This is a genomic window from Klebsiella sp. C360, assembly GCF_048822415.1.
GTDB classification, from domain to species: Bacteria; Pseudomonadota; Gammaproteobacteria; order Enterobacterales; family Enterobacteriaceae; genus Klebsiella; species Klebsiella quasipneumoniae.
The window spans coordinates 959,080-1,187,529 of the sequence record NZ_JBMEZZ010000001.1 but is presented as its reverse complement, the minus strand read 5'-3'; the positions used below and the strand labels follow the sequence as shown (position 1 = coordinate 1,187,529).

The 228,450-nt window shown below is 59.5% G+C and carries 204 protein-coding genes, 14 tRNA genes, 1 other RNA gene and 1 pseudogene (2 of these 220 cut by a window edge); 98 read left to right on the top strand and 122 right to left on the bottom strand.

Features of this window, described 5'->3' with window-relative positions; translation table 11 throughout:
* Window positions 1-856, bottom strand: partial view of a YbdK family carboxylate-amine ligase gene (locus ACOI7D_RS05875; RefSeq protein WP_109546572.1) — the 5' portion only. Its footprint begins 260 nt before the window's first position; only the first 856 of its 1,116 coding nucleotides appear in the window; the start codon lies at window positions 854-856; the stop codon falls past the left edge of the window.
* Window positions 857-1,182: 326 nt separating this feature from the next.
* Here ACOI7D_RS05875 and ACOI7D_RS05870 point away from each other — a divergent pair, with 326 nt between their 5' ends.
* The 6 genes from ACOI7D_RS05870 (at window position 1,183) to ACOI7D_RS05845 (ending at window position 8,125) form a co-directional block, all read left to right on the top strand.
* Window positions 1,183-2,850, top strand: coding sequence for an ABC transporter substrate-binding protein (locus tag ACOI7D_RS05870; protein WP_023288739.1), 1,668 nt, complete (start codon window positions 1,183-1,185; stop codon window positions 2,848-2,850).
* 18 nt (window positions 2,851-2,868) lie between these two features.
* A complete protein-coding gene (locus tag ACOI7D_RS05865) occupies window positions 2,869-3,822 on the top strand; it encodes an ABC transporter permease (protein ID WP_023288740.1) in 954 nt (317 codons plus the stop codon).
* A gap of 2 nt (window positions 3,823-3,824) precedes the next feature.
* Window positions 3,825-4,718 (top strand): ABC transporter permease, encoded by an 894-nt coding sequence (locus ACOI7D_RS05860; RefSeq protein ID WP_023288741.1) that lies wholly within the window; start codon window positions 3,825-3,827, stop codon window positions 4,716-4,718.
* 3 nt (window positions 4,719-4,721) lie between these two features.
* A complete protein-coding gene (locus ACOI7D_RS05855; protein ID WP_048334323.1) occupies window positions 4,722-5,759 on the top strand; it encodes an ABC transporter ATP-binding protein in 1,038 nt (345 codons plus the stop codon).
* Window positions 5,749-6,759: an ABC transporter ATP-binding protein gene (locus ACOI7D_RS05850; RefSeq protein WP_044521499.1), complete on the top strand. Its 1,011-nt coding sequence runs from the start codon at window positions 5,749-5,751 to the stop codon at window positions 6,757-6,759. The genes ACOI7D_RS05855 and ACOI7D_RS05850 overlap by 11 nt, the downstream gene beginning before the upstream one ends.
* A gap of 97 nt (window positions 6,760-6,856) precedes the next feature.
* Complete coding sequence (locus ACOI7D_RS05845; RefSeq protein ID WP_044521501.1) at window positions 6,857-8,125, top strand: Zn-dependent hydrolase; 1,269 nt, start codon at window positions 6,857-6,859, stop codon at window positions 8,123-8,125.
* Between the two features lie 34 nt (window positions 8,126-8,159).
* Here the strand turns inward: ACOI7D_RS05845 and ACOI7D_RS05840 are convergent, their stop codons facing one another.
* Window positions 8,160-9,068, bottom strand: coding sequence for a DMT family transporter (locus ACOI7D_RS05840; protein WP_032429109.1), 909 nt, complete (start codon window positions 9,066-9,068; stop codon window positions 8,160-8,162).
* 115 nt (window positions 9,069-9,183) lie between these two features.
* Between ACOI7D_RS05840 and ACOI7D_RS05835 the strand changes: the two genes are divergently transcribed.
* A complete protein-coding gene (locus ACOI7D_RS05835) occupies window positions 9,184-10,518 on the top strand; it encodes a PLP-dependent aminotransferase family protein (protein ID WP_109546571.1) in 1,335 nt (444 codons plus the stop codon).
* On the opposite strand, the gene ACOI7D_RS05830 is transcribed toward ACOI7D_RS05835, so the two are convergent.
* Window positions 10,515-11,978, bottom strand: a complete 1,464-nt coding sequence (locus ACOI7D_RS05830; RefSeq protein ID WP_023288747.1) for a PLP-dependent aminotransferase family protein — start codon at window positions 11,976-11,978, stop codon at window positions 10,515-10,517. The two genes, ACOI7D_RS05835 and ACOI7D_RS05830, sit on opposite strands and share 4 nt — an antisense overlap.
* 240 nt (window positions 11,979-12,218) lie before the next feature.
* Between ACOI7D_RS05830 and ACOI7D_RS05825 the strand changes: the two genes are divergently transcribed.
* The 4 genes from ACOI7D_RS05825 to ACOI7D_RS05810 are packed head-to-tail and all read left to right on the top strand — an operon-like array spanning window position 12,219 to window position 15,193.
* Complete coding sequence (locus ACOI7D_RS05825) at window positions 12,219-13,070, top strand: transporter substrate-binding domain-containing protein (RefSeq protein WP_022631237.1); 852 nt, start codon at window positions 12,219-12,221, stop codon at window positions 13,068-13,070.
* Between the two features lie 47 nt (window positions 13,071-13,117).
* Window positions 13,118-13,759, top strand: coding sequence for an amino acid ABC transporter permease (locus ACOI7D_RS05820; protein ID WP_002893187.1), 642 nt, complete (start codon window positions 13,118-13,120; stop codon window positions 13,757-13,759).
* Between the two features lie 14 nt (window positions 13,760-13,773).
* A complete protein-coding gene (locus ACOI7D_RS05815; RefSeq protein ID WP_048296980.1) occupies window positions 13,774-14,439 on the top strand; it encodes an amino acid ABC transporter permease in 666 nt (221 codons plus the stop codon).
* On the top strand, window positions 14,432-15,193 hold the full coding sequence (locus ACOI7D_RS05810) for an amino acid ABC transporter ATP-binding protein (RefSeq protein WP_032455037.1): 762 nt from the start codon (window positions 14,432-14,434) through the stop codon (window positions 15,191-15,193). Before ACOI7D_RS05815 ends, ACOI7D_RS05810 begins: the two co-directional genes overlap by 8 nt.
* A 53-nt stretch (window positions 15,194-15,246) precedes the next feature.
* On the opposite strand, the gene ACOI7D_RS05805 is transcribed toward ACOI7D_RS05810, so the two are convergent.
* Window positions 15,247-16,011 (bottom strand): SDR family NAD(P)-dependent oxidoreductase, encoded by a 765-nt coding sequence (locus ACOI7D_RS05805; RefSeq protein ID WP_023288749.1) that lies wholly within the window; start codon window positions 16,009-16,011, stop codon window positions 15,247-15,249.
* A gap of 180 nt (window positions 16,012-16,191) precedes the next feature.
* Here ACOI7D_RS05805 and ACOI7D_RS05800 point away from each other — a divergent pair, with 180 nt between their 5' ends.
* Complete coding sequence (locus ACOI7D_RS05800; RefSeq protein WP_109546570.1) at window positions 16,192-17,529, top strand: aspartate aminotransferase family protein; 1,338 nt, start codon at window positions 16,192-16,194, stop codon at window positions 17,527-17,529.
* Between the two features lie 1,164 nt (window positions 17,530-18,693).
* Here the strand turns inward: ACOI7D_RS05800 and ACOI7D_RS05795 are convergent.
* From ACOI7D_RS05795 to ACOI7D_RS05775, 5 genes are all read right to left on the bottom strand, one after another.
* On the bottom strand, window positions 18,694-19,398 hold the full coding sequence (locus ACOI7D_RS05795; RefSeq protein ID WP_109546569.1) for an ABC transporter ATP-binding protein: 705 nt from the start codon (window positions 19,396-19,398) through the stop codon (window positions 18,694-18,696).
* Entirely contained in the window at window positions 19,385-20,221 is an 837-nt protein-coding gene (locus ACOI7D_RS05790; protein WP_023288752.1) for an ABC transporter ATP-binding protein, read from the bottom strand. Before ACOI7D_RS05790 ends, ACOI7D_RS05795 begins: the two co-directional genes overlap by 14 nt.
* On the bottom strand, window positions 20,214-21,047 hold the full coding sequence (locus tag ACOI7D_RS05785; RefSeq protein WP_032455042.1) for an ABC transporter permease: 834 nt from the start codon (window positions 21,045-21,047) through the stop codon (window positions 20,214-20,216). Before ACOI7D_RS05785 ends, ACOI7D_RS05790 begins: the two co-directional genes overlap by 8 nt.
* Entirely contained in the window at window positions 21,047-22,069 is a 1,023-nt protein-coding gene (locus ACOI7D_RS05780; protein WP_044521521.1) for an ABC transporter permease, read from the bottom strand. Before ACOI7D_RS05780 ends, ACOI7D_RS05785 begins: the two co-directional genes overlap by 1 nt.
* A gap of 120 nt (window positions 22,070-22,189) precedes the next feature.
* A complete protein-coding gene (locus ACOI7D_RS05775) occupies window positions 22,190-23,758 on the bottom strand; it encodes an ABC transporter substrate-binding protein (protein WP_032455044.1) in 1,569 nt (522 codons plus the stop codon).
* Window positions 23,759-23,963: 205 nt separating this feature from the next.
* Between ACOI7D_RS05775 and ACOI7D_RS05770 the strand changes: the two genes are divergently transcribed.
* Window positions 23,964-24,659 (top strand): GNAT family N-acetyltransferase, encoded by a 696-nt coding sequence (locus tag ACOI7D_RS05770; RefSeq protein WP_032455045.1) that lies wholly within the window; start codon window positions 23,964-23,966, stop codon window positions 24,657-24,659.
* Between the two features lie 140 nt (window positions 24,660-24,799).
* On the opposite strand, the gene betA is transcribed toward ACOI7D_RS05770, so the two are convergent.
* From betA to betI, 3 genes are read right to left on the bottom strand one after another with little or no spacing between them, the layout of a single operon-like run.
* On the bottom strand, window positions 24,800-26,464 hold the full coding sequence (betA, locus tag ACOI7D_RS05765; RefSeq protein ID WP_109546568.1) for a choline dehydrogenase: 1,665 nt from the start codon (window positions 26,462-26,464) through the stop codon (window positions 24,800-24,802).
* 13 nt (window positions 26,465-26,477) lie between these two features.
* A complete protein-coding gene (gene betB / locus ACOI7D_RS05760; protein ID WP_109546567.1) occupies window positions 26,478-27,950 on the bottom strand; it encodes a betaine-aldehyde dehydrogenase in 1,473 nt (490 codons plus the stop codon).
* Between the two features lie 13 nt (window positions 27,951-27,963).
* Window positions 27,964-28,551: a transcriptional regulator BetI gene (betI, locus tag ACOI7D_RS05755; RefSeq protein ID WP_064155084.1), complete on the bottom strand. Its 588-nt coding sequence runs from the start codon at window positions 28,549-28,551 to the stop codon at window positions 27,964-27,966.
* Between the two features lie 128 nt (window positions 28,552-28,679).
* On the opposite strand from betI, the gene betT reads away from it, so the two are divergent.
* Window positions 28,680-30,713, top strand: coding sequence for a choline BCCT transporter BetT (betT, locus tag ACOI7D_RS05750; protein WP_023288760.1), 2,034 nt, complete (start codon window positions 28,680-28,682; stop codon window positions 30,711-30,713).
* A gap of 46 nt (window positions 30,714-30,759) precedes the next feature.
* Here the strand turns inward: betT and ivy are convergent, their stop codons facing one another.
* Window positions 30,760-31,206: an Ivy family C-type lysozyme inhibitor gene (gene ivy / locus ACOI7D_RS05745; protein WP_023288761.1), complete on the bottom strand. Its 447-nt coding sequence runs from the start codon at window positions 31,204-31,206 to the stop codon at window positions 30,760-30,762.
* Window positions 31,207-31,431: 225 nt separating this feature from the next.
* On the opposite strand from ivy, the gene ACOI7D_RS05740 reads away from it, so the two are divergent.
* Window positions 31,432-32,688 carry a mechanosensitive ion channel family protein gene (locus ACOI7D_RS05740; protein ID WP_023288762.1) on the top strand — a complete coding sequence of 419 codons (1,257 nt, stop codon included), beginning with the start codon at window positions 31,432-31,434 and terminating at the stop codon, window positions 32,686-32,688.
* On the opposite strand, the gene ACOI7D_RS05735 is transcribed toward ACOI7D_RS05740, so the two are convergent.
* Window positions 32,685-33,578 (bottom strand): LysR substrate-binding domain-containing protein, encoded by an 894-nt coding sequence (locus tag ACOI7D_RS05735; RefSeq protein ID WP_023288763.1) that lies wholly within the window; start codon window positions 33,576-33,578, stop codon window positions 32,685-32,687. The two genes, ACOI7D_RS05740 and ACOI7D_RS05735, sit on opposite strands and share 4 nt — an antisense overlap.
* A 254-nt stretch (window positions 33,579-33,832) precedes the next feature.
* Here ACOI7D_RS05735 and ACOI7D_RS05730 point away from each other — a divergent pair, with 254 nt between their 5' ends.
* Complete coding sequence (locus ACOI7D_RS05730; RefSeq protein ID WP_109546565.1) at window positions 33,833-34,438, top strand: glutathione S-transferase family protein; 606 nt, start codon at window positions 33,833-33,835, stop codon at window positions 34,436-34,438.
* A 52-nt stretch (window positions 34,439-34,490) separates the two neighbouring features.
* Here ACOI7D_RS05730 and ACOI7D_RS05725 read toward each other — a convergent pair whose 3' ends face one another.
* The 8 genes from ACOI7D_RS05725 to ACOI7D_RS05690 all read right to left on the bottom strand — a co-directional run bounded on the left by ACOI7D_RS05725 (window position 34,491) and on the right by ACOI7D_RS05690 (window position 43,432).
* Window positions 34,491-35,276: an SDR family oxidoreductase gene (locus tag ACOI7D_RS05725; RefSeq protein WP_109546564.1), complete on the bottom strand. Its 786-nt coding sequence runs from the start codon at window positions 35,274-35,276 to the stop codon at window positions 34,491-34,493.
* Between the two features lie 88 nt (window positions 35,277-35,364).
* Window positions 35,365-36,162, bottom strand: coding sequence for an SDR family oxidoreductase (locus ACOI7D_RS05720; RefSeq protein WP_002893589.1), 798 nt, complete (start codon window positions 36,160-36,162; stop codon window positions 35,365-35,367).
* Between the two features lie 60 nt (window positions 36,163-36,222).
* Window positions 36,223-37,290 (bottom strand): ABC transporter permease, encoded by a 1,068-nt coding sequence (locus tag ACOI7D_RS05715; RefSeq protein ID WP_023288766.1) that lies wholly within the window; start codon window positions 37,288-37,290, stop codon window positions 36,223-36,225.
* Between the two features lie 17 nt (window positions 37,291-37,307).
* A complete protein-coding gene (locus ACOI7D_RS05710; protein ID WP_023288767.1) occupies window positions 37,308-38,852 on the bottom strand; it encodes a sugar ABC transporter ATP-binding protein in 1,545 nt (514 codons plus the stop codon).
* A gap of 1 nt (window position 38,853) precedes the next feature.
* The gene (locus tag ACOI7D_RS05705) at window positions 38,854-39,474 is read right to left on the bottom strand and encodes a DUF2291 family protein (RefSeq protein WP_032455053.1); all 621 of its coding nucleotides are present in this window, start codon (window positions 39,472-39,474) and stop codon (window positions 38,854-38,856) included.
* Between the two features lie 43 nt (window positions 39,475-39,517).
* A complete protein-coding gene (locus tag ACOI7D_RS05700; protein WP_023288769.1) occupies window positions 39,518-40,453 on the bottom strand; it encodes a D-ribose ABC transporter substrate-binding protein in 936 nt (311 codons plus the stop codon).
* A gap of 160 nt (window positions 40,454-40,613) precedes the next feature.
* Window positions 40,614-42,134, bottom strand: coding sequence for an FGGY family carbohydrate kinase (locus tag ACOI7D_RS05695; protein ID WP_109546563.1), 1,521 nt, complete (start codon window positions 42,132-42,134; stop codon window positions 40,614-40,616).
* A 347-nt stretch (window positions 42,135-42,481) separates the two neighbouring features.
* Window positions 42,482-43,432, bottom strand: coding sequence for a sugar-binding transcriptional regulator (locus ACOI7D_RS05690; RefSeq protein WP_002893602.1), 951 nt, complete (start codon window positions 43,430-43,432; stop codon window positions 42,482-42,484).
* A 382-nt stretch (window positions 43,433-43,814) separates the two neighbouring features.
* On the opposite strand from ACOI7D_RS05690, the gene ACOI7D_RS05685 reads away from it, so the two are divergent.
* Both ACOI7D_RS05685 and ACOI7D_RS05680 read left to right on the top strand, forming a co-directional pair.
* On the top strand, window positions 43,815-44,645 hold the full coding sequence (locus ACOI7D_RS05685; RefSeq protein WP_109546562.1) for a transketolase: 831 nt from the start codon (window positions 43,815-43,817) through the stop codon (window positions 44,643-44,645).
* Window positions 44,638-45,573, top strand: a complete 936-nt coding sequence (locus ACOI7D_RS05680; protein WP_109546561.1) for a transketolase family protein — start codon at window positions 44,638-44,640, stop codon at window positions 45,571-45,573. The genes ACOI7D_RS05685 and ACOI7D_RS05680 overlap by 8 nt, the downstream gene beginning before the upstream one ends.
* Before the next feature lie 34 nt (window positions 45,574-45,607).
* Here ACOI7D_RS05680 and entD read toward each other — a convergent pair whose 3' ends face one another.
* Entirely contained in the window at window positions 45,608-46,237 is a 630-nt protein-coding gene (gene entD / locus ACOI7D_RS05675) for an enterobactin synthase subunit EntD (RefSeq protein WP_049013965.1), read from the bottom strand.
* Between the two features lie 66 nt (window positions 46,238-46,303).
* Window positions 46,304-48,532 (bottom strand): siderophore enterobactin receptor FepA, encoded by a 2,229-nt coding sequence (gene fepA, locus ACOI7D_RS05670; protein WP_109546560.1) that lies wholly within the window; start codon window positions 48,530-48,532, stop codon window positions 46,304-46,306.
* Between the two features lie 259 nt (window positions 48,533-48,791).
* Between fepA and fes the strand changes: the two genes are divergently transcribed.
* The 3 genes from fes to entF are packed head-to-tail and all read left to right on the top strand — an operon-like array spanning window position 48,792 to window position 54,123.
* The gene (fes, locus tag ACOI7D_RS05665) at window positions 48,792-50,000 is read left to right on the top strand and encodes an enterochelin esterase (RefSeq protein ID WP_109546559.1); all 1,209 of its coding nucleotides are present in this window, start codon (window positions 48,792-48,794) and stop codon (window positions 49,998-50,000) included.
* Between the two features lie 27 nt (window positions 50,001-50,027).
* Window positions 50,028-50,231 carry an MbtH family protein gene (locus tag ACOI7D_RS05660; protein WP_032455062.1) on the top strand — a complete coding sequence of 68 codons (204 nt, stop codon included), beginning with the start codon at window positions 50,028-50,030 and terminating at the stop codon, window positions 50,229-50,231.
* A gap of 10 nt (window positions 50,232-50,241) precedes the next feature.
* A complete protein-coding gene (entF, locus tag ACOI7D_RS05655) occupies window positions 50,242-54,123 on the top strand; it encodes an enterobactin non-ribosomal peptide synthetase EntF (protein ID WP_109546558.1) in 3,882 nt (1,293 codons plus the stop codon).
* Between the two features lie 64 nt (window positions 54,124-54,187).
* On the opposite strand, the gene fepC is transcribed toward entF, so the two are convergent.
* From fepC to fepD, 3 genes are read right to left on the bottom strand one after another with little or no spacing between them, the layout of a single operon-like run.
* Window positions 54,188-54,982: an iron-enterobactin ABC transporter ATP-binding protein gene (fepC, locus tag ACOI7D_RS05650; protein ID WP_012542491.1), complete on the bottom strand. Its 795-nt coding sequence runs from the start codon at window positions 54,980-54,982 to the stop codon at window positions 54,188-54,190.
* A complete protein-coding gene (gene fepG, locus ACOI7D_RS05645) occupies window positions 54,979-55,971 on the bottom strand; it encodes an iron-enterobactin ABC transporter permease (protein WP_162543089.1) in 993 nt (330 codons plus the stop codon). The genes fepC and fepG overlap by 4 nt, the downstream gene beginning before the upstream one ends.
* Window positions 55,968-56,975, bottom strand: coding sequence for a Fe(3+)-siderophore ABC transporter permease (fepD, locus tag ACOI7D_RS05640; RefSeq protein WP_060589601.1), 1,008 nt, complete (start codon window positions 56,973-56,975; stop codon window positions 55,968-55,970). The genes fepG and fepD overlap by 4 nt, the downstream gene beginning before the upstream one ends.
* A 112-nt stretch (window positions 56,976-57,087) precedes the next feature.
* On the opposite strand from fepD, the gene entS reads away from it, so the two are divergent.
* Complete coding sequence (entS, locus tag ACOI7D_RS05635) at window positions 57,088-58,329, top strand: enterobactin transporter EntS (RefSeq protein ID WP_109546557.1); 1,242 nt, start codon at window positions 57,088-57,090, stop codon at window positions 58,327-58,329.
* A gap of 375 nt (window positions 58,330-58,704) precedes the next feature.
* Here entS and fepB read toward each other — a convergent pair whose 3' ends face one another.
* Complete coding sequence (fepB, locus tag ACOI7D_RS05630; protein ID WP_023288783.1) at window positions 58,705-59,664, bottom strand: Fe2+-enterobactin ABC transporter substrate-binding protein; 960 nt, start codon at window positions 59,662-59,664, stop codon at window positions 58,705-58,707.
* A gap of 188 nt (window positions 59,665-59,852) precedes the next feature.
* Between fepB and entC the strand changes: the two genes are divergently transcribed.
* From entC to ACOI7D_RS05595, 7 genes are all read left to right on the top strand, one after another.
* Window positions 59,853-61,028: an isochorismate synthase EntC gene (gene entC, locus ACOI7D_RS05625; protein ID WP_109546556.1), complete on the top strand. Its 1,176-nt coding sequence runs from the start codon at window positions 59,853-59,855 to the stop codon at window positions 61,026-61,028.
* Window positions 61,029-61,037: 9 nt separating this feature from the next.
* Window positions 61,038-62,645, top strand: coding sequence for a (2,3-dihydroxybenzoyl)adenylate synthase EntE (gene entE / locus ACOI7D_RS05620; RefSeq protein ID WP_109546555.1), 1,608 nt, complete (start codon window positions 61,038-61,040; stop codon window positions 62,643-62,645).
* A gap of 13 nt (window positions 62,646-62,658) precedes the next feature.
* A complete protein-coding gene (entB, locus tag ACOI7D_RS05615) occupies window positions 62,659-63,510 on the top strand; it encodes an enterobactin biosynthesis bifunctional isochorismatase/aryl carrier protein EntB (RefSeq protein ID WP_048334361.1) in 852 nt (283 codons plus the stop codon).
* 8 nt (window positions 63,511-63,518) lie between these two features.
* Entirely contained in the window at window positions 63,519-64,265 is a 747-nt protein-coding gene (gene entA, locus ACOI7D_RS05610) for a 2,3-dihydro-2,3-dihydroxybenzoate dehydrogenase EntA (RefSeq protein WP_087672169.1), read from the top strand.
* The gene (gene entH, locus ACOI7D_RS05605) at window positions 64,266-64,679 is read left to right on the top strand and encodes a proofreading thioesterase EntH (RefSeq protein WP_023288788.1); all 414 of its coding nucleotides are present in this window, start codon (window positions 64,266-64,268) and stop codon (window positions 64,677-64,679) included.
* Between the two features lie 555 nt (window positions 64,680-65,234).
* Complete coding sequence (gene cstA, locus ACOI7D_RS05600) at window positions 65,235-67,340, top strand: pyruvate/proton symporter CstA (protein WP_109546554.1); 2,106 nt, start codon at window positions 65,235-65,237, stop codon at window positions 67,338-67,340.
* A 60-nt stretch (window positions 67,341-67,400) separates the two neighbouring features.
* Window positions 67,401-67,598, top strand: coding sequence for a YbdD/YjiX family protein (locus ACOI7D_RS05595; RefSeq protein ID WP_023288790.1), 198 nt, complete (start codon window positions 67,401-67,403; stop codon window positions 67,596-67,598).
* On the opposite strand, the gene ACOI7D_RS05590 is transcribed toward ACOI7D_RS05595, so the two are convergent.
* From ACOI7D_RS05590 to ACOI7D_RS05575, 4 genes and pseudogenes are all read right to left on the bottom strand, one after another.
* Window positions 67,595-67,999, bottom strand: a complete 405-nt coding sequence (locus ACOI7D_RS05590; RefSeq protein ID WP_109546553.1) for a helix-turn-helix domain-containing protein — start codon at window positions 67,997-67,999, stop codon at window positions 67,595-67,597. The two genes, ACOI7D_RS05595 and ACOI7D_RS05590, sit on opposite strands and share 4 nt — an antisense overlap.
* Window positions 67,974-68,057: pseudogene (locus tag ACOI7D_RS05585) on the bottom strand (type II toxin-antitoxin system RelE/ParE family toxin); the annotation flags it as partial. The pseudogene ACOI7D_RS05585 and the gene ACOI7D_RS05590, both read right to left, overlap by 26 nt.
* Window positions 68,058-68,289: 232 nt before the next feature.
* Entirely contained in the window at window positions 68,290-69,033 is a 744-nt protein-coding gene (locus ACOI7D_RS05580; protein ID WP_023288792.1) for an SDR family NAD(P)-dependent oxidoreductase, read from the bottom strand.
* A 57-nt stretch (window positions 69,034-69,090) separates the two neighbouring features.
* Window positions 69,091-70,179 carry an oxidoreductase gene (locus tag ACOI7D_RS05575; protein ID WP_064158180.1) on the bottom strand — a complete coding sequence of 363 codons (1,089 nt, stop codon included), beginning with the start codon at window positions 70,177-70,179 and terminating at the stop codon, window positions 69,091-69,093.
* 163 nt (window positions 70,180-70,342) lie between these two features.
* Between ACOI7D_RS05575 and ACOI7D_RS05570 the strand changes: the two genes are divergently transcribed.
* From ACOI7D_RS05570 to ACOI7D_RS05555, 4 genes are all read left to right on the top strand, one after another.
* Window positions 70,343-71,845 carry a sugar ABC transporter ATP-binding protein gene (locus ACOI7D_RS05570; RefSeq protein WP_050532999.1) on the top strand — a complete coding sequence of 501 codons (1,503 nt, stop codon included), beginning with the start codon at window positions 70,343-70,345 and terminating at the stop codon, window positions 71,843-71,845.
* Window positions 71,842-72,840 (top strand): ABC transporter permease, encoded by a 999-nt coding sequence (locus tag ACOI7D_RS05565; protein ID WP_048297022.1) that lies wholly within the window; start codon window positions 71,842-71,844, stop codon window positions 72,838-72,840. Before ACOI7D_RS05570 ends, ACOI7D_RS05565 begins: the two co-directional genes overlap by 4 nt.
* 20 nt (window positions 72,841-72,860) lie before the next feature.
* Window positions 72,861-73,925, top strand: a complete 1,065-nt coding sequence (locus ACOI7D_RS05560) for a sugar ABC transporter substrate-binding protein (RefSeq protein WP_032455089.1) — start codon at window positions 72,861-72,863, stop codon at window positions 73,923-73,925.
* Window positions 73,926-74,042: 117 nt separating this feature from the next.
* On the top strand, window positions 74,043-75,284 hold the full coding sequence (locus tag ACOI7D_RS05555) for an LVIVD repeat-containing protein (protein WP_065812446.1): 1,242 nt from the start codon (window positions 74,043-74,045) through the stop codon (window positions 75,282-75,284).
* Between the two features lie 708 nt (window positions 75,285-75,992).
* Here ACOI7D_RS05555 and mtnK read toward each other — a convergent pair.
* Window positions 75,993-77,192 carry an S-methyl-5-thioribose kinase gene (mtnK, locus tag ACOI7D_RS05550; protein ID WP_044521578.1) on the bottom strand — a complete coding sequence of 400 codons (1,200 nt, stop codon included), beginning with the start codon at window positions 77,190-77,192 and terminating at the stop codon, window positions 75,993-75,995.
* A 101-nt stretch (window positions 77,193-77,293) separates the two neighbouring features.
* Here mtnK and mtnA point away from each other — a divergent pair, with 101 nt between their 5' ends.
* Window positions 77,294-78,322: an S-methyl-5-thioribose-1-phosphate isomerase gene (mtnA, locus tag ACOI7D_RS05545; protein WP_109546552.1), complete on the top strand. Its 1,029-nt coding sequence runs from the start codon at window positions 77,294-77,296 to the stop codon at window positions 78,320-78,322.
* A gap of 58 nt (window positions 78,323-78,380) precedes the next feature.
* Here the strand turns inward: mtnA and ACOI7D_RS05540 are convergent, their stop codons facing one another.
* The 7 genes from ACOI7D_RS05540 to codB all read right to left on the bottom strand — a co-directional run bounded on the left by ACOI7D_RS05540 (window position 78,381) and on the right by codB (window position 86,907).
* A complete protein-coding gene (locus ACOI7D_RS05540; protein WP_109546551.1) occupies window positions 78,381-79,649 on the bottom strand; it encodes a histidine phosphatase family protein in 1,269 nt (422 codons plus the stop codon).
* A 26-nt stretch (window positions 79,650-79,675) separates the two neighbouring features.
* On the bottom strand, window positions 79,676-81,034 hold the full coding sequence (locus ACOI7D_RS05535) for an MFS transporter (protein WP_065812448.1): 1,359 nt from the start codon (window positions 81,032-81,034) through the stop codon (window positions 79,676-79,678).
* 110 nt (window positions 81,035-81,144) lie between these two features.
* Window positions 81,145-81,954 (bottom strand): inositol monophosphatase family protein, encoded by an 810-nt coding sequence (locus ACOI7D_RS05530; protein WP_109546550.1) that lies wholly within the window; start codon window positions 81,952-81,954, stop codon window positions 81,145-81,147.
* Between the two features lie 121 nt (window positions 81,955-82,075).
* Window positions 82,076-83,032, bottom strand: a complete 957-nt coding sequence (locus ACOI7D_RS05525; protein WP_072096504.1) for a LacI family DNA-binding transcriptional regulator — start codon at window positions 83,030-83,032, stop codon at window positions 82,076-82,078.
* Between the two features lie 145 nt (window positions 83,033-83,177).
* Window positions 83,178-84,416 carry a cytosine deaminase gene (gene codA, locus ACOI7D_RS05520; protein ID WP_048297026.1) on the bottom strand — a complete coding sequence of 413 codons (1,239 nt, stop codon included), beginning with the start codon at window positions 84,414-84,416 and terminating at the stop codon, window positions 83,178-83,180.
* Window positions 84,413-85,648, bottom strand: coding sequence for a PucR family transcriptional regulator (locus ACOI7D_RS05515; RefSeq protein WP_023288805.1), 1,236 nt, complete (start codon window positions 85,646-85,648; stop codon window positions 84,413-84,415). Before ACOI7D_RS05515 ends, codA begins: the two co-directional genes overlap by 4 nt.
* Window positions 85,645-86,907 (bottom strand): cytosine permease, encoded by a 1,263-nt coding sequence (gene codB, locus ACOI7D_RS05510; RefSeq protein ID WP_044521587.1) that lies wholly within the window; start codon window positions 86,905-86,907, stop codon window positions 85,645-85,647. Before codB ends, ACOI7D_RS05515 begins: the two co-directional genes overlap by 4 nt.
* Window positions 86,908-87,359: 452 nt before the next feature.
* Between codB and ACOI7D_RS05505 the strand changes: the two genes are divergently transcribed.
* Genes ACOI7D_RS05505 through ACOI7D_RS05495 form a run of 3 tightly spaced genes read left to right on the top strand, consistent with a single transcriptional unit; the run spans window position 87,360 to window position 90,502 of the window.
* The gene (locus ACOI7D_RS05505; protein WP_109546549.1) at window positions 87,360-87,968 is read left to right on the top strand and encodes a methylthioribulose 1-phosphate dehydratase; all 609 of its coding nucleotides are present in this window, start codon (window positions 87,360-87,362) and stop codon (window positions 87,966-87,968) included.
* Window positions 87,969-87,980: 12 nt separating this feature from the next.
* Window positions 87,981-89,477, top strand: a complete 1,497-nt coding sequence (locus ACOI7D_RS05500; RefSeq protein ID WP_044521590.1) for an FGGY-family carbohydrate kinase — start codon at window positions 87,981-87,983, stop codon at window positions 89,475-89,477.
* Window positions 89,474-90,502 carry a 2-hydroxyacid dehydrogenase gene (locus ACOI7D_RS05495; RefSeq protein WP_023288808.1) on the top strand — a complete coding sequence of 343 codons (1,029 nt, stop codon included), beginning with the start codon at window positions 89,474-89,476 and terminating at the stop codon, window positions 90,500-90,502. Before ACOI7D_RS05500 ends, ACOI7D_RS05495 begins: the two co-directional genes overlap by 4 nt.
* Window positions 90,503-90,543: 41 nt before the next feature.
* Here the strand turns inward: ACOI7D_RS05495 and ACOI7D_RS05490 are convergent, their stop codons facing one another.
* The 5 genes from ACOI7D_RS05490 to ACOI7D_RS05470 are packed head-to-tail and all read right to left on the bottom strand — an operon-like array spanning window position 90,544 to window position 96,011.
* The gene (locus ACOI7D_RS05490) at window positions 90,544-91,485 is read right to left on the bottom strand and encodes a carbohydrate kinase family protein (RefSeq protein ID WP_044521592.1); all 942 of its coding nucleotides are present in this window, start codon (window positions 91,483-91,485) and stop codon (window positions 90,544-90,546) included.
* A gap of 11 nt (window positions 91,486-91,496) precedes the next feature.
* Window positions 91,497-92,501, bottom strand: a complete 1,005-nt coding sequence (locus ACOI7D_RS05485; RefSeq protein ID WP_109546548.1) for an ABC transporter permease — start codon at window positions 92,499-92,501, stop codon at window positions 91,497-91,499.
* Window positions 92,498-93,487 carry an ABC transporter permease gene (locus ACOI7D_RS05480; protein ID WP_023288811.1) on the bottom strand — a complete coding sequence of 330 codons (990 nt, stop codon included), beginning with the start codon at window positions 93,485-93,487 and terminating at the stop codon, window positions 92,498-92,500. Before ACOI7D_RS05480 ends, ACOI7D_RS05485 begins: the two co-directional genes overlap by 4 nt.
* Complete coding sequence (locus ACOI7D_RS05475) at window positions 93,484-94,986, bottom strand: sugar ABC transporter ATP-binding protein (RefSeq protein ID WP_074186689.1); 1,503 nt, start codon at window positions 94,984-94,986, stop codon at window positions 93,484-93,486. The genes ACOI7D_RS05480 and ACOI7D_RS05475 overlap by 4 nt, the downstream gene beginning before the upstream one ends.
* A gap of 44 nt (window positions 94,987-95,030) precedes the next feature.
* Window positions 95,031-96,011: a sugar ABC transporter substrate-binding protein gene (locus ACOI7D_RS05470; RefSeq protein ID WP_049015310.1), complete on the bottom strand. Its 981-nt coding sequence runs from the start codon at window positions 96,009-96,011 to the stop codon at window positions 95,031-95,033.
* A gap of 408 nt (window positions 96,012-96,419) precedes the next feature.
* Here ACOI7D_RS05470 and ACOI7D_RS05465 point away from each other — a divergent pair, with 408 nt between their 5' ends.
* Window positions 96,420-98,729, top strand: coding sequence for a molybdopterin-dependent oxidoreductase (locus ACOI7D_RS05465; protein ID WP_109546547.1), 2,310 nt, complete (start codon window positions 96,420-96,422; stop codon window positions 98,727-98,729).
* A 107-nt stretch (window positions 98,730-98,836) separates the two neighbouring features.
* On the opposite strand, the gene ACOI7D_RS05460 is transcribed toward ACOI7D_RS05465, so the two are convergent.
* Both ACOI7D_RS05460 and mtnC read right to left on the bottom strand, forming a co-directional pair.
* Complete coding sequence (locus ACOI7D_RS05460) at window positions 98,837-99,379, bottom strand: 1,2-dihydroxy-3-keto-5-methylthiopentene dioxygenase (RefSeq protein ID WP_109546546.1); 543 nt, start codon at window positions 99,377-99,379, stop codon at window positions 98,837-98,839.
* Window positions 99,376-100,065 carry an acireductone synthase gene (gene mtnC, locus ACOI7D_RS05455; RefSeq protein WP_023288816.1) on the bottom strand — a complete coding sequence of 230 codons (690 nt, stop codon included), beginning with the start codon at window positions 100,063-100,065 and terminating at the stop codon, window positions 99,376-99,378. Before mtnC ends, ACOI7D_RS05460 begins: the two co-directional genes overlap by 4 nt.
* A gap of 141 nt (window positions 100,066-100,206) precedes the next feature.
* Here mtnC and ACOI7D_RS05450 point away from each other — a divergent pair, with 141 nt between their 5' ends.
* A complete protein-coding gene (locus tag ACOI7D_RS05450) occupies window positions 100,207-101,352 on the top strand; it encodes a pyridoxal phosphate-dependent aminotransferase (protein ID WP_162543137.1) in 1,146 nt (381 codons plus the stop codon).
* On the opposite strand, the gene ACOI7D_RS05445 is transcribed toward ACOI7D_RS05450, so the two are convergent.
* The 4 genes from ACOI7D_RS05445 to dsbG all read right to left on the bottom strand — a co-directional run bounded on the left by ACOI7D_RS05445 (window position 101,353) and on the right by dsbG (window position 105,163).
* On the bottom strand, window positions 101,353-101,979 hold the full coding sequence (locus ACOI7D_RS05445) for an IbrB-like domain-containing protein (protein ID WP_109546545.1): 627 nt from the start codon (window positions 101,977-101,979) through the stop codon (window positions 101,353-101,355).
* Window positions 101,964-103,187: a phosphoadenosine phosphosulfate reductase gene (locus ACOI7D_RS05440; protein WP_023288819.1), complete on the bottom strand. Its 1,224-nt coding sequence runs from the start codon at window positions 103,185-103,187 to the stop codon at window positions 101,964-101,966. Before ACOI7D_RS05440 ends, ACOI7D_RS05445 begins: the two co-directional genes overlap by 16 nt.
* Window positions 103,188-103,300: 113 nt before the next feature.
* Window positions 103,301-104,233 carry a DNA-binding transcriptional repressor CitR gene (gene citR, locus ACOI7D_RS05435; protein WP_109546544.1) on the bottom strand — a complete coding sequence of 311 codons (933 nt, stop codon included), beginning with the start codon at window positions 104,231-104,233 and terminating at the stop codon, window positions 103,301-103,303.
* 180 nt (window positions 104,234-104,413) lie between these two features.
* Window positions 104,414-105,163 (bottom strand): thiol:disulfide interchange protein DsbG, encoded by a 750-nt coding sequence (gene dsbG, locus ACOI7D_RS05430; protein ID WP_023288821.1) that lies wholly within the window; start codon window positions 105,161-105,163, stop codon window positions 104,414-104,416.
* Between the two features lie 410 nt (window positions 105,164-105,573).
* Between dsbG and ahpC the strand changes: the two genes are divergently transcribed.
* Complete coding sequence (gene ahpC / locus ACOI7D_RS05425; RefSeq protein WP_002894394.1) at window positions 105,574-106,137, top strand: alkyl hydroperoxide reductase subunit C; 564 nt, start codon at window positions 105,574-105,576, stop codon at window positions 106,135-106,137.
* A 369-nt stretch (window positions 106,138-106,506) separates the two neighbouring features.
* Complete coding sequence (gene ahpF / locus ACOI7D_RS05420; RefSeq protein ID WP_017899084.1) at window positions 106,507-108,072, top strand: alkyl hydroperoxide reductase subunit F; 1,566 nt, start codon at window positions 106,507-106,509, stop codon at window positions 108,070-108,072.
* A 76-nt stretch (window positions 108,073-108,148) separates the two neighbouring features.
* Here the strand turns inward: ahpF and uspG are convergent, their stop codons facing one another.
* The 4 genes from uspG to dcuC form a co-directional block, all read right to left on the bottom strand.
* Window positions 108,149-108,577 (bottom strand): universal stress protein UspG, encoded by a 429-nt coding sequence (uspG, locus tag ACOI7D_RS05415; protein WP_002894401.1) that lies wholly within the window; start codon window positions 108,575-108,577, stop codon window positions 108,149-108,151.
* Window positions 108,578-108,765: 188 nt separating this feature from the next.
* Window positions 108,766-109,176 (bottom strand): nucleoside diphosphate kinase regulator, encoded by a 411-nt coding sequence (rnk, locus tag ACOI7D_RS05410; RefSeq protein ID WP_032455114.1) that lies wholly within the window; start codon window positions 109,174-109,176, stop codon window positions 108,766-108,768.
* A 177-nt stretch (window positions 109,177-109,353) separates the two neighbouring features.
* A complete protein-coding gene (rna, locus tag ACOI7D_RS05405) occupies window positions 109,354-110,151 on the bottom strand; it encodes a ribonuclease I (RefSeq protein WP_023288823.1) in 798 nt (265 codons plus the stop codon).
* Between the two features lie 92 nt (window positions 110,152-110,243).
* On the bottom strand, window positions 110,244-111,617 hold the full coding sequence (gene dcuC / locus ACOI7D_RS05400) for an anaerobic C4-dicarboxylate transporter DcuC (RefSeq protein WP_048297043.1): 1,374 nt from the start codon (window positions 111,615-111,617) through the stop codon (window positions 110,244-110,246).
* Between the two features lie 335 nt (window positions 111,618-111,952).
* On the opposite strand from dcuC, the gene pagP reads away from it, so the two are divergent.
* The gene (pagP, locus tag ACOI7D_RS05395) at window positions 111,953-112,474 is read left to right on the top strand and encodes a lipid IV(A) palmitoyltransferase PagP (RefSeq protein ID WP_223171797.1); all 522 of its coding nucleotides are present in this window, start codon (window positions 111,953-111,955) and stop codon (window positions 112,472-112,474) included.
* A gap of 194 nt (window positions 112,475-112,668) precedes the next feature.
* Window positions 112,669-112,878, top strand: a complete 210-nt coding sequence (cspE, locus tag ACOI7D_RS05390) for a transcription antiterminator/RNA stability regulator CspE (RefSeq protein ID WP_002439184.1) — start codon at window positions 112,669-112,671, stop codon at window positions 112,876-112,878.
* Window positions 112,879-112,945: 67 nt separating this feature from the next.
* On the opposite strand, the gene crcB is transcribed toward cspE, so the two are convergent.
* Window positions 112,946-113,329, bottom strand: a complete 384-nt coding sequence (gene crcB / locus ACOI7D_RS05385; protein WP_002894459.1) for a fluoride efflux transporter CrcB — start codon at window positions 113,327-113,329, stop codon at window positions 112,946-112,948.
* A gap of 89 nt (window positions 113,330-113,418) precedes the next feature.
* On the opposite strand from crcB, the gene ACOI7D_RS05380 reads away from it, so the two are divergent.
* Entirely contained in the window at window positions 113,419-114,207 is a 789-nt protein-coding gene (locus ACOI7D_RS05380; protein ID WP_023288826.1) for a deaminated glutathione amidase, read from the top strand.
* Between the two features lie 242 nt (window positions 114,208-114,449).
* Entirely contained in the window at window positions 114,450-114,656 is a 207-nt protein-coding gene (gene tatE / locus ACOI7D_RS05375) for a twin-arginine translocase subunit TatE (protein ID WP_023288827.1), read from the top strand.
* 190 nt (window positions 114,657-114,846) lie between these two features.
* Here tatE and lipA read toward each other — a convergent pair whose 3' ends face one another.
* The 15 genes from lipA to leuS form a co-directional block, all read right to left on the bottom strand.
* Window positions 114,847-115,812 carry a lipoyl synthase gene (lipA, locus tag ACOI7D_RS05370; RefSeq protein ID WP_023288828.1) on the bottom strand — a complete coding sequence of 322 codons (966 nt, stop codon included), beginning with the start codon at window positions 115,810-115,812 and terminating at the stop codon, window positions 114,847-114,849.
* A gap of 180 nt (window positions 115,813-115,992) precedes the next feature.
* Entirely contained in the window at window positions 115,993-116,952 is a 960-nt protein-coding gene (locus ACOI7D_RS05365) for a YbeF family transcriptional regulator (RefSeq protein ID WP_023288829.1), read from the bottom strand.
* Window positions 116,953-117,081: 129 nt separating this feature from the next.
* Entirely contained in the window at window positions 117,082-117,726 is a 645-nt protein-coding gene (gene lipB, locus ACOI7D_RS05360; RefSeq protein ID WP_023288830.1) for a lipoyl(octanoyl) transferase LipB, read from the bottom strand.
* Between the two features lie 104 nt (window positions 117,727-117,830).
* Window positions 117,831-118,094: a DUF493 family protein YbeD gene (ybeD, locus tag ACOI7D_RS05355; protein WP_002894474.1), complete on the bottom strand. Its 264-nt coding sequence runs from the start codon at window positions 118,092-118,094 to the stop codon at window positions 117,831-117,833.
* Between the two features lie 112 nt (window positions 118,095-118,206).
* Window positions 118,207-119,406: a D-alanyl-D-alanine carboxypeptidase DacA gene (gene dacA, locus ACOI7D_RS05350; protein ID WP_023288831.1), complete on the bottom strand. Its 1,200-nt coding sequence runs from the start codon at window positions 119,404-119,406 to the stop codon at window positions 118,207-118,209.
* 139 nt (window positions 119,407-119,545) lie between these two features.
* On the bottom strand, window positions 119,546-120,694 hold the full coding sequence (rlpA, locus tag ACOI7D_RS05345; RefSeq protein ID WP_060589627.1) for an endolytic peptidoglycan transglycosylase RlpA: 1,149 nt from the start codon (window positions 120,692-120,694) through the stop codon (window positions 119,546-119,548).
* Window positions 120,695-120,705: 11 nt separating this feature from the next.
* Window positions 120,706-121,818 (bottom strand): peptidoglycan glycosyltransferase MrdB, encoded by a 1,113-nt coding sequence (gene mrdB / locus ACOI7D_RS05340; RefSeq protein ID WP_004885876.1) that lies wholly within the window; start codon window positions 121,816-121,818, stop codon window positions 120,706-120,708.
* Complete coding sequence (mrdA, locus tag ACOI7D_RS05335) at window positions 121,818-123,719, bottom strand: peptidoglycan DD-transpeptidase MrdA (protein WP_023288833.1); 1,902 nt, start codon at window positions 123,717-123,719, stop codon at window positions 121,818-121,820. The genes mrdB and mrdA overlap by 1 nt, the downstream gene beginning before the upstream one ends.
* 27 nt (window positions 123,720-123,746) lie before the next feature.
* Window positions 123,747-124,214 (bottom strand): 23S rRNA (pseudouridine(1915)-N(3))-methyltransferase RlmH, encoded by a 468-nt coding sequence (gene rlmH / locus ACOI7D_RS05330; RefSeq protein WP_002894620.1) that lies wholly within the window; start codon window positions 124,212-124,214, stop codon window positions 123,747-123,749.
* A gap of 3 nt (window positions 124,215-124,217) precedes the next feature.
* The gene (rsfS, locus tag ACOI7D_RS05325; protein WP_023288834.1) at window positions 124,218-124,535 is read right to left on the bottom strand and encodes a ribosome silencing factor; all 318 of its coding nucleotides are present in this window, start codon (window positions 124,533-124,535) and stop codon (window positions 124,218-124,220) included.
* 222 nt (window positions 124,536-124,757) lie between these two features.
* Entirely contained in the window at window positions 124,758-125,387 is a 630-nt protein-coding gene (locus ACOI7D_RS05320) for an adenosylcobalamin/alpha-ribazole phosphatase (RefSeq protein WP_109546543.1), read from the bottom strand.
* A gap of 72 nt (window positions 125,388-125,459) precedes the next feature.
* Window positions 125,460-126,110: a nicotinate-nucleotide adenylyltransferase gene (gene nadD / locus ACOI7D_RS05315; protein ID WP_032455122.1), complete on the bottom strand. Its 651-nt coding sequence runs from the start codon at window positions 126,108-126,110 to the stop codon at window positions 125,460-125,462.
* On the bottom strand, window positions 126,103-127,134 hold the full coding sequence (gene holA / locus ACOI7D_RS05310) for a DNA polymerase III subunit delta (RefSeq protein WP_032428664.1): 1,032 nt from the start codon (window positions 127,132-127,134) through the stop codon (window positions 126,103-126,105). Before holA ends, nadD begins: the two co-directional genes overlap by 8 nt.
* The gene (gene lptE, locus ACOI7D_RS05305; protein ID WP_004885890.1) at window positions 127,134-127,724 is read right to left on the bottom strand and encodes an LPS assembly lipoprotein LptE; all 591 of its coding nucleotides are present in this window, start codon (window positions 127,722-127,724) and stop codon (window positions 127,134-127,136) included. The genes holA and lptE overlap by 1 nt, the downstream gene beginning before the upstream one ends.
* Before the next feature lie 14 nt (window positions 127,725-127,738).
* Window positions 127,739-130,321, bottom strand: a complete 2,583-nt coding sequence (gene leuS, locus ACOI7D_RS05300; RefSeq protein ID WP_044521615.1) for a leucine--tRNA ligase — start codon at window positions 130,319-130,321, stop codon at window positions 127,739-127,741.
* Window positions 130,322-130,547: 226 nt separating this feature from the next.
* Between leuS and ACOI7D_RS05295 the strand changes: the two genes are divergently transcribed.
* Window positions 130,548-131,030, top strand: coding sequence for a zinc ribbon-containing protein (locus tag ACOI7D_RS05295; RefSeq protein WP_025999140.1), 483 nt, complete (start codon window positions 130,548-130,550; stop codon window positions 131,028-131,030).
* A 309-nt stretch (window positions 131,031-131,339) separates the two neighbouring features.
* On the opposite strand, the gene ACOI7D_RS05290 is transcribed toward ACOI7D_RS05295, so the two are convergent.
* From ACOI7D_RS05290 to miaB, 11 genes are all read right to left on the bottom strand, one after another.
* On the bottom strand, window positions 131,340-133,118 hold the full coding sequence (locus tag ACOI7D_RS05290; RefSeq protein ID WP_109546542.1) for a filamentous hemagglutinin N-terminal domain-containing protein: 1,779 nt from the start codon (window positions 133,116-133,118) through the stop codon (window positions 131,340-131,342).
* A 63-nt stretch (window positions 133,119-133,181) separates the two neighbouring features.
* Window positions 133,182-134,852 carry a ShlB/FhaC/HecB family hemolysin secretion/activation protein gene (locus tag ACOI7D_RS05285; protein ID WP_109546541.1) on the bottom strand — a complete coding sequence of 557 codons (1,671 nt, stop codon included), beginning with the start codon at window positions 134,850-134,852 and terminating at the stop codon, window positions 133,182-133,184.
* A gap of 300 nt (window positions 134,853-135,152) precedes the next feature.
* Window positions 135,153-135,878: an amino acid ABC transporter ATP-binding protein gene (locus ACOI7D_RS05280; RefSeq protein ID WP_004885898.1), complete on the bottom strand. Its 726-nt coding sequence runs from the start codon at window positions 135,876-135,878 to the stop codon at window positions 135,153-135,155.
* Window positions 135,878-136,552 carry a glutamate/aspartate ABC transporter permease GltK gene (gene gltK / locus ACOI7D_RS05275; protein ID WP_002894707.1) on the bottom strand — a complete coding sequence of 225 codons (675 nt, stop codon included), beginning with the start codon at window positions 136,550-136,552 and terminating at the stop codon, window positions 135,878-135,880. Before gltK ends, ACOI7D_RS05280 begins: the two co-directional genes overlap by 1 nt.
* Window positions 136,552-137,292: an amino acid ABC transporter permease gene (locus ACOI7D_RS05270; RefSeq protein WP_032455129.1), complete on the bottom strand. Its 741-nt coding sequence runs from the start codon at window positions 137,290-137,292 to the stop codon at window positions 136,552-136,554. Before ACOI7D_RS05270 ends, gltK begins: the two co-directional genes overlap by 1 nt.
* Before the next feature lie 164 nt (window positions 137,293-137,456).
* Window positions 137,457-138,368 (bottom strand): amino acid ABC transporter substrate-binding protein, encoded by a 912-nt coding sequence (locus ACOI7D_RS05265; RefSeq protein WP_023288842.1) that lies wholly within the window; start codon window positions 138,366-138,368, stop codon window positions 137,457-137,459.
* 356 nt (window positions 138,369-138,724) lie between these two features.
* Window positions 138,725-140,263 (bottom strand): apolipoprotein N-acyltransferase, encoded by a 1,539-nt coding sequence (lnt, locus tag ACOI7D_RS05260; RefSeq protein ID WP_109546540.1) that lies wholly within the window; start codon window positions 140,261-140,263, stop codon window positions 138,725-138,727.
* 128 nt (window positions 140,264-140,391) lie between these two features.
* Window positions 140,392-141,270 (bottom strand): CNNM family magnesium/cobalt transport protein CorC, encoded by an 879-nt coding sequence (corC, locus tag ACOI7D_RS05255; protein WP_004197606.1) that lies wholly within the window; start codon window positions 141,268-141,270, stop codon window positions 140,392-140,394.
* A gap of 146 nt (window positions 141,271-141,416) precedes the next feature.
* Window positions 141,417-141,890, bottom strand: coding sequence for an rRNA maturation RNase YbeY (gene ybeY, locus ACOI7D_RS05250; protein ID WP_023288844.1), 474 nt, complete (start codon window positions 141,888-141,890; stop codon window positions 141,417-141,419).
* Window positions 141,887-142,933 carry a PhoH family protein gene (locus ACOI7D_RS05245; RefSeq protein ID WP_004176871.1) on the bottom strand — a complete coding sequence of 349 codons (1,047 nt, stop codon included), beginning with the start codon at window positions 142,931-142,933 and terminating at the stop codon, window positions 141,887-141,889. Before ACOI7D_RS05245 ends, ybeY begins: the two co-directional genes overlap by 4 nt.
* A 153-nt stretch (window positions 142,934-143,086) precedes the next feature.
* Complete coding sequence (gene miaB / locus ACOI7D_RS05240; protein ID WP_004885906.1) at window positions 143,087-144,511, bottom strand: tRNA (N6-isopentenyl adenosine(37)-C2)-methylthiotransferase MiaB; 1,425 nt, start codon at window positions 144,509-144,511, stop codon at window positions 143,087-143,089.
* 179 nt (window positions 144,512-144,690) lie between these two features.
* Between miaB and ubiF the strand changes: the two genes are divergently transcribed.
* Complete coding sequence (gene ubiF / locus ACOI7D_RS05235) at window positions 144,691-145,866, top strand: 3-demethoxyubiquinol 3-hydroxylase (protein WP_109546539.1); 1,176 nt, start codon at window positions 144,691-144,693, stop codon at window positions 145,864-145,866.
* 118 nt (window positions 145,867-145,984) lie between these two features.
* Here the strand turns inward: ubiF and ACOI7D_RS05230 are convergent.
* The 12 genes from ACOI7D_RS05230 to nagB form a co-directional block, all read right to left on the bottom strand.
* A tRNA-Gln gene (locus ACOI7D_RS05230) sits at window positions 145,985-146,059 on the bottom strand.
* 76 nt (window positions 146,060-146,135) lie between these two features.
* A tRNA-Gln gene (locus tag ACOI7D_RS05225) sits at window positions 146,136-146,210 on the bottom strand.
* Between the two features lie 47 nt (window positions 146,211-146,257).
* Window positions 146,258-146,334 (bottom strand) — tRNA-Met (locus tag ACOI7D_RS05220).
* Window positions 146,335-146,357: 23 nt separating this feature from the next.
* Window positions 146,358-146,432 (bottom strand) — tRNA-Gln (locus tag ACOI7D_RS05215).
* A 36-nt stretch (window positions 146,433-146,468) separates the two neighbouring features.
* Window positions 146,469-146,543: transfer RNA gene (locus ACOI7D_RS05210), tRNA-Gln, on the bottom strand.
* 23 nt (window positions 146,544-146,566) lie between these two features.
* Window positions 146,567-146,651: transfer RNA gene (locus ACOI7D_RS05205), tRNA-Leu, on the bottom strand.
* A gap of 9 nt (window positions 146,652-146,660) precedes the next feature.
* A tRNA-Met gene (locus tag ACOI7D_RS05200) sits at window positions 146,661-146,737 on the bottom strand.
* Between the two features lie 238 nt (window positions 146,738-146,975).
* Complete coding sequence (gene asnB, locus ACOI7D_RS05195; protein WP_032455135.1) at window positions 146,976-148,640, bottom strand: asparagine synthase B; 1,665 nt, start codon at window positions 148,638-148,640, stop codon at window positions 146,976-146,978.
* A 278-nt stretch (window positions 148,641-148,918) separates the two neighbouring features.
* Entirely contained in the window at window positions 148,919-149,671 is a 753-nt protein-coding gene (locus tag ACOI7D_RS05190; protein WP_023288846.1) for an HAD-IIA family hydrolase, read from the bottom strand.
* A gap of 119 nt (window positions 149,672-149,790) precedes the next feature.
* Window positions 149,791-151,011, bottom strand: coding sequence for a DNA-binding transcriptional regulator NagC (gene nagC, locus ACOI7D_RS05185; RefSeq protein WP_032455136.1), 1,221 nt, complete (start codon window positions 151,009-151,011; stop codon window positions 149,791-149,793).
* A gap of 8 nt (window positions 151,012-151,019) precedes the next feature.
* Window positions 151,020-152,168 carry an N-acetylglucosamine-6-phosphate deacetylase gene (gene nagA, locus ACOI7D_RS05180; RefSeq protein WP_109546538.1) on the bottom strand — a complete coding sequence of 383 codons (1,149 nt, stop codon included), beginning with the start codon at window positions 152,166-152,168 and terminating at the stop codon, window positions 151,020-151,022.
* A 114-nt stretch (window positions 152,169-152,282) separates the two neighbouring features.
* Window positions 152,283-153,083, bottom strand: a complete 801-nt coding sequence (gene nagB, locus ACOI7D_RS05175) for a glucosamine-6-phosphate deaminase (protein WP_109546537.1) — start codon at window positions 153,081-153,083, stop codon at window positions 152,283-152,285.
* Window positions 153,084-153,399: 316 nt separating this feature from the next.
* On the opposite strand from nagB, the gene nagE reads away from it, so the two are divergent.
* The 4 genes from nagE to chiQ all read left to right on the top strand — a co-directional run bounded on the left by nagE (window position 153,400) and on the right by chiQ (window position 159,424).
* On the top strand, window positions 153,400-155,355 hold the full coding sequence (gene nagE, locus ACOI7D_RS05170; RefSeq protein ID WP_109546536.1) for a PTS N-acetyl glucosamine transporter subunit IIABC: 1,956 nt from the start codon (window positions 153,400-153,402) through the stop codon (window positions 155,353-155,355).
* 178 nt (window positions 155,356-155,533) lie between these two features.
* On the top strand, window positions 155,534-157,201 hold the full coding sequence (gene glnS / locus ACOI7D_RS05165) for a glutamine--tRNA ligase (protein ID WP_032455140.1): 1,668 nt from the start codon (window positions 155,534-155,536) through the stop codon (window positions 157,199-157,201).
* 439 nt (window positions 157,202-157,640) lie between these two features.
* On the top strand, window positions 157,641-159,044 hold the full coding sequence (chiP, locus tag ACOI7D_RS05160; protein ID WP_023288850.1) for a chitoporin ChiP: 1,404 nt from the start codon (window positions 157,641-157,643) through the stop codon (window positions 159,042-159,044).
* A 47-nt stretch (window positions 159,045-159,091) separates the two neighbouring features.
* Window positions 159,092-159,424: a ChiQ/YbfN family lipoprotein gene (chiQ, locus tag ACOI7D_RS05155; RefSeq protein WP_023288851.1), complete on the top strand. Its 333-nt coding sequence runs from the start codon at window positions 159,092-159,094 to the stop codon at window positions 159,422-159,424.
* Window positions 159,425-159,475: 51 nt separating this feature from the next.
* On the opposite strand, the gene ACOI7D_RS05150 is transcribed toward chiQ, so the two are convergent.
* The 8 genes from ACOI7D_RS05150 to ybfF form a co-directional block, all read right to left on the bottom strand.
* Complete coding sequence (locus ACOI7D_RS05150; RefSeq protein WP_023288852.1) at window positions 159,476-160,771, bottom strand: MFS transporter; 1,296 nt, start codon at window positions 160,769-160,771, stop codon at window positions 159,476-159,478.
* Window positions 160,772-160,825: 54 nt separating this feature from the next.
* Complete coding sequence (gene tcuB, locus ACOI7D_RS05145) at window positions 160,826-161,965, bottom strand: tricarballylate utilization 4Fe-4S protein TcuB (RefSeq protein WP_023288853.1); 1,140 nt, start codon at window positions 161,963-161,965, stop codon at window positions 160,826-160,828.
* The gene (tcuA, locus tag ACOI7D_RS05140; RefSeq protein WP_109546534.1) at window positions 161,952-163,355 is read right to left on the bottom strand and encodes an FAD-dependent tricarballylate dehydrogenase TcuA; all 1,404 of its coding nucleotides are present in this window, start codon (window positions 163,353-163,355) and stop codon (window positions 161,952-161,954) included. The genes tcuB and tcuA overlap by 14 nt, the downstream gene beginning before the upstream one ends.
* 97 nt (window positions 163,356-163,452) lie before the next feature.
* Window positions 163,453-164,379, bottom strand: coding sequence for a tricarballylate utilization LysR family transcriptional regulator TcuR (gene tcuR, locus ACOI7D_RS05135; RefSeq protein WP_049014752.1), 927 nt, complete (start codon window positions 164,377-164,379; stop codon window positions 163,453-163,455).
* 127 nt (window positions 164,380-164,506) lie between these two features.
* Window positions 164,507-164,959, bottom strand: coding sequence for a ferric iron uptake transcriptional regulator (fur, locus tag ACOI7D_RS05130; protein ID WP_004885952.1), 453 nt, complete (start codon window positions 164,957-164,959; stop codon window positions 164,507-164,509).
* 291 nt (window positions 164,960-165,250) lie between these two features.
* On the bottom strand, window positions 165,251-165,781 hold the full coding sequence (gene fldA, locus ACOI7D_RS05125) for a flavodoxin FldA (protein WP_002894765.1): 531 nt from the start codon (window positions 165,779-165,781) through the stop codon (window positions 165,251-165,253).
* Between the two features lie 151 nt (window positions 165,782-165,932).
* On the bottom strand, window positions 165,933-166,226 hold the full coding sequence (ybfE, locus tag ACOI7D_RS05120; protein ID WP_002894767.1) for a LexA regulated protein: 294 nt from the start codon (window positions 166,224-166,226) through the stop codon (window positions 165,933-165,935).
* Window positions 166,227-166,359: 133 nt separating this feature from the next.
* A complete protein-coding gene (gene ybfF / locus ACOI7D_RS05115) occupies window positions 166,360-167,133 on the bottom strand; it encodes an esterase (protein WP_048297063.1) in 774 nt (257 codons plus the stop codon).
* A gap of 183 nt (window positions 167,134-167,316) precedes the next feature.
* On the opposite strand from ybfF, the gene seqA reads away from it, so the two are divergent.
* The 3 genes from seqA to ACOI7D_RS05100 are packed head-to-tail and all read left to right on the top strand — an operon-like array spanning window position 167,317 to window position 170,030.
* Window positions 167,317-167,865: a replication initiation negative regulator SeqA gene (gene seqA / locus ACOI7D_RS05110; protein ID WP_032428668.1), complete on the top strand. Its 549-nt coding sequence runs from the start codon at window positions 167,317-167,319 to the stop codon at window positions 167,863-167,865.
* Window positions 167,866-167,897: 32 nt separating this feature from the next.
* Window positions 167,898-169,538 (top strand): phosphoglucomutase (alpha-D-glucose-1,6-bisphosphate-dependent), encoded by a 1,641-nt coding sequence (gene pgm, locus ACOI7D_RS05105; RefSeq protein ID WP_023288859.1) that lies wholly within the window; start codon window positions 167,898-167,900, stop codon window positions 169,536-169,538.
* Between the two features lie 54 nt (window positions 169,539-169,592).
* The gene (locus tag ACOI7D_RS05100; protein WP_049014755.1) at window positions 169,593-170,030 is read left to right on the top strand and encodes a hypothetical protein; all 438 of its coding nucleotides are present in this window, start codon (window positions 169,593-169,595) and stop codon (window positions 170,028-170,030) included.
* On the opposite strand, the gene kdpE is transcribed toward ACOI7D_RS05100, so the two are convergent.
* Genes kdpE through kdpF form a run of 6 tightly spaced genes read right to left on the bottom strand, consistent with a single transcriptional unit; the run spans window position 170,012 to window position 177,797 of the window.
* A complete protein-coding gene (gene kdpE, locus ACOI7D_RS05095; RefSeq protein WP_109546533.1) occupies window positions 170,012-170,689 on the bottom strand; it encodes a two-component system response regulator KdpE in 678 nt (225 codons plus the stop codon). The genes ACOI7D_RS05100 and kdpE overlap by 19 nt on opposite strands.
* Window positions 170,686-173,373: a two-component system sensor histidine kinase KdpD gene (gene kdpD, locus ACOI7D_RS05090; protein ID WP_032455149.1), complete on the bottom strand. Its 2,688-nt coding sequence runs from the start codon at window positions 173,371-173,373 to the stop codon at window positions 170,686-170,688. The genes kdpE and kdpD overlap by 4 nt, the downstream gene beginning before the upstream one ends.
* Window positions 173,374-173,949, bottom strand: coding sequence for a potassium-transporting ATPase subunit KdpC (kdpC, locus tag ACOI7D_RS05085; RefSeq protein ID WP_109546532.1), 576 nt, complete (start codon window positions 173,947-173,949; stop codon window positions 173,374-173,376).
* Window positions 173,950-173,959: 10 nt separating this feature from the next.
* Complete coding sequence (gene kdpB / locus ACOI7D_RS05080; RefSeq protein ID WP_023288863.1) at window positions 173,960-176,008, bottom strand: potassium-transporting ATPase subunit KdpB; 2,049 nt, start codon at window positions 176,006-176,008, stop codon at window positions 173,960-173,962.
* Between the two features lie 20 nt (window positions 176,009-176,028).
* Entirely contained in the window at window positions 176,029-177,708 is a 1,680-nt protein-coding gene (gene kdpA, locus ACOI7D_RS05075; RefSeq protein WP_109546531.1) for a potassium-transporting ATPase subunit KdpA, read from the bottom strand.
* A complete protein-coding gene (kdpF, locus tag ACOI7D_RS05070) occupies window positions 177,708-177,797 on the bottom strand; it encodes a K(+)-transporting ATPase subunit F (RefSeq protein WP_020323459.1) in 90 nt (29 codons plus the stop codon). The genes kdpA and kdpF overlap by 1 nt, the downstream gene beginning before the upstream one ends.
* 307 nt (window positions 177,798-178,104) lie before the next feature.
* On the opposite strand from kdpF, the gene ACOI7D_RS05065 reads away from it, so the two are divergent.
* Window positions 178,105-178,314 carry a DUF2517 family protein gene (locus ACOI7D_RS05065; RefSeq protein ID WP_004142243.1) on the top strand — a complete coding sequence of 70 codons (210 nt, stop codon included), beginning with the start codon at window positions 178,105-178,107 and terminating at the stop codon, window positions 178,312-178,314.
* A 182-nt stretch (window positions 178,315-178,496) separates the two neighbouring features.
* Complete coding sequence (gene phrB, locus ACOI7D_RS05060) at window positions 178,497-179,939, top strand: deoxyribodipyrimidine photo-lyase (protein ID WP_109546530.1); 1,443 nt, start codon at window positions 178,497-178,499, stop codon at window positions 179,937-179,939.
* On the opposite strand, the gene ACOI7D_RS05055 is transcribed toward phrB, so the two are convergent.
* Entirely contained in the window at window positions 179,911-181,389 is a 1,479-nt protein-coding gene (locus tag ACOI7D_RS05055) for an MFS transporter (RefSeq protein ID WP_109546529.1), read from the bottom strand. The two genes, phrB and ACOI7D_RS05055, sit on opposite strands and share 29 nt — an antisense overlap.
* 267 nt (window positions 181,390-181,656) lie before the next feature.
* Between ACOI7D_RS05055 and ACOI7D_RS05050 the strand changes: the two genes are divergently transcribed.
* From ACOI7D_RS05050 to nei, 6 genes are read left to right on the top strand one after another with little or no spacing between them, the layout of a single operon-like run.
* The gene (locus tag ACOI7D_RS05050; RefSeq protein WP_023288867.1) at window positions 181,657-182,400 is read left to right on the top strand and encodes a type 2 GTP cyclohydrolase I; all 744 of its coding nucleotides are present in this window, start codon (window positions 181,657-181,659) and stop codon (window positions 182,398-182,400) included.
* Window positions 182,401-182,414: 14 nt separating this feature from the next.
* The gene (pxpB, locus tag ACOI7D_RS05045; protein WP_044521671.1) at window positions 182,415-183,071 is read left to right on the top strand and encodes a 5-oxoprolinase subunit PxpB; all 657 of its coding nucleotides are present in this window, start codon (window positions 182,415-182,417) and stop codon (window positions 183,069-183,071) included.
* Complete coding sequence (gene pxpC, locus ACOI7D_RS05040; RefSeq protein ID WP_023288869.1) at window positions 183,065-183,997, top strand: 5-oxoprolinase subunit PxpC; 933 nt, start codon at window positions 183,065-183,067, stop codon at window positions 183,995-183,997. The genes pxpB and pxpC overlap by 7 nt, the downstream gene beginning before the upstream one ends.
* Complete coding sequence (gene pxpA, locus ACOI7D_RS05035; RefSeq protein ID WP_044521673.1) at window positions 183,987-184,739, top strand: 5-oxoprolinase subunit PxpA; 753 nt, start codon at window positions 183,987-183,989, stop codon at window positions 184,737-184,739. Before pxpC ends, pxpA begins: the two co-directional genes overlap by 11 nt.
* A 29-nt stretch (window positions 184,740-184,768) precedes the next feature.
* Window positions 184,769-185,413, top strand: a complete 645-nt coding sequence (gene pcp / locus ACOI7D_RS05030) for a pyroglutamyl-peptidase I (RefSeq protein WP_048334976.1) — start codon at window positions 184,769-184,771, stop codon at window positions 185,411-185,413.
* A gap of 15 nt (window positions 185,414-185,428) precedes the next feature.
* On the top strand, window positions 185,429-186,220 hold the full coding sequence (nei, locus tag ACOI7D_RS05025; protein ID WP_032455160.1) for an endonuclease VIII: 792 nt from the start codon (window positions 185,429-185,431) through the stop codon (window positions 186,218-186,220).
* Between the two features lie 85 nt (window positions 186,221-186,305).
* On the opposite strand, the gene gltA is transcribed toward nei, so the two are convergent.
* Window positions 186,306-187,589 (bottom strand): citrate synthase, encoded by a 1,284-nt coding sequence (gene gltA / locus ACOI7D_RS05020; protein ID WP_023288873.1) that lies wholly within the window; start codon window positions 187,587-187,589, stop codon window positions 186,306-186,308.
* 184 nt (window positions 187,590-187,773) lie between these two features.
* A complete protein-coding gene (locus ACOI7D_RS05015) occupies window positions 187,774-187,905 on the bottom strand; it encodes a hypothetical protein (RefSeq protein WP_418272143.1) in 132 nt (43 codons plus the stop codon).
* A gap of 324 nt (window positions 187,906-188,229) precedes the next feature.
* Between ACOI7D_RS05015 and sdhC the strand changes: the two genes are divergently transcribed.
* The 27 genes from sdhC to ACOI7D_RS04880 all read left to right on the top strand — a co-directional run bounded on the left by sdhC (window position 188,230) and on the right by ACOI7D_RS04880 (window position 209,538).
* Window positions 188,230-188,634, top strand: coding sequence for a succinate dehydrogenase cytochrome b556 subunit (sdhC, locus tag ACOI7D_RS05010; protein WP_004142216.1), 405 nt, complete (start codon window positions 188,230-188,232; stop codon window positions 188,632-188,634).
* Window positions 188,628-188,975 (top strand): succinate dehydrogenase membrane anchor subunit, encoded by a 348-nt coding sequence (gene sdhD / locus ACOI7D_RS05005; protein ID WP_002894949.1) that lies wholly within the window; start codon window positions 188,628-188,630, stop codon window positions 188,973-188,975. Before sdhC ends, sdhD begins: the two co-directional genes overlap by 7 nt.
* Entirely contained in the window at window positions 188,975-190,741 is a 1,767-nt protein-coding gene (gene sdhA, locus ACOI7D_RS05000) for a succinate dehydrogenase flavoprotein subunit (RefSeq protein WP_004179067.1), read from the top strand. Before sdhD ends, sdhA begins: the two co-directional genes overlap by 1 nt.
* A gap of 15 nt (window positions 190,742-190,756) precedes the next feature.
* Window positions 190,757-191,473, top strand: a complete 717-nt coding sequence (gene sdhB / locus ACOI7D_RS04995; RefSeq protein ID WP_109546528.1) for a succinate dehydrogenase iron-sulfur subunit SdhB — start codon at window positions 190,757-190,759, stop codon at window positions 191,471-191,473.
* A gap of 391 nt (window positions 191,474-191,864) precedes the next feature.
* Window positions 191,865-194,672, top strand: a complete 2,808-nt coding sequence (gene sucA / locus ACOI7D_RS04990) for a 2-oxoglutarate dehydrogenase E1 component (RefSeq protein ID WP_023288875.1) — start codon at window positions 191,865-191,867, stop codon at window positions 194,670-194,672.
* Window positions 194,673-194,686: 14 nt separating this feature from the next.
* Window positions 194,687-195,913 carry a 2-oxoglutarate dehydrogenase complex dihydrolipoyllysine-residue succinyltransferase gene (odhB, locus tag ACOI7D_RS04985; protein ID WP_023288876.1) on the top strand — a complete coding sequence of 409 codons (1,227 nt, stop codon included), beginning with the start codon at window positions 194,687-194,689 and terminating at the stop codon, window positions 195,911-195,913.
* Between the two features lie 103 nt (window positions 195,914-196,016).
* Complete coding sequence (sucC, locus tag ACOI7D_RS04980; RefSeq protein ID WP_002895039.1) at window positions 196,017-197,183, top strand: ADP-forming succinate--CoA ligase subunit beta; 1,167 nt, start codon at window positions 196,017-196,019, stop codon at window positions 197,181-197,183.
* A complete protein-coding gene (gene sucD, locus ACOI7D_RS04975) occupies window positions 197,183-198,052 on the top strand; it encodes a succinate--CoA ligase subunit alpha (RefSeq protein ID WP_004885990.1) in 870 nt (289 codons plus the stop codon). The genes sucC and sucD overlap by 1 nt, the downstream gene beginning before the upstream one ends.
* 828 nt (window positions 198,053-198,880) lie before the next feature.
* Window positions 198,881-200,449: a cytochrome ubiquinol oxidase subunit I gene (cydA, locus tag ACOI7D_RS04970; RefSeq protein WP_002895047.1), complete on the top strand. Its 1,569-nt coding sequence runs from the start codon at window positions 198,881-198,883 to the stop codon at window positions 200,447-200,449.
* A gap of 15 nt (window positions 200,450-200,464) precedes the next feature.
* Entirely contained in the window at window positions 200,465-201,604 is a 1,140-nt protein-coding gene (gene cydB, locus ACOI7D_RS04965) for a cytochrome d ubiquinol oxidase subunit II (RefSeq protein WP_004885993.1), read from the top strand.
* 15 nt (window positions 201,605-201,619) lie between these two features.
* Window positions 201,620-201,733 (top strand): cytochrome bd-I oxidase subunit CydX, encoded by a 114-nt coding sequence (gene cydX, locus ACOI7D_RS04960; RefSeq protein WP_004100325.1) that lies wholly within the window; start codon window positions 201,620-201,622, stop codon window positions 201,731-201,733.
* 130 nt (window positions 201,734-201,863) lie between these two features.
* On the top strand, window positions 201,864-202,148 hold the full coding sequence (ybgE, locus tag ACOI7D_RS04955; protein ID WP_109546526.1) for a cyd operon protein YbgE: 285 nt from the start codon (window positions 201,864-201,866) through the stop codon (window positions 202,146-202,148).
* 149 nt (window positions 202,149-202,297) lie between these two features.
* Window positions 202,298-202,702 carry a tol-pal system-associated acyl-CoA thioesterase gene (ybgC, locus tag ACOI7D_RS04950; RefSeq protein WP_002895056.1) on the top strand — a complete coding sequence of 135 codons (405 nt, stop codon included), beginning with the start codon at window positions 202,298-202,300 and terminating at the stop codon, window positions 202,700-202,702.
* Complete coding sequence (gene tolQ / locus ACOI7D_RS04945) at window positions 202,699-203,391, top strand: Tol-Pal system protein TolQ (RefSeq protein WP_004152221.1); 693 nt, start codon at window positions 202,699-202,701, stop codon at window positions 203,389-203,391. The genes ybgC and tolQ overlap by 4 nt, the downstream gene beginning before the upstream one ends.
* 3 nt (window positions 203,392-203,394) lie before the next feature.
* Window positions 203,395-203,823, top strand: coding sequence for a colicin uptake protein TolR (tolR, locus tag ACOI7D_RS04940; protein ID WP_002895061.1), 429 nt, complete (start codon window positions 203,395-203,397; stop codon window positions 203,821-203,823).
* Between the two features lie 99 nt (window positions 203,824-203,922).
* Window positions 203,923-205,263 (top strand): cell envelope integrity protein TolA, encoded by a 1,341-nt coding sequence (gene tolA, locus ACOI7D_RS04935; protein ID WP_004885996.1) that lies wholly within the window; start codon window positions 203,923-203,925, stop codon window positions 205,261-205,263.
* 131 nt (window positions 205,264-205,394) lie between these two features.
* A complete protein-coding gene (gene tolB, locus ACOI7D_RS04930) occupies window positions 205,395-206,687 on the top strand; it encodes a Tol-Pal system beta propeller repeat protein TolB (RefSeq protein WP_023288877.1) in 1,293 nt (430 codons plus the stop codon).
* 34 nt (window positions 206,688-206,721) lie between these two features.
* Complete coding sequence (gene pal / locus ACOI7D_RS04925; protein WP_002895068.1) at window positions 206,722-207,246, top strand: peptidoglycan-associated lipoprotein Pal; 525 nt, start codon at window positions 206,722-206,724, stop codon at window positions 207,244-207,246.
* A gap of 9 nt (window positions 207,247-207,255) precedes the next feature.
* Complete coding sequence (cpoB, locus tag ACOI7D_RS04920; protein WP_048297071.1) at window positions 207,256-208,053, top strand: cell division protein CpoB; 798 nt, start codon at window positions 207,256-207,258, stop codon at window positions 208,051-208,053.
* Between the two features lie 161 nt (window positions 208,054-208,214).
* Window positions 208,215-208,290 (top strand) — tRNA-Lys (locus tag ACOI7D_RS04915).
* Between the two features lie 125 nt (window positions 208,291-208,415).
* Window positions 208,416-208,491: transfer RNA gene (locus tag ACOI7D_RS04910), tRNA-Val, on the top strand.
* A gap of 2 nt (window positions 208,492-208,493) precedes the next feature.
* Window positions 208,494-208,569: transfer RNA gene (locus ACOI7D_RS04905), tRNA-Lys, on the top strand.
* A gap of 150 nt (window positions 208,570-208,719) precedes the next feature.
* Window positions 208,720-208,795 (top strand) — tRNA-Val (locus ACOI7D_RS04900).
* 3 nt (window positions 208,796-208,798) lie between these two features.
* A tRNA-Lys gene (locus ACOI7D_RS04895) sits at window positions 208,799-208,874 on the top strand.
* 146 nt (window positions 208,875-209,020) lie between these two features.
* Window positions 209,021-209,096: transfer RNA gene (locus tag ACOI7D_RS04890), tRNA-Lys, on the top strand.
* A gap of 133 nt (window positions 209,097-209,229) precedes the next feature.
* Window positions 209,230-209,305: transfer RNA gene (locus ACOI7D_RS04885), tRNA-Lys, on the top strand.
* A gap of 95 nt (window positions 209,306-209,400) precedes the next feature.
* Window positions 209,401-209,538, top strand: a non-coding RNA gene (locus ACOI7D_RS04880) — RtT sRNA.
* Window positions 209,539-209,816: 278 nt separating this feature from the next.
* Here the strand turns inward: ACOI7D_RS04880 and ACOI7D_RS04875 are convergent.
* On the bottom strand, window positions 209,817-209,972 hold the full coding sequence (locus ACOI7D_RS04875) for a hypothetical protein (protein WP_162543088.1): 156 nt from the start codon (window positions 209,970-209,972) through the stop codon (window positions 209,817-209,819).
* Between the two features lie 69 nt (window positions 209,973-210,041).
* Here ACOI7D_RS04875 and nadA point away from each other — a divergent pair, with 69 nt between their 5' ends.
* Both nadA and pnuC read left to right on the top strand, forming a co-directional pair.
* Window positions 210,042-211,085, top strand: coding sequence for a quinolinate synthase NadA (nadA, locus tag ACOI7D_RS04870; protein WP_109547561.1), 1,044 nt, complete (start codon window positions 210,042-210,044; stop codon window positions 211,083-211,085).
* Window positions 211,086-211,120: 35 nt separating this feature from the next.
* Window positions 211,121-211,840, top strand: a complete 720-nt coding sequence (gene pnuC, locus ACOI7D_RS04865) for a nicotinamide riboside transporter PnuC (protein ID WP_004151689.1) — start codon at window positions 211,121-211,123, stop codon at window positions 211,838-211,840.
* Here the strand turns inward: pnuC and zitB are convergent.
* Both zitB and ACOI7D_RS04855 read right to left on the bottom strand, forming a co-directional pair.
* A complete protein-coding gene (zitB, locus tag ACOI7D_RS04860) occupies window positions 211,837-212,781 on the bottom strand; it encodes a CDF family zinc transporter ZitB (RefSeq protein ID WP_032455168.1) in 945 nt (314 codons plus the stop codon). The two genes, pnuC and zitB, sit on opposite strands and share 4 nt — an antisense overlap.
* Before the next feature lie 118 nt (window positions 212,782-212,899).
* Window positions 212,900-213,313 (bottom strand): YbgS-like family protein, encoded by a 414-nt coding sequence (locus ACOI7D_RS04855; protein WP_214184187.1) that lies wholly within the window; start codon window positions 213,311-213,313, stop codon window positions 212,900-212,902.
* Between the two features lie 315 nt (window positions 213,314-213,628).
* On the opposite strand from ACOI7D_RS04855, the gene aroG reads away from it, so the two are divergent.
* Entirely contained in the window at window positions 213,629-214,681 is a 1,053-nt protein-coding gene (gene aroG, locus ACOI7D_RS04850) for a 3-deoxy-7-phosphoheptulonate synthase AroG (RefSeq protein ID WP_048294397.1), read from the top strand.
* A gap of 139 nt (window positions 214,682-214,820) precedes the next feature.
* On the opposite strand, the gene ACOI7D_RS04845 is transcribed toward aroG, so the two are convergent.
* On the bottom strand, window positions 214,821-215,363 hold the full coding sequence (locus tag ACOI7D_RS04845) for a FumA C-terminus/TtdB family hydratase beta subunit (RefSeq protein WP_009483849.1): 543 nt from the start codon (window positions 215,361-215,363) through the stop codon (window positions 214,821-214,823).
* Window positions 215,364-215,380: 17 nt separating this feature from the next.
* Window positions 215,381-216,226, bottom strand: coding sequence for a fumarate hydratase (locus ACOI7D_RS04840; protein WP_009483848.1), 846 nt, complete (start codon window positions 216,224-216,226; stop codon window positions 215,381-215,383).
* Window positions 216,227-216,349: 123 nt separating this feature from the next.
* Between ACOI7D_RS04840 and ACOI7D_RS04835 the strand changes: the two genes are divergently transcribed.
* Entirely contained in the window at window positions 216,350-217,234 is an 885-nt protein-coding gene (locus tag ACOI7D_RS04835; protein ID WP_009483847.1) for a LysR family transcriptional regulator, read from the top strand.
* 5 nt (window positions 217,235-217,239) lie between these two features.
* Here the strand turns inward: ACOI7D_RS04835 and ACOI7D_RS04830 are convergent, their stop codons facing one another.
* Window positions 217,240-218,223, bottom strand: coding sequence for a LysR family transcriptional regulator (locus ACOI7D_RS04830; RefSeq protein WP_109546523.1), 984 nt, complete (start codon window positions 218,221-218,223; stop codon window positions 217,240-217,242).
* Between the two features lie 221 nt (window positions 218,224-218,444).
* Here ACOI7D_RS04830 and ACOI7D_RS04825 point away from each other — a divergent pair, with 221 nt between their 5' ends.
* Genes ACOI7D_RS04825 through ACOI7D_RS04805 form a run of 5 tightly spaced genes read left to right on the top strand, consistent with a single transcriptional unit; the run spans window position 218,445 to window position 223,884 of the window.
* The gene (locus tag ACOI7D_RS04825; RefSeq protein WP_009483845.1) at window positions 218,445-219,713 is read left to right on the top strand and encodes an SLC13 family permease; all 1,269 of its coding nucleotides are present in this window, start codon (window positions 218,445-218,447) and stop codon (window positions 219,711-219,713) included.
* Window positions 219,714-219,763: 50 nt separating this feature from the next.
* Window positions 219,764-220,012, top strand: coding sequence for an oxaloacetate decarboxylase subunit gamma (locus ACOI7D_RS04820; RefSeq protein ID WP_021441439.1), 249 nt, complete (start codon window positions 219,764-219,766; stop codon window positions 220,010-220,012).
* 15 nt (window positions 220,013-220,027) lie between these two features.
* On the top strand, window positions 220,028-221,797 hold the full coding sequence (oadA, locus tag ACOI7D_RS04815) for a sodium-extruding oxaloacetate decarboxylase subunit alpha (protein ID WP_109546522.1): 1,770 nt from the start codon (window positions 220,028-220,030) through the stop codon (window positions 221,795-221,797).
* A 15-nt stretch (window positions 221,798-221,812) separates the two neighbouring features.
* Window positions 221,813-223,114, top strand: coding sequence for an oxalacetate decarboxylase subunit beta (locus ACOI7D_RS04810; protein WP_109546521.1), 1,302 nt, complete (start codon window positions 221,813-221,815; stop codon window positions 223,112-223,114).
* Between the two features lie 59 nt (window positions 223,115-223,173).
* Window positions 223,174-223,884, top strand: coding sequence for a hypothetical protein (locus ACOI7D_RS04805; RefSeq protein WP_022065668.1), 711 nt, complete (start codon window positions 223,174-223,176; stop codon window positions 223,882-223,884).
* Between the two features lie 36 nt (window positions 223,885-223,920).
* Here ACOI7D_RS04805 and gpmA read toward each other — a convergent pair whose 3' ends face one another.
* The 5 genes from gpmA to galE all read right to left on the bottom strand — a co-directional run.
* Entirely contained in the window at window positions 223,921-224,673 is a 753-nt protein-coding gene (gene gpmA / locus ACOI7D_RS04800) for a 2,3-diphosphoglycerate-dependent phosphoglycerate mutase (protein WP_002895089.1), read from the bottom strand.
* Window positions 224,674-224,963: 290 nt separating this feature from the next.
* Entirely contained in the window at window positions 224,964-226,007 is a 1,044-nt protein-coding gene (galM, locus tag ACOI7D_RS04795; RefSeq protein WP_049013646.1) for a galactose-1-epimerase, read from the bottom strand.
* Window positions 226,001-227,149 carry a galactokinase gene (gene galK / locus ACOI7D_RS04790; RefSeq protein ID WP_032455171.1) on the bottom strand — a complete coding sequence of 383 codons (1,149 nt, stop codon included), beginning with the start codon at window positions 227,147-227,149 and terminating at the stop codon, window positions 226,001-226,003. Before galK ends, galM begins: the two co-directional genes overlap by 7 nt.
* A 2-nt stretch (window positions 227,150-227,151) precedes the next feature.
* Window positions 227,152-228,198: a galactose-1-phosphate uridylyltransferase gene (galT, locus tag ACOI7D_RS04785; protein ID WP_101992967.1), complete on the bottom strand. Its 1,047-nt coding sequence runs from the start codon at window positions 228,196-228,198 to the stop codon at window positions 227,152-227,154.
* A gap of 9 nt (window positions 228,199-228,207) precedes the next feature.
* Window positions 228,208-228,450: the 3' portion of a UDP-glucose 4-epimerase GalE gene (gene galE / locus ACOI7D_RS04780; protein ID WP_023288886.1), read on the bottom strand. 774 nt of this gene lie beyond the right edge of the window; 243 of the gene's 1,017 nt are visible here — the last part of the coding sequence; its start codon lies beyond the right edge, outside the window — the gene reads right to left on this strand; its stop codon occupies window positions 228,208-228,210.

Here is a 228,450-nt window from a genome sequence, read left to right as displayed (position 1 = left end):
GATAGCGGTTAAAAGGGTACAGCAGATAATCGTCAGGCTGGTGCTTAAAAGGACGCTCCGTCAACAGCCAGCAGGCCAGAGTCTGAATAAAGCCGGCGATATGGATCGCCTGGGCGAGGGTCAGGGGGGTGTCCATCACCCGCACCTCGACGGTCCCAAACTGCGGACTGGGGCGAATATCCCAGTGCAGATCCTTCATGCTGTCGATCATGCTGGTGTAGCTCAGCTGGCGGAACAGGCGACGAAACCCCTGCCAGTCGGCCACCCACGGCATCGGGCCGTTGTCGGGATAAGAGGAGAAGCGGTTGAGGCGCGAACAGGCGAAGCGGCTGTCGGTGCTGTCGAACCACGGCGAGGCGGCGTTAAGGGCGATGAAATGCGGCACAAAGCGCGACAGGCCGTGCAGCAGATAGATGGCGTCGTCGCCGCTCTGGCAGCCGACGTGCACATGCTGGCCAAAGACCGTCGCCTGCTGCGCCAGATAGCCAAAATGCTCGACGGTTTTGACATAGCGCGGATTGTCGCTGATCTGCTGGCGCTGCCAGGCATGAAAGGGGTGCGAACCGCCGCCGCAGATCTGCAGATGATGATGCAGCGCCGCGCGCTGGACCGCCTGCTGGATGGCGCTGAGCTGGGCTTGCGCATGGCTGATGTCGCGACACACCCCGGTGGCGATCTCCAGCATGCTCTCGGTGATATCGTGCTTGGCTTCTCCCACGGTCAGTTCATGCTGGACGTCGGCAATCAGAGTCGAGGCATCCTGGCTGAGGTCGTAACCCGGCGGGTTCACCACCTGCAGCTCCAGTTCGATACCGAGGGTAAAAGGATCGGAGCGGTGAAAATCGGCTAAAGGCATAGTCTCTCCCGGTCGATGTGTTCTCTGAAGTATAGAAGGGATTGTTCCCGGCGGAGAATACGCCGCGGCGGGGGAGGGGGAAGCATAAAAAAGTGACGCGACGTGATTATTTAAATTTTGCGATATAGCGACTGGTGCAATTCTGCAACATATTTCCCGCTGGCGGTGCGGCAGAATAAGGTTGAATTATTTTCCCATAATTATCATGGTGATAATATAAGTCCTTCTTATTTTATCGGTCGGTTTCGGCCTATTTCCGCCCGCACCAGAGCTGGTACGCATTTTGCCTGTTAATCAGTGACACTTTATTTAACAGGGATCATGTGATGCACAAAACGACGTTATTTTCGCGTGCCGGTCGTCTCGCCGTGGCGGTGAGCGGCGCACTGGCCCTGGCGGGCGCCGCCTTACCTGCCAACGCCTCCACGCTGCGGATCGCCATGACCGCCGCGGATATTCCGTTGACCCTCGGCCAGCCGGATCAGGGCTATGAGGGCAACCGCTTTACCGGCATCCCGCTGTACGACGCGCTGGTGGAGTGGGATCTGTCGCAAGGGGAAAAGCCCAGCGGTCTGGTGCCGGGGCTGGCGACCGAGTGGCACATCGATCCGCAGAACACCCGCCGCTGGATTTTCACCCTGCGTCCGGGGGTGAAATTTCATGATGGGAGCGAGGTGAACGCCGACGCCATCGTCTGGAACGTGGATAAGGTGCTCAATAAAGCAGCGCCACAGTACGCCCCGGGTCAGATCGGCAACACCCTGTCGCGGATGCCGACCCTCGCCGGCGCGGAGAAAATTGACGATCACACCGTGGCGCTGACCACCTCGGAACCGGACGCGCTGCTGCCGTACAACATTACCAACCTGTTTATTGTCTCGCCCACGGCGTGGCAGAAGCAGTATGACGCGGTGCCGGCCAGCGCGGGCGATAGCGCCGCGCGCAGCAAACAGGCGTGGACCGCCTTCGCCGCCCATGCGGTGGGCAGCGGCCCGTTCAAACTGGAGAAGCTGGTGCCGCGTCAGCAGCTGATCCTCGCGAAAAACCCCGACTACTGGAATAAAGATCGCATTCCCCGGGTGGATAAGGTGGTGCTGATCCCCTTGCCGGAGGCTAACGCCCGCACCGCGGCGCTGCTGTCGAAGCAGGTGGACTGGATTGAAGCCCCGGCGCCGGACGCCATCGATCAGATCAAGTCTCAGGGTTTTCACCTCTACGCCAACACCCAGCCGCACCTGTGGCCCTGGCAGTTCTCCTTTGAAAAAGGATCCCCGTGGCAGGACATTCGGGTGCGCAAAGCGGCCAACCTGTGTCTGAACCGCGCCGAGCTGAAGAGCTACCTCGGCGGCTATATGACCGAGGCCACCGGAGTCTACGAGGCCGACAGCCCGTGGCATGGCAAACCCACCTTCCAGATCAAATATGACCCGGACGCCGCCCGTCAGCTGATGACCGAGGCCGGATACAGCGCCGGCAAGCCGCTGCACGTCACGGTGGCGACCTCGGCTTCCGGCTCCGGGCAGATGCAGCCCTTGCCGATGAACGAGTATATCCAGCAGAGCCTGAAGAGCTGCTTCTTCAATGTGGATATCAAAGTGGTGGAATGGAACACCCTGTTCACCAACTGGCGTCTGGGCGCACGGGATCCCTCGGCAAAAGGGATCGACGCGATCAACGTCAGCGCCGCGGTCAACGATCCCTATTTTGGCCTGATCCGCTTCTCCACCGCCAAAGCGTTTCCGCCGGTGGCGACCAACTGGGGCTACTTCTCCACCCCGGAGACGGAAAAACTGGCCGCCGCCGTCAAGCACGCCTTTACCCCGGAAGCGATGAATAAAGCCGCCGGAGAGCTGCACGCCGCGCTGGTGGATCAGGTGCCGTTCCTGTTTGTCGCCCACGACGTCGGGCCGCGCGCGATTTCGCCCGCGGTGACCGGGGTGGTGCAACCGCAGAGCTGGTTTATCGACCTCAGTCTGGTGAGCAAAAAAGAGTAATCGCGAAAGGGGCGACCGATGATCAATACGCTGCTATACCGCATTCTGCTGGCTATCCCCACCATGCTTGGGGTGGCGGTGATCTGTTTCATGCTGGTGCAGATAGCGCCTGGCGACCCGCTGGTGTCGGTAATGCCGCCGGACGCCTCGGAGGCGCTGCGCCAGACGTTGATGCAGGCCTACGGCTTTGATAAGCCGCTGCCCCTGCAGTTTATCCACTGGCTGTGGCGGGCGCTGCACGGCGACCTCGGTATGTCGGTCGCCACCGGCCGCCCGGTTATTGACGAGGTGATGACCGCGGTAAGCTACTCCCTGCGCCTGGCGCTGCTGGCGACGGCGATCGGCTTCGTCCTCGGCAGTCTGTTCGGCTTTGTCGCCGGCTATTTTCGCAACAGCGTCATTGACCGTCTGGCCTCGGTGTTGTCGGTGTTTGGCGTCAGCGTGCCGCACTACTGGCTGGGGATGCTGCTGGTGATCCTCTGCAGCGTCAAGTTCGCGCTGCTGCCGGCCACCGGCGGCGGGCCGATAGGCGAGGTGGGCTGGCAATGGGACTGGGCGCACCTGCAGTTCATGCTGCTGCCGGCCATCACGCTGTCGGTGATCCCGACCGGGATTATCGCCCGCACCGTGCGCTCGCAGGTCGCCGATATCCTCAGCCAGGAGTTCATCGTTGGCCTGCGCGCTCGCGGGCTCAACGAGTCGCGCATCTTTGTCCACGTCATGAAAAATGCCGCGCCAACCGCGCTGGCGGTGATGGGGCTGCAGGTGGGCTATCTGATGGGCGGCTCGATCCTCGTGGAGACCGTCTTCTCCTGGCCGGGAACCGGGCTGCTGCTCAACACCGCCATTTTTCAGCGCGACCTGCCCCTGCTGCAGGGCACCATCTGGGTGCTGGCGCTGTTTTTCGTATTGCTCAACCTGTTGGTGGATATTCTGCAGACCACCCTCGACCCGCGCATTAAGAGGAGCTGACCATGGTGGATACGGCAACGACGAAAGCGGTCCCGGCCGCGCCGGCCAACGCTTCCCGGCAAGGTTACTGGCGCGGCGTGCTGCGCCGCCTGCTGCGCGACCCGGGCGGGGTATTCGTCGGCGCGATCATTCTCGTTCTGCTGGCCCTGGCGCTGTTCGGGCCGTGGCTTATCGTCAAAGACCCCTATCAAACGTCGATGTTCCTGCGCCTGAAGCCCATCGGCAGCGACGGCTTCCCGCTGGGCTCTGATGAGCTGGGGCGCGACATGCTGTCGCGACTGATCCTCGGCACCCGGCTGTCGCTGTTTATGGGGATTGTCCCGGTGGTGTTCGCCTTTTTTATCGGCGGCGCCATCGGGATCATCGCTGGCTACATGGGCGGCAAAATCAATACCCTGATCATGCGCACCGTGGATGTGTTCTATGCCTTTCCCTCGGTTCTGCTGGCGATTGCGCTGTCGGGGGCGCTGGGGGCGGGCATCGGCAATGCGCTGCTGTCGCTGACCCTGGTGTTTGTCCCGCAGGTGGCGCGGATTGCCGAGAGCGTGACCGCCCAGGTACGGCATATGGACTATATCGATGCCGCCCGGGCCACCGGCGCCAGCGCGTTGACCATTATCCGCGTCCAGGTGCTGGGTAACGTGCTCGGGCCGATCTTCGTCTTCTCCACCGGGCTGATTTCGGTGTGCATGATCCTCGCCTCCGGCCTGTCGTTTCTCGGCCTCGGCGTGCGGCCGCCGGAGCCCGAGTGGGGGCTGATGCTCAATACGCTGCGCACGGCAATCTATACCCAGCCGTGGGTGGCCGCCCTGCCGGGCCTGATGATTTTTATCACCTCCATTTCGTTCAATATCCTCGCGGACCGCCTGCGTGCGGCAATGGCGATTAAGGAGTAAGCGATGCAACCCTTTACCAATATCGACCTCGGCGGGCCGGCGCAGCCGCTGCTGAAGGTCAATCACCTGCTGAAGTACTTCCGCGGCGGCAAAGGCCGGGAGGTGGTCCAGGCGGTGGACGATATCAGCTTCACGGTGATGAAAGGCGAAACCCTGGGGGTGGTCGGCGAGTCGGGCTGCGGCAAATCGACCACCGCCCGGCTGCTGATGCAGCTGCTCACCCAGGACAGCGGCGAACTGATCTTCGACGGGCTGGGGGTCGGCTCGTCGCGCCTGCCGCTGAAAGCCTACCGTCGCCAGGTGCAGATGGTTTTCCAGGACAGCTATGCCTCGCTCAATCCGCGCCTGACCATGGAGGAGAGCATCGCCTTCGGCCAGCGGGTCCACGGCGTCAGCGCCAGAGAGGCCAGCGAATACGCCCGCTATCTGCTGGCGCACGTTGGCCTTGAGCCGGCGCGCTTTGCCGACCGCTATCCCCATGCGCTCTCCGGCGGCCAGCGGCAGCGGGTGAATATCGCCCGCGCGCTGGCGATGAAGCCGCGGCTGGTGATTCTTGATGAAGCGGTGTCGGCGCTGGATAAATCAGTGGAAGCTCAGGTGCTGCAGCTGCTGCAGGAGCTGAAGCGGACCCTCGAGCTGACCTATGTGTTTATCAGCCACGATCTGCACGTGGTGCGCTGGCTGTCGGATCGGATCCTCGTCATGTACCTTGGCGAAGTGGTGGAGATCGGCCCGGCGGAGCAGCTGTTTACCGCCTCCGCCCATCCCTATACCCGGGCGCTGTTAAGCTCCATGCCCTCCATGGATCCGCAAAACCGCACCCTGACCTCGCCGCTGAGCGGCGATCCCCCCAGCCCCATCGCGCCGCCGAGCGGCTGCCGCTTTCACACCCGCTGCCCGCACGCGAAGGCGGTCTGCGCCGAGGTGAAACCGCGGCTGGAGGCGGTCGGGGAGGGGCACCAGAGCGCCTGCCTGATGGCGCAGCCGGCCTCGCCCTGGCATCAGAGCATCCCCCTTAAGGAGGTCAGCCATGTCGCATAACGCCTTTGTCCATGTGCGCGACCTGCGGGTCGTCTTTCGCCGCGACGGACAGACCATCAACGCGGTCAACGGGGTCTCCTTTGACGTACAAAAGGGGGAGGTGATGGCGTTGATTGGCGAGTCGGGTTCCGGCAAGAGCGTGACCCTGCGGGCGCTGATGCGCCTGCACCCGCCGGGGAGCAGTGAGCTCTCCGGCACCCTGCGGGTGGGGGACGACGCGGTGCTGACGATGAACGCCAGCCAGCTGCGGCGCTATCGCGGCGGGCGCTGCGCGATGATTTTTCAGGAGCCGCTGCTGGCCTTCGATCCGGTCTACACCGTCGGGCAGCAGATTATAGAAGGGCTGCGCCGCCACGAAGGGCTGTCGCGCCAGGCGGCCCGGGACAGGGCGCTGGAGGCCCTGCGCCAGGTGCGCATTCCCAGCCCCGAACGGCGGCTGGAGGCTTACCCGCACGAGATGTCCGGCGGGATGCGCCAGCGGGCGATGATCGCCCTTGCGCTCTCCTGTAACCCGCAGCTGCTGCTGGCGGATGAGCCAACCACCGCCCTCGACGCCACGGTGCAAATCCAGATCCTGATCCTGCTGCGCGAGCAGCAAAAGCAGCGCGGGCTGTCGATCGTGTTTGTGACCCACGATATCGGCGCCGCGGTGGAGATTGCCGACCGGGTGGCGGTGATGTACGCCGGGCGGATCGTTGAGGAGGCCGCCATGAGCGAGATCCTGCGCCACCCGCGCCATCCTTATACCCGGGTGCTGCTGGGCAGCCGGCCGAAAGAGGGGCTCAAGAAAGGCGATGCCCTGCACTGCATTCCCGGCGCGCCGCCGGATCTGGCGCGCTTGCCCCCCGGCTGCGCCTTTGCCGAGCGCTGCCCGCACCGTCGCCCGGTCTGCGAGCAGAGCCTGCCGCCGACGGAGGCTGCAGCGGAGCGCCACACAGTGAGTTGCCACCGCTGGCGCGAGCTGGCGATTGACGCCCACGCGCAGGCCCTGGCCGTCTGACCGGCGGCAACACACTCTACAGATGAAGGCCAGGCGCTGATGCCTTATTTTCCACCGCCGGTTGCGCTGGCGGCGACCTTGATGTCAGGAGACCACCATGAGCAGTGATGTACTTTTTACCCCCGCCACCGACACCACCCGCTGGCGCATCAATGGCGACCGCCTGTGGGCGTCGTTAATGGATCTTGCTCAGATCGGCGCCACGCCGAAGGGCGGCTGCCGCCGTCTGACCCTCACCGACCTCGACCGCCAGGGGCGGGACCGGGTGATTGGCTGGGCGCGGGAGGCCGGGATGAGCGTCACCATCGATAAAATCGGCAATGTGTTTATGCGCCGGGAAGGGCGCAACCCCAGCCTGCCGCCCATCGTCTCCGGCAGCCATATCGACACCCAGCCCTCCGGCGGCAAATTTGACGGCAACTACGGCGTGCTGGCGGCGCTGGAGGTGGTGCGCACGCTCAACGATCGGCAGATTGCCACCGAGGCGCCGATTGAGGTGGTGTTCTGGACCAACGAAGAGGGGTCGCGCTTCGTGCCGGTGATGATGGGCTCCGGGGTCTTTGCCGGGGTCTTCCCGCTGGAGGAGACCTGGGCCGTCACGGATAAAGAGGGCGTCAGCGTCGGCGAGGCGCTGGCGCAGATCGGCTATATCGGCGAGCAGACCCCGGGAGAGCATCCCATCGGCGCCTATTTTGAGGCGCACATTGAGCAGGGACCGATTCTCGAAGATGAAGCGAAAACCATCGGTATCGTGCAGGGCGTGCTGGGGATCCGCTGGTACGACTGCGTGGTGACCGGCCAGGCGTCGCACGCCGGACCCACGCCGATGCGCCTGCGTCAGGATGCCCTGCAGGTGGCGACCCGCATTATGCAGGAGGTGGTCGCCATTGCCGGGCGCAGCGAAGAGGGACGCGGCACCGTCGGCAGCGTGCAGGTGTGGCCCAACAGTCGCAACGTGGTGCCCGGGGAGGTCACCTTCTCCATTGATATGCGCAATCTCAGCGATGCGCTGGTGGATGAAATGGATCGCCAGCTGCGGGCGTTTATCACGGAGGTTGAGCGGGAGAGCGGTCTGCAGGTGGCCCTGAAGCAGGTGAGCCACTATCCGGCGGCGCCGTTCGATGGCGAATGCCAGCAGGCCATTGCCGATGCCGCGCAGCGGCTGGGCTACCCGGCGCGACCGATTGTCTCCGGCGCCGGGCATGACGCCGTGTATATGAGCTACCTGGCGCCGACCGGGATGATTTTTATTCCCTGCAAGGACGGGATCAGCCATAACGAAATGGAGTATGCCTCGCCGGAGCACGTCGCCGCCGGGGCCAACGTGCTGCTGCAGGTGATGCTCCAGTACGCCCGGCCGGTGTAGGCGCTCATCCTCCCCGGCGGGGCGACGCGTCAGGTCAGGCGCGGCTCCCGCTCCCTGCGCCAACCCGCTGGCGGCCAAATTTGCGCGAGCCCACCACGCACAGCACCACCCCGAGGGTGACCGCCAGCATCAAGGGGCTAACGGTTTCGTGCAACAGCGCCGCCGACAGGCCAAGCCCAAAGAACGGCTGCAATAGCTGGAGCTGGCCGACGGCGGCGATCCCGCCCGCGGCCAGCCCTTTGTACCAGAAGATAAAACCAATCAGCATGCTGAAGAGCGACACATAGCCCAGCGCGGCCCAGGAGGAGGTCGATATGGCGCGCCAGGAGGCGGGCTGAACCATCAGCGAGGCGGGGAGCATCAACGGCAGGGCTATCACCAGCGCCCAGCAGATCACCTGCCAGCCGCCGAGCTCCCGGGTCAGCTTTGCCCCTTCCGCATAGCCGAGGCCGCAGGCGATCACTGCCGCCAGCATCAGCAGATCGCCGCTGAGCGACGCCGCCGCACTTTGCGTCAGGGCGAATCCCATCACCAGCAGGCTGCCCAGCAGCGAAAAGATCCAGAAAGCCCGCCGCGGACGTTCGCCGCCGCGCAGTACGCCGAAGAGGGCGGTCATCAGCGGCAGCAGGCCAATGAACACAATCGAATGCGCCGAAGTGATGCGCTGCAGGGCCAGCGCCGTGAGCAGGGGAAAGCCGATCACCACCCCGGATGAGACGATGATCAGGGGCACAAGCTGCGCCAGGCGCGGGCGTTTCTGACGAAAGCCGACCAGCAGCGCGACGGCAAGCAGCCCGGCGATGGAGGCGCGCAGAAAGGTCAATAACAACGGATCCATATCCTGCACCGCCAGCCGCGTCGCGGGCAGCGAACCGCTGAAAATGATCACCCCCAGTAAACCATGAAGCCATCCGGACCAGGGGCCGGGCGCCGATTTATCCAGTGTTGAATCTACCACGTTAACCTCGCGTTATCTGATTGGGCTTGAGCATCGTCAGCGGCGATGGTAATGTGGCCAATCTGATACAATCAAATTATTGTCATAGATACATTTCACGATGAAAGCCCGATACAAAGCCGTTGTCGACCGATACGCGCAGGCGATCCGCAGCGGGCAGCTGCCCGCCGGCAGCCGTCTGCCGACGCACCGTACCCTGGCCGCCGAGGAACGCCTCTCGCTGGCCACCGCCACGCGCGTCTACCGTGAACTGGAGGAGATGGGGCTGGTCAGTGGCGAAACCGGGCGCGGCACCTTCGTGCGGGACCTCTCGCTGCCGCCGGGGCATGGGGTCGACCAGCAGGTGGTGGCCGCCGACGTCGTGGATCTTAACTTCAACTACCCTTCGCTGCCGGCGCAGGGCGATGCGCTGCGCGAGGCGCTCAGGCAGCTGGCGATGGCAGGCGATATTGACTCGCATCTGCGCTATCAGCCTCACGCCGGGCGGCTCGCCGAGCGGGAAATCATCGCCCGCCATTTGACCTGCCGGCACTTTGCGCCGGACGCGGAAAATGTCCTGATCGTCAACGGCGCGCAGCACGGGCTGGCGGTGACCGTTATGGGGCTGTTACGTCCGGGGGATGTGGTGGCGGTGGATGCGCTGACCTATTCGGGCTTCAAGGTGCTGGCGGCGCTCTATCATCTGGAGCTGGCGGCGATCCCCTGTCGGGCCGAAGGGCCGGACCTGCAGGCGCTTCACACGCTGTGCCAGCAGCGGCGGGTGCGGGCGGTGTATACCATGCCGACGCTGCACAATCCGCTGGGCTGGGTGCTCAACGCCGGGCAGCGGCAGGCGCTGGCCGACCTCGCGCGCCAGCACGATCTGCTGATTATCGAAGATGCCGCCTACGCCCGGCTGGTGAGCCGTCCGCCGCCGCCGGTGGTCAGCTATGCGCCGGAAAGAACGGTGTATGTCACCGGATTTTCGAAAAATATCGCCACCGGACTGCGCGTGGGGGTGGTGATTTCTCCGCCGCGCTATCGGCCGGATATTGAGCGCGCCATCCGGGCCACGACGTGGAATACGCCGACGCTGATAAGCTCGCTGATCTGCGCCTGGATTGAAGATGGCACGGTGGCCCGCTTTGAAACGCAGAAACGACAGGATGCGCGACAGCGGCAGCAGGTGGCCCGCGAGGTGCTCTGCGGCCTTCCCGTTGTGAGTCATCCCGATTCGTACTTCGTCTGGCTGCCGCTGGGCGAAGAGAGCCGGGCCGACCGGCTGGCGAATGCGCTGATGGAACGCCGTATTTCGGTGTCGACCGCCGAGCCGTTCTGCGTCTCCGCCACGATCCCACAGGCGCTGCGCATCGCGCTCGGTTCGGTGCCTTTCGACAGCCTGCGCCCGGCGCTGCTCAACGTGCGCGATGCCGTCGAGTATGAGCAATCCCGCTAACCCATCTGCTCCAGCTGGCCGCGCAGGACTTCCACCCCCCGGGCGATGGCGTCGGGGTTAATGGCGTGGAATCCCATGCGAAAGTAGTTATCCGGCGGCGCGGCGTTGAGAAAATGGCGCGCCCCGGGCTCAATCAGCACGCCGGCGTGGGCGGCTCGCCAGGTAAGCTGCTGGGTGTTGATCTGCGCCGGGGTCTGCAGCCAGAAGGCGTTAGCGTGTTCGCTCCCCGCCAGCGCGCGGCACGACGGCAGGTAGCGCTGCAGGGCGGCGTGCAGGCGCTCCCAGCGCTGGGCGGAGTCGTAGTGGTAGCGCCGCAGATGGGTTTCATAATGGCCCTGGGCGAGGAAGTGGGCCATCTGGTACTGAATGTTGGTCGGCGGATGGCGATAGACCAGCCGGCGCAGGGCGCGCGCCTCGTCGATCAGGTCCGGGTCGGCGACCATAAACCCCAGCCGCAGCCCCGGCGACAGCGCCTTTGACAGGCTGCTGACATACACCACCCGGCCGCTGCGATCGCTGGCCTTCAGCGCCGGCAGCGGGTTTTGGGTAAAGTTACTCTCCGAGTCATAATCATCTTCAATGATCACCGCGTCATGGCGGGCGGCATGCTCCAGCAGCTGGCGGCGGCGCGCGCTGCTCATCGCCACACCGGTGGGCACCTGGTGGCCGGGGGTGACATAGTAGTAATCGCAGGGACGCTCATTAAGCACGATCCCCTCTTCATCCACCGGGTGCGGCGCTACCTCGGCGTCGGCGAGCAGAAAGGTGTTGATGGCTTCGCGAAAGCAGGGGTTTTCGACGCCAATGCGGGTGGTGGAAGAGAGCAGCAGCCGTGTCAGCAGGTAGAGGGCGTTTTGCGAGCCCAGGGTGATGAGAATTTCGTCCGGGGCGGCGACAATGCCGCGCTTGGGCAGCACCCGGGTGCGGATCTGCTCGATGAGCATCGGCACATCCTGGTCAATATGGTCGACCACCCACGCCGGATCGCGCACCCCGCCGTGCAGCCAGTTGGCCGCCGAGCGCCAGGTGGCCAGCGGGAACTGTCGGGTATCGGGCTGGCCGTAGATAAACGGGTAGCGGTAGTGCATCCAGCCCGCCGGTTTGAGGATCGACTCCTGCTGGCTGGGGGTCATCTGCAGCCGGTCGCCCCAGCGTGGTGCAGCCGCTTCGCGCTGCGGTGCACTCTCGACCGCGGGAGGCGAAGCGTCGTGATAGTCGGGATGCAGGTAGTAACCGCTTCGCGGGCGGCTTATCAGATAGCCCTCGTTGACCAGGCTTTCGAACACCAGGGCGGTGGTATTGCGCGAGACGCGCAGCTGGCTGGCCAGCTGGCGGCAGGAGGGCAGCGGGGTGTCGGCGGCGAAGATCCCGCTGAGAATGGCATTCACCAGCGTCTCTCGCACCTGCTCCTGCAAACCGCGGCCAGGCTCAAAATCAACGTGTAACAGGTGACGGATCATACGGGGCTCCTCTGGCAATAACGCATCGCGACCACCCCATAAGCTCAGCAAATTCCATACCACCCTTCCGCCATCTGACACAGCGATGCGGCCCATCTGGCTCTATACGGAATTGCAAAACGCTCCCACATTAAAAACGCATTCAGCCGCCGCGGACCGGAACCTCCCGGCCTCTATTTTGCATAAACCTTTTCGCGTTCTGGAATGAACCCGTCTGGCCCATCCATCAGGGGTGAAATAATGAAAAAATCATTGGCATCAATGTGTCTGAGCGCTGTATTAACGGTTGCTTTTTCTTATCACGCCGTCGCGGCCGATCTGCCGGAAATAGAAAAATCCGGCACCCTGAAAGTGGCGACGGAAGATGATTATGCGCCATTTAACTTTATGAATAATGGTCAGGCCGATGGCTTTAACAAAGATATGCTTGAGGAGTTACGTAAATACGCCAAATTTCATGTCGACCAGAGCATATTACCGTGGACCGGATTATTAGCGGCGGTTTCCACCGGACAATACGATATGGCCTTGACCGGGGCGGTTATTACCGATGAGCGGCTGAAGGTCTTTGATTTCACCCCGCCGTGGGCCTCCGCGCAGCACTATTTCGTCAAACGCGCTGGCGATACCTCGCTAAACACCATTGCCGATCTCAGCGGCAAAAAAGTGGGCGTGCAGGCGGGCAGCGCGCTGCTGGCGCGTTTGCCGGAGCTGAAGGCGATGCTGGAGAAGACCGGCGGCAAGCTGGGGCCGGTGGTGGAGTACCCCTCCTATCCGGAAGCCTACGCCGACCTGGCGAATAAGCGGCTGGATTACGTGATTAACGTGGTGATCTCGGTGAACGACCTGGCGAAAGCCAAACCGAAGGTCTTCGCCAAAGGGCTGGCCGTCTCCGGACCGGGCTATATGGCGTGGCCGATCCCGAAAAACTCGCCGCAGCTGCTGGCCTATATGACCAAGTTTATGAACCACATGAAGGAGACCGGCAAGCTCGCCGAGCTGCAGAAAAAGTGGTTTGGCGAAACCTATGACAACCTGCCTACCGAGGCGATCACCAGCCCGGAACAGTTTCATAAGCTTGCCGGTCTGTAATGTTCCGCGGCGGGCGACCGCCGCCTGTTGCTGAGAAGGAGGGCCTCATGGATGCAATTTCCTGGCAGTTATTAATCGAAGGCGCATGGACGACCCTCTGGATTTCGGCCATCGCTATCGCCTTCGGGGTGGTGGCGGGGCTGCTGATCGCCCTGGTGCGGATGCTGCGCCTGCCGGTTATCGACCAGCTGCTGGTGGTCTATATCAGCCTGGCCCGCGCGACGCCGCTGGTGACGCTGGTGCTGTTTCTGTTCCTTTCCCTGCCCACGATGGGCATTAACCTCGACAAGAACGTGGCCGCCATCGTGGCGCTGACGCTTAACACCTCGGCGTTTAACGCTGAGATCTGGCGCAACGCCTTCCGCACCTTTCCGCGCGAACAGCGGGAGGCGGCGGAATCGGTGGGAATGCGCCGCTGGACCTACTTCCGCTACATCATGCTGCCGCAGATGTGGATCGAGAGCCTGCCGGCGCTGGTCAATGAGATGTCGTTTTTGATCAAAGGTAGCCCGGCGATCGCCGTGATCGGCGTGGTGGATCTCACCCGGGTGACCAACCGTATCTCCTCGGTCACCTACGAGCCGCTGTCGCCGATCCTCGCCGCCGGCCTGCTGTATGTGGCGATCATCGGCTGTTTATTGAAGCTGCAGGGGATCGCGGAACGGAAAGCCAGGCGCCTGGCGCGCTAGCAACGGGAGGTATTATGAATCAGTGGGGCGTTATCTGGTCGGTTCGCGATAGCTTTATTGCCGGGCTATTCGCGACCCTCGAACTGTTTATTACCGCCGCCCTCGCGGCCCTTATTATCGGTATTGCGCTGTGTTATTTTAGCGAATATCAAAAGAAAGTCCTTAACCGGGTTATCATTGGTTTCGTCAGCCTGATGCGCGCGATCCCTTTTTTGATCCTCGCCTATCTGCTGTATTACGGACTGCCGCAGCTCGGTATTAGCATGGAGCCGTGGACCGCCGGTTTACTGGCCCTGATTATTTATCATGGCGCCTATTTTTTTGAAATATTGCGCAGTCAGCGGCGGGTATTTTCCGGCGGGTATATTGAAGCCGCCATTGCTCAGGGCTTTTCTCGCTATGCCATTTTTCGGCGGATTATTTTACCCAATATCGTCTCTTCCGCCTTACCGCTGATCGGCAATCAGCTGATTATCTGCCTGAAGGACACCGCTTTCCTGAGCATTATTACCGTTCAGGAGATCACCGCCGCCGCCAACAGCGTCCAGGCGACCTATTTTATTCCGTTTAACGCCTTTATCGTCGCCATTGGGCTTTACTGGGCGATCAGCATTCTGCTGGAGCTGCTGATTAAGCGCCTGACCGCCTGGGGAGCCAAAAGAGGAATGAGCCATGCCTGAGTCTATTGCCGTAAGCGTCAAAAACGTCTCCAAGCAGTTCGATAATGTGGAAGTCCTGCGGGATATTAACCTGACGGTGGAGAAGGGGACCGTGGTGAGTATTCTCGGCTCGTCCGGGTCGGGAAAATCCACCCTGCTGCGCTGTATGAACTGGCTGGAACAGCCGGACCGCGGCGAAATTCATATCGGCGGTCAGCGGCTGGGGATTGATGAGCAGCGCGGCCGGGCAATGTCGCACCGCCAGCTGGCGAAAATCCGCGAACGGGTGGGGATGGTGTTTCAGAGTTTTAACCTGTGGCCGCACCTGACCGTGCAGCAGAACGTCAGCGAGGCGCTGCTGCGCGTTAAGGGCATGAAACGAGACGAGGCGCAGGCCATGGCCATGCAGCAGCTGGAGAAAGTCGGCATGGCGCACAAAGCCGATGTCTACCCGATCACCCTCTCCGGCGGGCAGAAGCAGCGGGTGGCGATCGCCCGTTCGCTGGCGATGTCGCCGGAAGTTATCCTCTTTGACGAACCGACATCGGCGCTGGATCCGGAGCTGGTGAACGAGGTGTTAGGGGTGATGAAAGCCCTTGCCGCCGAGGGCTACACCATGGTGGTGGTGACCCACGAGATGGATTTTGCCCGCCAGGTGTCCAATGAGGTGGTGTTTCTGGAGAAGGGGCTGCTGATTGAGAAGGCGCCGCCGGAGAAGTTTTTCACGCAACCTGACTCCGAACGCGTCAGGCAGTTTCTGCAAAGCAGCCGCTAGACCGGCCTGTGCCCCCTGCCGGCAGCGCCGGCAGGGGGAGCGTCGGGTTTCGCTTAATCCCGGTCGATGGCGAACGGCTGCCACGCCTGGCGCACCGGCATCACCTCCACCCGGTTAATGTTCATATGCGCCGGCAGCGTGGCGATATAAAACATCTGCTCGGCGATATCGCGCGCGCTCAGCGGCGTGGTGCCGCGATAGAGCTTATCCGATGCCGCCTGGTCGCCCTTAGTGCGCACCAGGGTAAATTCGGTCTCGGCAATCCCCGGCGCCAGATCGGTGACCCGCACGCCGGTGCCAAGCAGATCGCAGCGCAGGTTATAGCTGAACTGTTTTACAAAGGCCTTGCTGGCGCCATAGACATGGCTGCCGGGATAGGGCCACTGCCCGGCGATCGAGCCGATATTGATAATGCTTGCCCCGGCGCCATGGCGGATCAGCGTCGGCAGCAGAGCGTGGGTCATCGTCACCAGACCGGTGACGTTGGTGTCGATCATCGTTTTCCAGTCCTCCAGCGCCACCTCCTGCGCCGGCAGCGGCGACAGCGCCAGCCCGGCGTTGTTGATCAGGGTGGTGATATCGGCGAAATCGGCGGGCAGCGACGCCACCGCCGCAGCCACCGCCTCGCTGTCGCGAACGTCAAGCTCAATAATATGCACCGGCACCTGGGCGGCGAGTCTGTCCTGCAAGGCCTTCAGTCGCGGATAGCGGCGCCCGCTCAACACCAGCGACCAGCCCGCATCGGCAAACACCTGCGCTGCCGCTTCGCCAAAACCCGAGGTCGCCCCGGTGATAAACACTACGTTGCTCGTTGCCATCTCATTCTCCTGTGCGGTTGTCCCTTCACTATAAAAACGCCGGACGGCAAGGCACAGGGCCAGACGACGGGCGGGGATGTGACACCGTGTCACATCGTTTTGCGCACACTGGCTCTATCCCATTTGCGCGGCCGCGGCCAATGATGAAGTCAACCACTACGACATGAGAGAGGGCAGGGTATGAAGCTGGCAATTCACAACGAGGTCGCGGTAAGCAATGACGAAGTTCGGCAATTGGATCGCGCCTATGTGTTTCATTCATGGTCGATGCAGGGCAATCTCAACCCGCTGGTCATCGCCGGGGCGAAAGGCTGCGAGCTATGGGATTATGAGGGGAACACCTGGCTCGACTTCAGCAGCCAGCTGGTGAACGTCAACATTGGCTATCAACATCCCCGGGTGCTGGCGGCCATGAAGGCGCAGCTGGAGACCCTGGTCACCATCGCGCCCGCTACCGCCAACCTTGCCCGCGGCGAAGCGGCGAAGCGCATCGTCGACCTGGCGCCGGCGGGCTTCAGCAAGGTATTTTTCACCAACGCCGGGGCGGATGCCAATGAGAACGCGATTCGCATGGCGCGGCTGTATACCGGACGCGACAAGGTGCTGTCGGCCTATCGCTCCTACCATGGCAACACCGGCAGCGCGATCGCCGCCACCGGCGACTGGCGCCGGGTGCCGAATGAGTTTTCCCGCGGCCATGTGCATTTCTTCAATCCTTACCTTTACCGCAGCGAGTTCAACGCCGCGACCGAGGAGGAGGAGTGCCAGCGCGCGCTGGCCCATCTGCGGCGGATCATTGAATGCGAGGGGCCGACGGCTATCGCGGCGATCCTGCTGGAGTCCATCCCCGGCACCGCCGGGATCCTCGTGCCGCCGGCAGGCTATATGCAGGGCGTGCGCGCGCTGGCCGACGAGTTTGGCATCGTGCTGATCCTCGATGAGGTGATGGCCGGCTTTGGTCGTACCGGCAGCTGGTTCGCCTTTGAACAGGATGGCGTGGTGCCGGATCTGGTGACCTTTGCCAAGGGGGTTAACGCCGGCTACGTGCCGGCGGGCGGGGTGCTGATTAGCGAGCCGATTGCCCGCTATTTTGACGATCACTTCTTTGCCGGGGGGCTGACCTACTCCGGCCATCCGCTGGCGATGGCGGCGATTGTCGCCACCATCGACGCGATGAAAGAGGAGAAGGTGGTTGAGAACGCGGCCTATATCGGCAACGAGGTGCTGCGCCCCGGTCTCGAGGCGCTGGCGGAGAAGCACGCCATTATCGGCGAGGTGCGCGGTCGCGGCCTGTTCCAGGCACTGGAGCTGGTGAGCAGCCGCGAACAAAAAACGCCGTTGACCGCCGCCGACATGGCCGCGATCAAAGGGGCCCTGACCGAAGCCGGGCTGCTGGCCTTTGTGGTGGAGAACCGCATTCATGTGGTACCGCCGTGCACCATTACTGCTGAGCGGGTGGCGCAAGGGCTGGCGATTTTTGATGCGGTCTTCGCCCGCTTTGCCAGCCTGGCGAAGTAGGGGAGGGTAGCGGAAGCGACCGCCGGACGGTTCCCTTTCCCTCCGGGAGAGGGCCAGGGTGAGGGGAAGGGCTGCCGTGTGGTTTTTTATGTTATCTGTGGCTTCAGCGTAGTTTGCGCTCCCGGCTAATCGTCTGCGTTATGTCAATTCCGGGCAGATTGCGCTCCCGATATGTCTTCTGCGTTATGTCAATCATGGCGCAGGGAGCGCACAGGGGGCGGCCAGTCGCCGCCGCCCCCTGTACCCCCGGCCTGCCGGGAACGTCTCAGCGATTTTGAGGCCGCCAGCACCGGCAGTTTCAGCAACAATTGTGAATAAATTAACGACAGGTCGTAAGAACGTAGGCCGGGTAAGGCGCAGCCGCCACCCGGCAACACCACGGGTACCGTGCCTGATTATTCCCGGTGGCGCTGCGCTTGCACGGGCCTACGGGGTGTGAACCTGTGAGTGGATCCTCCAGGCCGGGTAAGACGCAGCCGCCACCCGGCGAAATCAAGGATACCGTGCCTGATATCTTGCCCGGCGGCGCTGCGCTTGCACGGGCCTACGGGGTGTGAGCCTGTGAGTGGATCCTCCAGGCCGGGTAAGGCGCAGCCGCCACCCGGCATAAAAGCGGCTCCGTGCCTGCTGTCATCGCCCGGTGGCGCTGCGCTTGCACGGGCCTACGGGGTATGAGCCTGTGAGAGGACCCCGTAGGCCGGGTAAGGCGCAGCCGCCACCCGGCAAAATAACGGCACAACCGGAAATGTCCTTGTTCGCACTGCGCCTGGCAGGGCTACAACTTCTATGTTAATTCCGGGCAGATTGCGCTCCCGGTTAGTCTTCTGCGTTATGTCCCTTATGGCGCAGGGAGCGCACAGGGGGCGGCCAGTCGCCGCCGCCCCCTGCACCCCCGGGCTCCGGCCAGCAAAATCGCCGCTGCGCGGTGCCTTCGACTTATCCCGGCAGGCTTCGGGTCGGGCCGAGGCAGCGTCCGTGCAAAACACGGCCCGCAGCCCGCATCCATGCGGGCTGCCCCGGCCTTCCGGGAACGTATCAGCGATTTTGAGGCCGCCAGCACCGGCAGTTTCAGCAAGGCTGGTGAATAAATGAACGACAGGCCGCACGGACCCCAGGTCGGGTAAGCGAAGCGCCACTGACAAAACGACGGCTACTCCGCTGACCTCACTTCATCCGGTGTTCCCCGTTGAGCAGCGCTTCGCGATCGAAAAAGCGCTGGATCACACCCTCCGCCATAAACGCCGCCCGATCGGACATATGGGCGATGACATCGGCATCGTGGCTGACCAGCAGATAGGTCATGCCGTGCTCCTGTTTCAGGCGATTAAGCAGATTGAGGATTTCCGCCTGCACCGACATATCCAGCGCCGAGGTCGGCTCATCCAGCAGCAGGATCTGCGGACGCAGCAGCAGGGCACGGGCAATGGCCACGCGCTGCCGTTGACCGCCGGAGAGCTGGTGCGGATAGCGGCGTGCGGCGTCGGCGGCCAGACCCACCTGCTCAAGGGCGGCGGTCACCCGCGGGGCAACGTCGCGGATGCCGTGGATCTGCAGCGGCTCCGCCAGGGTGCGCCACAGGGTATGGTTGGGATGCAGCGAAGCATACGGATCCTGAAACACCATCTGCACGTTGCGTCGCAGCTCGCCCTGAAAGCGGGCGCCCGGCGCGATGGCCTGGCCCAACAGCGCCATGCTGCCGCGCCATTCGCGCTGTAATCCGGCGAGCACGCGCAAAATCGTCGATTTGCCGCAGCCCGAGGCGCCGATCAGGCTGAAGGTTTCCCCGGCGTCGACACGGAAACTGGCGGCGGAAACCGCCGTCTTTGCGCCGAATGTTACCTGTAGATCCTTAAGATTAACGATCGCCATGGGTCGTCTCCGTAAAGTCCTGGGTTCTGTCGAGGGTCGGCAGCATCTGACCGTAGGTTTGCGCATTTGGCCGGCAGGTCCACAGGGTGCGGGTATAAGGGTGCGTCGCGGTCGGCAGCGCCCGCGCCGGCATCTCATCGACCTGTCTCCCCTGGTACATCACCAGCACGCGATCGCAATGCGCGGCCACCAGCGGTAGATCGTGGCTGATCAGTAACATGGCCATCTGCCGCTGCGCGCACTGCTCCACCAGCAGCTCGAGGATCTGGTTGCGCAGGCGGGCGTCAAGGGCCGAGGTCGGCTCGTCGGCTATCAGCACCCTCGGGTTATTGAGCAGCGCGAGGGCGATCATCACCCGCTGCCCCATCCCGCCGGAGAGCTCGCCGGGATAGCGGCTGAGGACCGGGAGATCCAGACCGACGGCGGCGATGGCGTCTTTGACCGCCTCGGCGCGAGCGCGGCGGCGGAGACGCTGATGCAGGGTTAACGCCTCCTCCAGCTGCGTCTGAATGGACTGCACCGGATTCAGCGCATAGCGCGGATCCTGCAGCACCATGGCGATATCGTTGCCGCGCAGTTCGCGCCAGCCGCGGGCGCTGAGGGTCAGCACATCGCGCCCCAGCACCTCCAGCCGTTCGGCACTCACCACCCCGGGCTTGCGCACCAGGCCCATCAGCGCCCGGGCGGTCATCGATTTGCCGGAGCCGGATTCGCCCACCAGCGCCAGCCGCTCGTTGCCGAGGGTGAAGCTGACGTTGTCCACCACCCGGGCGGTGGGGTAGTCGACGGCGAGTCCCTGGACGGTCAGTCGGATGTCAGTCATGTTGCGGCTCCAGAATATCGCGCAGGCCATCGCCCAGCAGGTTAAACGCCAGGCTGGCGAGCAGGATCGCCGCGCCGGGGATGGCGGCGATCCACCACTGATCGAAAATCACCTGCATCCCGTCGGCAATCATCGCTCCCCACTCCGCCATCGGCGGGCGGGCGCCCAGGCCGAGAAAGCCGAGCCCGGCGGCGGCGAGGATAATGCCCGCCAGATCGAGCGCCAGCCGGACAATCGCCGACGGCAGACACAGCGGCAGAATATGGCCGACCAGCAGCCGCCAGCCGCGGATGCCCAGCATCTCCGCCGCGGCGAGGTAATCGCTATGGCGCAGGCGCTGAATTTCGCTGCGCGCCTGCCGGGCGTAGGCCGGCCAGGTAGTCAGGGCTAACGCCAGCGCGCCGTTGACCAGCCCCGGGCCGAGCATCGCCACGAACGCGAAGGCGAGGATCAGCCGCGGCATCGACATCACCACGTCGGTAAAGCGCATCAGTATCCGCTCCAGCCACCCGCCATAGTAGCCGGAGAGAATACCCACCAGCAGACCGACGGGCAGGGTAATGGCGGTCACCAGCGCGACCAGACCCAGCGCCGGACGGGCGCCGTAGAGCAGGCGCGACAGCAGATCGCGGCCGTAGCTGTCGGTGCCGAGCCAGTGCCCCGCGCCCGGCCCCTGCAGACGGGCGGCGGCATCCTGCCAGTTGGGATCGTGCGGCGCCAGCCACGGGGCGAACAGCGCGGTCAGCACCAACAGGATCACCAGGGTCAGACCGCAGAAGGCGGCGGGTGAGCGGCGCAGACGGCGTAAAAACAGATAAGTCGGCATCAGCGCACCCTCGGGTCGGTTAACCGCACCAGCAGGTCGGTCAGGTTATTGATCAGCACAAAACTCACGCCGATCAGCAGCGTGCCGCCCATGATCGCCGTGGTATCTCCGGCGAACAGCGCGGTGGTGAGGTAGCGGCCGATCCCCGGCCATGAGAAGACGGTTTCGGTGAGCACCGCCCCTTCGAGCATTGAGGTCCAGGCGAGGGCGGTCACCGTCAGCAGGGTGCCGCGGATATTGGGCAGAACGTGACGCAGCAGAATCGTCATCTCACCGGCCCCTTTGGCCCGCGCCAGCAGAATGTACTCTTTGTTCATTTCACTGAGACAGGCGGAGCGGGTCAGACGGGTGATGCTGGCCAGCGAGTAATAGGCCAGCACCAGCCCCGGCAGCAGCAGATGGCCGATAGCATTTTTGAAAGCCGCTGTATCGCCGGAGAGCCAGGTGTCGATCAGCGCAAAACCGCTGCGCGGCTCGACGGTGTACTGATAAATATCGTCGAGACGACCCGGGCCCGGCGCCCACTGCAGCCGGGCGTAGAACAGGGCCAGCATCAGCAGGCCGAGCCAGAATATCGGCACCGAGTTGCCCAACAGGGTAAAGGTGCGCACCGCCAGATCCCACGGCGAACCGGCGTAACGGGCGCACAGCACCCCGGCGACGATGCCCAGTACCGCGCCGACGATCAGCGCCAGGGTCGCCAGCTCAAGGGTCGCCGGGAAGACCGCCAGCAGATCGTGGAGCACCGGCTGGCCGGTGGCGCTGGCGATACCGAGATCGCCATGGGCCAGGTTGACCAGATAGTGCCAGAACTGCACCGGCAGCGGCTGGTCGAGACCCAGCTGATGGCGAACCTGATCATAGGTCGACTGGCTGGCATGGTCGCCGACGATCTGCAGTACGCGGTCGACCGGCGACAGCGCGGAGAGCGAGAAGGTGACCAGCAGCAGCCCGAACAGCGTCAGCAGCAGGGTCAACAGCCCCTGCAGCAGGCGGGTAAGATGAGTGGAAAACGATGGCATGGAAAATGGAAATTCCTGGTATATCAACATGGTTCCCGGCGGCGCGACGTCCACCGGGTCCGGGTGGAGAAACGGTCATCCGGGCAGGGCGAGACCGCCGTGCCCGGTAACATAACCCGCTTACTTGGTCACGTTATCGTACCAGACCATGTCGGCGTTCAGCCCCTGCTGATAGCCCTTCACGTTATCGCGCACCACGATCTGGGTTTTCCCCTGGTCAATAAAGACGTATGGCGAATGCTGCAGCAGGGTTTCCTGCATCGTTTTGTACAGGTCGAGGCGTTTCGCCGGGTCCGGCTCCGCCACCGCGGCGAGGGTGGCTTTATTCAGCTCAGGGATCTGCCAGCCGTTGAGCCCGGCCACGGTGCTGGATTTACCATCGTTCCACGCGAAGGCGCTGGCGTTAGAGTGGGCATCAAAGTAGTCGGGGATCCACAGGCGGATCGCCGCCTGATGCTGCTTCGCGCGCACCCGGGCATAGACCTGGCTGCCGGCGGCCGGCAGGAGATCCACCTTCACCCCGCCCTGGGCAAAGCTGGCCTGCAGCGACTGGGCGATGGTGATAAACGGCGGTTTGTTCTCCACGTCGAGGGTGAAGTGCGCATCCTTAATGCCCGCTTTATCAAGGATAGCCTTAGCTTTTTGCGGGTCGAAGGCGAATGGATTGGTCTCCAGCGCCCCCGGCAGGCCGGCCGGCAGGAAGCTTTGGTGAATAAAGTACTGGCCTTTCAGCAGATTTTTGGTGATGCCCTCATAATCGACCAGCCAGCGCGCCGCCTCCCAGAAGGCCGGATTATTGAGCAGCGGGTTGGCGCTGTTGGCGGTATTAAACACCAGATAGTTCTGCTCGGCGGACGGGATGCTCAGCACCTTCACGCCGGGTTTATCCTGCAGGGCGGCAATCTGGTCAGCGCCGAGATCGCGCGCCACGTCGGCATCCCCCTGCTGGATCAGCAGGCGGCGGGAAGCCGGGTCGGGGACGTTTTTAATAATGATGCTCTTGATCTTCGGCGCGCCGGTGGGGGAGCTGGCGTTGGCTTCCAGCACGATGGCCTGATGCGGCTGGTAGACGCGCATTTTATAGGCGCCGCTGCCCGCCGAGTGCATCTTCAGCCAGTCGTTGCCGAAGTCGTTATTTTTCGCGTTCGGCGCCACCTGTTTTTCATCAACGATGGAGGCGATGGGGGTGGAGAGTATATTCAGCGCCACCGCCGGGCTGACGTCGGCAGTCCAGTGCAGCGTCAGGGTATGGTCGTCAACCTTTTTCAGCTGGCTGGCGATGTTGTCCGGCTGCCAGCCGAGCACGTTGAGAATAAACGCCGGCGATTTATTCAGCGTCACCGCGCGGGTGTAAGAGAAAATCACATCTTCCGGGCGCAGCGGATTACCGGAGGCGAATTTGGCATCCGGCTTCAGTTTGATGGTCAGGGTTTTCGCCGCCGGGTCGGCCTGCCAGCTTTCGGCGAGGATCGGTACGATTTTTTCAGGGTTGTTGCGGTCCGGCTGTACCAGACGCTGGTAGAGGCTGGGCACCGTCTGAATGCTGGAGAGTTCGTTCGCTTCCGCCGGGTCGAGACTGACGATATCGTCGAGACCCTGGGCGACCACCAGCGTGTTGGGCGGCGTGGCGGCATGCGCGGCGGCGGAGAGCGCCGTCAGTACCAGTAAAGGCAACAGTTTCTTGGTCATATGCAATCCCTGAAAAATGGTTATTTTAATTTTTTATGCTTCGCTACGTTAGGCCGCTTGCCAAAAGGCGTAAAGTCAAAATAAGGATATCCTTATGCTAAAAACGCATAATCAAGAACGACAGGTTATTGCCAGGCGTGCAGAAGCGCCTTTCTCGGCTGCTGGCTTCTTGCTATAACGCATTGTCTATTGCGAGGAGGTGGGTGTGCCGGAAATCAATGAGTTTGGCCAGCAGGTGAACGATCTTGTCCCTGGCTGGCAGGGGGCGCGAGTCCTGCGGCGAACGGCGTTAAATGGCCGTTTTTGTCGACTGGAGCCGCTGGACGTTGACCGTCATGCGGCGGATCTGTTTGCCGCCTATGCGCTCGGCGACAACAGCGACTGGACGTGGCTGGCGTCTACGCGGCCGGAGAGCGTGGCGGCGACCGCCCACTGGATCGCGGGCAAGGTGAATGATGATGCCCTGGTGCCGTACGCGGTGATTGACCTGCGTAGCGAGCAGGCGGTGGGTATCGTCAGCTATATGGCGATCGAACGGGAAATGGGCACGGTTGAGATCGGCCATGTCACCTGGTCGCGACGGATGAAAAACACCCCGCTGGGTACCGAAGCGGTCTGGCTGTTGCTGAAGAACGGCTTTGACCACGGCTACCGTCGGCTGGAGTGGAAATGCGATTCGATGAATGTCGCCTCGCGCCGGGCCGCCGAGCGGCTGGGCTTTAGCTGGGAAGGGCGCCTGCGGCAGAGGCTGGTGCGCAAAGGGCGGACGCGCGACAGCGATATGCTGTCCATCATCGATGGCGAGTGGCCTGCGCGCGATGCGGCGCTGCGGGCATGGCTGGCGGTGGAGAACTTTACTGCCGACGGGCAGCAGATCAAACGCCTGGAGGCGTTTCGCTAACATCAGAGGCTGTCCCGACCTTCCGGGAACGCCTCTGCGATTTTGACGCCGCCGATACCGGTAGCGTAAGTGGCTACATTAACCGCTGGCCGCCCGGATCGTAGGCCGGGCAAGGCATAGCCGCCATCCGGCCTAAACGATTAGCGGCGAACCGGCGCGTCGCCAGCGACATAATACGCCGCGGTGCTGCGCGGCAGCGGCTGGCGGCCGCGAATGGCGTCAGCCATCTTCTCGCCGATCATAATGGTGGTGGCGTTCAGGTTGCCGGTGATGATCTGCGGCATAATTGACGCATCGACCACCCGCACGCCTTCCAGACCGTGGACCCGGCCTTCGCCGTCGACCACCGCCATCTCGTCGTAACCCATCTTACAGGTCCCGCACGGGTGGAACGCGGTCTCGGCGTGGTTGCGCACAAACTCATCCAGCTCGGCATCGCTCTGGCAGTCAATACCCGGACTGATTTCGCGGCCGCGATACTTATCCAGCGCCGGCTGGTTCATGATCTCCCGGGTGATGCGAATGGCGTCGCGGAACTCCTGCCAGTCCTGCACATGGGACATATAGTTAAACAGGATCGCCGGATGGGCGTGCGGGTCGCGCGACTTCAGACGCACGTGGCCGCGGCTGGGGGAGCGCATCGAGCCGACGTGGCACTGGAAGCCGTGCTCTTTCACCGCGTTGGAGCCATTGTAGTTAATCGCCACCGGCAGGAAATGGTACTGAATGTTCGGCCAGGCGAACTCTGCGCGGCTGCGGATAAAACCGCCCGCTTCGAACTGGTTGCTGGCGCCGATCCCGGTGCCGCCGAACAGCCACTCGGCGCCGATCTTCGGCTGGTTCCACCACTGCAGCGCCGGGTAGAGCGACACCGGCTCTTTGCACTCGTACTGCAGGTACATCTCCAGATGGTCCTGCAGATTCTCACCCACGCCGGGGAGATCGTGCACCACCGGGATATCGAACTGCCTGAGCAGCTCGGGGTTGCCGACGCCGGAGCGCTGCAGGATCTGCGGCGAGGCAATCGCCCCGGCGCACAGCAGCACCTCTTTGTTGGCCGTCGCTTTTGACGGGATAGTGCTTTCCCCCTCCAGCCACTCGACGCCCACCGCGCGCTTGCCGGAAAAAATAATGTGATCGGTCAGCGCATGGGTGCGGATGGTCAGGTTGGGGCGACCGCGCGCCTGGTCGAGATAGCCGCGGGCGGTGCTGGCGCGACGGCCCTGCGGCGTCACGGTGCGGTCCATCGGACCAAAGCCTTCCTGTTGGTAGCCGTTGAGATCGTCGGTGCGCGGATACCCCGCCTGCACCCCGGCTTCAACCATCGCCTCGAAGAGCGGATTATTGCCCGGCTTCGGCGTGGTGACGCTCACCGGGCCATCGCCGCCGTGATAGTCGTTGGGCCCGATATCGCGGGTTTCCGCTTTCCGGTAGTAGGGCAGGCAGTCGAGATAGCTCCAGTGTTCCAGTCCCGGGGCGGCGGCCCAGTTATCGAGGTCCAGAGCGTTGCCGCGAATGTAGCACATGCCGTTAATCAGCGAGGAGCCGCCGAGCCCTTTGCCGCGCCCGCACTCCATGCGGCGGTGGTTCATATAGGGCTCCGGTTCGGTCTCGTAGGCCCAGTTGTAGCGTTTGCCCTGCAGCGGGTAAGCCAGCGCGGCGGGCATCTGGGTGCGAAAATCGAACCGGTAGTCCGGGCCGCCGGCCTCCAGCAGCAGGACGGTGGTGTTTGGATCTTCAGTCAGTCGTGTCGCCAGAACGTTGCCGGCGGAGCCGGCGCCAATAATGATGTAGTCAAATTGCAAAAAAACCTCCCGGTTAAAATATGGACTGGAATTTACCCATCTCAACCTGGATGGACTTCACCTGGGTGTAACTCTGCAGGGTCATCACGCCGTTCTCGCGGCCAATACCGGAGTGCTTATAACCGCCGACCGGCATCTCCGCCGGGGATTCCCCCCAGCTGTTGATCCAGCAGATGCCGGCTTCCAGCTGATGAATGGCGCCGTGGGCGCGGTTCAGGTCGGCAGTGACGATACCCGCCGCCAGACCGTAGTCGGTATCGTTGGCGCGGCGGATCGCTTCTTCTTCGGACGCGTAGGTGAGGATGGACATCACCGGGCCGAAGATCTCCTCGCGCACGATGGTCATCTCATCGGTGCAGTCGGTAAACACCGTCGGGGCCACCCATGCGCCGTTGTCAAAGCCTTCGCCCTTCAGCACGTCGCCGCCGCACAGCACGCGCGCGCCTTCTGCTTTGCCTTTGGCGATGTAGCGCAGCACATTGTCACGGTGCGGGAAGCTGACCAGCGGGCCAAAGTTGGTGGTTTCATCGAACAGATCGCCCGCGCGGATGCGGCCCACGCGCTCAACGATTTTCTGCTCAAACGCCGCCTTAACCTTCGCGGGGACGAACACGCGGGTGCCGTTGGTGCACACCTGGCCGGAGCTGAAGAAGTTGGCCATCATGGCGATGTCGGCCGCGAGATCGAGATCCGCATCGTCGAAAATAATCAGCGGCGATTTACCGCCCAGCTCCATGGTGACCTCTTTCAGCGATGAGGCTGCGGAGTTGGCCATCACCTTTTTGCCGCTGGCGACGCCGCCGGTAAAGGAGACTTTAGCGATGCCCGGATGTTCAGTCAGGTACTGGCCGGTCTCCGCACCCACGCCCGGCAGGACGTTAAACACCCCGTCCGGCAGGCCCGCTTCGCTGTAAATTTCCGCCAGCCTGAGGGCGGTGAGCGGGGTGACTTCGCTCGGTTTGAAAATCATTGCATTGCCGGCGGCCAGCGCTGGCGCCGATTTCCACAGGGCGATCTGGATCGGATAGTTCCATGCGCCGATCCCGGCCACCACACCCAGCGGTTCGCGGCGGGTGTAGACGAACGATGTCTCGCGCAGGGGGATCTGACTGCCTTCCAGCGCCGGGATCAGCCCCGCGTAATACTCCAGCACGTCGGCGCCGGTGACGATGTCCACGGTTGAGGTTTCGGAATACGCTTTACCGGTGTCGAGGGTTTCCAGCTTTGCCAGCTCGTCGTTCCGCTCGCGCAGGATATCGACGGCGCGACGCAGGATGCGCGAGCGTTCCATGGCGGTCATCGCCGCCCAGATTTTTTGCCCGCGCCGCGCGCTCTCAACGGCGCGGTCGACATCCTCGCGTCCGGCAGTCTGAACGGTCGCCAGCACCTCGCCAGTGGCAGGGTTGATGGTCTCGAAGGTGCGACCGCTGGTGGCCGATGTATAACCACCATTAATATAAAGCTGCTGTTCTGCCATTCGGGACATAACGCCTCCTCGGTTATGGGTTCGGTAAATGCTGACGAATAAAGTGGCTGGTCAGCGACTGCGCCAGCGTCTTATCCAGCGGTTTGCCGCTGAGCGCCGCCCGCAGCCACAGGCCGTCTATCAGCGCCGCCAGCCCGTAGCCGGCCTCCTGGGCCTGCTCGCGCGGCAGCTCGCGGCGGAACTCGTACACCAGGTTTGACAGCAGGCGGCGGCTGCTCACCTGCTGCAGGCGGTAGAGCATCGGCTGGTGCATGCTGCTGGCCCAGAAGGCCAGCCAGGCCTTCATCGCCGCGCTGCTGATCTGCGTCTCGTCAAAGTTGCCGCCGACTATCGCCTGCAGACGCTTTCCGGCGCTGCCGTCCGGCAGGGCGTGTAGACGGTTAAGCACCGCGTCGCGCAGCTGGCTGGTGATGTCGCGCATGGTTGCTTCCAGCAGACCATTTTTGTCTTTGAAATAGTGACTGATGATCCCCGTCGATACGCCCGCCCGCCGGGCGATCTGCGCGATGGTCGCGTCGTGCATTCCGACTTCATTTATTGCGTCCAGCGTGGCGTCGATCAGTTGCCTGCGCCGGATTGGCTGCATCCCCAGTTTGGGCATTTTTGCCACTCCATTCATCAGCGTTGGTTAACTATTAAAGCGGTTTTTGATTGGACGTTCAATATAAAATGTGTCTTAATTGTTACGTTATTGAATTTTAATAGTTACAAAAACAGTGGGGATACTGGATGACAGATCTTTCGCAAAACAGAGAAAAGGACAAAATCAATCCGGTGGTTTTTTATACCTCGGCCGGACTGATTTTGTTGTTTTCCCTGATGACGATCTTTTTTCGCGATTTTTCTGCCGAGTGGATTGGGCGCACCCTGGACTGGGTGTCGAAAACCTTCGGCTGGTACTATCTGCTGGCGGCGACGCTGTATATCGTCTTCGTCGTCTGCATTGCCTGTTCGCGCTTCGGCTCGGTGAAGCTCGGGCCGGAGCAGTCTAAGCCCGAGTTCAGCCTGCTGAGCTGGGCGGCGATGCTGTTCGCCGCCGGGATCGGCATCGACCTGATGTTCTTCTCGGTCGCCGAACCGGTGACGCAATATATGCAGCCGCCGGAAGGGGCGGGGCAGACCATCGAGGCGGCGCGCCAGGCGATGGTGTGGACGCTATTCCACTACGGACTCACCGGCTGGTCGATGTATGCCCTGATGGGCATGGCGCTGGGATACTTTAGCTATCGTTATAATTTGCCGCTCACCATCCGCTCGGCGCTCTATCCTATCTTCGGGAAAAAGATTAATGGCCCCATCGGCCACAGCGTCGATATCGCGGCGGTGATCGGCACCATCTTCGGCATCGCCACCACCCTCGGCATTGGCGTGGTGCAGCTCAACTACGGTCTGAGCGTGCTGTTCGATATTCCTGACTCGCTGGCGGCGAAGGCGGCCCTGATAGCGCTGTCGGTGATCATCGCCACCATCTCGGTCACCTCCGGGGTGGACAAGGGCATCCGCGTGCTCTCCGAGCTGAACGTCGCCCTCGCGCTGGGGCTGATCCTGTTCGTGCTGTTCATGGGCGATACCTCCTTCCTGCTCAATGCGTTAGTGCTGAACGTCGGCGACTACGTCAACCGCTTTATGGGCATGACGCTGAACAGCTTCGCCTTCGACCGCCCGGTGGAGTGGATGAACAACTGGACGCTCTTTTTCTGGGCGTGGTGGGTGGCCTGGTCGCCGTTCGTTGGCCTGTTCCTGGCGCGCATTTCGCGCGGGCGCACCATCCGCCAGTTTGTGATGGGCACCCTGATTATTCCGTTCACCTTTACCCTGCTGTGGCTGTCGGTGTTCGGCAACAGCGCGCTGTATGAGATCATCCACGGCGACGCGGCCTTTGCCGGGGAGGCGATGCTCCACCCGGAGCGCGGCTTCTACAGCCTGCTGGCGCAGTATCCGGCGTTTACCTTTAGCGCGTCGGTGGCGACCATTACCGGTCTGCTGTTCTACGTCACCTCTGCCGACTCCGGCGCGCTGGTGCTGGGAAACTTTACCTCGAAGCTGAAGGACATCAACAGCGACTCCCCGAACTGGCTGCGCATCTTCTGGTCGGTGGCTATCGGTCTGTTGACCCTCGGGATGCTGATGACCAACGGCATCTCGGCGCTGCAGAACACCACGGTGATCATGGGGCTGCCGTTCAGCTTTGTGATTTTCTTCGTGATGGCCGGACTGTATAAGTCCCTGAAGGTGGAAGATTACCGCCGGGTCAGCGCCAGCCGCGACACTGCCCCGCGCCCGCTCGGCCTGCAGGATCGGCTGAGCTGGAAGAAGCGCCTGTCGCGGCTGATGAATTACCCGGGCACGCGCTATACCAAACAGATGATGGAGACGGTGTGCTTCCCGGCGATGGAGGAGGTTGCCCAGGAGCTGCGGCTGCGCGGCGCCGCGGTGGAACTGAAGAGCCTGCCGCCGGAAGAGGGCGAGAACCTTGGTCACCTCGATCTGCTGGTGCACATGGGCGACGAGCAGAACTTTATCTACAAGATCTGGCCGCAGCAGTACTCGGTGCCGGGCTTTACCTATCGGGCGCGCAGCGGGAAATCCACCTATTACCGGCTGGAGACCTTCCTGCTGGAGGGCAGCCAGGGTAACGACCTGATGGACTACAGCAAAGAGCAGGTGATCACCGATATTCTCGACCAGTACGAGCGGCACCTGAACTTTATCCATCTGCACAGGGAAGCGCCGGGGAACAGCGTGATGTTCCCGGATGGCTAGTCAGGGGAGCCCCCGTCGGGGAAAGACTGACGGGGGCGACGGGCCGTTACTGGTAGTTAAAAGCGTCCGGATGGTTGTCGAGGCTGCCGCTGAGGGCGGCAAACAGCACGGTTTTGCCATCAATGGACAGGGCGTCGCTGACGTTAAGCCAGGTCAGCTTCTCCTGGTCGGTTTTTTCATCGACCACCGAGTAAACGCCTGACATCTGTTTGGTTTTTTCCGACCAGATCACCGCGATACGCTCATGGCCGCAGTCGTGGGGTTTGCAGGCGCTTAACACCTGCCAGGATTCGCTACCCAGCTTCACCGTCTGCGCCGGCGACCCGGTGCCGCCGGTGGTCACCCAGGCGGGCAGCTGATGGCCTTTGACCATTTGGTTAAACGACGCCCGGGTGGCGGTATCGTGGGCCAGACTGTTCAGCGTGACGTCGCCTTGCGCCATGACGCTGGCGGAGGCGGCTAAGGCGATAATAGCGGTAAGCGTTTTAAACATGTTTCCTCCTGGACTTATTCCGTCCTCATAACAAGCCTCTTTATAGTGAGCGTAGATAATGATTAATGCAAACTATGACATAAATCCCGTGAATGATTAGCAGCGGTGCGCGCATGGACGTTACGCTAAGCGATATGCCATGATGCGGATTGATTAAAATTTTCCAATATATGCCCTTGTGATAAAGCAGTTAGCGAAATGGCATAGTTATTCAGGCGATAAAGCATGGCGTATGTGAATCATCTACTGACGTTTATTGAGAGTAATCCGGCGCTGGCGGTGGGATTTAACCTTATTCTGCTGCTGCTCTCTGGCATATTTGCCCACCTTTTATGCAAGTTCTTGCTGATTAAAGTGGTGCGTAAGGTCTTCTTTGGTAGCCATAAACAGGACGTGCCGCTGGAGAAGGATCGACGCATCGCCGAAAAGCTGTCCAATTTCATTCCGGTTATTATCGTCTATTACGTTCTGCAGTTTATGCCGGCGATGCCGGCATCGCTGGTGACGGCGATTAATACCATCTGCGGGATCTTGTTTTTTATTTTTATGTCGGTGTTTTTCAACGAGATGCTGGATATTGTCAACAGCTCTTATCTGCGAAAAACCAAACGTAAAAATCATTCCATTAAGGGCTATATCCAGATAGGCAAAATCTTAGTCCACATCCTGGCGGCGATTATGATCCTCGCCGTGATGTCGAACAAATCGCCGATCATTATTATCTCCAGTCTGGGGGCGGTGGCGGCGGTGCTGATGATCGTCTTCCAGCATACCCTGCTGTCGCTGGTGGCGAACGTTCAGCTGTCGTCCAACGACGTGCTCCAGCTGGGGGACTGGATTGAAATGCCTGACAAGAACCTCAGCGGTGAGGTGACGGATATCGCGCTGCACACCATTACCATCCGTAACTGGGACAATACCATTTCCCGTATTCCCACCAAGAATTTCCTCACCGAGACCTATACCAACTGGCAGGCGATGTTCTCCTCCGGGGCGCGGCGGATCATGCGCAGTATCGCCATCGATCAGCACTCGGTGCGTTTTCTCAACCAGGAGATGCTCTCCTCGATGCTGACTATCCGCGGGGTAAGCGAGCCTCTGACCACGCTGCTTGACGGTCGCGATCCCGGCGGCGTGGCGGACCGCTGGTTTGTCGATAACGGCCTGACCAACCTGACCCTGTTTCGCCACTACCTGATGCACTATCTCGCCGAGCGACCGGATATTATTAAGGAGATGTATATTGTGGCGAGGACGCTGAAACCGTCGCCGTCGGGCATCCCGTTAGAGATTTACTGCTTTACCTCTTCGACGCTGTGGAAAGACTACGAGAATACCCAGTCGGCGATATTTGAGTACATTACCGCGGTGGCCGGGCAATTTTCCCTGCGCCTCTATCAGTATCCCGCCGGGCACGATTTCTGGCGTCTCTCCCAGGAGCACGCCGCCCGGGCGGGCCTGCCGCCGTCGGCGGAAGGCTAAGCGCTGAGCTGCTGGCGCCAGAGGGCGATCTCCTCCTCCAGCCAGGCGATGAATCGGGCGACTTCCGGGCGGTTCTCCGCCTGCGGGGAGACGGTCAGCCAGTAGTGCCAGGGGTAGGGGACGGTGACGGCGGTGAGCTGCACCAGCTCGCCGCGGGCTATCGCCCCCGCCACCAGCGAGCGCCGCTCCAGCGCCACGCCCGCTCCCAGGCGAACCGCCTCCAGCACCAGGTTGGAGTCGTTCAGGCGCAGGCCCGCAGGGATGATGGTCTTTTCCAGCCCCGCCTGGCTGCACCAGGCGTTCCAGGACTCCATGGAAAAAACGATATCGCTGGCGGCGATCGCCTGCGGGGTGGTCGGCAGGTCGCCGCCGCGATAGTGCGGCGCGGCCACCACCAGCTGTTCATCGGCAAACAGATGTCGGCTTTCCATCCCCTCCCAGTCGCCTTGCCCCATGCGAATGGCCAGATCGATACCCTCCTGCTGCAGGTTAACCACCGCCAGGCTGGTCAGCAGGCGCACCGCGATCTGCGGATGCCGCGCCTGAAAGCGCGCCAGCCGCGGCAGCAGCCAGTGGCAGCCAAAGGAGGGGAGCGTCGCCAGGGTCAGTTCCATCGTGCGGGGTTTGATCTGCACCATCCGCGTGGCGTCGGCGATGTGCTGTAACGCCTCGCGGATTTGCAGGGCATAAAGCCGCCCCTCTTCCGTGATGCGCACCCCGCGGCCGTGGCGGACAAACAGTGTGACGCCGACCAGGGCTTCAAGCTGTTTGATGTGCTGGCTGACCGCCGAATGGGTCACGCTCATCTCGTGGGCGGCCTGCGTCACGCTGCCGAGGCGCGCCACCGCCTCAAAGCTGCGCAGGCTGGCGACAGGGGGAAAATCTGCCATGGTGATCTCTCTTGTCAGGGCGTCAATACGTTAACGTTACTACCGGGTTAGCGGGTTCTAAAGCCGCCGCGAGCAGACAGTGGACGGGCTTCAGGCGCTCTCAGTCGGTATAGCACAGGGGAGACAGGCGGACTATCCCGTGACGCCAATTTGTTAGTTTTTCTAACCTTTGCGGTAAGCATCCCCTGATATTCGCGGGGCGGGTTTTCCAGTAAGGTAAGCCAGCAACCCCTTTATCGCAGGCAGGAGTGACGATGAAACTCATTGGTATGATGGATTCACCTTATGTAAGACGCGTGGCGGTTTCTCTGGCGCTCTATGGCGTGGAATTCGAGAGCCTGCCGCTGTCGGTCTTTAGCGGCTTTGATGAATTCTCCCGTATTAATCCGGTGGTCAAGGCGCCGACGGTGGTTCTCGATGACGGGACACAGCTGATGGACTCCACGCTGATCCTCCACTATTTCGAAACGACCCATCCCGCCGGACGCCGGCTGCTTCCCGCGCATCCCGAGGCGCTGGCCCGCGACCTGCACCTGCTGGGGGTGATCCTCGCCGCCAGTGAAAAAGCGGTCCAGCATGTTTATGAGCACCGTTTGCGGCCGGAGGAGAAGCAGCATCAGCCGTGGATAGCCCGGGTGACCGGTCAACTGCTCGCCGCCTGTCAGGAATGGGACGCCCGGCTGGCAGACCGCGTTGCCGCCGCGCAGCCGGACCAGGTGTTGGTCACCAGCACGGTGGTCTGGTCCTTTATCCAGTTGATGATCCCGACGGTGGTGCCGGCAACGGCGTTTCCGCATATCCGCGCGCTGGCGGAGAAAGGAGAGGCGCTGCCGGCGTTTCAACAGTATCCGCTGAGTTAACGGCGGGGATGGCGAGGGGCGCCGCAGCGTGGCGCCCTGAAGCAGGAGAGGATCACCAGCAGACAAACCCGCCGTCGACCACCAGGTCTACGCCGGTGCAGAACGAGGCGGCGTCGCTGGCGAGGAACAGCGCCGGGCCGGCCATCTCTTCCACCTTCGCCATCCGCTGCATCGGCGTCTGGCTTTCAAACTCGCGGGTCTGGTGCACCATCTCCGGGCGGGTATTCATCGGCGTGGCGGTATATCCCGGGCTGATGGAATTGACGCGGATCCCTTTGTCCACCCACTCCATCGCCAGGCTTTTCGACAGATGGATCACGCCGGCTTTGGAGCAGTTATAATGCGCCTGGTCGAGGCCGCGGTTAACGATAATCCCCGACATCGAGGCGATGTTGATAATCGACCCGCCGCCGGACTCCACCATCAGTTCCGCTTCCGCTTTGCAGGAATTCCACACCCCGGTGAGATTGATATCGATCACCCGCTGCCATTGCTCGCTCTCCATCACCAGCGCCGGATTGGCGTTGGCGATCCCGGCGGCGTTGACGGCGATGTCGAGGCGGCCAAAGCGGCTTTTGGCCAGCGCGACGGCGGCGCGCAGGTCGGCCAGCTGGCGGACGTCGCCGGTGTAGGCGCAGGCCTGGCCGCCGATAGATTCAATATGACTGACCGTTTCCGCCAGCCCGCCGTCGTCGCGAAGATCAAAACAGACCACCCGCGCGCCGGCGCTGGCGAGACTGCAGGCGATAGTCTGGCCAATGCCGCTGCCGGCGCCGGTAACGAAGGCGACGCGATCCTGCAGGCTAAACAGCTGTTGTGCAAAGTCTTTACCGATCATAATGATTATTCTCTTCAATATAGTGTCGAACGTCGGGAGCCTGACGTCCCGGATAGCGGCGCGTCGCGCCTAATCCGGGCTACCGTGCTCAGGACATAATCAAACCGCCATCGATATTAATGGTCTGTCCGGTGAGATAGCGGGCGTCGTCGGAGGCGAGAAACGCCACCAGGCCGGCGACATCTTCCGGCTTGCCGGCGCGCTTCATTGGAATGCCCTCGACCCACTCCGCCATCAGCTCGCCTTTGCCGTAGCGCTTCTGCTCGGTGCTGAGAATTTCGCCCCACACGCGGTCGTTGTAATCCCACATTTCGCTTTCAATAATGCCCGGGCAGAAGGCGTTGACGGTGATATTCCACGGCGCCAGCTCGTGGGCCAGGCTTTGGGTAATGCCGATCACGCCCATCTTGCTGGCGGCATAGTGCGGGGTGTAGATGAAGCCCTGACGCCCCTGGCCGGATGAGGTGTTGATCAGGCTGCCGTGGTTCTGTTTCACCATATATTTGGCCGCCTCGCGGCAGCATAGCCAGACGCCGGTGGTATTGACCGCCAGCACTTTCTCGAAATCGGCTTTTGGCATCCGATCGTAGTAATCAATGGTGATGACCCCGGCGTTCTGAATCGAGACGTCAATGGTGCCGAAGCGGGCGGCGGCCTGCTCATACAGCCCCTGCACCTGGGCTTCGTCGGTGACATCGACCTGCAGCGATAAAATATCCGCCTGATAGCGCTGACGCAGGGTTTCGGCGGTCTCATGAACGCGCTCGGCGTTGGAGACCATCACCAGGTTTGCGCCGTCGCGGGCGAAGCGCTCGGCAATACCCGCGCCAATGCCGCGGCAGGCGCCGGTGATCACCACCGTTTTGTTCTGGAAATCTCGTTGCATATTTTTTCCCTTTCGCTGAGCCGGGCACCAGGCCCGGCGGAAGATGTGAATCGTTGCCGGTTAGCTGGAGGTGGCGCCGTTGGGGGGGAGGGCGGCCAGTTTCTCCTCATGGCGGCGCATCAGGATGACCTTGCTCTGCAGCTTCTGCTGGAACTGGTCGACGACCACGGCGGTAACGATCACCACGCCTTTGATCACCATCTGCCAGAAGTCGCTGACGCCCATCATCACCATGCCGTCGGCAAGGAAGACGATCACGAAGGCGCCGATAATCGAGCCGGTCACCCGACCACGGCCGCCGGCCAGCGCGGTGCCGCCGAGCACGGTGGCGCCGATGGCGTCCATCTCAAACATGTTGCCGGTCATCGGGTGCGCGGTTTGCAGCTGTGATGCGACGATCAGGCCGACAAAGGCCGCGCACAGGCCGGAGAAGGCATAGACGAATATTTTCGCTTTCACAATCGGCACGCCGGCGAGGCGGGCGGCGGACTCATTGCCGCCAATTGCGTAGATGTAGCGGCCAAGCGGCGTTTTGGTGGTCAGCCAGTAGCCCAGCACCAGGAAGCCGATCATCAGCCAGATGGGAAGATAGACGCCGAGCAGGGTGCCGGAGCCGAGGGTGGCGAAACCGGTGTTGCCCAGCGCTTCCATACCGTTGAGATTCGGGTAGGTGCTCCCGTCGTTAAACAGCAGCGCGGAGCCGCGGGCGACGTACATCATGCCTAAGGTGCAGATAAACGGCGCCACGCCGAAGCGGGTGATCACCGCGCCGTTCACCAGGCCGACCAGTACGCCGAAGATCGCCACGCAGAGGATCACTTCCGGGACGTTAAAGAAGAGGATGTCGCCGTTCCACAGCGGCAGGCCGTTGGTCAGCAGCGCGCCCGCCACCATGCCGCAGATCCCCGCCACCGCGCCGACGGACAAATCAATGCCGCCGGTGAGAATGACCAGCGTCATGCCGATGGCCAGCAGGCCGGTGATCGCCACGTGCTGGGTCATGATCAGCAGGTTAGAGGCGGTCAGGAAGTTGGGTACCATCACGCTGAAGAATGCGATCACCAGCAGCAGGGCGATAAAGGTGCGGGCCTTCAGCAGGTACATATAAATCATATATTTCTGGTTCATGATGGATTCCAGCCTGATTAATCTTGAGGTGTTGAAGCCGCGATTAACTGTTCGCGGGTCACCGCATGACGCGGTAGATCGGCGGTAATGCGGCCATCGGCCATCACCAGGATGCGGTCGGCCAGGGCCATCACCTCATCCAGCTCTGAAGATGAAAACATCACCGCCAGCCCCTGCTGGGCCATTTTGCCGATCAGGTGATAGACGTCGGTTTTCGCGCCGACGTCGATGCCGCGCGTCGGTTCGTCGAGGAACACCACCTGCGGCTGGGTCATCAGCGCTTTACCCAGCACCACTTTTTGTTGATTACCGCCGCTCAGCGAGGTGATGGGCAAATTGGCGTCGCTGACCTTGATCGCCAGCTGCTGGATCATTGTTTTCACGCAGGTCTCTTCTTTTTGCGGATTCAACCAGCGCCAGGCGCGGCGAAACCCCTGCAGGCTGAAATCAGAGAGCGTCATGTTGGCCTGAATCGACATCATCTGCACCACGCCTTCGCCCTGGCGGTCCTCCGGCACCAGCGCCAGCCCCTTTTTCAGACGCTGCTGAAAGCGTGATTTGCCGATGCTTTCGCCGTTGAGATGCACCTCGCCGCGCTGGCAGGGCATCAGCCCCACCAGACCTTTAAACAGCTCGGTGCGTCCGGCCCCCAGCAGGCCGTAAATGCCGATCACTTCGCCTTTGCTAAGAGTGAAGGTAACGTCATTGAGCTTGTAGCCGCCGCTGGGATGCAGCGCGGTCAGCCCCTTGACGTCAAGCACCGCGTTGCCTTTTGGCGCCGGTTGATAATCAAAGTGTTTTTTCTTATCGCCGACCATCTGCTCAATGATCCACGGCACGCTGGCGTCGCTGACGTGACGCTCGCTGATAAAGCGACCGTCGCGGAAAATGGTGATGTTGTCGCCGATCTCCATCAGCTCTTCGAGGCGATGAGAGATATAAATAATGGTCACCCCGCGGCGCTTAAGCTGCGCGATCACCTTGAACAGCACTTTCACCTCAGACTGGCTGAGCGCCGAGGTGGGTTCGTCCATGATCAGCACCCGGGTGTCTTTCGACAGCGCGCGGGCAATCTCGACTAACTGCTGGTGGCCGATACCGAGTTCGCCCAGCGGGGTGTAGGGATCGACATCCAGCTCCAGTCGCTCCAGCAGCGATTTGGCCAGCGCGTACTGGTATTTTTCGTTGATGCGTCCTTTCTGAAAGAATTCATTTGCCATGAAGATGTTGTCCATCACATTCATATTGGGAAATAAATTCAGCTCCTGGAAAATAATGCTGATGCCGAGTTTTTCTGCCTGATGAGTCGAATGTAATGAAACCGCTTCGCCATCGAGAATAATTTGCCCGGAGGAGGGCGTTTCCACACCGGCAAGCATTTTCATCATGGTGGATTTACCCGCACCATTTTCTCCGATCAGCACGTTGACCTTATTTCGATAGACCCGGTAATTGACATTATCCAGGGCGGTCACGCCGGGATAGACGCGAGACAGGCCGCGGGTTTCGATAATCACTTCGGACTCAGCGGGCTGGGGAGCGACGAGTTCTTGCGGCGCCATATTATTGCCCCCCCGCGTGAACGATTTTCGCCGGGGTAATTTCCGGGAGAGTTGGCGGAATATCCCAGGCCGAGAAGACGCCGTAGACCTCCACGCTGTCGCCGGTTTTGAGGTTGGCGGTCTGAATCATTTTGACTGCCTGGCTGTTGATATTCTTGCTGTACTCGCCGAACAGCACCTGGTCATTAAAGTCCTGATAGCTGGCGCCGCTGTAGCCGTCGCGCAGCTGGGTGCCGCGCAGGGTGGGGCCAATCTGCACCGTCACCTTGCCGACGCTGGGGTCGGACAGGGTCATCTTGCCGCTGCGCGAGGCGGTATCGAGTTTGCTGACAGTACCTGAAACCTTGACGTAGAAGATGCAGGGGTTTTCGTCCTGCGCGCGGTAGCCGAGGGTTTTGCAGGCGCTATCAATGTCTTTTGCCGCCTTGAGCGCGCTCATCAATTCCGCCGCCGGGCGCGCTTTCGTCACCACCTGCGGTACGATGCTCTGCTGCCAGGTTTTATCCATATTTGCCATATGCGGGTTGGGCGGCGATTTCAGGTCTGCCAGCTCCTGCTGCGAGACGATGCGACAGCCCCCAAGCGCCAGCACGGCCAGCGTCAGACAGGTTTTCTTAAACATAATGCTCTCCTCTGCGCCCCCGCAGGGGCGCAACCACCCGAACTCAGGACTTAATGTTGAAATCCTGGACTTTATCGGCGTTATCCTGAGTAATCAGGATGCCGCGGAACATCACGCGCTGTTTAGCCGGCTTTTCGCCTTTTTGCAGGTAATTATCCAGATCGGTGACGCCCTGAGCGGCGATGGCCTGCGCCTGCAGCATCACGGTCGCCTGCAGGGTGCCGGCCTTCACGGCGTCGCGCTCATCGTTGCTGCCGTCGATGCCGACGACGATCACATCGCTGCGGTTGGCCGCCTTCAGCGCCGCAATCGCGCCGAGGGCCACCGGCCCGTTGCCGCAGATCACGCCTTTCACGTCCGGGTGAGCCTGCAGAATGCTGTCCATGATGCGCTTGCCGTCGATCAGGGTGCCTTTGGCATCCTGTTTGGCTACGCTGACCATATCCGGATACTGGTCAATGACCTGATGGAAAGATTTAGAACGGGTGACACAGTTATTATCGGCGAGGTTGCAGGTCAGCTCGGCGTATTTGCCTTTCTCCGCCATCTTCTCGACGAAGACGTTGGCGACCTCGGAGCCGGCCTGGAAGTTATTGTGGGTAATTTGTTCCAGCGCCACATCATCAACCGGAATTTCACGGTTAATTAAGACCACCGGAATGCCGGCTTTTTTGGCCTTTTCAATGGCGGCGACGCTGGCGGTGGAGTCGGCGTTATCAAGAATAATGCCCTGCACCTTTTTACCAATGGCGGTGTCGATAAGCTCATTCTGCTTTTTGACATCTTCGCCATGGGACAGCACGGTGGTTTTATAGCCGAGAGCTTGCGCTTTTTCACTGGCGCCTTTGGCTTCCGAGGCGTAATACGGGTTATCCAGCGAGTTGACCATGATCATAATGGTGCCTTTCTCCGCGGCGTGCGCGGCAAAGGATAAGGCGGTCAGGGTAGCAGCGGTTAAAAGGGTTTTACGTAATTTCATGACTCTGTTCCTGTATTTTTATATTCGAACAAATGAGCCCCTGAGCGGGCAGGCTTTTACGGTCTGAAATTTCCCCTGAATACATTCAGGGATAGCGATATCGTTATGGGCCGGGTTTCTCCTGTAATAAGTGAATGCATGTCGTCGCGCAGTCCGGCGGTCAGGCTGGCGAGTCCGGTTTCCATAATGTTCGGTCGACCGCATGGCGCCACTCCTGCCAGCGAGTTTGCAAGCGCTGGTGGCGGGCCATGTCGGGCTGAAAGGTGCTGTGTTCGGTTAAGAAGGCCTGCAGGTCGGCGGTCGACCCCGGATGGAGCGCTTTGCGCGCCAGCAACGCTGCGCCGATGGCGGACAGCTCCGGTACGTCGCTGCGCATCACCGGGCAGCCGAGCAGATCGGCCTGGTATTGCATCAGCCAGTCATTGTTGGTCGGCCCGCCGTCCACCATCAGCGCCGTCAGGGTAAACTCTTCATGTTGCCGCATCGCCACCACCACGTCGGCAATCTGATAGGTGATGGATTCCAGCGCCGCGCGGATCAGATGCGCGCGTTTCACCCCGCGACTCAGGCCGCAGATCACGCCGCGGGCGCTGTCGTCCCACCAGGGGGCGCCGAGGCCGGTCAGCGCCGGCACGAAGTACACCCCGAGGGTCGAATCAACGGAGGCGGGAAGGGTGTTCAGCTCATGGGCCAGCTCGGCGGCAGAGAGCTCGCTCAGGCCAGTGCTGTCCGCCATCCAGGCGACGGCATCGCCGGTGTGGGGAATATTACCTTCCAGACCCCACACCAGCTGGTCGCCATCGTGCCAGGCGACAGTGGTCGCCAGCGCCTCGATATCGCACTGCGCCGATTTAACTGGCGCCATCACCGATGAACCGGTGCCGTAAGTGGCTTTCACGCAGCCCGCTTCGCCGAGCGCGTGGCCGAACAGCGCCGCGTGGGAGTCGCCGATCATCGCCATAATGGGAATACCGTCCGGAATGGCGGCCAGCCCTTTGGTATGGCCGAAGAGGCCGCTCGACGGTTTAATTTCTGGTAACGCCGCGCGCGGAATGCCGAACAGCGCCAGCATCTCGTTGTCCCACTCGCCGCGGTGCAGATTCAACAACTGGGTGCGGGCGGCATTGGAGTAGTCGCAGCAGAAGGCGTCTCCGGCGGTCAGATTCCACAGCAGCCAGCTGTCGATGGTGCCGAGGCAAATCTCGCCACGTTCGGCGCGCAGGTGGCCATCGGCAGTCGCATCCAGCAGCCAGCGCATTTTGGAGGCCGAGAACAGCGGGGCGATCGGCAGGCCAGTGGCCTGTTTAATCCGCTGTTCCTGACGATCGTGACGCAGCGTGTCGCAGAACGCGGCGCTGCGGGTGCATTGCCAGGTGATGGTCGCGTTAATCGGTTTGCCGCTGTCGCGATACCAGCCGATGGCGGTTTCCCGCTGGTTGCTGATGGCCAGCGCGGCGACGTTTTCCGCACCGACGTGGGCTATCGCGCTGGCGATCACCGCCAGCGAGGCGGCCACCAGCGCCTCGCCCGACTGCTCCACCCAGCCGTCGCGCGGCGTTTGGATCGCCAGCGGCTGCGAGAATTTGACGATAACCTTACCCCGGCTATCCAGCACCACCGCTTTGGCGTTGGTGGTGCCTTCATCCAGGGCAATGATGAACTCTTTTGCTGTCGCCTGCATCGTGCTCTCCTCGGTCACCCGGTGTCCTGGAACAGCGGAGACGGGATCTTTTCCACCGTCTCATGCGTCTACGCAGGCCATGATGTGACATTTCGTTATCATCTTTTTAATCACTGAATATATATTCGATAGTGATTATTTATTTGATACCTTAAGCCACAAACCCGGTGACGGGCTACCGGAAAAATCATCAATTGTGCTGGCAATCACATTTCGCCGATCGGCAAAAGCGGCGGCAGGCGGCTGGGTTGGTTGACTAAATTATTGAATTTAAATGTATTAGCAGAGCCAGCCCTGAGGTTAAAAAAGCACGTCAGGGCGGCAGAGAGGAAAAACAGCGCGGCAGGTTAGTCGCTGACCAGCATGCGGGCGGTAGGATAATCGGTGATTAAAACGTCAATGTAGCCGCCAGTAAGGGCGCCTTTGATGGCCGCGACTTTGTCAGTGCCACCGGCCAGCGCGACGACGTTCGGGCATTTTTTGACCTTTTCCAGCGCCATGCCGATCACCGGATCTTCATCATCGCGTAACACCGGATGGCCGTTTTTGTCGTAGTAGTGCAGGCAGATATCGCCCACCGCGCCGCGCGCCGCCAGCACCTGCAGCATATCTTCGTGATAGTAGTTCCCGGAGGTTTTCAGCAGCTGGGAGGGTTCGAGAATGCCGATGCCGACGATGGCGATATCCACCTCGTCAAAGCGCGACACCACGTCCGCGACGTCCTTGCTGGCCAGCAGCCGGTTGCGCTCCTCCATGGATCCCTCAATGCTCTGCGACGGCAGCAGCCAGGCGTCGCAGTTCAGGCGCTGGGCGAGGGTCTGGGTAAGAATCGTCGCCTGCACGTTACCGTTGGGCCCGACGCCGCCGAGCAGCTGGATCACGCCGCTGGCCTTCAGGTTCTGCGCATGAACTTCATCGACCATCGCGCGAATGGTTGAGCTCCAGGAGGAGACGCCAATCAGATCTTTTGGCCGCAGACGGGTTTCCAGATAGTGGGCGGCGGCGGAGCCAATCGCCCGCTTGATGGTGTGATCGCTGGCCTCTTCTTCGGTATCCACCACCACCGCCTGCTTAAGACCGTAGCGATCCTCAAGCCCTTTTTCGAGCTTCAGAAAAATGTTTGACGGCTGTACGACGCTGATTTTGACGACGCCCTCTTTCTGGCAGCGGGTGATGGCGCGGGAGACAAATGACTGTGAGAGCGAGAGAAGTTGGGCGATATCAGACTGCTTTCGTCCTTCCAGGTAGTAAAGCGTGGCAATCTTAACCAATAGCCGTTGTTCATCCTGCTTAGCCATATTAATCCTCGAAAATCATTTATCGCCTGTGTTCAGGCGCTTAGCGGCAGCCATTTTATTTAGGGTATAGAGGCTTCTATCATACGCGAAAAAAAATCACACTTAAGTGTGACAGGCGTCTAACTTTTGCCAATCCTCAAAATCGACTATGGACAAAAACAAAACAGCCAGGCCATAATCGAATAAAGAATCATCATTGAATATATATTCAAGGCGATTTCAAGTCAATGTGTTTCTCCGGGCTAAGTCCGGAGCGGGAGGCAGAATGTTCCTGAGTAGGGCGCTGTGGCAGAAGGCTTACCACCCGGCATAGGGATATCTGGTTTTTTTAGTCCTTGCTGGAATAAATATTCCATGCTGAAAATAAATTCAGAGGTGTGAAATGAATCCCTACAGATTTGATATTCAGACGCTGGAGCGTAAAGCCCGCGCCGTACGTCGCCATATCGTCAAACTAAACGCCAATAGTCCGGCCGGCGGCCACACCGGGGCCGACCTTTCGCAGGTCGAACTGTTAACCGCGCTCTATTTCCGGGTCCTCAACGTGGCGGCGGATCGGCTCGACGACCCGCAGCGCGATATCTACATCCAGTCGAAAGGCCACGCAGTGGGCTGCTACTACTGCGTCCTGGCGGAAGCCGGCTTCTTCCCGGTGGAGTGGCTGGAGACTTACCAGCATGCCAATTCCCATCTCCCTGGCCACCCGGTGCGGCAGAAAACGCCGGGTATTGAGCTGAACACCGGCGCGCTGGGCCACGGTTTGCCTGTTGCGGTGGGGCTGGCGCTGGCCGCGAAGAAAAGCAACAGCACCCGCCGCATTTTTTTGATCACCGGCGATGGCGAACTGGCGGAAGGCAGTAACTGGGAAGCCGCCCTGGCGGCGGCGCACTACGGGCTGGATAACCTGGTCATTATTAATGATAAGAACAACCTCCAGCTGGCCGGGCCGACGCGCGAAATCATGAATACCGATCCGCTGGCCGACAAATGGCGCGCCTTCGGCATGGAGGTCAGCGAATGCCAGGGTAACGATATGGCCTCGGTGGTCGCGGCCATCGAGGGGCTGCAGCAGAAGGGTAAACCAAACGTCATTATTGCCAACACCACGAAAGGCGCGGGGATCTCCTTTATCCAGGGGCGCCCGGAGTGGCACCACCGGGTGCCGAAAGGTGAAGAGATCGCTCTGGCGCTGGAGGAACTGAAAGATGAGTAATGCAGAACACTTGGCTAACGTCATGGTCGAGGCCTTTATCGCCGCCGTGGAAAGCGGTGTCGATCTGGTGCCGGTGGTGGCCGACTCCACGTCGACGGCCAAAATCGCCCCCTTTATTAAGCAATTTCCCGGCCGGCTGGTGAACGTCGGCATCGCTGAGCAGAGTATGGTCGGCACCGCCGCCGGTCTGGCGCTGGGCGGCAAAGTGGCGGTGACCTGTAACGCCGCGCCGTTTCTTATTTCGCGGGCCAATGAGCAAATCAAAGTGGATGTCTGTTACAACAACACCAACGTGAAGCTGTTTGGCCTTAACGCCGGGGCCAGCTACGGTCCGCTGGCCAGCACCCACCATGCGATTGACGATCTGGCGGTGATGCGCGGCTTCGGCAATATCCAGATCTTCGCCCCCTCCACGCCGCGCGAATGTCGGCAGATTATCGACTATGCCCTTGCTTATCAGGGGCCGGTCTATATTCGCCTCGATGGCAAGGCGCTGCCGGAGCTGCTTGACGAGTCGTATTGCTTTGTACCCGGCGCCGTGCTGACTCTGCGCGAAGGCGAGGACGTCGCACTGGTGGCCACCGGTTCGACAGTGCATGAGGTAGTGGAGGCGGCGCAGCAGCTTGCCGACCTCGGCGTTCAGGCGAAAGTGGTCAGCGTGCCGTCGATCCGCCCCTGCGATACCGCCGCGCTGCTGGCGGCGCTGAAGCCGTGCAAAGCGGTGATCGCCGTCGAAGAGCATAACGTCAACGGCGGGCTGGGCAGCCTGGTGGCCGAGGTGCTGGCGGAAGCGGGCGTGGGCATTGCCCTGCAGCGGTTGGGGATCCCGGACGGGGAGTACGCCGCCGCCGCCGATCGCGGCTGGATGCGCCAACACCACGGGTTTGATGCCGCCGCCATCGTCGCCCGGGTGCAAAACAGGGGCTGATGGTCTGAACGCCCGTCGCGTGTAGCGCGGGCGTTTACTGCTGCAATGCGCAAAACGTGACGACCTGCTCCTCCGACGCTGTCCAGTACAGCGGATAGCGTTGCCCCGCAAACCGAAGCGCTAAGGTGCTTGCCGTTATTTCCACGATCTGAAAATCGGTGAACCCCAGCGCGCGCTGGCCTGCCGTCGGCGTCGCCTTAAACCCACTCTCTTTTGCCGAAAAGGCCAGAGTCAGCGCCAGCGGGAAGGGCAGGCCGCTGTGCAATAGCACCTTTTTTTCCGCCTCGTTGATAATGCTGCTCTCCAGCTCCGCCGCCAGCTGTGGAGTAAACCGGCGCTCGATGTCGACGCCCACCGGCCGGTCGGCGACCACCGCCAGCGCGCGCTGGCCGCAGTGGCTGATACTACCGAACCAGGGCGCGGGCCACAGCGGCTGGCGCCGATCGCCAATCGCGGGAGGCTGTTTTTCTCCCACCTCGCGCAGGGCGTACACCGCGGCGATGCGCCCGGCCAGGTGCTCCGCCTGCCGCTTGCGGCTCCAGCCGCTCAGGCTGGCGTGATAGGGCAACCACAACAGATCGGCAGCCTGGAAAGTCGCCGGGTCGAAGTCGATGTGCTGCAAGCGATAGCCGGCCAGCGGCAGGGTGGAGTGAAGAATGCGCATAAGGCAAGTATACCGCGGTTGTCCCCGCCCTTTATCCTGCAAGGGCGGGGGAGGGAGAACCCGCTATCAGAAGTGGGTGTTGACGCTCATATACCAGGTGCGGCCCGATTCGTTGTAGGTCTCGGCGCCGGCGCCGTACATCGTGCCGGTGGCGCCCCCGGTGGTCTGGGCGTTGCCCGCGCGCCAGTGGCGCTTGTCGAAGACGTTATCCACGCCGCCGGTCAGACTAACGTATTTGGTCACGTCCCAGGTCGCGCTCAGGCCGAGGATGCTGTAGGGGCTGACCTCGTTCTTCTCGCTGCCGGTGACCGGTTGACCCTTGTAGTTGTACTTCTTCGGCTCCTGTTTGCCGTACCAGGTAAAGGTCGACTGCAGCGAAACGTCATCGCGTACCTGCCAGCTCAGCGTGGAGTTCAGCGTGTATTCCGGGATAATCGACAGCCGATCGCCGGTCTCTTTATTCTTACTCTGCAGCATGTAGGTGATGTTGTTGGTCCAGTTCACGGTCTCGCTCACCGGGACGTTCAGCGTACCTTCCAGGCCTTCCACCACCGCTTTCGGCACGTTTTCCCACTGGTAGAGATCGGTACCTTTACCGTTTTGATAGACCGGAGCATAGCCTGCTTCAATCTTGTTGCGGTAATCGTTGCGGAACCAGGTCACGCCCGCCAGCCAGCCGTCGCGTTTAAACTCGAGGCCAATCTCTTTGTTGATGCTGGTCTCGGCTTTTAAATCTTCATTCCCCTGCAGATAGCAGCCGTCTTTACTGGCGTAGCAGCCCTGGCCTTTGCTGTAGAGAATGTAGTTCGGGTTGGTCTGATACAGGCTCGGCGCTTTATAGGCACGGGCGATACCCATCTTCAGCGTGAAGTCGTCCCACAGGCCCTGAGACAGATTGAGGGACGGGCTCCAGTTGTTGCCGACGATGCTGTGATGATCGAAACGCAGCGCCGGGGTCAGCATGGTGGTGTCGGTCAGCTCCATGTTGTTCTCAGCGAACAGGGAGAAGATCTCCGCCTTCGAGTAGGGGCTGCGGCCGGTGCTGTCGTAGCCCGGAATTTCTCCCCCCGACAGCGCCTGGGTGTTGGAGGCCTTATCCTTCATGCGCTGCTGGTTCCACTCGCTGCCCAGCGTCAGGTTCTGATTAACCAGATAGTCGAACGGGATGCTGACTTCGCTGTGCAGCATCACATCCGCCAGATCGATATCCGTGAACTGGTTGCTGTTGAAGATCCCCTCGGTCCCCCCGGCCAGGCCTTCGCCTTTGCGCGAGTTGCGGGTACGTTCGTACTGCGCCCAGTTGCTGGTGGTCACCCCGTTGTCCCAGGCGCCGTTCCAGGTGACCGAGTAGGTGTTGCGGTACAGACGGTTGGTCTCTTTGCCGTAGTTCTCTTTTACCAGGTCGTTGGAGTTGGTGTTCTGGGTGTCGCCTGCGTAGAGGTTGCCCTGGCGGCTGTAGCCGGCCTCAAACTCCAGCGACTGCATCGGCGCGAATTCCCAGCGCACCAGACCATCGATGTTTTTATTTTTTACCCCTTCGCGCCCGGCCGGCAGGGTGTCGGCATAGATCCCGGTACGTTCGGACTGATGGCCCTGGTTGATGTCCCAGGCGTCGGCCTGGGTTTTGTCGAGGTTACCGAACAGGCGGAAGCTGAAATCGCCGCCCAGCGGGCCGCTGAGGCTGAAGTTGGTGCGCTTGGTGGAGCCTTCGTCTTTGTGCTCCGGGGCGTTCATATAGGTGTTCCAGGAGCCGTGCCACTCATCGCCGGTTTTTTTAGTGATGATATTCACCACGCCGCCGGCGGCGCCGTTGCCGTAGCGGGCGGCGGCCGGGCCGCGAATCACTTCGATGCGTTCGATCATCTCCGGCGGCACCCAGCTGGTGTCGCCGCGGGTGTCGCGCTCGCCGCGCCAGCCGAGACGCACGGAGTTGCGGCTGGTGACCGGCTTGCCGTCGATCAGGATCAGGGTGTTTTCCGGGCCCATGCCGCGGATATCAATCTGGCGGTTATTCCCGCGCTGGCCGCTGGTGGAGTTGCCGGTCAGGTTGACCCCCGGCATGGTGCGAATGATCTCCGAGACGTCGCGCGCCGGCGGACGTTTGCGGATCTCATCGGCGGTGATGGTGGAGACGCCCGGCGCCTGCAGGTTCTGCTCGGCGGCGGTGACCACCATGGTCTCTTCCGCGGCGCTGTTTTTATCGTCGGTGGCGGTTTCCGCTGCGTTTAACGGAAAAGCAACCCCGTAAATTCCCAAATTGACCAGCAAGGCCAGGGATTTGATCCTGTTATTCATTGTTATTCCTGCTTTTTTGTCGCCACGTTCCCCAAACGCCCCTTCCCACCGGGAGGGGAGGCGGCATAAATGTTGCCGGAAGAGGGCAAAGGCACTCCGTCGCTAGCTGAATAAGCTCTCTTCGACATGTGTTGTGAAAGACGCGCTTCCCACGGCGCGCTAATACGCTATTGCAAATGCAAATAGTTATCAATAATATTATCAATAAAGAATGACAATTAATTAAAAAAGTCACGCGATACATAGGGTTAATGACTGAATGTTAACGACAGGAAGCGAGGAGTGGTGGCGAACCCTGCAGGGACCGCAGTCCCGGGTGGTGGATGACGCCATCGAGGTGACGTTCTGGTGGCGGGATCCGGCGGGGGATGAAACGCGTTCTCCGCGCCGTCGGGTATGGCTCTATATCACCGGCGTGACCGACCACCATCAAAATGCGCGGCCGCAATCGCTGCAACGTCTGCCCGGGACCGACGCCTGGTGCTGGCGAACCACGCTGTCGCCGACCTGGCGCGGCAGCTACTGCTTTATTCCCTCCGACCGTGACGATGATTTTTCCCCTGAGGTGTTCAGCGCCGATAAGCCGGACCGCGCGCTGCTGCGCGAAGGCTGGCGCAAACTGCTGCCGCGGGCGATAGCCGATCCGCTGAATCCGCACAGCTGGCGGGGCGGACGCGGCCATGGCGTCTCCGCCCTGGAGATGCCGCAGGCGCCGGCGCAGCCCGGCTGGGATCTGCTTAATGAGGCGCATCCTCCCGCCCGTTGCCTTGAGTGGCGCAGCGCGCGTCTGGGCAACCATCGCCGGGTCTGGATCTACACCCCCGGCGAGGCCGTCGACCCGCAAACGCGGCCCCTGGCGATCCTGCTTGACGGCCAGTTCTGGGCCGAAAGCATGCCGGTGTGGTCGCCGCTGGCCGCGCTGACCCGCGAGGGGAGGCTGCCGCCGGCGGTCTACCTGCTGATCGACGCGATCGACAACCAGCGCCGCGGGGTTGAGCTGCCCTGTCATCGCGATTTCTGGCTGGCGGTGCAGGAGGAGCTCCTGCCGCTGGTCCGCGGTCACGTCCCGTTCAGCGACCGCCCGGAGCGGACGGTGGTGGCCGGGCAAAGCTTCGGCGGCCTGGCGGCAATGTTCGCCGCCCTCAACTGGCCGCAGCGCTTTGGCTGCGTGCTCAGCCAGTCAGGCTCCTACTGGTGGCCGCATCGCGATGGCAGCGGGACGGGCTTTATCGGCGAACGTCTCCGCCAGGGCGAGGCGTCCGCGGCCGGGCTGCGCATCTGGCTGGAAGCGGGCCAGCGTGAACCGATTATTTTTCGCGCCAACCGGGCGCTGCTGGCGCAACTCACCACAACGCAGCAGACGATTTTCTGGCGTCAGGTTGACGGCGGGCATGATGCGCTTTGCTGGCGCGGCGGGCTGACGGCGGGGCTGATCCAGCTCTGGCAGCCTCTGCTGTCGCCCCCTTAGCACAGCGCTTTACGACAGGAGTTTGATATGCAATTCAGTAACCCCTTCGACAATCCGCAAGGGCAGTTTTACATTCTGCGCAATGACCAGCGGCAGTTCAGCCTGTGGCCGGGGCATTGCGCGCTGCCTGCCGGCTGGACGGTGGTGTGCCCTCCGCAGTCGGTCGAGGCGTGCAACGCCTGGCTGGCGGCCAACTGGCCGACACTGACCCCCGCCCATCATGCGGCATAAGGAGCTGACCATGACCACTCGTTTACCGCTGGTTGCCGCGCAGCCGGGGATCTGGATGGCCGAGCGCCTCTCCACTCTGCCTGGCGCCTGGAGCGTGGCCCACTATGTTGAACTGCGCGGCGCGCTCGACCCGGCGCTGCTGGGTAAGGCGATTGTCGCCGGCCTGCAGCAGGCGGATACCCTCAGCCTGCGCTTTGAAGAAGAGGAAGGGGAAGTCTGGCAGTGGCTGGCGGCGGAACGCACCTTTGGCGAACCGCCGATCGTTGACCTGCGTACGGCGCCGGATCCGCACCGCGCCGCCACGGAGCGGATGCAGGCGGATCTGGCGCAGGATCTGCGCGTCGACGGCGGCAACCCGCTGGTGTGCCATCAGCTGCTGCGCGTCGGCGACGACCACTGGTACTGGTATCAGCGCTATCACCACTTGCTGGTGGATGGCTTCAGTTTCCCGGCAATTACCCGACAGATCGCCGCCATTTACCGCGCCTGGCAGCGTGGAGAAGCCACCCCGGAATCGCCTTTCACCCCCTTTGCCGAAGTGGTGGACGAGTACCAGCGCTACGCCGGCAGCGAGGCCTGGCAGCGGGATAAAGCCTTCTGGCAGGCCCAGCGCCAGGCGTTACCGGCTCCCGCCTCGCTCTCTGCCGCTCCGCTGGGCGGGCGCGCCGCCGGGAGCGATATCTGGCGGATGAAGCTGGCGATGAACGCCGACGCCTTCCGCCGCCTGGCCGGCCATGCGCCGCAGTGTCAGCCCGCTGACCTGGCGCTGGCGCTCACCACGCTGTGGCTGGGCCGCCTGTGCAACCGGATGGACTACGCGGCGGGCTTTATCTTTATGCGCCGGATGGGCTCAGCGGCGCTGACCTCGACGGGGCCGGTGCTCAACGTCCTGCCTCTGGCGGTGCATATTGACGCCCACGAGACGCTGGCGGACCTGGCGATGCGCCTCGCCGCGCAGCTGAAAAAGATGCGCCGCCATCAGCGCTATGACGCCGAGCAGATCGTCCGCGACAGCGGCAAAGCGGCCGGGGACGAACCGCTGTTCGGCCCGGTGCTGAACGTCAAAGTTTTTGATTACCAGGTGGATATCGACGGCGTCGAGGCGGTGACCCACACCCTCGCCACCGGCCCGGTCAACGATCTCGAGCTGGCGCTGTTCCCGGATGAGACCGGCGGGCTGTCGCTGGAGATCCTGGCTAACAAGGCCAGGTACGATGAAGCCGAGCTGCGTCGCCACATGGCGCGACTGACCGCGCTGCTGGCGCAGTTTACCGCCGATCCGACGCTACGCTGCGGCGAAGCGGAGATGCTCTCCGCCGACGAGCAGGCCCGGCTGGCGGCGGTCAACGATACCGCTATGCCGCTGCCTGCCACCACCCTCAGCGCGCTGGTGGCCGACCAGGCGCGGAAGACCCCGGATGCTCCGGCGCTGGCGGATGCTAACTGGCAGTTCAGCTATCGTGAGATGCGTCAGCAGGTGGTGGCGCTCGCGCAGCTGCTGCGTCAGCGCGGCGTGAAGCCGGGCGACAGCGTGGCGGTGGCCCTGCCGCGCTCGGTGTTCCTGACCCTGGCGCTGCACGGCATTGTCGAAGCGGGAGCCGCCTGGCTGCCGCTGGACACTGGCTACCCGGACGACCGCCTGCGGATGATGCTGGAAGACGCCCGGCCGTCGCTGCTGATCGCCACGGAGGATCAGCTGGCCCGCTTCAGCGATATCCCCGGGCTGGAGAGCCTCTGCTACCAGCAGCCGCTGGCCGTTGCGGATGACGCGCCGCTGGCGCTGTCAAAACCGGAGCATACCGCCTATATCATCTTTACCTCTGGCTCCACCGGGCGGCCAAAAGGGGTGATGGTCGGCCAGACCGCCATCGTCAACCGCCTGCTGTGGATGCAGGATCGTTATCCGTTATCTGCCGACGACGTGGTGGCGCAGAAAACGCCGTGCAGTTTCGACGTGTCGGTGTGGGAGTTCTGGTGGCCGTTTATCGCCGGCGCGCAGCTGGTGATGGCCGAGCCGGAGGCGCACCGCGACCCGCAGGCGATGCAGCAGTTCTTCGCCCACTACGGCGTGACCACCACCCACTTTGTGCCGTCGATGCTGGCGGCGTTTGTCGCCTCGCTGGATGCCGACAGCGTGGCCGCCTGCCGCACGCTGCGGCGGGTATTCTGCAGCGGCGAAGCGCTGCCGACGGAATTGTGCCGCGAATGGGAGCGCTTGACCGGCGCGCCGCTGCATAACCTGTACGGCCCGACGGAAGCGGCGGTGGACGTCAGCTGGTATCCGGCCTGCGGGCCTGAGCTGGCGGCGGTGACCGGCAGCAGCGTACCGATTGGCTGGCCGGTATGGAACACCGGGCTGCGCATTCTCGATGCCGCGATGCGCCCGGTGCCGCCGGGGGTGGCCGGGGATCTCTATCTCACCGGCATTCAGCTGGCGCAGGGCTATCTGGGGCGTCCGGACCTCACCGCCAGCCGCTTTATCGCCGACCCGTTTGCCCCCGGCGAGCGGATGTATCGCACCGGCGACGTGGCGCGCTGGCTGGCGAACGGCGCGGTGGAGTATCTTGGCCGCAGCGACGATCAGCTGAAGATCCGCGGGCAGCGCATCGAGCTTGGCGAGATTGACCGGGTGATGTCGGCCCTGCCGGACGTGGCGCAGGCGGTGAGTCACGCCTGCGTCTTCAACCAGGCGGCGGCGACCGGCGGCGATGCCCGGCAGCTGGTGGGCTATCTGGTCTCTGACTCCGGCCTGCCGCTGGATACCGCGGCGCTGAAAGCGCGGCTGGCGGAACAGCTGCCGCCGCATATGGTCCCGGTGGTGCTGATGCAGCTCCCCGACCTGCCGCTCAGCGCCAATGGCAAACTGGACCGCAAAGCGCTGCCGCTGCCGACCCTCGGCGGCGAGCGCAGCGGCCGGCCGCCGGAGCCCGGGATGGAAACCGTTGTCGCCGCCGCCTTCAGTCAGCTTCTGGGCTGCGAGGTGAATGATATCGACGCTGATTTCTTCGCCCTCGGCGGCCATTCGCTGCTGGCGATGCGCCTGGCGGCGCAGCTCAGCCGCCAGCTGGCGCGGCAGGTGACCCCGGGGCAGGTGATGGTGGCCTCGACGGTGGGCAAACTGAGCGCGCTGCTGGCCGCCGATCTCAGCGATGAGCAGGCTCAGCGCCTGGGGCTGGATGCGCTTCTGCCGCTGCGCGAGAGCGACGGCCCAACGCTGTTCTGTTTCCATCCGGCCTCCGGCTTCGCCTGGCAGTTCAGCGTGCTCGCGCGCTATCTCTGCCCGCGCTGGTCGATTACCGGTATTCAGTCGCCGCGCCCGCAGGGGCCGATGGCCGGCGCCGCCAGCCTCGACGAGGTGTGCGAGCATCATCTGCAAACGCTGTTGGCGCAGCAGCCGCACGGTCCTTATTACCTGTTCGGTTATTCGCTCGGCGGCACCTTAGCCCAGGGCATTGCCGCCCGCTTGCGCCAGCGCGGCGAAGCGGTGGCCTTCCTCGGCCTGCTGGATACCTGGCCGCCGGAGACGCAAAACTGGGCGGAGAAAGAGGCGAACGGGCTGGATCCGGCGGTGCTGGCGGAAATTGCCCGCGAGCGCGAAGCGTTCCTCGCCGCCCAGCAGGGGCAAGCCTCCGGCGAGCTGTTCAGCGCCATCGAAGGCAACTATGCCGACGCGGTGCGGCTGTTAACCACCGCGCACAGCGCGAAGTTTGACGGCAAGGCGACGCTGTTCGTGGCGGAGAAGACGCGGCAGGCGGGGATGGATCCGCAGGTCGTATGGGGCCCGTGGGTGGGCGAGCTGGAGGTGTTCAGCCAGAACTGCGCCCACGTCGACATTATCTCCCCGCAGGCCTTTGAAGCCATCGGCCCGGTGGTCAGGGAGATTCTGGGATAACGGTTGAGTTCGGGCTACAGCAGGTAGCCCGGCTCAGCGTCGCGCAAGCCGGGGAAAGGGGAAATTACCGGCGGCCCAGCGGCACCACCAGCGGCGTATGCGCCACCGGATCCTCAATGATCGTGCAGCGCAGACCGTAAATCCGTTCAATCAGATCCGCCGTGACGATCTCCTTCGGCGCCCCCTCGGCGACGATCTTACCGTCGCGCAGGGCGATCAGGTGGGTGGCGTAGCGGCAGGCCTGGTTCAGATCGTGCAGCACCGCCGCCAGGGTATAGCCCTTCTCGCGATTCAGCTCGCTCAACAGCTCCAGCAGGTCGATCTGATGGCTGATGTCCAGCCAGGTGGTCGGCTCATCCAGCAGCATAATCGCCGTCTCCTGGGCCAGCACCATCGCAATCCACGCCCGCTGCCGCTGGCCGCCGGAAAGTGTATCGACGCTCTGCAGCGCCAGATCGCTGATCCCGGTGGCCCGCATCGCCTTGTTCACCGCCTCTTCATCTTCTTTGCGCCAGCGGGTAAACAGCGGCTGGTGCGGATAGCGCCCGCGGGCCACCAGCTCCTGCACCGTGATATCGCCAGGAGTGGTGGCATTCTGCGCCAGCAGCCCGATGCGGCGGGCAACCTCTTTACTGGCGTACTGCTGGATCTGCGCGCCGTCGAGCCAGACATGGCCGCTGGCTGGCGTCATCAGACGGCTGAGGGTGCGCAGCAGCGTCGACTTGCCGCAGCCGTTGGGGCCGATAATGGCGGTGAAGTGGCCGTCAGGGATGGTCACGTTCAGCGACTCGGCGATGGTCTTGTTCCCGTAGGCCAGGGTTAACTGCTCGCCGCGCAAACGGGAGGGGACAGCACTCATTTTTTGCGGGACTCCTGAATCAACAATGCAATAAGGTAAATACCGCCGAGGCTGACGGTTAGTACGCCCACCGGCAGCTGCCAGGGCATAAACAGCCGCTGGGCGCCGTAATCGGCCAGTGCCAGCAGTAGCGCGCCGCACAGGGCCGACTGGGTCAATCCCCAGCGGGCCGTGCCGCTCAGGCGGCGGGCGATGTGCGGCGCCACCAGCGCGATAAATGAGATGGGCCCGGCCAGCGCCGTCGAGGCGGCGGTGAGCACCACCGCCACCAGCATCAGCAGCAGGCGCGAACGCTCAACCTGCACGCCCAGCGCGCAGGCGGTATCGTCGCCCATCTCCAGCAGCCGCATCCGACGAACCAGCAGGGCGCTGCCCACCAGCATCAGCAGGATCAGCGGCGCCGACGGCCAGGTTTTACCCCAGCTCAGGCCGTTAAGCGATCCGGCGTTCCACAGGCCCGCAGAAAGGGCGGTCTCCAGCGAGGCGCGCAGCAGCAGCCAGGTGTTGAAGGCCACCAGCATGGCGCGTACGCCGATGCCGATAATAATCAGGCGAAAGGTCTCGATCCCGTTGCGCCAGGCCAGCAGCCAGACCACCAGCGAGGTGAGTACCCCGCCGGCCATCGCCGCCAGGGCAATCGCCGTCAGGTTCTGGCCGAAGAGAACCATCGCCACCAGCACGCCGCTCCAGGCGCCGGTGTTAAAGCCCATCACGTCCGGGCTGCCGAGCGGGTTACGGGTCAGCGACTGGAAAATGGCGCCGCTGACGCCGAGCGCGGCGCCGATGAGCAGCGCCATTAACACCCGCGGCAGCCGCCATTCGTTCACCACCATCGCGACGTTGCGCGGCGCGTCGCCGAACAGGGCGGAGAATACCTGGTCAATCGTTAGCGGCACCGGGCCTTGCGCCAGCCCGAGCAGGGAAATCAACAGGCTGGCGGCCAACAGCAGCAGACAGCTGGCTATCAGGCGGCGGGACGGGGCAATCACAGGCCACCTCCGCGCGGCTGGCGCCGCACCAGCCAGATCAGCACCGGCGCGCCGAGAAAGGCGCTCACCACCGATACCCGCAGTTCGCCGGGCACCAGCAGGCGGCCAATCACGTCGGCAAACAGCAGCAGGGCCGGGGTGGCCAGCAGGGTGACCGGCAGCGACCAGCGATGATCGGCCCCCACCAGCCAGCGGGCCATATGCGGCATCATCAGGCCGATAAAGGCGATCGGGCCGACCACGGCGGTAGCGCTGCCGCACAGGACGGTAATCACAATCAGGCCGATCAGCTGGGTGCGGGCGACGCGGCTGCCGAGGGCGGTGGCGGTATCGTTGCCGAGGCTCAGGCTGTTAAGCGCCCGGCTCAGCAGCAGGGCGGCGATCCCCGCCATCGCCACCGGCAGCAGGACAATTTTCAGGGTTTGCAGGGTGCGGATATCCAGCGAACCGGCCTGCCAGAAGCGCAGCTGATCGTAGACGTCCGGGTTGAGCAGGGCGATGCCGTTGGACAGCCCCTCGAGCACCGCCGCGAGGGCGACCCCGGCGAGGGTGAGGCGCACCGGGCTCAGCTGGCCGCCGCCCTGGCTGCCGGTGAAGGCCACCAGCAGCGAGGCGCAGAGCGCGCCGCAAAACGCCAGCAGCAGCTGTTCCTGCGGGGAGGTGATCCCGAACAGCGCCGCGCCGAGGACGATGGCGAAGCTGGCGCCGGAGTTGACCCCCAGCAGGCCGGGGTCGGCCAGCGGGTTACGGGTGAGCGTTTGCATCAGCGCGCCGGCGAGGCCGAGGGCGACGCCGGCCAGCAGACCGGCCAGGGTGCGCGGCAGGCGCGCGTCCAGCACGATGGTGCAGTCGGCGCTTTGACAGGTTCCGCTAAAGGCGGTGAATAGCGTGCCGATCGGCAACGATTTGGCGCCGATGGTCAGGCTAAGCGCGGCGGCTAAGGCGAGTAACAGCAACAATCCGGGCACGGCGACAGAGCGTACCGCGGTCGTAGAAAACGACATAACTGACATCCCTGATATGATAATGATAGTAATTATCGTTATCGATTTTATTCAGCTATGGTAGCATGACCCACAGTAAAAAGGGTATTAAAAATAACGACAAGGCGCTGTAATGAACCGACAATCCTGGCTGCTCAACCTCAGCCTGCTGAAAACTCACCCGGCGTTTCGCGCCGTTTTTATCGCTCGCTTTATCTCTATTCTGTCGCTTGGCCTGCTGGGTGTGGCCATCCCGGTGCAGATCCAGATGATGACCCATTCGACCTGGCAGGTCGGGTTGTCGGTGACGCTGACCGGCGCGTCGATGTTTATTGGCCTGATGGTGGGGGGCGTACTGGCCGACCGTTATGAGCGCAAACGCCTGATCCTGCTGGCGCGCGGCACCTGCGGCGTGGGCTTTGTCGGCCTGTGTCTGAACGCCCTGCTGCCGGAGCCGTCGCTGGCGGCGATCTACCTGCTGGGGATCTGGGATGGGTTCTTCGCTTCGTTGGGGGTGACCGCGTTGCTGGCGGCGACGCCGGCGCTGGTGGGGCGGGAAAATCTGATGCAGGCCGGGGCCATCACAATGCTCACGGTGCGCCTGGGCTCGGTGATTTCGCCGATGATCAGCGGCCTGCTGCTGGCCTCCGGCGGTGTGGCCTGGAATTTCGGCCTGGCGGCGGCGGGGACCTTTATCACCACCTTAACCCTGCTGCGTCTGCCACAGCTGCCGCCGCCTCCGCAGCCGCGCGAGCATCCGCTGCGTGCCCTGCTGGCGGGGCTGACCTTCCTCTGCCAGAGTCCGCTTATCGGCGGGATTGCGCTGCTCGGCGGCCTGCTGACCATGGCCAGCGCGGTGCGGGTGCTCTATCCGGCGCTGGCCGGGAGCTGGCAGATGTCGGCAGGGCAGATTGGCCTGCTGTACGCCGCGATTCCGCTCGGCGCGGCGCTGGGGGCGTTGACCAGCGGCCAGCTGGCCCAGACCGTGCGGCCGGGCGCGCTGATGCTGGCGACGACGGTGTGCTCCTTTGTCGCCATTGCGCTGTTCAGCCTGATGCCGCACTGGGCGTTGGGCGCGCTGTGCCTGGCGCTGTTTGGCTGGCTGAGCGCTATTAGCTCGCTGCTGCAGTACACCCTGATCCAGACCCAGACGCCGGAACATATGCTCGGGCGAATTAACGGTCTGTGGACCGCGCAGAACGTTACCGGCGACGCCATCGGCGCGGCGCTGCTCGGCGGGTTAGGGGCGGTGATGACGCCGGTCGCTTCCGCCAGCGCCAGCGGCTGGGCGCTGGCGCTCGTCGGCGTGCTGCTGGTGGGGCTGCTACGCGAGCTGCGCCGTTTCCAGCGCCCGGAAATAGTCAACGAAAGCTGAGTACGGTGCGATTGCCCGGTGGCGGCTACGCCTTACCGGGCCTGGGGTACTGGGGCCTCGGGCGTTGTAGGCCGGGCAAGCGCCGCGCCGCCCGGCAAGGTGTTCCGACCGCGTACCCGTCCTGATGCCCGGTGGCGGCTACGCCTTACCGGGCCGAAGGTCTGGCCTGGAGGGCGCAAGCATTGTAGGCCGGTGCAAGCGTAGCGCCGCCCGGCAAGGTGTTCCGACCGCGTACCCGTCCTGATGCCCGGTGGCGGCTACGCCTTACCGGGCCTGGGGTACGGCAGGCCGGTGCAAGCTCAGTAGGCCGGGCAAGCGCCGCGCCGCCCGGCAAAGCGTTCAGGCCGCGTACCCGTCCCGATGGCAGAGCCCGCGTTAGCCGAACAGGCTGGAGAGACGCTGGAGCACCAGCAGGGCGCTGTAGTAGTCAAGACGGAAGGTCTCGGTGCCCAGCGGGTAAACGCGTTTGCCTTCGACCGCCGGGAGATGCGCCAGCAGCGGGTTGGCGTAAATGGCATCGACATCTTTCTGGTCGCCAGCGAACAGGAACAGGCTCTGGCCGTTCAGACCGGCGGCCAGATTCTCCCCGCCCAGCTGCACGATATCGTGGCGTTTGCCCTGACTATGGCTGGCGGGCAGGCCGCCCGGCAGCGTCGCCAGGCTAAAGCCCAGCTGTTCGAGCATCTGCCCCTGGGCCGATTCCGGCGTCCAGATATTGGCGCTGTGCGCGGCGGCGGTATAGACGAGGGCGGTGACCGGCTGCGGCGGCAGCTTCATTTTTTCTTTTAACGAAACGAGCTGTTTATTGAAGTCGGCGATGCGCGCGCTGGCCTGCTGCTCATGGCCGGTGATCTGCCCCAACTGGGTAAGCAGCGTTTGCCAGCTTTTATCGTCATAGTTGATGACCAGCGTCGGGGCGATCGTTTTGAGCTGATCGTACAGCGGCAGGGCGGAGTCGCCGCCGGTGGCGCTCACCAGGATCAGATCCGGCATCTGGGCGGCCACCGCTTCCGCGCTCGGTTCGCCGATGTACAGCCGCGCCAGCTTGCGGGCTCTGGCGACCTCACTCCACTGGCGCAGAAAGCCCTGGCTATCGGCCACGCGATTGTTCGGGGTGGTGGCGCCGCTGGCGACCACCGGGGCGTCGATCGCCAGCAGCGAGCCGGTGAGGGTCACGCTGGTGGAGACAATGCGCAGCGGCTGGCTCGGCAGGGTGTGCGTCCCGTAGCTGTCGGTGACCTGGCGCGGCCAGTCCGCCGCCTGGGCTGAGGTAATTCCTAAAAACAACAGCATCCCGGCCAGCGCGCCGCGGCGGTAAAAAGAAGAGAAGTTCACGTCATCGCATCCTGATTCGAAGGGTAATAAATGCGTCTCATTTTCAACTTTGCGCCGACAGGATGCAAGCCAAAGTGGCGGCGCGATGACGTAACGCGGTTGACATGACGGGCAATACCTTTTAGGTTAGCCAACCAAAATACAAATGATAATTATTCGTAATATATTTATCGTTTTTGGAGGATGATATGGAAACGTCACTGGCTGAGGATGTACAGAAATCTACCCGGACCTTATCGCCGGACAGCTTCTTCTTTATGTCGCCGTACCGCAGTTTTAGCACCTCAGGCTGCTTCCGCCGCTTCTCAGCGCCCGCCGACGGCGGCGATGCGCTGAATGGCGAGTTCCAAAAGCAGATGGCCGCCGCCTTTGCCGAGGCCCGGGCGGCGGGGATCCGCAAGCCGGTGATGGTTGGGGCCATCCCGTTCGACACCTGTCAGCCTTCCGAGCTCTATATCCCGGAGCGCTGGGAAGCGTTCTCGCGCCCGGAAAAACAGCGTTCCGCCCGCTATGCCGCGCCGCTGGAGACGATGGAGGTGGTGGAGCGCCGGGAGATCCCGGAACAGGATGCGTTTTTAGCCATGGTGGAACGCGCCGCCGCGCTGACCGCCACGCCGGAAGTGGACAAAGTGGTGCTATCACGACTTATCGATATCACCACCCGCGATCCTGTCGATAGCGGCGCCCTGATGGAGCGACTGATCGCCCAGAACCCCGCCAGCTTCAACTTCCATGTGCCGCTCTCCGACGGCGGCGTGCTGCTGGGCGCCAGCCCTGAGCTGCTGCTGCGTAAAGAAGGACCGCACTTCAGCTCGCTGCCGCTGGCCGGCTCCGCCCGCCGCCAGCCGGACGATGTGCTGGACCGCGAAGCGGGCAACAGGCTGCTGGCGTCCGGCAAAGATCGCCACGAGCACGAACTGGTGACCCAGGCGATGAAGAGCGTGCTGGGCCCGCGCAGCAGCCAGCTGTCGCTGCCGGCATCGCCGCAGCTGATCACCACCCCGACGCTCTGGCATCTGGCGACGCCGATCGAGGGCACGGCGCTGGCGGAAGAAAACGCCATGTCGCTGGCCTGCCTGCTGCACCCGACTCCGGCGCTGAGCGGCTTCCCGCACCAGGCGGCGAAGCGCCTGATTGCCGACCTGGAACCCTTCGACCGCCAGCTGTTCGGCGGCATCGTCGGCTGGTGTGACGATGAAGGCAACGGCGAATGGGTGGTGACCATCCGCTGCGCGCGTCTGCAGCAGCGTACGCTGCGCCTGTTTGCCGGCGCGGGCATCGTTCCGGCCTCCTCGCCGCTGGGCGAATGGCGAGAAACCGGCGTCAAACTGACCACCATGCTTAACGTATTTGGCTTGAATTAAGAGGCAAGGATGATTGCATTTACCCGTTGGCCGGATGAGTTCGCGGCCCGCTATCGCCAAAAAGGCTACTGGCAGGATCTGCCATTAACCAATCTGATCACCCGTCACGCGGAAAACGACGTCGTGGCGATTATCGATGGCGATCGACACATTAGCTACCGCCAGTTTAACCAGCAAGTGGACAACCTTGCCTGCTCTCTGCAGCGTCAGGGACTGAAGCGCGGGGAAACCGCGCTGGTGCAGCTGGGCAACGTCGCCGAGTTTTACATCACCTTCTTCGCGCTGCTGCGTATCGGCGTCGCGCCGGTGAACGCGTTGTTCAGCCACCAGCGCAGCGAGCTTAACGCCTACGCCGCGCAGATTAAACCGGCGCTGCTGATCGCCGACCGCGAGCACGCGCTCTTTGCCGACGATAGCTTTCTTCACGCGTTTATCGCTGAACATCCTTCCCTGCGCGTGGCGCTGCTGCGTAACGACGGCGGCGAGCGCGATCTGGCGACGGAGATTAACCGCCCGGCGGATAACTTTATCGCTAACCCAACCCCTGCCGACGAAGTGGCCTTTTTCCAGCTCTCCGGCGGCAGCACCGGGACGCCGAAGCTGATCCCGCGTACCCATAACGATTACGACTACAGTATCCGCCGCAGCAACGAGATCTGCGGGATTAACGCTGAGACGCGCTACCTCAACGCGCTGCCGGCGGCGCATAACTATGCGATGAGCTCCCCGGGGTCGCTGGGCGTTTTCCTCGCCGGCGGGCGGGTGATCCTCGCCGCCGACCCCAGCGCCACCCTCTGTTTCCCGCTGATTGAAAAACATCAGATCAACGTCGCCTCGCTGGTGCCGCCGGCGGTCAGCCTGTGGCTGCAGGCGATCCATGAATGGGGCGGCAATGCCCAGCTGCAGTCGCTGCAGCTGCTGCAGGTCGGCGGCGCGCGCCTGTCGGCGACCCTTGCCGCGCGCATCCCGGCGGAAATTGGCTGCCAGCTGCAGCAGGTGTTCGGCATGGCGGAGGGGCTGGTGAATTACACCCGCCTTAACGACAGCCCTGAGCGGATTATTCATACCCAGGGCTGCCCGATGTGCCCGGACGATGAAGTGTGGGTGGCGGATGCCGACGGCAACCCGCTGCCGCGCGGCGAAGTGGGCCGCCTGATGACCCGCGGGCCGTACACCTTCCGCGGCTACTACAACAGCCCGCAGCATAACGCGGAAGCCTTTGACGCCGACGGGTTTTACTGTTCCGGCGATCTGATATCGATCGATGAAGACGGGTATATCACCGTCCAGGGCCGGGAAAAAGACCAGATCAACCGCGGCGGCGAGAAGATCGCCGCCGAAGAGATCGAAAACCTGCTGCTGCGCCATGAGGCGGTGATCCACGCCGCGCTTGTCAGCATTGAAGACAACCTGCTGGGCGAGAAGAGCTGCGCTTACCTGGTGGCGACCTCGCCGCTGCGCGCCGTCGCGGTGCGCCGCTTCCTGCGCGAGCAGGGGGTGGCTGAATTTAAACTGCCGGACCGCGTGGAGTGCGTTGCCGCGCTGCCGCTGACGCCGGTGGGCAAAGTCGATAAGAAACAATTACGTCAGTGGCTGGCCGAAGGCAAGCTGGGCTGAAGGAGAACAGAAAATGGCAATCCCTAAATTACAGGCTTACGCGCTGCCGGAAGCCAGCGATATCCCGGCGAACAAAGTCAGCTGGGCCTTTGAGCCCTCCCGCGCCGCGCTGCTGATCCACGATATGCAGGAGTATTTCCTCAATTTCTGGGGCGAAAACAGCGCGATGATGGAGAAAGTGGTGGCCAATATCGCCGCCCTGCGCGACTTCTGCAAACAGAACGGCATTCCGGTGTACTACACCGCCCAGCCGAAAGAGCAGAGCGATGAAGATCGCGCGCTGCTGAATGATATGTGGGGGCCGGGGCTGACCCGTTCGCCGGAGCAGCAGCAGGTGATTGCCGCCCTGGCGCCGGATGAAGACGACACCGTGCTGGTGAAATGGCGCTACAGCGCGTTTCATCGCTCGCCGCTGGAGGCGATGCTGAAGGAGAGCGGCCGCGACCAGCTGATCATCACCGGCGTGTATGCCCATATCGGCTGCATGACCACCGCCACCGACGCCTTTATGCGCGATATCAAACCGTTCTTTGTCGCCGACGCGCTGGCGGACTTCAGCCGCGAAGAGCACCTGATGGCGCTGAAATACGTCGCCGGCCGCTCCGGCCGCGTGGTGATGACCGAAGCGCTGTTGCCGCTGCCGGCCTCCAAAGCGGCGCTGCGCGCGCTGATCCTGCCGCTGCTCGACGAATCCGACGAACCGCTGGATGATGAAAACCTGATCGACTACGGTCTGGATTCGGTGCGGATGATGGCCCTGGCCGCCCGCTGGCGCAAAGTTCACGGCGATATCGACTTCGTGATGCTGGCGAAAAACCCTACCATCGACGCCTGGTGGGCGCTGCTTTCCCGCGAGGTGCGATAATGGCGGCGCTGGATTTTCGCGGCCAGACCGTGTGGGTGACCGGCGCAGGTAAAGGGATCGGTTATGCCACCGCGCTGGCTTTTGTGGAGGCCGGCGCCAACGTCACCGGTTTCGACCTCGCCTTTGACGGCGAACGCTACCCGTTTGCGACCGAAACGCTGGACGTCGCCGATGCCGACCGGGTGCGCGAGGTGTGCAGCCGCCTGTTGGCGAACACCGAGCGGTTAGACGTGCTGGTGAACGCCGCCGGGATCCTGCGCATGGGCGCCACCGACCAGCTAAGCGCGGAAGACTGGCAGCAGACCTTCGCGGTCAACGTCGGCGGGGCGTTCAACCTGTTTCAGCAGACGATGGCCCAGTTCCGTCGCCAGCGGGGCGGGGCCATCGTCACCGTCGCCTCCGATGCCGCGCACACGCCGCGCATCGGCATGAGCGCCTATGGCGCCTCGAAGGCGGCGCTGAAAAGCCTGGCGCTGACCGTCGGCCTTGAGCTGGCGGGCAGCGGGGTGCGCTGTAATCTGGTCTCGCCGGGCTCTACCGATACCGATATGCAGCGCACGTTGTGGGTCAGCGACGATGCGGAGCAGCAGCGGATCCGCGGTTTCGGCGAGCAGTTTAAGCTCGGCATCCCGCTGGGTAAGATTGCCCGCCCGCAGGAGATCGCGAATACCATTCTGTTCCTCGCCTCTGCTCATGCCAGCCATATCACCCTGCAGGATATCGTGGTGGACGGCGGCTCGACGCTGGGGGCGTAAATGGCCTGGAAACGAGCGCTCACGCTGGCGGCGCTGAACGCCAGCAGCGAAAACACCCTGGTGGCGCATCTGGGGATCGTCTACACCCGGCTGGAGGCGGGGCTGCTGGAGGCGGAGATGCCGGTGGATGCCCGCACCCATCAGCCGTTTGGCCTGCTGCACGGCGGCGCTTCAGCGGCACTGGCGGAGACGCTGGGGTCGATGGCCGGCTGGCTGATGACCGACGAGGGGCAGTGCGTGGTCGGCACCGAGCTGAACGCCACCCATCACCGGGCGGTCTCCAGCGGGAAAGTGCGCGGCGAGTGCCGCCCGCTGCATCTTGGCCGGCAGAGCCAGAGCTGGGAGATTGTGGTGTATGACGAGAAGGGGCGGCGCTGCTGTACCTGTCGTCTGGGCACCGCGGTGCTGGGCTAAGTAGCCACGCTTTCCCCGGCTTGCGTTGCGCTGAGCCGGGCTACGTATCGGCGCAATGGGTAGCCCGGATAAGGCGCAGCGCGCCGCCATCCGGGAATCTCCCTGCTCGCGCTGCGCTTAGCAGGGCTACGGTTTCTGGGCCAGGAAGCCGCTGTTTCCCCAGCTTGCGCTGCGCTGAGCCGGGCTACGTATCGGCGCAATGGGTAGCCCGGATAAGGCGCAGCGCGCCGCCATCCGGGAATATCCCCGCTCGGCTGTACTTAGCAGGGCTACGGTTTCTGGGTCAGGAAGCTGCTGTTTCCCCGGCTTGCGCTGCGCTTAGCCGGACTACGGATCTGTAGGTCGGGTAAGGCGTTAGCCGCCACCCGACAAACAAACGGCACCGTTCACGATAATCCTTTCATTCATTTTCCTGCCTTAAGTGATCTCGCTAGCAATGTGAGACAAATCTCTGTGGGTGGACGGCATCTGCGCTGTTTCGATGTTGTTAAAGTCTGCGTTGTGTTCTAGAAACAAACTGTAACATCCTGATTACCCTACCGGTGGACCACAACAATGAATAATTCAGGGAAATACCTTATCTGGGCACTGCTCTCCGTGATCGGAGCCTTTGCCCTCAGCTACATTGCTTTAAACCGGGGTGAGCAGATCAACGCGCTGTGGATTGTCGTCGCGGCAGTCTGCGTTTATCTGATCGCGTATCGTTTTTACGGCCTGTATATCGCCAAAACCGTGCTCGGCGTCGACCCGACGCGCATGACGCCCGCGGTGCGGCATAACGATGGCCTCGACTATGTCCCGACTGACAAAAAAGTGCTGTTCGGTCACCATTTTGCCGCCATCGCCGGCGCGGGGCCGCTGGTGGGCCCGGTGCTCGCCGCGCAGATGGGCTATCTGCCGGGGATGATCTGGATCCTCGCCGGCGTAGTGCTGGCCGGGGCGGTGCAGGACTTTATGGTGCTGTTCGTTTCCACCCGTCGCGACGGCCGTTCGCTGGGCGAGCTGGTGAAAGAGGAGATGGGGGCGACCGCCGGGGTGATTGCCCTGGTGGCGACCTTTATGATCATGGTGATCATCCTCGCGGTGCTGGCGATGATCGTGGTGAAAGCGCTGACCCACAGCCCGTGGGGAACCTATACCGTGGCCTTTACCATTCCGCTGGCGCTGTTTATGGGGATCTATATTCGCTATCTGCGCCCGGGGCGCATTGGCGAAGTGTCGGTGATTGGGCTGGTATTGCTGGTGTTCGCCATTATCTCCGGCGGCTGGGTAGCGGAAAGCCCGACCTGGGCGCCGTTCTTTGACTTTACCGGCGTCCAGCTCACCTGGATGCTGGTGGGCTACGGCTTTGTCGCCGCGGTGCTGCCGGTCTGGCTGCTGCTCGCCCCGCGCGACTACCTCTCCACCTTCCTGAAAATCGGCACTATCGTCGGTCTGGCGATCGGCATTCTGATTATGCGTCCGACCCTGACCATGCCGGCGCTGACCAAATTTATCGACGGCACTGGCCCGGTATGGACTGGCAACCTGTTCCCGTTCCTGTTTATCACCATCGCTTGCGGCGCGGTGTCGGGCTTCCACGCCCTGATTGCCTCCGGTACCACGCCGAAGATGCTGGCGAATGAAAATCAGGCCTGCTTTATCGGCTACGGCGGCATGCTGATGGAATCCTTCGTGGCGATTATGGCGCTGGTGGCCGCCTGTATCATTGACCCGGGCGTCTACTTCGCGATGAACAGCCCGATGGCGGTGCTGGCGCCGGCGGGAACCACCGATGTGGTGGCCTCGGCGGCGCAGGTGGTGAGCGGTTGGGGCTTTGCGATTACCCCGGAAACGTTGACGCATATCGCGAATGAGGTGGGCGAGCAGTCCATCATCTCCCGCGCCGGCGGGGCGCCTACGCTGGCGGTGGGCATGGCCTACATTCTCCACGGCGCGCTGGGCGGGTTGATGGACGTCTCGTTCTGGTACCACTTCGCCATTCTGTTTGAAGCGCTGTTTATCCTGACGGCGGTGGATGCTGGCACCCGTGCGGCGCGCTTTATGCTGCAGGATCTGCTGGGGGTGATCTCCCCGAACCTGAAGCGTACTGACTCGTTACCGGCTAACCTGCTGGCGACGGCGCTGTGTGTGCTGGCGTGGGGCTACTTCCTCCATCAGGGAGTGGTCGATCCGCTGGGCGGCATTAACACCCTGTGGCCGCTGTTCGGTATCGCCAACCAGATGCTGGCGGGGATGGCGCTGATGCTCTGCGCAGTGGTGCTGTTCAAGATGAAACGTCAGCGCTATGCGTGGGTGGCGCTGGTGCCGACGGCCTGGCTGCTGATCTGTACCCTCACCGCCGGCTGGCAGAAGGCCTTCAGCCCGGACAATAAAGTGGGCTTCCTGGCGATTGCCAACAAGTTCCAGGCGATGATCGACAGCGGCAAAATCCCGGCGCAGTACACCGAGTCGCAGCTGGCGCAGCTGGTGTTTAACAACCGTCTCGATGCCGGGCTGACCATCTTCTTTATGATCGTGGTGGTGGTGCTGGCGCTGTTCTCGATTAAAACCGCGCTGGCGGCGCTGAAAGAGAATAAACCGACGGCGAAAGAGACACCGTATGAGCCAATGCCTGAAAACCTGGACGCGATAGTGACCCAGGCGAAAGGGGCGCATTAACCTGTGTGCCGGGTGGCGGCTTCGCCTTACCCGGCGTACTTTTTCTGTGAGATCAGAATTATGTTCGACACCCTTTCCAAAGCAGGTAAGTACCTGGGCCAGGCCGCCAAAATGATGATTGGCGTGCCGGATTACGACAACTACGTCGAGCACATGCGCGTCAACCATCCGGATCAGACGCCAATGACCTACGAAGCATTTTTCCGCGAACGCCAGGACGCCCGCTACGGCGGCAAGGGCGGGGCGAAGTGCTGTTAACCCTCTTTCGGCAGATAGAGGCTGATCTGCTCCTGCTTACAGCCGTAGAGCGCCGCCAGCTTCTCGCGGGTGCGCTTCTGCGGACGGGAGTCCAGCGCTTCCAGCTGTGACACGGCGGACTGGCTGATGCCGAGCTTTTCGGTGACCTCCTGCTGGGACATCCCGCGCAGGATGCGCCACGCAGCCTGCAGGCTGACGTTTTCTTTATGCATCACGTCGCATACTTCGCCTGGCAGCATGACGTTATCATAGATGTCTGATTCATAAGGAATATCTTCCCAGTCCCTTTCATCCTCGTCGTCGTACTCCAGCAGAGCCAGGCGCATACGAAAGTAATCACTGTAAGGAATGACGACATACTGGTCTTTTCCTTCTTCATCCTTGATGTACTGAATAGTCATATTCGGCATGCTCCTCATGCAGGTAGGTGGTGGTGGTTCGGCGTTTAACCGCCACTATCGATTTTAGAAAATGGCTTATCTGCCGTTTTTGACCAGACAATCTTCATCCGTACCTCCACTGTACGACCACATAAAATATAAGGAAATAATAAGACTATTAGATAAATTCCGAATTTCTTATGGGGTAGGGTAGAGCGGAGAAAAAACGCAGGTAAGCGGCAAAACGCAACCCGTCGAGGCGGCTCGAAAAGGCCTCTGCCGGGCGACAGAGGCTTGCAGAAAATGTGCGATCAGGCGTTCAAACCGCCATCCACATCCAAACCGGTGCCGGAGATCTGCCCGGCGGCCGGGCTGGCGAGGAAGGTGACCGCCGCGGCGATGTCTTCCGGCTGGCCGTAGTGACCTAACGCAATAAGTTGACGCTGGGCATCGGCCTGCTCGCCGTCTTCCGGGTTCATATCGCTGTTGGTCGGGCCGGGATGGACGAGGTTAACGGTGATCCCGCGGGGGCCTAAATCGCGCGCCAGGCCGCGGGTAAGGGAGTTGAGGGCGGACTTGGTCATCGAGTAAACCGCGATGCCCGGCTGCGCCACGCGGTTAGCCAGACAGCTGCCGATGTTGATGATGCGCCCGCCGTCTGACATATGCACCAGCGCCTCCTGGATGGCGATAACCACCCCACGAATATTGACGTTGATAAGCGCGTCGATGTCCGCCAGCGTCATGGACTCCAGCGGGCCGCCGCGCGCGATCCCGGCGTTGTTGACCAGAATGTCCAGCCCGCCGAGGGAACGCGCCGCATGGGTGACGGCATCCTGAATCGCCTGCGCGCTGGCGCTGTCGGCCTGCACCGCTTCACCGTGCCGGCCCAGCGCTTTTATTTCATCTGCGACCGCCTGGGCTTTATCGGCCGATTTTTCATACGTAATAACCACATCGGCGCCGGCGCGCGCCAGCGACAGGGCGATAGCACGACCCAACCCACGGCTGGCGCCGGTAACCAGCGCCTTCTTACCTGTTAAATCGATCTGCATGATGACCTCGTTGCGAGAGTGGTGAGAATCATCATTAGGTATAGACGGTCGGGGTGATTAACGGCTGAAGTATTCCACCTTCTCAAACGCCGCGCGCAGAACCTCAGGGGTTAACGTCACCGGTAAATAGTGAATCGACTCGCCCGGGCGCAGGGTATGGGCAATGACCCGGTCAAACTCTTCGCGGTTAGTGATATCGACCTCCAGCGCCGCCAGCGTCGCCGGCAGGTTAAAGCGCTGCCAGGCCTGCACCAGCTGCGCCAGGACCTCATCCTGACCAAGCAGGGCGCTTTGCACCAGAATGCCGTAGGCCACCTTGGTGCCGTGGAGGAATTTATCCGTCTGCGGCAGCACCGTCAGCCCGTTATGCACCGCGTGGGCGGCGGCGACCCGAGTGTAACGTTCCCCCAGCCCGCCAACCATCCCGCCGCCGGCGATAACCGCATCCACCACATCGCGAAACGCCTGGGTCAGCTCGCCGCGGCGCTGGTCCGCCAGCGCCGTTTCGCTGCTGGCCAGCAGCACGTCGCGGATCGCCAGCGCGCCGTTAATCCCCAGCCGCACGGTGAGCGGCAGCGCCTCCGGCTGCGGCGCCAGCACCACTGCCTCATACCATTTGGCTAAGGTGTCGCCAATGCCCGCCAGCAGGTACTCCGCCGGGGCGTTGAGAATGATGCGCGGCTCGACCAGCACCAGGAAATTCGCGTCATCGAAGATCTCAAAATTCAGGGCCTGTCCGGCGTCGCTGTACCACACCGACAGCGGCGTCCATGCCGCGCAGGTGGCGGCGATGGTCGGGATGGCCACCAGCGGAACCCCCAGGCGGCGGGCCAGCACTTTCGCGCTGTCGAGCAGCGCGCCGCCGCCTACGCCAATCACTACCGCCCGATCGTCACCTGAGGCCTGCGCCAGCGCCGCCACATCGCGTTCGCTGCAGTGGCCGGTAAAGCGGATCTTTTTTGCCTCCGGCAGGTGGAAGGCCGCCGGCAGAAAAGGTTCGGCGCCGGCCAGGGCGCGCTCGCCATAGACCCACACCGCCCGCGATAGCTGGTCGGCGTTAAAAAAATCGCTTAACCGCTGAAGGCTGCCAGGGTGGGAGAAATAGTTGGCCGGGCCGGGCACGACGCGGATTTCGCTGTTGCTCATGAAAGCTGTCCTTATAGGTGTTGGGCTAACCTGATGTTATGTCTGGACATCCAGATGGCTAATATTATTTCGTTGTATCTTATGCTTTTTACGCAGTTGTCAGCCAGCGGCGGCTATGAAAAATTCGTTAAATCAGAAGATTAATTGCCGCACGGGAGCAGCGATGAGCGCGAATCGCCTTGAGATGCATAACATTAGCCTGGCCTTCTCCGGCTTTCAGGCGCTGAACAAGGTGGCCTTCACCCTTCATGGCGGGTCGGTGCATGCCCTGACCGGCGCCAACGGCGCGGGTAAGTCGACGCTGATGGCGGTGCTGTGCGGCACCCACGCCCATTATCAGGGCGAAGTGACGATCAATAACCAGCCGGTCACCATTCGTTCGCCGCGGGATGCCAAACAGCTGGGGATCCACCTGGTGCAGCAGGAGGTGGACGTGGCGCTGGTGCCGGGCCTGAGCATTGCCGAAAACATCATGCTGGACAGGCTGGCGGAGCCGGGGACGACCTTCCGCTGGTCGCGGGTTCGGCAGCTGGCGCGCGAGGCGCTGGCGCAGCTGGACGTGGCGCTGGACGTCAGGCGCTCTATTGACAGCTGCACGCTCGCCGAAAAACAGCAGATCCTGCTGGCCCGCGCCCTGTCGCACCATTGCCGCTTTCTGATCCTCGATGAACCCACCGCGCCGCTGGATCAGCATGAAAGCGAACGCCTGTTTGCGGTGGTACGCCGTCTGCAGCAGCAGGGGATCGGGGTGGTGTTTATTTCGCACCGCATCCACGAGCTGAAGGCGATCTGCGACACCCTGACGGTGCTGCGCGACGGGCGTCTGATTGAGAGCGGCCCGATGGCGCCGCTGAGCGGGGAACAGATTGTCGAAAAGATGCTGGGCCACGAGCTGAGCGATATCTTCCCGCCGCCGCGTCCGCCGCACGGTGAAGAAGTGCTGCTGCAGGTGGAAGGGCTGCACGATGAGGCGCTGCTGCAGGATATCTCGCTGCGCCTGCGTAAGGGGGAAATTCTGGGGATCGCCGGGCTGGCCGGGGCTGGCAAAACCGAGCTGTGCAAAGCGCTGTTCGGCGCCAGCAAAAGCCGGGTGCAGCGCGGCGAGCTGAACGGCCAGCCGTGGCGGCCGCGGGATCCCGCCGACTCGGTGGGGCGCGGCCTGGCGCTGGTCCCGGAGGAGCGGCGCAAAGAGGGCATTTTCATCGAAGAGCCGATCGCGATGAACCTGGCGGTCAGCGCCGATAACCACTTTTCGCGCTGGAGCTTGTTCGGCCATCGCCAGGCCTGGCGCTGGGCGGAGGAGGTGATTGCCCGCCTCGGCGTGCGCGCCACCGGTCCCGGTCAGACGCTGCGTCGTCTGTCCGGCGGCAATCAGCAGAAGGTGGCCATTGGCAAATGGTTGCGCGGCGATGCCAACGTTTTGATTTTTGACGAACCGACCAAAGGGGTCGATGTGAAAGCGAAAACCGATCTGTTCATGCTGATCGATGGGCTGGCGCGGGAAGGCAAAGGGGTGATTTATGCCTCGGGTGAATTCGCCGAGCTGGTCGGTTTATGCGACCGCATCTGCGTACTATGGGACGGACGGATCGTGGCGGAGATCCCCGGCGCGGAAGCCCGGGAAGAGACACTGCTTTATTATTCAACCGGAGGAGCGGCAGCGTGAGCAAGGCCCTGGCAGTGAACGCGACGGTATCGGGCCGTCAGCGATTTTTTGATTTTCTCTATAAGTGGGGCATGTTGCTGACCGTGGTGCTGCTGGTGGCGGTCTTTGGCTTCGCCTCGGACAACTTCCTTGACCCGTTCAACATCATCAACATTCTGCGCTCGATAGCCATCGTGACGGTGATTGCCATTGGGGTGTCGATTTCCCTCACCATCGGCGGCTTCGATCTGTCCGTCGGATCGACGGCGTCGCTGGCCAACGCCCTGGTGATCTCCCTGTTTGTCTGGCACGGCCTGGGGACCACCGAAGCTATCCTGATCACCCTCGCGCTCTGCACCCTGGTGGGGCTGTTTAACGCCTTTCTGATCGTGGTGCTGCGCATCCCCGACATGCTCGCCACCCTGGCCAGCCTGTTTGTGATTCAGGGGGTGGCAATGACATACAGCTACGGCGGGTCGATTACCGAAAACATGGTGCTGCCGAGCGGCGAGATGGCGGAAGGCACCATCCCGGCGGCATTTGGCGCGCTGGGCCAGGTGCCGACCATCGTCATCATCATGCTGGTGGTGACGCTGGTCGCCCAGCTGGCGCTGTCGTTCACCACCCACGGCCGGCGGATGTACGCCATCGGCGGCAACCCGGAGGCGGCGCGGCTCTCCGGCCTGCGGATCACGCGTTATAAAGTGGCGGCGTACGTGGTTGCCTCGCTGCTGGCCGGGCTCGGCGGCATTCTGCTGGCCTCGCGTATCGGATCGTCGCAGGTTAACGCCGGCGGCGGCTATCTGATGGACGCGGTGGCGGCGGCCTGGATCGGCTTTTCGCTGGCCGGTTCCGGCAAACCGAACGCTCTGGGGACGCTGGTGGGGGCGGTGATCCTCGGCGTGCTCTCCAACGGGCTGGTGATGCTCTCGGTGCCGTATTACGCGATGGACATTATTAAAGGGCTGGTACTGGCTGGCGCGCTGGCACTGACCTATTTTCAGCGCCGTACTTAACATTTTACAGGGTAAACCGCATGAAAAAGATCGCACTCTCTCTCATTACGCTGGGTCTGCTGCAGTCGACGGCGGCGCTGGCCACCGCCCCGACGCCGGTGCCGGCGGCCATTGCCGAACACAATGGCCCGATCCGCATTGCAGTGATCCGCAACCTGGGGTCTGACGATAACACCACCCAGTTTGTCGCCGGGGCGCTGCAGGAAGGCAAAAAGCTCGGTTTCAAAATCAGCACCTTCCTGAGCAACGGCGATGACGCCAAATTCCAGGACTTCGTCAACCAGGCGATCAGCCAGAAATACGACGGCATTATTCTCTCCCAGGGGCGTGACCCCTATTCGACGGCCCTGGTGAAGAAGGCGGTGGACGCCGGGATCAAAGTGGCGGTGTTCGATACCGCGGTGAGCGGCGAGATCCCCGGCGTGACGGTCAGCCAGCAGGATGACGCCTCACTGACCGATCTCTCCTTTGGCCAGCTGGTGAAAGACTTCAACGGCAAAGCCAACATCGTCAAGCTGTGGGTGGCGGGTTTCCCGCCAATGGAGCGCCGTCAGGCGGCTTACCAGACGCTGCTGAAGCAAAATCCGGGGATTAAAGAGCTGGAGTCGATCGGCGCCGTTTCGTCCGATGTGCAGGGCGACACTGCCAACAAGGTGGGGGCGATCCTCGCCAAATATCCGAAAGGGAAAATCGACGCTATCTGGGGCACCTGGGATGCCTTTAGCCAGGGGGCCTATAAGGCGCTGAAAGAGAACGGCCGCACCGAGATCAAACTCTACAGTATTGATATTTCCAACCAGGATCTGCAGCTGATGCGCGAAGCCGGCAGCCCGTGGAAGGTGAGCGTGGCGGTGGATCCGAAGCTTATCGGCGCGACCAACGTGCGGCTGATCGCCAATAAGATCGCCGGCGAGCCGACGCCGGCCACCTACGACTTCAAGGCGGCGGCGATCCCGCAGGCGCTGCTGGCGGCCCAGCCGGGGGCGGTGAACGTGGCCACGCTGGGGAAAATCATTCCGGGCTGGGGCCAGACGGAAGACTTTATCGCGCCGTGGTTTGCGACGCTGGAAGCGAAAAACAAATAAAACGAAGCCGGGTGGCGGCGGGGGCGGCCTGTTGCCCTTTCCCACAGGGAGAGGGGGAAAACCAACAGCGCCCGTAGGCCCGGTAAGCGCAGCGCCACCGGGCGAAAGGAATTCCCTATGTCAGCATTACCTTCCCCAGAATACAGCCGCAATATGCGGCTGATCGGCCATAGCGACCAGGGCGGTCGTCCGGACGGCGTCCAGCTGATGGTGCACCGCGGATTCGCCTATATCGGCCATATGGTGTCGCAGGGTTTTTCCGTGGTCGATGTTCGCGATCCGACCCGGCCCAGCACGGTCAACTATATTGCCGCGCCGCCGGGCACCTGGAACGTGCACCTCCAGGCGCATGACGATCTGCTGCTGGTGATCAACGCCCGGGATCTGTTTGCCGACGCCCGTTTTGCCGATGAGAAGGTGTACTACACCCGCTCGGTGGGTGACACGGTCAGCGATGTGCAGGACAAAGGCTGGAGCGCCGGGCTGCGCGTGTTTGATATCTCCACGCCGGATAAGCCGCGTGAAATTGGCTTTCTGTCGCTGAGCGGTATCGGCATTCACCGCATCTGGTACGTCGGCGGCCGCTGGGCGTATGTGTCCGCGCTGATCGACGGTTTTACCGACTACATCTTCCTGACCATCGATCTGGCCGATCCGCGTAAACCGCAGGTTGCCGGGCGCTGGTGGCTGCCGGGGATGCACCAGGCGGGCGGTGAAACACCGGACTGGCCGCAGGGTAAACGCTATGCGCTGCACCACGCCATTATTGCCGGGGATACCGCCTACGGCAGCTGGCGCGACGGCGGCCTGACGCTGCTGGATGTCAAAGACCGTACCCAGCCGACGCTGATTAGCCATCGCAACTGGAGCCCGCCGTTCGGCGGCGGAACGCATACCGCGCTGCCGCTGCCGGATCGCGATCTGCTGGTGGTGCTGGATGAAGCGGTGCTCGACAATCAGGAGGACGGCGAGAAGCTGATCTGGCTGTTTGATATTCGCGAGCCGGCGAACCCGGTGAGTATCTCAACTTTCCCACAGCCTGACGAAATCGACTATGCGGCGAAAGGGGCGCACTTCGGGCCGCATAACCTGCATGAGAACCGGCCGGGGAGCTTTGTCAGCTCAACGCTTATCTTCGCCACCTATCAGAATGCCGGCGTGCGGGCGTACGATATTTCCAACCCGTATCGTCCGCTGGAGACCGGGGCGCTGGTGCCGGCTGCTCCTGAGAGGATGATGGATACCCGTCCCGGCCGCCCGCGGGTGATCCAGTCCTGCGATGTGTTTGTCGATGCGCAGGGCATTATCTACAGCACCGATTACAACGGCGGGCTGTCGGTGATTGAGTATCTGGGGTGAGGACAAGGTAAACGCAAAAAGGCAATGACAATTGCCTTTTTCTCGCTGATGACAAACCTGTTTCGTTATTGTGCTCGCATGTCTGCCGGGTGGCGGCTTTCGCCTTACCCGGCCTACGAAAGACTGCAATATCAAACCGTCATGCGGTTATCTGTAGGCCCGCGCAAGCGCAGCGCCGCCGGGCAATCCCAGAAGAATGCACTTTTTAGGCTTTGCTCCCTCTCCCTGGGGGAGAGGGCCGGGGTGAGGGCAAGGTAAACGCAAAAAGGCAATGACAATTGCCTTTTTCTGGCTGATGACAAACCTGTTTCGTTATTGTGCTCGCATGTCTGCCGGGTGGCGGCTTTCGCCTTACCCGGCCTACAAAAGACTGTAATATCAAACCGTCATGCGGTTATCTGTAGGCCCGCGCAAGCGCAGCGCCGCCGGGCAATCCCAGAAGATTGCACTTTTTAGGGTTTGCTCCCTCTCCCAGGGGAGAGGTCTGGGGTGAGGGCAAGGTCAACGCAAAATTGTGCTCGCATGTCTGCCGGGTGGCGGCTTTCGCCTTACCCGGCCTGCGAAAGACTGCAAGATCAAACCGTTATGCCATTATCTGTAGGCCCGCGCAAGCGCAGCGCCGCCGGGCAATCCCAGAAGATTGCACTTTTTTAGGCTTTGCTCCCTCTCCCTGTGGCAGAGGGCTGGGGTGAGGGCAACAGGCCGCGCTCAGCTGTACTGGCGCACCCGCGCCAGCAGCTCGTCGATGCTGTCGATACGCTCGGCCAATACGATCAGCGCTTTGCCCAGGGTAATGGCGTGGCGCAGGCACTCATGCCGCATAGCGTCATCCTGGATAGTGTCGATATCCGCGACGTGCGACAGCCCGACGCTGCGGCGGATCAGTTCGCTGCCGCAGAAGCCGACCGCGTCCGCCCAGACCTTTTTCAGAAAGGCGGAGGCGTAGCCGGGGTAAGCCAGCGCCGCGTCGCGGGTTTTCTCCGCCGCCAGCGCCTGGAAGCGCTCGGCAAAGGTGGTCCACAGCTGGTGGATGTCGTTCAGCCGCTGCTCGCGTGCGGCGGCGGCGTCGCGAATGCCGAGCTGGCCCGGCAGGCCGCAGTAGTTCAGCAGCAGGTTGCCGATGGCGGTGCCGATATCGAAGCCGATGGGGCCGAAGTAGCCGAACTCGGCGTCGATGGCCTTCAGGCTGCCTTCGGCAACGAAAATCGACCCGCTGTGGATATCGCCGTGCAGCAGCGCTTCCGCATGGGCAAAGAAACGGTGCTTCAGCGCCGCCACCGCCAGCTTAAGCTGGGCGTCGTCGCGCAGGGCGGCGACATCGGCCTCCAGCTCCGCCGGGTAGTTATTGCGCGCGTGGATCTGATACGGGTCGTTAAAGAACAGATCCTCGGTGATCTCGCACATCGCCGGGTTAATAAACTGCGCCACCTGCGCCTTTTTCTCGTGGGGATGGAGATAGAAATCGCTGGTATGAAACAGCACCTGCGCCAGATAGTCGCCAAGCTGGCGGGCCGCCTGAGGGTAGTAGACGTTAGCGATAAGCTCCCCGCGCCAGATGCGGTGGTCAGAAAGATCTTCCATCACCATCACCGCCAGTTCGGGATCAAAGTGATGGATTTTTACCGTGTGCTGCGGGCTGTGCTGATAGTGGGCGACCAGGGTCTGCGCTTCCAGACGGGCGCGGTCAAGGGTCAGCGGCCAGGATTCGCCGACGCAGCGCACGTAGGGCAGGGCCTGTTTGACGATCGCCCGGCTGACGCCCTGGCGATCGAACACTTTAAACACCAGATTGAGGTTGCCATCGCCCACTTCCTGCGCGCTGACCAGCTCAGATGGGTTGTCGATGCCGGCGAACTGCTGCGCGTAAGCCACGGCGTCGTGGGCGGTGAAGGTATGGTATTGCGACATTGCCTCGATCCTCGAATTCTGATTAAGCCGTTCAGACGTCTATACTTCTGGATTTCATCCTGACACAATGTGATACAACAACGCAACAGGGATTTAACGACATGCAGACATTACAGACCACCAGCCTGCGGGTGAGTGAAAATCAGCTTTTTATTCTCGACCAGCAGGCCTTGCCGCAGGAAAAACGCTGGCTGGCGGCGGATAACGTTGCGCTGCTGGTGGACCATATTCACGCCCTGCGGGTGCGCGGCGCGCCGTTGATTGGCCTGTCCGCCAGCCTGCTGCTGGCCCTGCTGGCCCAGCGCGGCCTGAGCCGGGATGAACTCCAGCAGGCGCTGGAGACGCTGCGCGCGGCGCGGCCGACGGCGGTCAACCTGATGAATAATCTGGATCGCATGAAGCAGGCGCTGGCCCGGGAGGATTACCCGCAGGCGCTGGAAGCGGAAGCCCTGCGTCTGGTCGAAGAAGATAAACAGCTGTGCGACCGCATCGCTGAGGCAGGCAGTGCGCTGGTGAAGCCCGGTAGCCGTCTGCTGACCCACTGCAACACCGGTGGCCTGGCGACCGCCGGGGTGGGGACCGCCCTGGGCGTTATCGCGCTGGCGCACCGGCAGGGAAAGGTGGCCAGCGTGTGGGTCGATGAAACCCGGCCGCTGCTGCAGGGCGGACGTTTAACCGCGTGGGAGCTGGGTGAGCTGGGCGTGCCCTATCAGCTGATCACCGATTCAATGGCCGCCAGCCTGATGGCGCAGGGGCAGGTGGTTGCGGTGTGGGTCGGTGCCGACCGCATCGCCGCCAACGGCGATGTGGCGAATAAAATCGGCACCTATTCGCTGGCGGTATTGGCCCATTATCACCAGATCCCGTTTTACGTCGCTGCGCCGCAGACGACCCTCGATCGCCATTGCCCGAACGGGGCGGCCATCCCCATTGAGCAGCGCGCCGCGGCGGAAGTGACCGGGGTGGCGGGCAGCTTTGGCGCGGTACAGTGGGCGCCGACCGGGGCCGCCGTTTACAATCCGGCGTTCGACGTCACGCCTGCCGGGCTGATTAGCGGCTGGGTGCTGGACAGCGGGGTGGTCACCCCGGCGCAAGTTGCCGCCGGGGCGTTTGCGGCGGACCACGGATAGCGGACCCTGTGCCGGGCCTGGAAAAACGGTTTCCCGGGCCCGGGCAATCGCCAGGCCGCTACGGCAGGACCATCGCTACCACCGGGGCGGAGGGCCGGTCGATACGCTGACCCAGCGCAGTGATAGCCGCCTGGAAGGGACACAGCGTACCGACGTCGGTCTGACGGCAGCCCGGCTGACGCCACTCCTGACGCAGCATCGGGTGCTGCGCGTCCGGCGTCTGCAGACGACGCAGGTCGTCGAGGCCTTGCGCCTGGAAATAGACCCGCAGATAGCGTTCCCCGCTCTTCGCGTCGCGCCAGCGCTCCAGCACCAGGCTACTACCCGGCGGGATATTTCCCCGGCTGTAGCCCGGCAGCTGCCAGCTAAAGTTCATCAGCGTGCGCACCATGGCGATATTGGTGTCATGGGCCACCAGCAGCAGCCAGCGTACGTTCGGATTCGCCTCTGGTTTGACGCCGTCGAGCATGGCGTTGAGCAGCACCGACCCGCGTTTTTGCGCGGTATACAGCACATCGTTGCTCAGATCGTAGTTTTCCGTTAACAGCGGCAGCAGGGCGGTGATCTGACTGGCCTGGGCGATCTTGCCCCACGCCAGCTGGCTGAGAGGCAGGTTTTCACTCCAGCCGAGACGCAGCGTCTCCACCATATTGGCCATCACGCTCAGTCCGCTAATGGTGGTTTTCCCGCTTTTGCTCTGCTCGACCTGCCACGGGGTGTCGAAGACCGGGCAGGGCTTATCGGCCTGACAAACCGCCTGTTTCAAAAGCTGGATGGCCGGCGCCAGCGCCTGCCGACGCTGCGCCAGATCCCCGGCCTTCTCTTTTACCGCCGCCAGCTGGCGGGCGGGGTCGGTTTGCGTGGCGGCGAATTTGTCGGTCTGAAACAGCGGATCGGCGTCCCCGCTGACGTAATGGATAGCGACGCCGCAGCCGGGGAAGGCGCCATCCACCAGCGCCTGGGCGGTCGCCCGCGTCCGCTGCAGCGGGCTGGCGCGCACGTAAATCGACTCCGCCGTCGGGCATCCCGCCTGCAGCAGGCCAAGCTGGCGATAGTGCTGGCCTTCCTCACGCCCTTTATTGACCACGGCGGCATAGCCATGACCGGTGAGCTCGCCGTCATGGGTGGTCCACTCGGTCCACGGTCGTCCGGTGGCGGCCTCGATGGCTTCCCGGTTGCCGGCCGTCGGCGGACGAATCCCGTGGCGGCTAAGCTCCACCACTTTCTCCAGCTGCCAGTCCGCGGCGGCGGCAGATTGCAGCGCCAGCAGCGGCAGCGCGCAGGCGATAAACAGGCGTAACAGCCCCTGATGTCTTGCAGGCATCATATCTTCTTCCTTAATTCGTTAATCGGTTATGAGGAGAACGAGGTCTGCCGTTCGACGGCATGGCGCCGGGCGACGATGGCGGCAGTGGTAAAACAGAGTAGCGCGGAACCCAGACCGGTACCCACCCAGAACAGCGCCAACGTGCTGAAATCATACAGCGTTTTGCCGTTCTCAAGGATAGCCGTTTTATCAATAATGATCCCGGTGAGAAACTCGCCCAGGCCGGCGCCGGCGTAGCTGGCGATGCCGATGGTGCCGAGCGCGGCCCCCGCCGCTTTGCGCGAGGAGATATCGACGGCGATCAGCCCGCCGAGGAAGCAGGTCAGAGCGCCAATGGTTGCTCCGAAGATAATCATCGCCAGAATATCAGTGTAATAACTGTGCGGCGACCAGAGCATCAGGGCGAAGCCGGCGGTGTTCAGCAGGCTGATAAACCCGGCCATCACGCTGCGGTTGCGCGGGAAAAAGCGGTCGGAGAGCATGCCGGCGATGATGGTCCCGGCGATGCCGGCGATGGCGTTGACGCCAATAATCCCGGACGCCTCCAGCGTGGAGTAGGCTTTATCCTGCTCCAGAAAGAAGATCCCCCAGGAGTTGACGGCGTAGCGGTCGATGTACATAAAGGCGGAGGCGAGGGCGAGGGTCCACAGCGCCGGGTTGCGCAGCGCCAGCAGCTGGTTTTTAAACACCGAGCCGCGGGCTTCGGTCTCCTCCTGCGGTTCATCGCGGATGACGTTGATGGACGGGAAGCCGCTGCTCTGCGGCGAATCGTGCATGAACAGCACCAGCAGCACCACGCCGGCGGCGCCGAGCGCGGCGGTGGACAGGTAGCCCATCTGCCAGCCAAACCCGGCGATCACCGCGGCGATCACCATATAGGTGACGGCCTCGCCGATATTATGCGCCGTCGACCAGATGCCATAGAAGGTGCCGCGCTCCTTAACGCCGTACCAGCGCGCCAGCGAGACCGCGCAGGGGCCGACGCCCATCGACTGCGCCCAGCCGTTGATCCCCCAGAAGATGGCCAGCAGCAGGGCGTTGGTGGTCATCCCCATCATCAGGTTCATTCCGGCGCTGAGCAATAAACCGAGGCTCATATAGCGCACCACGTTGGCGTGATCGGCGATAAAGCCGTTGACCAGTTTGCCGATGGCGTAGCTGAAGAACAGGGTGGAGCCGATCATGCCGAGCTCCGTCGGGGTGATCCCCAGCTCCACCAGCGCGCTTTTGGCGACGGTGAACGATAACCGGCAGACGTAAAAGGTGACGTAGGCCAGGGTCATGGCGATAAAGGTTTGCCAGCGCACCCGGCGAAAACGGTGTTCATCAAACGCGGCGCCCGCTTTCGGCGGCGACGCCCGGAAAAAAGCGATAATTCCAGACATAGGTGGTTCTCCGCAGGTCGGAGGCCTGACTGATTGATGTGGTTCGTCCGTGAATGAAGTTATCGTTACTGTGTAGAGTACATAATCAGAAATAGCCTGACCCGTAAGGGTTAATTTAATGGTTGTAGGATCATCTTTTTCAGCTGCGGGTAGAGCGTCTGGCTGGCCAGCAGCAGCGGGTTGCCGCGCTGGAGCCCCTCCTGCGCCAGAAAATCGTTGCTGGCGCCGCCCGCTTCGCGCATCAGCACCAGCCCCGGCAGGGCGTCCCACGGGTTCATGTGCGGCTCGTAGTAGCCAATCAACCGGCCTGCCGCCGCCCAGGCGCTCATCAGCGCGCCGGAGCCGTTGCGGATAAACATGCCGCCGTCGCTGAGCAGCGCCTGCAGAAACGGCAGAAAGTCCGCCGGGGTGACGCGATGCGAGGTGCCGACGCCCATCACCCCCTCCCTGACCGTCGTCGCGGGGTGCGGACGGATCGGGGCGTCGTTGAGCCAGGCGCCATGGCCCCGCAGGGCGTGAAACAGCTCGCGATGGTTAGGGTCATAGACCACGCCGATGACCGGTTCGCCGTCGGCGACGATCGCCAGCGACAGGCACCAGGTGTGCAGGCCGTTGAGGAAACAGCTGGTGCCATCGATGGGGTCGACCACCCACAGCACCCGCGCGTCGGACAGGCGGGCGCCGCTCTCTTCGCCGAGAAAGCCATCCTCCGGAAACGCGCTCTGAATGCGCTGTTTCACAAAGGCCTCCACCCGCTTATCGGCCACGCTGACCACATCCTGCAGATCGTCGCCCTTATGGTCGACGGTCAGCGCTTCGCGTTGTTGATAGTATTCAAACGCCAGCTCAGCCCCCGCTTTCGCCAGCTCGCAGGCCAGGCGGTAGCGGGCCTGTAGCGCTTCTGATTCCTGAGATTGCATAGTGACTCCCTATTTTGCACACGTGTGCATTTTGCGTGAAAAAAACAGCCCCGAAGGGCCGAATGAGTGTGGCCGGGTTTCACAGAAGATTCTGTGATCGATCCAGCATAAAATGATTTTTTCATTTCGCGCTTTGACGAATAATTAGTTTCACCGGCACTTCGCGATGGCGCGAGGGCAGGCTGAAGCGGGCGATCCGCGTCATCAACAGATCCACCGCGTGGTGGGCCAGCAGGGCGGTATTCTGTTGAACGGTGGTGAGCTGATAGGGGCGCCAGTCCGCCTGCGGGATATCGTCAAAGCCGACGATGGCCGGTAGCGGGGCGGCGGCGGGGGCGTCCCGCAGGCCGTCCAGGGCGCCCAGCGCCAGCATATCGGTGGCGCAGAACAGGGCCTGCACCCCGGGGTTTTCAGCAACTAATTCTCTGGCGGCCTGGTGGCCGGCCTGATAACCGCCGCCGTCGCAGAAGCGGCTGGTTACCGTCATGCCCGACGTCTGAGCGATGAAAGCGTCATAACGCTGGCGGGTGCTGAAGTTCTCGCGATTTTCGCCAATAAAGCCAACCTGCCGCCAGCCTCGACGACTGAACAAGCCCGCCACCAGCTTCGCCCCTTGGGCGTTATCGCTGCACACCCGGTCGCAGCCGGCGAGGTCCGCATGACGGTTGATCAGGGTGACGGGGATCTTGCGCGCCAGGTACTCTTCCGCCAGCGACAGCGGCGGCGCGCCGGAGGTGATGATCACGCCGGCGACGTGGTAGCTCAGCAGCTGTTTAAGCGAAGGGGCGAGCTGCTGCGGATCGTCAGCGTTCATCAGCAGCGGCATAAAGCCGTTGAGCGCCAGCTGATGGACCAGCGGCGCCAGCAGTTTGCTGCGAAACGGGTTGTCGAAACCGGCGGTGACGATGCCGATAAAATTACTGCTGCCGGTGATCATCGTCCGGGCGATGATATTCACCTGATAGCCCAGAGCTTCCGCGGCGCTCAGCACCTTCTGCCGGGTCTTCTCCGACACCGAGGCGCCGGGGGTGAAGGTCCGGGAGACCGCCGAGCGCGAGACGCCGGCCAGTCTGGCCACATCCTCGGCCTTAATCCATTTTTTATCGCTCATCGTCGTTTCGCGCCGTCTGTTTTCCAGGAAGCCGACGCCCGGTCGGGCGTCGGTCACGCACACTGCCTGAAAAGGTATCACAGAAAGGCGCCGACGCGCAGCGCCTTGCGCCTTATGCCGGGTAGCGGATGTGCTCCACCTCACGTTGTAAAATCACCTTACCGTGGCGAATGGAGGTTAGCACCCGCGCCTGGCGGCGGACGGCCTCGTAGTCGTTTTCCGCATCGAGGATCAGCAGGTTGGCCGGGCGGCCTTCGGCGAGGCCGTAGTTATCGCCCAGACAGAGCGCCCGGGCGCTGTTGTCGGTGACGAAGTCAAGGCAGCGCTGCAGATCGTCATAGCCGAGCATATGGCAGATGTGCAGTCCGGCATCCAGAATGCGCAGGATATTGCCGTTCCCCAGCGGATACCACGGATCCTGAATCGAGTCCTGAGCAAAGCAGACGTTGATGCCGGCGCGATCCAGCTCCGCCACCCGGGTGACGCCGCGCCGTTTCGGCCAGCTGTCAAACCGGCCCTGCAGATGAATGCTTTCGGTCGGGCAGGAGATAAAGTTGATCCCCGAGGCTTTCAGCAGGCGAAACAGCTTCGAACAGTAGGCGTTGTCATAAGAGCCCATCGCGCAGGTGTGGCTGGCGGTGACCTGCGCCCCCATACCGCGCACCCGGGCCTCTTCCGCCAGCACTTCGAGGAAACGCGACTGCGGATCGTCGATTTCATCGCAGTGGACATCCACCAGGCGGCCATAGCGCTGGGCGAGGTCCATCAAAAACATCACCGAACTGACCCCTTTGTCGCGGGTGTTTTCATAGTGCGGAATACCGCCCACCACGTCGGCGCCCATCTCGATGGCGCGCGTCATCAGCCCCCGACCGTCGGGGTAGGATTCAATCCCCTCCTGCGGAAAGGCGACAATCTGCAGATCGATGAGATCGGCGGCCTCTTTTTTCACCGCCAGCAGCGCCTGCAGGGCCGACAGCGACGGGTCGGTGACATCCACATGGGTCCGGACGTGCTGGACGCCGAAATCGCGCAGCATGCCGATGGTTTTCAGCGCCCGCTGGCGGGTGTCCTCCGGGGTGATGCTCGCTTTGCGCTGGCTCCAGCGGGTGATGCCTTCAAACAGGGTGCCGCTGCGGTTCCACTCCGGCTCGCCCGCGGTGAGGGTGGCGTCAAGATGAATATGCGGCTCGACGAAGGGGGGGATCGCCAGCCGGCCCTGGGCGTCGATATCGCCGGCGTCGGCGGTCTGCATCGCGGTTTGGGCGGTCATGCGCTGAATCAGGCCGTCCTGCAGCTCAAGGGTAAACAGCGCCTCCTGGCGGCGCAGGCGGGCGTTAACAATTTTCATGGTTGGTCCTGTAAATGGTTTTGCGATAAACGCCAGATCACCAGCGCGACCGAGGCGTTGAGATGAAACTGAGGGTGGCTGACCGGGTAGCCGGTCAGTTTTTCAATACGCTGGATGCGCTGATGCAGGGTGTTGCGATGGAGACCCAGCCGGTCGGCGGCCCGCACCACGTTGCCGTTCTCCTGCTGCAGCGTCTCGAGGGTCTCCAGCAGCAGCCACGGCGCTTTACGGCCCGGCTCGATCAGGCAGCCCAGGGTGTCGTGCATAAAATCGTTGAGCAGCGCCGGGTCGCTGACCGCGGACAGCAGTTTGATAAACCCCAGCTGCTGATAGTCGCTGATCCGCTGGGTCGGCCGCAGGGTATCGCAAAGATCCAGCGCCTGTCGCGCCTGCGACAGCGCCCGCGGGTAGCCCTGCAGCTGCCTGACCGGCGCGGAAAGGCCGCAGAGCAGCGACAAACTCTCTTCCCCCTCCGCCAGCGTCTGCAGCCACTGCTGTAGCCACTTTTTCTGCTGAAAGCCTTCCCCCTCCTCATCCGGCAGCAGGAAAAGGAACATGTTGCTGCGCTCCAGCAGCGGGAAGGGGTTGCCCTGCTGGTTGAGCTGCAGCTGCAGCTGCTGGCGCACGCTGCGGTGGGCCTGCTGCAGCCAGGCTTCGGCCTGTTCGGGCGGAAACTGGCGAAACAGGCGGGACAGTCCCTCCAGGCGCAACGCCGCCAGCCGCAGCGGGCGGGTAAAATCGAGCTGCTGGTGGAGGGCGCGCTGGTGGAGCATCTGCAGGTCCGGATAGTCGCCAGTGACCAGCTGCATCAGGATGTCGCGCTGCGACTGCAGGGCGCTTTCGCTGCGGACCAGCGCGGTGCCGACCCGCTCGGTGACAATCACCATCTTCAGCAGGTAGGGCTGCTCGATCAGCGGAATGCCCAGCTCGTCGGCAAGGGCGATCAGCGTGGCGGGAATGGCGTGGATATAGGCCTCGCCGGTGAGGATCACCATCCCGGCGATGCCGCGCTGTTTGCCCTCCATCAGCAGCTGGATCAGGTTGGCTTCATCCCGGGGATGGTTGATGCCGGTGATAAAGACCAGCTCGCCGCCCATGATCCACTCGGCGATATGCTCATTTTCCGCTACGTAGTACCAGCGTACCGCCCGCTGCAGCCCTTGCTTTCCCGCCCGCAGACGCAGGGCGGAGAGTCCCTCAAGGGCCAGCAGTTCGCTGACCGTCAGGCTCATGGCTCCTGCTCCGCGACGGCGGCAGGCTGACGCTTGCTTAGCAGGGTCAGGGCGATATAGACCAGCGCGGAGACGGTGATCCCCACCAGCGGCGCGATCCACGGCGACAGATAAGCCACCACCGCGCCGGCGGCGTAGGCGCCGAGTCCCAGCCAGTTAAAACGCGGCAGGCGGGCGTTCTGCAGCAGGGGATAGCGTCCGCCGCGGGCGAACCAGTAGTCGGCGAGGATCACCCCGCCGATGGGCGGGATAATGCTGCCCAGCAGCACGAGGAACGGGATCAGCATTTCGTACATACCGCCAATGGCCAGCACAATGCCCACCCCGGCGGCGGCGAGGGTCAGCGTGCGGCGACGTTCGCTGCGCAGCAGATGGCAGGCGGCGGCGGAGACGTTATAGATGGTGGGGCCCTGGATGGTCAGTAGATTGAGACACAGCATGATCACCGCGGCCACCGACAGCCCCTGCAGGATCAGCACTTCGACGATATCGGCCTGTTGATAGACGATAGCGCACCAGGCGCCGGCGACGATCATCAGCCCGTTGCCGACGAGGAAGCTGCCCATGCTGGCGAGAATGGCGGTACGGCTGGAGTTGGCCAGCCGGGTCCAGTTTGTCGCCTGGGTTGCGCCGCTGGCGAAGGTGCCAAAGACCATGGTGATGGCCGCCGACCAGGTCATGGCGTCGCCTGGCGCAATGCGGGTCATCGCCTGCCAGCCGCCGGCGTGGCGCAGCGCCAGATACATGGAGACCACCAGCAGCACGAACATCAGCGGCACCGACAGGCGCGACAGCGCGTCCAGCCCCTTGTAGCCCACCAGCGCGGTGACGCAGAACAGAATGCCAAACAGCACCATCAGCGGCAGGGTCAGCGCCTCGGGCAGGGCGAGGATCTTCACCAGCGAGATAGCGACCGTGGCCGTCCCCCACGCGTACCAGCCCAGCTCGGCAAAGCCAAGGATAAAATCGGCCAGCTTGCTGCCGATCTCGCCGAAGCAGAAGCGGCCCATCAGCACCGTATTCAGGCCGCTGCGCGCGGCGATCCAGCCCAGCGATGCGGCATACAGGGCCAGCAAGGCGTTGCCGATGAAGGCTATCCACAGCAGATTGACGATGGAAAAGGAGACGCCGAGTTTACCGCCGGCGAACATCGTGCCGGTGAAAAAGGTAAAGCTGAATAACACCATGGCGATGGAAAATACGCCTTTACGTCCGGCGGCGGGCGCTTCGACGAGGGGAAAATCATTGCTGTTTGACATCCTGGAACCTCTGGCTGGTTAGATGGGCGGTGATAGCCGGAAGTAGCAAGAGATGTGCCAGGAAAAACCGGGCACGGGGAATAGCGCGCGGTGTGCAATATGCACAGTTATTGCAGGGTGCAGGGGGAGTAATGCCATTTTAGTGTGCATCCTGCCATGTTTTGCACCAGTCGGGGGCAGAGGAGAGCGGCGACGGCATTTCCGGCGCAGGCGGAGAATTTCAGCCAGCAGAATCCGCCAGCGTTTTGGCGCCAGACAGGAGGGAATCGTAGCGGACTCACCGCGGTTGGTTAAATTGCTGTGAATAAAGGTTATTTAATATGCATTTATGATATAACCATTTGTCTTATGTGTGTTTCCTGAAATATTGTTCCCTCCGGTTAGCGGTGTTAGTATCGGGTAAATAGCCATTTAGACGGCTAAATAAATCATCGCTAACCTAAGGAACTGCTATGTGGCAAGAAAGACTCGCGCAACTGGTTACCACCTGTCATTGGATCGGCGCGAAAGGCTGGACGCCGGCGACCGGCGGCAATATGTCGGTGCGTCAGGATGACACCTGGTGCTGGCTAAGCGAGTCGGGCCGCGACAAAGGCAGCCTGACGACCGAGGATTTCCTGCAGGTGGAGATCGCCACCAACCAGGCCCCTTCCGGACGGAAACCGTCGGCCGAGACCGGCCTGCACACGCTGGTCTATCGCCTGTTCCCGGAGGCCAACGTGGTGCTGCATGTGCATACCGTCAACGCCACCGTGCTGTCGCGCATCGAAAAAAGCGACACGCTGGCGCTGCAGGGGTATGAAATGCAGAAAACCCTCAGCGGGCAGTACAGCCATCTCGACACCGTTGCGGTCGCCATTTTCGATAACGATCAGGATATTGACGCCCTGGCGGCGCGGATTGCCGATTATGCGCAAACCCGCCCGCTGCGCTACGGCTTTCTGCTGCGCGGACATGGCCTGACCTGCTGGGGGAAAGATATTCAGGAGGCCCGCCGACAACTGGAAGGGCTGGAGTTCCTGTTCGAGTGCGAGCTGATGCGCCGCCGCTACGAGCCCTGAGCCGGAGCAGGTATGGATTTTTATCTTGGTATCGATATCGGCACCTCCCGGGTGAAAGCGGTGCTGTTTGATCAGCATTTCACCGCGCGCGCCAGCGCCGCGGAAAACACCTCCCCCCGCCTGTCGGCCAATGGCTACGCGGAACAGGATATGACCCAGCTGTGGCATTCGGTGCTGGCTATTCTGCGCCAGATTGCCCGCCACCCGGCGCTGCAGGCGGGGCGGCTGCGGGCCATCGGCCTCGCCGGGCAAGGGGAGGGAGTCTGGCTCAGCGATGAGCAGGGCGAACCGGTGGGCCCGGGGATCCTGTGGAGCGATACCCGCAGCCACGCGCTGATGAGCGACCTGCTGCGCCGGCCCGGCTTTGACCGGCGCTATTTCGCCGATACCGGCACCCACCTGCAGCCCTGCAATACCAGCCTGCAGCTGTACTGGCTGAAACAGTATCAGCCGGAGCGGCTGGCGGCCGCGCGCTATCTGTTTTTCGCCAAGGACTGGATCCGCTTTCGCCTGACCGGCGTGGCGGCGCTGGAGCTGACGGACGCCAGCAGCTCGTTACTCAATCAGCAGAGCGGCAGCTGGTCCTCGGTGGTGATGAACGAGATGGGGCTGGACGAACTGCTGCCGCTGTTTCCCCCGCTGCTGGCCCCGGATGCTCCGGCCGGCACGCTGAGCGACGCGGTGGCGGCGCTGACCGGGCTGCCCGCCGCGACGCCGGTGGCCGCCGGGGCGCTGGATGTCTGCAGCGCCGCGCTGGGCTGCGGCGCGGTCAACGAAGGGGACATCTACACGATCCTCGGCACCACCTGCTGCACCGGGATCGTCTGCCGCGGCCCGCAGACGGTGAACGAGGCGACGCGCTTTGTCACCCATACCGAAGCCGGACAGGTGATCTCGCTGTTTCCGATGCAGGCCGGTACGCCAAACATTGACTGGCTGCAGCAGCATATTTCGCTGGACGCCGATCTGGGTCGGCTGGAGCAGGCGATCGCGGACGTGGAGCCGGGCAGCGGCGGCGTCTTCTGGCAGCCGTACCTCAATGGCGAACGCGCGCCGTTTTACAGTCCCGACGCGCGGGCCGGCTTTATCGGCATTAGCCCGCACACCACCCGCGCCGAACTGCAGCGCGCGGTGTTTGAAGGCCTGGCCTTCGCCATTGTCGATGCGCTGCAGGGTTATCCGCAGGGCGGCGAGCTGTATCTGACCGGCGGCGGCGCCGCCTCGGCCACCTGGCTGCAGATTATCGCCGACTGTACCGGGCGCACGGTGGTCTCCAGCGCCTTTAACGAACTGAGCGCGCGCGGGGCGGCGATTCTGGCGGCCCGCAGCGTCGCTGCGCTGGCCGAGACGCCTCCGCTGGCGCAGACCCGCTATCAGCCGCGCCCTCAGGCGCATGCCCGCTATGCGGCGCTGTATCCCGTTTATCGCCTGCTGCGCGAGCAGATGCTGCCGGTATGGCAGGCCAGGCAGGCCGCTCTTCAACATCTTTCTCAGGAAGTACAACCATGAAAATCGTTTTTACCGCCGAGCATGCTGGCGACCTTAGCGCCTTCCACCAGCTGGGCGAGCTGCTGGTGGAGGGATGGGCGCTGGGCAAACCGAAACTCAGCGCCGGCCAGCTGATTGAGCTGGCCCACGACGCCGAGGTGCTGGTGACCAGCTATGATGAAGTGACGGACGCGGTGATGGCCGCCTGTCCGCGCCTGCAGGTGATCGCCTGTACCCGCGCCAATCCGGTGAATATTGATACCCAGGCCGCGCAGGCGCGCGGCATCCGGGTGCTCTACACCCCGGGGCGCAATGCCGATGCCGCCGCGGAGCTGACGCTTGGCCTGATGCTCAGCCTGGCGCGCCACATTCCGCAATCCCATGCGGCGCTGAAGCGGGGGGAGTTCACGCAGGCTGATAATGCCGCCGCCGCCACCCAGCAGGGCCTGCGGCGAGATGTGGTCTGGGACGTGAGCCCGGAAAGCCCCTATGAAGTGTTTAAGGGCAGTGAACTGCGCAATAAAACGTTGGGGCTGGTGGGCTATGGCAACATTGGCCGCCGGGTGGCGCGTATCGCCCGGGCGTTCGGCATGGCGGTGCGGGTGGTGGATCCGTTCGTCGCCGCAGAGGATATCAATGAGCCAGGGCTACAGAAAACGACCCTCGAGGCGCTGTTCCGCGACGCGGATATCGTCAGCCTGCATCTGAGCAGCGGACCGCACAGCGACGGGCTGGTGAATGCGGCGCTGTTAAACAGCATGAAGCCCGGCGCGCTGCTGATCAATACCTCCCGCGCGGCGGTGGTCGACGAAGCGGCGCTGATTGATGCCCTGCGTCACGGCCCGCTGGGCGGCGCGGCGCTGGACGTGTATCACCGAGAACCGCTGTGGCGCGATCACCCATTTGTCACCGAGTTTGATAACGTGATTATTACGCCGCATATCGCCGGGGCTACCCGGGAGAGTATCGCCAAACACACGGCGATGATTGCCGCCGATCTTCAGCGCTATGTCGCCGGAGAGCCGCTGCTGTACCAGTGGCGTTAAGCCGCTAGCGCCGCCGCGCCTGCGGCGGCGCGGGTCCAGCGTCAGGGGCGATGGGCCGCCATAAAAGCCTGGGTCTGTTCCCAGTCCACCACCCCGGCATCCGATCCCATCCCGGTCGCCACCAGCGCGGCCACCGCCGAGGCGACGTCGCACGCTGCTTTCACGCTGAGTCCGCGCGCCAGCGCGGCTATAAACCCGCCGCAGTAGCTGTCGCCGCAGCCGGTGGTATCCACCGCCTCGACCGGCCACGGCGCAATATGCTCCAGCACGCCATCGCGGCCGATAAGCCAGGAGCCGTTCTCGCCGTCTTTCAGAATGCAGGTGCCCACGCCCAGCGCAAAGAAAAAGCGGGCGATGGCCTCCGGCTGCGTCTCCCCGGAGAGAAAGGCGGCTTCCTCCAGGGAAGGCATGAAATAATCCACCGACGGCAGCAGGGGCCGCAGCAGTTCCAGGGTGTGTTCATTCGGGGCGATAAGATCAAAGCTGGTGGTGACCCCGCGCGCTTTGGCCGCCTGCAACAGCCGCGCGCTCTGTCCCTGGTCCATTGCCGCCAGCAGTCCGGTCCCGCCGTGATGCAGGAAGCGACAGTCAAGGACGGCGTCAAATTCCGCCTCACTGACGAACAGGGCGTCAGACGCGCCCCGGCAGTGCAGGGCCGGACGTTCGCCGTTGGGGCGAATCGGCAGGATCGTCGCCGAGGTCTCCTTCAGCGCGGTGCGCTGGATAAGCGAGCAGTCGATGCCCAGCCGGGCATAGCTGGCGAGGATAAAGTCGGCTTTTTCATCTTCGCCCAGGCAGGCCACCGCTGCGGTGCGGATCCCGAGCTTCGCGGCGTTAATATTGGCCCCCGCGGCGGTGCCGGCGGGGTTGAGGCGAATTTGCTCAATAAAGGCGACGCCGCCGCGCGGCGGGATCGCCACCACCGGGCGCCCGGCGATATCCAGAATAGTCAGGCCGACAAACACGGCGTCAAAGGTTGCCATCGTTCTCCCGTTTAGCGATGCGTTTGGCGCAGGCGCGCCTGCCAGAAGGATAGGGCGAGGGCCACCACCAGAATCACCCCGACCAGCGCGTCCTTCACCAGATAATTGAGCCCCATCAGATTCAGACCATTATCAATAATGGCGAGGAACAGCACGCCGCCCAGCGTGCCGGCGATGCTGACCCGGCCCAGACGGTTAAAGGCGGTGCCGATAAACACCGCCGCAATGGCGTCCATCAGATAAGACTGCCCGGCCAGCGGGGTAAATTGCCGCAGGTTGGCGGAGAGGATCACCCCGCCGATGGCGCAGAGGGCCGAGGCGGCCACCAGCACGCCGAGCATGGTCAGGCGATCGCGGATCCCGGCGATGCGCGCCGCTTCGCTGTTCTGACCGATGGCGCGGATATATTTGCCCCACAGGGTACGCTCGGTGACCAGCCAGGCCGCCAGCCACAGCGCCAGCACGATCGCGACCGGCGTGGGGATGCCGCCAAGGTTACCCACCGCCAGGTCGTGATACTCGGGGGCCATCCGCCGATAGGCTATCGCGCCGCCGCCATCGGTATAGATGCGTTCGGCGCTGCTGGCGATAAACCAGGTGCCAAGGGTGGCGAGGAAGGGGCGGATCCGGCAGATGAGGATCAGAAAAGCATTGAGCAGGCCAATCAGCACCCCGCCGAGCAGGGCGCAGCCCACCGCCGCCTGCCACGGCAGATGCCAGGTTTTCAGGGCGACGAGGGCGAAGGCGGCGCCAAAATCGAGCGCGACGCCTACCGACAGGTCAATCGCGCCCGCGCTGACGATCAAGGTCATCGCCATCGCCACAATCAGCAGGATCGCGCTGCCCTGCAGCAGGTTGGCCCAGTTATCCACGGTTAAAAATACCGGATTCGCCCAGCCGAACAGGACAATGGCCAGCAGGGTGATGACGCCGAATCCGGCCCGCGACAGCCAGGCCAGCGGGCTGCTGACCGTCTGTTCCGCAGGCGCTGGGGTTTTCAGGGTGATTTGGCTCATGCCTCGCCTCCTTTGTGTCTGACCGCCGATGCCGCCAGCACCACCAGGATCAGGCCGCCTTTAATGGCGCCCATCCAGAAGATATTGACCCCCAGCAGGCCGAGCCCGTTAGAGAGGGCGTTAACCAGAATCGCCCCCAGCAGCGCGCCCCAGATGGTGACCACCCGACGACGCGAGAAGGCGGCGCCGATAAAGGTCGCCAGCACGGTTTCCAGCAGCAGCGGCGTGGCCGTTCCGCTGGAGCTGCCGGAGCCCTGGCTGAGCAGCGGCAGAATAGCCAGCCCGGCGGCGATGCCCGCTAACAGCCAGACCAGCAGGGTTAAGCGGCGCACGTTCAGGCCGCTCATCTGCGCCATATCGCGATTGCCGCCCACCGCCTGCACATGCTGACCGAAGCGGGAGTGATGGAGCAGGAACTGGAACAGGATAAACACCCCCAGCAGATAGACCAGCGGCCAGGGCAGGCCCAGCACACTGTTATCGCGAAAGGCGACCATCAGCGGATCGCTGACCGCGATGCGCCGCTGGCCGGTCAACAGATCCGTCAGGCCGGTAAACGCCACCGAGGTCGAGAGGGTGGCCAGCAGCGGCGGCAGGCCGGCCGCCAGCACCAGGAAGCCGTTGATCGCCCCGCAGAGCAGGCAAACCGCCGCCAGCAGCGCCAGCAGCAGGAGATACGGCGTCTGCCATTCGGCCAGCCCAAGGCTGAGCAGCGCGACGCCGAGCACCGCGGTCGCCGGCAGGGAGAGGTCGATGCCGCCGGAGACCACGTCATCTCCGCCAACGGCGATGACGCAGACCAGGCCGAAACAGAGGATCGCCAGCGGTACGCTCTGGACCAGCATCAGGCTGATATTTTGCCAGCTGAGGAAGTAGGGCGACTGCACGCTCAGCCACACCAGCAGCGCCAGAAACAGGATCAGGGGGAATTTTTCAATAAGCGTCGCCAGGCCCGGACGGCTGCGACGCTGGATAGCGGTACTCATGGTGAAGGCTCCTGTCCGCCATTGATCGCCACCAGCAGGGCGTCGAGGGTCAGCCCGCGGGTGGGCAGATTGGCCGCCAGCGCGCCGCGCCAGAGGACGAGGATCCGGTCGCATAGTCCGAGTAATTCGGTGGCGTCGCTGGAGGAGACCAGCACCGCCCGTCCTTGATCGGCCAGCTGGCGCGTACGTTGATAAATATCGCGGCGGGCGCCGATATCAACCCCAAGGGTGGGTTCATCGAGAATAAACAGCCGGGCATCGGTGCCGAGCCAGCGGGCGAGGATCGCTTTTTGCTGGTTGCCGCCGCTCATGTAGCGTACCGGCAGGGCCGGGCGTCCCGGGCGGATCGCCAGCTGCGCTATCCAGTCGCGCGCTTTCTGCTCGGCAAGCCCCCGCCGCTCCCAGCCAAAGGTGGCGGTCTCCGGCAGCGAGGCGAGATTAATGTTGTCAGCGGTGGTGAAAGGCAGGATCAGCCCCTGATGACGGCGGTCACGCGGGACCAGCGCCATTCCGGCGCGGATCGCCTGCTTTGGCGTACGGATACGTCGCGGCTGGCCGTCGAGGTGGATCGTACCGCGCTCCGCCGGGCGTAAGCCGTAGAGTAAGTCGACCAGCACATCGCGCCCGGCGCCGAGCAGGCCGGCGACGCCGACGATCTCCCCCGGGTGAATATCAAAAGAGAGGTCCTGTAGCTGCCGTCCGTCGCTCAGCTGGCGCACCGAGAGTAATGGAGCCGCCCCGTTGTCTGCCGCCGGGCGCTGGCGCGGGGTATACAGCTGGTCGATTTCCCGGCCGACCATCATGGCGATCAGCGCCTCGGTATTCTGCAGCAGGTCGCGGTCCGGGTAGCCGACCACTTCCCCGTTGCGCAGCACGGTGCCGCGGTCGCAGAGGGTGGCTATCTCATTGAGGTAGTGGGAAATATACAGAATGGCAATGCCCTGGTCGCGCAGGCGCAGAATGGCGGAGGAGACCAGACTGGCCTCCTGGGCCTCGAGGGGGGCGGTGGGCTCGTCGAACACCACCAGCCGCGCCGCGCCGTCGATCAGCGCGCGGGCGATTTGCACCAGCTTGCGCTCGGCCAGGCTCAGATCCCGCACCAGACGTTCGGGGTCGATCGCCAGCTGCCAGTTTTGCTGGAAAAATTGCGCCGTGGCGGCCCTCATCCGTCGGCGATCCAGCGCCCCCCAGCGGGTGCGATACTCCTGACCCAGAAACACCGATTCCGCGACGGTAAAGTGCGGGATCAGGTTGAGCTCCTGGTGGATCACGCGGATGCCGGCGGCTTCGATGGCTGCCGGGTTGCCGAGGGGCAGCGGGCGGCCGTCGAGGGTCGCGCTACCGCTGTCGGCCTGATAGACGCCGGCGAGGATTTTGATCAGCGTCGATTTACCGGCGCCGTTCTCGCCAATCAGGCCATGAATTTCCCCCGGATTGAGGCGCAGGGTAACCGCATTAAGCGCCGTTACGCTGGCAAAACGTTTGCCGATCTGGTCCATGACCAGACCCGCGGCGGGGCGCTCCCCGCCAGGGTGTTGATTTATCACTGCAGTTCGCCGTATCCCAACTGTTTATACACCGCTTTCGCTTCCTGCGGACCTTTCACCGGTATGACCGGGATAAAGGTTTGCACCGGCAGTTTCTGACCGGCAAAGTAGCGGGCCACGTTATCGGCGGAGGTCTGGCCGATCAGATGCGGCTGCTGCGCGACGTTAGCCACGAAGGGGCTGCCGGGCTCCGCCATGATCTCCAGTGTCTCCGGGCCGGCATCGATGGCCGTCACTTTCACGTCCTTATCACGACCGGTCTCTTCCAGCGCCTGGACGATGCCGATGGCCGGTTGATCCCAGCAGGCGACATGGATGGCATCCAGTTTGCCTTTCGGATACTGGCTGAGTAATTCGAGGGTTTTCTTCCGCGCGTCTTCCGGCGAGTTGGCGAACTGTTCCGCGAGCTCAGGCTGGATAATATGAATATCCGGATAATCCTTAAGGACATATTTCCACTGATCGTAGCGAATTCCGCAAATACGCAGCGCGCTGGAGAACGCGTTAAATACCGCCACATTACCTTTGCCGCCTAATTCGTCCGCCATGTAGCGACCGATGGTGGAGCCCAGAGTGTAGTTATCGGAGGTGGAATTGTTGACCGAATATTGTGAAACATGATCCACGGTGAATACCGGGATGCCGGCATCACGTAAGGCTTTAAATTTGGGTTCGACGGCGCTGTCGCCGAGAATACTAATTACCGCGTCCACCTTGCGTGACAGTAAAATATCGTGATTATTGGCATGAACCTGATTATCCCGGCCGCCATCGACGCCAATGACTTTGCCCCCCAGTTTCTCCACTTCTTCTGTCGCGCCTTTGAAAGCCTCGCGATCCCAGAAATGCTGGGTGCCTACGACGGCAACGCCAATGGTTTTTCCCTGTAAGGAGAGGGCGTCAGCGGCGGTGACGCTCAGCGAGGCAAGGGAAAGCAGTCCCAGCGCGGCAGGCAATAATTTTTTCTTCTGCGACATTGTTATTATGATCCTGTGATGAAGGTGGTTGCGGACCGGTAGCATGACAAGAAGCACCTCGCCACCTCAAATACAAAATAAGTCTAAGTTATGCCGGCAATGTTATATCGCGGAAACGCCAGAGAAAAAGTTTATTTTGTCATGAAGAACCTGAAAATATTTCATGATGCCGGGTAGGCCTTTTTATTTTGTGGTTTTATTTTTGGTTTGTTCTGTGTTTATTTAGCGGATAAAGACAGTTTTCTTAATATTATGCGTGCATGGGAAATACGGCCTCTACTGCGAAAAAGAGAAGATTGCGCGGGCTAACGCTTTTTTTAGCAGAGCAATGTCTGGCCGGGTAAGGAATATTACCGCATTTCCCCGCTTTATTTTAACGAACCTTAGGCTGAGAAGAACGCGGGCGCTATGAAGAAACAGCATAATTATACGGTGATGCACTGGGGAACCTGGCAGGTGGAGAGCCGCGAGGGCGAGATCGTGGCGGTTAAGCCGGTGCCCTGGGATAAAAACCCCTCACGCATCGGTCAATCTCTCCCCGACGCGGTGACCAGCCAAACGCGCATTCGCCGCCCGGCGGTGCGCGTCGGCTATCTGCAGCACGGGCCGGCGTCACGAGAAGGGCGAGGCAAGGAGCCCTTTGTCGAAGTCAGCTGGGAGGTGGCCCTGGACCTGGTGGCTCGCGAGCTGCGCTCGGTCAAGGCGCGCTGCGGCAATGAGGCGATTTACGGCGGCTCCTACGGCTGGGCCAGCGCCGGGCGCTTTCACCATGCGCAGAGCCAGCTGCACCGTTTTCTTAAGGGCTTTGGCGGGTATACCGCCAGCACCAATACCTATAGCAGCGCCGCGGGCGAGCGCATTCTGCCGCATATTCTTGGGCCGCTGAGCCCGCTGCACCGTCAGCATACCCATTTTTCCGAGCTGGCGCGGGAGTGTCAGCTGTTTGTCGCAATTGGCGGTCTGCCGCTGCGCAATGCCCAGGTCAACGGCGGCGGCGCCAATGACCATATGCTGCCGTACTGGCTGGATAAGATGCAGGCCAACGGCACGCGGTTTATTAATATTAGTCCGGTGCGCAATGACCTCAGCGCGGTGGCCGACGCCGAGTGGCTGGCTATTCGGCCGGGTACCGATACCGCACTGCTGCTGGCGCTGAGCTATGTGCTGATCGCTGAGTCCCTCTACGACCAGACGTTTGTCGCCAGCCATACCGTCGGGTTTGCCCCCTATCGTGCCTATCTGTTGGGCGAGCATGACGGCGTGGCGAAAACCCCGGCGTGGGCGGCGGCGATAACCGGCCTGGACGCGCAGCGCATCGCCGACCTGGCGCGGGAGATGGCCCGCCACCGGACGATGGTGAATATCTCCTGGTCTATCCAGCGCGCCCGTCAGGGGGAGCAGGCCTACTGGGCGACGGTGGCCCTGACCGCGCTGCTGGGACAGATCGGCACGCCGGGCGGCGGCCTCGGGTTTGGCTATGCCTGTACCAACCTGGCGGGCGCGGTGCGAAAAGCGTTTTCCGGCCCGCGCCTGCCCGCCGGGGAGAATGCGGTGGGCAGCGTCATCCCGGTGGCGCGGCTGTCCGATATGTTGTTGCACCCGGGAGAAGCCTATGAGTTCGACGGTCAGCAGCTGCATTATCCCGACATCCGTCTGGTCTACTGGGCGGGAGGCAATGCGTTTCATCATCACCAGGATATTAACCGACTGTGCGAGGCCTGGCGCCGTCCGGAGACGGTGGTGGTGCATGAGCAGTACTGGACCGCGCAGGCCAAATTCTCCGACATCGTTCTGCCGGCTACCACCTCGCTGGAGCGAGAGGATATCGGCAGCGGTGGTCACGACGGGTTTATGATTGCCATGAGCGCGCAGATCCCGCCGGTGGGCGAAGCGCGTGATGATTACGCTATTTTCCTCGATCTTGCCGGGCGGTTGGGCTTCGGAGAACAGTTCAGCGAGGGGCGGGACGCCGGGCAATGGCTGCGCCATCTCTATGAGGAGTCAAGACCGCGGGCGCAGGAGGAGGGCATTGCGCTGCCCTCGTTCGAAGACTTCTGGCAGCAAGGGGTGCTGGAGTACAGCGCGCCGGCGCGGCCGCAGGTCTTTCTCGCCGATTTTCGCGCCGATCCGCAGCGCTATCCGCTTTCCACGCCCTCCGGCAAGATTGAACTCTTTTCCGCTACCGTCGCCGGGTTTGGCTATCGCGAATGCCCTGGCCATCCCTGGTGGGATGAGGAAGAGGCCGCCCGGCAGCGACAGGAGGCGGCGCGCTGGCCGCTTCATCTGCTCTCCAGTCAGCCGCGCGCCCGTCTGCACAGTCAGTACGACCACGGCAGCGTCAGCCGGGCGACGAAAATTCAGGGACGCGAGCCGTTGTGGATGCATCCGCAGGATGCGCAGGCAAGAGACATTCGCGAAGGCAGCGTGGTGAAAGTGTATAACGACCGTGGGGCGATTCTGGCGGGCGTGCACCTGAGCGAGCAGATTTTGCCGGGGGTGGTACAGATGTCCACCGGCGCGTGGTATGACCCTCTGGATCCGAATGAAAAAGGATCCCTCGATAAGCACGGTAATCCCAACGTGTTAACCGAGGATCGCGGCAGTTCGCGCCTGGGACAGGGCTGTAGCGCCCAGAGCTGTTGGGTGGAGATCGCCCCGTGGCGAGAGGAACTGCCGCCGATCACCGCCTTTGACCCGCCGAAGTTTATTGCGGTTTAGGTGTCAGGGATCGCCGGCGGCGGGTCGGCTATCCCGGAGAAGGCGCGGTATGCGCCGCCTCCGGGAAAGCGCGCGCCAGGCGGTTTAAGGCTGATGACAGGGCGACGTTACGCCAGCCGTGGGTAGGCGCTGGCGATATCGTCGCCGGTAAACTGGGCGATCCAGCCTTCCGGGTTATCAAAAATGCGAATGGCGGTGAAGTTCGGTTCTGAACCCATATCAAACCAGTGCGGAGTGTGGGCGGGAACCGAAATCAGATCGTTCTTTTCGCACAGCACCTGGAACACCTCGTCGCCAATGTGCAGGCAGAACAGGCCGGCGCCCTCGACAAAAAACCGCACCTCGTCTTCGCCATGAGTGTGTTCGTTCAGGAATTTTTCCCGCAGCGCCTCTTTCTGCGGGTTATCGGCGCGCAGGCTGATGACGTCCCAGCTCTGATAGCCCTTTTCGGCGACCAGTTTGTCAATCGCATGCTGATAGGCGGCAATCACTGTTTCTGCGCTGGGGGCCGCGCCGAGATCGCGGTCAGCCTGCCAGCGCTCAAAACGGACGCCTTTGGCGTTTAGCTGCTCCTGAATCGCTTTGGCGTCGGTGCTGTGCCAGACCGGCGTTTGCGGATCTTTCACGAAAAAAAGGGTTAATGCGCTCATGCTGGGATCTGCTCCGGATGAATGTCGTCAAAACGCTGAACCTGAGGGTGGCGGCTTGCCGGGTCGCGGTCGCCGCGTACCAGCTGGACAGTGCGCAACCCCGCGGCTTCGGCGGCGTCGAGTTCCTGATGGATATCCGACAGGAACAGGATGGCCCCGGGGGCGTGGCCCAGGTGTTCAGCAATATTGCGGTAGGACTGCGCTTCGCGTTTGGCGCCTACCAGGGTATCGAAATAGCCCGTAAACAGATGAGTAATATCACCTTCATCGCTGTAGCCAAATAACAATTTCTGCGCTGCCACGGAGCCAGAAGAATATACATACAGATCAATGCCCTGTGCTTTCCATTTCTCCAGCGCCGGCAGCACGTCCGGGTAGAGATGGCCGGTAAAGTCGCCGTTGAGGTAGCCGTCGCGCCAGATGATCCCCTGCAGCGCCTTCAGCGCAGTGGATTTCCGATCTTCGTCCATAAAAGCGAAGAGGGTAGCAATCAGGTCGGCGGTGCTGGCGGCGGGGGCGTCTGTCTCGCGGCGCAAGTTGTCGAGGATCGTTCTCACCGGTTCAGCGTGCTGTTGAGCGGTCACAAAGCCGGCCAGTCGTTCGCGGGCGTAGGGGAACAGCACGTTATGCACGAAGCGGATATCGCTGGTGGTGCCTTCTATGTCGGTCACGATGGCGCGGATCATGGTTTCTCCAGAGTGGGCGTAGCGTGGAATAACATTAGCATTTAGACGTCTAAGCGTCTTGATTGCCAAATATTAACATCGTGTTATAGTGGCTTCAACAACAGCATTACAATCGGTACAAAAAGAATGAGTAATAACCCATTGATTCCAGAGAGTAAACTCCCGTCACTTGGCACCACCATTTTTACCCAGATGAGCGCTCTCGCCCAGCAGCATCAGGCCATAAACCTGTCGCAGGGCTTTCCCGATTTCGACGGCCCGCGCTATCTTCAGGAGCGTCTGGCGTACCACGTGGCGCAGGGGGCGAATCAGTATGCCCCGATGACCGGCGTGCCGGCGCTGCGCGAGGCGATCGCTGACAAGACGGCGGAGCGGTATGGATATCGACCCGACGTCAACAGCGATATCACGGTCACCGCCGGGGCGACGGAGGCCCTGTACGCGGCGATTACCGCTCTGGTGCGCCGCGGCGACGAGGTGGTCTGTTTCGATCCCAGCTACGACAGCTATGCTCCCGCGGTGGCGCTGGCCGGCGGCGAATTACGCCGTATTGCCCTTCAGCCGCCGCATTTTCGCGTCGACTGGCAGCAGTTTGCCGCGACGCTGAGCGACAAAACCCGGCTGGTGATCCTCAACACCCCGCACAACCCCTCGGCCACGGTCTGGCAACGCGAGGATTTTGCCGCCCTGTGGCAGGCGATTGCCGAACGCGAGATCTATGTTCTAAGCGACGAGGTCTATGAGCATATCAACTTTGCCGAGGACGGCCACGCCAGCGTGCTGGCGCATCCGCTATTACGCGAGCGGGCGGTGGCGGTCTCTTCGTTTGGCAAAACGTTTCATATGACCGGCTGGAAGGTTGGCTACTGCGTGGCCCCGGCGGCCATCAGCGCGGAGCTGCGCAAGGTGCACCAGTATCTGACCTTCTCGGTAAATACCCCGGCGCAGCTGGCGATCGCCGACATGCTGCGCGAGGCGCCGGATCACTACCAAGAACTACCGGCCTTTTACCGTGAACGCCGCGATCTGTTTATTGAGGCGCTGCGCCCCAGCCGGCTGGAGCTCCTGCCCTGTGAGGGGACCTATTTCCTGCTGGCGGACTACAGCGCCATCTCCGACCTTGACGACGTCAGCTTCTGCCGCTGGCTGACGACAGAGGTTGGGGTGGCGGCGATCCCGCTCTCCGTCTTCTGCGCCGACCCGTTCCCGCATAAGCTGATCCGCTTGTGCTTCGCTAAACAACCGGAGACCCTGCTGGCCGCGGCGGCGCGTTTGTGCGAGCTGTAGTTACTTTATGGTCCACGCCTGAGAGAACTGGCGGTCGGCGAACATCTCTGCCAGGCCGCTAATCTGCTTCAGGCGCAGCACCTCATCGGCATCCATCCCCAGCTCTTTGCCGATCTTCTGCGGCGTCCAGCCGAGCCGGGTTAGCTCGCGGACAATATCTGACATGGCGTGGATTTGGTGGCGTCCGCGCGCCCGGTTGTGGCGTATTGTCGCTGCCATCAGCCCGTCGCGTGAGGCGTTTTCATGCGTCAGGCAGGTGACCGGTAGATAGCCTTTCAGCTTTTTTTTCAGCGACGCTTTGCTGCAGGCCAGCTCATGGCGGTGAAAACCGTCGACAATCGCGTACCCCTGCGGTCCCTGCCTGATGACCACCACCGGCTGGGTAAAGCCATCGGCCTCCAGCGAGGTCTGCAGCAGGCGCTTCTCCGGCGGCGCCACGTTATTCGGATTATAGTCGTTCGGGATAACCTGCTCCTGTTTGACCCACAGCACAAAGTCAACGGGCTGCGAGCGGAAGGGACTGTGTTGGTGGAGCACCTGGCGAAACGCGTTGATAGCCTCGATACGCGCTTCGTCATCCAGCGTTTGCAGGAAATTCTCCAGCGCCTGCGTTAGTTGTTGTTGCATAATATCCCCCATTGTTGGCGATGTTTTTCCATACGTTTTCGGTAGCGCTGATAGTGGCTGCTTTTGGTTGGGCTGAAGGAGAGCTGGCGGCACCAGTAGTCATTATTGAGTAGCACTTTGCAGATCCGTCGCCAGGAGGGGATATCTTTGGTGCCAACGTCCGCGGGTTGAGTGTCGGGGATCTCTTCCATGCCTTTTTTCTGGTACCAGCGCAGGTAGACGGCGATCTTATTGCGGTAATGCTCGGCGGTGGTTTCCGGCATGCTGTCGAGCAGAAACAGCGCATAGCTTTTCCATGTCAAATGGTCCGGTTTGTCGATTTTTCGGTGACCGTAGAATTGATTATCATGCCCGGCATAGACGCCGCCGCTGTGCGCGCCGCTCACCCGCTGGCACATCGCGGCCCAGCGCTCCGGCTCCAGCACATGGTACAGCCATAGCCCCTGGCGCTGCTCAGGACCGAAGGGTTCGCAGATGCGCATATAGCGCAGCGGCACACCGGCCTGATACATCAGATCGTACAGCGGGTTATAGGGCTGGCCGCTTTTAGCAAACCAGGTCCAGATATCGGCGGTTTTCCAGTCATAGAGCGGGTAGATGTACCAGGCGTGGCCGCCCGGCGCCGAGGTGGTCCACGGTTTATCGTCGGCGAAGCGCTGTTTTCGCTGAGAAGAGATGGTCATAAAGCGATTCAGCGACTCATCTGCCCGAATACCCACCAGCACGGCGGCGGGACGGCGCTGTGAAAACCACTCGGCAAAGTGGCTGACGAAGGCTTCAAAGCTCATCCCCGGCTGATAAAACGAAAAATAGCCCGGGTGGGTAATGGCCCAGGAGGGGGGCTGGCGGACCCAGGCGGTCCCGGGCTGCCAGCATTGCCATTGCGGCTTATACTGCGTCAGGGCATTTTGGGTAGTGAGCGGCAGGGCGACCCAGTAAAAGGTATCGATAACATCCTGATAGAGGGCGCGCAGTTTTTCACAGTGAGCGATGGTGCAGGAGAACTGCGCTTCCCAGTCAATAAACAGCACACTGATTTTCTTACCCTGTAACCGCGCTGCCTGCGCGGTTAAATGGAGCATAACGGTAGAGTCTTTTCCGCCAGAGAAAGAGACGCAAATGCGTGAAAAATTATCCATAACCCAATCGATCCGCTGCTCCGTCGCCTGCAGCACCGATTCCGCTAAGGGATATTTGATAAACGACATGACCATTAATCCTTTAATACTAGAGATTCCCGTTCGCTCAGTATAAACGATGACGAGCGGGAAATTAATGGTCGACTTTCCCTTCCTTTGGGGAGGGGCAATAAGTCGGATCGTTATTGGCTGTTATTGAATTGGGGACGTGATATCTCTCTTTCATTCATTAAAATGGTGATTAATTCAGATAAAAAATGATTTTGTGCGGATGATTGATGGTAGTTAATATATATCGTAATGTCTGGAAAAAGTTCGTTTATATCGAGGACGTGAAGTTGCATGGCTGGCGAAATAAAATCATATAAATAGGACGGCAAGAAACCAATCAGATCGGTTTTATTGATCATGTTAAGAATGGTCATAAAAGAGTCGCTGCGAAAGGCAATATTACGCGGGTTCAGCCAGGGCGTGCTGCTTTGCTGAACGCGCTGGATAACGGGATCGTTGGTAATATAGTGGGTGAAAAACTCCTGCGCCAGCGCGTCAACTGACGTGAGCGCCTCGCGCCGCGGATGGTTCGTCCGACACACCGCGAGGGTCTGCACCGTCTGATAGGGCTGACAGATGGTGGCGCGGTTGGTGATGGGCATTCGGGTGAACACCAGGTCAGCCTGGCGATATGCCAGCAGCTCCTCAGCCGATTCGGTGGTGGTCAGGTTATGATGCTCAATTTGCAAGTTGGCCTGATGACAAAGCTGGTTAATCATAAAGTGGCTGTTTACTGAACAGAACAGCGGGGGGCCATATATTACAATACGTTTACGCAGATCGGAGCGGTTATTGAGATTGATCGTTTTTTCCAGCTGCTCCAGATTTTGCTGCAGGTGGTAATGAAGATTCACGCAGGCGGTGGTGGGCGTCATTCCCTTCCCGACGCGCACAAATAGCGGATCGTCTAACTGCTGACGCAGACGCTGCAATGACTGACTTACCGCTGACGGGGTGATAAATAACATCGCCGCCGCTTTGCTGATGCTTAAATGCTGATAGATACATTCAAAAATAACCAATAAATTTAGATCGAACTTTTTCAGATCGTAAAGATTTGCCATTAACACAGTCCTGTTTATTGCCAGTGTAAGTTAAAATATTTCTAACGATAATATCTTGCGTCTTAGTATTTGTGGTGTGAATTTAATTGTGGGCAAATAAAGTTAAGTTTTGCTTAATATATCTTACTATCGGTAGTGGCACCAGAGGTCGGTTTTGCCAGGCGCCACACCGGGACGGAATTACTCTTTTTCACCCATCATAATAGACAGCTTCTCTTTATCCGGCAGGCCGACCACCTGCTGCAGCATATTATCCTTATTCATATAATAAATAGCTGGCGTGACGTTGGCCCCCAGATCGTCCATTAGCTGCTGGTTGACGTTGAGCATTTTCATCTTCTCCGGCGGGATAGCCTTCGGTATTGTCAGGGCCATTTTGCCGTTCGATTGCTCGTAATCGTGCCAGGTTTTCGCCGGATCTTTACTGGCGAGGATCGCCGCGGCGGTGGCCGGGCTCTCCGGCTTGATCACGCCCACCAGCAGGGTGCGGATCTGCACTTTACCGGCCTCCACCCAGGGACGGGACTGCTGCCAGAACTGTTTGCAGTAAGGGCAGAAGGGATCGGCAAAGACATACAGCACGATGGGGGCGTCTTTGTCGCCATCCTGCAGCCAGTGGGCGCTGGCCATCTTCTTCCACATCTCCTGTCCCGCCGGCGTGTAGAGCGCTTTTTGAAATAACTGCTCGCTGAGGTTGTTGCCGTTTTCGTCGTACATATAACCGGAAATGGCATGTTTGCCGTCAGGCGTGAGGTAGATGGCGACGCCCATATCCTGGTATTTCCCCAGCCAGCCCTTCATTCCCCCCGGCGCGTCAAAGGGTTTGATGATGGTAATGCCCTGTTTTTCAATTGCTTTTACCGGGGCGGGCAGTTCTTCCGCATAGCTACAAAAAGGCAAAAGGCTGAGCAACAGCAGACGTTTTAACATGAGTATTCCTTGTAAAATCAGCAGGAAAGGAAGAAACATTGCCAAACCTATTACAGTTATAGGCAGGATCAGCAGAACGACGGATTGCCCTTTCCTGGCGTGGGTGATGTAATCCTGGATGCTGTTACATTAAGGTAATGTAGAGCGCAACACATAGCCAGTCTGACTGGCGCTGAACCTACCTTCGGGTATTTCAGGTAACGGGGCCGCCTGAAAGGGTGGCCTTTTTACTTTTGTCGCGGCAAATGATGCGAATAACAGCGAACTGCGCTGAACGCGTCGACAGGTTCACATTGTTGTCTTGTTCCGGTTGTTAGATAACGCTTATTGATTCGATAATGTAAACGCATTGGTCGGGTCAGGAAAAATTCGTTAACTTAGACCTCAACGAAAACACGGAGGAAGTATAGATGTCCTTAATTAACACCAAAATCAAACCGTTCAAAAACCAGGCATTCAAAAATGGTGAATTCATCGAAGTCACCGAGAAAGACACCGAAGGCCGCTGGAGCGTCTTCTTCTTCTATCCGGCTGACTTCACCTTCGTCTGCCCGACCGAACTGGGCGACGTGGCTGACCATTACGAAGAACTGCAGAAGCTGGGCGTAGACGTTTACTCTGTTTCTACCGATACCCACTTCACCCACAAAGCGTGGCACAGCAGCTCTGAAACCATCGCGAAAATCAAATACGCGATGATTGGCGACCCGACTGGCGCCCTGACCCGTAACTTCGACAACATGCGTGAAGATGAAGGTCTGGCTGACCGCGCCACCTTCGTGGTTGACCCGCAGGGTATCATCCAGGCGATCGAAGTTACCGCTGAAGGTATCGGCCGTGACGCGTCTGACCTGCTGCGTAAAATCAAAGCGGCGCAGTATGTTGCTTCCCACCCAGGCGAAGTGTGCCCGGCGAAATGGAAAGAAGGCGAAGCGACGCTGGCTCCATCCCTGGACCTGGTCGGCAAAATCTAATAATCACGGCGTCTTTCGCATCATAGCGGCGTTGGCTGCGCTTAATCACCCCGGTCACTTACTCGTGTAAGCTCCCGGGGGTTCATAAGCTTGCCGCCTTGCTCTAACGCGAAATACTGGTGAATTAAAATTTCCGTCGTCTTTCATGCCATAGCTGCGTTGGCGTCGCCTGCTCATCCCGGTCGCTTACTTCAGTAAGCTCTCGGGGATTCTCTGGCTAGCCGCCTTGCTCTGACGCGAAATACTTTGGAAATTACTTCAGTCATGGGCGCACCTGCGCCCATTTCATTCCAACACCATGATGCAAGCGCATTCAGGCAGCCTGATAAGGCCGCTTGCATGATGATGTTTTAAGCCCAGGAGATAACAATGCTCGACACCAACATGAAAACCCAGCTCAAGGCCTATCTTGAGAAGCTGACCAAGCCTGTTGAGCTGATTGCCACGCTGGATGACAGCGCTAAATCGGCAGAAATCAGGGAACTGCTGGCTGAAATTGCTGAACTGTCAGACAAAGTCACCTTTAAAGAAGACAACACGCTGGCGGTACGCAAGCCATCGTTCCTGATTACTAACCCCGGTTCCGACCAGGGCCCACGCTTTGCGGGCTCCCCGCTGGGCCACGAGTTTACCTCGCTGGTGCTGGCGCTGCTGTGGACCGGCGGTCATCCGTCGAAAGAGGCCCAGTCTCTGCTGGAGCAGATCCGCGATATCGATGGCGACTTCGAGTTTGAAACCTACTACTCGCTCTCCTGCCATAACTGCCCGGACGTGGTCCAGGCGCTGAACCTGATGGCGGTGCTCAACCCGCGTATCAAACATACGGCGATTGACGGTGGTACTTTCCAGAATGAGATCACCGAGCGCAACGTGATGGGCGTGCCGGCGGTGTTCATGAACGGCCAGGAGTTTGGTCAGGGGCGGATGACGCTGACGGAAATCGTCGCCAAAGTGGACACCGGTGCGGAAAAACGCGCAGCGGAAGAGCTGAATCAGCGTGACGCTTACGATGTGCTGATCGTCGGTTCCGGCCCGTCCGGCGCGGCGGCCGCGGTTTACTCTGCGCGTAAAGGGATTCGTACCGGCCTGATGGGCGAGCGCTTCGGCGGCCAGGTGCTGGATACCGTGGATATCGAAAACTACATTTCGGTGCCGAAAACCGAAGGCCAGAAGCTGGCCGGGGCCCTGAAAGCGCACGTTAGCGACTATAACGTCGATGTGATCGACTCCCAGAGCGCGACCAAACTGACGCCAGCGGCGACAGAGGGCGGCCTGCATCAGATCGAAACCGCCTCCGGCGCGGTGCTGAAGGCGCGCAGCGTCATCATTGCCACCGGGGCGAAATGGCGCAACATGAACGTGCCGGGCGAAGATCAGTATCGCACCAAGGGCGTAACCTACTGCCCGCACTGCGACGGCCCGCTGTTTAAAGGTAAGCGCGTGGCGGTGATCGGCGGGGGGAACTCCGGCGTGGAAGCCGCCATCGACCTGGCGGGCGTCGTGGAACACGTGACCCTGCTGGAATTCGCACCGGAGATGAAGGCCGACCAGGTGCTGCAGGATAAAGTCCGCAGTCTTAAGAATGTCGACATCATTCTCAATGCGCAGACCACGGAAGTGAAAGGCGACGGCAGCAAGGTCACCGGTCTGCAGTATCGTGACCGGGTGAGCGGCGATGAGCATCACGTCGCGCTGGCGGGCATCTTCGTGCAGATCGGCCTGCTGCCTAATACCACCTGGCTGGAAGGCGCGGTTGAGCGTAACCGCATGGGCGAGATCATCATCGATGCGAAGTGCGAAACCAACGTTAAAGGCGTATTCGCCGCCGGTGACTGCACCACCGTGCCGTACAAGCAGATTATCATCGCGGCAGGGGAGGGGGCGAAAGCGTCGCTGAGCGCCTTCGACTACCTGATCCGCACGAAAACCGCATAACAAGTCAGACAATAGACCTGCATAACAAAGAGGCTACCCAGGGGTAGCCTCTTTTTTTATGCGCTTTTCCGCAGCCTTACCTGACGACCATCACCGGGATATGGGCGTGACGGATGACGCTCGAGGCGTTGGAGCCCAACAGGTGAGTACTGATGGAGGGATTGCGTGAGCCAATCACCACCACGTCGGCGTTTATTTCGCTGGCCAGTTCGTTGACCATGTCGCGCACGCTGCCGAAACGCACATGCAGCTTGATCCGCGATGGGTCAATGCTGAAATGGCTGACCATGGTCTGCAGGCGGGTTTCCGCCTCGTGCTGCAGATGTTCCTCAAAACGCCGCAGGTCGGCGGTAAAACGGCTCATCGTGAAGCTCGCTGAACCGGGTAAGACGTGGAGCAGATGGATCACCCCGTCCTGCTGGGCCAGAAACTCCGCATGCCGGACGGCTTTATCGCTCAGCGCCATCTCAAAGACATCAACCGGCATAATGATAGTCTTATACATATGCAATCCTTCTTTTTCGTTTGCGTCTATATCAACATATTATATGCGGATATTGTGTCATTCAGGTCGCAAAACTGTCAGTCAGGCAGGCGCAAAGCGTAAAAAAAGGTTAGCGGGGGGAAAGACAGCAGAAAGAGGATGTGTGGACATCCTCTGAATAAAGCGCGATACGCCTCAGGCAGCGGGGATTAACGGTGGAATTCGCCAGCGGCTTCCGGCTGGTACAGCAGCGCCAGCACTTCCAGGTGCGTCGACGCCCCGCCCGGCAGCTCCCAGTGAATGGTGCTGCCGACCTTGAGGCCGAGCAGCGCGGCGCCCACCGGCGCGAGGACGGAGAGCTGGCTGGCGCTGTCGGTCACCTGCGTCGGAAACACCAGCGTCCGCACGCGCTCTTCGCCGCTGGTTAAATCGCGGAATTTAACCGTACTGTTCATGGTGACGACATCGTGCGGCATCGCTTCCGGCGCCAGCATTTGCGCGCGGTCGAGCTCGTCGTTCAGGGCATCGGCAACCGGCGAGCTGGCGAAAGCCGGCTGCTCCAGCAGCCTGTCGATACGTTCGGCATCCAGTTCGTTAATGATGATTGCGGGTCTGGTCATTGCATACTCCATGTTATCCAGGAACCTGTCCGTAAAAGAAAACCCTCGCCGAAAAAGGCAAGGGTTAAGGTTCTTCCATCATACTGAGAGTTGCCGGCAGTTTGAAGTGATGAAACGCACAATCAGCGCGCAACGCCTCCGGCGAAGGACGTTTTCTGAACAGTATGCCGCGTTGCGCTAGTGGCCAACCTTATCGAGGATAAACTGCGCGCCGCAGTTACCCGGGTGAGGCTGGGGCAGAAAGGCGGAGGTGGCCAGTGGGGCGTTGATGGTCGCGGCGTTGAGCGAGATTTGCATCTCGGTCAAATAGGCAGGATTACCGTTACAGGTTAATTTAAATGCCTTCACGCTCTGCGGACCCCAGGCGCGGGCCACGGCGGCGTCGAAGTCGGCCCGGCTGACGGTTTGGCCATAGTGTTTGGCAAGGAAATCACCAACCGGGCTGCGCTTAATTTCCCCGTTCAGGCGCACCATGGCGCCAAAATAGCTGTCGGGATCGAAGCCGAAGCAGACACCATGTTTGGCATATTCGTAACGTTCGAGGCAGGAGGTGCCGCCCGCGCCCGGCATTACGCTATTCAGTTTGTTGGCCATCTCCAGCGACAATCCCGTCTCCGCCGCCTGACATTTGCGGTTCGCTTTCACCTCCGGCATGTCGGGCAGCGGGCGCGTGGCGCAGCCGTAGCGCATCCAGCGTCGTTCATCCACTCCGCGCGCGGCAATGGACTTTGGCAGCCCGGGCCACAGGCCGTGCACGGTCAGAAAATCGGCTTTATTCGCGGTTTCCTGCTGCAGGCGGCACTCTTCCGGTTCGTTGCGGTTACGGTCATACATGCTCTGACAGAATCCGGTTTGCCAGGAGAGGGCCAGGACATAGCGGTCAAAATCAGCGTATCGCGTCGCGGTGAGCGGTTCAGCGCCGGCCTGAGTGGCGGTAAGCACAAGGGCAAGCGCGGCGAATTCCTTCCTGAACATGTTTATTCCTGATTGTGGATGGCAAAAGATAACGGGGAGTTATTAAAGCATAAAAAAGGCGCGTGCTGGCGCCTTTTCACGTGGTTAGACCATTAGCGGACCGCGCTGCCCGGGACGAGGATCTCGGTCGCGACAATCACCACCAGCAGGCCAACCATCACCGGCACCGAGGTGCGTTTGACCACTTCGAACGGGGAGATCTTCGCCATCCCGGCGACGGCCACCACCACGCCGGAGACCGGCGAGATCGTGCGGCCAAGGTTAGAGGCCTGCAGCATCGGGATCGACAGATAGGCGGGATTGATGCCGGAGGAGTGCGCCAGCTTGGGGATCATCTCGACAAAGGCGTAGAACGGGGCATTGCCGGAGCCGGTGGTCATCGCCGCCAGCATGGTCAGGATCACCAGCACCAGCATCAGAATAATACTGGCCGAGCCGAAGGAAGTGGCGATGGAGATCAGACCGTTGATGAAGCCGATGGTGCTTAATCCCTGAGCAAAAACGCCGGCGGCGACCAGCAGCATCACCACCCCGGCGAAGGCGTCAGCCATCCCGCGGTAGGCGACTTCCAGTCCGCTGAAGACGTTTTTGGTGTTGAACCCGCGCAGGAATTCGAGGATCGCCGCCAGCAGCATGCAGCCGACGAGGATGGTAATAATGTGCAGTTCCGGCCCCCATTTGCCATCAAAGATCAGTACGCCAATAATCGGGGTAAACGGCAGGATGGCGTACAGCGCCGGGGCATTGGTGGTGATCTCGTTGACGTCGAGCATTTCGTGGGAAATGTTCTCTTTTTTATCCAGGTAGCGCTGCCAGAAGAAGTGGGCGATCGCCATGCAGATGATAGCGGCGATGGAGATCGGCAGCGTGGTCTTGAAGGCAAAGTCGATCAGCGGCATTTCGGCCGCTTTTGCCGCCAGCACGACGTCACCCGAGGTAGGCGAAAGGATTATCGCCGCCGGGGAGGCGCAGATGGCCGCCGCCGCACCGCGGCTGATACCAACGTTTACCATCACCGGGAACAGCGTCGCCATCAGCAGGACGCCGAGGCCGGTCGCGGAGGAGACGGCCAGCGACATCAGGCAGGCGACAAAGTAGGCGGCAATCATCAGCAGATAGGGCGAATTGATATAGCGCAATGGCTTTGAGGCTAATTTCACCACCATATCATTGGCGCCAATATGCGTCATATAGGTGGCGAAACCGCACAGCATCATGATCATCATACCCAAATCGCCGCCACGACTCATGAGTAGAATCTTAATGTATTCAATAATGTCAGTGGCGGAGTAACCGGTGCCCTCGGTATTGCCTGGTAAGACTTTATGACCCAGCAGGGCGCTGACGATCAGCAATATTAAGCCGCCGACGAACAGCACGCCGGTGGCTGAATAGCCCTTAATGATATAGCGGGCGACGCCCACAATGACCGCAATCCCGATCAGGATCTCAACAAACGTCAGCATTCATTTCCCCTAAGCCCAAAGAATATGTAGTTAAAAAGCGCCACACCAAATTTTAATGTGCGAATGTGCCGAAAAAACGGACGAAACTCGCTGATGCAAATCAATAAAGCGATAAGAACTACGCCCCTCCCGTCCCGCCTGGATATAATCACCAGATGGATAGTTAAGCGGTTCTGATGGTCAGCGGGCGAAAATCAGGAGTTTGCCTTATTTCGTTCAACCTGTATTGAGACTATCTTTGCTATCTTAGGTGGCTTTTAAATGAAAGTGGTAATAGAAAAGTGTTGATGTTACGTCGTTTTTCATTGTTTTCTCTTGGTTTTTTAGGATGGTTATTGGTATCCGGAAACGCCAGCGCGTCGTTTTCATCGACCCTTAGCGAAGGTTACCATACCTTAAGTAATAACGTTGCGCAGACCTGGAATGAGCCGGAGCACTATGATCTGTACGTTCCAGCCATCACCTGGCACGCGCGCTTTGCTTATGATAAGGAAAAGACGGACAAGTATAATGAACGTCCGTGGGGGGCAGGCTTCGGCGTTTCGCGCTGGGATGAGAAAGGGAACTGGCACGGCCTGTACCTGATGGCGTTTAAAGACTCTTTCAATAAGTGGGAACCCATCGGCGGCTACGGTTGGGAGAAAACCTGGCGTCCGCTGACGGACCAGAACTTCCGCCTCGGTCTCGGCTATACCCTCGGGGTGACGGCGCGCGATAACTGGAACTACATCCCGATTCCGGTGATCTTGCCCTTAGCGTCAATAGGTTACGGTCCGGCAACGTTCCAGATGACCTATATTCCCGGTACCTACAATAACGGTAACGTTTACTTCGCCTGGGCTCGCATACAGTTTTAATTCGCTAAGTCTTAGCAATAAATGAGATAAGCGATGCGTCTTGTGGAAAAACAAGGACTAAAGCGTTACCCACTAAAAAAGATAGCGACTTTTATCACTTTTTAGCAAAGTTGCACTGGACAAAAGGTACCACAATTGGTGTACTGATACCCGACACAGCATTAGTGTCGATTTTTCATATAAAGGTAATTTTGATGTCTAAGATTAAAGGTAACGTTAAGTGGTTTAATGAGTCCAAAGGATTCGGTTTCATTACTCCGGAAGATGGCAGCAAAGATGTATTCGTACACTTCTCTGCAATCCAGTCCAACGGTTTCAAAACTCTGGCTGAAGGTCAGCGCGTAGAGTTCGAAATCACTAACGGTGCCAAAGGCCCTTCTGCTGCAAACGTAATCGCTCTGTAAGCAACGCGTCAGTAGAATATAAAAACCCGCTAATCAGCGGGTTTTTTTTTGCCTGTTGATTACGCCTTTAGCGGCTGGCGGCCTGCGAGAAGAGCCAGAAGGCGACAGCCGTCATGGCAAACGAGCCCAGCAAGTTCACCGCGACGTTGAGGAGCGCCCAGCTCACTCGCCCCTGCTGCAGAAGAAACACCACTTCCGCAGAGAAGGTGGAGAAGGTGGTCAACCCGCCGCAGAAACCCGTGGTGATCAGCAGTTTCCACATCGGGTCAATGCCGGTCAGTCTATTAAACCACGCCAGCCCGGCGCCGATCACAAAGGCGCCTAACAGGTTGGCAGTCAGCGTCCCAATCGGGATAGCATGATGCACAGGATTGAGCTTCATGCCGAGCCACCAGCGCAAAACGCTGCCGGTGCCGCCGCCAATAAAAACGGCGCAAAGAAGTTGAAACACGGTCGTTTCCTGCTATTTGATGTAAGAGAGTGTCAAGTGTAGCGCGCAACGGGCGCAATTGGCTATTCATAACCTGACGGGAGAAAAACATGCGGGTAGCGGCAGGGCAGTTTATCGTCACGCCAGTATGGCGGACGAATGCGCAAACTTGTGTGGCGATGATGCAGCAGGCGGCGCGTGAAGGGGCGGCGCTGCTGGTGCTGCCGGAGGCGTTGCTGGCACGTGATGACAACGACCCGGATCTGTCGGTGAACTCGGCCCAAACGCTGGATGGAGAGTTTTTACAGCTGCTGCTAGCCGAGAGCGCGCGTAACGGCCTGACGACGATCCTGACGCTGCATGTGCCGTCGGGGGAGGGGAGAGCAACCAACACGCTGGTGGTATTGCGTGAAGGGAAGGTTATTGCCCATTATCACAAACTTCATTTATACGACGCCTTCGCAATGCAGGAGTCCCGGCGGGTGGATCCCGGCCGGCAAATCCCGCCGGTGATTGAAGTGGCGGGTTTCCGCGTTGGCCTGATGACCTGTTACGATCTGCGTTTTCCGGAGCTGGCGCTGTCGCTGGCGCTGAACGGGGCGCAGCTGCTGGTGCTGCCCACCGCATGGGTGAAAGGGCCGCAAAAAGAGCATCACTGGGCGACGCTGCTGGCGGCGCGCGCGCTGGACACGACCTGCTACGTCGTGGCGGCAGGCGAATGCGGGACGCGTAACATCGGGCAGAGCCGCATCGTCGATCCGCTGGGGACCACCGTGGCGGGCGCGGGGAGCGAGCCGCAGCTGATCTATGCCGATATTTCCGCAGACTACCTTGCGCGGGTTCGCGAGCGTTTGCCGGTGCTGCAGAACCGACGGTTTGCGCCACCGCAATTATTGTGACGTTTTTTTAAACAAGGCTTGATTCACCTTGTTACAGATTGCTATTGTGTCCGCGCGCCAAATACCCGTATTGTTTATCCCAATAATTCGCTGTGCACGTCAGGACGGACACCCCAGCGCTCACTCCCGGAGGGGAGGCCTCGGGCTGAATCACGCAGCCCACGCACAGGTGGATTACAATATGACGGATAAATGCGTGTATGATGGCGTATTCGCAGCTTGTATAGAGAAGAAGGTTAGCTATGGGTGAGATTAGTATTACCAAACTGCTGGTAGTCGCAGCACTGATTATCTTAGTGTTTGGTACCAAAAAATTACGTACGCTGGGCGGCGACCTGGGGTCGGCTATCAAGGGCTTTAAAAAAGCCATGAACGAAGATGACGATAGCGCGAAAAAAACCACCGCTGAAGACGAAGCACCGGCGCAGAAGCTCTCTCATAAAGAGTAATTCTCCGGCTGCGTCCCCTGGCGGGATGCGGGTGGTACGGCGAAGAGGCCGCGACGTTTGACGTTGCGGCCTTTGTCGTTTTTGTCGACGCCGCGCAGGAAAGATGCAACTAACTGTTACGGGAAGGCGAAGCGAATGAAGCGGAGAGCGCCGCTGCGCCAGGACGTGACGCAGCGGGAGAAGCGGCAGGTTATTTAACTTCCATCCCTTTAGCCTGCAGGTCGGCGTGATAGGAAGAGCGAACGAAGGGGCCGCAGGCGGCGTGGGTGAAGCCCATCGCCATGGCTTCCGCTTTCATCTCTTCAAACTCTTCCGGGCTAACGTAACGCTGCACTGGCAGGTGGTGACGGCTCGGCTGCAGATACTGGCCTAACGTCAGCATGGTGACGCCATGACGGCGCAGGTCGCGCATGACTTCGATGATCTCGTCGTTGGTTTCGCCCAGGCCCACCATCAGGCCGGATTTTGTCGGGATCTCCGGGTGCGCTTCTTTAAAACGCTCCAGCAGCTTCAGCGACCAGTTGTAATCCGCGCCCGGACGCACCTGACGATAGAGGCGCGGTACGTTTTCGAGGTTGTGGTTGAAGACGTCCGGCGGGGTCACCGTCAGAATATCCAGGGCGCGATCCATGCGGCCGCGGAAATCCGGGACCAGCGTTTCGATTTTAATCGTCGGGTTTTTCTCGCGAATGGCGCTGATGCAGTCGGCAAAATGCTGTGCGCCGCCATCGCGCAGGTCGTCACGGTCCACCGAAGTGACCACCACGTAGCGCAGCCCCATATCGGCGATAGTTTGCGCCAGCTTCTGTGGCTCGTTCGCATCTGGCGCGACCGGGCGGCCATGCGCCACGTCGCAGAATGGGCAACGGCGGGTACAGATCGCGCCGAGGATCATAAAGGTCGCGGTACCGTGGTTGAAGCACTCTGCAAGGTTCGGGCAGGAGGCCTCTTCGCACACGGAGTGCAGGCCGTTCTTACGCATCGCTGCTTTGATTCCCTGGATACGGGACGAGTCTGCCGGAAGTTTGATTTTCATCCATTCCGGTTTTCTGAGCAGAGCTTCACGCTCAGTTGCCACGTTCTTCACCGGGATAAGGGCCATTTTATCGGCGTCGCGGTACTTAACACCGCGTTCCATCACAATGGGTTTACTCATAGCGTGCGTGTTCCAGTTGCGAGTCACGAAGGAAAGCGAATTAATTCAATGAAATGTTGCAATTATCAACTATTTTTGAATCAAGAGCAGGCAGTATACCATTGAAAAGGGGCAGAAAGCAGCCTGCCTGCCCGGCAAATTGTAAAATAGTTGTTGTTTTATCCTTTTCCCTTCCGTGCGCTACGCCTTAAACGCCTGGATCACGGTCTCAATGATCTCTTTCAGCAATGGCTCTTTCCCGCTCTGCTTATTGAAGTGCAGCGCAACATCAATCTGCTCTTCCCGCAGGGAGGGGAAGTCCAGGGTCTGTAGCGGCCAGAGACGGGATACCATGGCGAACAGGCGCTCGGTGGTCAGCCCCAGCATGTCGCTCTCGGCGATCATTGCCGCCTGGGTTAGCAGGTTGAAGGTGCTGAAACCGCAGCGGCGCTCGCCCATCTCCTCCTGCAGCCGACGGTGCAGCGTAGGGTAGCGCTGGCCTTCCGGCAGCAGCAGCGCAAACTCGTATTGTGCAAGGGCGGATTCATCCTGCGGACCCTCCAGCGCGGGATGCCCAGCGCGGCAGTACATCTGCACCCGTTCCTGATACAGCACGTGATGGCTTATCGCCTGGCCGCTGTGCAGATGGGTATCAATCAACAAATCCACCTGGCGCTGGTCAAGCTGCCGCGCGGCGTCGGTGAGGGCGATGTTGTGCAGCAGGATCTGCGGAAAGACCGGCTTCAGCGCGCTGGCCAGGCCAGGCATCAGCAGCGCCCCCATGGCTGGCGTGGTGGCGATAGTGATCACCCGCTGCTGATGCGGGCTGCCGGTGATATCCAGCGCGCTGAGGAAAGCCTCCATACCGCGGCTGATGTACTGGTGAAGATGGGTGGCATAGGCGGTGGGCGTTACGCCCTGGCCTTTACGGATAAACAGCGGATCGGGGAACAGCGCCCGCAGTTTGTTTATTGACTGGCTAATGGCCGACGGCGTGATATTGAGTATCTTCGCGGCATTGACGATACCTTTGTGTACGTACACGGCTTCGAAGATGGTCAACAGATTGAGGTCAATATTACGCAGGATGCGAAACATCTGACGGTCGTAACGTTCGTCCTGTCGGTCAGGAGATTCTGACGGCGGCGTATTCTCTGGCACGCGATGAGTCCGGTTGGGAATGATAGGCCAAGTATAGCGGCCCACCGCGTTGCCGTGCGTGACAATTGATTGCAAAAATAATGTGTTACTCGTTCAGCACCCCGCCGTCAGCGGGGCGCTGGTCTGCCCTTAACCCTGAGGAAGGTATTCGTGCGGGGGATTGTTCAGCAGCGCCAGCAGATGGGCGACCAGCCGCGGAGCCACTGTCTCCGGAGTGGCTTCCGGCTGCCACTGGCGCATTTGCGTCATCTCCATACCGGCATAGCCGCAGGGGTTGATACGCAGAAACGGCGTCAGATCCATCGCGATATTGAGCGCCAGGCCGTGGAAAGAGCAGCCTTTACGGATCCGCAGCCCCAGAGAGCATATTTTGCGATCGCCGACGTAGACGCCAGGGGCGTCGGCGCGGGGGTGCGACTCAATACCGTATTCGGCAAGGGTATTGACGACCGTTTGCTCCAGCAGCGTCACCAGTTCACGTACGCCCAGCTTGCGGCGCTTGAGGTTCAACAGGACGTACATTACCTGCTGTCCCGGGCCGTGATAGGTTACCTGGCCGCCGCGATCGCTCTGGATCACCGGAATATCACCGGGCACCAGCAGATGTTCCGCTTTGCCGGCCTGACCCTGGGTGAAGACCGGGTGATGTTCCACCAGCCAGATCTCATCAAGGGTATCTTCATCACGGGCGTCGGTAAATTCGTGCATCGCCTGCGAGACGGGTTCGTAAGGTTGCAGGCCAAGCTGCCGGATTAGAATTTTATTGTGCTGCAAAACAACATCTCCGCCGGGAAGAGAGAATTCAGGTCGGGGAGTATATCACAGCCGTGCGGGAGGGAATGAGAAGACCCGGCACGGCGGCCGGGTCAGGGAAAAGGTTACAGCACCATCCGAACGATATCGATATTGCCTAACTCTTCGTACAGCGTTTCCACTTGTTCAATGTGAGTGGCGTTGATGGTGATGGAGACCGAGTGGTAGTTACCTTTGCTGCTCGGTTTTACTGACGGCGAGTAATCACCAGGCGCATGGCGCTGTACCACTTCCACCACCTGATCAACCAGCTCAGGCAACGCCTGCCCCATTACTTTGTAAGTAAATGGCGTAGGGAATTCAAGCAGTTCGTTAAGTTTGGTTTTCATGTCAGCTCCGGTGTTACGACAAAATAATAACTCCCACCAAGGGCGGGAGTTATCAGGTTACTTGGATGAATAGTATATGGGGATGGAAATCACACTTTCAAGTGTTCGATTTTTAACCAAACCAGTGGTGGAACATTAATTTAATGTAATCAATAATTTTACCGAAGAAATTACCTTCCGGAATTTCCTGCAGCACCACCAGCGGGCGCTGGTCAATGGTTTTACCATCCAGCTGGAAGTTAATGGTGCCGACGACCTGGTTTTTCTGCAGCGGGGCGTGCAGCTCAGTGTTATTCAGCACGTAGCTGGCTTTCAGATCTTTCATCCGGCCGCGCGGGATGGTCAGGTAGACGTCTTTATCCACCCCCAGCGAAGCGCGATCGCTGTCGCCGAACCAGGCCGGTTCGGATGCAAACTCTTTGCCGGCTTTAATTGGGTTGACGGTTTCGAAGAAGCGGAAGCCCCAGGTCAGCAGTTTTTTGCTTTCCGACTCACGCCCTTTGAACGTCCGGCCGCCCATTACCGCCGAGATCAGACGCATCTGCCCTTCGGTGGCGGAAGCGACAAGGTTGTAGCCCGCTTTGTCGGTGTGGCCGGTTTTGATGCCGTCGACGTTCAGGCTGTTATCCCACAGCAGGCCATTACGGTTCAGCTGGCGGATACCGTTGAAAGTGAACTCTTTCTCACGATAGATGGAGTACTCGTTCGGCACGTCGCGGATCAGCGCCTGGCCAATCAGCGCCATGTCGCGCGCCGAGCTGAACTGGCCGTCAGCATCGAGGCCGTGAACAGTCTGGAAATGGGTGTTTTTCAGGCCGAGGGCGTTGACGTAGTTGTTCATCAGGCTGACGAAGGCGTCCTGGCTGCCGGCGACATAGTCGGCCATCGCCACGCAGGCATCGTTACCGGACTGCAGGTTGATACCGCGGATCAGCTGGGAAACCGGCACCTGCATCCCCGGCTTGAGGAACATCAGGGAAGAGCCTTTGAATACCGGGTTGCCGGTGGCCCAGGCGTCGTTGCCGACGGTGACCAGATCGGACTCTTTGAATTTGCCTGCTTTCATCGCCTGACCGATAACATAGCTGGTCATCATTTTGGTCAGACTGGCCGGGTCGCGGCGGGAGTCGGCGTTGTTTTCAGCCAGCACCTTGCCAGAGTTGTAATCGATAAGGATCCAGGATTCGGCGTCAATCTGCGGGGCGCCTGGGATCATCGTTTTGATATTCAGGTCATCGGCGCGGGCAGCGGAGGAGAGCGCTGCAACGGAGAGCGCCGTGATGAGTAAACGAGCGGTGAAAGAGGTCTTCATGGTCAGAACAACGGCATCCGTGATGGAGTTAAAAAAAGTGCCTTACTATAGCAAATGCTCTGCGGGCCAGCATCCGACATTGCGCATGAGTTTGTTAATGACTTTTACATGCGCAAGGTGAACGGGCTGCCCGCGGCCTTTAGTTGGCGCGAGTAATAAAGGACTGCAGCTGCGCTTCGCTTTGCAGGCGCTGCTGAACGGCGCTGGCCTGCGCCTTGTCGGCAAACGGCCCCAGCTGAATACGCCACACCGCGCCGTTTTGCATGACCCGGCCTGGCACAGAGAACTGCTGGCTCAGACGCTGCTGATACTGCTGCGCCCGCGCCTGGTCGCTCACTGCGCCCACCTGCACGACAAAGCTACCGCTGGCGCTGGAGGCGGCGGAAGACGAAGCGGCAACGGCGCCGGCGGCTGCGGCGGTGGCCGCTGCGGGCGCGACGCTACCCTGGATGGAGCCGGGCGCGGTTACCGGCGCTGCTGGCGTGGCGCCGGCGGCAGGTGCCGTCGCGGCGGCGGCTGCGGGTTCGCTGCTCTCCAGCACGCCGCTGTTCAGCGGCGTCGGAGCGCCGAGGAAACCGCCGCTGTTCACCGGTGCGCCAACGCTGTCTTCCGGCTTCAGCGTGCTGTTGCTGATCGGGCGAACGTCAGTGGGCGCGGGCTGGCTCATGCCAGCGGCGTCACCGCCGTCCAGATTCGGACGGGCGGGCAGGGCGTAAGTCTGTTTGGCGACGGTGGTACAAGCCATTCCCGGGCCGGAAAGCGAACCGTCAGGCGCGACGATGATCGGGTCGATACGCACTTTGGTGTTATTCGAGGTGTTCAGGCGGTCGGCGGACGCGCGGGAGAGCGAGATAACCCGATCGTTGCCGTAGGGACCGCGATCGTTAATCCGCACGACGATCATGCGCCCGTTGGCGAGGTTGGTGATCCGCGCATAGCTCGGGATCGGCAGCGTCGGGTGCGCCGCGGTCAACTGCGTCGGGTCGAAGGTTTCACCGCTGGCGGTCAGGTTGCTGTTGGGTTCCGCGTCATAGATCGCCGCGAAACCGGCCTGAGTAAAGTTTGCCGGATCCTGGACGATGTTGTAGCGCTTACCGTCGCGCTCATAATCCTGATTCGCCGTCGCGTTCGGCGTTTCATACTGCGGATCGGCGCCGCTGATCTCAACCGTCGGGCCATTACAGACGGCCGGCTGTGGAGTACTGACCGTCTTTTGTTGCACGTCATCACTCGAACATGCCGCCAGCAGCCCCGCTGCTATGCAGATCCCCAGCCATTGCTTACGCATTGCGAACCCCTTTAAACGCTTTTCGACAACATTTTTCTGTGGGTATGGATCGACATCACGATACCAAACCCGGCCATCAATACGATCAGGGCGGAGCCCCCGTAGCTCACCAGCGGCAACGGTACGCCCACCACCGGTAAAATACCACTCACCATACCAATATTTACGAAGACATAAACGAATAAAATCAACATTAAACCACCGGCCATGACCCGGCCAAAGGTGGTCTGCGCCTGGGCGGCGATCCACAGTCCGCGCATGATCAGCAGAATATAGAGCGCCAGCAGGATCAGTACGCCAATCAGGCCCAGCTCTTCGGCGAGAACGGCGAAGATAAAGTCGGTATGGCGTTCCGGCAGAAACTCCAGCTGCGACTGGGTGCCGTGCAGCCAGCCTTTGCCGCGCAGACCGCCGGAGCCAATGGCAATTTTAGACTGAATAATGTGATACCCCGCGCCCAGCGGGTCGGTTTCCGGATCGAGCAGCATCATCACGCGCTGGCGCTGATAGTCGTGCATCAGGAAGAACCACAAAATCGGGATAAAGGCGGCGACCAGCACCACCGCAATGCCGATCAGACGCCAGCTGAGGCCGGAGAGGAACAGCACAAACAGACCGGAGAGGGCGATCAGAATCGAGGTCCCGAGGTCAGGCTGCGCCGCCACCAGCAGCGTCGGCAGGAAGATCAGCACCAGGGCAATACCGGTATTCTTCAGCGAAGGCGGGCAGACGTCGCGGTTAATAAAGCGCGCCACCATCAGCGGCACGGCGATTTTTGCAATCTCCGACGGCTGAAAGCGGACGATACCGAGATCCAGCCAGCGCTGCGCCCCTTTGGAGATGGCGCCGAAGGCGTCGACGGCCACCAGCAGAATAATACAGAAAATATAGAGGTAGGGCGCCCAGCCCTCATAGACCCGCGGCGGGATCTGCGCCATGACGATCATGATCACCACGCCCATGGCGATCTGGCCGATTTTACGCTCCATCATGCCGACGTCCTGACCGCTGGCGCTCCAGATAACCAGCGCGCTGTAGGTCAGCAGCGCCAGCAGGATCAACACCATAGTGGGGTCAAGATGGATCTTATCCCACAGCGATTTTTTGTTCGGATTATCCGTCATTATTGATCCTCCCCTGCGGTTACCGCTGGGTTTTCGCTTGGCAGCGTGGTGTTGTTATCGCCCAGCATGATGTGATCGAGGATTTGGCGCATAATCGTACCGACCGCCGGGCCGGCACCGCCGTTTTCCAGGATCATCGCCACGGCAACCTGCGGGTTGTTATAAGGCGCAAACGCCGTCATCAGTTTATGGTCACGCAGACGCTCAGAGATTCGGTGCGCGTTATAGGTTTCGTTGGCCTTCAGGCCGAACACCTGAGCGGTACCGGACTTGGCCGCGATTTTATACGGCGCGCTGGCGAAATATTTGTGCGCGGTGCCGTTGCCGCGGTTGGCCACGCCGAACATGCCGTCTTTGGCGATTTCCCAGTAGCCGGAATGGATGTCGCCTACCGGCGGCTCATGAGGCTGGACCCACGGAACGGGCTTGCCGTCTTCCACGGTGCTTTGCAGCAGGTGCGGTACTTTCACCACCCCGTCGTTAATCAGGATCATCAGCGCTTTGTTCATCTGGATCGGCGTGGCGGTCCAGTAACCCTGGCCGATGCCCACCGGAATGGTGTCCCCTTGGTACCAGGGTTTCTTAAAGCGTTTGAGCTTCCATTCGCGGGTCGGCATGTTGCCCGAGCGCTCTTCGGCGAGGTCGATACCGGTATAGTGGCCGTAGCCGAACTTGCTCATCCACTCCGAGAGGCGATCGATGCCCATGTCATAGGCGACCTGATAGAAATAGGTATCCGCAGACTCCTCCAGCGCTTTGGTGACGTTCAGGTGGCCGTGGCCCCATTTTTTCCAGTCACGATAGCGTTTTTCCGAGCCGGGCAGCTGCCACCAGCCAGGGTCGAACAGGCTGGTATTGCGCGTGATCACCCCGGCGCTCAGCGCCGAGACGGCGACGTACGGTTTGACCGTCGATGCCGGCGGATAAACCCCTTGCGTCGCACGGTTGACCAGCGGCGTGTTGGGATCGTTGAGCAGGCCGGAGTAATCTTTGCTGGAGATGCCGTCGACGAACAGGTTCGGGTCGTAGCTCGGCGTCGAAACCAGCGCCAGAATGGCGCCGGTACGCGGGTCGGTGACCACCACCGCGGCGCGGCTGCCGGCCAGCAGCGTTTCGATATACTGCTGTAGCTTGAGGTCGAGGGTGAGGTAGATGTCGCGTCCGGCCTGCGGAGGCACCTCTTTAAGCTGACGAATAACGCGGCCGCGGTTGTTCACTTCAACCTCTTCGTAGCCGGTCTGACCGTGCAGGACGTCCTCGTAATAACGCTCAATACCCAGCTTACCGATGTCATGGGTCGAGGCGTAGTTGGCCAGTTTGCCCTCTTTATCGAGGCGGTCGACGTCTTTATCGTTAATTTTCGACACGTAGCCGATGACGTGCGTCAGCGCCGAGTTATAGGGGTAGTAACGGCGCTTGTAGCCTTTGACTTCCACGCCGGGAAAGCGGTACTGATTGACGGCAAAGCGGGCCACCTGCACTTCGCTGAGGTTGACCTTGACCGGAATCGAGGTAAAACGATGGGAGCGGGCGCGCTCCTTTTTGAAACCGGCGATATCATCGTCGGTTAAATCGACGACGTCGCGTAGCGCATCCAGCGTCTGCTGCACGTTATCGACTTTCTCCGGCATCATCTCCAGCTGATAAATGGTGCGGTTAAGCGCCAGCGGGGTGCCGTTGCGATCGTAAATAATGCCGCGGCTCGGCGGGATCGGCACCAGCTTGATGCGGTTTTCGTTCGAGCGCGTCTGATAGTCGTCGAAGCGAACGATTTGCACATTGTACAGGTTGGCGATCAGAACGCCGGTAAGCAGCAAAATCCCCAAAAAAGCGACCAGCGCCCGGCGCACGAACAGCGAGGATTCAGCCGTATAGTCGCGGAAAGAATTCTGTAATTTCATTCGCTGCTCAGTCTACCCTGATCATCATTACTCACGGTGGTACGGATGGTTGGTGGTAATGCTCCACGCCCGATACAGGCTCTCGGCCACCAGTACGCGCACCAGCGGGTGAGGTAAGGTGAGGGTGGAGAGCGACCAACTCTGTTCCGCCGCTGCTTTACAGGCTGGAGAGAGGCCTTCCGGGCCGCCGACCAGCAAACTGACGTCGCGCCCGTCCTGTTTCCAGCGTTCCAGTTCGCGCGCCAGCTGCGGCGTATCCCATGGTTTACCCGGAATATCCAGGGTCACGATGCGGTTTTTACCGGCAGCGGCTAACATCATCTCGCCCTCTTTTTCGAGGATGCGCTTGATATCAGCGTTCTTGCCGCGCTTACCGGCAGGGATCTCCACCAGTTCGAACGGCATATCTTTGGGAAAACGGCGCAGATACTCGCTAAAGCCGGTCTGTACCCAGTCCGGCATTTTGGTGCCAACGGCCACCAGCTGCAACTTCACGCATTAACTCCAGAGTTTTTCCAGCTCGTACAGACGACGGCTCTCTTCCTGCATGACGTGAACCATCACGTCGCCGAGGTCGACGACGATCCAGTCGGCGGCGGCTTCCCCTTCAACGCCCAGGGGCAGCAAGCCGGCGGCGCGGGATTCCTGAACCACGTGGTCGGCGATGGACATCACATGACGCGTGGAGGTGCCGGTGCAGATAATCATGCAATCGGTGATGCTGGATTTGCCATGTACATCAATGGCAACGATGTCCTGACCTTTCAGGTCATCAATTTTGTCGATAACAAAATCCTGGAGTGCTTTACCCTGCAAGTGTTCCCCCTGGGTGCGTGAAGATTGATAATCATAAAGAGCCTGACAGTATACCTGAACTAATGAAAAAGTCGGGTGAAATGTCTGTCGGCGGGCGTTCGCGGCGGAGTATCATCCCATCCCTCGCCGAGGATTGCATCGCCATTTTTGTAAAACAATTTCTGCAAACCTGCTTTGGCGGATGCTGCCTGGCAGCGGAGAATAGCAGCCTGCTCTGGCCTGTCAATGGTTCGGCGGGAATTCTTCTTGCGGCTGCCAGACGGCCTGGCTATTTAATACCCGCAGGGTGGTGAAATCGTCGCGAATGTCGAGGAGACTCCAGGCGCCATGGGCTATCGGAAAGTGCCACATCGCCGCGGCGGGCATTTGCAACAGCAGGGCGGTCAGCAGGCTCAGGACGCCCTGATGGCCGACGATCAGCAGGTGGTCAAGATGGCGGCAGTCGGTCAGCGTGGGGGTAAACTCGCTGACGCGGCGGGCAAAACGCTGAAAGCTCTCGCCGTTGGTCGGGGCCGCGTGCTGCCAGTCAGCGCACCACGCGGCATAGTTTTCCGCATCTTCTCGCTGGAGGTCGCAATGATGGCGCATCTCCCAGTCGCCGAAAAACATCTCATTGAGCGCGGCATGGCATTCGCGCGGGATAGCGCGATCGCCAAGCAGCAGATCGGCCGTTGTCCCGGTCCGCGCCAGCTCGCTGCAGAAGACTTTATCGAAAGGCACCGCGCGCAGTCGTTCACCGAGCGCTCGCGCCTGAGCGACGCCGCGCGGCGTCAGGGGCGTGGGGGCGTGGCCGCTGTATAACCCGGCAACGTTGGCTTCGGTTTCGCCATGGCGAACTAACCACAATTTCATGAACAGGCTCTGACAGGGGATGGAGAGGTGGCGTTACGATAGCGCTTTTTTCGCGCCAGGCCCAGCCCGGGGTCAGCAATAGAGACCCTGCTCGCGGATGTAGTCCAGCACCGCGGCCGGCAGCATCTCGGCGCAGGACTCGCCGCGCTCAAGGCGCTGGCGAATGATCGTCGCCGAAATATCGAACCACGGGGTCTCAGCCAGGTAGATCACGCCGGAAGGACGGTGATGCAAAGACTCCACGTCGTGGGTTAAATGGCGATCCAGCCAGCGCTGATCGGCCTCATGGGCCATGGTCAGCGGGTAACCCGGCCGGCGGCAGACAATCAGGTGGACATTGTCGAGGATGGTTTCATAGTTATGCCAGGTGGGAAAGGTGAGCAGCGAATCCTGGCCAATGATAAACGCCAGCGGCTTGTGCGGCCCCTGCTCCTGGCGCCACTCCTGCAGCGTTTGCGCCGTCCAGGAGGGGGTATCGCGCCGCAGTTCGCGTTCATCGAGCGTGAACAGCGGCTTATCGGCAATCGCCAGCTTCAGCATGTGCACGCGCTGGGCGCTGGTGGCTTCCGGCTGGGGACGGTGCGGCGGGACGTTATTAGGCATGATGATGACCTTGCTCAGGCCAATCTGATTCGCCAGGATCTCGACCGGCTTGAGGTGACCATAATGCACCGGATCGAAGGTGCCGCCATAGATTGCCTGTAAGTGAGTCATATCAACCATCAATAAAAACGTCCGCCAGGGCTTTGTGGCAGAGCAACAACGAAAGACTTTCCAGTTCGGGCCAGACGTCGTACCCGTAATCCTGTTTAAAGGTCAGTTCCGCGCGGGTCAGAAGGGTCACCGCCTGGCGCAGCTGTTCGCCGCTGAGTCGGGCGAGGGCGTCGCTGAGCAGCTGACGGCGGTTTTGCCAGACCCTATGTTTATCAAACAGCGAACGCAGCGGCGTCTGTGCCGACTGGCGCTTGAGGGTGACCAGCAGCAGCAGCTCCCGCTGTAGCGTACGCAGCAGGATCGCCGGCTCGCAGCCTTCAAGACGGAGCTGCTGCAGAACGTGCAGCACGCGCTTACTTTTACCTGCCAGTAGGGCATCGACCCAATGGTAAGGGGTAAAGTGCGCGGCATCGTTCACCGCCTGCTCAACGCGGGGCAGGGTCAGCTTACCGTCCGGCCAGAGGAGCGCCAGCCGCTCCAGCGCCTGCGCCAGCGCCAGCAGATTGCCTTCGTAACAGTAGCACAGCAGCTGGCTGGCCGCGTCGTCGAGCTGCAGCTGATGCTGTTTGGCCCGCGCAGCCAGCCAGCGCGGCAGCTGCGCGTATTCCGGCGTCTGGCAGCTGACCTGGACGGCGCGCTGAGCCAGCGCGGTGAGCCACGCGGCATTCTCCTGGGCTTTGGTCAACTTACTGCCGCGAACGATCAGCAGCAGGTCGTCGTGCAGCAGACCGACCAGCGTCGCCAGCTGTTCATTGATCGCCGCGTTGGGGCCGTTTTCCGGCAGGATCAACAGCAGGGTTTGCCGGCTGGCAAACAGGCTCATCGCCTGGCTTAAGGCGAAAAGCGCCTGCCAGTCGGTGCTGCTATCGATAGTGAAGGTGTGGTGTTCGGTAAAGCCCTGCGCGGCAGCGGCTTCGCGAATAGCGTCCTGGCTTTCCTGCAACAGCAGAGGATCGTTGCCAAGCAGCAGATAGGCCGCGCGCAGCCCTTCAGTGAGCTGCGCGCGGAGCTGTTCCGGGTACAACCGAATCATCATTGACCCAGCGTGGTGGAGACGCGGTTACCCGAGGACGCCGGCGCGGTGCTGCCCGCGACCGGTTTTTCTTCCTGCTGGGTGGCTTCAACATCCGCTACCTGAACGCTTGGTAGTTTACGAATCAGCTGTTCCGCCGCTTTATCGTACATTTCCTGGATAATCATATCCTGCTCGGCGTCTTTGGCTAGCGCCGCCTGCGGGTTATCGAAGAACGAACGATAGACCTTGGTGGTTATCGGATAGATATCGTGACCCGGGATCAGGACGCTGGCATGAACGGTCATGACCATCTGATATTCCGCCGTACGACCGTCCTGGAACACCGATGCCGTATCTTTCTGAATCGACGATCCATCGAGGCGCAGAGAAGGGACATCTTTACGCAGCGTGCTGGCGTCGATCAGTTCCACGCCGTTAAGACGCAGCTGATTACGCACCGCGCGGCTTAACGGCCCGTTCGGATCGCTCGACTGGAAGATCATGGTTTTCATGGTGGTGGGCACCTTGGTAGTGCTACGCAGATGCCAGCCACAGCCGGCGGTGGCAAGCACCGCCAGAGATAACAACATTGTTACCAGATATCGCACGCTTCCTCCCGCGCTTAGCCAACGACCAGATTGAGCAGTTTACCCGGAACGTAAATCACTTTACGCACGGTTTTGCCGTCGAGATACTTCGCCACCAGATGCTCCTGGCCGGCGCGCTCGCGGACCTGCTCTTCAGTTGCGTCTACCGCAACGGTAATTTTACCACGAACTTTGCCGTTGACCTGGACGACGACGAGGGTGCTGTCTTCCACCATCGCGCTTTCATCTGCCACCGGCCACGGCGCGTTGTCGATATCGCCTTCACCGTTCAGCTCACGCCACAGGGTGAAGCTGGCGTGCGGGGTGAACGGGTTGAGCATACGCACGACCGCCAGCAGGGCTTCCTGCATCAGAGCGCGATCCTGCTCATCTTCCTGCGGCGCTTTCGCCAGCTTGTTCATCAGCTCCATGATCGCCGCGATGGCGGTGTTGAAGGTCTGACGACGACCGATGTCATCGGTCACTTTGGCGATGGTTTTGTGGATATCGCGACGCAGCGCTTTCTGATCTTCACTCAGCGCCGCCACGTTCAGGGCCGCCACGTCCCCTTTGGTGGTGTGTTCGTAGACCAGCTTCCAGACGCGTTTCAGGAAGCGGTTCGCCCCTTCGACGCCAGATTCCTGCCACTCGAGGGTCATATCCGCCGGGGAGGCGAACATCATGAACAGACGCACGGTATCCGCGCCGTAGCGCTCAACCATGACCTGCGGGTCGATGCCGTTGTTTTTCGACTTGGACATCTTGCTCATGCCGGTGTACACCAGCTCGTGGCCCGCCGCGTCTTTCGCTTTCACGATGCGGCCTTTTTCGTCACGTTCGACGATGGCGTCAACCGGGGAGACCCAGTTACGTTCGCCGTTTTCGCCTACGTAGTAGAAAGCGTCAGCCAGCACCATGCCCTGGCACAGCAGCTGTTTCGCCGGCTCATCGGAGTTGACCATGCCCGCGTCGCGCATCAGTTTGTGGAAGAAGCGGAAGTAGAGCAGGTGCATGATCGCGTGTTCGATACCGCCGATGTAGATATCGACCGGCAGCCAGTAGTTGGCCGCTTGCGAATCCAGCATCCCTTCCTGATACTGCGGGCAGGTGTAGCGCGCATAGTACCAGGAGGACTCCATAAAGGTGTCAAAGGTGTCGGTTTCGCGCAGCGCCGGCTGGCCGTTAACCGTGGTCTTGGCCCATTCAGGATCGGCTTTGATCGGGCTGGTGATGCCGTCCATGACCACGTCTTCCGGCAGGATCACCGGCAGCTGATCTTCCGGGGTCGGCAGCACGGTGCCGTCTTCCAGGGTGACCATCGGGATCGGCGCGCCCCAGTAGCGCTGACGGGACACGCCCCAGTCGCGCAGGCGGTAGTTAATTTTACGTTCGCCGACGCCCATGGCTGCCAGTTTGTCGGCAATGGCGTTGAAGCCCGCTTCATAATCGAGGCCGCTGAACTCGCCGGAGTTAAACAGGACGCCTTTCTCGGTCAGCGCCTGCTCCGAGAGATCTGGCTCAGAACCGTCGGCGGCGAGGATCACCGGCTTGATGTTCAGCCCGTATTTGCTGGCGAACTCGTAGTCGCGCTGGTCGTGACCCGGAACGGCCATCACCGCGCCGGTGCCGTACTCCATCAGCACGAAGTTAGCCGCCCATACCGGAATTTCTTCGCCGGTCAGCGGGTGGATAGCTTTAAAGCCGGTATCGACGCCTTTTTTCTCCATCGTCGCCATGTCGGCTTCCGCCACTTTGGTGTTGCGGCATTCGTCGATGAAGGTGGCCAGCGCCGGATTGTTGGCCGCAGCCTGCTGCGCCAGCGGGTGACCCGCAGCGACCGCCAGGTAGGTACAGCCCATAAAGGTGTCCGGGCGGGTGGTGTAGACGGTCAGCTTGTCGGCGTAATGGTTAACGTCAAAGGAGATTTCCACCCCTTCAGAACGGCCGATCCAGTTGCGCTGCATGGTCTTCACGGTGTCCGGCCAGTGGTCCAGCTTATCCAGATCGTTCAACAGCTCATCGGCGTAGGCGGTGATTTTAATAAACCATTGCGGGATCTCTTTACGCTCGACTTTGGTGTCGCAGCGCCAGCAGCAGCCGTCGATAACCTGCTCGTTGGCCAGTACGGTCTGGTCGTTCGGGCACCAGTTCACCGCGGAGGTTTTTTTGTACACCAGGCCTTTTTTGTACAGCTCGGTGAAGAACTTCTGCTCCCAGCGGTAGTATTCCGGGGTGCAGGTCGCCAGCTCGCGGCTCCAGTCATAGCCGAAGCCCAGCATTTTGAGCTGGTTTTTCATGTAGGCGATGTTGTCGTAGGTCCACGGCGCTGGCGCGGTGTTGTTTTTTACCGCCGCGCCTTCCGCAGGCAGACCGAACGCATCCCAGCCAATCGGCTGCAGGACGTTTTTACCCAGCATGCGCTGATAGCGGGCAATCACGTCGCCGATGGTGTAGTTACGCACGTGACCCATGTGTAGTCGACCAGAAGGATAAGGAAGCATCGACAGGCAGTAATACTTCTCTTTGCTCTCGTCTTCAGTTACTTCAAATGTACGATTTTCGTCCCAGTGAAGCTGGACTTTCGATTCTATCTCTTCCGGGCGGTATTGCTCTTGCATGGCAGCCAGTGGTCCTGTTTTCAATACAGCTACAAAATGTAGCCAATGGATGTGTTATTTCAGATCGGCATAGCATAGCCCAAACGCCAACGTCAAAACAGCTTTTCGCACATCAACATCGGCAAAAGCTGGGCAGATTATTTCGCGAGTCTGTGGCTTGTCAGACACAGCGGGAGAGGAATAAGGTCTATTATCAGAAGACGTTAACCACACCGGAGGCGAAATGATGAACAAGGTAGCTCAATATTACCGTGAACTGGTCTCCTCGCTCAGCGAACGGCTCCGCCATGGAGAACGCGATATTGACGCGCTGGTGACGCAGGCACGCGATAAAATTGTCCGCGCCGGCGATCTGACGCAGAGCGAGATTGAGTCGGTGATAGCCGCGGTCAAGCGCGATCTTGAGGAGTTTGCCCGCAGCTACGAAGAGAGTCATGAAGACGAGAGCGACAGCGTGTTTATGCGGGTGATCAAAGAGAGCCTGTGGCAGGAGCTGGCTGATATCACTGACAAAACCCAGCTTGAGTGGCGGGAGGTTTTTCAGGATCTGAATCACCACGGCGTATACCACAGCGGCGAAGTGGTCGGTTTAGGTAACCTGGTGTGTGAGAAGTGTCACTATCACCTGGCGGTGTATACCCCGGATGTGCTACCGCGCTGTCCGAAGTGCGGCCACGATCAGTTCCAGCGTCGCCCGTTTGAGCCCTGATCGATCGGGCCCGGTGCTGAATGATTGCGCCGGGCCGGTGAAAAAATAATTAATGATAAATCTAATGGGGCAATATAAACCTTATAGATTTATTGGTGTTATGCTCATATTTTTTACACCGCCACGGATTATCGTGGAGCATAACGCGCAGCGTATCGCAGCCAGCTCAGCGTATGATATTGACCAAATTAATTTGGAATAAGATGCGCGGTGCGCTTGCTAATGGGGCGTGGGCGCTGTCTGATAGCAAGGCTATGTCATTTGCGGAGACTCATCGGCGATGCGCTGTCGCCAGCGCATCGCTTATTGTCAACGAATAGTATTTATTTCTGCCTGTTTATACTGCTGGCGACCACCCATGTCAGAGGCGTAGTTATGGTAAGAATTGACCACTAACTTATCAGCAGAAAGAGAACCTGCATTACAAATTGAAAGGTTCAGGAAACCGCAGCGGTAGCCACCATTTTTAACATACCGGGTGGTCATCGTCAGGGAACCATTCGCCTTAATCGTTTTATAGTTGGTGATGTCAGCGGTTTGTTGCGTATACAGAGTCATGTCCCCGCTACTCATCATTTGACCCTCATTAAGTATGCCGTTATTCGCGGTGATGTTGACAGCATTCCCGTCGATCGTTGCCCTGTTCCGCAGGTAGTTACTCTCGATGCTCAGCGTGTCGCCGTAAATATAATAAGTATTATCGATCACATCGCCTTTAATCGACAGGGAATGTTGACCAACAATATTCCCCTCCTGATCCAGATTACCGTTAGTCACTATGGATACATCGTTACCTTCAATGCGACCTTTGTTATATATCTTCCCCGAAGTGATGTTGTCATCCTTTTTAGCTTGCACGGTCAGGCTGGAGTTAGCCCGGATGTTGCCGGTGACGTTAAGCGTATTGCCGCTGAAAGCAATGTTTGTGACATCGCCCAGGATTGAACCGCCGTTATCGATATTGACGGCGGACACGGCTAACTGGCCATCAGAGTCGATATAGGACCCATAGCGAGTAGTGAGATTGCCCCCGCTGGCTACGGATAGCATCTGAGTTCCCCTAAAAGTACCCGCGTTAACGAGATCGCCGCTAGCATTTACGCCAAGTGTTTTGCTGCTGGCAATAGTGCCTTCATTGTTTAATGTCCCCAAACTGGACAACGCCGTAGCGTAAGCGGTGCTATTAATGGTACCTTTATTTTTCATATCCCCTGCAGACACCATATTAGCGACAAGGCCGTCCGCGTTGATGGCGCCCTCATTAATCAGAGAACCATAGCTCGTCATCATAAGCATAGAGTTTGCGCTAATAACGCCTTTATTACGCACGCCGAGGCCTAAGGTATTCCCCACCATACTGATGCTATTGGCCTTGATACCGCCTAGATTGCTGATATCAATACTATATTCCGGTATGAGCATCTGCATGACAGTAGCCGTTTTCCCATGGTTTGCTATCTCTCCGGTAGCGTTATTATATGTGAAGTTACCCGCGCTGAGGGCGGTGCTGGCGGCGTTAAGGGTACCGTTAATCGCAATGGCATCCGCAAGCAAGATCGCATAGTTTGAGGAGGCGTTCATGCCTTTATCACCGATGGTGATTTTACCTTGCGTGACCGTATAGCTATCAATCGCACCGGTGTCGCTCAGATTGACCTGGCCTGTCGTCAGCACTGCTTTGTTAGTATTAATAAAACTGCATCCGGAGCAGGAGATGCCGTTAGGGTTGGCGATAACGACATCGGCTTTTTGTCCGTTAACCTCGATAAAGCCCTGCAGGTTACTCATTTTATTGGAGGTCACTTCATTTAAAATGACGGAAGCGCTGCCGTTGGTCAGATTGTTATTCTTTGCGATATTACCGTGAGTGTCGTGATTAACGTCACTGGCACTATTGTTTAATATGGTGCCGTTAGGGCCGACGTTAAATTCGCGATATAAGTTATGCGAGACGCCAGCGGCATTTGGGGCTTCGATATCAATAACATGTGCCCCTGATTTATGCGTATAGCTTGAGGGATCGGCATAAACAACGGATGAACTTAGCGCTGCAGCCAGCGCAACATATGAAACCTTGAATTTAAACATGTAATTTATTCCTTTAAATATGAAAAAATGAATCAGTAAATTGCAGTAATGTGCTGATGAAAACTAATACCTCCACTGTAATGAAAAGCCCATATTCATGGCATCGCTATGAAAGTCGTCAGGTTTACTGATGGGCGTGCCGATAAAAAAGTCATATTGCGTAGACGCTATTTCTCCGCGGACGCCGCCGACTGCGCCAGAAAGACTTTTTCCTTGCCTGGCGCGCTCGCTACCAATGATCCGGCCGAAGTCAAGACCAAGATATACCTGCCGGTCGGAGGTGGGAATATTCCAGCTAAAATCATTGCGCCAGTACCAGCCTTGATTGGCCGAAAGCGTATCTTCACCATCAAAGCCGCGAACCGTCCAGCGATTGCCGATATTAAACTGGTTGTCCGAAGATAATCTATCCGGGCTGAACTGGGCATGGAAACGCGGCATCCAGCTAAACTTATCGCCGGTTGCGGCAAACTGCATTAAGGCCTGTATATCGGCGTGAACGATGCGCGAATGGCGGCTATATAAACCGGCTTTTTCCTCCGGCGTAGGCACGGAGCTGAGCCACGGCAGGCTGCGCTGAATACCTACGCTGGCGTCGACAATTTTATTGTTAAAATAGCGCTGGTGGCGCAGGGTAAATTCCCAGACAGGATTTTGTTTACGCATTACATGCAGCTCATCGCCGCCAAAAAAGTAGTGCGAACTGCTCTTTGCTATGCGCAGATCGGCGGTCGTTTTTTGTTGTCGGGTATGCGAAAGCAGGCGGCTAAGGGTCGCGCTGTAATACCGGTTTTTACTTTTATAGTCGATGCTTGACCATCTTCCTTTAAACAGCTGGCGGTACTGGCTGTAGGAGCCGTACAGGCTCAATGACCAGTAACCAAAAGGCACGGAGTAGTAAAGGTTGCCGTTATGGTTGCCGTCGTTGTGCTGGTTGAATTCAACGTCGCCGCCTGCCGAGATGGAAAGAATATCGTTCAATGAAGATAAATCGTAAAGGTATAGCGCGCCGCCGCCCTGATAGCGACCGCTGGCGCGGCTGCCTGCGTCATCAAGCCAGGCGCCAACCTGCCACTGTTTATCCATTACCCGGGCGATTTCAATATCACTTTCGCCAATGTGTTCCCCGGGCCGCAGCTTCATATGGGCGCTGGCGCCAGGCAGCCGCTGCAGGTTAGCCATCCCTTGTTCAAGATCGCTGAGGCGCAGGATTTTACCGGTATGCGTGGGCATGGAGGTCCACAGGTTCGTCACGGCACTATTCGGCGCAAAATCAATATGCCCCGTTTTGCCATAAGTCAGCGTTATTTTGAGAATGCCCCCTTCAAGTGACTGAGAAGGGATATCGATCAGGGAAGTAATATACCCTTGCGTTATCAGTTCATTTTGTAAGGCGTTCGTCAGCAGGCGAATCCCTTCTATTCCGAGGCAATGGCCGGGCGCCTGGGCTGCGATCTTCCCGAGGAGGGCGGTGGTTTTTGCGTTGTCCTCGGAGGTAATATCAACTTTCGTGATATACCGACAGGTTGCTTCTTCGGGAAATATCAAGGTTTGCTTTTTCGTATGGGTACGAGAAGATTGGTATTGCTGCTGATGGGGCATTAATGCGCTTTCACGGGCTTTATCCTGTTCAACCTGGTTTACCGTTGCGGCCTCAATACCCGCCCAGGCGGTAAAGCAGGTGAGCAAATTTAAACACAAAATAATGGCCAGTCTGTTAGTGTTAGTCCGCATGAAGCAATATCCGTTTGTTTCATTGAGAAAGATTATAATTAATGGTTGTGCGCGGCATGAAATAGCCTGCGCGACGTATAGCAAGTCAATTGAAATATTATTTTCAAGAAATTTAAACTCACGGGGATTATTACAAGATGCCGTATGCTAACGATGACGTGGCGGTTAATCTATTCTACGGCCCCTGAATTCTTTGTGAAATTTTTACTTCACGTTGTGAAGCTGTCGCTTTGAGATGAAGCGATTGAAAAGGGGAGGGGCTGACAGGCGCGCACGGTGATATCGTGCGCGCCGCAGAAGTTAGTGCAGAATTTTGGCGAGGAAGTCTTTGGCGCGATCGGATTGTGGGTTAGCGAAGAACGCTTCTTTATCGGCGTCTTCGACAATCTTTCCTTCATCCATAAAGATCACCCGGTTGGCCACCTTGCGGGCGAAGCCCATTTCGTGGGTAACCACCATCATAGTCATCCCTTCGTTGGCCAGTTCCACCATGACGTCCAGTACCTCGTTGATCATCTCCGGGTCGAGCGCGGATGTAGGTTCATCAAACAGCATGGCGATCGGGTCCATGCACAGCGCACGGGCGATGGCCACGCGCTGCTGCTGGCCGCCGGAGAGCTGCGCCGGATATTTTTCCGCATGCGCCGCCAGGCCCACGCGCTCCAGCAGCTTGAGACCCTTCTTGCGCGATGACGCTTTGTCACGATTGAGCACCTTAACCTGCGCCAGCGTCAGGTTGTCGATAATCGACAGGTGTGGGAATAGTTCAAAATGCTGAAACACCATTCCGACATGCGAGCGCAGTTTGGCAAGATTGGTCTTTTTATCGTTAACCACGGTGCCATCGACGATAATCTGCCCCTGCTGCACCGGCTCAAGGCCGTTCACGGTTTTAATCAGTGTGGATTTACCGGAGCCTGACGGCCCGCAGACCACCACGACTTCGCCTTTTTTCACTTCCGTGGAGCAATCGGTCAGCACCTGAAAGTGACCATACCATTTTGAAACATTTTTCAGGGTAATCATTACACAGTCCTTTTCTTCAACCAGCTGACCAACAGCGAGGCGCTGAGGCTAATCACAAAATAGACGCCGCCCGCGAACAGGATCATTTCGACCTGGGTCCCGTCACGCTCGCCAATCGTCGAGGCGGTACGGAAGAAGTCGGCGAGGCTCAATACATACACCAGCGAGGTATCCTGGAAGAGGACGATCCCCTGGGTTAACAGCAGCGGCACCATGGCGCGGAAGGCCTGCGGCAGGATCACCAGCCGCATCGACTGCCAGTGGGTCATTCCCAGCGCCAGCGCGGCGCTCGACTGGCCGCGGGAGATGCTCTGGATGCCGGCGCGGATAATCTCCGAGTAGTAGGCGGCTTCGAACATCGAAAACGCCACCATCGCCGAGATCAGGCGAATATCCGTTTTCGGCGACAGTCCCAACACGTTCTGCAGGAAGCCCGGGACAATCAGGTAGAACCACAGCAGAACCATCACCAGCGGGATGGAACGGAACACGTTAACGTAGGATTTAGCAAACCAGGCCAGCGGCAGAAAGCTGGACAGGCGCATTACCGCCAGCAGGGTGCCCCAGACGATACCGACCACGATGGCGATCACTGTGATCTTCAGGGTGATCACCAGCCCCGCCAGCAGGTAGGGCATGGAGGGAACGATCGAACTCCAGTCAAAATCGTACATTATTTGCCTCCCATATTGCCAGGCAGGCGAACCTTACGCTCGACCACATACATAATCAGCATAATCACCGCGTTGATGAAAACATAGGCCAGGGTGATGGCGGTAAAAGACTCCCAGGCATGAGCGGAGTAGTCCAGCAGTTTGCCCGCCTGCGCGGCCATATCGGCCAGACCGATGGTGGAGGCGATGGCCGAGTTTTTCACCAGGTTCATCATCTCCGAGGTCATCGGCGGCACGATAACGCGATAGGCGTTCGGCAGCAGCACGTAGCGGTAGGTTTGCGGCAGGGTCAACCCCATCGCCAGACCGGCGTTCTTTTGCCCGCGCGGCAGCGACTGGATAGCGGCGCGTACCTGCTCGCAGACGCGAGCGGCGGTAAACAGCCCCAGGCACAGCATGGAGGAGACAAAGAACTGAATGTTTGGGTCCAGCTCCGATTTAAACCACATGCCGATATTTTCTGGCAGGAATTCCGGCACCACCAGGTACCAGGTAAAGAACTGCACGATCAGCGGCACGTTGCGAAACAGTTCGACATAGCAGGTGCCAATCCCTGAGAGCAGACGATTGGGCACCGTGCGTAAAATACCGAACAGCGAGCCGACGAGAAAAGCGATGATCCAGGCCGAGATGGAGAGGGCGACGGTGATCTGAAAACCGCTCCACAGCCAGCCCAGGTAGGTAGTGTTGCCGAAGGGGGCCTGTTGCAGGAATATCCCCCAGTTCCAGTCTATTGACATACATGACTCCTGGAAAAAAAAGGGTAGCCATTGCTACCCTCGAAGACGGTTGTCCAGCTTGTTTCGGTATTCGCGGCGGCTGGGGAACGACCAGCCGCCGTATAGTCTGTCCGTGCTGTGACAATCATCGGGAGGGCAGGATATCCCGCCCCTGGTTGTTATAATTAGTTCAGTGCTTTGTCATTAGGTGATTTGAACAGCGCTTTCATGTCGTCCGACAGCTCGAAGTTCAGGTTAAGATTTTTTGGCGGAATCGGGTTTTTGAACCATTTATCGAACCACTTCGCCGCTTCGCCAGAGGTCTGGGCCTGGGCAACGGTTTCATCGACCAGCGCCTTGAAGGCCGGATCGTCCTTACGCAGCATGCAGCCATAGGCTTCTTTCGACTGCGCGGTGCCGACGATTTCCCAGTTATCCGGTTTCTTCGCCTTGGCGCGTTCGCCGGCCAGCAGAGCGTCATCCATCATAAAGGCCACCGCGCGTCCGCTCTCCAGGGTGCGGAAAGAGTCGCCATGATCTTTGGCGCTGATGATGCGCATATTCATTTTTTTCTCATCGTTCAGCTTATGCAGCAGGATCTCTGAGGTGGTCCCGGAGGTGACAACGACCGCCTTATCCTTCAGGTCCGGGAAATCTTTGATCGGGCCGCCTTTCTTCACCAGCAGACGAGTGCCGACGACGAAGATAGTATCGGAGAAGGCCGCCTGCTTCTGGCGCTCGAGGTTGTTGGTGGTTGAGCCGCACTCGAAATCAAAGGTGCCATTCTGCAGCAGCGGGATACGATTCTGCGAGGTAACCGGGATCAGTTTGACCTGCAGATCGGGTTTGTTCAGCTTCTTCTTGATGGCATCGACGATGGCGTTGGAGTAGTCCTGAGAGTAACCCACAACCTTCTGTTGGTTATCGTAGTAAGAGAAAGGGACGGAAGATTCGCGATGGCCGACAACGATAACGCCATTTTTCGCGATCTTATCCAGAGTGCTCTGGCCAGCCGCCGGGGCAGCATCTTCCGCCTGCGCCAGACCAGCGGTCATTCCCATTACCAGCATTGCCGTGGCCAGTTTACGTAATTGCATATCCAACTCCTTATCCGCAGCGTCACCGACGCTATTGATACCCATTGTGATTGTGTGTGTTGTTATTGGGGGCACGCATCCACGTGCCGCATTTGTATGTGTTTGTTAGCATTTAGTTTGGCTTAATGTAAAGATTTTGCTGTTTTATTGTTTATTTTTGCGAAGCGCTCCGCACCAATCGGAGGCAAATATCTTCCATTGCACCAAAATAGAGCGACCGCCGATCGTTTATGGTGCAACCCGGTTGCACTGGGCCAGAGGACGGCGCTACCCGATTAAATAAAGCAATGACTGTGCCAGGGTGGCAAATGACGGGAAGAAAAAAAAGCCGACGACGGGCGTCGCCGGCAGAGCATTTATCGGCGACGCTGACGCAGGCTCATCAGCAGCGCGCCGAAGCCGAGCAGCGCCGTCAGCGCCCACAGCGGCCAGTTGCCAGTGCGGGCGTAAGGGGTCAAGCCGCTGGTGGGCGTCACGGTGGTGGTCAACACCTCGCGGGTAAACTGCGGGATCATCTTCTGAATCTCGCCGCGCGGGCCGATGACGGCGGTAATGCCGTTGTTGGTGCTGCGCAGCAGCGGGCGGGCCAGCTCCAGGGCACGCATCCGCGCCATCTGGAAGTGTTGCCACGGGCCGATGGACTTGCCGAACCAGGCGTCGTTGGAGATGGTCAGCAGGAAGTCGGTGTCCGGACGGAAGTTATCCCGCACCTGTTCCCCGAGGATGATCTCGTAGCAGATGGCCGCGGTCAGCTTGAGGTTATGCGCCATCAGCTGCGGCTGCACGTAGGGACCGCGGCTGAAGGAGGACATCGGCAGGTCGAAGAATGGCGCCAGCGGACGCAGAATCGACTCCAGCGGTACAAACTCGCCGAACGGCACCAGATGGTTCTTGTTGTAGCGGTTGGTCGAGTCGTAGCGGTACGGGTTATCTTTGCCGAGGGTAATGATGGTGTTGTAAGTGTCGTAGCGGTTCTGCTTATTGAGACGCGCGTCGACGATGCCGGTGATCAGCGAGCTGTCTTTTGCGCGCAGCAGATCGTCCATCATGCTGAGGAACTGCTGCTGGTTGATCTCGAGATCCGGGATCGCCGATTCGGGCCAGATAATCAGCTGCGAGTGGCCGATATGCGGCTGGGTCAGCGTCAGATAGGTTTTCAGAGTGTTAACCAGCTGCTTCTCGTCCCACTTCATGGCCTGCGGGATATCGCCTTGCACCAGCGAGACCTGCGTCGCACGCGCCGGCAGCAGCTGATACCACTGGATATAGCGCAGCGGGAACGGCAGGGCGAACAGCAGCGCGGCAATGATCAGCGGCTTCCCGTTGCGCTGTACGAGGGCCAGGGCCAGCAGGCCGCTTACCATCATCAGCAGGAAGTTGATCGCCTCGACGCCCATTACCGGCGCCAGGCCTTTCAGCGGGCCGTCAATCTGGCTGTAGCCGAACTGCAGCCACGGAAAACCGGTCAGCACCCAGCCGCGCAGGAACTCGGTGATCTGCCAGACGACGGGAGCGGCGATCGCCACCCGCAGCCAGCTGGTTTTGGGCCACAGACGGGCGAGCAGGCCGGCAAACAGGCCGGTGTAGAGCGAGAGATAGGCCGCCAGCAGCACGACGAGGAAGACGTTAACCGGGCCCGGCATACCGCCAAACTGCGCGATACTGACATAGACCCAGTTGATACCCGTGCCGAACAGGCCGAGCCCCCAGAAATAGCCGATGCCGGCGCTTTGCAGCGGGCGGCGGTTGAGGGTTAACGCCTGCAGACCGACCAGCGAAATAATCGCCGCGGGCCAGAAGTCATAAGGTGAAAAAGCCAGCGTTCCGCTGGCTCCGAATAGCAGCGCCAGCAGCAGACGTACGCGCTGACGTTCAAGAAGAGAGGCAAATACCATTTAGGCTAATCGTCCCGTTAATTAACGCCTGTTGCCACAGGCTATGCTATTTGCCAGCCGGGGGAGGGGACAACCGGGGATCGCCCACGGTCTGTCTCCCGGCTGGCCGTGACCTTCAGCGCCGCCGCTTACTCTTCCAGCTTCGGCTGAGGAGCGTCATCCGGCAGCTTAACATGCACCTGAATGATACGACGACTATCTGCCATTGCTACCTTGAATTGGTAACCATCAATGTCGATAGATTCGCCGCGAGCCGGCAGGTGGCCAAAGGCCTGCATTACCAGTCCGCCAATGGTATCCACTTCTTCATCGCTGAAGTGCGTATCGAAGGCGTCATTGAAGTCTTCGATAGAGGCCAGAGCGCGCACCGTCCACGTATGGCGGCTCAGCTGGCGGAAATCGATATCTTCTTCTTCGTCGTACTCGTCTTCAATTTCCCCGACGATGAGCTCAAGGATATCCTCGATGGTCACCAGACCGGAGACGCCGCCGAATTCGTCAATAACGATCGCCATATGGTAGCGCTGTGAGCGAAACTCTTTTAGCATGCGGTCGACCCGCTTGCTTTCCGGAACGACAACCGCCGGCCGTAACACTTTTTCCATGCTGAAAGCTTCGGCGTCGCTGCGCATAAACGGCAGCAGATCCTTGGCCATCAGAATCCCTTCGATGTGATCTTTATCTTCACTGATGACCGGGAAGCGCGAGTGGGCGGATTCGATGATGACATCAAGGCACTCGTCCAGCGTCTGATTGCGTTTCAGGGTAATCATTTGTGAACGGGGGATCATAATGTCGCGGACCCGCTGGTCGGCGATATCCATTACCCCTTCGAGCATGTCACGGGTATCTTCATCGATAAGGTCGTTCTGCCCGGAATCACGGATCAGCGCCAGCAGTTCATCGCGGTTTTTCGGTTCCCCGTGAAAGAGCTGGCTGAGTAACAGGGAGAAAAATCCCTTTTTGCTGTTTACTGTGTCACTACTGTGTGAATTGTCGTCGCTCATGGCGTCGTTTGGGTTCTCATGTTGATTTAATGTCGCTCGTCGCGCGTACACTCAGCGCCGGACGGCATGGGTTGCCTGAGGTTCAGGCGGGTAAAATGCATGAACAGCGGCCGGATGAGGCGCAAGCGCCGCCATCCGGCAGGGGGCTATTCAGCAATCTTCTCGGAAATGTACGGGTCCTCATAGCCCAGAGCAAGCATTATCTCTGTTTCGAGGGCTTCCATCTCTTCCGCTTCGTCATCTTCGATGTGATCGTAGCCCAGCAGATGGAGGCTGCCGTGAACCACCATATGCGCCCAGTGCGCCTCCAGCGGCTTCCCTTGCTCGCTGGCTTCCTGCTCCACCACCTGACGGCAAATGATCAGATCGCCGAGCAGCGGCATTTCAATCCCCGGCGGCGCTTCAAACGGGAAAGAGAGGACATTGGTCGGTTTATCCTTGCCGCGATAGGTCAGGTTCAGCTCATGGCTTTCTGCAACGTCGACCAGACGAATCGTTAACTCTGACTCCTCCTGAAACGGCGGAATGACGGCGTCGACCCAGCGTTGAAAAAGGGCTTCGTCCGGCAGGCCGCTGGTCTCTTCGCAGGCCAGCTGTAAATCGAGGATCACCTGACTCATTTTTGCTCCTGTTCCTGGGCTTCGCGCTTGCGCTCGGCGGCCAGTTCTGCTTTACGTTTCTGGTCTGCGGCTTCCCATGCCTCATAGGCGTTCACGATGCGGGCGACCACTGGATGGCGGACCACGTCTTCGCTATGGAAGAAGTTAAAGCTGATCTCATCGACTTCCGCCAGCACTTCGATGGCGTGGCGCAGACCGGATTTGGTGCTGCGCGGCAGGTCAATCTGCGTGATGTCGCCGGTGATCACCGCCTTGGAGTTAAAGCCGATGCGGGTCAGGAACATCTTCATCTGCTCGATGGTGGTGTTCTGGCTTTCATCAAGAATGATAAAGGCGTCATTCAGCGTCCGTCCGCGCATATAGGCCAACGGAGCCACTTCGATGACGTTACGCTCAATCAGCTTTTCCACCTTCTCAAAGCCGAGCATCTCGAACAGCGCGTCGTACAGCGGGCGCAGATACGGGTCGACCTTCTGGCTCAGATCGCCGGGCAGGAAGCCGAGCTTTTCGCCCGCCTCGACGGCCGGACGGGTCAGCAGAATGCGGCGGATCTCCTGGCGCTCCAGCGCATCGACCGCCGCCGCCACCGCCAGATAGGTTTTCCCGGTACCTGCCGGACCCACGCCGAAGGTGATGTCGTGATCGAGGATATTGGCGATGTACTGCGCCTGGTTCGGCGTACGCGGTTTGATCACCCCGCGCTTGGTCTTGATATTGACGGCTTTTCCGTACTCCGGCACGCTCTCGGCGCTCTGCTCCAGCACGCGCGCCTCTTTGATCGCCAGATGGATCTGCTCTGGTTCAATATCCTGAATCTGACCGCGCATCGGCGCCGTGTCGACATACAGGCTGCGCAGAATATCGGCGGCGGCGTGCACGCATAGGGCGCGTCCGGTCAGTTTAAAGTGATTGTCACGGCGGTTGATCTCAATGCCTAACCGACGTTCCAGCTGTTTGATGTTGTCGTCAAACGGGCCGCACAGGGCTAACAGGCGTGCGTTATCCGCTGGCTCCAGGGTAATTTCACGAGTGTCTATGTTCAAACTGTTCCTCTTTACGCAGGTGGCCGGACGCGGCGCGTGGCCGGCTAATCAGGAAATTATTTACGTCACAGGAAAATGGCGCAAGCATTGCTGTAGATATAGGGACGGAGAGAGGAATTACAAGGCCTGCCGGAACCGACAGGCCTGAAGGGATCACGGCTGATAGATACCCACGCCAAGATCGTTCTCTTTACGGGTGCGGGCAATCACTGATTCAGGTGATTCAGCGATACGCAGACCCATCTCCGCTTCGGTGCGCACGATTTTGCCACGCAGCGAGTTGGTGTAAACATCGACAATTTCGACATCCACAAACTTGCCGACGAGGTCCGGGGTGCCTTCAAAGTTGACCACCCGGTTGTTCTCCGTACGTCCGGAGAGCTCCATGATGTTCTTGCGCGACGTGCCTTCCACCAGGATGCGCTGTACCGTGCCGAGCATGCGACGGCTCCAGGCCATCGCCTGCTGGTTGATGCGCTCCTGCAGAATATACAGACGCTGTTTCTTATCAGCATCCGGCACGTCGTCTACCATATCGGCCGCCGGGGTGCCCGGACGGGCGGAGAAGATAAAGCTGTAGCTCATATCGAAATTGACGTCGGCGATAAGCTTCATTGTCTTTTCGAAATCTTCCGTAGTTTCGCCGGGGAAGCCGACGATAAAGTCGGAGCTTATCTGAATATCCGGACGCGCTTCACGCAGCTTGCGAATAATCGCTTTATACTCCAGCGCGGTATGGGTGCGTCCCATCAGGTTCAGCACGCGGTCGGAGCCGCTTTGCACCGGCAGGTGCAGGAAGCTCACCAGCTCCGGCGTATCGCGATAGACGTCGATGATATCGTCGGTAAATTCGATCGGGTGGCTGGTGGTGAAGCGAATGCGGTCGATGCCGTCGATAGCGGCGACCAGGCGCAGCAGATCGGCAAAGCTGCCGGTAGTGCCGTCGTAGTTCTCGCCGCGCCAGGCGTTCACGTTCTGGCCCAGCAGGTTGACTTCACGCACGCCCTGCGCCGCCAGTTGGGCGATTTCAAACAGGATATCGTCGCACGGGCGGCTGACTTCTTCTCCGCGGGTGTAGGGCACCACGCAGTAGGTGCAGTATTTGTTGCAGCCTTCCATAATCGAGACAAAGGCGGTCGGGCCTTCGGCGCGCGGTTCTGGCAGGCGATCGAATTTTTCAATTTCCGGGAAGCTGATATCAACCACCGGGCTGCGGTTGCCGCGCACGGAGTTAATCATCTCAGGCAGGCGGTGCAGGGTTTGCGGCCCGAAAATAATATCGACATAGTGCGCGCGCTGACGAATATGGTCGCCTTCCTGGGAAGCCACGCAGCCGCCAACGCCAATAATCAGGTCCGGGTTCTTCTCTTTCAGCAGCTTCCAGCGGCCAAGCTGATGGAAAACTTTTTCCTGGGCCTTCTCACGAATTGAGCAGGTATTGAGCAACAGCACATCTGCTTCTTCCGCCACTTCGGTCAGTTGATACCCATGTGTCGCATCCAGCAGATCGGCCATCTTTGATGAATCATACTCGTTCATCTGACAGCCCCAGGTTTTAATATGGAGTTTTTTTGTCATTGACTTGCTCATGCTCAGTAATAGATATCCAAAACGCGGGGATATATACAGGGTGAATTTCGCATTCCAGGGCGCGTATTGTAATGCTTTGGTCGCCCCCTGACCAGTGCGAGCGTTATCACCGCAAGAGGGCGAAAAATCCGGTAAACTTAACGGATTCTGCTTTAAGGATAATAGCCATGACAATTCACGCAACAGATGTCGCCATCGTGGGCGGCGGCATGGTCGGCGGCGCCCTGGCGTTGGGGCTGGCGCAACAGGGATTTACCGTGACGGTGCTTGAGAAAACGGCGCCTCCGGCTTTCGATCCGGCATCCGCCCCGGATGTGCGGATCTCGGCGATCAGCGCGGCCTCGGTCGGCCTGCTGAAAAGCCTTGGCGTCTGGGATGCCGTGCGGGCGATGCGCGTCCACGCTTACCGTCGACTGGAGACCTGGGAGTGGGAGAGCGCCCACGTCGCCTTTGACGCCGCCGAGCTTAAGCTGCCGGAGCTGGGCTATATGGTTGAGAACAAGGTCCTGCAGTGGGGCCTGTGGCAAGCGCTGACGGCGCACGAAGGGGTTACCCTGCGCGTTGGCGGCGAACTGGAGGCGATGCAGCGCGGCGAGGCGGAGACGGCGTTGCGTTTACGCGACGGGGAGACGATCCACGCCCGGCTGGTTATCGGCGCCGACGGCGCCAGCTCTCAGGTGCGGGAGATGGCCGGCATCGGCGTGCATGCCTGGCAATATCAGCAATCCTGTATGCTCATTAGCGTCCAATGCGCCGACGATCCCGGCGACAGCACCTGGCAGCAGTTTACCCCCAGCGGACCGCGCGCTTTCCTGCCGCTGTTCGACAACTGGGCCTCGCTGGTGTGGTATGACGCCCCGGCGCGGATCCGTCAGCTGCAGGGCATGTCCATGCCCCAGCTCCAGCAGGAGATCGCCCGCCATTTCCCGGCGCGTCTCGGGCGGGTGACGCCGCAGACGGCCGGCGCCTTCCCGCTCACCCGGCGTCATGCGCTGCAGTATGTTCAGCCTGGTCTGGCGCTGGTGGGCGATGCGGCGCACACCATTCATCCGCTGGCGGGGCAGGGGGTTAACCTTGGCTATCGTGATGTCGACGCCCTGCTGGAGGTCCTGACGCAAGCGCGCGGCCGCGGCGAAGAGTGGGCCAGCCTGCCGGTGCTCAAGCGCTACCAGGGGCGGCGGCGGGCGGATAATTTTATTATGCAGTCGGGGATGGATCTGTTTTACGCCGGATTCAGCAATGACCTGGCGCCGGTGCGGATGCTGCGCAATATTGGCCTGATGGCGGCCGAACGCGCCGGGGTGCTGAAGCGTCAGGCGCTGAAGTATGCGTTAGGCTTGTAAACCGGCGTCGCGGGCAGGGGCGTCGTGGAAAGCGCCTGCCCGGCAGTCAGTGATGCGCCAGGATGGCAAAACGCCAATAACAAAAAAGCCCACCGAGGTGGGCTTTTTTGCATTGAAGTGGCTGGGGTACGAGGATTCGAACCTCGGAATGCCGGAATCAGAATCCGGTGCCTTACCGCTTGGCGATACCCCAATTGTCTGTTGCATTTAACCGTCACTACCCCGGTTTTAGTGCAACAGTGCGTTCATTGCTGAACGACTTTTTAATTTGGCTGGGGTACGAGGATTCGAACCTCGGAATGCCGGAATCAGAATCCGGTGCCTTACCGCTTGGCGATACCCCAACAAATTGTTTGCGGATTTATCGATGTGTATCGATACGTCCCGAATATGGTGGCTACGACGGGATTCGAACCTGTGACCCCATCATTATGAGTGATGTGCTCTAACCAGCTGAGCTACGTAGCCAAATTGTCTTACTGTTTCTTCGATGGCTGGGGTACCTGGATTCGAACCAGGGAATGCCGGTATCAAAAACCGGTGCCTTACCGCTTGGCGATACCCCAATACCGTCGCGGTGAACCGCAAATATCGAAGAAATATGGCTGGGGTACCTGGATTCGAACCAGGGAATGCCGGTATCAAAAACCGGTGCCTTACCGCTTGGCGATACCCCATCCGTACAACGCTGACTGGTGAATGGTGCGGGAGGCGAGACTTGAACTCGCACACCTTGCGGCGCCAGAACCTAAATCTGGTGCGTCTACCAATTTCGCCACTCCCGCAAAAAAAGATGGTGGCTACGACGGGATTCGAACCTGTGACCCCATCATTATGAGTGATGTGCTCTAACCAGCTGAGCTACGTAGCCATCTTTTTTTTCGCGTAACCTTATCGGCGTTGCGGGGCGCATTATGCGTATTGGGCCTGCGAGCGTCAACCTCTTTTTCAAGGAAAATCGTTGTAATGTGACTGTTTGGTTAGGTTGCGAACAGCTCGCTGCAATAATCGGCAATTATTGGTTATTTATCGTTTTTCAGCGGCATAAATCCCGCAAAAAGAAAACGGACCCCGGAGGGTCCGTTTCGCGTTTCATCGCCTGTCAGGGCTTATTTATAGGCCGACTGGTGGACGCCCACCGCGCGGCCTGACGGATCGTTCATGGTTTTGAACGCTTCATCCCATTCAATGGCTTTGGCAGAAGAGCAGGCCACCGACGGACCGCCAGGGACACACTCCGCCGCGCTTGGCAGCGGGAACAGCTCTTCGAAGATCTCGCGGTACAGATAGCCTTCTTTAGAGGTCGGCGTGTTGTATGGGAAGCGGAAGCTTGCGGTTTCCAGCTGCTGGTCGCTGATCTGTTTCGCGGCCACTTCTTTCAGCGTATCGATCCAGCTATAGCCGACGCCGTCAGAGAATTGCTCCTTCTGACGCCACGCCACGCTGGCCGGCAGATAGGATTCAAAACATTCGCGCAGAATATGTTTTTCCATTTTGCCGTTGCCGCACATCTTATCCTGCGGGTTGATGCGCATCGCCACGTCGAGGAACTTCTTATCGAGGAACGGCACGCGGGCTTCCACGCCCCAGGCGGACATCGCTTTGTTGGCGCGGGCGCAGTCAAACATATGCAGCGCCTGCAGCTTACGCACCGTCTCTTCGTGCAGTTCTTTAGCGTTCGGCGCCTTATGGAAGTAGAGGTAGCCGCCGAATACTTCGTCCGAGCCTTCGCCGGAAAGCACCATTTTGATGCCCATGGCTTTAATTTTACGTGACATCAGGTACATCGGCGTCGAAGCGCGAATGGTGGTCACATCGTAGGTTTCGATGTGATAGATAACGTCGCGGATCGCATCCAGCCCTTCCTGAACGGTAAAGTGAATTTCATGGTGCACGGTGCCGAGGTGGTTAGCCACTTCCTGCGCCGCTTTCAGGTCGGGAGAGCCTTCCAGACCGACCGCGAAGGAGTGCAGCTGCGGCCACCAGGCTTCGCTACGCTCCTGATCTTCGACGCGACGGGCGGCGAATTTCTTGGTGATGGCGGAGATGACCGAAGAATCAAGGCCGCCGGAGAGCAGCACGCCGTAGGGCACGTCGGACATCAGGTGGCTTTTCACCGACTCTTCCAGCGCCTGGCGCAGCTCGTTCTTATCGGTAACGTTGTCTTTTACCGCGTCGTAATCGAACCAGTCGCGCTGATAGTACTGGCGAATTTCACCGTCTTTGCTCCACAGGTAGCTGCCCGCCGGGAACTCTTTAATGGTGCGGCACACCGGCACCAGGGCTTTCATTTCTGAGGCGACGTAGAAGTTGCCGTGTTCGTCATGGCCCATATACAGCGGAATAATGCCGATATGGTCGCGACCAATTAAGTACGCGTCTTTTTCGCTGTCGTACAGGGCGAAGGCGAACATCCCCTGCAGGTCGTCGAGGAACGCCGGGCCTTTTTCCTGATACAGCGCGAGGATTACTTCGCAGTCGGAGCCGGTCTGGAACTGATAGCGATCGCCATATTCCGCGCGCAGCGCCTGATGGTTGTAGATTTCGCCGTTAACGGCCAGCGCATGGGTTTTTTCGGCGTTGTACAGCGGCTGGGCGCCGGCGTTGACGTCGACAATCGACAGGCGCTCGTGCGCCAGAATCGCTTTGTCGCTGGCATACACGCCAGACCAGTCCGGACCGCGATGGCGCATCAGGCGGGAAAGCTCCAGCGCCTTTTTACGCAGCTCGCCTGCGTCAGTTTTAATATCCAGTACGCCAAAAATAGAACACATAGCCTTCTCCATTACCCTGTCGTGTTTGATGTTGTGCTGGCTTCGTCTCGTGGCGAAGCCTGAGTGCGTGCTTAAGAAAATGCCGTAAAGGGGGAGCCGGCGCAAGGGTTTTACGGCCGGAAAAAGAAAAAACGCAACTGCGATTGTTGAATAGTAAAAAAAGAGTATCTTTTGAACGGCTTTATTGAAGAATACGCAATTATAAGCCGTTTTTATTAGATGGGGGGCTTTTAGCAGGCGTCAGAAATGAACAACCACGTCCTGAGACGTGGCTGGCATTAGAAAATATCGATTTCCGCGACGGAAGGGTAGATCCACGACGGGCGGAACGGCATGCTGTCGATGTCGTCGAGGGTCGAGACGCCGGAGAGCACCAGAATGGTCTCCAGCCCCGCCTGGAAGCCGGCCAGAATGTCGGTGCGCAGATTGTCGCCGACGATCACCGTCTGTTCGGAGTGGGCCTGCATTTTGTTCAGCGCTGAGCGGATGATCCACGGGCTGGGTTTACCGACGTAAAACGGCTTACGGCCGGAGATCTTCTCGATCCCGGCGCACAGGGCGCCGCAGGCCGGGTAGAAGCCGCGACCGTGAGTATCCGGGTTGGTGGCAATGAAGCGGGCGCCATTGGCGACAAAGAAGGCCGCCTTATGCATCATCTCCCAGTTAAAGGAGCGGGTTTCCCCGACGATGACAAAATCCGGGTTGACATCGGTAATGGTAAAGCCGGCTTTATACAGCTCGTGGATCAGCGCCCCTTCACCCACCACATAGGCTTTCTTGCCTTCCTGGCGGCGCAGAAAATCGGCCGTCGCCATCGCCGAGGTGTAAAAGGCGCTATCCGGCACTTCAATCCCGGCGGTGGCGAAACGGTTCGCCAGATCCTGGCCGGTTTGCGACGGGTAGTTGGTCAGCATCACCAGCGGCATGCCTTTATCGAGGATGCGCTTGATAAACTCGGCAGCGCCGGGAACGGCGACGTTATCGTGCATCAGCACGCCGTCAATATCACAAATTATGTTTTGAATGGTCATGGTGGGTCCAGAATCATTAACAAAGACGAAACTATACGCGTCATCGATGCGGTTTCACACCTCTGACGGGCGATGCCCGCCAGTGACAGAGCGACGCGCTTATCTATAAAGGGGGGCGATTAGCTCTCAAGCAAGCGCTGCAGCAGCGTGCCATTGAGCATGGCGCGTTTGACCAGCGCGAAGGCGCCAATCGCTGAGCGATGATCGAGGGTGGAGCGCACCACCGGCAGGTTCTTACGAAACGCCTTTAGCGCCTGGGCGTTAATGCAGCCCTCAATGGCCGGGAGCAGCACTTTCTCGGCTTCCACAATTTCGCCGGCGACGACGATTTTTTGCGGATTGAACAGGTTGATGGCGATGGCGATCGTTTTTCCAAGGTGACGCCCTACGTACTCGATCACCTCGCAGGCCAGGGCATCGCCCTTGTTGGCCGCTTTGCAGATGGTTTTGATCGTGCAGTCATCGAGGGTCAGGCGGCTTTGGTAGCCCTGGTCCAGCAGATGGCGAACGCGATGTTCGATGGCGGCGTTCGCCGCGACGGTCTCCAGGCAGCCGAAGTTGCCGCAGTGGCAGCGTTCGCCCAGCGGATCGACCTGAATATGGCCAATTTCGCCCACGTTGCCGTTACGGCCAATAAAAATGCGTCCGTTGGAGATGATCCCCGCCCCGGTGCCGCGGTGCACGCGCACCAGAATGGAGTCTTCGCAGTCCTGGCTTGCGCCAAAATAGTGCTCGGCCAGCGCCAGACTGCGGATATCGTGCCCGACAAAGCAGGTAACGTTGAAGCGTTTTTCCAGCGCCCCGACCAGGCCCCAGTTTTCCACCGCAATGTGCGGCATATAGCGGATCACGCCGCTTTCTGGATCCACCAGCCCCGGCAGGATCACCGAGATGGCGATCAGCTCGCGGATTTTGCGCTGACAGTTTTCGATAAAAGTGGCGATGATATTCAGCAGGGCGTGTTCCAGCGTTTCCTGGGTGCGCTCGGGCAGCGGGAAATGCTCCTCCTCCAGGGTCTTGCTGCTTAAATCATAGAGGGTCAGGGTGGCGTCATAGCGGCCAAGGCGCACGCCAATGGCGTTGAAGTTACGCGTCTCCGCAATGATGGAGATGGCGCGGCGCCCCCCGGTGGAGGCCTGCTGATCGACTTCTTTGATCAGGCCGCGCTCAATAAGCTGACGCGTGATTTTGGTCACGCTGGCAGGGGCAAGCTGGCTTTGTTCCGCGATCTGAATGCGCGAGATAGGCCCATGCTGGTCAATCAGGCGGTACACGGCCGCGCTGTTCAGTTGTTTTACGAGGTCAACGTTACCAATTTGAGCTTGTCCGCCTGCTGTCATACTTTTACTTACTCAGTGACGACCTCGTTACCATTAACGATGGTCTTGGTGATTTTATAATCGCGTGTAAAGGCGGTCAGGTTAGCGACCATACCCGGCGCAATGCTGCCGAGCTGCTTGTCCACACCAATGGCGCGCGCGGGATAGAGCGTCGCCATCCGCAATACTTCGTCCAGCGCCACACCGCAATGCTCAACCAGATTACGCACCCCTTCAATCATGGTCAGGGAAGATCCGCTGAGGGTGCCGTTTTCATCTACGCACAGCCCGTTGCGGTAGTATATTGTTTTCCCGGCAAAAATGAACTGGTCAATATCCGCCCCCGCCGGCGCGGTGGCGTCGGTGACCAGGCACAGTTTGTCGCCTTTCAGGCGCTTGGCGTTGCGCACGTTGGCGTAATCGACGTGCATCCCGTCGACAATAATACCGCAGTAGACATCCGGCTCGTCAAAAATCGCCCCGGCCAGACCCGGTTCGCGGCCGGTAATGTACGGCATCGCATTATACAGGTGGGTGGCGAAGGTAATGCCCGCGCGGAAGCCCACTTTCGCCTCTTTCAGCGTGGCGTTGGAGTGGCCCGCGGAGACGACGATCCCGGCGGCGACCAGTTTGCGGATCACTTCCGGCTCGACGCGCTCAGGGGCGAGGGTCACTTTGGTGATCACATCGGCGTTGTCGCACAGGAAATCGACCAGCGCCGCGTCCGGTTTACGCACGTAGTCGGGATTGTGGGTGCCTTTCTTAACGATATTCAGCCACGGTCCTTCAAGATGCAGACCCAGCGCCTGGTTCGGGTGCTTTTGCAGGTATTCGCGCATCACGCGGACGCCTTGCTTCATCAGATCGTCGCTGGAGGTAATCAGCGTCGGCAGGAAGCTGGTGCAGCCTGAGCGTTCGTTGGCCTTCTGCATGATCTCCAGCGTTTCGACAGTGACCGCGTCAGGGCTGTCGTTAAACTGCACGCCGCCGCAGCCGTTGAGCTGGACGTCGATAAAACCGGGGGCGAGGATCGCGCCGTTGACTGAGCGCTGCTCGATGTCAGACGGCAAATCTGCCAGCGGACAAAGACGTTCGATAAGGCCATTAGCGATAACAACCGCATGGTCATCGAGAATTTCATGACCGGTATAAACCCGGCCCTGGGTTAATGCATACATTACGACCCCCGGTATATACGCCTCATCAGGCCCGGAAACGTTCGTTTGCCGCCGGCCTGATGATGCATACAAAGAAAAAGATGGTCCCGCGCAAAGTCGCGGGACGCGACTACATTACAGACCTTTAATATTTTCAGCTTCTAATTCGTTGAAATATTTCAGCGTCTTCACTTTCAGCTCCATGGTGGACGGTTCGTCGCAGACGATCACCGCCTTCGGATGCAGCTGCAGACAGGTAATGGTCCACATGTGGTTGACGTTACCTTCAACTGCCGCCTGCAGCGCCAGCGCTTTCTGATGGCCCAGCACCAGAATCATGACCTCTTCTGCATCCAGCAGGGTGCCCACGCCGACGGTCAGCGCATATTTCGGCACCAGATCCACGTCGCCGTCGAAGAAGCGGGAGTTCGCCACACGGGTGTCATGGGTCAGGGTCTTAATACGGGTGCGGGACGCCAGAGAAGAGGCCGGTTCGTTGAACGCGATGTGGCCATCGTTGCCCACGCCGCCCATAAACAGGTGGATTTTACCGTAGGAACGAATTTTTTCTTCATAGCGACGGCATTCCGCATCGATGTCCGGCGCGTTACCATTCAGCAGGTTGATATTTTCTGCCGGAATATCAACGTGGTCAAAGAAATTACGGTGCATGAAGCTATGATAGCTTTCCGGATGCTCTTTCGGCAGGCCAACGTATTCATCCATGTTGAAGGTGACAACGTGCTTGAAGCTAACCTGGCCTGCTTTATGCATTTCAACCAGCGCCTTGTAGGCGGTGAGCGGGGTGCCGCCGGTCGGCAGACCCAGCACGAACGGACGGTCCGCAGTTGGTTTGAATGCATTAATGTGGTTCACGATATGGCGGGCAGCCCATTTACCGACCTGCTCAGCGGTTACCAGGGGGATCAGTCTCATTCTTCACCTCTATAGTTAAAAGTAGAATCTGGCGGATTGGCGCCAGCACTCTGAGGAGAGTATTGCAGCAACTGCGCCGACCGGGGTCAATCCGTGTTGATTTTTTGAATGATAAAATAAGTTTTCGATGTTAGCCAGTCTAAGGGAGGGGGGAATACGATATTTGGTGATAATTATCACAAAAAATACCCGTTTAATTTGCGATACGAATTAATTTTTCACACACTTTGCCGGTAAGTGATAAAACCGACCTTGTTACACAATAAAAAAGTGGCTTTGAAAATGAGCCTCATCGGGGTCTCATAGGGGGAATAAGATGAATATTTTAGGTTTCTTTCAGCGACTGGGTAGGGCGTTACAGCTCCCTATCGCAGTGCTGCCGGTCGCGGCATTGCTGCTGCGTTTCGGGCAACCAGACCTGTTGAATGTACCCTTCATCGCGCAAGCGGGTGGGGCTATCTTCGACAACCTGGCGCTGATCTTTGCTATCGGTGTGGCGTCAAGCTGGTCCAAGGATAACGCCGGTTCTGCGGCGCTGGCCGGGGCAGTAGGTTATTTCGTGATGACCAAAGCGATGGTCACCATCAATCCGGAAATCAACATGGGCGTACTGGCCGGTATCATTACCGGTCTGGTAGCAGGGGCGGTGTACAATCGCTGGGCCGGCATCAAGCTGCCGGACTTCCTGAGCTTCTTCGGCGGCAAACGCTTCGTGCCGATCGCCACCGGCTTCTTCTGTTTGATCCTCGCGGCGCTCTTCGGCTACGTCTGGCCGCCGGTGCAGCACGCTATCCATGCGGGCGGCGAGTGGATCGTTTCCGCAGGGGCGCTGGGTTCCGGTATCTTCGGCTTTATCAACCGCCTGCTGATCCCGACCGGTCTGCATCAGGTGCTGAACACCATCGCCTGGTTCCAGATTGGTGAGTTCACGAACGCCGCAGGCGCCGTGTTCCACGGCGACATCAACCGCTTCTACGCCGGCGACGGCACCGCGGGGATGTTCATGTCCGGCTTCTTCCCGATCATGATGTTTGGTCTGCCGGGCGCGGCGCTGGCGATGTATCTGGCCGCTCCGAAAGCGCGTCGTCCGATGGTGGGCGGTATGCTGCTGTCTGTTGCCATCACCGCGTTCCTGACCGGGGTAACCGAGCCGCTGGAATTCCTGTTCATGTTCCTGGCTCCGCTGCTGTACCTCCTGCACGCGGTACTGACCGGTATCAGCCTGTTCATCGCAACGGCGCTGGGCATTCATGCTGGCTTCTCCTTCTCCGCAGGCGCTATTGACTACGTGCTGATGTACAGCCTGCCGGCCGCCAGCAAAAACGTCTGGATGCTGCTGGTGATGGGCGTGGTGTTCTTCTTCGTCTACTTCCTGCTGTTCAGCGCGGTGATCCGCATGTTCAACCTGAAAACGCCGGGTCGTGAAGACAAAGCCGCTGACGTGGTAACGGAAGAAGCGAACAGCAACACTGAAGAAGGCCTGACCCAGCTGGCGACCAGCTATATCGCCGCAGTGGGCGGAACGGACAACCTGAAAGCGATTGACGCCTGTATCACCCGTCTGCGCCTGACCGTGGGCGATTCGGCGAAAGTCAACGACGCCGCCTGTAAACGTCTCGGCGCGTCCGGGGTGGTGAAACTGAATAAGCAAACCATCCAGGTTATCGTCGGCGCGAAGGCAGAGTCTATCGGCGATGAGATGAAAAAAGTGGTGACCCGCGGCCCGGTAGCGGCAGCGGCAGCCGCGCCGGCTGGCAACGTCGCCACTGCAGCGCCCGCGGCTAAACCGCAGGCGGTAGCGAACGCGAAGACCGTTGAGTTGCTGGTTTCGCCGATTACCGGTGACGTGGTGGCCCTCGAACAGGTGCCGGACGAAGCCTTCGCCAGCAAAGCCGTCGGCGACGGTATCGCGGTGAAACCGACCAGCAACATCGTGGTGGCCCCGGCCGCCGGTACCGTGGTGAAAATTTTCAATACTAACCACGCGTTCTGCCTCGAAACCAACAACGGTGCGGAAATCGTTGTCCACATGGGTATCGACACCGTGGCGCTGGAAGGCAAGGGCTTCAAACGACTGGTTGAAGAGGGCGCGGACGTGAAGGCGGGCGAGCCGATTCTGGAAATGGATCTGGACTTCCTCAACGCCAACGCGCGCTCGATGATTAGCCCGGTGGTCTGCAGCAACAGCGATGACTACAGCGCGCTGGTGATACTGGCGAGCGGTAAGGTCGTTGCCGGCCAGACGCCGCTGTATGAGATTAAAGGCAAGTAAGGCTCCTGAGTCGAGTTTATGCCTCAGCGGCGAAGGGAAACCTTCGCCGCTTTTTTTTGCAGCAATCGGCCCCATAATCCTCTTCTGATACCTATTTTACGTAACTAATAGTTGTCACTACGCCCTGCTTGTAAGATCATGTGCCGTTATACGTTGTTTACGCTTTGAGGAACCCGTGATGAGTGAGGCAGAAGCCCGCCCGACTAACTTTATCCGTCAGATCATTGATGAAGATCTGGCTACCGGTAAGCACACCACCGTTCACACCCGCTTCCCGCCGGAGCCGAACGGTTATCTGCACATTGGCCATGCGAAATCCATCTGCCTGAACTTCGGCATCGCCCAGGATTATCAGGGCCAATGCAACCTGCGTTTCGATGACACCAACCCGGTGAAAGAAGATATCGAATACGTGGAGTCGATTAAAAACGACGTGCAGTGGTTAGGTTTCCACTGGTCCGGGGACGTTTGCTACTCGTCAGATTACTTTGATCAGCTGCATCAGTATGCGGTTGAGCTGATCAACAAAGGCCTGGCCTATGTTGATGAACTCTCTCCTGATGAAATTCGTGAATATCGCGGCACCCTGAAAGCGCCGGGTAAGAACAGCCCGTATCGCGACCGCAGCGTGGAAGAAAACCTGGCGCTGTTCGAAAAAATGCGCAGCGGCGGCTTCGAAGAGGGCAAGGCCTGCCTGCGCGCGAAGATCGATATGGCGTCGCCGTTCATCGTGATGCGCGATCCGGTGCTGTACCGCATTAAATTCGCTGAGCATCATCAGACCGGCAACAAGTGGTGCATCTACCCGATGTACGACTTCACCCACTGCATCAGCGATGCGCTGGAAGGCATTACCCACTCGCTGTGTACCCTGGAGTTCCAGGACAACCGTCGTCTGTACGACTGGGTGCTGGACAACATCAGCATCCCGGTTCACCCGCGCCAGTACGAATTCTCGCGCCTGAATCTTGAATACACGGTGATGTCCAAGCGTAAGCTGAACCAGCTGGTGACCGAGAAGCACGTGGAAGGTTGGGACGATCCGCGTATGCCGACCATCTCCGGTCTGCGTCGTCGCGGCTACACCGCCGAATCCATCCGCGAATTCTGCAAGCGCATCGGCGTGACCAAGCAGGACAACACCATTGAGATGGCGTCGCTGGAGTCCTGCATTCGCGAAGATCTCAACGAAAACGCGCCGCGCGCGATGGCGGTGATCGATCCGGTGAAACTGGTTATTGAGAACTACCCGCAGGGCGAAAGCGAAATGGTGGCGATGCCGAACCATCCGAACAAGCCGGAGATGGGCAGCCGCGAAGTGCCGTTCAGCGCGGAAATCTGGATCGACCGCGCGGACTTCCGTGAAGAAGCCAACAAGCAGTACAAGCGTCTGGTGCTGGGCAAAGAAGTGCGTCTGCGCAACGCCTACGTCATCAAAGCGGAACGCGTGGAGAAAGATGCCGAAGGCAATATCACCACTATCTTCTGTACCTACGATGCCGACACCCTGAGTAAAGATCCGGCTGACGGCCGCAAGGTCAAAGGCGTGATCCACTGGGTGAGCGCGGCGCATGCGCTGCCGGTAGAGATCCGTCTCTACGATCGCCTGTTCAGCGTACCAAACCCGGGCGCAGCGGAGGATTTCCTCGCGGTGATCAATCCGGAATCGCTGGTGATCAAACAGGGTTACGCGGAGCCGAGCCTGGCGCAGGCGGAAGCCGGTAAAGCTTACCAGTTTGAACGTGAAGGTTACTTCTGCCTCGACAGCCGCTATGCAACCGCAACCAACCTGGTGTTTAACCGCACCGTCGGTCTGCGCGATACCTGGGCGAAAGCGGGCGAATAACCGTTTCCCTACCGTCAAAGCGCCGCACTCTGCGGCGCTTTTTTTGTTTCAGAATCAGCCAATTACTCTTTTTATTTTCGCGAAGCGAATTAATTCTGTTTCAAACCGGAAATAAATAACGCTTCTGATATTTCCTGTCTCATACAAAAAACCAATGTAATCGCTTTCAGGTTTTGCGTTTTTCCCTGATTTTGCAATGACTTCCATGACAAAATCATCAGAGATAAGACTGTAACAAAACGACATAAATTATGTGCGCTTTGTCATAATCTTAAGCTTTGCCTCACGAAAAATATTGATAATTCGCGTCACGAAAAATAGTCTATCTACAGTGGTTTCGCGGCCTTTTTCACCGCCCCACATTTTGCAGTGTTATTTATTTTTTTTAGCGAATGACCCCCTGGTCTTCGCCTTTTAAAACGTCAAAGAGGATATGCACATGCGTACGTTTAGTGGCAAACGTAGTACGCTGGCGCTGGCTATTGCCGCCGTCACCGCGATGTCGGGCTGGGTTGTGATTCCGCAGGCCAGCGCAGCAGGCTTTATCGATGATTCTACTTTAACCGGCGGTATCTATTACTGGCAGCGTGAGCGTGACCGTAAAGATGTGACCGACGGCGACAAATACAAAACCAACCTTTCCCACTCCACCTGGAACGCCAACCTGGACTTCCAGTCCGGCTATGCCGCCGATATGTTTGGCCTTGATATTGCGGCGTTTACCGCGATTGAAATGGCGGAGAACGGCGACAGCGGCCACCCGAACGAAATCGCCTTCTCGTCGCGTAACAAAGCCTATGACGAAGACTACTCCGGCGATAAGAGCGGCATCAGCCTGTATAAAGCCGCTGCGAAATTCAAATACGGTCCGGCGTGGGCGCGCGCGGGCTACATCCAGCCAACCGGTCAGACCCTGCTGGCGCCGCACTGGAGCTTTATGCCGGGTACCTATCAGGGGGCGGAAGCCGGGGCCAACTTCGACTATGGCACCGCGGGCGCGTTAAGTTTCTCCTACATGTGGACGAACGAGTATAAAGCGCCATGGCATATCGAGATGGATGATTTCTACCAGAACGATAAGAAGACCAAAGTCGATTATCTCCACTCCGTCGGCGCCAAATATGATTTCAAAAACGACCTGGTGCTGGAGGCGGCATTTGGTCAGGCTCAGGGCTATATCGATCAGTACTTTGCTAAAGCCAGCTACAAGTTTGACGTCGCCGGCGCGCCGTTGAGCACCAGCTACCAGTTCTACGGCACTCGCGATAAGGTCAGCAACGGCGGGGTCAACGACATCTATGACGGCACCGCATGGCTGCAGGCGTTAACCTTTGGCTATAAAGTGGCGGATGTGCTGGATCTGCGTCTGGAAGGGACCTGGGTGAAGGCCGATGGCCAGCAGGGCTACTTCCTGCAGCGTATGACCCCGACCTACGCCTCCTCCAACGGTCGTCTCGATATCTGGTGGGATAACCGTTCCGACTTCAACGCCAACGGCGAAAAAGCGGTCTTCTTCGGCGCGATGTATGACATGAAAAACTGGGATATGCCGGGCTGGGCGTTTGGCGCGTCTTATGTGTACGCCTGGGATGCGAAGCCGGGCAAAATGTCCTCCCCGGACGCCTACTATGACGCTGATTACCGTCTGAAAGAGTCGGCCTACAGCCTGGATGCGCTGTATACCGTGCAGGAAGGCCGGGCGAAGGGCACGCTGTTTAAACTGCACTTTACCCAGTACGACAACCATTCCGATATTCCGAGCTGGAGCGGCGGCTACGGCAACATCTTCCAGGATGAGCGCGACGTGAAGTTCATGGTTATCGCCCCGTTCACAATTTTCTGATGCCTGCGCGGCGGGCGTGAGCCTGCCGCACCTCTGGGAGAACGACAATGAAAAAAATGCTGCTTATTGCCATGATGGCATCGGCTCTGGTGGCCTGCACCACGTCGCCGGCACCGAAAGAAGACACCAAACTGAAAGATGCCTATAGCGCCTGTATTAATACGGCGGAAGGCAATCCGGACAAAATTGAAGCCTGCCAGAGCGTACTGAATGTCCTGAAAGAGGATAAACAGCACCAGCAGTTTGCTAACCAGGAGAGCGTCCGGGTACTGGATTATCAGCAGTGTATCCAGGCTACCCGTACCGGTAACGATCAGGCGGTGAAAGCGCGCTGCGACCAGATCTGGAAAGAGATCCGCAGCAATAACACCACCCATTAAGCCAGACGGCAGCGGCAAACGGGCGGAGTCTATCTCCGCCCGTTTGTTTTTTTAGCGCTGACTCTCCGCCGGCTGATAGCCGCGACTCAGGCGCACGAACAGCAGCGCGGTGGCGATGAACCCGCACAGCGCAGCGCACATCAGCCACCATCCCGGCGCGCTTTTATCGCCGGTAAGCTCGACCAGGGCAGTGGAGATAGCCGGCGTCAGGCCGCCGAAGATGGCGGTGGCGAGGCTGAAGGCCAGCGAAAAGCCCACGGTGCGGACATAAACCGGCATCACTTCGGTGAGCGCCGCCACCATCGCGCCGTTATACATGCCAAAGAAGAAGGAAAACCACAACAGGACCAGCGTCATACGGGTGAAATCCGGCGCGGCGGTGAGCCAGTGCATCACCGGCCAGGTGGTGAGCAGCGCCAGCACGGTAATCCCCATCAGCACCGGGCGACGACCGATCCGGTCAGAGATCGCGCCGCCAATCGGTAACCAAATAAAATTGGAGATGCCCACCAGCATGGTGACCAGCAGGCTGTCGCGGGCGCTGAGGTGCAGCACTGCTCTGCCGTAGGTTGGCGTATAGACGGTAATAAAGTAGAAAGTGGTGGTGGTCATCGCTACCAGCAGCGTCCCCGCGGTAATAATGCGCCAGTTTCTGGCGATGGTGGTCAGGATCTCTTTGGTATCCGGGCGATGTTTACGCTGCAGGAATTCCTCGGTCTCCTGCAGCGAGCGGCGCAGCACGAAAATCAGCGGAATGATCATACAGCCAATAAAAAAGGGAATGCGCCAGCCCCAGGCGGCAATCTCCTCATGTTCCAGCGTGGCGTTCAGCGCATAGCCGATCAGCGCCGCCATGATGATAGCCACCTGCTGGCTGGCGGACTGCCAGCTGGTATAGAAGCCTTTATTGCCCGGCGTAGCGATTTCAGAGAGATAGACCGACACTCCGCCAAGCTCGACGCCCGCCGAGAACCCCTGCAGCAGACGGCCCACTAACACGAGGATCGGCGCCAGCACGCCGATAGTCTGATAGCCAGGGACCAGGGCGATGAGTAGCGTCCCGCAGCCCATGATCGCCAGGGTGACCATCAGCCCTTTGCGGCGACCGATTCTGTCGATATAAGCGCCGAGCACCACCGCGCCGATAGGACGCATCAGGAAGCCCGAGCCAAATACCGCAAAGGTGAGCATCAGCGCCGCGAACTCGCTCTCCGCCGGAAAGAAGGTGCGGGCGATATAGGTGGCGTAAAAGCCAAACAGGAAGAAGTCGAACTGTTCGAGAAAATTCCCGCTGGTCACGCGGAGGATAGCGCCGACGGTGCCGGCGCGGGTGGGTTGTTGGGTCATAGGGGGTGCTCTCCATTGTCTTTATCTTGTTGTTATCGGGTGCAGAGGGGCAGGTCAGTCGCCGGCGACGCCCGCCTGTTTTCCGCGGCGTTTCTCAATCGCCCACTTGAGTAACGCCGCACAGCGATAAAATCCGTGGGCAAATTTTCCATACGGCAGGGTTAAGAACAGGGCCATCACCACCCCGAGGTGGATGGCGAGCAGGACGCCCATCCACGAAGTATCCCGCCCCGCCAGCAGCGCCAGGCCGGTGAAGCTGGTCAGCAGCAGCAGCAGAATAAATCCGCGATCCATCGGTTTCTGCCGCGCGTCGCCGTGCAGCGGCGAGCGGCGCAGGTTCAGCCACAGCAGGCCCGCCGGACCGACCAGCAGGCCGATGCCGCCGAGGGTGCCGAGCAGCACCGGCAGGCTGAAGAACGGGTAGGGGGCTTCCTGGCCGGCGATATAGTGATAGCCCGTGGCCACCACGGTGGCGGCGAAGCAGAGCATAAAGCCGTAGAAGGTGCAGTGGTGGAAACGGCGGCGCAGCAGGGTGAAGGCGTCATCGGCTTCGTTGCAGCCTTTCCCGTGCCCGCCGTCGAGATATTTCAGCGTCAGCGCATCATGGGATGCCTTCGCAATATCAATCGGTTGCGGCTGGCCCGGGGAGATCTCGCGCCAGAAGCGGATCACCCCGCTCATCAGTAAGCCAATCGCCAGCACAAAGACCGAACCAAACATCCACGCCAGCAGGTTATGGGGGAATATCTGGTAGAAGTCGCCCGCCAGCGGCGGATGGCGCAGCGAGCCTTTGAGCCCCATCGCCAGCAGCAGAAAGACAATCAGGCCGCCGACCAGCGCCAGCACGGTGGTCATGCCGGCCCGGCGGTACAGGCTGCCAAAGGCGGCGGGCTGGGCGTAGTGTTGATAGGTCTCGAGCCGGACTTCGGCCATCGCCTTCGGCACGTTAATGGCGAACTCGTGCGGCGGCGCATACTGGCAGGCATGCAGGCAAGCGCCGCAGTTATGGCACAGGTTAGCCAGATAGTTGATATCCGCCTTGCCAAAGGCCAGGCGCTGGGTCATCGCCGGGAACACGGCGCAAAACCCTTCGCAGTAGCGGCAGGCGTTACACACCTGCATCACCCGTTCGACTTCCGCCTCCGGTTCGGTGATGATCTGCGCGTCAATGATCAGCTTTTCAAGCGACTTCATGGTGTTTCTCCTGCTGCGCCGCCCGGGCGGCTTGCTGGCCGGCGATGCGGCCGAAGGTGGTGCCGATCGACATCCCGACGCCGGCGGTGTAGCCCTTGCCCAGCACGTTGCCGGCCATCATTTCCCCGGCGACGAACAGATTACGACTGGGTTGACCGGCGAAATGGACGGCGGCGGTGTCGTCGACGTAGAGCCCGAGGTAGGTGAAGGTGATCCCCGGACGCAGGGCGTAGCCGTAGTAAGGCGGCGTATCGATGGGGCGCGCCCAGTGGGTTTTCGCCGGCGTGAGGCCAGAGGTCGCGCAGTTATCCAGGCGGGTGTGATCGAACTGGCCCGGCGCGCAGGCGGCATTATAGTCGGCGATGGTTTGCGCTAAGCGTTCGCCGTCCAGCCCCAGCTGGCGGGCCAGTTCCTCGATGGTATTGGCCTGAGCGCCGGGAAAGACGGGGGGCATAAAGTGGCCGATGGCTTTGCTGTCGATGATCGAGTAGCCGATCTGTCCAGGCTGGTGGGCGACCAGTCGGCCCCAGATGGCGTAGCGTTTAGGCCAGAAATCTTCCCCCTCATCATAAAAGCGCACGGCATCGCGGTTGACCACCACCCCCAGCGAAACGCAGTCGACGCGGGTGCAGATCCCGCCGTCATAGAGCGGCGCCCGGGCGTCAATGGCGACGCAGTGGGACTGGGAAGGATCGCCGATGATATCGGCCCCGGCGTCGATCATAAACTTGAGCAGCACCCCCTGGTTGAAGCGCGTGCCGCGGATGAGAAAGTTATCGGCGGGCCATTCGCCGCGGTCATTTTGCCCCCAGGCCTCGCGCAGCCACTCGCGGTTGGATTCAAATCCGCCGGCGGCGAGGACGCAGCTTCTCGCGACAATCCGTTCCTCGCCCGCCAGCGCGGCGACAAATTCACCGTTGCGCAGTTCCAGAGCCTGCACCGGCGTGTTGTAGCGGATCTGCACCCCCATCCGCTCTGCGCTGCGGTAATAGGCATTGACCAGCGCTTTGCCGCCGCCCATAAAAAAGGCGTTGGTGCGGGCCACGTGCAGGGCGCCGGAGAGCGGCGGCTGAAAGTTAACCCCGTGCTGACGCATCCAGTCCCGGCACTGTGACGAGGTGCGGATCACCAGCCGGGCCAGCGCTTCGTTGGTGTTCCCTTCGGTGACGCGCAGCAGATCCTGCCAGTACTCCGCTTCCGGATAGCTGTCGACCAGCACGTCCTGCGGCGCATCGTGCATACAGCGCAGGTTACGCGTGTGCTGCGAATTGCCGCCTCGCCACTCCCGCGGCGCCGCCTCCAGCAGCAGCACCGAGGCGCCGGCTTCCCGGGCGGTTAAGGCGGCGCATAGCGCGGCATTGCCGCCGCCAATGACCAGTACATCCACCATTATCGGCTCCCTTACGATTTAATTAATTGTTAAATTTGTAATGGGAATGTAGGCGGTAACGGCGGCGGGGCGCTATGGCGTAACGCTAAAGAGGGGTTTAGTTAACGTAAAGGGTGGCGCCTGGCCAGCGATCGGACTCCACCAGCTGGCGCATGACTTTGCTTAGTATGACCCGTGCCGCAAGGCCTGCCGGAGTGAGCTCATCATCCGACAGGCTGACCAGAAAGTTGGGGCGGCTGAGGATCGGATTAGCGATGCCGATCACCCTCAGCGCCTGATGGTCGAGATGGGAAATAGCGGCCCCGGGCTGCAGAGTGGCGCCCAGTCCGCTGCGCACGGCCTGCATCAGCAGGGCCAGACCGTCAATGTCCGCCACCACCTCAACGCTGAGGCTGTGCTGCTGGCAAACCGCCTCCAGCCTGCCGCGCAGGCCGTGGCCCTGGCTTGGCATAATCAGCGGCAGGGTGGTGAGCTGGTCAGGGGAAACAGGGTCATCCGGCAGCGAGGCCAACAGCGCATGGGTGCCAATCAGGAACAGGCGCTCTTCGAGCACCGGTCTGGCGCTCCAGCGCAGGATCTTCTCCTGCTGGAAGACGATGGCTAAATCCAGCTGGCGGGTGTTGATCATCCGCTCCAGATTCCCGGAGAGGCTTTCCACCAGGTGCAGGCGGACGTCGGGGTAGCTCTCGCGCATCGCGTTGATGAACGGTACGCCAAGAACGGAGGCGGTGCTAGGGGCCATGCCGACGCTGACGTGGCCCGACAGCCGCGCCTCGCGGGCGGCGAGGATGGCATCATCGGCATGACGCAGCGCCAGCTGCGCCTGTGAGTAGAAAGCAAGGCCCGCGCTGGTGGGCGTCACGCCGCGGGAGGTCCGCTGCAGGAGGCGAATGGCCAGCTCATTTTCCAGACGCGCGATCTGCTGGCTGAGCGCCGAGACGCCGATATTCAAATCGAGCGCGGCGCGGCCCATGCTGCCGGTTTCAACAATGCGCGTAAAATAGCGTAGCTGGCGAAGTTCCATATCAACTCTCCGGACAAAGCGGGGACTCGCGAGGGTCGCCGCCGGGACGTGAGCGGGAAGCGCGGCAGAAGCGCCCATAAAAAAGCCAACCGGCTGGTTGGCTTTTCAGAGCAGGCGAAGCAGGGAATTACTTTTCCACTGCGTCGTGGGCGTGTTCGTCCTCGCGGCAATCACCTTCCGCACAGTGACCGTACAGATACAGACTGTGGTTGGTCAGGCGGATGCCGTGACGGGAAGCGATTTCACGCTGGCGCGCTTCGATAGAGTCATCACTGAATTCGATCACTTTGCCGCAGTCGAGGCAGATCAGGTGATCGTGGTGATGCTGCTGGGTCAGTTCGAAAACGGATTTACCGCCTTCAAAATTATGACGAGTCACGATACCGGCGTCATCAAACTGGTTGAGGACGCGGTAAACGGTCGCCAGACCAATCTCTTCGCCCATGTCGATCAGGCGTTTATATAAGTCTTCCGCACTGACATGATGGTTATCCGGTTCCTGCAGCACTTCAAGGATTTTCAGTCGAGGAAGTGTGACTTTCAGGCCAGCCTTCTTTAATGCGGTATTGTTGTCAGTCATGCGGAATCTGTCCTGTTGCTAAACGATCTACTTCCTTCAACGGAAGTCATACAGAAATTAACCCGACGTAATGCGTCTCATTATAGAACTGCCACTGGTAAATGAAAACTGCAAGCATCGGGCCTGGTTTGCTGTCAAAAACGAGGCACCAGCTACAAACTGCGTCACGTGCCTCGTAGAATCAGAGGACATTGTACAGATATGTGATTAAAAGTTAAAAACTTGTAGCTATTAGTTTGATTGCTTTTGTCTATTAATACGACGCAACTCAATGATTGCGCCGCTTAATGATCAGGCGTTTTTGATTTCTTCGAGGTGCAGCTCTTCAGCTACCTGCTTCACCCACTTCTCAACGCGCTCGTTGGTCAGTTCCGGCTGACGGTCTTCATCAATGGCGAGGCCGACGAAGTGGTCGTCATCCGCCAGGCCTTTGGAGGCCTCGAAGTGATAGCCGGCAGTCGGCCAGTGGCCAACGATGGTCGCGCCGCGCGGCTCAATGATGTCGCGGATGGTGCCCAGCGCATCGCAGAAGTACTCTGCGTAGTCTTCCTGGTCGCCGCAGCCGAACAGCGCCACCAGCTTGCCGTTAAAGTCGATCTCTTCCAGCGTCGGGAAGAAGTCGTCCCAGTCACACTGGGCTTCACCGTAGTACCAGGTCGGGATGCCGAGCAGCAGGATGTCGTGGGCTTCCAGATCTTCTTTGCTGCTTTTGGCAATGTCGTGAACATCAGCAACATCTTTACCAAGCTGCTTTTGAATCATTTTTGCAATATTTTCGGTGTTGCCGGTGTCGCTGCCAAAAAAGATGCCGATGATTGCCATGAGTAAAATAACCTCTTGAAACTTAAATGATGTGGTAGGGACGCGATGCCCACAGATAACGGCAATCATAGCAGAACAGGCAAGGACGCGGAAACAGCAATCACGCCCGACTGCACACTCTGCTACATGAATGCGGATTTTTCGCGGAAAGTTAGACTTTTCCCTGGCTGCGCAGGGCGGTTAATTGCGTCATCAGCATCTCTTCGATGAGATCGCTGCGGCTCATATTACGCGCTTCCGCCAGTTCGTTAAGCGCATCGACCGCGTCGGCGTTGAGCTTTAGCTCCACGCGCTTCAGCCCGCGCACTTTATCGCGTTTCAGCTGATTACGTTTGTTGATGCGCAGTTGTTCATCGCGCGACAGCGGATTGGTTTTTGGTCTTCCCGGGCGACGCTCGTTTGCGAACAAATCTAATGTCGTACGGTCCGTTTGTTCTTTTGCCATGATTCTGAGTGACTTCGGGGAAACAAGCTGCCGGGCTCTAGCCGGCGCAGATAGCGCGCCATCATACATCAGGCGAACGGCTGCGCCAACGACCGCGGGCATTCTGCGGCGCGGTCGGGCATATTTTAGCCAATCAGGCGCCAATGCTCGTGAGATAGCGGCGGATCGCGCGCAACACCGCTTCGGGTTTCTCGGCATGGACCCAGTGTCCGGCGCCGGCGATGACGTGGGCCCGGGCCTGCGGGAACTGGGCCAGCAGCGCGTCGCGGTAGGCGTCGGTCACGTAGGGTGAGTTACCGCCGGGAATAAACTGCGTCGGGTGCGGCCAGGCCGGGATGGTTTCCCAGCCGACGATATACGGGTACTGGTCCCACAGCACCGGGACGTTGAAGCGCCAGTCGCCGTCGACGAAAGATTTCAGCAGGAACTGAATCACTCCCTCTTCCTGCAGATGCTCGCGCATCACCTGCGCCGCCTGCTGGCGGGTGCTGGCGGCGGATTCGCTGACGGCGCGGATAGCGGCGAAGATCTCATCATGGCGGCGAACATGATAATCCACCGGGGCGATATCGATCGCCACCAGACCGTTGATGCGCTCCGGCGCCAGGGCGGTCAGCGCCATCACCGCTTTGCCGCCCATCGAATGGCCGATAAAGGTGGCGCGCTCAATCTGGTGCGCGTCGAGCGTATCGAGCAGATCCTGCGCCATCGCGGGGTAGGTCATCTCTGGCGACCGCGGCGACAAACCGTGGTTGCGCATATCGACCTGCAGAATATCGTGGTCGGCGACCAGGTCGCGGGCGAGGATGCCCAGGTTGTCCAGGCTGCCAAACAGACCGTGGACCAGGACGATCGGGGAGTGGTTGTGCGGATTCTGTGCAGATTGCGCTCGGCTATTTAATTTCATGGCAAAGTTCTTTTTTTCGCTCCGTCGGGTTAGGGTATTATGTTGGACATTCTGCCATCCGGCTGCAAGACCCAGAAGTTTTCTGAGTTTTACCGCCATCCTGGTTTGACGCTATCCGCGGTTGGGATTTGTACTTATAATCCCAACGATTTGTATTCAGAAAAGATATCGCACTGGATTAAGATGAAAACAATTGAAGTTGATGATGAACTCTATCGCTATATTGCCAGCCACACTCTGCATATCGGCGAGAGCGCATCCGACATTTTACGGCGCATGCTGAAATTTTCCGCCGTTTCCCAACCGGCTACACAGGTCAGCAAAGCCGCGCCGGCGCTGGCGCCCGCGCCTGCCGTTGAGGTGAAACCCGCTAACCCGGCGAAAGATAAAGTCCGCGCCATGCGCGAGATGCTGTTATCTGATGAATACGCCGAGCAGAAGCGCGCGGTGAACCGTTTTATGCTGGTGTTGACCACCCTCTACTCCCTGGACAGTAAAGCATTTGCCGAGGCGACGGAGTCTCTGCATGGCCGCACGCGCGTCTACTTTGCGGAAGATGCGCGTACGCTGCTGAAAAGCGGTAATCAGACCAAACCGAAACAGGTTCCTGGTACACCGTGGTGGGTGATCACCAATACCAATACCGGCCGTAAATGCAGCATGATTGAGCACATCATGCAGTCGATGCAGTTCCCTGCGGAGCTGATTGAAAAGGTTTGCGGCACGATCTAGCTTTTTAACATTTGCACCAGAAGGATCAGGCAATGGCAATCGATAAACGTGCGGGGCAGCCTGCGCAACAGAGTGATTTGATTAACGTCGCCCAACTGACTGCTCAGTACTACGTGCTGAAGCCTGAAGTCGGTAATGCGGAGCATGCGGTCAAATTCGGCACCTCCGGCCATCGCGGCAGCGCGGCGCGTCACAACTTCAACGAACCGCATATCCTGGCCATCGCCCAGGCGATTGCGGAAGATCGTGCGAAGAACGGGATCACCGGTCCGTGCTATGTCGGTAAAGATACCCACGCCCTGTCCGAGCCGGCGTTTATTTCGGTGCTGGAAGTGTTAACCGCCAATGGTGTTGACGTGATCGTGCAGGAAAACAACGGCTTCACCCCGACGCCGGCGGTCTCCAACGCGATTCTGGTGCATAACAAAAAAGGCGGTCCGCTGGCGGACGGCATTGTGATCACCCCGTCACACAACCCGCCGGAAGATGGCGGTATCAAGTACAACCCGCCAAACGGCGGTCCGGCTGATACCAACGTCACCAAAGTGGTGGAAAACCGCGCCAACGAACTACTGGCCGCTGGCCTGCAGGGCGTGAAACGCCTTCCTCTGGACGCGGCGCTGGCTTCCGGCCACGTCAAAGAGCAGGATCTGGTGCAGCCGTTTATTGAAGGCCTGGCGGATATCGTCGACATGGCGGCGATCCAGAAAGCGGGCCTGACGCTGGGCGTCGATCCGCTGGGCGGTTCCGGTATCGAATACTGGAAGCGCATTGGCGAGCACTACAAGCTCAATCTGACCATTGTGAACGACCAGGTAGACCAGACCTTCCGCTTTATGCACCTCGATAAAGACGGCGCCATCCGCATGGACTGCTCCTCGGAATGTGCGATGGCGGGTTTGCTGGCGCTGCGCGATAAGTTCGATCTGGCGTTTGCCAACGACCCGGATTACGACCGTCACGGGATTGTCACCCCTGCCGGGCTGATGAACCCGAACCACTATCTGGCGGTGGCGATTAACTACCTGTTCCAGCATCGTCCGCAGTGGGGCAAAGAGGTGGCGGTCGGTAAAACCCTCGTCTCCTCGGCGATGATTGACCGCGTGGTGAACGATCTGGGCCGCAAGCTGGTGGAAGTGCCGGTGGGCTTTAAGTGGTTCGTCGACGGCCTGTTCGACGGCAGCTTCGGTTTCGGCGGCGAAGAGAGCGCCGGGGCCTCCTTCCTGCGCTTCGACGGCACGCCGTGGTCCACCGATAAAGACGGCATTATCATGTGCCTGCTGGCGGCGGAAATCACCGCAGTGACCGGCAAAAACCCGCAGGAGCACTATAACGAGCTGGCGGAGCGCTTTGGCGCGCCGAGCTACAACCGTCTGCAGGCTTCCGCGACCTCCGCGCAGAAAGCGGCGCTGTCTAAGCTGTCGCCGGAAATGGTCAGCGCTGACACCCTGGCGGGGGATCCGATCACCGCCCGTCTGACCGCAGCGCCGGGCAACGGGGCGGCGATTGGCGGCCTGAAAGTGATGACCGACAACGGCTGGTTCGCGGCGCGTCCGTCAGGCACCGAAGACGCCTACAAGATCTACTGCGAAAGCTTCCTCGGCGAAGAACATCGCAAACTGATCGAAAAAGAAGCGGTAGAGATTGTCAGTGAAGTGCTGAAGAACGCCTAAAGGCGCACGACCATCAGGCCCCTCGCGGGCCTGATTTTTTTCGCAAGGATAGCGATGAAAATACAACGGAAGTCCCTGTTTTTGTTCTGGGCGTGGATGGATCTCTTTTTCGTCCTGCAATTCTTATGGTGGAATATTGCCCACCGCCGACTCCCTTTTTACGACGACCTGCTGGCTTATCTCCAGCTGCTGCACGACTGGGGCGCTGCGGCGGTCTGGCTCTATCCGCTGAATGTGCTGCTGATTATCAGCATCCCGCTGTCGATGATCCTCTTTTTCCGTCAGAGCCGCTATGGGCTGTGGCTGGCCTGGGGGCAGGCGCCGCTCAGGCTGGTGTTTATGCAGCCCTCGCTTTCTGTGGGTCTGTGGCTGATTCAGGCCGCCGGCGTCCGGCATTTCGCGATCCTGGCAGGCTTCCTGCTGCTCTCTGAAGGGTTGAAAATCGCCAGCCTCTGGTACTGCAGAGGCGGGGCTCAGGGCATAAAGCGATAACCAATCCCGGTTTCGGTCAGCAGATGCTGCGGGCGCGCCGGATCGGCCTCCAGCTTTTGCCGCAGGTGACCCATATAGATCCGCAGATAATGGCTGTGCTCCACGGCGTTAGGGCCCCACACCTGATTCAGCAGCTGGCGCTGGGTAAGCACTTTGCCGGGATTATTCAATAGCGCCGCCAGCAGGCGAAACTCGATGGGCGTCAGGTGGATCTCTTCGCTGCCGCGCAGGATGCGGCGCGCGGGGATATTGACCTCCAGGTCGGCGAAGCGCACCACCGGCTCGTCGGCCTGCGCCGCGCCGTGACGACGCAGTGCGACGCGCAGACGGGCCTGCAGCTCGCCGATGCCAAAGGGTTTACTTAAGTAGTCATCGGCGCCGGCATCCAGGGCGGCAATTTTGTCGTGCTCTTCGCTACGCGCTGACAGGACGATAATCGGCATCTGACTCCACTGGCGCAGGTCGCGAATAAAATCAATGCCGTCGCCATCCGGCAGGCCGAGATCGAGTATCGCGAGGTCGGGCTTACGAGTGGCGGCTTCGATCAGCCCGCGCTGCAGGGTTTCCGCTTCAAATACGCGCATGCTGTCGGCTTCCAGCGCGGTGCGCAGAAAGCGACGGATAGCGTGTTCGTCTTCGATAATCAGAACGTTAATCACAATTCCTCAGATAGCTCTTCCAGTTCAGGGGGCGTTTCTCCCGGCAGTGTAACACGGAATGAGGCGCCGCCTTCCGGCCGGTTGCTGGCGGAGATGGTCCCGCCGTGGACGTCGACGATGGCCTGACAGATGGCAAGGCCCAGCCCGACGCCGGGGATCGCCGACTCTTTGTTGCCGCGGGCGAATTTATCAAAGATAGCCTGTTCCTGACCCGCCGGGATCCCCGGACCATTATCCCATACCTCCAGCGACAGCTGCCGGGCGTCTGCTTCGGCGCGAATACCGATGTCCGCCCGGGCGCCGGCATACTTATGGGCATTCTCCAGCAGATTGATCAGCACCCGCTCGAACAGCGGCCCGTCGACATGCACCAGCTGCAGCGGGTCGGGTAAATCCAGTTGAACGTGCTGGCCGCCGAGGCTCGGCTCGAGCATACGCAGCGCGCTGCCCACCACTTCCTCCAGCGTCAGCCACTCCTTGTGCAGATTAAAGCCGCCGGACTGGATCCGCGCCATATCCAGCAGGTTGTTCACCAGCCGGGTGGTATTGAGCACATGCTGGCGGATTTCATTGGCCTGCGGGGCATGCTTCGAGCCCTCGCTGGCCAGATCGAGGGTCAGGATTTCCGCCTGGCCAAACAGCACGGTGAGCGGGGTACGCAGATCGTGGGACAGGGCGGCGAGCAGCGAGTTACGCAGGCTTTCGCGCTCGCTGGTCAGCCGGGCCTGCTCTTCGCTGGCGGTCAGGGTGAGACGCTCCAGGGCGCTGGCCACCAGCAGGGTGAAGGTCTCCAGCAGCCGCTGCTGCTCCGGGATCATCAGCTGGCGCAGATTCGCCGGCTCCACCACCAGCAGTCCCCAGGTGCGGGCGGCGCTCTTCAGGGGCAGGATCTGATACGGCACGCCGGGCAGGGTATCGGTGCCGGCGCCGGCGGGTTGCCCCTTATCAAAGCTCCAGCGGGCGATGGCGTCATCCCACGGCGTCAGCCCGGGCTGGTGGGTTAAGGGCAGCAGTTTCCCCTGGGCGTCCGGGAGCAGCAGCTGGCTGCGAGCCTGAAAGGTGGAGGCGATAAACCGCTCGCTGGTGGTGGCGATATCCTGCTGGCTACGACCCACCGCCAGCGCTTTGGACATTTCATACAGGTGGCGGGTACGCCGCTCGCGATAGCGCGCCACCCGCGCCTGGTAGCGCACGCCGGCGGTGAGGTTACCGATAAGCAGGCCAACGGTGAGCATCACGCCGAAGGTGAGCAGATACTGGACATCTGACACCGCCAGCGTGCCGCGCGGGGCGACAAAAAAGAGATCGAAGCTGATAACGTTGATCACCGTCGCCAGCACCGACGGCCAGCGGCCATAGAGCAGGGCGATGATCACCACCCCCAGCAGATAGAGCATGACCAGGTTGGCGGCTTCGAAGGCCATCAGCCACTGCATGGCCACCAGAGTAATGATGGCGCACAGGGCCACCGCCAACGCGCAGCCCTGCAGCTGCAGCCGCCATTTCTCCAGCGCCGGACGAGTGTCGCTGGCGCGCGCCGGAAGGGGGAAGGGCTTTTCATCCAGGGCGATGACCACCAGATCGAGGTCCGGCGCGTGACGAGCCAGACGGTCGGCGAAGCCGCTGCGATCCCACCAGCGGCGCTTGCTCTGGCGGCCGATGACAATTTTTCCGAGGTTATGTTCGCGCGCGTAATGGAGGACCGCTTTCTCTTCAGACGGGTCGGAGAGGGTGGCGGTTTCGGCGCCCAGCTCCTGGGCCAGACGCAGCGCGGCGAGGATGGCCCGCCGCCGGGATTCCGGCAGGCGGTGCAGGGAAGGCGTTTCGACATATACCGCATGCCAGACGCTGCCCAGACGGGCAGCGAGGCGGGCGGCGGTACGCACCAGCTTTTCGCTGCCGGTGTTGTGCCCGATACAGAGCAGAATGGCGTCGCGGGTGTGCCAGACTTTCTCCTGGCCCTGGCGGTCGCGCCAGGCGCGCATCTGCTCATCGACGCGATCGGCGGTACGGCGCAGAGCCAGTTCGCGCAGCGCAATCAGGTTCCCTTTGCGGAAAAAGTTCTCGATAGCGCGCTCGGCCTGGCCGCCGATGTAGACTTTGCCCTCATTGAGCCGCTGGCGCAGATCGTCAGGGGGGAGGTCCACCAGCACCACGTCGTCCGCGGCGTCAAAAAAGGGATCGGGGACGGTCTCCCGCACCTGCACGCCGGTGATCCCGCTGACGACGTCGTTCAGGCTTTCCAGATGCTGAACGTTAACCGTGGTGAAGACGTCAATCCCGGCCTCCAGCAGTTCGTCCACATCCTGCCAGCGCTTCGGATGACGGGAGCCGGGGGCATTACTGTGCGCCAGTTCATCCACCAGAATCAGCGCCGGGCGGCGGGCGAGGGCGGCGTCGAGGTCGAACTCATACACGTAGCGCCCGCGGTGAGCGAGCCGCCGCGGCGGCAGGGTGCTCAGGCCCTGCAGCATCGCGGCGGTCTCTTTCCGGCCGTGGGTCTCCGCCACGCCAATCAGAATATCCAGCCCCTGGGCCCGCAGCCGCTGCGCTTCCGCCAGCATCGCCCAGGTTTTCCCCACCCCGGCGCAGGCGCCGAAGAAGACTTTCAGTTTGCCGCGATGCGGGGCGGCGGTGTGCTGCAGCAGGCGGTCAGGGTCCGGACGCAGCGGCTCGTCACTCATTTACTTATCCTTCAGGGCATCCAGCGCCATATTGAGTTGCAGTATATTGACCACCGGCTGGCCAAGGAAGCTCAGCAGCGGCGTTTGTGTGGCCTGGTTAACCAGCGCGGTCACCTGGTCGACGCTCAGCTGGCGCGCTTTGGCCACCCGGGGCGCCTGCCACAGCGCGGCGGCCGGGGTCAGGTTGTTATCGAGACCGCTCGCCGAGGTGGTGACGAGTTCGACTGGCACCCGCGGGTCGGCATCCGGGTTCGCGGCGCGCAGGGCCTGCACCCGCTCGCTCACCGCCTTATCCAGCGCCGGGTTGCTGGCGGCGAGGTTGCTGCCGCCAGAGGCCATCGGGTTATCCGCTGTCTCCGCGGTGGCTGACGGGCGGCCCTGGAAATAGCCTGCGGCGGTAAAGTTCTGGCCAATCAGCGCCGAGCCGCGCACCTCGCCGTGCAGGCGGATCAGCGAGCCATTGGCCTGTGAGTTAAACCACCACTGTCCCAGGCTGGTGGTCAGCAGAGGATAAACGCCGCCGGTGAGCAGGGTTAACAGAATAAATAGCACAAGTGCTGGACGAATCAATGACATAGTTTGTTCCTCACACCAGACCGCTCAGGGTCAGCAGCAGGTCAATGGCTTTAATACCGATAAAAGGCACCAGCAGACCGCCAAGGCCGTAGATCCACAGGTTGCGGCGCAGCATCGCCGAGGCGGAGAGCGGGCGATAGCTCACCCCTTTCAGGGCCAACGGGATCAGGAAGACGATGATCAGCGCGTTGAAGATAACGGCGCTGAGGATCGCCGACGATGGCGAATGCAGGCCCATCACGTTCAGCATCGCCAGCTGGGGATAGACCGCGGCAAACGCCGCCGGAATAATGGCGAAATATTTCGCCACGTCGTTGGCAATACTGAAGGTGGTCAGCGAGCCGCGCGTCATCAGCATCTGTTTGCCGATATGGACCACCTCAATCAGTTTGGTGGGGTTGGAATCCAGGTCGACCATGTTGCCCGCCTCTTTCGCCGCCTGGGTGCCTGAGTTCATGGCCACCGCGACGTCGGCCTGGGCCAGCGCGGGCGCGTCGTTGGTGCCGTCGCCGGTCATCGCCACCAGCCGACCTTCCGACTGATACTGGCGGATCAGCGCCAGCTTGGCTTCCGGCGTCGCTTCGGCGAGGAAATCGTCGACGCCGGCCTCGGCGGCGATCGCCGCGGCGGTGAGGCGGTTATCGCCGGTGATCATCACCGTTTTAATGCCCATTTTGCGCATCTGGGCGAAACGCTCTTTGATGCCGCCTTTGACGATATCTTTGAGCGAAATAATCCCCAGCACCTTTTCACCTTCGGCAACCACCAGCGGCGTTGCCCCCTGGCGGGCGACCTCTTCCACCTGCTTCTCGACATCCGCAGGGAAGTGGCCGCCGTTGGCCTCCACGTGACGGCGAATCGCGTCCACCGAGCCTTTACGGATCATGCGCTGATCGATATTGATGCCGCTCATCCGCGTTTGCGCGGTAAAGGGGACAAAGGTGGCGTGCAGCGACTGCAGATCGCGTTCGCGCAGGTTGAAGCGCTGCTTCGCCAGCACCACGATGCTGCGTCCCTCAGGGGTTTCGTCCGCCAGCGAGGAGAGCTGGGCGGCGTCGGCGAGGGTTCGCTCTTCCACACCGCGCGCCGGCAGGAAAGCGGAGGCCTGGCGGTTGCCGAGCGTAATGGTCCCGGTTTTATCCAGCAGCAGGACATCGACATCGCCAGCGGCCTCCACCGCGCGGCCGCTGGTGGCGATCACGTTGGCGCCCAGCATACGGCTCATCCCGGCGACGCCGATCGCCGACAGCAGACCGCCGATGGTGGTCGGGATCAGGCACACCAGCAGAGCGACCAGCACGGTGACGCTCACCGCATTGCCGCTCCAGGCCGAGAATGGCCAGATGGTGGCGGTGGCCAGCAGGAACACCAGCGTCAGGGCGATCAGCAGGATCGTCAGGGCGATTTCGTTCGGCGTTTTACGGCGCTGGGCGCCTTCCACCATGGCGATCATCCGGTCGAGGAAGGTTTCTCCCGGGTTGACGCTGCAGCGGATCACCAGCCAGTCGGAGAGGATGCGCGTCCCGCCGGTCACCGAGGCGAAATCGCCGCCGGATTCGCGGATCACCGGCGCGGACTCGCCGGTAATGGCGCTTTCGTCCACCGAGGCGCCGCCTTCGATGACTTCGCCATCGCAGGGGATAATATCCCCGGCTTCCACCAGCACCACGTCGCCTTTGCGCAGGTCTTCCGCCGGCACATGGTCGACCGTCGCGTCATGCTGCGGGGCGCGCAGCTTACGGGCGAAGGCCGTTTTTTTCACCCCTTTCAGGCTATTGGCCTGGGCTTTGCTGCGGCCTTCCGCCATCGCTTCGGCAAAGTTGGCGAACAGCACGGTAAACCATAACCAGATACTGATGGCAGCGGTAAACGTGGCGCTGCCGGTCAGGGCGCCGCCAGCCATGGCGATGGCCAGCAGGGTGGTTAACAGGCTGCCCACCCAGACGATAAACATCACCGGATTGCGCCACTGCACCATCGGGCTGAGTTTTTTCACGGCATCCAGCAGCGCCTGGCGCACCAGCGTCGGCTCCAGCAGGGCTAATTGTTTGCGACTCATAACAGGGGGCTCCGCATCGCTCAAAGTAAGGAAAAGTGTTCGGCCAGCGGGCCAAGCGCCAGCGCAGGAATAAAGGTCAGGGCGCCCACCAGCAGCACGGTGCCGATCAGCAGACCGATAAACAGGGCGTCGTGGGTGGCCAGGGTACCGGGGCTGGCCGGTTGAATTTTCTTCGCCACCAGCGAGCCGGCGATAGCCATGACCGGAATGATGACGGCGAAGCGTCCAGCCAGCATGCAGAACGCCAGCAGCAGGTTCCAGAAGGGCGTCGCCGCGCCCAGGCCGGCGAAGGCGCTGCCGTTGTTATTGGCCGCCGAGGTGACGGCGTACAGCACCTCGCTAAAGCCGTGCGCGCCGGGGTTGAACATCCCGGCGCGGCCGGCCTCGGTCATCATCGCCAGCGCCGTGCCGAGCAGTACCAGCGTCGGGGTGACCAGAATGGCCAGGGCGATCATTTTCATTTCCCGGACATCGATTTTCTTCCCGAGGTACTCCGGGGTGCGGCCGACCATCAGCCCGGCGATAAACACCGCCAGCATAACGAACAGCAGCATGCCATAGAGACCCGAGCCGACGCCGCCGAACACCACTTCGCCAATCTGCATCAGCCACATCGGCACCATCCCGCCCAGCGCGGTGAAGGAGTCATGCATGGCGTTGACCGCGCCGCAGGAGGCGGCGGTGGTGATCACCGCGAACAGACTGCTGGCGAGAATACCGAAGCGGCTCTCTTTACCTTCCATATTCAGGCTGCTGTCGGCGCCCAGCGTCAGCAGGTGCGGGTTGCCGCGGGTTTCCGCCCACATCACCACGGCGACGCAGAGGATAAAGATCAGCGTCATCGCCCACAGAATAGCGCGCCCCTGGCGGCGATCGCTCACCACCTCGCCGAAGGCGAAGCACAGCGCCGCCGGGATCAGGAAGATGGCCAGCATCTGCACGAGATTGGTCAACGCCGTCGGGTTTTCAAACGGATGGGCGGAGTTAGCGTTAAAGAAACCGCCGCCGTTGGTGCCCAGCAGCTTAATCGCTTCCTGTGAGGCGACAGGCCCCATCGGCAGCAGCTGGTGCGCCCCTTCGAGGGTGGTAAAGGGCTGGTAAGCCTGCAGGTTCTGCGGCACGCCTTGCTGAATAAAGAACAGGGCCACCAGCAGAGAGAGCGGCAGCAGCAGCCACAGGGTAATGCGCGTCAGGTCCACCCAGGCATTGCCGAGGGTGGACATTTTCTGTCGGGCGAAGGCGCGGGTCAGGGCGAAGACCACGGCGATGCCGGTGGCGGCGGAGAGGAAATTCTGCACCGTCAGCCCCACCATCTGGCTGAGATAGCTCATGGTGCTTTCGCCGGCGTAAGCCTGCCAGTTGGTATTACTGATAAAGCTGACCGCGGTGTTGAGCGCCAGATCCCACGGCAGCCCCGGCAGGTGCTGCGGGTTAAAGGGCAGCACGCCCTGGAGCATCAGCAGGGCAAACAGCGCCAGGCCGCCGAGGGCGTTAAACAGCAGGATCGCCAGCAAATACTGCAGCCAGCCCATCTCATCGGCGCGGATCCCGGCCACGCGCCACAGGACGCGCTCGACGCCAGCCAGGCCGGGAAGCGGGATGTTGTTCACCATTCTCGCCAGACACATCCCCAGCGGGCGCGCCAGCGCCAGCAATACCAGCAGGTAGCTGGCTAATAATAAAAATCCCTGGGCAGCCATCAGAATGCCTCCGCATGTATCAAGGCATAAACCAGATAAGCCAGTAACAGGAACACCAGCCCAACGCCAGTGAGTACGCCTGCAGTCACAATCCACCTCCGGGTGTGTTTTTGATTTACCAGGAGAATAGAAATTACGGCGCAAAGATTTCGCAAAAATCCGCGGGCGCGGTGTAAAAAAAGTATAAAAATGGCAAAGGCACAATTTAACTGATGGTTAGTATTAATTTAACTTTTTCGTAACTAATTTACGGGATGAATGTAAATTAAGTATAAATACGTGCTTTTTAGTGGTCGGATGAGTAGTAAAATTACAACCAACGCGGTACTATTTTGCTCAAACAAACATGGTAATTTTTTACCGGCGCGACTTGCCGGCCTGACAAAGGGGAGAGAAATGATGGCGTTGTACAAAGCTTATCCTGCTCATATTATTTTGCTGCGTCGGGCTTTCGCCGTCGTGGCTGGCGTCGCGGCGCTGCCGGTGATGCTGTTCTGGAAAGATCGCGCCCGCTATTACAGCTGGCTGCACCGGGTGTGGTCGAAAACCAGCGAGCAGCCGGTGTGGATGGCGCAGGCAGAAAAAGCCGCTCACGACTTCTACTGATTCGCCCTGCTGCAATGAAAGCCAATAACCGCCGGTTGCCCCCGGCGGTTTTTTTTCGTCGCTTGTCTACACTCGTTGCAAGCGCCGCAGCGGAATTGGCAGGTGCTTATTTTGCCGGAGCGCGCTATTTTTTCCGGCTTAGATCATGAGATGAGTTTTGCTGACGGATAATGAGGAGTGATATGGCCACCCATCTGGTCTGGTTACGCACGGATTTACGCATTCACGATAACCTGGCGCTGGCCGCCGCCTGCCGCGATCCGCAGGCGCAGGTGCTGGCGCTCTATATTGCCACCCCGGGGCAGTGGCGCGAGCATCATATGGCGCCGCGGCAGGCCGCTTTTATCGCCAGCCATTTGCACAGTCTGCACGCCGCGCTGGCGGAGCGTGGCATACCGTTGTGGGTAGAAGAGGCGGACGATTTTAGCGCCAGCGTCGAGCGGCTGGCCCAGTTTTGCCAGCAGCACCAGGTCAGTCACCTGTTCTACAACTATCAGTACGAATTCAATGAACGCCAGCGCGATGCCGCCGTTGAGAACACCTTGAGCGAAGTGATTTGCCAGGGATTTGACGACAGCGTCCTGTTGCCGCCCGGCAGCGTACTGACCGGCGGCGGCGAAATGTATAAAGTCTTCACTCCGTTTAAGAATGCGTTTATTCGCCGGCTGCGGGAAGGGCTGCCGGCGTGCGTGGCCGCGCCAAAGCCGCGCGAGGCACCCGCCCGCCAGGCGCCGCCGCCGCCGGAGCTCAACTATCCGCAAACGCCGTTCGATGGGCTGCTGTTTGCCGCGGATGAAAAAACGGCGCTGGCGCGGCTGCGCGCGTTTTGTCAGCAACCGGCGGCGGATTATGAGGGGCAGCGCGACTTCCCGGCCGTGGAAGGGACCAGTCGCCTGTCGCCCTGCCTGGCCACCGGGGTGCTGTCGCCGCGCCAGTGCCTGCATCGGCTGCTGACGGAACACCCCGCCGCGCTGGACGGCGGGGCAGGCGCCACCTGGCTTAATGAGCTGATTTGGCGCGAGTTTTACCGCCATCTGATGGTCTACTATCCGAAACTCTGTAAAGGACGGCCGTTTGTCGCCTGGACCGATAAGGTCGCCTGGCGCGAAGAGGATGGCGCCCTGCAGGCCTGGCAGCGCGGGGAGACCGGCTATCCGATTGTCGATGCCGCCATGCGCCAGCTTAACGCCACCGGCTGGATGCATAACCGGTTGCGCATGATCGTCGCCAGCTTCCTGACTAAAGATCTGCGCCTCGACTGGCGGGCAGGGGAGCGCTATTTCATGAGCCAGCTGATTGATGGCGACCTGGCGGCGAACAACGGCGGCTGGCAGTGGGCGGCTTCGACGGGCACCGACGCCGCGCCCTATTTCCGCATATTTAATCCCACCACCCAGGGCGAGAAGTTTGATAAGCAGGGGGGGTTTATGCGTCGCTGGCTGCCGGAGCTGGCAAAGGTGCCGGAGAAGGCGCTGCATCAGCCGTGGGCGTGGGCGGATAAACAGGGGATTACGCTGGATTATCCGCGCCCGATAGTCGATCACAAGCAGGCGCGGCAGGAGACGCTGGCGGCCTGGGAGGCCGCCAGAAAGGGGATTACTCCACCGCCAGACGGCGGGTCCTGACCTTCAGCGAGTGATACAGCCAGATGACCAGCACCACGCCGACGCAAGCCAGCGCGCCCCAGGTGATCTGGCTGAAGACGTTGATGTAGGCGTCAATGGAGTAGTTCACCGCCCCGGCGGCGTCGAATGACGCCTGCGAGGTCTGGTCGGCGATAACGCCGGCCAGATAGTTGGCGATGGCCCCGGAGAGCAGCATATAGATGCCGGTCAACACCCCGGTGACCCCCGGGATCTCAATGCGGGTGATTTGCGACATCGCGACCGGGTCGATAAACAGTTCGGCAAAACCCATCACCGCCAGCCCCAGCACCATCAGCGGCATGGACGACTGACCATAGGCCGCCGACCAGCGGGCGCTGAGGGTTAGGATGCAGAACCCGGCGCTCATCAGGCCCAGACCGAGGGCAAATTTTCCCCAGATGCGCACGGTGCGATTACCGCCGACGCTCTCTTTCACCAGCCACGCCAGCACCATGCCGCAGAGCATCACCGCGAAGGCGTTGATCGACTGGAACATAGCGGTAGGGACTTCGTAGCTCATGATATGGCGGTTAACGAAGCGGTCAATATACAGGCTGATGGAGCTGCCGCCCTGTTGGGCGAAGGCCCAGAACAGCAGGCTGAAAGCGGTCAGGACGACGATCAGGCGCAGATCCTTGCGCTGTTTATCGGTCTCGGCGCGCAGGTAGATCCGCGCCAGCACCGCGAGGCCAATGGCCGTGGCCACGATCAGGGCATATACCGACCACTCCTGCCAGAACAGCACGGCAATCAGCAGCGGAGCAGTGACCAGCAGCACCAGCAGCCAGCCCCAGTTCGGCAGCAGGAAGCGACGGGCGCACAGCGCCTGGCGGTTCACGCCGGTGGTATGCTGGAAGTGACGGTTGCCGCAGAGGAAAATCACCAGTCCCGCCACCATGCCGATGGCCGCCAGGGCAAAGCCCATCGCCCAGCTATACTCCTCCTGGACGTAGCCGCAGGCGATCGGCGCGATGATCGAGCCGATATTGCCCGCGGCATACATCAGCGAGAAACCGCCATCGCGACGCGGATCGGCGGGTTCGTACAGCTCGCCCAGCAGACAGCTGACGTTGGATTTAAACAACCCGTAGCCGCAGACGATGATCGCCAGCGACAGGTAGAGGAAGACCGGGGCGGTTTCGCTGGCCCCGAGCACCAGATGGCCAATGGCCATCAGCAGCGCGCCGAGCATGACCGCCATCCGGTTGCCTAACAGCTTATCGGCCAGATAGCCGCCGAGGATCGGCGTCACATAGACCAGCGAACAGTAGGCGCTGAACAGGGCGTAAGCGTGGTTATCGTCATATTTAAGCTGATTGGTGAGATAGAGGATCAGCAGGGCGCGCATGCCGTAGAAGCTAAAGTATTCCCAGATTTGCAGCGCCACGACGTAGTAAATCGCCCGCGGTTGCGATGATGTTGTCTTCATGAGAAGTGTGTTTCCTGGCGTAAAGCGAAAGTCGATCGTTCTGCATGAATAGCGTTTAATTAGTCATATTCATGGCTTGAGGGGCTTTCTGATTATTTAATATGCTTTATTAGTGCATAAATATACACGAATGCGCGGCGGGATGAATAGGCAAATTGCGCTATTCGGTAAAAAGTCATCGTCAGTGTCGGAGGCGGACTATCGACGACCCGAATGGATCTGGTTATGTTATGCCTTTGTATACCCTGATTATCTGCTGGAGTGGCGATGAAAAATAGCGAACTGGAACAACTGATAAACGACAAGCTCAATAGCGCAGCCATCAGTGACTTCGCCCCTAACGGTCTGCAGGTGGAAGGGCGCGACACGGTGCACAAGATCGTCACCGGAGTCACGGCCAGCCAGGCGCTGCTGGATGAGGCCGTCCGCCTGCAGGCGGATGCGGTAATCGTCCATCACGGCTATTTCTGGAAAAACGAATCGCCAGTGATCCGCGGCATGAAGCGCCGGCGCTTGAAAACCCTGCTGGCCAACGATATCAATCTCTACGGCTGGCACCTGCCGCTGGATGCCCATCCCGAGCTGGGCAATAACGCGCAGCTGGCGCATCTGCTGGGGATTAACGTGCTGGGCGAAATCGAACCGCTGGTGCCCTGGGGCGAACTGTCGATGCCGGTGTCCGGCCTCGAGCTGGCCTCGTGGATTGAAGCGCGGCTGGGACGCAAGCCGCTGTGGTGCGGCGATACCGGGCCGGAGACCGTCAGCCGCGTCGCCTGGTGTACCGGGGGCGGCCAGAGCTTTATCGACGCCGCGGCGCGCTTTGGCGTGGACGCGTTTATCACCGGCGAGGTGTCGGAACAAACCATCCACTCTGCCCGCGAGCAGGGCCTGCATTTTTATGCCGCCGGCCACCACGCCACCGAGCGGGGCGGCATTCGCGCCCTCAGCGAATGGCTGACGGAAACCACCGACCTGGATGTCACCTTTATTGATATTCCTAACCCTGCCTGACGGGAGAGAAAAAAGTGCAGCGAGCGCGTTGTTATCTGTTAGGAGAAACGGCTGTCGTGCTGGAGCTGGAGCCGCCGGTTACCCTTGAAAGCCAGCAACGGATCTGGGGATTAGCCCAGCGTCTGGCGAACCATGAAGAGGTGATTGACGCCATTCCCGGCATGAACAATATCACTGTGGTGCTCCGCCGCCCGCAGGAGGTGGCGTGGGAGGCGATAGACCGTCTGCAGCGCTGGTGGGAGGAGAGCCTCGCGATCGAGCCAGAGTCGCGCTCGCTGTCTGTTCCGGTCGTCTACGGCGGCGAGGCCGGACCGGACCTCGGGGTAGTGGCGCAGCACAGCGGCCTGAGTGAAAAACAGGTCGTGGAGCTGCACGCCTCGGTGGAATATCTGGTCTGGTTTATTGGTTTTCAGCCGGGATTTCCCTACCTGGGCGGGCTGCCTGCGGCGCTGGCGACACCGCGTCGCGCCGAACCGCGCGTGCTCGTCCCGGCCGGGTCGGTGGGTATCGGCGGCGCGCAAACCGGTATCTATCCGCTGGCGACGCCCGGCGGCTGGCAGCTGCTGGGGCGCACCGCGCTGACGCTGTTCGACCCGGCGCGGAAGGAGCCTGCGCTACTGCGCGTGGGCGATAAAATTCGCTTTGTGCCGCAAAAGGAGGGGGTATGTTGACCTTGATCCGCGCCGGCCTGTACACCTCGGTACAGGACGGTGGACGAGAAGGCCTGCGCCAGTCTGGCATCAGCCGCTGCGGCGCCCTGGATTATCCCTCGCTGGTGATTGCCAATCTGCTGGTTGGCAACGAGGCGAATGCCGCCGGGCTGGAGATTACCCTCGGCCAGGTGGAGATCGAATTTGCCCGCAGCGGCTGGTTTGCGCTGACCGGCGCCGCCTGCGAAGCGACGCTGGACGGTAAAGCGGTCTGGGTGGGCTGGCGCACCGCCTACCGAGCCGGACAGCGGCTGGTGCTGAAAACGCCGCAGCATGGCATCCGTAGCTATCTGGCGGTGGCGGGCGGGATTGCGGTCCCCGAGGTCCTTGGCTCGCGCTGCACGGATCTCAAGGCGGGGATTGGCGGTCTGGAAGGACGCCGCCTGCAGGATGGCGACAAGCTGAAGCTCGGGAAAGCCGCCCGCCGCTTCACCACCCCGCGCGGCGTCAAGCAGCTGCCGCTGGGCAACCGCATTCGTGCGCTGCCCGGGCCGGAGTACCATGAATTTGACGAGGCCTCGCAGGCGTCATTCTGGCGCGCCCCCTGGAAGCTCAGTCCGCAGAGTAACCGCATGGGGTACCGCCTGCAGGGGCAGCCGCTGAAACGCACCACCGATCGTGAAATGCTGTCGCACGGCCTGCTGCCGGGCGTGGTGCAGGTGCCGCACAACGGCCAGCCCATTGTGCTGATGAACGACGCGCAAACCACCGGCGGCTATCCGCGGATCGCCTGCATTATCGATGCCGATATGTACCAGCTGGCGCAGATCCCGCTGGGGCAGCCGATCCATTTCGTGGCCTGCTCGCTGGAGGAGGCGCTGAAGGCGCGGGCCGATCGCCAGCGTTATCTTGAACAACTGGCCTGGAGACTCCACGATGATGATTGATCTTAATGCCGATCTCGGGGAAGGCGGGGCGAACGATAGCGCGCTGCTCCAGCTGGTGTCATCGGCGAATATCGCCTGTGGTTTTCACGCCGGCGACGCCGGGCTGATGGTGCAGAGCGTGCGCGAGGCGCTGAAGTACGGCGTGGCGGTGGGCGCCCATCCGGGATATCCCGACCGGGAAAATTTTGGCCGCACGGCGATGGATCTGCCGCCGGAAACGGTCTATGCCCAGACGCTGTATCAAATTGGCGCTCTGGCGGCGATCGTTCAGGCGCAGGGCGGCGAGCTGCAGCACGTGAAGCCGCACGGCATGCTTTACAACCAGGCGGCCAAATCGCCGCCGCTGGCCGACGCGATCGCCCGCGCGGTCCGCGATGTTAACCCGCAACTGGTGCTGGTGGGTCTGGCGGGCAGCGAATTGATCCGAGCCGGTCAGCGCTATGGTCTGACGACGCGTCAGGAGGTGTTTGCCGATCGCGGTTATCTGGCCGACGGCAGCCTGGTGCCGCGCAGCCAGCCCGGGGCGCTGATTGACAGCGAAGAGCAGGCCTTGGCGCAAACCCTCGAGATGGTGCAACACCACCGGGTGCGCAGCGTCAGCGGCGAATGGGCGAACGTGGTGGCGCAGACGGTATGTCTGCACGGTGATGGTCCGCATGCCCTCGATTTTGCCCGCCGTTTGCGGGCGGCGTTCGCCGGGCGCCATATTCTGGTCAGCGCTCAGCCTGAGGCTGAGATATGACAATCGGCATGACCGCGAAGGAGAGGATGGTGGCGGGAGTATTACTCACCGGTTTCGAACCCTTTGACGGCGAGACGGTGAACCCTTCCTGGGAAGTGGTGCAGCAGCTTGACGGCACTATGATTGCTGGCCAGCCGGTGACCGCCCGGCAGCTTCCCTGCGTGTTTGGCGAGGCGCTGTCGGCGCTCGACGCGGCGATAGAGGACCTGCAGCCGAAGCTGGTTATCGCGGTGGGGCAGGCCGGCGGTCGGGTCGATATCAGCGTCGAACGTGTGGCGATCAACGTCGATGATGCGCGCATCCCCGATAACAAAGGCCAGCAACCCATCGACACGCCGATCGTCGACGGCGGGCCGGCGGCGTGGTTCAGCACCTTGCCGATCAAAGCGATCGTCAGCGCGCTGCGCGATCGCGGGATCCCGGCCTCGGTGTCGCAGACCGCCGGCACCTTCGTCTGCAACCACGTCATGTACGGCCTGTTGCACAGGCTGCAGGGTCAGGCTGAGGTGAGAGGCGGTTTTATCCATATTCCATGGCTCCCGGCGCAGGCGGCGGCCCATCCCGGCGAGCCGAGTATGGCGATCGCCACCGTGCGGGAGGCGCTGGAGACGGCCATTGCCGTGGCCCTGCGCCAGCCGGTGGACAGTAAACTGGGCGGCGGCGCCACCCACTGACAAAAGGATGACAGTATGCCGGAAGGTCCGGAGATCCGCCGCGCGGCGGATACACTGGAGGCGGCAATCAAAGACGAACCCTTAACCGACGTCTGGTTCGCCTTTCCCCGGTTGCAACCCTACCAAACCCCGCTGATTGGTCAGCGGGTTACCCATATCGACACCCGGGGGAAAGCCCTGCTGACCCGCTTCTCCGGCGGCCTGACCCTGTACAGCCATAATCAGCTGTACGGCGTCTGGCGCGTGGTTGACGCTGGCGAACAGCCCGCCTCTAACCGGGTGCTGCGCGTCAGGCTCCAGACCGCCAGCAAGGCGATTTTGCTCTACAGCGCGTCGGACATTGAGATGCTCACAGCGGAGCAGGTGGCCAACCATCCGTTCTTGCTGCGCATCGGTCCGGACGTACTGGATATGACGTTAACCGCGGAGCAGGTGAAAGCGCGGCTGCTGTCGGCCAAATTCCGCCATCGTCAGTTTTCCGGCCTGCTGTTGGATCAGGCTTTTCTTGCCGGGCTGGGAAACTATCTGCGGGTGGAAATCCTCTGGCAGGTGGGGCTGACCGGGCAGCATAAGGCCTCGGAGCTGAATGCAATACAACTGGATGCGCTGGCGCACGCGCTGCTCGATATCCCGCGGCTTTCTTATCGCACCCGCGGCCAGCCCGATGACAACAAGCACCACGGCGCGCTGTTCCGCTTTAAGGTGTTCCATCGCGATGGCGAACAGTGCGAGCGCTGCGGGGGCGTGATTGAGAAGACGATGCTCTCCTCGCGGCCGTTTTACTGGTGCCCGCGCTGCCAGCATTAAGCCGGCGGCCAGGCAGCGCCAGACCTCATCGTCAGGCATAAAAAAACGCGCCATCAGGCGCGTTTTTATCATCCGAACAGCGAGATTAACGCTTGATGTCGGACTGGAAATCGCGTTTTTCGTAGCCGGTATAGAGCTGACGCGGACGGGCGATTTTCATGCCATCGCTGTGCATTTCGTTCCAGTGCGCAATCCAGCCCACGGTACGCGCCATGGCGAAGATAACGGTAAACATGGAGGACGGAATACCCATCGCTTTCAGGATAATACCGGAGTAGAAGTCGACGTTCGGGTAGAGTTTCTTCTCGATGAAGTACGGGTCGTTCAGCGCGATATGCTCCAGCTCCATGGCCACCTGCAGCAGGTCGTCTTTGGTGCCCAGCTCTTTCAGCACTTCATGGCAGGTTTCACGCATCACGGTGGCGCGCGGGTCGTAGTTTTTGTACACACGATGGCCGAAGCCCATCAGGCGGAAAGAGTCATTCTTGTCTTTCGCACGACGAACAAATTCCGGAATGTGCTCAACGGAGCTGATCTCTTCCAGCATTTTCAGCGCCGCTTCGTTGGCGCCGCCGTGCGCCGGTCCCCACAGGGAGGCGATGCCGGCTGCGATACAGGCGAACGGGTTAGCGCCGGAAGAGCCCGCGGTACGTACCGTCGAGGTCGAGGCATTCTGTTCGTGATCGGCGTGCAGGATCAGAATACGGTCCATTGCGCGCTCCAGCACCGGATTGACTTCGTACTCTTCGCACGGCGTGGCGAACATCATGCGCAGGAAGTTGCCGGCGTAGGAGAGGTCATTGCGCGGATAAACAAACGGCTGGCCGATAGAATACTTGTAACACATGGCTGCCATGGTCGGCATTTTGGACAGCAGGCGATAGGCGGCAATTTCACGGTGACGCGGGTTATTCACGTCGAGGGAGTCGTGATAGAACGCCGCCAGGGCGCCGGTGATCCCGCACATAACGGCCATCGGGTGAGAATCGCGACGGAACGCATGGAACAGACGAGTAATCTGCTCATGGATCATGGTGTGGCGGGTGACGGTGGTTTTGAATTCGTCGTATTCGGCCTGGGTCGGTTTTTCACCGTTTAGCAGAATGTAACAAACTTCAAGATAGTTTGATTCGGTCGCTAACTGGTCGATCGGGAAGCCACGGTGCAGCAGGATCCCCTCGTCACCATCGATAAACGTAATTTTAGATTCACAGGAAGCGGTAGATGTGAAACCTGGGTCAAAAGTAAATACGCCTTTTGAACCAAGACTACGAATATCAATAACATCCTGACCGAGCGTGCCTTTTAGCACATCCAGTTCAATAGCAGTGTCACCACCCAGGGTGATTTTTGCTTTAGCATCAGACATTTATGGTCTCCTTAGCGCCTTTATTGCTTAAGACTGCCGGGTGGTGGATTTGCTTTCGGCCCGCGCCCGTATACGTTACCAGTTTGTTATGTTGCACACAGCTCTGCGTCAGCGAAAAGGGCAGGGTACAGAGCAACGGCGCTTGATGGCACGTTCTTCAGGGCTGCGGTGAAACAACAGCAAATCAGCGTTTTAGCAGTCCGAATATTAAAACCTGTATACCACTAATAACTGTCCTGATTACATCGGTCAATACTGACACACTGTTACATAACTTATTCTCAGGTGAAAGCATGACCTCATAACTTTTGAGCATTATTGCATTTAACTGGTAATGGTTGTAACAAGAATGTTTAATATTTGTCAAATCAGGTGATTAAAAATTAAAAAAATGTTGTTATCGTGACCTTGATCACTGTTCCGGAGAAAACCCAACAAACTATATGTAGGTTAATTGTAATGATTTTGTGAACGGCCTATACTGCGGCCAGGTCTCCGGAACACCCTGCAATCCCGAGCCACCCAGCGTTGTTTAGTGATGTTTTAATGCCTGAAAAGACGTTTTAACATGACTTCTGGTTATAGAAAGGACGCTGTCTGACCCGCAAGCAGACCGGAGGAAGGAAACAATAAGAACAGCATGTGGGCGTTATTCATGGTAAGAAATGTGAAAAAACAAAGACCTGTCAATCTGGATCTACAAACGATACGGTTCCCAATCACGGCGATAGCGTCCATTCTCCATCGCGTTTCCGGTGTCATCACCTTCGTGGCGGTCGGAATTCTGCTTTGGCTGCTGGGCACCAGCCTCTCCTCCCCTGAAGGTTTTCTGACGGCGGCCTCGATCATGGATAGCTTCTTTGTGAAGTTCATCATGTGGGGCATTCTCACCGCGCTGGCCTATCACGTCGTTGTTGGTATCCGCCATCTGATGATGGACTTTGGCTACCTGGACGAAACCCTCGAAGCAGGGAAACGTTCCGCCAAGATTTCTTTTGTTATTACTGTCGTGCTTTCACTTCTCGCAGGAGTCCTCGTATGGTAAGCAACGCCTCAGCACTGGGACGCAACGGCGTACATGACTTTATTCTGGTCCGTGCTACCGCCATCGTTCTGACCCTCTACATCATCTACATGGTTGGCTTCTTCGCGACCACCGGTGAAATCTCATGGGAAGTGTGGACCGGATTCTTTGCCTCCGGCTTCACTAAAGTCTTCACTCTGCTGGCTCTCGTTTCCATTCTTATCCATGCCTGGATCGGGATGTGGCAGGTGTTAACGGACTACGTTAAACCACTGGCTCTGCGCCTGGTTCTGCAACTGGCTATCGTTGTGGCGCTGGTGGCTTACGTTCTTTATGGATTTGTTGTGGTGTGGGGTGTGTAATGAAATTGCCAGTCAGAGAGTTTGATGCTGTTGTCATCGGTGCCGGCGGCGCAGGTATGCGCGCGGCGCTGCAAATTTCCCAGAGCGGACAGACCTGTGCGCTGCTCTCCAAAGTTTTCCCGACCCGTTCGCACACCGTATCCGCGCAGGGTGGTATCACCGTCGCGCTCGGTAACTCCCATGAAGATAACTGGGAATGGCATATGTACGACACTGTAAAAGGGTCGGACTATATCGGCGACCAGGACGCCATCGAATATATGTGTAAGACCGGCCCGGAAGCGATTCTCGAGCTGGAGCATATGGGCCTGCCGTTCTCCCGTCTTGACGACGGCCGTATTTATCAGCGCCCGTTCGGCGGCCAGTCGAAGAACTTCGGCGGCGAGCAGGCGGCGCGTACCGCGGCGGCGGCTGACCGTACCGGCCACGCCCTGCTGCACACCCTGTACCAGCAGAACCTCAAAAACCACACCACTATCTTCTCCGAATGGTATGCCCTCGATCTGGTGAAAAACCAGGACGGCGCGGTGGTGGGTTGTACCGCCCTGTGCATCGAGACCGGCGAAGTGGTCTACTTTAAAGCCCGCGCCACCGTGCTGGCGACCGGCGGCGCAGGCCGTATCTATCAGTCCACCACCAACGCCCACATCAACACCGGTGACGGCGTCGGGATGGCCATCCGCGCCGGCGTGCCGGTGCAGGATATGGAAATGTGGCAGTTCCACCCGACCGGTATCGCCGGGGCCGGGGTTCTGGTCACCGAAGGTTGCCGCGGCGAAGGCGGTTATCTGCTGAATAAACACGGCGAGCGCTTTATGGAGCGTTATGCGCCGAACGCGAAAGACCTGGCGGGTCGTGACGTGGTGGCGCGTTCCATCATGATCGAGATCCGCGAAGGCCGCGGCTGCGACGGTCCGTGGGGCCCGCACGCGAAACTGAAACTGGATCACCTGGGTAAAGAGGTTCTGGAATCTCGTCTGCCGGGTATCCTTGAGCTGTCCCGCACCTTTGCTCACGTCGATCCGGTGAAAGAGCCGATCCCGGTTATCCCAACCTGCCACTACATGATGGGCGGTATTCCGACCAAAGTGACCGGCCAGGCGCTGACCGTCAATGAGAAGGGCGAAGACGTGGTGATCCCGGGTCTGTTCGCGGTGGGCGAAATCGCCTGCGTATCGGTCCACGGCGCCAACCGTCTGGGCGGCAACTCGCTGCTCGACCTGGTGGTCTTCGGCCGCGCGGCGGGTCTACATCTGCAGGAGTCTATCGCCGAGCAGGGCACGCTGCGCGACGCCAGCGAATCCGATATCGAAGGCTCGCTGGACCGCCTCAACCGCTGGAACAACACCCGTTCCGGTGAAGATCCGGTGGCGATCCGCAAAGCGCTGCAGGAATGTATGCAGCATAACTTCTCGGTGTTCCGCGAAGGCGATGCGATGCACAAAGGTCTGGAACAGCTGAAAGTGATCCGCGAGCGCCTGAAAAACGCCCGTCTCGACGATACCTCCAGCGAGTTCAACACCCAGCGCGTTGAGTGCCTGGAGCTGGATAACCTGATGGAAACCGCGTACGCGACCGCCGTATCCGCTAACTTCCGTACCGAGAGCCGTGGCGCTCACAGCCGCTTCGACTTCCCGGATCGTGATGATGAAAACTGGCTGTGCCATTCCCTGTATCTGCCAGAGTCGGAATCCATGACGCGTCGTAGCGTCAACATGGAACCGAAACTGCGTCCGGCATTCCCGCCGAAGATTCGTACTTATTAATGCGGAGACAGGAAAATGAAACTCGAGTTTTCAATTTATCGCTATAACCCGGATGTTGACGACGCTCCGCACATGCAGGATTACACTCTCGACGCGGAAGAAGGTCGTGACATGATGCTGCTGGATGCGCTGATCCAGCTGAAAGAAAAAGATCCGTCGCTGTCGTTCCGCCGCTCCTGCCGTGAAGGGGTCTGCGGTTCCGATGGCCTGAACATGAACGGGAAAAACGGTCTGGCGTGCATCACGCCGATCTCCGCGCTGAATCAGCCGGGCAAGAAGATTGTTATCCGCCCGCTGCCAGGTTTACCGGTTATCCGTGATTTGGTGGTGGACATGGGGCAATTCTATGCACAATATGAGAAGATTAAGCCTTACTTGTTGAATAATGGGAAAAATCCTCCGGCTCGCGAGCATCTGCAGATGCCTGAGCAGCGTGAGAAGCTCGATGGCCTGTACGAGTGTATTCTGTGCGCATGTTGTTCGACCTCGTGCCCGTCGTTCTGGTGGAACCCGGACAAGTTCATCGGCCCGGCCGGCCTGCTGGCCGCGTATCGCTTCCTGATCGACAGTCGCGATACCGAAACCAGCGAGCGTCTGGACGGCCTGAGCGATGCTTTCAGCGTATTCCGCTGTCACAGCATTATGAACTGCGTCAGTGTGTGTCCTAAGGGGCTGAACCCGACGCGCGCCATCGGCCATATTAAGTCGATGCTGCTGCAGCGCAGCGCGTAAGTTGTTTTAGTTGCCGGATGGCGACGTAAACGTCTTATCCGGCCTACAGGAGCATATTTTGTAGGCCTGATAAGCGAAGCGCCATCAGGCAATAGATATAGCAGGAAATCTTTAAAAACCGCCAAATATGTACCAGTAATCAAGGCGTTCAGAGCGAGGTAAGGCGGCAAATGAACGCATCCCCGGGAGCATAGTGAACTATGTGACCGGGGAAAGTGAAGGCAGCTAACGCAACCGCAGCCTGAACGCCGAAGATTAATGGCAGTTTTTAAAGGTTCCTTAGCGGATAGAAACCACAACTCGTCCGCAACAAGTGAACCCCGGCACGTGCACTCGGTGTGCGTGGTAGTTTCTACGGCGAAATAAGCATATGAATGCTTAAGGGATCACGATGCAGAACGGCGCAATGAAAGCCTGGCTGGACTCTTCTTACCTCTCTGGTTCGAACCAGAGCTGGATAGAACAGCTCTATGAAGACTTCTTAACCGATCCTGACTCTGTTGACGCCAACTGGCGTTCAATGTTCCAGCAGTTACCTGGCACCGGAGTTAAACCGGATCAATTTCATTCCAAAACGCGTGATTATTTCCGTCGACTGGCGAAGGATGCCTCACGTTACACTTCTTCGATTTCCGACCCAGACACCAATGTGAAGCAGGTTAAAGTCCTGCAGCTCATCAACGCATACCGTTTCCGTGGCCACCAGCATGCGAATCTCGATCCGCTGGGGCTGTGGAAGCAAGAGAGAGTGGCGGATCTCGATCCGGCCTACCACGATCTGACCGAGGCCGATTTCCAGGAAAGCTATAACGTAGGTTCATTTGCCATCGGTAAAGACACGATGAAGCTGGGCGAGCTGATTGCCGCCCTTAAGCAAACCTACTGCGGCTCCATCGGCGCGGAATACATGCATATCACCTCTACCGAAGAAAAACGCTGGATCCAGCAGCGCATTGAATCGGTAGCCGGCAAAGCGAGCTTTACCGCGGAAGAGAAAAAGCGTTTCCTCGGCGAACTGACTGCCGCGGAAGGGCTGGAGCGCTACCTCGGCGCCAAATTCCCGGGGGCGAAGCGCTTCTCGCTGGAGGGTGGCGACGCCCTGATCCCCATGCTCAAAGAGATGATCCGCCATGCGGGTAAGAGCGGCACCCGTGAAGTGGTGCTGGGCATGGCGCACCGTGGCCGTCTCAACGTGCTGGTCAACGTGCTGGGTAAAAAACCGCAGGACCTGTTCGACGAGTTTGCCGGCAAACATAAAGAACACCTCGGTACCGGCGATGTGAAGTACCACATGGGCTTCTCTTCCGATATAGAAACCGAAGGCGGTCTGGTGCACCTGGCGCTGGCGTTTAACCCGTCGCACCTCGAGATCGTCAGCCCGGTGGTGATCGGTTCCGTACGCGCCCGTCTGGATCGTCTGGACGAGCCGAGCAGCAACAAGGTTCTGCCGATCACTATCCACGGCGACGCCGCGGTGACCGGCCAGGGCGTGGTTCAGGAAACCCTGAACATGTCCAAAGCCCGCGGTTACGAAGTGGGCGGGACCGTGCGCATCGTTATCAACAACCAGGTGGGCTTCACGACCTCTAACCCGCTGGATGCGCGTTCGACCCCGTACTGCACCGACATCGGTAAAATGGTGCAGGCGCCGATTTTCCACGTCAACGCCGACGACCCGGAAGCGGTCGCTTTCGTCACCCGTCTGGCGCTGGATTTCCGCAATACCTTCAAACGCGATGTCTTCATCGACCTGGTGTGCTACCGCCGTCACGGCCATAACGAAGCCGATGAGCCGAGCGCAACCCAGCCGCTGATGTATCAGAAGATCAAAAAGCACCCGACTCCGCGCAAAATCTATGCTGACAAGCTGGAGCAGGACAAGGTCGCGACCCTGGAAGATGCTACCGAGCAGGTTAACCTCTACCGCGATGCGCTGGATGCCGGCGAATGCGTGGTGAAGGAATGGCGTCCGATGAACATGCACTCCTTTACCTGGTCGCCGTACCTCAACCATGAGTGGGACGAGAGCTATCCGGATAAAGTGGAGCCGAAGCGTCTGCAGGAGCTGGCCAAACGCATCAGCACGGTGCCGGAAGGTATCGAAATGCAGTCCCGCGTGGCGAAAATTTACGCCGACCGCCAGGCGATGGCGGCAGGTGAGAAGCTGTTCGATTGGGGCGGCGCTGAAAACCTGGCCTACGCCACGCTGGTTGACGAAGGTATTCCGGTGCGTCTGTCCGGGGAAGACTCCGGTCGCGGCACCTTCTTCCACCGTCATGCGGTGATCCATAACCAGACCAATGGTTCAACCTACACCCCGCTGCAGCATGTCCATAACGGTCAGGGCCAGTTCCGCGTTTGGGACTCCGTGCTGTCTGAAGAAGCGGTGCTGGCGTTTGAATATGGTTACGCCACTGCAGAGCCGCGCACCCTGACCATCTGGGAAGCGCAGTTTGGCGACTTCGCCAACGGCGCGCAGGTGGTGATCGACCAGTTCATCTCCTCCGGTGAGCAGAAGTGGGGCCGGATGTGCGGCCTGGTGATGCTCCTGCCGCACGGCTACGAAGGCCAGGGCCCGGAGCACTCCTCCGCCCGTCTGGAGCGTTATCTGCAGCTGTGCGCTGAGCAGAATATGCAGGTATGCGTGCCGTCCACGCCGGCGCAGGTGTACCACATGCTGCGTCGTCAGGCGCTGCGCGGTATGCGTCGTCCGCTGGTGGTGATGTCGCCGAAGTCGCTGCTGCGTCATCCGCTGGCGGTCTCCAGCATGGATGAGCTGGCGAACGGCACTTTCCTGCCGGCCATCGGTGAAATCGATCAACTTGATCCGCAGGCTGTGAAGCGCGTGGTGCTGTGCTCTGGTAAGGTTTACTACGACCTGCTGGAACAGCGCCGTAAAAACGAGCAAAAAGATGTCGCTATCGTTCGTATCGAGCAGCTCTATCCGTTCCCGCATCAGGCGGTGCAGGATGCGCTGAAAGCGTATGCGCACGTACATGATTTTGTCTGGTGCCAGGAAGAGCCGCTCAACCAGGGCGCATGGTACTGCAGCCAGCATCACTTCCGTGAAGTGATTCCGTTTGGGGCCTCTCTGCGTTATGCAGGCCGCCCGGCCTCCGCCTCTCCGGCGGTAGGGTATATGTCCGTTCACCAGAAACAGCAACAAGATCTGGTCAATGACGCGCTGAACGTCGATTAATTAAAGGATACACAATGAGTAGCGTAGATATTCTGGTTCCCGACCTGCCTGAGTCCGTAGCTGACGCAACCGTCGCCACCTGGCACAAAAAACCGGGCGACGCGGTCGTCCGTGACGAAGTCCTGGTCGAAATCGAAACTGACAAAGTGGTACTGGAAGTACCGGCATCAGCGGACGGCATTCTGGATGCAGTGCTGGAAGACGAGGGCGCTACCGTCCTGTCTCGCCAGATCCTTGGCCGCCTGCGCGAAGGTAACAGCGCAGGTAAAGAAAGCAGCGAAAAAGCCGATGCGAAAGCGTCCACGCCGGCGCAGCGTCAGCAGGCCTCTCTGGAAGAGCAGAACAACGATGCGCTGAGCCCGGCGATCCGTCGTCTGCTGGCTGAACACAACCTCGACGCGGCGGCCATCAAAGGCACCGGCGTCGGCGGCCGCCTGACCCGCGAAGATGTCGAGAAACATCTGGCGAAAGCCCCGGCGGCGGCAGAAGCCAAAGCGCCAGCCGCTGCCCCGGCAGCCGCGCCGGCGCCGCAGCTGGGCCACCGCTCTGAAAAACGCGTCCCGATGACCCGCCTGCGTAAACGTGTGGCCGAGCGTCTGCTGGAAGCGAAAAACTCCACCGCCATGCTGACCACATTCAACGAAGTCAACATGAAGCCAATCATGGATCTGCGTAAGCAGTACGGCGACGCGTTCGAAAAACGTCACGGCATCCGTCTGGGCTTTATGTCCTTCTACGTGAAAGCGGTCGTGGAAGCGCTGAAACGCTATCCGGAAGTGAACGCCTCTATCGATGGCGACGACGTGGTGTACCACAACTACTTCGATGTCAGCATGGCCGTATCCACACCACGCGGCCTGGTCACCCCGGTTCTGCGTGACGTTGACCTGCTGGGCATGGCGGATATCGAAAAGAATATTAAAGAGTTGGCGGTGAAAGGCCGTGACGGCAAGCTGACCGTAGACGACCTGACCGGCGGTAACTTCACCATTACCAACGGCGGCGTGTTCGGCTCCCTGATGTCCACGCCGATCATCAACCCACCGCAGAGCGCCATCCTGGGTATGCATGCCATTAAAGACCGTCCGATGGCGGTGAATGGCAAGGTAGAGATCCTGCCGATGATGTACCTGGCGCTCTCCTACGACCACCGTCTGATCGACGGACGTGAATCGGTAGGCTTCCTGGTGGCGATTAAAGAGCTGCTGGAAGATCCGACCCGTCTGCTGCTGGACGTGTAGTCAGCAAGCGTATTACCTACCGTAGGCCGGATAACACGCGTTAACGCTGTTATCAGGCCTACAGGTTTAAAGATAATTACACCCTGAAGGATGGACTGAACACATGAACTTACATGAATATCAGGCAAAACAACTTTTTGCCCGCTATGGCTTACCGGCGCCGGTGGGTTATGCCTGTACTACTCCGCGTGAAGCAGAAGAAGCCGCTTCAAAAATCGGCGCGGGTCCGTGGGTAGTGAAATGTCAGGTTCACGCTGGTGGCCGCGGCAAAGCGGGCGGTGTGAAAGTGGTGAAGAGCAAAGAAGAGATCCGCGCATTTGCCGAGCACTGGCTGGGCAAACGTCTGGTGACCTATCAAACAGATGCGAACGGCCAGCCGGTTAACCAGATCCTGGTTGAAGCGGCGACCGATATTGACAAAGAGCTGTACCTGGGCGCGGTCGTTGACCGTAGCTCCCGTCGCGTAGTGTTCATGGCCTCTACCGAAGGCGGCGTGGAAATCGAAAAAGTGGCGGAAGAGACCCCGCACCTGATCCACAAGATCGCCATCGATCCGCTGGCGGGCCCGATGCCTTATCAAGGTCGTGAACTGGCGTTCAAACTGGGTCTGGAAGGTAAACAGGTTCAGCAGTTCACCAAGATCTTCATGGGTCTGGCGACCATTTTCCTGGAGCGCGACCTGGCGCTGATCGAAATCAACCCGCTGGTTATCACTAAGCAGGGCGACCTGATCTGCCTCGACGGCAAACTGGGCGCTGACGGCAACGCGCTGTTCCGCCAGCCGGATCTGCGCGAAATGCGCGACCAGTCGCAGGAAGATCCGCGTGAAGCGCAGGCGGCGCAGTGGGAACTGAACTACGTCGCGCTGGACGGCAACATCGGCTGCATGGTTAACGGCGCAGGCCTGGCGATGGGTACCATGGACATCGTTAAACTGCACGGCGGCGAACCGGCTAACTTCCTCGACGTGGGCGGCGGTGCGACCAAAGAGCGCGTCACCGAAGCGTTCAAAATCATCCTCTCTGATGACAATGTGAAAGCGGTGCTGGTGAACATCTTCGGCGGTATCGTGCGTTGCGACCTGATCGCTGATGGCATCATCGGTGCGGTAGCGGAAGTTGGGGTTAACGTTCCGGTCGTGGTTCGTCTGGAAGGTAACAACGCCGAACTGGGCGCGAAAAAACTGGCTGACAGCGGCCTGAATATTATTGCAGCGAAAAGTCTGACGGACGCAGCACAGCAGGTTGTTGCCGCAGTGGAGGGGAAATAATGTCAGTTTTAATTAATAAAGATACCAAGGTTATCTGCCAGGGCTTCACCGGTAGCCAGGGGACCTTCCACTCTGAACAAGCGATCGCTTACGGTACGCAAATGGTTGGCGGCGTGACGCCAGGCAAAGGCGGCACCACTCACCTGGGCCTGCCGGTGTTCAACACCGTGCGCGAAGCCGTTGAAGCGACCGGCGCCACCGCGACCGTGATCTACGTTCCGGCGCCGTTCTGCAAAGATTCCATTCTGGAAGCGATTGACGCGGGCATTAAGCTGATTATCACCATCACCGAAGGTATCCCGACGCTGGATATGCTGACCGTGAAAGTGAAACTGGACGAAGCGGGCGTGCGTATGATCGGCCCGAACTGCCCAGGCGTGATCACGCCGGGCGAATGCAAAATCGGCATCATGCCGGGTCACATTCACAAGCCGGGTAAAGTGGGCATCGTTTCCCGTTCCGGTACCCTGACCTATGAAGCAGTTAAGCAGACCACCGACTACGGCTTCGGTCAGTCTACCTGCGTCGGTATCGGCGGCGACCCGATCCCGGGCTCTAACTTCATCGATATCCTGAAGCTGTTCCAGGAAGACCCGCAGACCGAAGCGATTGTGATGATCGGTGAGATCGGCGGTAGCGCGGAAGAAGAAGCGGCTGCCTACATCAAAGAGCACGTGACCAAGCCGGTTGTCGGTTACATCGCGGGCGTGACCGCGCCGAAGGGCAAGCGTATGGGCCATGCTGGCGCCATCATCGCTGGCGGTAAAGGTACTGCCGATGAGAAATTCGCAGCCCTGGAAGCAGCCGGTGTGAAAACCGTTCGCAGCCTGGCCGATATCGGCGAAGCGCTGAAAGCTATCATCAAGTAAACCCTCTCTGCTTATCCGCAAGCAGAAATCTGTCCGATTTCGACATGGTTGGCCACCGTCAGGTGGCCTTTTTTTTGGCCGTTGTCCGCTTCTTCCGAAAGCCGCTGCGTCAGCAAACCCTGCGTTTGGCAAAAACCTTATCTATCATATTGATTTTATGAATTATTTCATAAATATTATCGACGCGCGGTTGTCGGAAATGAAAATTTGCCCTGGTCGTACCGCAGGGTAACGAAACAGACAGTAAAAAAAAGAGTGGGGGAGGGGATAAGAAAGCAGGAAAAAATACTGTGAGCGGTCTAGCATTAATCGGATCGGCTCTTTTTTTTATTTTTTTCCTGTGGCGTTAAATAATATTACCTATGATTCTCATCTTTCCCTTTTTAGTAACCAATCAAGGCATACTTTAAACACGGCATTAACATTGAGTTTACCAATATTCTTTATTGAGCTACATAATTAACACGTAGAGTAAAAATTGATTTATATCAATACTTAATGCTTGGAAAAATCCTTCAAAAAACGTTAAATTGTCTCAAGTCAAATTGGCCTAAACCGGCCATCTTCGCTATATATTGATCACCGTCGAAAAATGTAAAACTGGAACAATAAAAACATATTTATTGTAAGGTTATTGCGGCGTAATATATTGGGGAATCAATTGGGTTTTTCGTTAACGTATTTGTAACCTTGTCCTGGCGTGGTTTCACTTTCGGTTGAAACCCGCTCCGGGCGGGCGACAAATAAAAATTTGTATTGGGGCATGCGTATGAGCCAGAGCTTCTCGGTTCATTTTCGGAGTCTTCATGCGATGAGCAAGGAGTCATGATGTTAGATATAGTCGAACTGTCGCGCTTACAGTTTGCCTTGACCGCGATGTACCACTTCCTGTTTGTGCCACTGACGCTCGGTATGGCGTTCCTGCTGGCCATCATGGAAACGGTCTACGTCCTTTCCGGCAAACAGATTTATAAAGATATGACCAAATTCTGGGGCAAGTTGTTTGGTATCAACTTCGCGCTGGGTGTGGCGACCGGTCTGACCATGGAGTTCCAGTTCGGGACTAACTGGTCGTATTACTCACACTACGTGGGCGATATCTTCGGCGCGCCGCTGGCCATTGAAGGTCTGATGGCCTTCTTCCTCGAATCCACCTTTGTAGGTCTGTTCTTCTTCGGTTGGGATCGTCTGGGTAAAGTTCAGCATATGGCCGTCACCTGGCTGGTCGCTCTGGGCTCCAACCTCTCCGCGCTGTGGATCCTCGTCGCTAACGGCTGGATGCAGAACCCTATCGCATCGGACTTCAACTTTGAAACCATGCGTATGGAGATGGTCAGCTTCTCCGAACTGGTGCTCAACCCGGTTGCTCAGGTGAAATTCGTTCACACTGTGGCGTCTGGCTATGTCACCGGTGCGATGTTTATCCTGGCTATCAGCTCCTGGTACATGCTGAAAGGCCGTGACTTTGCCTTTGCTAAGCGCTCCTTCGCCATCGCAGCCAGCTTCGGTATGGCGGCGATCCTCTCCGTTATTGTGCTGGGTGACGAATCCGGTTACGAAATGGGTGACGTGCAGAAAACCAAACTGGCGGCTATCGAAGCAGAGTGGGAAACCCAGCCTGCGCCGGCGGCCTTTACCCTGTTTGGTATTCCCGATCAGAATGCGCAAACTAACCACTTCGCTATCCAGATCCCCTACGCGCTGGGCATCATTGCCACCCGCTCGGTGGATAAGCCGGTTATCGGTCTGAAGGATCTGATGGTTCAGCACGAAGAGCGTATCCGTAACGGCATGAAAGCCTACGCGCTGCTGGAGCAACTGCGCGCCGGTTCCACCGACCAGGCCGTTCGCGACCAGTTCAATAACGTGAAGAAAGATCTCGGCTATGGTCTGCTGCTGAAACGTTATACCCCGAACGTCGCTGACGCCACGGAAGAGCAGATCGCCAAAGCCACCAAAGACTCTATACCAAGCGTCGCACCGCTGTACTTCGCCTTCCGTATCATGGTGGCGTGCGGCATCCTGATGCTGTTGATTATCGGCGCCTCCTTCTGGAGCGTGATTCGTAACCGTATCGGCGAGAAAAAATGGCTGCTGCGCGCCGCGTTCTATGGCCTGCCGCTGCCGTGGATTGCCGTGGAGTCGGGCTGGTTTGTTGCCGAATACGGCCGTCAGCCGTGGGCGATTGGTGAAGTCCTGCCGACGGCGGTGGCCAACTCGTCGCTGACCGCGGGCGATCTGATCTTCTCTATGTTGCTGATCTGCGGTCTGTACACGCTGTTCCTGGTGGCTGAACTGTTCCTGATGTTCAAGTTTGCCCGCAAAGGACCTAGCAGCCTGAAAACCGGCCGCTATCACTTTGAACAGTCCTCTGCGGCTATTCAGTCGGCACGCTAAGACAGGAGTCGTCAAATGATCGATTATGAAGTATTGCGTTTTATCTGGTGGCTGCTGATTGGCATCCTGCTGATTGGCTTCGCCGTCGCCGACGGGTTCGACATGGGGGTGGGCATGCTCACCCGCTTCCTCGGCCGTAACGACACCGAGCGTCGGATTATGATCAACGCCATCGCCCCGCACTGGGACGGTAACCAGGTGTGGCTGATCACCGCCGGCGGCGCGCTGTTCGCTGCCTGGCCGATGGTCTACGCCGCGGCGTTCTCCGGTTTCTATGTGGCGATGATTCTGGTGCTGGCCTCGTTGTTCTTCCGTCCGGTCGGTTTCGACTACCGTTCCAAGATCGAGGATACCCGCTGGCGCAATATGTGGGACTGGGGCATCTTCATCGGCAGCTTCGTGCCGCCGCTGGTGATTGGCGTAGCCTTCGGCAACCTGCTGCAGGGCGTGCCGTTCCATGTCGACGAATACCTGCGTCTGTTCTATACCGGTAACTTCTTCCAGCTGCTGAATCCGTTTGGTCTGCTGGCCGGTATCGTCAGCGTGGCGATGATCCTCACCCAGGGCGCGACCTACCTGCAGATGCGTACCGTAGGCGAACTGCATCTGCGCACCCGCACCGTCTCCACGGTGGCGGCGCTGGTGACGCTGGTCTGCTTCGCGCTGGCGGGCGTGTGGGTCTACTACGGCATCGACGGCTATGTGGTGAAATCGGTGATTGACCATACCGGCCCGTCTAACCCGCTGACCAAAGAAGTGGTGCGTGAGGCTGGCGCGTGGATGGTGAACTTTAACAATATGCCAGCGCTGTGGGCGATCCCTGCCCTGGGCGTGGTGCTGCCGCTGCTGACCGTCGTTTCGACCAAAGCGGATAAAGGCGCCTGGGCATTCCTGTTCTCCTCGCTGACCCTGGCCTGCATCATTCTGACTGCCGGTATCGCGATGTTCCCGTTCATCATGCCGTCCAGCACCATGCTGAACGCCAGCCTGACGATGTGGGACGCGACCTCCAGCCAGCGGACGCTGAACCTGATGACCTACGTGGCGATTGTCTTCGTGCCGATCATTCTGGGCTACACCAGCTGGTGTTACTGGAAGATGTTTGGCCGCATCACCCGTGAAGACATCGAAAAGAACACCCACTCGCTGTACTAAGGTAAGGAGCTATATATGTGGTACTTCGCATGGATTTTGGGAACGCTTCTTGCCTGTGCCTTTGGGGTGATTACCGCGCTGGCGCTTGAGCACGTGGAAGCCACCAAAGCAGGTAAAGAAGAACACTGATGAGTATTATCGTGATGCGATATACGAAATCATTCGGGTTGCATCGAGGCGGCAAGTCTGTGAATCCCCAGGAGCTTACACCAGTAAGTGGCTGGGGTAAGCAGACGTAGCCAACAAAGAGGCGATGTGAATGATAAAGTATATGTATGTGATAATGGACAAGCGCCCGTTAAGGGCGCTTTCCTTGTTGATGGCGCTGCTGCTGGCAGGCTGCATTTTCTGGGATCCGTCGCGCTTTGCCGCGAAGACCAGCGAGCTGGAAATCTGGCACGGTTTCTTGCTGATGTGGGCGGTTTGCAGCGGCGTAATTCACGGCGTGGGCTTCCGCCCGCGTGCCGTTCACTGGCAGGGGATTTTTTGTCCGCTTATCGCTGATATCGTGCTCGCTTTAGGTCTCTTCTTTTTCTTCTTTTGAATAAGAGATCTCTGTTAATGCTATGGGCTTGCATAAGCCCATAAAAATTTACTCCCCGTTTACTTTCCCCCATTCCAAACCACCTTTCCCGCGCGTATAGTAGCGAAGTTTGAAAGCTCTAACCTTTTTTTGCATTACCGGGATGTAAAGTGAATACAACGCTGTTTCGATGGCCGGTTCGGGTCTACTACGAAGATACCGACGCCGGTGGTGTGGTTTACCACGCCAGTTACGTCGCTTTTTATGAAAGAGCACGCACAGAGATGCTGCGCCACCATCACTTTAGTCAACAGGTTCTGTTGGCTGAACGCGTTGCCTTCGTGGTTCGCAAAATGACGCTGGAGTATTTTGCCCCCGCCAGACTCGACGACATGCTCGAAGTCCAGACGGAAATAACCTCGATGCGCGGCACCTCTTTGGTTTTCACGCAGCGAATCGTCAACGCCGAGAATACAGTGTTAAACGAAGCTGAGGTTCTCATTGTGTGCGTTGATCCACTCTTAATGAAGCCACGTGCGCTTCCCAAGTCTATTGTCGCGGAGTTTAAGCAGTGACTGACATGAATATCCTTGATTTGTTCCTGAAGGCGAGCCTTCTGGTTAAACTTATCATGTTGATTTTGATTGGTTTTTCTATCGCTTCCTGGGCTATCATTATTCAGAGAACGCGTATCCTTAACTCGGCCGCGCGCGAAGCTGAAGCGTTCGAGGACAAATTCTGGTCCGGGATTGAACTGTCCCGTTTGTATCAGGAGAGCCAGGGGCGTCGCGATAATCTGACCGGTTCGGAGCAGATCTTCTACAGCGGCTTCAAAGAGTTTGCGCGCTTGCATCGGGCCAACAGCCATGCGCCGGAGGCGATCGTCGAAGGGGCATCGCGCGCGATGCGTATTTCGATGAACCGCGAGCTGGAAACGCTGGAGACCCATATTCCATTCCTCGGCACCGTAGGCTCCATCAGCCCGTATATCGGTCTGTTCGGTACCGTCTGGGGGATTATGCACGCCTTTATCGCCCTTGGCGCGGTGAAGCAGGCCACCCTGCAGATGGTGGCGCCGGGTATCGCCGAAGCGCTGATCGCCACCGCGATCGGTCTGTTCGCCGCTATTCCGGCGGTGATGGCGTACAACCGCCTGAACCAGCGGGTGAACAAGCTTGAACTGAATTACGACAACTTTATGGAAGAGTTCACCGCTATTCTGCACCGTCAGGCCTTTACCACCAGCGAAAGCAATAAGGGGTAAGCCATGGCCAGAGCACGTGGACGCGGACGTCGCGAACTGAAGTCCGAGATCAACATCGTTCCGCTGCTGGATGTCCTGCTGGTGCTGTTGCTGATCTTTATGGCAACGGCGCCGATCATTACGCAGAGCGTGGAAGTCGATCTGCCGGACGCCACGGAATCGCAAGCGGTGAAAAGCAATGACGATCCGCCGGTGATTGTGGAAGTCTCCGGGGTAGGGCAGTACAGCGTGAAAGTGGGGCAAGAGACGCTGTCCCAGCTGCCGCCGGAGCAGGTGATTGCCGAAGCGAAGCGTCGTCTTGAAGCCAATGAGAAAACGGTATTCCTGATCGGCGGTGCGAAAGACGTCCCTTACGATGAAATTATTAAAGCGCTGAACCTGTTGCATAGCGCAGGGGTTAAATCGGTCGGCTTGATGACCAAACCTATTTAATCGCTTCAGGTAGGTGCGTCCGCACGGCGTTCGGCGGCGAGTATCGCTCGCCGTCGGTGCGCATCGCGGGTACAGGCGAACAGTTTTTGGGAACCGATAGTGTCAAAGGCAACCGAACAAAACGACAAGCTTAAACGAGCGATCATCATTTCAGTCGCGCTGCACATCATACTGATCGCGCTGCTGATATGGAGTTCGTTTGACGAGCATCTGGATGCCTCTGCCGGCGGCGGCGGGGGATCGTCGATTGATGCCGTCATGGTCGATCCGGGGGCGGTGGTAAACAATTATAACCGTCAGCAACAGCAGCAGGCCAGCGCACGTCGCGCCGCTGAACAGCGTGAAAAACAGGCGCAGCAGCAGGCGGAAGAGTTACGTGAGAAGCAGGCGGCGGAACAGGAACGGCTGAAACAGCTCGAACAGGAGCGGCTGCAGGCGCAGGAAGCGGCGAAAGAAGCGAAGGAACAACAGAAGCAGGCTGAGGAAGCCGCTGCCAAGGCTGCCGCGGCGGCGAAAGCCAAAGCGGATGCGCAGGCCAAAGAAGCGCAGGAAGCGGCGGCCAAAGCGGCCGCCGAGGCGAAAGCGAAGGCGGATGCCCAGGCGAAAGCGGCTGAACTGGCGGCAGCGAAAGCGGCTGCTGACGCGAAGAAACAGGCCGAAGCCGCCGCCGCGAAAGCAGCGGCCGATGCGAAGAAACAGGCGGAAGCCGAAGCGGCGAAAGCCGCAGCAGAGGCGCAGAAGAAAGCAGAAGCGGCAGCGGCGAAGAAAGCGCAACAGGAAGCGGAGAAGAAGGCCCAGCAGGAAGCGGCTAAGCAGGCAGCGGCTGAAAAAGCGGCTGCAGAAAAAGCCGCCGAAAAAGCAGCTGAGAAAGCGGCCGCGCAAAAAGCGGCCGCGGAGAAGGCCGCTGCCGAGAAAGCCGCCGCAGCTGAAAAAGCCGCGGCAGCCAAAGCGGCTGCTGCTGAGAAGGCGGCGGCCGATAAAGCGGCCAAAGCGGCAGCAGCAAAAGCCGCGGCAGCGAAGAAAGCGGCTGCCGCGAAAGAAGCGGACGGCGTGGACGACCTGCTCGGCGATCTGAGTTCAGGTAAGAATGCGCCGAAAGGTAGCACCAGCGGTAGCACAGGTGGCTCTTCACCTGCTAAAGGAAGTAAACCGGGGCAGGGCGGTGCATCTCAGGCGGAGATTGCCAGCTATATTTCGCAGGTGCAGGCCGCGATTAAAGGACATCTCTATGACTGGGATACGTACAAGGGTAAAGTATGTACGTTGCGCGTAAACCTGGCTCAGGATGGAACGTTGTTGAGTGTGAAATCGGAAGGCGGCGATCCGGCTTTCTGCCAGCAAATGCTGGCGGCTACCAGTCGGATGAGCAAATTCCCTAAACCGCCGTCGCAGGCTGTTTATGAAACGTTCAAAAATGCGCCACTGGACTTCAAACCTTAAGCGCTTTTTCCCCCGCGTCAGCGGGGGGAAAGAAAATAGGGCGGTCATGGGTTTTGGTAGTTTTGTGTATTTGAGTTTGTTAACATTCTGCTAAATTATCGTGGGCTTTCCGCCCGGATAAGGGAGATATGATGAAGCAGGCATTACGAGTAGCATTTGGTTTTTTAATGCTGTGGGCGGCGGTGCTGCACGCAGAAGTACGTATCGAGATCACCCAGGGGGTGGACTCGGCGCGCCCCATCGGCGTGGTACCGTTCCAGTGGGCCGGGCAGGGCGCTGCGCCGGAAGATGTTGGCGGTATCGTGGCGGCTGACCTGCGCAACAGCGGTAAATTCAACCCGCTGGATCGCTCGCGTCTGCCGCAGCAGCCGACCAGTGCCCAGGAAGTGCAGCCTGCTGCCTGGTCTGCGCTGGGTATTGACGCCGTGGTCGTCGGCCAGGTGACGTCAAACCCGGATGGTTCTTATCAGGTAGCGTATCAGCTGGTGGATACCGGCGGTGCGCCGGGCACAACGCTGGCGCAAGGCTCTTTCAAAGTCACTAAACAGTACCTGCGCTATGCCGCGCACACTGCCAGCGACGCGGTATTTGAAAAGCTGACCGGTATTAAAGGCGCCTTCCGGACTCGTATCGCCTACGTAGTGCAGACCAATGGCGGTCAGTTCCCGTATGAGCTGCGCGTTTCCGATTATGATGGCTACAACCAGTTTGTGGTTCACCGCTCCTCCCAGCCGCTGATGTCCCCGGCCTGGTCACCGGACGGTTCAAAACTGGCTTACGTCACCTTCGAGAGCGGTCGCTCTGCGCTGGTGGTGCAGACCCTGGCGAACGGCGCTGTGCGTCAGATTGCCTCCTTCCCGCAGCACAACGGCGCGCCGGCGTTCTCGCCGGATGGTTCTAAACTGGCCTTCGCGCTGTCGAAAACCGGTAGCCTGAACCTGTACGTGATGGATCTGGGCTCGGGTCAGATTCGTCAGGTGACCAACGGTCGCAGCAACAACACCGAACCAAGCTGGTTCCCGGACAGCCAGAACCTGGCCTTTACCTCTGACCAGGCCGGTCGTCCGCAGGTGTATAAAGTCAATATTAATGGCGGCACGCCGCAGCGTATCACCTGGGAAGGTTCGCAGAACCAGGACGCTGACGTGAGCGCGGATGGTAAAACGATGGTAATGGTCAGCTCGGCCGGCGGCCAGCAGCACATTGCCAAACAAGATCTGGAAGCGGGTGGTGTACAGGTTCTGTCATCAACGTTTTTAGACGAAACGCCAAGTCTGGCACCTAACGGCACTATGGTAATCTACAGCTCTTCTCAGGGGATGGGATCCGTGCTGAATCTGGTTTCTACAGATGGGCGTTTCAAAGCGCGTCTTCCGGCAACTGATGGACAGGTAAAATCGCCTGCCTGGTCGCCGTATCTGTGATAATAAATAATTGATTATTAAAGGAATCAAAGAAATGCAACTGAACAAAGTGCTGAAAGGGCTGATGATCGCTCTGCCGGTTATGGCAATCGCGGCATGTTCTTCTAACAAGAACGCCAGCAACGACCAGAGCGGTGAAGGCATGCTGGGTGCCGGCACTGGTATGGACGCTAACGGTAACGGCGGCAACATGTCTTCTGAAGAGCAAGCTCGTCTGCAGATGCAGCAGCTGCAGCAGAACAACATCGTTTACTTCGATCTGGACAAGTACGATATCCGTTCTGACTTCGCTGCAATGCTGGACGCGCACGCTAACTTCCTGCGCAGCAACCCGTCCTACAAAGTGACTGTAGAAGGTCACGCGGATGAGCGCGGTACCCCGGAATACAACATCGCGCTGGGTGAGCGTCGTGCTAACGCCGTTAAGATGTATCTGCAGGGCAAAGGTGTTTCTGCCGATCAGATCTCCATCGTTTCTTACGGTAAAGAAAAACCAGCAGTACTGGGTCATGACGAAGCGGCATATGCCAAAAACCGTCGCGCCGTACTGGTTTACTAAGAGAATTGCATGAGCAGTAACTTCAGACATCATTTATTGAGTCTGTCGTTACTGGTTGGCATAGCGGCCCCCTGGGCCGCTTTTGCTCAGGCGCCAATCAGTAGTGTCGGCTCAGGCTCGGTCGAAGACCGTGTCACTCAACTCGAGCGTATTTCCAATGCTCACAGCCAGCTTTTAACCCAACTCCAGCAACAACTCTCTGATAACCAGACTGACATTGATTCTCTCCGTGGTCAGATCCAGGAGAACCAGTATCAGCTGAATCAGATCGTTGAGCGTCAGAAGCAGATTCTGCTGCAGATTGACGGGCTGACGAGCGGAGGTGGCGCAGCGGCGGCGGGCGCCCAGGCATCGTCGTCTTCCGGCGATCAGAGCGCGGCTACCGCCAGCGCAGCGCCAGCGGCCACGTCAGGCGCTCCGGCGATGACCGGCGATGCGAACACCGATTACAATGCGGCTATTGCCCTGGTGAAGGATGCTTCACGCCAGGATGACGCCATGGCGGCGTTTCAGAACTTCGTTAAAAAGTACCCGGATTCAACTTATCAGCCGAACGCCAACTATTGGCTCGGACAGTTGAACTACAATAAGGGGAAAAAAGACGATGCGGCGTTTTACTTCGCCTCGGTGGTGAAGAACTACCCGAAATCGCCAAAAGCGCCGGACGCCATGTTTAAGGTCGGCGTGATCATGCAGGACAAAGGTGATACCGCGAAAGCGAAAGCGGTTTACCAGCAGGTGATCAGCAAATTCCCCGGCACCGACGGTGCGAAACAAGCGCAAAAACGACTTAATGCTCTTGGTTGATTACGGCATGACCAGAAATCGCGTTATTTCTGGTCTTGTCGCCTGAATCGCCAGCAGTTAAGTGATCTTTATCGAAATTTTAGTTGCGCTGAATTCTGAAATCAGTAATATATGCCGCCGTTGCCAAGGGATATCAAACAGGCCCAAAGCGACGCCAGAGTGGGTCGTTAGCTCAGTTGGTAGAGCAGTTGACTTTTAATCAATTGGTCGCAGGTTCGAATCCTGCACGACCCACCAATCGTTCTGGTGGAACGCGATAGTAAAACGTGAAGGATAACGTTGCGACAGCAACGGCCCATAGGGCGAGGCGAAGTCGAGTCATCCTGCACGACCCACCAATTAGCAGTATCCAGCGTAGTATCGGGTGATTAGCTCAGCTGGGAGAGCACCTCCCTTACAAGGAGGGGGTCGGCGGTTCGATCCCGTCATCACCCACCACCGGGTCGTTAGCTCAGTTGGTAGAGCAGTTGACTTTTAATCAATTGGTCGCAGGTTCGAATCCTGCACGACCCACCATCTTTAACATCGCACGTCGGTGTTAAACGTGAAGGATAACGTTGTTTCAGCAACGGCCCGAAGGGCGAGCGAAGCGAGTCATCCTGCACGACCCACCATGTTAATGATGGGGGCGGTGGAGGCAGTATCAGCAGTATCCAGCGTAATATCGGGTGATTAGCTCAGCTGGGAGAGCACCTCCCTTACAAGGAGGGGGTCGGCGGTTCGATCCCGTCATCACCCACCACTCGGGTCGTTAGCTCAGTTGGTAGAGCAGTTGACTTTTAATCAATTGGTCGCAGGTTCGAATCCTGCACGACCCACCAATTTCAGCATTTAACTCAGATGTTGAACGTGAAGGATAACGTTGCGTCAGCAACGGCCCGTAGGGCGAGGCGAAGCCGAGTCATCCTGCACGCCCCACCAATTTCAATATTGGTGTCGAGTGAAATTATTCAGGTAGTACCAGAGCGGGTCGTTAGCTCAGTTGGTAGAGCAGTTGACTTTTAATCAATTGGTCGCAGGTTCGAATCCTGCACGACCCACCAATCTTTAATGATGGTAACTGGTAGAAACGTGAAGGATAACGTTGCGACAGCGACGGCCCGAAGGGCGAGGCGAAGCCGAGTCATCCTGCACGACTCACCATCCTGAATGGTGACAGTAGCAAAATCCCGCAAGGGGTCGTTAGCTCAGTTGGTAGAGCAGTTGACTTTTAATCAATTGGTCGCAGGTTCGAATCCTGCACGACCCACCAATGTAAAAAGGCGCCCTAAAGGCGCCTTTTTGCTATGCGCGGAACTTAACGATTCGACAAAATTGTCGGGAACAATTTTGAACAACGCGGTGGCGTTGGCCCGCAGGGCGAGTCTCAGGATGAGACGAGTGTCTCTGCAGCAGGTTCGGGTCGAACGCAGTGAGACAACGGAGCCGCTTGCGGCGACGGCCCGAAGGGCGAGGCGAAGCCGAGTCATCCTGCACGACCCACCAATGTAAAAAGGCGCCCTAAAGGCGCCTTTTTGCTATCCGCGGAACTTAACGATTCGACAAAATTGTCGGGAACAATTTTGAACAACGCAGCGGCGTTGGCCCGCAGGGCGAGTCTCAGGATGAGACGAGTAGCACAGTGAGACAACGGAGCCGCTTGCGGCGACGGCCCGAAGGGCGAGGCGAAGCCGGGTCATCCTGCACGACCCACCAATGTAAAAAGGCGCCCTTTTGCTATCTGCCCGCCCATCAATTTCCACAATATTGTAGTCAGCGCTTTCTCACAGTCGCGCTGCGCTTACCACGCCTGCACAGGGCGCGAACCGGTAGCCCGGACAGCGACGCAGCATCGTCCCCTGGAACAGGCGCTGATGTACAAAATTCATCACGACTTTTGGCGCGTAATCGGCTATCTTGTTTAGCATATAAAACACCATGACCGTATCATGGCGCGGGCAGGCCATACTGACGGTCTTTGAGTTAAGCCAGTAAAACGAGATTGCATGATGAGCGTAATGTTTGATCCTGAAACGGCGATTTATCCCTTCCCACCGAAACCGCAGCCGCTGACCGTCGATGAAAAGCAGTTTTACCGCGAAAAAATCAAGCGTCTGCTGCGCGAGCGCGATGCCGTGATGGTGGCGCATTACTACACCGATCCTGAAATTCAGCAGCTGGCTGAAGAGACCGGCGGCTGTATTGCCGACTCGCTGGAGATGGCGCGCTTTGGCGCCCGCCATTCGGCCTCCACGCTGCTGGTCGCCGGGGTGCGTTTTATGGGGGAAACCGCCAAAATCCTCAGCCCGGAAAAGACCATTCTGATGCCGACTCTGAACGCCGAGTGTTCCCTGGATCTGGGCTGTCCGATTGAGGAGTTCAACGCCTTTTGCAACGCTCATCCTGACCGCACCGTGGTGGTCTATGCCAATACGTCTGCCGCGGTGAAGGCTCGCGCCGACTGGGTGGTGACCTCCAGCATCGCCGTGGAACTCATTGACCATCTGGATAGCCTTGGTCAAAAAATCCTCTGGGCGCCGGACCGCCATCTTGGCCGTTACGTTCAGCGTCAGACCGGCGCAGATGTGCTCTGCTGGCAGGGGGCGTGCATCGTGCACGACGAGTTTAAAACCCAGGCGTTGATGCGGATGAAGGCTCTGCATCCCGAAGCCGCTGTGCTGGTCCATCCCGAGTCGCCGCAGGCGATCGTCGAGATGGCCGATGCCGTAGGCTCCACCAGCCAGCTGATCGCGGCGGCGAAAAGCCTGCCCCAGCGCCAGCTGATCGTGGCGACCGATCGCGGTATCTTTTATAAAATGCAGCAGGCGGTGCCGGAGAAAACGCTGCTGGAAGCGCCCACCGCCGGTGAAGGGGCGACCTGCCGCAGCTGCGCGCATTGTCCGTGGATGGCGATGAACGGCCTGAAAGCCATTGCCGAGGGTCTCGAGCAGGGCGGCGCTGAACATGAAATCCACGTCGACGAAGCGCTGCGGACTGGCGCATTAATTCCCCTTAACCGGATGCTGGATTTTGCGGCTACACTACGGGGATAACCTATTGCCGCGTCATCTGGCGCTGAGAGGATAAAATGGATTTTTTTAGCACGCAGAATATCTTAGTACATATACCCATCGGCGCCGGGGGGTACGATCTCTCCTGGATAGAGGCCGTGGGGACCATCGCCGGGCTGTTATGCATCTGGCTGGCGAGCCTGGAGAAGATCAGTAACTATGCCTTCGGTCTGGTCAACGTCACGCTGTTCGCCATCATCTTCTTTCAGATCCAGCTGTACGCCAGCCTGTTGCTGCAGCTGTTCTTCTTTGCCGCTAACGTTTACGGCTGGTATGCCTGGTCGCGGCAAAGCAGCAACCATGAGGCTGAGCTGCAGATCCGCTGGCTACCGCGCAGTAAAGCCCTGGGCTGGCTGGCGGCCTGCGTGGTGGCGATCGGCTTGCTGACCCTGTTTATCAATCCGTTTTTTGCTTTCCTGACGCGGATCGCGGTCAGCCTGATGCAAGCGCTCGGTTTGCAGGTCACTATGCCGGAACTGCAGCCGGACGCCTTCCCGTTCTGGGACTCCTGTATGACGGTGCTGTCGGTAGTGGCGATGATCTTAATGACCCGCAAATACGTTGAAAACTGGCTGCTGTGGGTCATCGTCAACGTCATCAGCGTGGTGATTTTTGCCCGTCAGGGCGTCTATGCGATGTCGCTGGAATATCTCTTGCTGACGTTCATTGCGCTGAACGGCAGCCGGATGTGGATAAACAGCGCGCGTGAGCGAGGTTCTCACGCGTTTTCTGGCTAATGGTGGTGGTGATGATCGTGCCCGGCGTGCATCGTGTTGAGATGGCACTCCGGGCCGCTGCAGGGCTGGTACTCCATCTGCACCGTGGCATGCTCAATTTCATATTTATGTTCCAGGAAATGCAGGATGCGGTTGAGTAACGCATCATGATCGTGCGGCGGCACAACCTGCACATGCAGCGTCATCACCGGTTTTTCCCCCACCAGCCAGACGTGGACGTGGTGAACATCGCGCACCTCCGGGATAGAGCGGCGGATATCCCGCTGCAGGGCCGTCACATCCAGCGAACGCGGCGCGCCTTCCAGCAGCTCATTCAGACTCTCCTTCAGCAGACGCCAGGCGCTACGTAACACCAGGCAGGAAACCAGCACGGAAAGGATCGGGTCGACAGGTGTCCAGCCGGTGGTGAGGATCACCACGGCGGCCACAATCGCGCCAACCGAGCCCAGCAGATCGCCGAGCACGTGTAGCGCCGCGGCGCGCACGTTGAGGTTCCGCTCTTCGCTGCCACGATGCAGGATCCAGAAAGCCAGCACGTTGGCCAGCAGGCCAGCGACCGCAATCACCATCATCGTCACGCCGGCAACCGGCTGCGGGTGCTGGAAGCGCTGAATGGCCTCCCAGACAATCAGCATGGTGATCACCACCAGAGCAATGGCATTGAGAAACGCCGCCAGGGTGGTCAAACGCAGCCAGCCAAAGGTATGGCGAGCATTCGGGGGACGGCTGGCGAAGCGAACCGCCAGCAGCGCAAACAGCAGGGCGGCGGAGTCGGTGAGCATATGGCCGGCATCCGCCAGCAGGGCCAACGAGCCGGAGATCGCGCCGCCGATGGCTTCTACCAGCATAAAACCGGCGGTGACGATGAACGCCCAGAGCAGCCGGCGGGCGTTGCCGTTATCCGGAGCCTGGGCAGGGGAGTGCGAATGCGAGTGCGCCATAGTGTCGTCCCTTGATAGTTATCATTATCACGCTATGACATCATAAACAGAGAACGATAACAAACAGAGAAAAGGCGAGCCCGGCTCGCCTTTTCTCTGTTTGCACTCACCGCATCAATTATTGGGTGGTGCCGTCGGTTTTGCTATTGTCATGGTTCATGCTGTCGCCGTTGTCCAGCTTCTTACCGGTGTCCGGACAGCGGCCGTCTTTACACATCGAGTTTTTATGGACCTCATCGCTCGACATATTGTCCTGGCTCATCGTCGAGCCGTCAGGATGAAGCATGGTGCCGCCAGTGCCAGTGCCAGTGCCAGTGCCAGTGCCAGTGCCAGAGCCAGAATTGATTTGGCTATTATCGACGTTATTCGGCGCCACGTTTTCACGGGCGTCCGGCGCCACCTGACCGGCATCAGCGGAAGAGTTGGCCTGGCCATTGTTGGACTGGGCGCCGGCATCTGCCGCCAGGGCCGCGCCGCTGGCAAGACCTAAGGTGGCGGTGAGCAAAAGGGTCGTCAGTTTTTTCATGTTCATCGGATACTCCTGTTGGGTCGGGAAGCGGTAACTACGCCTCCAGCGGTAAGTGTGCCAGGGATCTGACTCGCTATGGTTAAAGACTCCGCAGACGATCGCAGTGTCACTATATAATCCTGAAACGTAAGACTTAATTAGCTTTAACAGTTAAATATTGTAGTTCATGAGTCTGGTTTCGCTACTTTATGGCGTATTTTTGCCTATTTCCAGGATTATTCCATCACTACTGTAAAATCACGTTTACACTATTTCAGCGAAGAGATAGATTGGAGGGATTGCATTTCATTGAATAAGTATGGCAACGCTGGAAAGAAGATGAATTATCAGAACGACGATTTACGCATTAAAGAGATCAACGAATTATTACCTCCCGTTGCGCTCCTGGAAAAATTCCCTGCTACCGAAAATGCTGCAAACACCGTTGCACATGCTCGCAAAGCGATCCACCAGATCCTCAAAGGTGATGATGACCGCCTGCTGGTGGTGATTGGGCCCTGTTCTATTCACGACCCGGCGGCGGCGAAAGAGTACGCTTCCCGTCTGCTGACCCTGCGCGAGGCGCTGAAGGGCGAGCTCGAGATCGTCATGCGCGTCTATTTTGAGAAACCGCGCACCACCGTCGGCTGGAAAGGGCTTATCAACGATCCCCATATGGATAACAGCTTCCGCATCAACGACGGGTTGCGCATCGCGCGCAAACTGCTGCTGGACATTAACGACAGCGGCCTGCCGGCGGCGGGGGAATTCCTCGATATGATCACCCCGCAGTATGTCGCCGATCTGATGAGCTGGGGCGCCATTGGGGCGCGTACCACCGAATCCCAGGTTCACCGTGAACTCGCCTCCGGACTCTCCTGCCCGGTGGGCTTTAAGAATGGTACCGATGGCACCATCAAGGTGGCTATCGACGCGATTAACGCCGCTGGCGCACCGCACTGTTTCCTGTCGGTCACTAAGTGGGGCCACTCCGCTATCGTGAATACCAGCGGTAACGGCGACTGCCATATTATTCTGCGCGGCGGCAAAGAGCCGAACTACAGCGCGAAGCACGTGGCGGATGTGAAGATCGGCCTGGCGAAAGCGGGCCTGCCGGCTCAGGTGATGATCGACTTCAGCCATGCCAACTCCAGCAAGCAGTTCAAGAAGCAGATGGAAGTGGGCGCGGACGTATGCCAGCAGATTGCCGGCGGTGAGCGGGCGATCATGGGCGTGATGATTGAAAGCCATCTGGTGGAAGGCAACCAGAGCCTCGAGAGCGGTGAACCGCTGACCTACGGCAAGAGCGTCACCGACGCCTGCATAGGCTGGGAGGATACCGAAACGATCCTGCGTCAGCTGGCGGAAGCGGTGAAAACCCGCCGCGGCTAAGCCTTAGCGCTATAAAAACCTGTGGTCATGTGTACCGTGCTTTCAGCTACAGAATGTTAAAGCACACTACCTGACCACAGGCTCAAACAACGTTTATTGAAGATATCAATTCGTGCTGCTCACCTGACGCGATAGGGCGTTACCGAGCGTATTTCCTCACTTCCTGCTTCTGTAGTGTATTTCCTTCAGTATCGATTCCCACTATTACGCGATAGCGATCAAAATAGATTTTTTTTATGGATTCGGTGCCCAGTTCACCATAGGCAAGAATTTCAACTGATTTGACATGTTTCGTATTGATGGCAGAAGCTCCACCAATCCCCAATAAGGAGACGCCACCATATTTTTTGCAGAGGTCTGCAACATAATCGGCACGGTCACCTTTTCCTAGAAAAGCGGTTACGCCTTGCTGAAACATCATTTCTACAAAGGGATCCATTCGAGCTGCAGTGGTTGGGCCATTCGAACCAATCGGTAGGCCAGGCCTTGCCGGACACGGTCCTGCATAGTAAATGATCTGGTTTTTAAGATCGACAGGTGGTTTTTCACCATGTTTCAAAGCGATTTCAATTTTTTTATGGGCCGCATCTCGACAGGTATAAACAAAGCCTGTGAGATAGATAATATCGCCAACTTTAAGGGTTTTAGCTATTTCTTTTGTTAAAGGTAATGTTAATTCCATTAGCAAGCCTCCTGCTATTAAATCGTTTTGCTAGCATGACGACTAGCATTGCACTGGAAATTAATTGCTACGGGCAGAGCAGTAATATGGCATGGATAATAATCAATATGTACGCCAAGAGCGGTAACACGTCCCCCCATGCCTAATGGGCCAATCCCAGTATTATTGACCTCATCTAATAGTTCAGCTTCTAATTTTGCATAAAGCGGTTTTGCATTATATTCGCCAATAGGGCGTAATAATGCTTTTTTAGCCATCCACGCACAATGATCCATTGTACCGCCTATTCCAATACCAATAATATATGGAGGACACGGATTTCCACCTACATGGCGAACGGTTTCAAGAACGAATCTTTTTACGCCTTCAATATCATCTCCAGGCAATAATGTTTTAAATGTGCCCATGTTTTCACTGCCGCCGCCTTTAGGCATGACGGTAATTGTCACGCGATCACCCTCAACAATTTCAGTATGTAATACTGCCGGAGTATTATCATTAGTATTGATACGATCGAGGGGATCTGCAACCATTGATTTTCTTAAATAACCCTTTTCATAGCCTTGCCGTACACCCTGATTGACCTGCTGCTGAAGAGAAAATCCTTCCCAACATACTTCCTGACCTATTTCCATGATGACAATGCAGGTGCCAGTATCATGGCAACATGCGAGTTGCTCTTTTTTGGCATACTCACCGTTATCAATTAATATTTTAATTGTCTCTTTACCAAGTTTAGACTCTTCTTTCTCATATGCTTTACGAAAAGCACACATCAGATTATCATCAAGCTCATAACAGGCTTTTTTTACCAGTTCTTCAATAACTGGAACGATGACCTCTGTATTCAGTATTCTACTCATGCTTCCTCCAGAACTTTTGTTTTGCTTATGGTTCACATTTTTTATGTTATGATTATTTTTTCCATGAAGGAAATATGTTATGTTTATCTGACAATAAATTTTATTTATAGTTAAGAGGAATGCATGGAAATTAGACAGCTGGAATATTTTATTAGCGCATCTGCATTAGGCAACCTTACCAAGGTTGCAGAACGTCATTATGTTTCGCAACCAAATATAACAGTTGCTATAAAAAAGCTAGAGTCTGAGTTAGGTGTTAATCTGTTTGAGAGAAGGAAAAATAAGTTGGTGTTAACGGAAGAAGGGGAATTCTTCTTATTAAAAGTCAAACCTCTCATTATTGCATTGAAGAATAGTGTTGCTGAAATTAAAGATTATCATAATAAAAACAGTGGAGTGGTAACATTAGGGATTCCTCCTATGATTAGCCTTTTTTTGTTTACACCACTATTTAAACATTTTCGCGAATTATATTCAGAAATGGAACTTTCATTAGTTGAGGAAGGTACCTTTGGGTTGCATCAAAAACTTTCTCATGGCGATATTGATTTGGCGATTGTCATTATCAATGATGCACCAGAAGAGTTAGTAACTGTACCATTAATGACTCAGCAGCATGTTGTATGTATATCCGATAAGCACCCTTTGGCGAAGAAGAAAACTATCGACTGGGAGGATTTGCAAAATGAACCATTAATTGTTATGAAAAAAGATTCATGGCATCGTAAAGCTATTCTAAATGAATGTGAAAAGAGGGGGGTTAATACTCACATCTTCTTATCTTCCAATAGTGTAAAGAATAATATTGATTTGGTGGCAAAAAATGAGGGTATATCATTTATTCTCGATGCGGTAGGGCTAAAATGTGATGGTGTAACAACAAGAGCGATGACAGAACCTGTCTATGTCGAGATAGGCCTTGCATGGAAAAAGGATAAATATTTATCATACGCATCAAGAGCATTAATTGCATTCCTGGAACAGTATATTAAAGACAATTTCCAATAGTTTATTTATATTTGTTCCTCAACAAATAACTCCCATAATTCTTCAGCATCTGGTGGCATTTTTTTTGCCGGTCGATAAAGCCTTATTTCGATTGGTACCCATAAATTGCTTTCTTGATCTGCTGCCGCCACAATGGTTTTAGAGGCAACATCTTGTGCCGCAAGCGTTTGTGGCAACCAGGCCACACCATCACCCGATCTCACCATTGCCAGCAAAGTGGCCGCCAGATCGGCAACAAATGCAATTTTCATGTTATGTGTGATTCTGTTAATTGACGTTGTATTTGATATTATCCTACCTAATCCAGATTGTGATGAAAAAGAAAGATAGGGAAAATTGGACCTATTCTCAATACACCATAACGGCTTCATTGTCATACTATTTGGTTTACTAAAAGGGATGAGTATATCCATTCCTAAGCGGATGCTCATAAAATGGCTTTCATTTAGATTGAGGTGCATATGAGGGTGGTAGTGACATAGCAGAAATTGGGCATCGCCCTGACGCATCATTTTTTCGCATGAGTTCAACGAATCAGAGAGCAGACGACATGAGCCAAACTTAGCTATTTTTTCACTTTGTTTTAACATGCTTGGAACAAATGAAAAGGATAATGCATGGGTTGCTGAGAAAACCAAATGTGGTTGCTTATTGCCAGCTGCATCCAGCGCATTGTTTTTTAATGAATATAAGTCGTGTATTAGTTCTGGTAATTTTTCAATAAAAACCTCGCCAGCTTTGGTCAGCGATACACCTCTTTTACTCCTTTCAAAGAGTGGTGTGCCAACCCATTCTTCCAGAGACTGTATTCTACGGCTAAATGCGGGTTGCGTCACATATCTTGCCGCAGATGCTTTTGAAAAATTCAATGTTCCTTTCAGTGCTACGCAGTCTTCAAGCCATGTTAGTTCCAGGTGATGCCGATATTGCATAAGCCACAACCTTATTTGCATTGGATGAGTTTTAATTCTACAAGTAGCATTATACACACAACGTTTTCAAGAGGGAATTTTGGAAAAGGATAATAAAAATATGTTAATGCCATGTGTTTATTTGTCTGAATAGTGTTGTTGATAATAGTTTTAAAAGTTTATTGAGCCTGCCATGGCAACAAAGCTAATGGATTCATTAATGCTTTGGCAAGTTAACGATAGAACTTGCGTTATTGGCCTATGGTTGTTATTTCACCCATTTTTATAAGGATGTGTATATGTCACCAGCTATTATCACTTTGTTGATTTTGGTTGTTGCAATAATAATCTTTATTAGCGATCGCTTGCCTATGGGATTGGTGGCTTTTATGGTCCCGATGGCATTGTATTTTTTTGGGGTTATTGGTGTCAAAGATATCTTTGCGTCAATTGTTAATGAAAATGTTATCCTTATCATTGCCATGTGCGTGTTGGGCGCGGCCTTTTTCAAAACAGGGCTAGCATGGCAATCCAGTAAAATTTTATTGAAGTATGCAAAGACGGAGAGAAGCCTTAGCGTTTTAATTTTTATGATTAGTGGCGTTATGTCGGCATTTGTTTCTAATAGTGGCACTGTTGCTGTGCTTATTCCCATTGTTTTAGGTATCGCCGGGACTAGTCAAATCAAACCCATTAAACTACTCATGCCCTTGGTGTTTGGCGCGACAATTGGTGCAGATATATCAATTATCGGTTCGCCTGGAAACCTGATTGCTAAAAATACAATTGAAACTTTTAGTAAAGGGAACTTATCGGTACCATTTTTTGAGTATGCCAAAATTGGCATCCCATTGATGATAGCGTGTGCATTGTTACTTTTCTTCTTTGGTTCCAGGTTAATTCCGGATCGTGATGGGCATGAGCAATCTGATGTACAAATGGATTATAGCCACATCCCTGAGTGGCACAAGCTTTTAACCTTGATTGTTTTCGTATTAGCAATTTTGGGAATGGTTGCAACAGACTATGTTAAATTTCTTCCACCCATTCATATCATTGCTTGCTGCGCCGCTATCGTTTTGGTATTGACCGGTGTATTAAATCAAAAAGAAACGTTTAATTCCTTTGAGACATTAACTGTTTTTATGCTTGCATTCATGATGCCACTTGGTGCCGCTTTAAATTCAACTGGAGCAGGTGAGATGATAGCAAGAGCGGTAATTTCTGTAACAGGGAACTCTGGCGTCATAGTCATCATGGCTTCACTATGGATACTGACCTGGGCTCTCACTCAGGTGATGAGTAATACTGCTGCTTGTACGTTGTTATGTCCTGTTGGATGGACAATTGCACAATCTATCGGTGCTGATCCACGGGCTGTCGTTATTGCCATTTTTATTGCCAGTAGCGTAGCAGTGTGTACACCCATGGCCATTCCAGCCAATTCGATGATTATCGGTCCTGGTAATGTGAAGTTTAAGGATTTTTTAAAGCCAGGCTTAGCGATAAGTTTCGTCTGTTTTATCGTTAGCATGATTTTGTTACCTGTTTTTTATCCGTTCTATTAAGCGTAAAGCGATTTATTAATAATATTTTTCTTACTAATTGAGGCTTAATTTTGCATAGCTCTACTCTGTTAGGCGAAGGCTTCACCCTGATGTTTCTCGGCATGGGCTTTGTGCTGGTGTTCCTGCTGCTGCTCATTTTCGCCATCCGGGGAATGTCCCTCGCTGTCAACCGCCTGTTTCCCGAGCCGCCTGCCGCCCCCAAACCGGCCCCGGCCGCCGTCGCGCCCGCCGACGACTTCGCCCGCTTAAAGCCAGCGATTGTCGCCGCCATTCACCACCATCGCCGTCTTCACCCTTAATTCACGGAGGAATTTATGACCGTTGCCATTACCGATGTCGTCCTGCGCGACGCCCACCAGTCCCTGTTCGCCACCCGTCTGCGTCTCGACGATATGCTCCCCGTCGCCGCTCAGCTCGACGAGGTCGGCTACCGCTCCCTCGAGTGCTGGGGCGGCGCCACCTTTGACGCCTGCATCCGCTTCCTCGGCGAGGACCCGTGGGTCCGCCTGCGTGAGCTGAAAAAGGCGATGCCGAAGACCCCGCTGCAGATGCTGCTCCGCGGCCAGAACCTGCTCGGCTACCGCCACTACGCCGATGACGTGGTGGAGCGCTTCGTGGAGCGCGCCGTCAAAAACGGCATGGACGTCTTCCGCGTCTTCGACGCCATGAACGACCCGCGCAACATGCAGGCCGCCCTGCAGGCGGTCCGCCGCCACGGCGCCCACGCCCAGGGTACGCTTTCGTACACCACCAGCCCGGCGCACACCCTGCAGACCTGGCTCGACCTCACCGAACAGCTGCTGGAGACCGGCGTTGACTCCATCGCGATTAAAGACATGTCCGGCATTCTCACCCCCGGCGCCGCCTTTGAGCTGGTCAGCGAAATCAAAAAACGCTTTGCCGTCACCCTGCACCTGCACTGCCACGCCACCACCGGCATGGCGGAGATGGCCCTGCTGAAGGCCATTGAAGCCGGCGTCGACGGCGTCGATACCGCCATTTCCTCGATGAGCGCCACCTACGGCCACCCGGCCACCGAGGCGCTGGTCGCCACCCTCGCCGGCACGCAATATGACACCGGGCTGGATATCCACAAGCTGGAGAGCATCGCCGCGTACTTCCGCGAGGTGCGTAAGAAGTACCACGCCTTCGAAGGCCAGCTGAAGGGCACCGACAGCCGTATCCTCGTCGCCCAGGTCCCGGGCGGGATGCTCACCAACCTCGAAAGTCAGCTGAAGCAGCAAAATGCCGCCCACCGTCTGGATGAAGTGCTGGCGGAAATCCCCCGCGTGCGCGAGGACCTCGGCTTCATCCCGCTGGTGACCCCGACCTCGCAGATTGTCGGCACCCAGGCGGTGCTCAACGTCCTGACCGGCGAGCGCTACAAAACCATTGCGAAGGAGACCGCCGGTATCCTGAAGGGCGAGTACGGCCGCACCCCGGCGCCGGTGAACGCCGCCCTGCAGGCGCGGGTGCTTGAGGGCGCCGACCCGGTGACCTGCCGCCCGGCGGACCTGCTGAAGCCGGAGCTGGCGCAGCTGGAAGCCGATGTGAAGCGCCAGGCGCGGGAGAAGAATATTCAGCTGGCGGAGAACGCCATCGACGATGTGCTCACCGTGGCCCTGTTCCCGCAGCCCGGCCTGAAGTTCCTCGAAAACCGCCATAACCCGGCGGCCTTTGAACCGGTGCCGCAGCTGGAAGCCGCGCAGCCGGTGGCAAAAGTCGGGCAGCCTGCCGCCTCCGGCGTCTACACCGTGGAAGTGGAAGGCAAAGCCTTTGTGGTGAAGGTCAGCGACGGCGGCGACGTCAGCCAGCTGACGGCGGCCACCCCGTCTTCCGCACCGGTTCCTGCCGCCGCCCCGGCCGGCGCCGGCACCCCGGTCACCGCGCCACTGGCGGGCACTATCTGGAAAGTGATTGCCGGCGAGGGTCAGAGCGTGGCCGAAGGCGAGGTGCTGCTGATTCTGGAAGCCATGAAGATGGAGACCGAAATCCGCGCCGCGCAGGCCGGGACCGTCCGCGGTATCGCGGTGAAAGCCGGCGATGCGGTGGCGGTCGGCGACACCCTGCTGCAGCTGGCGTAACGACGAGGAGCGGAAATGGAAAGTCTGAACGCCCTGATTCAGGGGATGGGGCTGATGCACCTGGGGTTCGGCCAGGCGGTGATGCTGCTGGTCAGCCTGCTGCTGCTCTGGCTGGCGATTGCGAAGAAGTTCGAGCCGCTGCTGCTGCTGCCGATTGGCTTCGGCGGCCTGCTCTCCAATATCCCGGAGGCCGGGCTGGCGCTCACCGCCCTGGAGAGCCTGCTGGCCCACCACGACCCGGCGCAGCTGGCGGTGATTGCCGCGAAGCTCCACTGCGCGCCGGACGTCCACGCCATTAAGGAGGCGCTGGCGCTGGCCCTGCCGTCGGTGCAGGGGCAGATGGAGACGCTGGCGGTGGACATGGGCTACTCCGCCGGGGTGCTGGCCATCTTCTATAAGGTGGCGATTGGCTCAGGCATTGCGCCGCTGGTGATTTTTATGGGCGTCGGGGCAATGACCGATTTCGGCCCGCTGCTGGCCAACCCGCGCACCCTGCTGCTGGGGGCGGCGGCGCAGTTCGGGATCTTCGCCACCGTGCTCGGGGCGCTGACGCTGAACTACTTCGGCATCATCAGCTTCACCCTGCCGCAGGCGGCGGCCATCGGGATTATCGGCGGCGCCGACGGCCCGACGGCGATTTACCTGTCGGGCAAGCTGGCGCCGGAGCTGCTGGGGGCCATCGCGGTGGCGGCCTACTCCTATATGGCGCTGGTGCCGCTGATCCAGCCGCCGATCATGAAGGCGCTGACCACGGATAAGGAGCGGAAAATTCGCATGGTGCAGCTGCGCACGGTAAGTAAGCGGGAGAAGATCCTGTTCCCGGCGGTGCTGTTGCTGCTGGTGGCGCTCCTGCTGCCGGACGCCGCGCCGCTGCTGGGGATGTTCTGCTTCGGCAACCTGATGCGCGAGAGCGGCGTGGTGGAGCGGCTGAGCGATACGGTGCAGAACGCGCTGATCAACATCGTGACCATCTTCCTCGGGCTGTCGGTGGGGGCCAAGCTGGTGGCGGACAAGTTCCTGCAGCCGCAGACGCTGGGGATCCTGGTGCTGGGGGTGATCGCCTTCTGCGTGGGCACCGCGGCCGGGGTGCTGATGGCGAAGCTGATGAACGTGTTCAGCCGGCACAAAATCAACCCGCTGATCGGCTCGGCGGGGGTGTCGGCGGTGCCGATGGCGGCGCGGGTGTCGAACAAGGTGGGTCTGGAAGCGGACGGGCAGAACTTCCTGCTGATGCACGCCATGGGCCCGAACGTGGCGGGGGTGATCGGCTCGGCGATCGCCGCCGGGGTGATGCTCAAGTACGTGCTGGCGATGTAGGCCAGCCTGTTCCCGCGGCTGGCATACCGGCCGCGGAGATTTCTCATAAGGAGACGGTGATGAATGAAGCCATAGCATGCTGTCCGGAAAACCGGACATCAACACGGGAGGCGGTGGTTGACGCCATGCTGGCGTCAGGCGATGAACTTGCACAACTGCAGCCGGCACTGAACCTGCTTTCGCCCCCGCTGAACGCCACGCCTGGTGAAGCGCTGCTGGCCAGCTGTTATGAGGCCGGCGCTGACCATAACGCTGACGAGGCGACACGGGCGGTGATCGCCTTACCGGCGGCGGTCGTGCGCTCTGCGACGCCCTCGCTGCAGCGCAGCGGTCTGCTGTGCATGGCGGCCGGGGCGCTCAGCGCCCGGCAACTTCCGCTGACGCACAACCGGCTGTGCGATGTGGCGGGGCAGTTCGCCCGCGCTATTCCTGAAGGCGATGAAGAGGCGGGCAGTGGATTTTATACCGTGCGCAGCGTGTCCCTGCCCGTCTACCGGCGGCTGCGGCGGGATAACCATTCGCACAGCGTCTGTCTGCAGCAGGCGATGCTGCATTTGCTGGCCTGGAAGAGCGAGTCGCCCTGGGCGCGGCAGCAGGCGCAGCGCCTGCTCTGGCAGGGTGGCGTGCTGGGTGAGAAGGGGGAATTTGCGCTACTGACGCTGGATGATGAGCTTCGTGAGCGACAGATAGTCTGGCCCGGGCTGAGATCGCTGCTGGCGGTGACCGGGTTTCTGGTCAGATTCCCGGCCGGTCCGGTATTTAGCGATTAACGAGGCTCCCCGGAAGGGGAGCGCTATCGTAAAAAATTACTTCGCTTTACCCTGGTTGGCGACGGCAGCCGCTTTCGCCGCGATCTCTTCCGCGTTGCCCAGATAGTAATGTTTGATCGGCTTGAAGTTTTCATCGAACTCATACACCAGCGGTACGCCGGTCGGGATGTTCAGTTCGAGGATCTCGTCTTCGCCCATGTTGTCGAGGTATTTCACCAGCGCGCGCAGGGAGTTACCGTGAGCGGCGATGATCACGCGCTCACCGCTTTTCAGGCGCGGCAGAATGGTTTCGTTCCAGTAAGGCACGACGCGGTCGATGGTCAGCGCCAGGCTTTCAGTGGTCGGCAGTTCCGCGTCGGTCAGTTTTGCATAGCGCGGATCGTGGCCCGGGTAGCGCTCGTCGTCTTTGGTCAGCTCCGGCGGAGTAACGGCGAAGCCGCGACGCCACTGTTTAACCTGCTCGTCACCGTATTTCTCAGCAGTTTCCGCTTTGTTCAGGCCCTGCAGCGCGCCGTAATGACGCTCGTTCAGCTTCCAGGATTTCTCAACCGGCAGCCAGGCCTGATCCAGTTCGTCCAGCACGTTCCACAGGGTGTGGATGGCACGTTTCAGCACGGAGGTATAAGCAAAATCAAAGCTGAAGCCTTCAGCCTTCAGCAGTTTACCTGCTGCTTTCGCTTCGCTAACGCCTTTCTCGGACAGATCAACGTCGTACCAACCGGTGAAGCGGTTTTCGTTGTTCCACTGGCTTTCGCCATGACGAACCAGTACCAGCTTAGTTACAGCCATTCTCTTACTCCTCTCTACACGCCATCCCTCGCGCCGCGAACGGTGCGCTGAATATGTTGGTGTATGTGTTATTGATTGATAACTATTCTCATTATATTGCCGTGATTTGGCTCACGGCAATGCTTATCCCTAACCATAGCGAAAATAGTGGCTCAGTGTAAGGTGCTTGTAAAACACAGGTTATTTTTTTGTCCTTTGATGATGGAAAATAGAGCAGGTTGCTGAAAAAAGAGGCAGGAGAGAAGAGGGCGGGGACGAAACTCAGCGCCCCCGGCGGAGGGCGCTGGCGATTAGCGGGCAATAAACTGATATTCCGTCAGGCTGACGTACTCCTGGCCTGGACGTAACACACAGTCCGGCTGCGGCCATTCCGGATGATTCGGCGAATCCGGCAGGAATTCGCTCTCCAGCGCCAGCCCCTGCCAGTCGGCGTAGGGTTCCGTCGTCTGCGACGGGGTGCCGCCGAGATAGTTGCCGGAATAAAACTGTAGCGCCGGAGCGGAGGTATAGACCGTCATCTGCAGCTTACCGTCCTGCGACCAGACCTGCGCCGCAGGTTGACTGGCGTCGCCTCTGGCGTCCAGCAGGAAGGCATGGTCGTAACCCTTTACCTTTTGCTGATCGGCATCCGCGAGGAAGTCGGCGGCGATGGTTTTCGGCTGGCGGAAATCAAAGCTGGTGCCGGCGACGTCTTTGAGTCCGCCGCCCGGGATACCATCGCTTTCCACCGGCAAATAGCGATGGGCGAGGATCTGCAGCTGGTGCTGGCGCACGTCGCCCTGGTCACCGTCGAGGTTGAAATAGACGTGATTGGTCATGTTCACCGGGCAGGGTTGGTCCACGGTGGCGCGATAGGTAATCGCGATGCGGTTATCGTCGGTCAGACGATAGTGCGCGGTGGCCTGCAGAGTGCCCGGAAAGCCTTGATCGCCATCGGGCGAGGTCAGGGCGAACAGCGCTTCCTGCTCGTCAGCGCGGACGATGCGCCAGCGGCGTTTATCAAAACCTTCCGGGCCGCCGTGAAGCTGGTGGCCCGCGTCGTTTGACGGCGTGACGGTGACGAGCTGGCCGTCAAGCGGGAAGCGGCTATTGCCGATACGGTTGGCGTAGCGGCCTACCGAGGCGCCAAGAAACGCGGCCTGGCGGGCATAGTCTTCCAGCTTTGCGCAGCCCAGCAGCGGATGGCGCACGCTGCCATCGGCCAGCGGCACCTCGGCGCTGAGCAGCGTCGCGCCCCAGTCCGCCACGGTGACGGTCATCCCCGCCTTATTGCGCAGGGTTACCTGCTGCCATGGCTGGCCGTCCGGCGCCAGCGCGGTAGTTTGCGTTACCATTGACCAGCCCCCTGTGACGGTTTGCAGACATAAAACGTCTCTTTAATTCCGGTTTTCGCTTCATACTCGTTGGCAACGGCCTGCTGAACGGTATCGACCAGATCTTCCGGGACCAGCGCTACCACACAGCCGCCAAAACCGCCGCCGGTCATGCGCACGCCGCCCTTATCGCCGATTGTCGCCTTGACGATCTCCACCAGGGTGTCGATTTGCGGGACGGTGATCTCGAAATCATCGCGCATCGAGGCGTGGGATTCGGCCATCAGCTCGCCCATCCGCTTCAGGTCGCCTTTTTCAAGGGCGCTGGCGGCTTCCACGGTGCGGGCATTCTCCGTCAGCACATGACGTACCCGCTTCGCCACCACCGGATCCAGCTCATGGGCGACAGCGTTGAATTGCTCAAGGGTGACATCACGCAGAGCGGGCTGCTGGAAGAAGCGCGCGCCGGTCTCGCACTGTTCACGACGGGTGTTGTACTCGCTGCCGACGAGGGTGCGCTTAAAGTTGCTGTTGATGATCACCACCGCCACGCCTTTCGGCATCGAGACGGCTTTGGTGCCCAGCGAGCGGCAGTCGATCAGCAGCGCATGGTCTTTTTTGCCCAGCGCCGAAATCAGCTGATCCATGATCCCGCAGTTGCAGCCGACGAACTGATTTTCCGCCTCCTGGCCGTTGAGGGCGATTTGCGCGCCGTCCAGCGGCAGATGGTAGAGCTGCTGGAACACGGTGCCGACGGCAACCTCCAGCGAGGCTGAGGAGCTTAAGCCCGCGCCCTGCGGCACATTGCCGCTGATCACCAGATCCGCGCCGCCGAAGTGGCTGTTCCGCTGTTGCAGATGCTTCACCACGCCGCGGACATAGTTCGACCACTGCTGGGTGTCGTGGCTGAGAATCGGCGCGTCGAGAGAGAATTCGTCGGTCTGATTGTCGTAATCGGCGGCAATCACCCGCACGGTACGATCGTCGCGCGGCGCACAGCTGATCACCGTCTGGTAGTCGATGGCGCAGGGCAGCACAAAGCCGTCGTTGTAATCGGTATGCTCGCCGATCAGGTTGACGCGGCCTGGCGCCTGAATGACATGGCTGGCCGGGTAGCCGAAGGCCTCAGCAAACAGGGTTTGGGTTTTCTCTTTCAGACTCATCATTACACTCCGGATTCACGAAAATGGACGTCGCTGACGGCGCGCAGTCGTTCGGCAGCTTGCTCGGCGGTGAGATCGCGCTGCGTTTCGGCCAGCATTTCGTAGCCAACCATAAACTTGCGGACCGTCGCGGAGCGCAGCAGCGGCGGATAAAAGTGGGCGTGAAGCTGCCAGTGGTTATGGTCTTCATCGTTAAACGGCGCGCCGTGCCAGCCCATGGAGTAGGGGAATGAGCACTGGAACAGGTTGTCGTAACGGCTGGTCAGCTTTTTCAACGCCAGCGCCAGATCGCTGCGCTGGGCGTCGGTTAAATCGGTAATACGCTGCACGGGCGCTTTCGGCAGCAGCAGCGTTTCGAACGGCCACGCGGCCCAGTAGGGCACGACCGCCAGCCAGTGATCGGTGTCGACCACCGTGCGGCTGCCGTCGGCCAGTTCGCGCCGGGCATAGTCCAGCAGCATCGGCTGGCCCTGGCTGGCGTAATACGCTTTCTGCAGACGGTCTTCCCGTTCCGCTTCATTAGGCAGGAAGCTGTTGGCCCATACCTGACCGTGCGGGTGTGGGTTGGAGCAGCCCATCGCTGCTCCTTTGTTTTCAAAGACCTGCACCCACGGGTAGCTTTTCCCGAGGTCCGCGGTCTGTTCCTGCCACGCTTTAACCACGCCTTCCAGCGCTTCAATGCTCAGTTCCGGCAGCGTTTTGCTGTGGTCTGGTGAGAAGCAGATCACCCGACTGGTGCCGCGCGCGCTTTGGCAGCGCATCAGCGGATCGTCACTCTCCGGGGCATCCGGGGTGTCGGTCATCAGGGCCGCAAAGTCGTTGGTAAACACGTAGGTGCCGGTGTAATTCGGATTCGTGTCGCCGGTGACCCGGGTGTTGCCCGGGCACAGGAAACAGTCCGGATCGTGGGCCGGCAAGGTCTGTTTTGCCGGCGTCTCCTGCGCTCCCTGCCAGGGGCGCTTGGCGCGATGCGGAGAAACCAGAATCCACTGCCCGGTTAACGGGTTATAACGACGATGCGGATGGTCAACGGGGTTAAATACGCTCATGAAGGTTCCTTAGTCTGGATAACCCTGCGGATGGCGGGACTGCCAGTTCCAGGTGTCCTGCGCCATTTCGTCCAGGTTGCGCGTCACGCGCCAGTTCAGCTCGCGGTCGGCCTTGGCGGCATCCGCCCAGTAGGCCGGGAGGTCGCCATCGCGGCGCGGCGCGAAATGGTAGTTAATCGGTTTGCCGCAGGCCTTGCTGAAAGCATTGACCACGTCGAGCACGCTGCTGCCGACGCCGGCGCCAAGGTTGTA

Excerpts from the sequence above, each read along its gene's own strand:
- ACOI7D_RS05870 (WP_023288739.1), top strand. The coding sequence starts at position 1,183 with ATGCACAAAACGACGTTATTTTCGCGTGCCGGTCGTCTCGCCGTGGCG.
- ACOI7D_RS05865 (WP_023288740.1), top strand. The coding sequence starts at position 2,869 with ATGATCAATACGCTGCTATACCGCATTCTGCTGGCTATCCCCACCATG.
- ACOI7D_RS05860 (WP_023288741.1), top strand. The coding sequence starts at position 3,825 with ATGGTGGATACGGCAACGACGAAAGCGGTCCCGGCCGCGCCGGCCAAC.
- ACOI7D_RS05855 (WP_048334323.1), top strand. The coding sequence starts at position 4,722 with ATGCAACCCTTTACCAATATCGACCTCGGCGGGCCGGCGCAGCCGCTG.
- ACOI7D_RS05850 (WP_044521499.1), top strand. The coding sequence starts at position 5,749 with ATGTCGCATAACGCCTTTGTCCATGTGCGCGACCTGCGGGTCGTCTTT.
- ACOI7D_RS05845 (WP_044521501.1), top strand. The coding sequence starts at position 6,857 with ATGAGCAGTGATGTACTTTTTACCCCCGCCACCGACACCACCCGCTGG.
- ACOI7D_RS05835 (WP_109546571.1), top strand. The coding sequence starts at position 9,184 with ATGAAAGCCCGATACAAAGCCGTTGTCGACCGATACGCGCAGGCGATC.
- ACOI7D_RS05830 (WP_023288747.1), bottom strand. The coding sequence starts at position 11,978 with ATGATCCGTCACCTGTTACACGTTGATTTTGAGCCTGGCCGCGGTTTG.
- ACOI7D_RS05825 (WP_022631237.1), top strand. The coding sequence starts at position 12,219 with ATGAAAAAATCATTGGCATCAATGTGTCTGAGCGCTGTATTAACGGTT.
- ACOI7D_RS05820 (WP_002893187.1), top strand. The coding sequence starts at position 13,118 with ATGGATGCAATTTCCTGGCAGTTATTAATCGAAGGCGCATGGACGACC.
- ACOI7D_RS05815 (WP_048296980.1), top strand. The coding sequence starts at position 13,774 with ATGAATCAGTGGGGCGTTATCTGGTCGGTTCGCGATAGCTTTATTGCC.
- ACOI7D_RS05810 (WP_032455037.1), top strand. The coding sequence starts at position 14,432 with ATGCCTGAGTCTATTGCCGTAAGCGTCAAAAACGTCTCCAAGCAGTTC.
- ACOI7D_RS05805 (WP_023288749.1), bottom strand. The coding sequence starts at position 16,011 with ATGGCAACGAGCAACGTAGTGTTTATCACCGGGGCGACCTCGGGTTTT.
- ACOI7D_RS05800 (WP_109546570.1), top strand. The coding sequence starts at position 16,192 with ATGAAGCTGGCAATTCACAACGAGGTCGCGGTAAGCAATGACGAAGTT.
- ACOI7D_RS05795 (WP_109546569.1), bottom strand. The coding sequence starts at position 19,398 with ATGGCGATCGTTAATCTTAAGGATCTACAGGTAACATTCGGCGCAAAG.
- ACOI7D_RS05790 (WP_023288752.1), bottom strand. The coding sequence starts at position 20,221 with ATGACTGACATCCGACTGACCGTCCAGGGACTCGCCGTCGACTACCCC.
- ACOI7D_RS05785 (WP_032455042.1), bottom strand. The coding sequence starts at position 21,047 with ATGCCGACTTATCTGTTTTTACGCCGTCTGCGCCGCTCACCCGCCGCC.
- ACOI7D_RS05780 (WP_044521521.1), bottom strand. The coding sequence starts at position 22,069 with ATGCCATCGTTTTCCACTCATCTTACCCGCCTGCTGCAGGGGCTGTTG.
- ACOI7D_RS05775 (WP_032455044.1), bottom strand. The coding sequence starts at position 23,758 with ATGACCAAGAAACTGTTGCCTTTACTGGTACTGACGGCGCTCTCCGCC.
- betB (WP_109546567.1), bottom strand. The coding sequence starts at position 27,950 with ATGTCCCGAATGGCAGAACAGCAGCTTTATATTAATGGTGGTTATACA.
- betI (WP_064155084.1), bottom strand. The coding sequence starts at position 28,551 with ATGCCCAAACTGGGGATGCAGCCAATCCGGCGCAGGCAACTGATCGAC.
- betT (WP_023288760.1), top strand. The coding sequence starts at position 28,680 with ATGACAGATCTTTCGCAAAACAGAGAAAAGGACAAAATCAATCCGGTG.
- ivy (WP_023288761.1), bottom strand. The coding sequence starts at position 31,206 with ATGTTTAAAACGCTTACCGCTATTATCGCCTTAGCCGCCTCCGCCAGC.
- ACOI7D_RS05740 (WP_023288762.1), top strand. The coding sequence starts at position 31,432 with ATGGCGTATGTGAATCATCTACTGACGTTTATTGAGAGTAATCCGGCG.
- ACOI7D_RS05735 (WP_023288763.1), bottom strand. The coding sequence starts at position 33,578 with ATGGCAGATTTTCCCCCTGTCGCCAGCCTGCGCAGCTTTGAGGCGGTG.
- ACOI7D_RS05730 (WP_109546565.1), top strand. The coding sequence starts at position 33,833 with ATGAAACTCATTGGTATGATGGATTCACCTTATGTAAGACGCGTGGCG.
- ACOI7D_RS05725 (WP_109546564.1), bottom strand. The coding sequence starts at position 35,276 with ATGATCGGTAAAGACTTTGCACAACAGCTGTTTAGCCTGCAGGATCGC.
- ACOI7D_RS05720 (WP_002893589.1), bottom strand. The coding sequence starts at position 36,162 with ATGCAACGAGATTTCCAGAACAAAACGGTGGTGATCACCGGCGCCTGC.
- ACOI7D_RS05715 (WP_023288766.1), bottom strand. The coding sequence starts at position 37,290 with ATGAACCAGAAATATATGATTTATATGTACCTGCTGAAGGCCCGCACC.
- ACOI7D_RS05710 (WP_023288767.1), bottom strand. The coding sequence starts at position 38,852 with ATGGCGCCGCAAGAACTCGTCGCTCCCCAGCCCGCTGAGTCCGAAGTG.
- ACOI7D_RS05705 (WP_032455053.1), bottom strand. The coding sequence starts at position 39,474 with ATGTTTAAGAAAACCTGTCTGACGCTGGCCGTGCTGGCGCTTGGGGGC.
- ACOI7D_RS05700 (WP_023288769.1), bottom strand. The coding sequence starts at position 40,453 with ATGAAATTACGTAAAACCCTTTTAACCGCTGCTACCCTGACCGCCTTA.
- ACOI7D_RS05695 (WP_109546563.1), bottom strand. The coding sequence starts at position 42,134 with ATGCAGGCGACAGCAAAAGAGTTCATCATTGCCCTGGATGAAGGCACC.
- ACOI7D_RS05690 (WP_002893602.1), bottom strand. The coding sequence starts at position 43,432 with ATGGCTAAGCAGGATGAACAACGGCTATTGGTTAAGATTGCCACGCTT.
- ACOI7D_RS05685 (WP_109546562.1), top strand. The coding sequence starts at position 43,815 with ATGAATCCCTACAGATTTGATATTCAGACGCTGGAGCGTAAAGCCCGC.
- ACOI7D_RS05680 (WP_109546561.1), top strand. The coding sequence starts at position 44,638 with ATGAGTAATGCAGAACACTTGGCTAACGTCATGGTCGAGGCCTTTATC.
- entD (WP_049013965.1), bottom strand. The coding sequence starts at position 46,237 with ATGCGCATTCTTCACTCCACCCTGCCGCTGGCCGGCTATCGCTTGCAG.
- fepA (WP_109546560.1), bottom strand. The coding sequence starts at position 48,532 with ATGAATAACAGGATCAAATCCCTGGCCTTGCTGGTCAATTTGGGAATT.
- fes (WP_109546559.1), top strand. The coding sequence starts at position 48,792 with ATGTTAACGACAGGAAGCGAGGAGTGGTGGCGAACCCTGCAGGGACCG.
- ACOI7D_RS05660 (WP_032455062.1), top strand. The coding sequence starts at position 50,028 with ATGCAATTCAGTAACCCCTTCGACAATCCGCAAGGGCAGTTTTACATT.
- entF (WP_109546558.1), top strand. The coding sequence starts at position 50,242 with ATGACCACTCGTTTACCGCTGGTTGCCGCGCAGCCGGGGATCTGGATG.
- fepC (WP_012542491.1), bottom strand. The coding sequence starts at position 54,982 with ATGAGTGCTGTCCCCTCCCGTTTGCGCGGCGAGCAGTTAACCCTGGCC.
- fepD (WP_060589601.1), bottom strand. The coding sequence starts at position 56,975 with ATGTCGTTTTCTACGACCGCGGTACGCTCTGTCGCCGTGCCCGGATTG.
- entS (WP_109546557.1), top strand. The coding sequence starts at position 57,088 with ATGAACCGACAATCCTGGCTGCTCAACCTCAGCCTGCTGAAAACTCAC.
- entC (WP_109546556.1), top strand. The coding sequence starts at position 59,853 with ATGGAAACGTCACTGGCTGAGGATGTACAGAAATCTACCCGGACCTTA.
- entE (WP_109546555.1), top strand. The coding sequence starts at position 61,038 with ATGATTGCATTTACCCGTTGGCCGGATGAGTTCGCGGCCCGCTATCGC.
- entB (WP_048334361.1), top strand. The coding sequence starts at position 62,659 with ATGGCAATCCCTAAATTACAGGCTTACGCGCTGCCGGAAGCCAGCGAT.
- entH (WP_023288788.1), top strand. The coding sequence starts at position 64,266 with ATGGCCTGGAAACGAGCGCTCACGCTGGCGGCGCTGAACGCCAGCAGC.
- cstA (WP_109546554.1), top strand. The coding sequence starts at position 65,235 with ATGAATAATTCAGGGAAATACCTTATCTGGGCACTGCTCTCCGTGATC.
- ACOI7D_RS05595 (WP_023288790.1), top strand. The coding sequence starts at position 67,401 with ATGTTCGACACCCTTTCCAAAGCAGGTAAGTACCTGGGCCAGGCCGCC.
- ACOI7D_RS05590 (WP_109546553.1), bottom strand. The coding sequence starts at position 67,999 with ATGACTATTCAGTACATCAAGGATGAAGAAGGAAAAGACCAGTATGTC.
- ACOI7D_RS05580 (WP_023288792.1), bottom strand. The coding sequence starts at position 69,033 with ATGCAGATCGATTTAACAGGTAAGAAGGCGCTGGTTACCGGCGCCAGC.
- ACOI7D_RS05575 (WP_064158180.1), bottom strand. The coding sequence starts at position 70,179 with ATGAGCAACAGCGAAATCCGCGTCGTGCCCGGCCCGGCCAACTATTTC.
- ACOI7D_RS05570 (WP_050532999.1), top strand. The coding sequence starts at position 70,343 with ATGAGCGCGAATCGCCTTGAGATGCATAACATTAGCCTGGCCTTCTCC.
- ACOI7D_RS05560 (WP_032455089.1), top strand. The coding sequence starts at position 72,861 with ATGAAAAAGATCGCACTCTCTCTCATTACGCTGGGTCTGCTGCAGTCG.
- ACOI7D_RS05555 (WP_065812446.1), top strand. The coding sequence starts at position 74,043 with ATGTCAGCATTACCTTCCCCAGAATACAGCCGCAATATGCGGCTGATC.
- mtnK (WP_044521578.1), bottom strand. The coding sequence starts at position 77,192 with ATGTCGCAATACCATACCTTCACCGCCCACGACGCCGTGGCTTACGCG.
- mtnA (WP_109546552.1), top strand. The coding sequence starts at position 77,294 with ATGCAGACATTACAGACCACCAGCCTGCGGGTGAGTGAAAATCAGCTT.
- ACOI7D_RS05540 (WP_109546551.1), bottom strand. The coding sequence starts at position 79,649 with ATGATGCCTGCAAGACATCAGGGGCTGTTACGCCTGTTTATCGCCTGC.
- ACOI7D_RS05535 (WP_065812448.1), bottom strand. The coding sequence starts at position 81,034 with ATGTCTGGAATTATCGCTTTTTTCCGGGCGTCGCCGCCGAAAGCGGGC.
- ACOI7D_RS05530 (WP_109546550.1), bottom strand. The coding sequence starts at position 81,954 with ATGCAATCTCAGGAATCAGAAGCGCTACAGGCCCGCTACCGCCTGGCC.
- codA (WP_048297026.1), bottom strand. The coding sequence starts at position 84,416 with ATGAAAATTGTTAACGCCCGCCTGCGCCGCCAGGAGGCGCTGTTTACC.
- ACOI7D_RS05515 (WP_023288805.1), bottom strand. The coding sequence starts at position 85,648 with ATGAGCCTGACGGTCAGCGAACTGCTGGCCCTTGAGGGACTCTCCGCC.
- codB (WP_044521587.1), bottom strand. The coding sequence starts at position 86,907 with ATGTCAAACAGCAATGATTTTCCCCTCGTCGAAGCGCCCGCCGCCGGA.
- ACOI7D_RS05505 (WP_109546549.1), top strand. The coding sequence starts at position 87,360 with ATGTGGCAAGAAAGACTCGCGCAACTGGTTACCACCTGTCATTGGATC.
- ACOI7D_RS05500 (WP_044521590.1), top strand. The coding sequence starts at position 87,981 with ATGGATTTTTATCTTGGTATCGATATCGGCACCTCCCGGGTGAAAGCG.
- ACOI7D_RS05495 (WP_023288808.1), top strand. The coding sequence starts at position 89,474 with ATGAAAATCGTTTTTACCGCCGAGCATGCTGGCGACCTTAGCGCCTTC.
- ACOI7D_RS05490 (WP_044521592.1), bottom strand. The coding sequence starts at position 91,485 with ATGGCAACCTTTGACGCCGTGTTTGTCGGCCTGACTATTCTGGATATC.
- ACOI7D_RS05485 (WP_109546548.1), bottom strand. The coding sequence starts at position 92,501 with ATGAGCCAAATCACCCTGAAAACCCCAGCGCCTGCGGAACAGACGGTC.
- ACOI7D_RS05480 (WP_023288811.1), bottom strand. The coding sequence starts at position 93,487 with ATGAGTACCGCTATCCAGCGTCGCAGCCGTCCGGGCCTGGCGACGCTT.
- ACOI7D_RS05475 (WP_074186689.1), bottom strand. The coding sequence starts at position 94,986 with ATGGACCAGATCGGCAAACGTTTTGCCAGCGTAACGGCGCTTAATGCG.
- ACOI7D_RS05470 (WP_049015310.1), bottom strand. The coding sequence starts at position 96,011 with ATGTCGCAGAAGAAAAAATTATTGCCTGCCGCGCTGGGACTGCTTTCC.
- ACOI7D_RS05465 (WP_109546547.1), top strand. The coding sequence starts at position 96,420 with ATGAAGAAACAGCATAATTATACGGTGATGCACTGGGGAACCTGGCAG.
- ACOI7D_RS05460 (WP_109546546.1), bottom strand. The coding sequence starts at position 99,379 with ATGAGCGCATTAACCCTTTTTTTCGTGAAAGATCCGCAAACGCCGGTC.
- mtnC (WP_023288816.1), bottom strand. The coding sequence starts at position 100,065 with ATGATCCGCGCCATCGTGACCGACATAGAAGGCACCACCAGCGATATC.
- ACOI7D_RS05445 (WP_109546545.1), bottom strand. The coding sequence starts at position 101,979 with ATGCAACAACAACTAACGCAGGCGCTGGAGAATTTCCTGCAAACGCTG.
- ACOI7D_RS05440 (WP_023288819.1), bottom strand. The coding sequence starts at position 103,187 with ATGTCGTTTATCAAATATCCCTTAGCGGAATCGGTGCTGCAGGCGACG.
- citR (WP_109546544.1), bottom strand. The coding sequence starts at position 104,233 with ATGGCAAATCTTTACGATCTGAAAAAGTTCGATCTAAATTTATTGGTT.
- dsbG (WP_023288821.1), bottom strand. The coding sequence starts at position 105,163 with ATGTTAAAACGTCTGCTGTTGCTCAGCCTTTTGCCTTTTTGTAGCTAT.
- ahpC (WP_002894394.1), top strand. The coding sequence starts at position 105,574 with ATGTCCTTAATTAACACCAAAATCAAACCGTTCAAAAACCAGGCATTC.
- ahpF (WP_017899084.1), top strand. The coding sequence starts at position 106,507 with ATGCTCGACACCAACATGAAAACCCAGCTCAAGGCCTATCTTGAGAAG.
- uspG (WP_002894401.1), bottom strand. The coding sequence starts at position 108,577 with ATGTATAAGACTATCATTATGCCGGTTGATGTCTTTGAGATGGCGCTG.
- rnk (WP_032455114.1), bottom strand. The coding sequence starts at position 109,176 with ATGACCAGACCCGCAATCATCATTAACGAACTGGATGCCGAACGTATC.
- rna (WP_023288823.1), bottom strand. The coding sequence starts at position 110,151 with ATGTTCAGGAAGGAATTCGCCGCGCTTGCCCTTGTGCTTACCGCCACT.
- dcuC (WP_048297043.1), bottom strand. The coding sequence starts at position 111,617 with ATGCTGACGTTTGTTGAGATCCTGATCGGGATTGCGGTCATTGTGGGC.
- cspE (WP_002439184.1), top strand. The coding sequence starts at position 112,669 with ATGTCTAAGATTAAAGGTAACGTTAAGTGGTTTAATGAGTCCAAAGGA.
- ACOI7D_RS05380 (WP_023288826.1), top strand. The coding sequence starts at position 113,419 with ATGCGGGTAGCGGCAGGGCAGTTTATCGTCACGCCAGTATGGCGGACG.
- tatE (WP_023288827.1), top strand. The coding sequence starts at position 114,450 with ATGGGTGAGATTAGTATTACCAAACTGCTGGTAGTCGCAGCACTGATT.
- lipA (WP_023288828.1), bottom strand. The coding sequence starts at position 115,812 with ATGAGTAAACCCATTGTGATGGAACGCGGTGTTAAGTACCGCGACGCC.
- ybeD (WP_002894474.1), bottom strand. The coding sequence starts at position 118,094 with ATGAAAACCAAACTTAACGAACTGCTTGAATTCCCTACGCCATTTACT.
- dacA (WP_023288831.1), bottom strand. The coding sequence starts at position 119,406 with ATGAAGACCTCTTTCACCGCTCGTTTACTCATCACGGCGCTCTCCGTT.
- rlpA (WP_060589627.1), bottom strand. The coding sequence starts at position 120,694 with ATGCGTAAGCAATGGCTGGGGATCTGCATAGCAGCGGGGCTGCTGGCG.
- mrdB (WP_004885876.1), bottom strand. The coding sequence starts at position 121,818 with ATGACGGATAATCCGAACAAAAAATCGCTGTGGGATAAGATCCATCTT.
- mrdA (WP_023288833.1), bottom strand. The coding sequence starts at position 123,719 with ATGAAATTACAGAATTCTTTCCGCGACTATACGGCTGAATCCTCGCTG.
- ACOI7D_RS05320 (WP_109546543.1), bottom strand. The coding sequence starts at position 125,387 with ATGAAATTGTGGTTAGTTCGCCATGGCGAAACCGAAGCCAACGTTGCC.
- nadD (WP_032455122.1), bottom strand. The coding sequence starts at position 126,110 with ATGGTTGATATGACTCACTTACAGGCAATCTATGGCGGCACCTTCGAT.
- holA (WP_032428664.1), bottom strand. The coding sequence starts at position 127,134 with ATGATTCGGTTGTACCCGGAACAGCTCCGCGCGCAGCTCACTGAAGGG.
- leuS (WP_044521615.1), bottom strand. The coding sequence starts at position 130,321 with ATGCAAGAGCAATACCGCCCGGAAGAGATAGAATCGAAAGTCCAGCTT.
- ACOI7D_RS05295 (WP_025999140.1), top strand. The coding sequence starts at position 130,548 with ATGAACAAGGTAGCTCAATATTACCGTGAACTGGTCTCCTCGCTCAGC.
- ACOI7D_RS05290 (WP_109546542.1), bottom strand. The coding sequence starts at position 133,118 with ATGTTTAAATTCAAGGTTTCATATGTTGCGCTGGCTGCAGCGCTAAGT.
- ACOI7D_RS05285 (WP_109546541.1), bottom strand. The coding sequence starts at position 134,852 with ATGCGGACTAACACTAACAGACTGGCCATTATTTTGTGTTTAAATTTG.
- ACOI7D_RS05280 (WP_004885898.1), bottom strand. The coding sequence starts at position 135,878 with ATGATTACCCTGAAAAATGTTTCAAAATGGTATGGTCACTTTCAGGTG.
- gltK (WP_002894707.1), bottom strand. The coding sequence starts at position 136,552 with ATGTACGATTTTGACTGGAGTTCGATCGTTCCCTCCATGCCCTACCTG.
- ACOI7D_RS05270 (WP_032455129.1), bottom strand. The coding sequence starts at position 137,292 with ATGTCAATAGACTGGAACTGGGGGATATTCCTGCAACAGGCCCCCTTC.
- ACOI7D_RS05265 (WP_023288842.1), bottom strand. The coding sequence starts at position 138,368 with ATGCAATTACGTAAACTGGCCACGGCAATGCTGGTAATGGGAATGACC.
- lnt (WP_109546540.1), bottom strand. The coding sequence starts at position 140,263 with ATGGTATTTGCCTCTCTTCTTGAACGTCAGCGCGTACGTCTGCTGCTG.
- corC (WP_004197606.1), bottom strand. The coding sequence starts at position 141,270 with ATGAGCGACGACAATTCACACAGTAGTGACACAGTAAACAGCAAAAAG.
- ybeY (WP_023288844.1), bottom strand. The coding sequence starts at position 141,890 with ATGAGTCAGGTGATCCTCGATTTACAGCTGGCCTGCGAAGAGACCAGC.
- miaB (WP_004885906.1), bottom strand. The coding sequence starts at position 144,511 with ATGACAAAAAAACTCCATATTAAAACCTGGGGCTGTCAGATGAACGAG.
- ubiF (WP_109546539.1), top strand. The coding sequence starts at position 144,691 with ATGACAATTCACGCAACAGATGTCGCCATCGTGGGCGGCGGCATGGTC.
- asnB (WP_032455135.1), bottom strand. The coding sequence starts at position 148,640 with ATGTGTTCTATTTTTGGCGTACTGGATATTAAAACTGACGCAGGCGAG.
- ACOI7D_RS05190 (WP_023288846.1), bottom strand. The coding sequence starts at position 149,671 with ATGACCATTCAAAACATAATTTGTGATATTGACGGCGTGCTGATGCAC.
- nagC (WP_032455136.1), bottom strand. The coding sequence starts at position 151,011 with ATGACAGCAGGCGGACAAGCTCAAATTGGTAACGTTGACCTCGTAAAA.
- nagA (WP_109546538.1), bottom strand. The coding sequence starts at position 152,168 with ATGTATGCATTAACCCAGGGCCGGGTTTATACCGGTCATGAAATTCTC.
- nagB (WP_109546537.1), bottom strand. The coding sequence starts at position 153,083 with ATGAGACTGATCCCCCTGGTAACCGCTGAGCAGGTCGGTAAATGGGCT.
- nagE (WP_109546536.1), top strand. The coding sequence starts at position 153,400 with ATGAATATTTTAGGTTTCTTTCAGCGACTGGGTAGGGCGTTACAGCTC.
- glnS (WP_032455140.1), top strand. The coding sequence starts at position 155,534 with ATGAGTGAGGCAGAAGCCCGCCCGACTAACTTTATCCGTCAGATCATT.
- chiP (WP_023288850.1), top strand. The coding sequence starts at position 157,641 with ATGCGTACGTTTAGTGGCAAACGTAGTACGCTGGCGCTGGCTATTGCC.
- chiQ (WP_023288851.1), top strand. The coding sequence starts at position 159,092 with ATGAAAAAAATGCTGCTTATTGCCATGATGGCATCGGCTCTGGTGGCC.
- ACOI7D_RS05150 (WP_023288852.1), bottom strand. The coding sequence starts at position 160,771 with ATGACCCAACAACCCACCCGCGCCGGCACCGTCGGCGCTATCCTCCGC.
- tcuB (WP_023288853.1), bottom strand. The coding sequence starts at position 161,965 with ATGAAGTCGCTTGAAAAGCTGATCATTGACGCGCAGATCATCACCGAA.
- tcuA (WP_109546534.1), bottom strand. The coding sequence starts at position 163,355 with ATGGTGGATGTACTGGTCATTGGCGGCGGCAATGCCGCGCTATGCGCC.
- tcuR (WP_049014752.1), bottom strand. The coding sequence starts at position 164,379 with ATGGAACTTCGCCAGCTACGCTATTTTACGCGCATTGTTGAAACCGGC.
- fur (WP_004885952.1), bottom strand. The coding sequence starts at position 164,959 with ATGACTGACAACAATACCGCATTAAAGAAGGCTGGCCTGAAAGTCACA.
- fldA (WP_002894765.1), bottom strand. The coding sequence starts at position 165,781 with ATGGCAATCATCGGCATCTTTTTTGGCAGCGACACCGGCAACACCGAA.
- ybfE (WP_002894767.1), bottom strand. The coding sequence starts at position 166,226 with ATGGCAAAAGAACAAACGGACCGTACGACATTAGATTTGTTCGCAAAC.
- ybfF (WP_048297063.1), bottom strand. The coding sequence starts at position 167,133 with ATGAAATTAAATAGCCGAGCGCAATCTGCACAGAATCCGCACAACCAC.
- seqA (WP_032428668.1), top strand. The coding sequence starts at position 167,317 with ATGAAAACAATTGAAGTTGATGATGAACTCTATCGCTATATTGCCAGC.
- pgm (WP_023288859.1), top strand. The coding sequence starts at position 167,898 with ATGGCAATCGATAAACGTGCGGGGCAGCCTGCGCAACAGAGTGATTTG.
- ACOI7D_RS05100 (WP_049014755.1), top strand. The coding sequence starts at position 169,593 with ATGAAAATACAACGGAAGTCCCTGTTTTTGTTCTGGGCGTGGATGGAT.
- kdpD (WP_032455149.1), bottom strand. The coding sequence starts at position 173,373 with ATGAGTGACGAGCCGCTGCGTCCGGACCCTGACCGCCTGCTGCAGCAC.
- kdpC (WP_109546532.1), bottom strand. The coding sequence starts at position 173,949 with ATGTCATTGATTCGTCCAGCACTTGTGCTATTTATTCTGTTAACCCTG.
- kdpB (WP_023288863.1), bottom strand. The coding sequence starts at position 176,008 with ATGAGTCGCAAACAATTAGCCCTGCTGGAGCCGACGCTGGTGCGCCAG.
- kdpA (WP_109546531.1), bottom strand. The coding sequence starts at position 177,708 with ATGGCTGCCCAGGGATTTTTATTATTAGCCAGCTACCTGCTGGTATTG.
- ACOI7D_RS05065 (WP_004142243.1), top strand. The coding sequence starts at position 178,105 with ATGATGGCGTTGTACAAAGCTTATCCTGCTCATATTATTTTGCTGCGT.
- phrB (WP_109546530.1), top strand. The coding sequence starts at position 178,497 with ATGGCCACCCATCTGGTCTGGTTACGCACGGATTTACGCATTCACGAT.
- ACOI7D_RS05055 (WP_109546529.1), bottom strand. The coding sequence starts at position 181,389 with ATGAAGACAACATCATCGCAACCGCGGGCGATTTACTACGTCGTGGCG.
- ACOI7D_RS05050 (WP_023288867.1), top strand. The coding sequence starts at position 181,657 with ATGAAAAATAGCGAACTGGAACAACTGATAAACGACAAGCTCAATAGC.
- pxpC (WP_023288869.1), top strand. The coding sequence starts at position 183,065 with ATGTTGACCTTGATCCGCGCCGGCCTGTACACCTCGGTACAGGACGGT.
- pxpA (WP_044521673.1), top strand. The coding sequence starts at position 183,987 with ATGATGATTGATCTTAATGCCGATCTCGGGGAAGGCGGGGCGAACGAT.
- nei (WP_032455160.1), top strand. The coding sequence starts at position 185,429 with ATGCCGGAAGGTCCGGAGATCCGCCGCGCGGCGGATACACTGGAGGCG.
- gltA (WP_023288873.1), bottom strand. The coding sequence starts at position 187,589 with ATGTCTGATGCTAAAGCAAAAATCACCCTGGGTGGTGACACTGCTATT.
- ACOI7D_RS05015 (WP_418272143.1), bottom strand. The coding sequence starts at position 187,905 with ATGCTCAAAAGTTATGAGGTCATGCTTTCACCTGAGAATAAGTTATGT.
- sdhC (WP_004142216.1), top strand. The coding sequence starts at position 188,230 with ATGTGGGCGTTATTCATGGTAAGAAATGTGAAAAAACAAAGACCTGTC.
- sdhD (WP_002894949.1), top strand. The coding sequence starts at position 188,628 with ATGGTAAGCAACGCCTCAGCACTGGGACGCAACGGCGTACATGACTTT.
- sdhA (WP_004179067.1), top strand. The coding sequence starts at position 188,975 with ATGAAATTGCCAGTCAGAGAGTTTGATGCTGTTGTCATCGGTGCCGGC.
- sdhB (WP_109546528.1), top strand. The coding sequence starts at position 190,757 with ATGAAACTCGAGTTTTCAATTTATCGCTATAACCCGGATGTTGACGAC.
- sucA (WP_023288875.1), top strand. The coding sequence starts at position 191,865 with ATGCAGAACGGCGCAATGAAAGCCTGGCTGGACTCTTCTTACCTCTCT.
- odhB (WP_023288876.1), top strand. The coding sequence starts at position 194,687 with ATGAGTAGCGTAGATATTCTGGTTCCCGACCTGCCTGAGTCCGTAGCT.
- sucC (WP_002895039.1), top strand. The coding sequence starts at position 196,017 with ATGAACTTACATGAATATCAGGCAAAACAACTTTTTGCCCGCTATGGC.
- sucD (WP_004885990.1), top strand. The coding sequence starts at position 197,183 with ATGTCAGTTTTAATTAATAAAGATACCAAGGTTATCTGCCAGGGCTTC.
- cydA (WP_002895047.1), top strand. The coding sequence starts at position 198,881 with ATGTTAGATATAGTCGAACTGTCGCGCTTACAGTTTGCCTTGACCGCG.
- cydB (WP_004885993.1), top strand. The coding sequence starts at position 200,465 with ATGATCGATTATGAAGTATTGCGTTTTATCTGGTGGCTGCTGATTGGC.
- cydX (WP_004100325.1), top strand. The coding sequence starts at position 201,620 with ATGTGGTACTTCGCATGGATTTTGGGAACGCTTCTTGCCTGTGCCTTT.
- ybgE (WP_109546526.1), top strand. The coding sequence starts at position 201,864 with ATGATAAAGTATATGTATGTGATAATGGACAAGCGCCCGTTAAGGGCG.
- tolR (WP_002895061.1), top strand. The coding sequence starts at position 203,395 with ATGGCCAGAGCACGTGGACGCGGACGTCGCGAACTGAAGTCCGAGATC.
- tolB (WP_023288877.1), top strand. The coding sequence starts at position 205,395 with ATGAAGCAGGCATTACGAGTAGCATTTGGTTTTTTAATGCTGTGGGCG.
- pal (WP_002895068.1), top strand. The coding sequence starts at position 206,722 with ATGCAACTGAACAAAGTGCTGAAAGGGCTGATGATCGCTCTGCCGGTT.
- cpoB (WP_048297071.1), top strand. The coding sequence starts at position 207,256 with ATGAGCAGTAACTTCAGACATCATTTATTGAGTCTGTCGTTACTGGTT.
- ACOI7D_RS04875 (WP_162543088.1), bottom strand. The coding sequence starts at position 209,972 with ATGGTGTTTTATATGCTAAACAAGATAGCCGATTACGCGCCAAAAGTC.
- nadA (WP_109547561.1), top strand. The coding sequence starts at position 210,042 with ATGAGCGTAATGTTTGATCCTGAAACGGCGATTTATCCCTTCCCACCG.
- pnuC (WP_004151689.1), top strand. The coding sequence starts at position 211,121 with ATGGATTTTTTTAGCACGCAGAATATCTTAGTACATATACCCATCGGC.
- zitB (WP_032455168.1), bottom strand. The coding sequence starts at position 212,781 with ATGGCGCACTCGCATTCGCACTCCCCTGCCCAGGCTCCGGATAACGGC.
- ACOI7D_RS04855 (WP_214184187.1), bottom strand. The coding sequence starts at position 213,313 with ATGAACATGAAAAAACTGACGACCCTTTTGCTCACCGCCACCTTAGGT.
- aroG (WP_048294397.1), top strand. The coding sequence starts at position 213,629 with ATGAATTATCAGAACGACGATTTACGCATTAAAGAGATCAACGAATTA.
- ACOI7D_RS04845 (WP_009483849.1), bottom strand. The coding sequence starts at position 215,363 with ATGGAATTAACATTACCTTTAACAAAAGAAATAGCTAAAACCCTTAAA.
- ACOI7D_RS04840 (WP_009483848.1), bottom strand. The coding sequence starts at position 216,226 with ATGAGTAGAATACTGAATACAGAGGTCATCGTTCCAGTTATTGAAGAA.
- ACOI7D_RS04835 (WP_009483847.1), top strand. The coding sequence starts at position 216,350 with ATGGAAATTAGACAGCTGGAATATTTTATTAGCGCATCTGCATTAGGC.
- ACOI7D_RS04825 (WP_009483845.1), top strand. The coding sequence starts at position 218,445 with ATGTCACCAGCTATTATCACTTTGTTGATTTTGGTTGTTGCAATAATA.
- oadA (WP_109546522.1), top strand. The coding sequence starts at position 220,028 with ATGACCGTTGCCATTACCGATGTCGTCCTGCGCGACGCCCACCAGTCC.
- ACOI7D_RS04810 (WP_109546521.1), top strand. The coding sequence starts at position 221,813 with ATGGAAAGTCTGAACGCCCTGATTCAGGGGATGGGGCTGATGCACCTG.
- ACOI7D_RS04805 (WP_022065668.1), top strand. The coding sequence starts at position 223,174 with ATGAATGAAGCCATAGCATGCTGTCCGGAAAACCGGACATCAACACGG.
- gpmA (WP_002895089.1), bottom strand. The coding sequence starts at position 224,673 with ATGGCTGTAACTAAGCTGGTACTGGTTCGTCATGGCGAAAGCCAGTGG.
- galM (WP_049013646.1), bottom strand. The coding sequence starts at position 226,007 with ATGGTAACGCAAACTACCGCGCTGGCGCCGGACGGCCAGCCATGGCAG.
- galK (WP_032455171.1), bottom strand. The coding sequence starts at position 227,149 with ATGAGTCTGAAAGAGAAAACCCAAACCCTGTTTGCTGAGGCCTTCGGC.
- galT (WP_101992967.1), bottom strand. The coding sequence starts at position 228,198 with ATGAGCGTATTTAACCCCGTTGACCATCCGCATCGTCGTTATAACCCG.